Raw genomic sequence first — 226,969 nt, 5'->3', positions numbered from 1 at the left:
GGCATAAAACCGGCTACAGGGGGTTGACCAGCACAATCATCATCAAAAAACAAAAGTACATTGGCACACTATTGAGTTCTCACACAACATCCGCACGCCAGTCTCTCACCCCTGCGGGCTCGGTCGTGACGGCTGGAGATCCGACTCTAGTTGATGTCTTCCGGAGAAGTCAACTTCCAGTTCATCTCTCTGTCATCCTCGCGACTCCTCGGTGAACCCTCGGTGTCTCTCGGCGACTTGGACAAAGTTACGCCCCGCGCCCGACCTTCGACAAATCGGCAGGTCAGCGCGGGCAAACTCGGTCATCGGCTACGCGGTCACGCGCACTCCGGCGAAGTTCTTCTTGCCGCGTCGCAGCACGAGCCAGGAACCGTGGAGCAGGTCTCCGGCGGCCGGCTCCCACTCCTCGGACTCGATCCTCACGTTGTTCACGTAGACGCCGCCCTCCTTGACGGAGCGACGGGCTGCACCCTTCGAGATCGGAGAGTCCGGTGCCGACGAGCATGTCCACGATCGTGCGCGGCTCCCCTGTCCCGACCTCGAGCACCTCGGTCTCGGAGACGGCGGACGCCAGCGTCTTCTCGTCGAGGTCCGCCAGCTCGGCGCGGCCGAACAGGGCCTGGGCGGCGAGTTCGACGGCCTCGGTGGCTGCCTCGCCGTGGACGAGGTTGGTCATCTCCCGGGCCAGGCGCTTCTGGGCCTCACGCTTGAAGGGGCGCTCGGCGACCTCGACCTCGAGCTCAGCGAGCTCCTCCTGGGTGAGGAAGGTGAACCAACGCAGGTAGCGGATGACGTCGGCGTCGGAGGCGTTGATGAAGTACTGGTACCAGGTGTACGGGCTGGTCATCTCCGGGTCGAGCCACAGGGACCCGCCACCGGTGGACTTGCCGAACTTCTTGCCCTCGGAGTCGGTGACCAGTGGGACAGTGAGTGCGTGGACGGTTTCGCCGTCCATGCGTCGGTTGAGGTCGACACCGGCGACGAGGTTGCCCCACTGGTCGCCACCGCCGACCTGGAGAACACAGTCGTAGGTACGGCGCAGCTGAACGAAGTCGTTGGCCTGCAGCAGCATGTAGGAGAACTCGGTGTAGGAGATGCCGTCGTTCTCCAGGCGTCGCTTGACGGTGTCACGGGCGAGCATGGTGTTGAGCGGGAAGTGCTTGCCCACGTCGCGCAGGAAGGTGATGACCGACATGTCGGCGGTCCAGTCGTTGTTGTTGACCAGCTGGGCCGCGTTGTCCCCGTCGAAGGAGACGAAACGAGACAGCTGGCCGGAGATCCGCTCGGACCAGTCGGCGACGGTGTCTGCGGAGTTCATGGAGCGCTCGCCGACGTCGCGGGGGTCGCCGATCATGCCGGTGGCGCCACCGGCGAGAACGAGGGGGCGGTGGCCGGCCTGCTGGAAACGTCGCAGCATGAGCAGGGGCACGAGGTGCCCGGCGTGCAGGGACGGGCCGGTCGGGTCGAAGCCGCAGTAGAGGGTGATGGGGCCGGCGTCGGTGGCCTCGCGCAGGGTGTCCAGGTCGGTGGACTGGTTGATCAGGCCGCGCCAGGTCAGCTCGTCGATGATGTTCATGGGGGTGATGATCCTTCGTGGGTCAGTTGGTGGGAGGCCAGGTGATCGCTTCGTCGATGAGCATCACGGGGATGCCGTCGTCGATGCGATAGGCGAGGCCGAGGCGTTCGTTCACCAGGACCTGCTGGTCCGCCAGATAGGTCAACGGGCCCTTGTCCTTCGGACAGGCCAGGACCTCCAACAACTTCGGATCGAGACTCATGGGTGCCCATCCTACCCACCGCCCTGCCCGGGGCAGGCAGCGACCGGCGGGATCACCACGGCGGGCGGAGGCATTCTCGCCGCCGCCCGCCGTCGGGTCCGGATCAGCCGCGGACCGGGGTCTGCGCCCACTCGAGGTGGTTCTTCGACGCCTCGGCGACACGGTCGCGCTGTTCGGCGACGCGGACGCCGGCGGTGCCGCCGCGGGTGGCCCGGGAGGCCACCGCGCCGTCGATGGTGAGCACCTCACGCACCGCCGGGGTCAGTCGCGTATCGACGCCGCGCAGCTCCTCGTCTGTGAGCTCGTCGAGGCCGACACCCCGTGCCTCGGCAAGACGGACACAGGCACCGGAGGCCTCGTGGGCCTCGCGGAACGGGACCCCCTCGCGCACCATCCACTCGGCCAGGTCGGTGGCCAGCGTGAAACCGGCCGGCGCCAGTTCCCGCATGCGGTCCTCGTGGAAAGTCAGCGTGGAGACCAGTCCGGTCATCGCCGGCAGCAGGAGGTTGAGCTGCGCGACGGAGTCGACGATGGGCTCCTTGTCCTCCTGGAGGTCGCGGTTGTAGGCCAGCGGCTGCGCCTTGAGGGTGGCCAGGAGGCCGGTGAGGTTGCCGATGAGCCGGCCGGTCTTGCCGCGGGTCAGTTCCGCGACGTCCGGGTTCTTCTTCTGCGGCATGATCGACGAGCCGGTGGACCAGGCGTCGGCGAGGGTGACGTAGCCGAACTCCGGGGTGCACCAGGCGATGATCTCCTCGGCCAGGCGGGACATGTCCACGGCGATCTGGGCGAGGACGTAGGCCGTCTCGGCTGCGAAGTCGCGTGAGGAGGTCGCGTCGATGGAGTTGTCGGCCGCGGAGTCGAAACCGAGTTCGGCGGCGATGGCCTCCGGGTTGAGCTGCAGCGAGGACCCGGCGAGAGCGCCGGAACCGTAGGGCGACACCGCGAGACGCTTGTCCAGGTCGCGGATGCGCTCGATGTCGCGCAGCAGCGGCTGGGCGTGCGCCAGCAGCTGGTGGGCGAGCAGGACCGGCTGGGCGGCCTGGAAGTGGGTCTTGCCCGGCATGATGGCGTCGGGGTGGGCTTCGGCCTGGGCCACGAGGGCGTCGACAAGCTCGGTGACACCCACGGCGATGGCGCGGACCGCATCGCGGACCCACATGCGGAACAGGGTGGCAACCTGGTCGTTGCGGGAACGGCCCGCCCGCAGGCGGCCGCCGACCTCGGGGCCGACGCGGTCGATGAGGCCACGTTCCATGGCGCCGTGGACGTCCTCGTCGGAGGGCTCCGGGCCGAAGGTGCCGTCGGCGACGTCACGGCCGAGCTGATCGAGGCCGGCGAGCATGGTCTCCAGGTCGGCGTCGGAGAGCAGACCCGCGGAGTGCAGCACCCGGGCGTGCGCCTGGGAGGCGAGCACGTCGTAGGGGGCGAGCACCCAGTCGAAGTGGGTGGACACGCTCAGGGCGAACATCGCCTCGGAGGGGCCGCCGGAGAAGCGGCCGCCCCAGAGGGCACCCTCGTTGGTTCCGTGCGCCTGCATCTACTTGGCCTCGCGGTCGCGGCGGTTGGCGATCTTGGAGGACAGGCCGTGCAGCTCGACGAATCCCTTCGCGGAGGTCTGGTCGAAGGTGTCGCCGGTGTCGTAGGTGGCCAGGTTGAAGTCGTAGAGCGAGTGGTTGGAGCGGCGGCCGTTGACGGTGATGGTACCGGCGTGGAGGACTAGGCGGATGTCGCCGGTGACGTGCTCCTGGGTGGAGTCGATGAAGGCGTCGAGGGAGCGCTTGAGCGGGCCGAACCACAGGCCGTCGTAGACCTCCTCGGACCAGCGGGCGTCGATGAGCCGCTTGTAGCGGGCCAGCTCGCGCTCGACGGTGACGTCCTCGAGGGCCTCGTGGGCCTTGATGAGGACCATCGCACCCGGTGCCTCGTAGATCTCGCGGGACTTGATGCCCACGAGGCGGTCCTCGACCATGTCGAGGCGGCCGACACCCTGGGCACCGCCGCGGCGGTTGAGCTCCTCGATGGCCTCGAGGACGGTGACGGGGCGGCCGTCGATGGCGACCGGCTTGCCACCCTCGAAGGAAATGATGAGCTCGTCTGGGGCGTTACCCAGGGAGGGGTCCTCGGTGTAGGCGTAGAGATCCTTGGTCGGCGGGTTCCACAGGTCCTCGAGGAAGCCGGTCTCGACGGCGCGGCCCCACACGTTCTGGTCGATGGAAAACGGCGAGGACTTGGACTGCTCGATGGGCAGGTCGATCTCCTCGGCGAAGGCGATGGCCTTGTCGCGGGTCCAGGCGTAGTCGCGGGCCGGGGCGATGATCTCCAGGTCGGGGTTGGTGTTGCGGAAACCGACCTCGAAACGGACCTGGTCGTTGCCCTTGCCGGTGCAGCCGTGGGAGACGTGGGTACCGCCGTGTTCCTCCGCGGCCTGGACGAGGTGCTTGACGATCAACGGGCGGGAGATCGCGGAGACCAGCGGGTACTGCTTCATGTACATGCCGTTGGCCTTGATGGTGGGCAGGCAGTACTCCTCGGCGAACTCGTCGCGGGCGTCGATGACGATGGACTCGACGGCACCGCAGTCGAGGGCGCGCTGGCGCACGGACTCCATGTCCTCCCCACCCTGGCCGAGGTCGAGGGACACGGCGACAACCTCGCCGCCGGTCATCTTGGCCAGGTACGGGATGGCGACGGAGGTGTCGAGGCCACCGGAGTAGGCGAGGACGACGCGTGCAGTCATGGAAATTCTCCTTGGGGATCTAATGGGTTCTACGGATTATGAGGATACCGGGGGCTCACCGGGTGGTGAGCAGCTCCCCCAGCTCGCGGCCGGTCATCGGCTCGCGGGCGAGGACGAAGATGGTGTCGTCTCCGGCGATGGAGCCGACGACCTCGTCGAGGCCGACCCGGTCGATGAAGCTGGCCAGGTACTGCGCCGCTCCCGGCGGGGTGCGCAGCACGGTCGTGTTCCCGGAGGAGTCGACCGCGACGACGAGCTCGTCGAGCATCCGGCGCAGCTTCTCCCGGGGACCGGAGAGGTGCTCCGCCAGGGTCTGCTCGACATGCCCGACGACGTAGTAGGCGCGCCCGTTGTCGGGGCGGACCTTCTTGGCGCCGAGTTCATCCAGGTCCCGGGACAGGGTGGCCTGGGTGATGTCGAAGCCCTCGTCGAGCAGCAGCTCGGAGAGCTGAACCTGGCTGGAGACCCGGGTCTTAGCCAGGATCTCCAGGATCTTCGCCTGCCGGGCGGCGCGGGTGGCCGGGGTGGTCATCGGGGATCCGCCCCGGCGGCGGGCTGGTTCTCCAGCAGCCACACCATGAGCGCCTTCTGGGCGTGGAGGCGGTTCTCGGCCTCGTCGAAGACACGGGAGGCGGGGCCGTCGATGACCTCGGCGGTGACCTCGTTGCCGCGGTAGGCGGGCAGGCAGTGGAGGAAGATGGCGTCCTCGGCGGCCTGTGCCATGAGGTCGGCGGTGACCTGGTACGGCAGGAACGGGGTACGACGGTCCTTGCCGTCGGCCTCCTGCCCCATGGACACCCAGGTGTCGGTGATGACCACGTCCGCGCCGGCGACCGCGGCGGTGTCGTCGGTGACGGTGACGGTCGCCCCGGTCTCCGCGGCCCGGCGGCGGGCGCGGTCGACGAACTTCTCCTCCGGCTGGAAACCCTCCGGCGAGATGATCGCGATGTCCATGCCGGCGGTGGCGAAACCGATCATGTACGAGTTGGCCATGTTGTTGTTGCCGTCACCGAGGTAGACGGCCTTCTTCCCCGCCAGGCCGGCCGGGCCCTGCTCCGGGCAGAGATTCTCCACGCAGGTCTGGAGGTCGGCGAGGATCTGGCAGGGGTGGAGATCATCGGACAGCGAGTTGATGACGGGCACCGTCGCGGTCTCGGCGAGCTCGTGGAAGTTCTGGTGGGCGTAGGTGCGCCACACGATCGCCTCGACGTAGCGGGAGAGCACGGCGCCGGTGTCCTGGTAGGTCTCACCCTTGCCCATCTGGGTATTCCCGGAGTCGACGACGATGGCGTGCCCGCCGAGGTGGGCGATGCCGGCGTCGAAGGAGAAGCGGGTGCGGGTGGAGGTCTTGTCGAACAGGACCGCCACCGACAGCGGGCCCTCAAGGGGACGCCTGGACAGCGGCGCCTTCTTCAGCTCGGCGGCGAGGGTGAGCACCTCGGCCTGCTCGGCGGGGGTGAGGTCGTCGTCGGCGAGGAAGTGCCGCACGTTCGGGGTGGTCATGGTCAGGCCTCCTTGGTGAGGGTGGTGAGCAGGTCGGTGAGTGAGTCGACGGCCTGGCCGATCTCCTCGTCGCTGATGATCAGCGGGGGGGTGAGGCGGATGACGGTGTCACTCGGTGCGTTGAGGATGAGGCCGTGGTCGAGGCCGGCGGTCACCGCCTGCTTGGCGACGCTGCGGTCAAGCACCACGCCGAGCATGAGCCCGCGGCCGCGGACCTCGACGACCCCGGGGATCTGCGCGATCTTGCCCGCGAGGACCTCGCCCTTGCGGGCGACGTCGGCGCAGAACGCGTCGTCAATGATGCCGAGCACCGCGTTGGCGGCGGCGCACGCGACGGGGTTGCCGCCGAAGGTGGTGCCGTGGGCGCCCGGTTCGAACAGGGTCGCCGCCCTGCCCCGGGCGAGGGTGGCGCCGATGGGGATGCCGGCACCGAGGCCCTTGGCCATGGTGATCACGTCGGGCAGGACGCCCTCGTGCTGGAAGGCGAAGAAGTCACCGGTGCGGCCGACGCCGGTCTGGACCTCGTCGACGACCATGAGGATGCCGTGGGCGTCACACAGCTCACGGACCGCGGTGAGGAAGCCCGCCGGGGCGGGAATGACACCGGTCTCGCCCTGGACGGGTTCGAGGAAGATCGCGGCGGTGTCGGAGGGGTTCGTCTCCACCAGGGCGGTGAGGTAGTCGATGTCGCCGTAGGGGTAGAACTCCACACCCGAGGGCAGCGGCTCGAAGGGCTTACGCTTCGCGGGCTGCCCGGTCAGCGCGAGGGAGCCCATGGTGCGGCCGTGGAAGCCGTCGACGGCGGCGAGCACCCGGGACCGGCCGGTCAGGCGCGCCAGCTTGAAGGCGGCTTCGTTGGCTTCACCGCCGGAGTTGCAGAAGAACACCCGGGTGGAGTCGTCGCCGACCTTCTCCTTGAGGGCAGTCGCGGCGCGGATGACCGGCTCGGAGGCGAAGAGGTTGGACACGTGGCCGAGGGTGGACAGCTGCTCGGTGACGGCGTCGATGATCGCCGGGTGGGCGTGCCCGAGGGCGTTGACCGCGATGCCGGCGAGCATGTCGATGTGGGCGCGACCCTGGGCGTCGATGACCGTTGCGCCGCGGCCGGAGACCAGCTCCACGGGCGGGGTGCCGTAGTTGTTCATGAGCACCTGGTTCCACTGGTTCAGTGCGTCACTCATTCGGGGAGTCCTTCCGGAAGACGGTGCCCTCGGGGTAGTTCCCGCGGTCGTAGTTGTCGGGCAGCACCATGGTGCCGATTCCGCCCATGGTCAGCAGCTCGAGGATGACGGAGTGGGCGAAGCGGCCATCGATGACATGCGCCGCGGACACCCCGCCCTGGACGGCGCGCAGGCAGGACTCCATCTTGGGGATCATGCCGGAGTCCAGGCCGGGCAGGATCTGCTCGAGTTCGGTGGTGAGGATCTTCGACACCAATGAGTCCCGGTTCGGCCAGTCGGTGTACAGGCCCTCGACGTTGGTGAGGATGAGCAGACGCTCGGCGCCGATGGCCTCGGCCAGGGCTCCGGCGGCGGTGTCGGCGTTGATGTTGTACACCTCGCCGTCCTCGCCCGGGGCGATGGTGGAGACGACCGGGATGCGGCCGGCGTCGATGATGTCCATGAGCGCCTCGGGGTTGACGTCGACGATGTCGCCGACGAGGCCGATGTCGGTGGGCACTCCCCCGACGTCGACCAGCCGTTTGCGGGCGGTGAACAGGCCGGCGTCCTCACCGGAGGTGCCCACCGCGTAGGGGCCGTGCGAGTTGATGAGGCCGACGAGGTCGCGGCCCACCTGGCCGAAGAGCACCATGCGGACGATCTCCATGACCTCCGGGGTGGTCACCCGGAAGCCGCCCTTGAACTCACCGTCGAGGCCGACGCGCTTGAGCATCGCGGAGATCTGCGGGCCACCGCCGTGGACGACGACCGGCTTGGCGCCGACGGTGCGCAGGAAGACCATGTCGGCGGCGAAGGCGGCCTTGAGGTCCTCGTCGATCATGGCGTTGCCGCCGTACTTGACCACGACGATCTTGTCGCGGAAGTGCTGCAGCCACGGCAGGGCCTCGGCCAGGACGTGGGCCCGGGCCTCATTGCTCAGGTTCTTGAGGGTATCCATGCCGCTCCTAGCTCGAGTAGGCGGAGTTGATGTGGACGTAGTCGTGGGACAGGTCCGTGGTGCGCACCGTCGCCCGTCCGGGCCCGTCCACGCCGAGGTTGACCAGGACGTCGATGTCCGCACCGGACAGGTCGACCTCGCGGGCGTCCGGGGTGCCGGTGGTGTTCTCACACACGGCGTGACGGTTGAAGTACACGGAGATGTGGTCGGGGTCCATGTCGGCGTCGGCCATGCCGACGGCGGCGAGGACGCGGCCCCAGTTGGGGTCGGAGCCGAACATCGCGCACTTGAACAGGTTGTCGCGGGCCAGGGTGCGGGCGGCGTTGACGGCCTGCTCGTCGGTGGAGGTGCCCTCGACGGTGACGGTGACGCGCTTGGTCACACCCTCGGCGTCGGCCTGCATCTGCCGGGCGATGTCCTCGCTGGCCTGCAGGACGGCGGCGTTGAGCTCCGCCTGGGTCGGGGTGACGCCGGAGGCGCCGGAGGCGAGCAGGAAGACGGTGTCGTTCGTCGAGGTGGAACCGTCGATGTCGAGGGTGTCGAAGGTGACCTTCGACGCCGCGCGCAGCGCCTCGTCGAGCATCTCCGGGGTGGCGGAGGCATCCGTGGTCAGGCACACGAGCATCGTGGCCAGGGACGGGCTCATCATGCCGACGCCTTTGCCCATACCGCCCAGAGTCCAGCCCTCGGCGTTGACCACCGTCTCCTTCTTCACCAGGTCGGTGGTCATGATCGCCACTGCGGCATCCTCACCGTGGTCCCCGAGGTCACCTGCGAGCGTCTCGACGCCCGCGTGCACCTTGTCCATCGGCATCGGTTCACCGATAAGTCCGGTGGAACAGACGCCGACGTCCGCGGGGGCGACGTCGAGAAGCTGCGCCACCTGCTCGACGGCGGCGGCGGCGTCGCGGTCACCCTGGGCGCCGTTGCAGGCGTTGGCGTTTCCGGCGTTGAACAGCACCGCGCGGATCCGGCCGTCGGCGACGGCCTCGCGGGAGACCTTCACGGGTGAGGCGACGACCCGGTTGCGGGTGAACACGGCGGCCGCGTGGTACTCGGGGCCGGTGTTGACCACCAGGGCCATGTCGGGGTTGCCGGAGGGCTTGATGCCTGCGGTGGTGGCCGCGGCGGTGAAACCGGCCGGGGCGGTGATACCGGTGGAGCTCATGGGTGTGTCCTTCGCTGGGGTGAGGTCAGGGGGCGACGGCGGCCTGCGGGAGGCCGGCGGTCTCGTCGAGCCCGAGGGCCAGGTTCATGCACTGGACGGCCGCGCCGCCGGTGCCCTTGGTGAGGTTGTCGATGACCGAGGTGACCAGCAGTCGCCCCGATCGCTCGTCCACCTCGACCTGGACGTGGCACATGTTGGTGCCCACGACGTTCTGGGTCTGCGGCTGCTGGCCGGCCGGCAGGAGGTGGACGAAGGGCTCGTCGGCGTAGAAGGCGCGGTAGGTCTCGTAGGCCGCCTCCTGGGTGACACCCTCCACCAGCGGCGCGGTGGCGGTGGTGAGGATGCCCCGGGGCAGCGGTGCGAGGACCGGGGTGAAGCTCACGGTGACCTCGGCGTCAGTGACCTCGGCGAGGTTCTGGGTGATCTCCGGGGTGTGCCGGTGCTTGCCGGCGGTGTTGTAGGCCTTGAGGTTGCCCATCGTCTCCGAGCCGAGCAGGGCGACGGACGCCTTCTTGCCGGCTCCGGAGACACCGGTGACGGACACGAACGCGACGTCCGGGGTGACCAGACCGGCGGCGACGGCCGGAAGCGCCGCGAGGGTGGCGCCGGTGGGGAAACAGCCCGGCACGGCGATGCGCCGGGCACCGGAGAGCTGTTCGCGGTGGCCGGGCATCTCGGGGATGCCGTAGGGCCAGGTGCCCGCGTGTTCGCCGCCGTAGTAGTGGTCCCACTCCCCCGCGTCCTGCAGGCGGAAGTCCGCGGCGCAGTCGATGACCACCGTGTCCTCGGAGAGGACGCGACCGATCTCGGCGGAGTGACCGTGCGGCAGGGCCAGGAACACCACGTCATGTCCGGCAAGGACCTCAGGCGTGGTGTCCTCGAGCTGACGGTCCGCCAGCTGCGGGAGGTGGGGCATGAGCTCAGCCACCGGGGTGCCCGCGGAGGACCCCGCGGTCAGGGCGCCGATGCTCAGCTCGCCGGACAGGTACAGGGGGTGACTCAGGAGCAGGCGGAGGATCTCCCCGCCCGCGTATCCGGAGGCACCTGCTACCGCTACCGTGAATGTCATACGACCCACCCTACCATTTATGCAGTCGGGTGAAAAGTATGCAGCCGGCGCGTGTAAGGATCAGAATGAGGAAGCGCTGCTCATCGCCTGCGGTCCGCCAACGGTGTTGCCGGCGAAAGCGGCGTACCCGGCCCCGACGAAGACGTGCAGGTTACCCAGTGGGTCCGCCACGACCGTCACGCCATGAGCCTGACCGAACTGGCCGGGCCCCAGCTTCTGCGGGGCGCCGACGAGTCCCTGGTTCCAGCATCCGGCGTGGGTCTCACCGCGGTACACACGCACCGAGGGGATGAGCTCGTTCGGCGGGTTGCACTCCGGCTTCGAGGCCCGGGCGCGCTCGCTCACGCAGTTGACGTACGGGCCCCCCTCGAAGGTGAGGACCTCGCAGCGGACGTCGCCGGCGGCGTTGGTGAACTGGCGGGCATCCTGGGCGTTCGCCGCTCCGGCGCCGGCGACCATGAGGCCAGCGGCGAGGGTGGCGGTGGACAGTGCGGTGAGGGCGGATCGCATGCGGGGCAACCTTTCAGGAGGTGAATGACGTTGTGCCCCTCATGCTATGTGATCGCGGTCACTCACGCGCGCATGTCAGCGCCGAGACGTTCCTTGGCCAGCTCAGCGGCCTTGAGCCGGTGCTCGTTGGCCTCTTCGTCGGTCAGCGTCCGGTCGCCGGCGCGGAAGAGCAGGGAGAACGCCAGAGACTTACGTCCCTCACCGAGCGCGTCGGACCGGTAGATGTCGAAGAGTTCGACGTCCTCGAGCAGGTCGCCGGCGCCCTCGACCACGACGCGACGGACCTCCTCCGCCGGGATGTTCTCGTCGACGACGAGCGCGATGTCCTGGTGCAGGGCCGGGAAGGAGGACAGGACGGGTGCCGGGAAGGTCTCCTCCAGCGGCAGGGCCGTGAGATCCAGCTCCATGGCGCAGGTGCGCTCAGGCAGGCCGAGGGCCTCGATGACCTGCGGGTGCAGCTCACCGGCGTGGCCGACCACCGTGCCGTCCACCACGAGTGCGGCGCAACGGCCCGGGTGCCACGGCAGTTCCTCCGCCGAGGTGACGTCCAGTTCCACACCCGCCGCACGGGCGACGATCCGGGCGGACTCGATGGCGTCGGCATAGGTGTAGGCGCGTCCGGCACCCCAGGGGCCCGCGAACTCGATGTTGCCGGAACCCACGGTGGCCACGTGCAGCGGCTGGTACGGCAGGGAGTCGAGGACCTCGGTGAGCTCCTCATCGGACAGGCGGGCGGCGACCGAGGGCATCGGCGAGGTCTCGGCACGGGCGAAGGAGACCTGCTGCAGGCCGAACAGGGAGATGTCGGTGCGACCGCGGGCCACGTTGCGGGCCAGGGAGTCGAGCATCGACGGCAGGAGCGTGGTGCCCAGGATCGCCCGGTCCGCCTCGAGCGGGTTCTGGACGGTGACGGCGCGACGGCGCTCGTCATCGGCGGCCAGGCCCCAGACGTCGAAGGTGTCACCCGCGATGAACGGGCTCGGCAGGATCTCGGCGTACCCGTGGTAGGCCAGGGCGTGCCCGACGGCCCGGCGACGCAACTGGGCCGGGGTCAGTCCGCGGCCACCGACCGGGGTCGGCAGCACCAGCGGGATGTCCTCGAGGCCCTCAAGCCGCATGATCTCCTCGATGAGGTCCTCGGGCATGCTGATGTCGGTGCGCCAGGTCGGCGGGGTGACGTCGAGCTTGCCGCCGCAGGCGGACACCTCCACGGTGCAGCCGACCTCCTCGAGGCGACGGATGACGGTGTCGCGGTCGTAGTCCACGCCGACGAGCTCGGAGGGGTGGGTCACGCGCAGGGTGATCGTGGACGGGGTCGGTACCTCGCCGACGACGGTGCGGGCGGGCTCGACGGTGCCGCCGGCGATGTCGACAAGCAGGGCGCACGCCATGTCGAGGGCCACCTCGACGACAGCCGGGTCGACGCCGCGCTCGAAGCGGCGGGACGCCTCGGAGGAGAGCTTGTGGCGACGCGAGGTGCGGGCGACGGTGATCGGATCCCAGGTCGCGGCCTCGAAGTAGACGTCGGTCGTGGACTCGGAGATCTCCGAGCGGGTGCCGCCCATGACGCCGGCCATCGACTGGATGCCGGTCTCGTCGCAGATGACCACGTCCTCGGCGTGCAGGTTGCGGGTGATGTGGTCGAGGGTCTCGAAGGTCTCACTCGCCGCCGCGTTGCGGACGATCAGGCCGCCGGTGATCTGCTGCGCGTCGAAGGCGTGCATCGGCTGGCCGAGCAGCAGCATGATGTAGTTGGTCACGTCGGTGGCGGCGTTGACCGGGCGCTGGCCGGAGAGCATGAGCTCGCGCTGCAGCCAGTACGGCGACTCGGCGGCCGGGTTGATGCCGGTGACCTTGCGCAGCCCGAAGCGGACGGCCTTCGTCTCGGGGCGTACGTCAATGTCGAGCAGCTCGCCGGTCGGCGCGGGCACTCCGGACACGTCGATGCCGGAGACCTCGGGTGCCTCGGCGACGTCGGTGTAGGTGAGGTCGAAGGCGGAGGCGATCTCGCGGGTCAGGCCACGGGCGGACAGGGCGTAGCCGCGGTCCGGGGTGACGTTGACGTCGAAGACGGTGTCGCCCAGGCCGAGTGCCTCGCGGGCGTCGTCGCCGGGATTGCCGTAGGACGGGTCGAGGGTGATGATGCCGGCGTTCTGCTTGTCGGCCAGGCCGAGCTCGGCCGCGGAGCAGATCATGCCCTCGGAGACGTGGTCGTAGGTCTCGCGGGCGGCGATCCTGAAGCCGCCGGGCAGCTCGGCGCCGGGCAGCGAGACGACGACAGTGTCACCCTCGGCGAAGTTGCGCGCACCGCAGACGATGCCCTGCAGCTCGCCCGTATCGTTGGCATCGCCGACGTCGACCTTGCAGTAGCGGATGGGCTTCTTGAACTGCGTCAGTTCCTCGATGTTCCTGACCACACCGATGACCAGCGGGCCGGTGGTCTCCGGGATGGGCTCGTAGCCCTCGGTCTCGAAGCCGACGCGGACGAAGCCGGCGTCGAGATCCTCGGAGCTGACGGCGAAGTCGGGGTTGGCGTGGCGCAGGAGCCCGGTCACCCAGTTCTGAGCGATAAGCATGGTGGTTTCCTCTTTCTCGGTCGGACCGGGGTGGTTACTTGGCGATGCCGAACGGCAGGGTGAAGCGGGCGTCGCCCTCCACCATGTCGCGCATGTCGGTCAGGCCGTTGCGGAACTGCAGGGTGCGCTCGAGCCCCATGCCGAACGCGAAACCGGAGTAGACCTCCGGGTCGACGCCGACGGTGCGTAGGACGTTCGGGTTGACCATGCCGCAGCCGCCCCACTCGATCCAGCCGGCACCGCCCTTCTTGTTGGGGAACCACACGTCGACCTCGGCGGAGGGCTCGGTGAACGGGAAGTAGTTGGTGCGCATGCGCGTCGTCGTCTCCGGACCGAACAGCGTCTTGGCCAGGTGATCGAGGGTGCCACGCAGGTGCGCCATGGTCAGCCCCTTGTCCACGGCCAGCCCCTCGACCTGGTGGAACACCGGGGTGTGGGTGGCGTCGAGCTCATCGGTGCGGAACACCCGGCCCGGGCAGGCGATGTAGACCGGCACGTCACGGTCGAGCATGGTGCGCACCTGCACCGGGGAGGTGTGGGTGCGCAGGACCTGCTTCGAGCCTTCCACGGAGACATGGAAGGTGTCCTGCAGGGTGCGGGCCGGGTGATCAGGCAGGAAATTGAGGGCGTCGAAGTTGAAGTACTCCGCCTCGACTTCCGGGCCGTCGGCGATCTCCCAGCCCATGCCGAGGAAGATGTCGGAGATGGACTCCATGAGCGAGGTGATCGGGTGCAGCGCCCCGGCCTGGGACCGGGTGGTGGGCACCGTGACGTCGACCTTCTCGGCCACCAGCTGGGCCGCGCGGTGCTGGGCCTCGAGCCGCTCCGCGACCTCGGCGTAGTGCTTCTCGACGCGCCCACGCGCCATGTTCACCAGCCGGCCCGCGTCCTTCCGGTCCGCCTTGGGCAGCGTGCCCAGTGCACGACGCGCCTGCGGGATCGGCGCCTCGTCGCTGAGGTGGTCACGGCGGGCGACAGCCAGGGACTCGAGATCCGTGGCGGCGTCGAAGGCGGCGACGGCACGGTCAGCGGCGGCGTTCAGCCCCGCCTCGGTCAGTTCAATTGCTGGAGTCTCAGACACGTGGCCTTACCCGAACCCTTCCCTAGATGCGTGAGCGCGGTGGACGCTCGTGTGACCCGTACAGCATACCCGGATCAGTCGTCGTCGTTTCCCCGGGCCTGCCTGCTCCGGGCGCTGGCCCGGGCCTGGGCGCGCGCCGACTCGTAGAGGCAGATCGACGCCGCCGTGGCCAGGTTGAGCGATTCCGCCCGGCCCCGGATGGGGATGCGCACCCGGTGGTCGGCTTGGGCGAGCAGCTCCTCCCCCAGCCCGTGGGCCTCGTTGCCGAACAGCCAGGCGGTCGGCTTCTCCAGCAGCTCCTCGGCGTCGTCGAGGTCGACCTCCCCGTCAACGGAGGTCGCGAGTATCTGCAGCCCGGCCTTCCGGACCTGGCCGAGCACGTCTTTGACCCCGATGTTCCGCGCCACCGGCAGGTGGAACAGGGACCCGGCCGAGGCACGGGCGGCCTTGCTCGACTGTGGGTCGACGGTCTCCCCGGCGAAGACGACCGCGTCCGCACCCATCGCGTCGGAGACCCGGATGAGGGTGCCGGCATTGCCCGGGTCGCTGGTCTCCACCGGGACGGACACGAGCGTCGGGCGGCCCTTGATGGCCCGGCCGACGGTCCACAGCACCGGCTCGCACACGGCGAACAGTCCGGTGGTGGTGACGGTGTCCGACATCGACTTCGCCGCGCGGTCGGTGATCGGGTGGAGGAACACGTTGAGGTAGCCGGCGGTGGTGACGATGTCGGAGAAGCGCTGCGCCGCCGACTCCGTGACGAACACGTCCGTGGCCGCCCCGGTGGACACGGCCGCCTCGACGGCGTTCTCCCCCTCGACGATGAAGGCGCCCGCCTTCTTCCGGGCGGCGGCGCGGTGGAGTTTGGCGGCGTTGACCACGCGCGGGGTGCGTTCGGTGAACGGTTCGTCGAAGGAGAGCTGCATGGCGTTCAGGCTAGCAGTGGGCCACCGGCGAGCTACAACGCCGACGGCCCCGCCACCGGGAGGTGACGGGGCCGGGACGTGACCGGGTCAGGACAGCGGAACGCCGTTGGCGTCACGCGCCATGGAGCCGCTGCGCATGAGGATCATGATGAAGTCGATGAACACCCAGATGCCCACGATGGCGATGAGAACGAAACCGATGGCGATGATGGCGGTCATCCAGCCGATGATTGTCATCGCCAGCTGGGCGATGCCGCGGCCGGTGTGGCCGAGGTAGAAGTTGTGCACGCCGAGGGTGCCCAGGAAGAACGCCAGGAGGGCGGCCGCCACCATGGACTTCTGGGCCACCGGGTAGCCGGGGGCCATGCCGTACATCGGCTGCTGCTGCACTCCGTACTGGGGCTGCTGGTAGGCCGGCTGCTGGTACTGCGGCTGGCCGTACTGGGGCTGCTGGTACTGCTGCTGTGGGGCGCCCCATGCGGTGCTGCCGCCGGTGATCGGCAGGCCGTCCTGGTCGTACTGCTGGGGCTGGTCCTGGTTGAACGGGTGGCTCATCTGCGGGGGTCCTTCACTGATCGGAAACGACCAGGCCGTGCGCGCAGGACGTTTTCTGTGCATTCAACGTGGACGTTATCAGGATTGCCCGGCCTCCACAGTGTGATCTCAGGCAAGCGGTACCCCCGCGTCGGGCGTCCCCGGCACGGCGTGTGCTCGAACCGGGCCGGTTGATCGAGTGCCGGTTCGTCTCGCCGCAATGCACACGGTTGAGGCCGAACAACGCAGCAACAGGGCATGACACGTGTGCATTCCGGCGTCATCACCGGAATGCAGCACGGTACCACCCCGAATCGGCCCGACCGGGACCTCAACCGTGCTGCATTCCCTGAATACACGCCCCGGGCGTGGAGGTGGATCGCGTGACGCCCCGCTCGCGGTGAGGTGAGCGGGGCGTCGAGAAGCGAGGGGTGCTGCTTAGGCGGCGACCTTCGGGGCGTTGACGTCCTCCGGCAGGGCGGCCTTGGCGGCCTCGCAGAGAGCGGAGAAGGCGGCGAAGTCGCTGACGGCCAGCTCGGCGAGGATCTTGCGGTCGACATCGATCTCGGCCAGGCGCAGGCCGTGGATGAGACGGTTGTAGGTGATGTCGTTCATGCGGGCAGCGGCGTTGATGCGCTGGATCCACAGCTTGCGGAACTCGGACTTACGCTTCCGGCGATCGCGGTAGGCGTAGGTCATGGAGTGCAGCCACTGCTCCTTGGCCTTGCGGTACAGGCGGGAGCGCTGGCCGCGGTAGCCCTTGGCGGACTTGAGGATTGCGCGACGCTTCTTCTTGGCGTTGACGGACCGCTTGACACGTGCCACGGTGATACTTCCTTAACTGATGGTGATGTTTGTGGGGGTGGACAGGCGGCCTGATCAGGCCTTGCCGAGGAGACGCTTGATGCGCTTGACGTCAGCCGGGGCGACGTCCTCGGTGCCCTTGAGGCGACGGGTGCGGCGGGACGGCTTGCCCTCGAGGAGGTGGCGGCGGCCGGCCTGCTCGCGACGGAGCTTGCCGGAGCCGGTGATCTTCACGCGCTTGGCGGTGCCCTTGTGGGTCTTCTGCTTCATGAGAATTAAGTCCTTAACATCCCGATTGGTGGTGTTCTACTTCTTGCCCTTGCGCAGAGGCCCGAGAACCATGGTCATGTTCCGGCCGTCCTGCTTCGGACGCATCTCGACGACGCCGTACTCCTGGACGTCCTCGGCGAGGCGCTCCAGGAGGCGGTACCCGAGTTCCGGACGCGACTGCTCACGACCGCGGAACATGATGGTGACCTTGACCTTGGACCCCTTCTCCAGGAAGCGGACCACGTTGCCCTTTTTCGTCTCGTAATCGTGGTCGTCGATCTTCGGACGGAACTTCTGTTCCTTGACCACAGTCTGCTGCTGGTTCTTGCGTGACTCGCGGGCCTTCTGGGCCTGCTCGTACTTGAACTTTCCGTAGTCCATGATCTTCGCCACCGGCGGCTTGGCCGTCGGTGCCACCTCGACGAGGTCGAGGTCTGCGTCGTAGGCGAGCTTCCGGGCGTCGTCGGTGCGAACGATTCCGACCTGCTCACCGCCCGGGCCGACAAGGCGGACCTCGGGAACTCGGATTCGCTCATTGATGCGAGCTTCAGCGCTGATGTGTGGCTCCTCTGATAGGGGTTTCGTGGTACGTACCGTGCCACTCACCGAGGTTGCCCCACGAGAAAAACCCGCTTGCCGGTGTGACGGCAAGCGGGAGATCTCGCAATAGTCTGACAGACGGACCATATGATCCGCGTCCTACTGTTGACCTGTATCCACCCGGTGAACCGGGGGCATGAGGTGGGATGATCTCCGCTTGTGGCCCGAGCCCCTGGAAGGGCGCTACGGGTGGTAGTGACGACCACCTTAACACCACACCGGCGAAACCCCAAAACGACACTCAGGACGGTACGCAGGCGGGCGGGGCGGGGAACACGGCGGCGCTAATACGCTCCGCCAGGGCGGCGACGAGATCGACGACCATCGCCTCCGCCGTGTCGTGGGTGTTGTCGTCCGGATGGACGATGAGCGCGACCCCGAGCAGACCGTCGTCGGAGGGGACGGTGCCGAACTGGCGCAGCGTGTACACGGTGTCGGTGTCCGGGCCCCAGCCGCCCTTGAAGCGAGCGCCCGGGATGTCGCCGAGGCCGTAGTCCTGCCACTCGACGATGTCAGCCATCGCGTCGTAGGTGGTGCCGGAGGTGTCGATGCAGGGCAGGCTCGTCGCGAACTCCGCCTGCTGCGCCACCGACCACTCCGTCCGCCCCATCGGGTCCGCCAGTTCCGGAACGCCGGGCATGTGCACCTCGTCCGCGAGCACCCGCAGCTGGTAGGCCGCGTCATTGTCGGAGGCGGAGATGGCCTGCTCGATGACACCGTCGACCACCAGATCCTGCTTGTCCGCCGCGATGGCCACCGGCACCTTGATCGTCGACCACGCCGGCGAACGTCCCGGCTCCCCCGCCGACACGACCCCGTCGGCGGTGTACACGGCGATGCCGACCCGCCCGCCGTGGTCGGCCCGGATCTCGCGGACGATGTCCAGCAGTTCCGCGGCGGGGCTGGCCTGCGGTTCGGTCTCACCCCGCGGCGGGTCCTCCCCCGCCGCCTCGACGGAGGGCGGGGTCTGCGCAGCGCAGGCCGCCAGCATCCCCACGCTCAGGACGGCCGCGCCCACGGACGCGACCGCACGTGTCCAGTCATTCACGAACCGGTACGTTACACCGCAGGAAGCTCACAGGACGGGCGAGGGAGAGGACCCGGGGGTCAATCACGGGCCGCGCGCTCCTCAAGCACCACCACCGCATTGTCCCCACCCCGGCACACGTAGGAATTGTTCTGCTCCGGGCTGCACCGCATGGTGTAGCCCTGCCCGGTCACCGGGCTCGTCGCCTGCACGTCATGGACGGTGTGCACGTCCGCGTTCGAGTTCATCGCCACCGCGACGGCCTCTGCGAAACCACAGCTGGTCACGTCCGTGGCCCGGTAGATCCGCCAGTTGACGTTGGCCGCGCACTGCTCCGACCCCGCAGGCAGGGCCATCGGGGTCGCGGCCTCGGTGGGTTCGGTGGTCTCCTCTTCGGTTGTGGTCGGGGTGCTCGACTCCGTACTCGACGTGGTTACTGCGCTCGTGCTTGTCGACGCCGTCGACGTCACCGTCGTCCGCACCACCCCGGTGGTGGGTTCCGCCTCCGTGGTGGAGGTCTCCGGCGCCGCGACGACGGGCTCCTCTCCCGGCGCCAGGAACGCGCTGTAGAGCCAGATACCCAGGCCCACGGCCGCGACCACCAGCAGCGCGAGCAGCACCATGGCCAGGCCGGACCGATTCCGTGGTGCCGGCCGGGAAGCGGGCCCGACCGACTGTGAAGTCGGGGATGTCGGGGCTGGCGGAACGGGCTGGGCGGGGAACTCTGAGGTGTCCGGTGTCTCGGGCGGCATCGGTCAGCGACCTCCTCGGTCGGGGGATGAGGATCCCAACATAGTAAACGTCGCGACGCACCCGGCCCAGTGCCATAGGCTGAGCGGCATGTCTGAACCTGTGAACGAGGAGCTGCGGGACTCCATGGAACTGCGGCTGGCGCTGCGCCGACTGGAGTCCGCCGAGAAGGCCGTCGGCGAGGCGCGCAGGGCCCTCGATGCAGTGCTGACCCGTCGGAACGCAGAGTCCACGGTGGACCGATCCGCCGCCGCCCCGACACCAACGGCACCTGCTCCCGCTACCCCGGTGGCCCAGACGCAGGAGCCGTATGCCCCGTATGCGCCATACACACAGGGTCCACCGGCATCCCCGGTCTCGGCCGCTCCCTCAACCCCGGTGGCGCCGTCCCCGCAGAAACCACCGGCCCCACCGAAGCCTCCGGTGCCGACGGAGACGAAGGTCATCCGCGCGATCGCGGTGGTAGGTTCCCTCATCACCGTCGCCGGCGTGGGCCTGGCGGTGGCACTGGCGATCCAGAACGGGCTGCTCGGCCCCCTCGGTCGGGTGCTGCTCTCGGTGCTTCTCGCAGTGACTCTGCTTGGCGCCGGGCTGTGGCTCGACCGTCGCCGAACCGCAGCGCAGACCGATGACGCCCCGCCCGGGGTCACCGCCCTGGTGGTGACCTCCTTCCTCGTTCTCGCACTCGTCCTCCACGCCCTCACGGACTGGCTGGGCTGGTGGGAGGAATGGCAGGCGGTGGCGACCCTGCTGGTGGTGTGGCTGGCCTACCTCGGGCTCACCCGGAAGCGCTGGCTGCGGGCGGTGGCGATCTGTCTCGCGGTCATCGCCCCGTTCCTCATCGGGCGCTTCTACACCTCCTGGGACGCCGCCACCTGGCCGATCGTCCTGCTCCCGCTCACTCTCCTTGCCCTGTCGTGGCGGTGGCGCCTGCCGGAGATCCGGACCGCCGCCGCGGTGGTGGCGGTCATCGTGCAAGTGGGTGTCACGCTCGCCAGCGACGCGTCTGCCGTCACCCCGATGGCCCTGTTCGGCATCGTCAGCGCCGTGGCGTTCGCCGTGATCACCCTCATGGACCGGCACGACGATCAGGCGGATGTGACCAATGCGGTGATCTCGCCCCTGCTCATTCTCGCCGCGGCGATGCTGCCCACGGGGCAGCTGTGGGTGGTGTGGCTGTTCATTCCGGCCACCGCGGCGCTCGCGGCGCTGGGCTACACGCATGACTCCCCCGTGGGCCGGGTACTCGGCCCGGCCGGCCTGTGTGCCACGGCCGTCGCGTTCGTCGGGGTCTGGGCGTTGTCGCCCCGGCTCGGCATCGACTGGCATATCGACGCCACCGTGGTCGTCGCCGCCTTCTTCCTCGCCGCCGTCGCCGTCATCATCTGGCTGCACCGCACCGGGGAGGCCCGGGTGTGGCCATGGGCGTTCTGGCTGGTTGCCGCACTCATTCTCACTGGACACCTGTCACGCAATGTCCTGGCCAAGACCCCCCTGTGGCTCACCGACCACAGTGCCGCGATCCAGGCGGTGCTCATCGCGGTCTTCCTCGCCGTCGCCGTCCGTCACCGCCAGGCGATGGCCGGTTTCCCGGTGTGGGCGCAGGTGACGTTCGCCGTGGCGGCACTTCACTTGTCCATGGTCGCGATCGTCACGTTCGTCACCTGGGCAGGCCAGCTCCTGGGTGGCGGGGCCGGCATGTGGCTCGGCTACCTCATCGGCCACGCCCTGGTGTCCATCCTGTGGATGGTGCTCGCCGCGTGGATCCTGCTCGCGGCGAAGGGGATCTCGCCCCGTGCCTCGCTGGGGGCGGGCATGGTGCTGGCCATCGCGGGCGTCGTCAAGCTGGTGTTCTTCGACCTGGGCACGCTTGAGGGCCTGCCTCGCGCCCTGGCCTTCCTCATCTCCGGCGTGGCACTGCTGGCCATGGCGGCACTCCGAGCCCGCCGGGGGTCGGAAGATCCGGTCTAGAGAACCTCGGCGAGGAACTGCCCGGTGTAGGAGCCCTCAACCTTCGCCACGTCCTCCGGGGTTCCTTCCGCCACGACGAGGCCGCCGCCGGAGCCGCCCTCGGGGCCCATGTCGATGACCCAGTCGGCGGCCTTGATCACGTCGAGGTTGTGCTCGATGACCAGGACCGAGTTGCCCTTGTCCACCAGTCCCTGGATGACGAGCATGAGCTTGCGGATGTCCTCGAAGTGCAGACCGGTGGTCGGCTCGTCGAGGATGTAGACGGTCCGGCCGTTGGAGCGCTTCTGCAGCTCGGAGGCGAGCTTGACGCGCTGTGCCTCACCACCCGACAGGGTGGTCGCGGACTGGCCGAGGCGGATGTAGCCGAGGCCGACATCGACGAGCGTCTTCAGGTAGCGGTGGATCGAGCTGATCGGCTCGAAGAACTCGGCGGCCTCGGAGATCGGCATGTCGAGGACCTCGGCGATGTTCTTGCCCTTGTACTTCACCTCGAGGGTCTCGCGGTTGTAGCGAGCGCCGCCGCACACCTCACAGGGGACGTAGACGTCGGGCAGGAAGTTCATCTCGATCTTGAGGGTGCCGTCACCCTGGCAGGCTTCGCAGCGGCCGCCCTTGACGTTGAAGGAGAACCGACCGGCCTTGTAGCCACGGACCTTCGCCTCGGTGGTCTCGGCGAAGAGCTTGCGCACCTTGTCGAAGACACCAGTGTAGGTCGCCGCGTTGGAGCGCGGGGTGCGGCCGATCGGTGACTGGTCGACCTGGACGAGCTTGTCCAGCTGGTCCACGCCCTCGACCCGCTTGGCACGCCCCGGCACCTGGCGGGCCTTGTTGAGCTTGTTGGCCAGGGTCTTGGCCAGGATCTGGTTGATCAGCGTCGACTTGCCCGAGCCGGAGACACCGGTGATGCAGCACAGCACGCCGAGCGGGATGGTGACGTCGACGTTGCGCAGGTTGTTCTCCCGGGCACCGACGATGGTGAGCTCCCGGTCGCGGTCGATCTCCCGGCGCTGTTCCGGGACGCCGAGGACCTTGCGGCCGGACAGGTAGGCACCGGTGAGGGATTCCTCGCACTCGTAGAGACCCTGGGGTTCACCCTGGTAGATGACCTCGCCGCCGTACTCGCCGGCCCGCGGGCCCACGTCGACGACCCAGTCGGAGGCCTTGATGGTGTCCTCGTCGTGCTCGACGACGATGAGGGTGTTACCCAGGTCGCGCAGGCGCTGCAGGGTGGCGATCAGCCGCTGGTTGTCGCGCTGGTGCAGGCCGATGGACGGCTCGTCGAGGACGTAGAGGACGCCGGCGAGGCCAGAGCCGATCTGGGTGGCCAGGCGGATGCGCTGCGCCTCTCCGCCGGAGAGCGTGCCGGCGGCGCGGTTGAGGGTGAGGTAGGCGAGGCCGACGTCGAGAAGGAACTGCAGGCGGGCCTGGATCTCCTTGAGCACCGCCCCGGCGATCATCTCCTCCTTGGTGCCGAGGACGAGGCTGTCGAGGAAATCGCGCGCGTCGAGGATGGACAGCTCGGTCAGGCCGGCGATGGACTTCTCCCCCAGCGCCGTCGACGCGAGGCGGACGGCGAGAATCTCCGGCTTGAGGCGGGCACCACCACAGGTCGGGCACGGGACCTCGCGGGTGTAGGCGAGGTAGCGCTCCTTGGACCACTCGGATTCGACCTGGTCGATCTTGCGGTGGAGGTAGCCCATGACGCCCTCGAAGGGAGCGGTCCAGTTCCGGACGCGACCGTAGCGGTTCTTGTAGCGGACGGAGACCTCGGTGGAGGTGCCGTGGATGAGCGCCTTGCGCTGGGCGGCGGTCAGCTCCGAGTACGGCGTCTCCGGGTCGAAGTCCAGGGCACCGGCGAGACCCTCGATGAGTTTCTCGAAGTAGCTGCTGTTCGGGCTCGCGTTCCACGGCTGGACCGAGCGGATCACCGGCGCGTCCGGGTCCGGGATGATGAGGTCGACGTCGACCTCGGTGCGGGTGCCGATGCCGTCGCAGGCCGGGCAGGCGCCGTAGGGCGAGTTGAAGGAGAAGGTGCGTGGCTCCAGCTCGTCGATGTGGATGGCGTGGCCGTTGGGGCAGGACAGCTTCTCCGAGAAGCGGGCGAACCGCTTCGGGTCGTCCTCGTCGAGCCCGACGAACTCGAGCACCACCAGGCCGTCCGCCAGCTGCAGGGCGGTCTCCACCGAGTCGGTGAGCCGCTGCTTCTGGGAGGCCTTGACCTGGAGGCGGTCGACCACGACGTCGATGTCGTGCTTGATCTGCTTCTTCAGCGTCGGCGGCTCCGACAGCTGGTAGACCTCACCGTCGACCCGCACGCGGGAATAACCCTGGGAGGCGAGGTCGGCGAACAGGTCGACGAACTCACCCTTCCGGGTACGCACCACCGGGGCGAGGACCTGGAATTTCAGCCCCTCCTCCATGTCGAGGACCTGGTCGACGATCATCTGCGGGGTCTGCCGCTGGATCACCGCGTCACACTCCGGGCAGTGCGCGGTGCCGGCGCGGGCGAAGAGCAGACGGAGATAGTCGTAGATCTCGGTGATCGTGCCCACCGTCGACCGCGGGTTGCGGTTGGTCGACTTCTGGTCGATCGACACCGCCGGCGACAGGCCCTCAATGAAGTCGACGTCGGGCTTGTCCATCTGCCCGAGGAACATCCGGGCGTAGGAGCTCAGCGACTCGATGTAGCGCCGCTGGCCCTCGGCGAAGATGGTGTCGAAAGCCAGGGAGGACTTGCCCGACCCGGACAGGCCGGTGAACACGACCATCTTGTCGCGGGGCAGATCAACGTCCACGCCCTTGAGGTTGTGTTCGCGCGCTCCGCGCACGATGAGGCGGTCAGCCACGTAGGTCCCAGCCCTTCAGTGCTAATCAACGGTGAAAAAGGCCGGTACGCCCGGCCGGTATCAACTCTCGAACATACCAACGACAACCCCCGACGCGCCACCTCGAGCCCCGCTACCCTGGTGCCATGACCACTGAACTTACCCTGCACCGCACGTCCGTCTCGGAGATGGACAACAACTGCTACCTCCTCGTGGCCGGTAATGAGGCACTGCTCATCGACGCCGCCGACGACGCCCCCGCCCTCCTCGACATGGCGGAGCAGGCCGGCGCGAGGATCACCGCCGTGCTCACCACCCACCGGCACCCCGACCACCACCGGGCGCTGGTGTCGGTCCTGGAGAAGACCGGCGCCACCCACTACGCCTCTTTCCTCGACGCCCCGGCCCTGCCCGCCCCGGTCGACGTCGAGCTCAACCACGGCGACACCCTGGAGTTCGCCGGACACGCCTTCCCCGTCGCCATCCTGCGGGGCCACACCCCGGGCGGCGCGGCCCTGACCGCGGAGATCGACGGCGGGACGCACCTGTTCGTCGGCGACAGCCTCTTCCCTGGTGGCCTGGGCAAGACCACCTCCGAGAGTGACTTCGTCCGGCTGTACAAGGACGTCCACGAGCGGATCTTCGATGTCTACGGTGATGAGGCGATCGTGCACCCCGGACACGGTGGCGACACCACCCTCGGGGCCGAGCGTCCGCACCTCGACGACTGGTGGGAACGTCGCTGGTGACAATTCCTCGCTAAGGTGGACTGAGTACAAACGTCGCATAGAACGCACAGAAGGAGCACCACATGATCCGTAAGATCGCCCGCCCGATGATCGCGTCCGTCTACATCGCCGACGGCGCCGACAGCATCCTCAATTCCCAGGAGCGCGTCGAGCAGGCCGAGTCGCTGCTCAACCGTGTGCGCGCTCTGCTCCCCCGCCAGTACGCCCGCCAGCTGCCGCGCGACCCGGAGACCGTCGTCCGCGCGGTCGGTGGCGCCAAGGTCGGCGCCGGCGCCACCCTGGCCATCGGATTCATGCCGCGTGCCTCGGCCGCCGTGCTCACCGCCGCCGCCGTCCCGACCATGCTGGGCCGCCACGCGTTCTGGGAGACCCAGGACAAGGAGGAGCGCAACGCCCGTCGTTCCGGCTTCCTCACCAACGTCGCCCTGCTCGGCGGCCTGCTCATCACCACCATGGACACCCAGGGCAAGCCGGGTCTGCGCTGGCGCGCCAGCCACGCCGCCGAGACCGCCAACAAGAAGGTCCAGGCCGCGCTGCCCACCAAGTCCGAGACCGAGAAGTTCACGGACAACGCCCGCGACTGGTTCGAGGACGCCTCCGAGAAGGTCACCGGCTACGCCCACCGCGCGCAGGACTACGTCGCCGACAACAAGGATGACTGGCTGAACTCCGCCACGGCCGCCGCCACCACCGCGACCGCCGCCGCCACGGGCGCCGCCTACAAGGTCTCCGACTACGTCGCCGACAACAAGGATGACTGGCTGGCCACCGCCCAGGACAACGCCAAGACCGCCCGCAAGTCCGTGGTCAAGTCCGCCGCCAAGGCCCAGGACCGCGCGGACAAGGCCCTGAAGACCGCGGACAAGAAGTCCGGCCGCGCCGCCAAGAAGGCCGGCAAGACCGCCGACAAGCTGCAGGACCGTGCGGACGCCGCACTGGCCAAGGCACAGAAGAAGATCGGCGACCTGCGCTAGATGCGCTAGGGCTGGTACCTCCGTTCTTCCAGGAGGTACCAGCTTGTCTGACAATCACGACCGGGAGCTGGCGCGCGAGCAGGCCTATGTTGACGGCCTGTTCGCGCGCCTTGATGCTGAGGTGACCCAGGCCAACGAGCGGCTGGCGCAGGTCCAGCTCGAGGTGGACCCCGCGAACCCGGACGCCGACGCCCTCATCCGGCGTGAGACCGAGTACCACGGCCTCAACGAGAAGCTCGACCGCCTCAACCTGGCGCAGCTGGGCCTGGTGTTCGGCCGCATCGACATCGAGATGGAGGAGGGCGAGGAGCCGGAGAACCCGGTGCCCGGGCATCCTGAGCTGGACCGCCGCTACATCGGCCGCATGGGCCTCGATGTCCGCGAGGAAGGCTACCGTACCCTCCTGCTCGACTGGCGCGTCCCCATGGCCCGGCCCTTCTACCTGGCCACCACCGCCCAGCCGGAGGGCGTTCATCTGCGGCGCCACATCCGCACGACCGGCCGGGACGTCACCGGCATCGACGACGAGTACCTCTCCGGCGACCAGGTCGGTGAGAGCCGGGGTGGTGTCGGCGGCGAGTCCGCACTGTTCCAGGCGATCCAGGCCGCCCGCACGGGGCACATGACCTCCATAGTGGAGACGATCCAGCGCGAGCAGGACATCATCATCCGAGACAGCACCCGCGGTGTCATGGTCGTCGAGGGCGGCCCCGGCACCGGCAAGACCGCCGTCGCGCTGCACCGCGTGGCCTACCTCCTCTACACCGCCCGGGAGCAGCTGTCCAAGACCGGCGTGCTCATCGTCGGCCCCAACCCCACCTTCCTCGACTACATCTCCCACGTCCTCCCTGAACTCGGCGAGACCGGCGTCGTCCTGTCCACCCTCGGCGAGCTCTACCCCGGCGTCACCGGCACCGCCCCGGAATCCCTGCTCACCCGGGAGATCAAGGGGTCGGAGGAGATGGTCACCATCCTCACCGAGGCGGTCCGCGCCCACCAGCGCCTGCCCGAGTCCCCCATCCATCTCCCCCACGGCTCGATCACCCTGCGTATCGACGCCCCCATGGTCAAGGCCGCACGCACCCGCGCCCGCCGCTCCCGCCGGCCCCACAACGACGCCCGCGAGGTCTTCGCCGAGCACCTCATCGACCAGCTGGCCCGCCAGTTCGCCGAGCGCATCGGCGCCGACCCCCTCGGCGGCAGCAACCTCCTGTCCGCGGCGGACGTCGACCAGCTGCATGATGACCTGGCGGAAGAGGTGGGCGTCGAGAGGCTCCTCGACGACCTCTGGCCCGAACTTGACCCGCAGGACGTCCTGCGCGGCCTGCTCGAGGACCCCGCCGCCATCGACGTCGCCGCCGGCGCCTACGACGACGAGACCCGGCAGGCCCTCCTGCGCCCCGCCGGATCCGACTGGGCCCCCTCGGACGCCGCGCTCCTCGACGAACTCGCCGTCCTCGTCGGCCTCCCCGACCCCGACACCCTCGCCGCCCGCGCCGACGACGCCTGGCGCGAACAGGTCGCCGAGGCCCAGGAGGCCCTGGACATCCTCACCGGCTCCGCCTCCACCGACACCGACGACGACGGCTTCGACCCCGAGATCCTCTCCGCCCACGACGTCATCGACGCCGAGGCACTCGCCAGCCGCCAGGTCACCCACGACGTGCGCACCACCGCCGAACGCGCCCGCGCCGACCACACCTGGGCCTACGGCCACGTCATCGTCGACGAGGCACAGGAGCTCTCGCCCATGGAATGGCGCATGGTCTTCCGCCGCAGCCCCTCGCGCTGGATGACCCTGGTCGGCGACACCGCCCAGACCGGTTCCCCCGCCGGTGTGGACACCTGGGCCGCCACCCTCGAGCCCTACGTGGGCACCCGCTTCCGCCACCACGAGCTCACCGTCAACTACCGCACCCCCGCCGAGATCATGGCGGTGGCCAACGAGATCCTCGCGGTCATCGACCCAGAAGCCACCCCCGCGGTGGCCATCCGCGAATCCGGCCGGGAGGTGCAGTTCCTCCCCGGCGGTTCACCTGTCCCGACCTTCGACGAGGGCCTGACCCAGGTCATCACCGCCACCAACGTCGCCGACATCAAGGGACTCGAGTTCGACCACGTCATCGTCGTCGAGCCGGCCGAGATCGTCGAGCAGTCCCCGCAGGGCTGGCAGAACCTCTACGTCGCGGTCACGCGGGCGACGCAGACGTTGACCGTGATCGGCGAGATGCCCTGATTCGCCGGGTTTGAGCATCTCCGCCGGGATCAATCCCGGCGGACATACACAAGCGGCCCCCGGGACGTGTCCCGGGGCCGCTGAGGCGTGGAAACCTTACGCCACGGTGTGGACGATCATGACGTCACAGTCGGACTGACGGGCGACGTCGGCCGGGACGGAGCCCAGCAGGCGACCGGTCAGGGAGTTGATGCCACGGTTGCCCACGACGAGCAGGTCGGCGTTGTTGTCGTTGACAATCGCCATGAGGGCCTCGACCGGGGTGCCCGGGCGGACGGCCTTCTCGATCTTGGTCGCACCGGCAGCGCGGGCGGCCTCTTCGCCGGCGTCGAGGTTCTTCTGCGCGGTCTCGTCACCGAGGATGGTGACGGAGTCCTGGCGGAGGGTCTTGGACGCGTCGTCCTTGTTCTCGTAGTAGGCGCATCCGATGATCAGGGTCGCATCGAAGGCGGCGGCGATGCGGGCGGCGCGCTCGACGGCGAGCATGGACGACTTGGAGCCGTCAGTGCCGACGACGATCTTCTGGTAGTTATCGCTCATGGGACCTCTCGGGACCTTTCCTCGGAAGTGTTTGTTGCCGTCATTCTAGCAACGTCTGGCTACTGGGACTCGGAGTCGGCGGTGTTGACGATCATGACGTTGACCGAGGAGCGGCGCACGACCTCGGTGGGGATGCTGCCGAACACGCGGCCGGAGATGGTGTTGACGCCCCGGTTGCCCACGACGAGCAGATCGACACCGGTGCTCTCGACCTCCTTGAGCATGGAGGCGGCGGGGGCGCCGGAGATCTTGCGGGCCTCGATGCGCGGGGCGCCCTCCTCCTCGGCGACCTTGTAGGCGTCGGCGAGGTAGGTGTCGGCGGCGTCCTCCTCGACGATCGGTACGGAGGAGACGTCGCTGTGCGGGGCGTTGAGCAGGGACCCGGAGGCGGCGTACCAGGCGCAGAGGATGACGAGCTGGGCGTCGTAGACGCGGGCGAGGCTGGCGGCGGCGCGGACGGCGGCCAGGGAGGTCTCGGAACCGTCCGTGCCCACGGCGATGGTGTTATAGGAGATCATGGTGCCACCTTACATCCCGGCATCCTTGATCCCGCGGAGTTCCTTGCGCAGCTCGGCGATCTCGTCACGCAGCCGCCCGGCGAGCTCGAACTTGAGGTCTCTGGCCGCCGCGCCCATCTGGGCGGTGAGGTCGTCGATGAGTTTCTGCAGCTGGTCGGCGGGCATGTCGGAGGTGTCGGGACGCGTGACGACGGCCGCGTCTCCCCCCACCCCGGGGGCACCCTCGGCGTTGTTCTCGTAGACCTGGTCGAGGATGTCCGCGATCTTCTTCCGCAACGGCTGCGGGTCGATGCCACGCTCGGTGTTGTAGGCGATCTGCTTCTCCCGGCGGCGTTCGGTCTCCTCGATGGCGTGCTGCATGGAGTCGGTGACCTTGTCCGCGTACATGATGACCTCGCCGGAGACGTTTCGGGCGGCACGGCCGATGGTCTGGATCAGCGAGGTCGACGACCGCAGGAAGCCCTCCTTGTCGGCGTCGAGGATGGCCACGAGTGACACCTCGGGCAGGTCGAGGCCCTCGCGCAGGAGGTTGATGCCCACAAGGACGTCGAACTCGCCGAGGCGCAGCTGGCGCAGCAGCTCGACACGCTGGAGGGTGTCGATGTCCGAGTGGAGGTACCGGACCTTGATGCCGTTCTCCAGGAGGTAGTCGGTGAGGTCCTCGGCCATCTTCTTGGTCAGGGTGGTCACCAGAACGCGTTCGTTCTTCTCGGTACGCCCCTTGATCTCGTGGATGAGGTCGTCGATCTGGCCCTGGGTGGGTTTGACGGTGACCTTGGGATCGACGAGACCGGTCGGGCGGATAACCTGCTCGACGAACTCGCCACCGGCGGCGGCCATCTCGTAGTTGCCCGGGGTCGCCGAGAGGTAGACGGTCTGGCCGACGCGGGCCTCGAACTCCTCCCAGGTCAACGGGCGGTTGTCCATGGCCGACGGCAGGCGGAAGCCGAACTCCACGAGGTTGCGCTTGCGTGACATGTCGCCCTCGAACATGCCGCCGATCTGCGGCACGGTGACATGTGACTCGTCGATGATGGTGAGGAAGTCCTCGGGGAAGTAGTCGATGAGCGTCGCCGGTGCGGTGCCGGCCCCGCGGCCGTCGATGTGGCGGGAGTAGTTCTCGATGCCGGAGCAGAAGCCGACCTGTTCGATCATCTCCAGGTCATACTCGGTGCGCATGCGCAGGCGTTGCGCCTCCAGCAGCTTGCCCCGGTTCTCCAGGTCGGCGAGCCGCTCGGCGAGCTCGGCCTTGATGGCGGCGACAGCCTTCTCCATCCGCTCCGGGCCGGCGACGTAGTGGGTGGCCGGGAAGATGCGGATGTCGTCGACCTGGCGGACGACGTCGCCGGTGAGCGGGTGGATGTAGTAGAGGGCGTCGATCTCGTCGCCGAAGAACTCGACCCGGACGGCCAGTTCCTCGTAGGCGGGGATGATGTCCACGGTGTCGCCCTTGACGCGGAAGGTGCCGCGCTCGAAGGCGACGTCGTTACGCTCGTATTGGATGTCCACCAGCAGCCGGAGGAAGCGGTCGCGTTCCACCTCCTCCCCCACGGCCAGGACGACGGAGCGGTCCAGGTAGGACTGCGGGGTGCCCAGGCCGTAGATGCAGGAGACGGAGGAGACCACGACGACGTCGCGACGCGAGAGCAGCGCCGAGGTGGCGGAGTGCCGCAGCCGCTCCACATCGTCGTTGATGGACGAGTCCTTCTCGATGTACGTGTCCGTCTGCGCGATGTACGCCTCCGGTTGGTAGTAGTCGTAGTAGGAGACGAAGTACTCGACCGCGTTGTTGGGCAGCAGCTGCTTGAGCTCATTGGCCAGCTGAGCGGCCAGCGTCTTGTTCGGCGCCATGACCAGCGTGGGGCGCTGCTGCTGCTCGATCAACCACGCCGCCGTCGCCGACTTACCCGTACCCGTCGCACCGAGCAGCACCACGTCACGCTCGCCCCGGTCGAGACGCTCATCGAGCTCCTTGATCGCCGCGGGCTGGTCGCCGGCCGGCTCGTAGTCCGAGATGACCTCGAACTGGCCGTCGGTGCGCTCGATCTCACCGACGGGCCGGTGCTCGGAATGGGACAGGACGGGGTGCTCAGCTGCAAACGCCATGGGTACAGGGTACGCCGTCCGTCAGTCCAGGTGCTCCCCCCGCCAGTGGCCACCTCTACCGGGAGGCACAGGGTCAACGCAGTCGCGAGGTCAGCGCCGTGTCGGCCACCCGGAAAGACACATCAGACCCTGGCATCGTGTGACCTGCCTCATATAGGGTTCGGGGTGGAAGGAGAGCGACTGACATGAACCGACCGACAATCGCCGCGCTCGCCGCGGTGTCGACCCTGTTCCTGACCGCATGTTCCACCGACAGTTCCGACACTGCCGACTCCGGCGCCTCCTCGGCTGACACGGTGACCGTCACCGAATCCCCCGCCGACAGCCCCGCACAACAGCCGACCACGGTCACCGAGACCGCGCAGGCCACCCTGCCAGAGGACCCCGGAGCCACCGGCGTCGAGGATGAGGTCAACCCCGCCCCCTACGCCTCCAACCTCATCTTCCCCGAACAACCGGGACTGCAGTTCACCGGCCCCGACGGGACCTTCTGCGAGATGTACGGCTCCGCTGGCGAGGGCATCGACGGCCCGGCGGCGATGTGCACCTACCAGGGCCAGGGCGACGAGAACGCCGTGTCCGTCCGTCAGGGCTCCCCGGCGGAGGCTCACAACGTCAACCGCATCTTCATGGCCCACGAGAACACCGTGACGCTGCCGGCCGGTTCCCGCCTGGCCAACGGCCCGGTGACCTGCGAGGTCGCCGAGGGCGACGTCATGGTCCACTGCTTATTCGATGGCAGCGGTTTCTACGTCAGCCAGTCAGGCGTGACCCTCTAATAGGACTGTTCTCCGTCGACCCGCTGCAGCACGCTCGTGAGATGCCGCTGCAGCGGCTCGCCGACGGCGGCCATGTCGAAGGTCGTCGTCAACGTCTCGCCGGCAAGGTCGACGGTGTATGTACGGATCGTCGCGTCGACCTGTTTGGCGCTGCGTGAGTTGACCACGGCCGAGTCCTCGAAGACGAGGACCGCTCCCCCGTCACCGTCCTCGACGTGCCCGTGCAGCAGCTCGGTCTGGCCGGTCGGCTGGGCGAGCACGAACTCGAGCTGGCCGTCAGCCGGACTACGGAGGAAGCCGACCTCGGTGTGCATCGGGGTGCCTTCCGGACTCATCGTCTTCTGCTCGTAACGGAGGAAAGGCTTGCCCGGGATCGCGGTGAACGTGATCGTCTCGGTGTAGGTGAAGGCGTCGATGGTCGGGTAGTCGCCGCGGCCTTCACCCCGCCAGGTTCCGAGGAGGTAGGAATGGTCGTCGATCATGCTCGCTCCTCGGGGGCGGGGATGGGGGCGCCGTCGGGCTGGCCCATGGCTCGGCGGGCGTCGCGCATGAGGTGGAGTCCCTCGAGGGCGATGTCGCGGGCGGTGCGGGCCTGGGCGGGGCTGGTGGCGTCGCCGAGGTGGGTGGTGGCGGCAGTGAGTCGGGCGGAGGCCTGACCCACCAGATCGGTGGAGTGGGCGTCCGTACCGGAGGTGGACAGCACCTCGGTGCCCAGGCGGTCGATCCAGCGGCGGGCCTCTGCCCGTGCGTCATCGGTGCGCGTCAGTTCGGCCTGTTCCCGGCCGACCTGGGTGCGGTGGTTCTGCCGGAAGATCACCACGAAACTCACCGCGACGAGCACGAAGACGGCGAGGACGAGGACGGGGATCAGGCCGCTCATGACAGATCAACCCAGGACTTCGCCTTCCATTCGTCGAACTGGTCGGAGTCCGACCACAACTCATGGAGTTCGGAGACGGAGGAGTCGAGCAGCACCGCGTCGAGTGACTGCCGCAGCTTCTCCTGGAATTCGGGCGTGCGCAGCGGTGCCAGCTGCTCGTCGGTGACCCCCTCGGGGCGCCCGCTGCCGGCGACGAGGTGGGCGGCGGCGATGATCATCGCGCCCTGGTCCGCCTCGATGTAGGTCTCGGTGGGGTCGGGCAGGATCATGTCCAGGTCAAGGTCGCCGTCGCGCAGATCCTCGAGCAGCTCAGCGGCGTCGTCGTTGTCGAATGGTCCGGTGTTCCAGGTTCCCATGGGGCAATCCTAGCGACGAATCTTCTCGACGACCGCCGCCACCTGATCCGCCAGCCCTTCCACGGGCCCGTTGTTGTCGATGACCTCGTCGGCCGCCGCCAATCGGACGTCGTCGGCGACCTGCGCATCCATGCGCCGCAGTGCGTCCTCCTCGCTCAGCCCGCGGCTGTCCACGAGGCGTCGCAGCCGCGTCTGCTTATCGACGTCCACCACCACCACGAGGTCCATTCCCTCATGCAGGCCGTTGTCCACGAGCAGGGGCATGTCATAGATCACCGCGGGCTCCCCCGCCGCCTCCGCAGCCGCGAACTGGCGTGCCGTCTCCGCCTGGATGCGGGGATGGGTGATCGAGTTGAGCAGCGCGGTGCGTTCGGGGTCCACGAAGGCGCGGGCGGCCAGTTCCCCCCGGTTGAGGCTGCCGTCCGGGTGGAGGATGTCAGCACCGAAGGCCTGTGCCAGCTCGGTCAGCGCCGGCTGGCCCGGCTCAACGATCTGCCTGGCGATGAGGTCGGCGTCGATGACGGGGAAGCCGTGGGAACGAAAGAGATCGGCAACGGTGGTCTTACCGCTGCCGATCCCGCCGGTGAGTCCGATGCGCAGCATGGACCCGAGTCTAGCTTTTACTCATCCTTGGCCATGATGGTGATGATGTGGTCGCCGATCGCGGCGTCGCGTCCGGTGTGACCCTCGACGGAGCCGAACTTCTTCGTGTTGACCACCAGCACTGGGGTGATCGGCGAGTAGCCGGCCTCGGTGATCTTCGCGGTGTCGAAGCGGATGAGCGGATCACCGGCGGTGACGCGCTGCTTCTTCTCCACGAGCACCTCGAAACCGTCGCCGGCCATCTGGACGGTGTCGATGCCGATGTGGATGAGCAGTTCCACACCGCTGTCCAGGCGCAGACCAACGGCGTGGCCGGACTTCTGCACCGTGAGAATGGTGCCGTCGGCAGGGGCGACGACGGTGTCACCGGTGGGCTCGATACCCACGCCCTGGCCGAGGGCTCCGCCGGCGAAGGCGGCGTCCGGGACATCGGCCAGCGGAATGATCCGGCCGGCCAGCGGGGCAGCGACCTCGGTCACCGTGCCGGGCACGAGCGCCGGCTTGGTCTCCGCGGAGGTCGGGGCCGGGCGGTCCGCGACCGCGGTGGCGGCACCGGCGGTGGCGGCGGTGCCGGCTCCGGCACCACCGGCGAGGACGGCGGCGGGGGTGGACCCGGCGGCGTCGATACGCCCGGACTCGATCGCGGTCTCATCCTCACGCTCGGCGGCGAGCTGGGCACGGACCTGATCGCGCTCCTCCCTGCCGCGGTAGTCGAAGAACACCACCAGCAGCATCGAGGTGAAGAACGCGGCGGCGATACCGATGGTGTAGCCGAGCCACGGATCCATCGCCGGGATGGTGAGCAGCGAGGTGAACACGAAGGCGTAGGCCTTGACGTCGAAGATGCCCATGACCACGCCGCCGACGAAACAACCCGGCAGCAGGCGCATGTAGGTCTTCTTGAACCGCAGGAGCACGCCGTAGAGGCTCGGCTCCGAGATACCGCCCAGCAAGCCGGCCATCATGCCGCCGAGGGAGACCTGGCGCATCGCCTTGTTACGTTCCTTGAGCGAGAGAATCATGACGCCGGTGACCACGCCGAAGCAGGCGAAGTTCCACGCACCCATGGGGCCCTGGATGAAGTCGTAGCCCAGGGTCGCGATGTTCTGGATCATGATCGCGTTGAGCGGCCAGTGCAGACCCAGCGGCACGAGGAAGGGGTACAGCATCGGCACCGCGATGGCGAGGATGAACGGCGAGAGATCGTTGAGCCAGAACAGGAAGTCGGAGATGCCGTTACCCACGCCGATACCGAACGGGCCGAGCAGGAACGCCGTCGCCGGGATCATGATGAGCAGCGAGAAGAACGGCACGAACACCATCTGCACCGCCGACGGGATGATCTTCTTGAGCAGCTTCTCCACCCAGAACAGACCGATCGCGGCGATGAGCGGCGGGAACACCTGACCGGCGTAGTCGTTGAGGACCATCGGCAGACCGAACACGGTGACCGTGTCGCCGGCCTCACCGAGCGTCAGGAACTCCGGGGTGAGCAGGGCGGCCGGGATGGCCGCACCGACCCACTCGTTCGCGCCGAGCTTCCGGGCCGCCGTCGCGCCGACCATGATCGGCAGGAAGTAGAACACCGAGCGCCACATGGCGTGCAGGAACACGTACGTGTCCGGCTGCTCCTCCATCGGGGCGCGGAAGTCCTGCAGGCCGAAGGTGTCCGCGAGGACGAGGAGGGTGATGATGAGTGACGCACCCAGCAGCGCCCACAGGATCGGGCGGAACGTGTCGGAGAGGAACTCGAAGCAGTAGTCGATCCACGAGTGCTTCGAGCGGACGCCGCCGTACTCCTTCTTCTGCCGGTTCTCCCCGTCATCGTCTGCCGCGCCGGCCATGCCCGGCTCCTTCATGATGGCGCCGTAGTACTCCGCGACACCACCACCCATGACCACCTGGACACCGGTGGAACCCTGCTTGACCACGCCGAGGACGGCCGGATCGGACTCCAGGGCAGCGACATCCACCTCATCCTGGTTGTGTACCTGAAAACGCAGCCGTGTTGCGCAGTGCGTCAACGAGGAGATGTTCTCCGCCCCGCCGATCTGCTCAATGATGTGCTGCGACGTCGTCGTTGTCTTTGACGCCATGTTAAGAAGTTCCTCTCGGAATCAGTAGCTGCACCATTGGCCGGACCCAGCAGCCTGTCATGACCACCTCTGCGCCTGCGCGCTGATCGGGCCGTGTGATTCTGTCTGGTCTTTTCCGGTTACTCGGTATTGGTCACAATCTTAGGTGGTCTGATGTTGATTTCACAAGGACATGCCGGGGATGTGGCCGGGGAGGTCATAACCGGTGCGTGGCGACGTGGTGAGGTTGGCAGGACTGCAGCACGGAATGCGCTCACCCTCGCTTGTTCGGCGGGCCAACCGTGCTGCATGTCCCGAAGCAGTGCCACGCCGCGCCGCAATGTACACGGATGCGCCCGGAACGGGGTCTTCCGGGGCCTCAACTGTGTGCACTGCGGCGAGGTGCCCTGGAGAGGCGGGGAGTGCAGCACGGCCCAGGCTCGAACGAGGCGGCCGGACCGTGCTCCCATCCCCACACGACACCGACTCCGGGAATCAGTTCAGCCCCACCTCCCGAAGGAGATGGGGCTGAACCCGGAACCGTCAACCACCCGGAGGTGGCGTCGGGATCAGGTGACCTTAGTTGCCGGCCAGCTTCTCACGCAGAGCAGCGAGCTGCTCGTCGGAAGCCAGGGAACCACCGGTGGTCTCGACCGGAGCCTCGGAGGACACCGGAGCAGCGTCCTCGGACTCGGAGGAGTAGTTGGTGGCAGCCTGCTCGGCAGCCTCGGCGGCAGCGGCACGGTGACGCTCGATCTGAGCGGTGTGCAGCTGGAAGCGACGCTCGGACTCGGCGTAGCGGGCCTCCCATGCCTGGCGCTGCTCGTCGAAGCCCTCGAGCCACTCGTTGGTCTCGGCGTCGAAGCCCTCAGGGAAGATGTAGTTGCCCTGCTCGTCGTAGGAGTCGGCCATGCCGTACTTGGACGGGTCGAACTCGTCGGAGTAGTCCTCGTCGGCCTGCTTGAGGGACAGGGAGATACGGCGACGCTCGAGGTCGATGTCGATGACCTTGACCATGGCCTCTTCGCCGACGGTGACAACCTGGTCCGGAACCTCCACGTGGCGCTGGGCCAGCTCGGAGATGTGGACGAGGCCCTCGATGCCCTCTTCGACGCGGACGAAGGCGCCGAACGGGACGAGCTTGGTGACCTTGCCCGGGACGATCTGGCCCACGGCGTGGGTGCGGGCGAAGACGCGCCACGGGTCCTCCTGGGTCGCCTTCAGCGACAGGGAGACGCGCTCGCGGTCGAGATCGACGTCGAGAACCTCGACGGTGACCTCGTCACCCACGGTGACGACCTCGGACGGGTGGTCGATGTGCTTCCAGGACAGCTCGGAGACGTGCACCAGGCCGTCGACACCGCCGAGATCGACGAAGGCGCCGAAGTTGACGATGGAGGACACGACGCCCTTCCGGACCTGGCCCTTCTGGAGCTGGTGCAGGAACTCGGAGCGGACCTCGGACTGGGTCTGCTCGAGCCATGCGCGGCGGGACAGGACCACGTTGTTGCGGTGCTTGTCCAGCTCGATGATCTTGGCCTCGAGCTCCTGACCGATGTACGGGTCCAGGTCGCGGACGCGGCGCATCTCGACGAGGGAGGCGGGCAGGAAGCCACGCAGGCCGATGTCGAGGATGAGGCCACCCTTGACGACCTCGATGACGGTACCGGTGACCGGCTCCTCGTTCTCCTGCAGCTTCTCGATCGCACCCCAGGCACGCTCGTACTGAGCACGCTTCTTGGAGAGGATCAGACGGCCTTCCTTGTCCTCCTTGGTGAGGACCAGCGCGTCGATCTGGTCGCCGACTTCGACGACCTCGTCCGGGTCGACATCGTGCTTGATGGACAGCTCGCGGGACGGGATGACGCCCTCGGTCTTGTATCCGATGTCGAGAAGAACCTCGTCGCGGTCAACCTTGACGACGGTGCCCTCGACGATGTCACCATCGTTGAAGTACTTGATCGTGGCGTCGACTGCTGCGAGGAAATCCTCAGCGGTGCCAATGTCGTTGATGGCAACCTGAGGGGTAGTGGTGTTGGGCATGAATTCAGTTGCTCCGAGTTGGATAGGAGATAGAAAGTGGACAGGAACGTGTCTCTCGGAATACCGACCGTGAGGTGCGGTTTCGATCTCACTCCGGGGTCGAGCGGGCCCTCCCATTACGACCCGGCACGCCACGCAGCTACGACACGCCCCTAACACAGTAGTCCGTTCGCGCAGGTCCGGCAAATACCGACACGAAGGAAATCCCAGGTGACCACATCAGAACCATCCGCCACTCCCCTGGCCGGCCAGGCGGCGTCCGCCAACCGCGCGTGGTGGGACTCGGATGCTGAACGCTACCACGCTGATCACGCCGCCTACCTGGACGGATTCCACTGGTGCCCGGAGATGCTCGCCGAGTCGGATGCCCGCCTCCTCGGCGACGTCACGGGCCTGGAGGTCCTCGAACTCGGCTGCGGTTCCGCACCCTGCTCCTCGTGGCTGGCCCGCGACGGCGTCGGTTTCGTCACCGGCTTCGACATCTCGCGGGAGATGCTTCGTCGCGCCGACGGCCGCGTCCCCCTGACCCAGGCCGATGCCCAGGCGCTGCCCTACCGCGACGCCTCCTTCGACGTCGTCTTCTCGGTCTTCGGCGCGCTCCCCTTCGTGCCCGATGTGACAGCGGTGCTTGTCGACGTCGCCCGGGTCCTCCGCCCCGGCGGCCGCCTGGTGTTCGCCGTCAACCACCCCATCCGGTGGATCTTCCCCGACGACCCGGAGGCCTTCGAGGCACAGATCAGCTACTTCGAGCGTGAGTACGTGGAACGAGACGACGACGGCACGGTGACCTACACCGAGTTCCACCGCACCTTCGGCGACTGGGTCCGGGCCCTGGATGACGCCGGATTCCACCTGCGCGATCTTGTCGAACCGGAGTGGCCAGACCAGCTCACGGAGAACTGGGGGCAGTGGTCGCCCCAGCGGGGTCGGATCTTTCCCGGCTCGGCGATCTTCCTGACCGAGAAACGATAGTGTGGTGGACAGCACACCACCCGTAAGGCAAGAAGAATGAACCGGCTCCATCACCGACGGCACCATCCGTTGTGACTGCAGCCTCCCCGCGCCACCGGCCAGGTCACCCATTCCGATCCACCGCGTGCCCTGGTCAACACGCGGAACTGGCCGGGTCTGCCGGGTTCCTTCATCACCTGGAAGGTCGGCGAGGGCAACGTCCGACTCAGCCACGAGGGGCTGCTCGGCGAGGAGGCCGTCGACTACGCCCTCGGCTGGCACCTCATCCTCGACGAGCTCGAGGACGTGGAATCTGATCCTGCCCAGCTCCGCGAGTACTACGCCGGCCTGTGACGAACTGGCTCGTCGACTCCAGCCCGGCGGTGGCCGCCTCCCGCCCCGCACCGGAGGTGGCGGGGCTGGGGGACGCGGGCGTCGAGAAGCTGCAGGTCAGCTGCTCATTGCGGTGAAGACGGGACCGCCGGCGCCGAGTGGGAAGGACTTGACCGGGGAGAATCCGAGTCGGCTGTAGTAGTTGATCAGGGAGGCCGAGCATTCGAGGTAGGCGTCTCCCGGGAAGTGCTCGATCCCGTCCTTGACCAGGGCACGGCCGATGCCCCCTCCCTGGGCGGGCGGGGACACGGCGAGCCAGCCGAGGACCGGGGGGTGAGTGTCCGGGCGGGAACGGTGGACGCTGCGGTCCGCACGCCACCCGCGGTACAGGGTGCGGGCGATGGAGACCGGGCCCAGGAGGCGGAGCGCGGCGCGGGCGACGGGCAGCCAGGCACGCTGCGGCAGCGATGGCTCACTGCCGTCCAGCCAGACGGCCACGCCGAGGATCTGCCCGTCCTGTTCGTGGACGCGGACTTCACCGTTGAGCATCTCGACGCTGAAGTAGGCGGCGAGGACGTCGCGTCGGGTGGTGGCGTCGGGAAGGGCCCAGACGAAGAGTTCGTGCTCGGTGAACGCGTCGGCGAGCACCGCGGCGACGGCCGTTCGGTCCGCCGGAGACATTGAACGGATCATGTCAGTGTGCCGCCTCGTCCCAGTTCTTTCCGGCGCCCGCGGAGACCTCCAGCGGGACGCGTAGTGTGATGGCCTCGTCCATTTCGCGTTCCACAATGTCACGGACCTGCTCCAGCTCGCCCGGGGCGATCTCGACGACGAGTTCATCGTGCACCTGGAGCAGCACGCGGGAACGCACGCCCGCGGCGGCCAGGGCGTGGTCGACGCGGATCATGGCGACCTTGATGATGTCCGCCGCCGTGCCCTGGATCGGCGCGTTGAGAGCTGCCCGCTCGGCGTTCTCGCGGGCCACCCGGTTGTCGGAGGTCAACTCCGGCAGGTAGCGGCGCCGGCCGAAGACGGTGGAGGTGTAGCCGTCCTGACGGGCCTTGTCCACCACCTCGGCGAGGTAGCGCTGCACGCCGCCGAAGCGCTCGAAGTAGCTCTCCATGATGGCCTTCGCCTCACCGGCGGGAATGTCCAGCTGCTGGGACAGGCCGAAGGCGGACAGTCCGTAGACCAGGCCGTAGGACATCGCCTTGACGCGGCGGCGCAGTTCGGGGGTGACCTGGTCGATGGGGACGTTGAACACTCGGGAGCCGACGTAGTTGTGCAGGTCCTCACCCTCGAGGTAGGCCTCGGTGAGCCCGGCGTCCTCGGACAGGTGGGCCATGACACGCATCTCGATCTGGGAGTAGTCGGCGGTGAGCAGGCACTCGTACCCCTCGCCGACGACGAAGGCGGAACGGATCTTCCGGCCCGCCGGGGTGCGCACGGGGATGTTCTGCAGGTTCGGGTCGGTGGAACTGAGCCGGCCCGTGGAGGCGACGGTCTGGTTGAAGGTGGTGTGGATCCGCCCGTCCGGCTGGACGGACTTGATCAGCCCCTCCAGGGTGGTCTTCATCTTCTGGTACTCGCGGTGCGCGAGCAGGTGGTCGAGGAACGGGTGCGGGTGCTTGACCGCCAGCTGCTCGATCTCCTTGGCGGCGGTGGAGTAGCCGGTCTTGGTCTTCTTCGTCTTCGGCATGCCGAAGGTCTCGAACAGCACGACCTGCAGCTGCTTCGGGCTCGACAAATTGAGGTTCTGGTCACCGGCCAGCTCACGGGCGGCGGCCTCCTCCTCCGTGACCTGGTCGATGAAGGTGGCCAGCTGGTCCTCGAGGGTGTCCACGTCGACGGCGATGCCGGTGGCCTCCATCCGCGCGAGGATCCGGGCCAGCGGCAGCTCAAGGTCGTGGTAGAGCTCGAAGGAGTGGATCTGCTGCAGTTGGACGGTCAGTTCCTCGGCGAGTTCGAGGACTGCGACGGCGGAATCCACCAGCGAGGTGTCCCCCATGAGCGAGAGCTGTCCGTCCGGCTCGGCGAGCTGACGCTGCAGGTGCCGCTGGTAGACGTCCTTGAGGTCGTAGGTGCGCTGCCCGGGGCGCAGCAGGTATGCGGCGATGGCGGTGTCGTGGGCCACCCCGGTCAGGTCCATGCCCCGGCCGGCGAGCATGTGGAACGTCGCCTTGGACCCGTGGAGGTACTTCGGGTCCCCGGACGCCAGCCAGGCGGCCAGCGCCTGCTCGTCCCCGGGGTCCAGTTCGCCGAGCTCGGCGGTCACGGCGTGCCGCTGCTTGTCGACGATCGCCAGCGCCGACGCGTCCCCCTGGTTCGGCGTGCCCGTCCCCGTGACGAACAGCGCCATGCCCTCGCCACTGCGCTCCGCGAGCCAGTCGGCGAGCGGGACGTCGTCGACGACCACGTCCGTGAGTTCCACCGAGTCCTCGGCGACATGCCCCTCGGTGGGCACGACGGCAAGCACCCGTTCGCGCAGGTTCGCACCGAACTGGAGATCATCGAATCGCTTCGACACCTCCGCCACATCGGCCGGGGACAGCTCGAGCTGGTCCGGACCGACGGGCAGTTCCATGTCGGTGAGCATGTGGGTGAGCGTCCGGTTGAGCTTCACCTGGTCGATGCGCTCGCGGAAGTTCTCCCCCGCCTTGCCCTTGATCTCGTCGGCGTGGGCGAGCAGGTTGTCCAGCGTGCCGTACTGCTGGATCCACTTCGTGGCGGTCTTCTCCCCCACCCCGGGGATGTTGGGCAGGTTGTCGGAAGGGTCACCCCGCAGCGCCGCGAAATCCGGGTACTGCTCCGGAGTCAGGCCGTACTTCTCCTCCACCGCCGCCGGGGTGAAGCGGTGCAGGGTGGACACCCCACGCATGGGGTAGAGCACCGTCGTCCGCGGATCCACCAGCTGAAGGTAGTCCCGGTCGCCGGTGATGATGACCGTCTCGTAGTCCAGCTGCTTCGCCGCCGTGGTCAGCGTGGCCAGGATGTCGTCGGCCTCGTAGTTCTCCATGCTCAGCGTGGTGATGCCGAGCGTGTTCAGCACCTCCTGGAGAATCCCCACCTGGCCCTTGAACTCCTCCGGGGCGGCCTCACGCTGGGCCTTGTACTCCGGGAACATGTCCGTGCGGAAGGTCTTGCGGCCCACGTCGAAGGCGACGGCGACCTTGTCCGGCTTCTCCTCGGCGAGGATGTTCGCCAGCATGGACAGGAAGCCGTAGACGGCGTTGGTGTGCTGGCCGCCGGTGGTAGAGAAGTTCTCCGCCGGCAGCGCGTAGAAGGCACGGAACGCCATCGAGTGGCCGTCGATGAGCAGGAGTCGGTTGTTCTCAGTCACGCCCCGAGTGTAGCGAGGGGTGGATTGCCGCCCAATGAGGTGACTGGATTAGGATGTTCCCAGCACGCCCTAGTAGCCCAATTGGCAGAGGCAACGGATTCAAAACCCGTACAGTGTGGGTTCGAGTCCCACCTGGGGCACCAGCGAAACAAGGCCTGAACCTTGACTCTCAGGTGCGGGGGCAGAGGTTCAGGCCTTCTCCCGTCTTCGCCGACACCGAGGCGATATGGTGTGGGAGTGAAAAATACCCTGCACCGCTCTGTCATCGCCGTCGCCACCTCCGCCGCTCTGCTGCTCGGCGGCGTCCCCGCCGTCCAGGCCCAGGAGCTGAGCTCCCGTGACTCCGTCGCGGTCGAGGATTCCCTCGAGAAGCTCCCGGATGAGGCGCGGCTGGGGTCGAGCGGCGTCGAGACGCTCTCCGAGGCATCCTCGGAGGGGGACACCGACGGCGCCCGGGAGGGGTCCTCCCAGATCGGGCTGGATCTGCTCATCGGCGTCGTGGGCGTCACGGTCCTGGGCACTGTGATCCAGCTCATCGCCTCCGCCGTGCGCTAGGTGTGGCTTCGGGAAAGCCGTGCCCGATGCTTTAGAGTGAGTGGTCGATTCATCGTCTGACCACGGAAGGCTACGGCCGGCGCGCCATGACCCACACTTACCCCGCCAAGACACCGCGGACGCCCCTGGCGTTCGTGGTCAACCTCATCCGCGGAGCTCTCATCGGCATGGCGGAGCTCGTGCCCGGCATCTCGGGCGGCACCGTCGCACTCGTCGTCGGCATCTACGAACGCGCGCTCAACGCCGGAAACCAGCTGATGAAGCGCCAGTTCAGGGCCGTGGACTGGCCGTTTCTCATCGCCGTGGGCGTGGGCATGGTCACCGCGGTGTTCACCCTGTCGACGGTACTCCATGACTTCGTGGAGAACTCCCCCGAGTACGCGCGTGGCCTGTTCCTCGGCATGGTCATCGTCTCCATCTGGGTGCCCGTGGCCATGATGGACCCGCGTGACGTGCGTCGCCGGGGTGTCATGCTCATCCCGCTGTTTCTCGTCGCCGCCGTGGTCGGCTTCCTGGCCACCGGGTTCACGTCGACCCCGCAGACCGATCCGTCGCTGATCGTCATCTTCTTCGCCGCCTCCATCGCGGTGTGCGCGCTGGTCATGCCTGGTATCTCCGGATCCTTCCTGCTGCTGGCCATGGGCCTGTACACCCCGATCATGGGGTCCCTGTCCAACCGGGAGTGGGACGTCATCCTCACCTTCATGGCCGGCGCCCTGCTGGGTGTGGCCCTGTTCATCAAGGGCCTGACCTGGGCACTGACCAAGCACCGCAGCATCACCCTGACCGTCATGGCCGGACTCATGCTCGGTTCACTGCGGGCCCTGTGGCCGTGGCAGGACGACAACGCCGGGCTGCTGGCCCCCGGCGACAACGCTCTCGCCGTATTCGGGATGACGCTCATCGGCGCGGCCGTCGTCGCGGCGTTCATCGTCGCCGACCGGGTCTCCACCGCCCGCCGGGACTCCGAGGTCGTCGCAGAATCGCAGCCGGCATGAGGCCCACCAGGAGGATGGCCGCGGCGGTGATCGCGGCGGCGTCGATAAGCCTCACGTCCTGTGTCACCAACGTGGAGGAGGGCACCCCCGAAGGGTGGGAGCCGATCATCCCGGCCGAGGTGCCGGAGATCGCCGCGATGGTACCCGAGTCCGTCGCGGCGGACGGCGTGCTCTCCGGCGGAGTCAACCCGCCGTTCGCCCCCTTCGAGCTCAAGGACTCCGACGGGGACATCATCGGCATGGAGATGGACCTGGCCCGGGCGACCGCCGCCGTCATGGGGCTGGATTTCCAGCCGGTGGAGCAGGACTTCGCCATGATCCTCCCCGCCGTACAGGCGGGCACCCTGGATGTGGGCACGACCGGCCTGACCGACAACCCGGAGCGGCGGGAGAACTTCGACTTCGTCAACTTCCTCTACGCCGGCATCCAGTGGGCGCAGCAGACCGGCGACACCATCGACCCGAACAACGCCTGCGGGCTGACGGTGGCGGTCCAGCGCACCACCGTCTCCGAGACCGATGACGTCCGGCCGAAGAACGAGGCCTGTGAGGACGCGGGCGAGGACCCCATCACCGTCCTGTCCTACGACACCTCCGACAACGCGGCACTGGCCCTGCTCATCGGGCGGGCCGACGCCCTGTCGGCCGACTCCCCCGTCACCGCCTGGGCCGTCGAGCGTTCCGAGGGGAAGATGGAACTGACCGGCGACATGTTCGACGCCGCCCCCTACGGCTGGGCGGTGCCGAAGGACTCGAACTCGGCCCCGCCATGGCCGCCGCCCTGCAGCACCTCATCGACTCCGGCGAGTACGCCCGCATCCTCAACCAGTGGGGTGTGGAATCCGGTCTGCTCGAGCAGGCGATGATCAACGAAGAACCCGTGGAAGGAATCGGCTCATGACCACCACCCCCGCCCCCATCCAGGCGAAGCCGCTGCGCCACCCGGGCCGCTGGGTGCTGGCCGCCATCGTGCTGGGCCTGGCCGCCTGGTTCGTCGTCGGCGCCCTGACCAACGAGGCCTACGGCTGGGACACCTACCGCCAGTACCTCTTCGACACCCGGATCGCCACCGCGGCGCTGCACACCCTGGCGCTGACGGTGCTGGCCATGCTCATCGGTGTGGTGCTCGGTGCCACCCTGGCGGTCATGCGGATGTCCCCCAACCCCGTCCTCCGGGGCGTGGCCTGGGTCTACCTGTGGATCTTCCGCGGCACCCCGGTCTACGTCCAGCTGGTGTTCTGGGGCCTGCTCGGCTCGCTTTATCAAAGTATCAACGTCGGGTTCGCGGAGATCGAGCTGGAGGGCCTGCTCCGCAACGCGTTCATCCTCGCCGTCCTCGGCCTGGGTCTCAACGAGGCCGCCTACATGGCCGAGATCGTCCGCTCCGGCATCTCCTCCGTCCCCGAAGGCCAGATGGAGGCGTCCAAGGCACTGGGCATGAGCTGGTGGCTGACCATGCGGCGGACCGTCCTGCCGCAGGCCATGCGCATCATCATCCCGCCGACCGGCAACGAGCTCATCTCCATGCTGAAAACCACCTCGCTCGTCGTCGCCGTCCCCTACACCCTCGAGCTCTACGGCCGTTCCATGGACATCGCCGCCGCCCTGTTCGAGCCGGTGCCCATGCTGCTCGTCGCCGCCACCTGGTACCTCGCCGTCACCTCCGTGCTCATGGTGGGCCAGTACTACCTGGAGAAGCACTTCGAGAAGGGTGCCACCCGCGAGCTCACCGCTCGCCAGCTCGCCTCACTCGCCGACGCCGAGGGCACCATCCCCCGCAACGTCACCGTCGTCCCCGACAGCACCTCCCCGTCCACCCGGAAGGACCACTGACATGACCCTGATGATCAACGCCCAGCAGGTGTGCAAGTCCTTCGGCCAGCTCGAGGTGCTCAAGGGCATTGACATGGAGGTGCCGAAGGGCACCGTCACCTGCCTCATCGGCCCCTCCGGCTCCGGCAAGTCCACCTTCCTGCGGTGCGTCAACCACCTGGAGAAGGTCACCGCCGGCCGCCTCTACGTCGACGGCGAGCTCATCGGCTACCGCGAACGCGACGGCATCCTCCACGAGATCTCCGAGAAGGACGCCGCCCGCCAGCGAGCCGACATCGGCATGGTGTTCCAGCAGTTCAACCTCTTCCCCCACCGGACCGCCCTGGACAACATCATCGAGGCACCCGTCCACGTCAAAGGCATGTCCGTCACCGAGGCGAAGAAGCGCGGCATGGAGCTGCTCGACCAGGTCGGCCTGGCCCACAAGGCCACCGCCTACCCCGTGCAGCTCTCCGGCGGCCAGCAGCAGCGCGTGGCCATCGCCCGCGCCGTGGCTATGGACCCCAAGCTCATGCTCTTCGACGAGCCCACCTCCGCCCTCGACCCCGAGCTGGTCGGCGAGGTCCTGCGCGTGATGAAGGAACTGGCCAACGACGGCATGACCATGCTCGTGGTCACCCACGAGATGGGCTTCGCCCGCGAGGTCGCCGACACCGTCGTGTTCATGGACGGTGGAGTGGTCGTCGAGGCCGGCTCCCCCGCCGAGGTCCTGGACAACCCGCAGGAGCGGCGCACCCAGGCGTTCCTCTCCTCGCTGCTGTAATCCGCCCCGCAATCCGTCAGGGCAGCCACTCCCCGACCACGTGGCCGGTGTAGCCGCCTGCCCGCAGCTGCGCCACCCAGTCCGCCAGCGGTAGCTCACCGGTGCCGGGTGCCCCGCGCCCCGGGTTGTCGGCCACCTGGACGTGCTCGGGCATGACGTCGAGGGTCACCGCGTCGTTGACCGCCAGGTGGTAGAGGTCGAGCAGCAGGCCGCCGTGCTCGAGCAACGGCGCGGCGTCCGCGACCGTGCGCACGGGATAGTCCCCGGTCCCCGACATCGGTTCCACCATCACGGTCCCACCGAATCGCTTCTCGACGTCGCCGGCCACCCCGGCGAAGCGATCCAACTGCGCCGCGGTGAGCACTGTCCCTCCCCGCCCGAGCAGCAGGTTGAAGCGGGCCACCCCGGTGAGGTCGTGGAAGCGCTCGATGGCGTCGATGTGTGCTTCGGGCAGGTCCCGGTCGTGGAGGATGCCGCGTTCCCCGGCGGCGAGATCCCCGCCGAACATGTTGAGCGCCACCAGTCCCAGTCCGCGCTGCCGCAGCTGGGCCACCACATCATCGATCTGCCCGGCCGTGGGATCGGGGTCGGGAAACGGCCACCAGAGTTCGACGTCCTGCAGGCCCATGGCCACGGCGGCATCGAGGCCGTCGACGAAGGAGTCACGGCCGATGGAGCAGTTGAGCGCGGTGATCATGCTCTCCACCCTAGGATGAATCCATGGCTGAAACATCGGAGAGAGTGGCGGTGGTCACCGGGGCAGGCGGTGGACTGGGTCGGACCTTCGCGGCCGCGCTGGCGGCCGACGGGTGGTCGGTGGCGTGCCTGGGACGCACGAAGGCGACGCTGGATGAGACGGTCGGGGGACTCGCGGGCGTCGACAAGCATCTGGCCGTGGTGTGCGACGTGGCGGACGAGGCCTCCGTGGCGGTGGCCTTCAGCGCCGTCACGGGCCACTACGGGCGGCTGGACCTGCTGGTCAACAACGCGGGGATCCCCGGGCCCACCGGCGAGCTCGCGGACATCGACGCCGCCGAATGGCGGGCGACGATGGACACCAACCTCACCGGCACGTTTCTGTGCACGCAGGCGGCGTTCCAGTGGATGCGCGGGCACGGCGGCGGGCGGATCATCAACAACGGCTCCATCGCCGGGCACCGGCCCCGGGCGGGTGCGGCGGCCTATGCGGCGTCGAAGGCGGCGGTGGCCAGCCTGACGGTCTCCACCTCCCTGGACGGGCGCCCGCACGGGATCACGGCGACGGAGCTGGACATCGGCAACGCCCGGACCGCACTGCTCGGCTCCTTCACGGGATCCGAGCCGATGTTCGACGCCGCCGACGCGGCACGCCTGTTATTGGCGGTGGCGAACCTGCCGGCGGAGGTGAGCGTCGACCAGGTGACGGTCACCGCCGCCGGAATGCCCTACCTGGGCCGCGGTTAGATCATCCCGTTGATGCCGCGGACCAGGGCGGTGACACCACCGGCGGTGGCGAGCAGGAGGGAGAGCTTGCGGGCCTTCTCGCGCGGGACCTTGGCGCTGAGTTTGACGCCGATCCACAGGCCCAGTGCCATGCCGAGGACGCCGACGGGCCAGATGAGCCAGTTCGTCTCGGTGAGATCGCCGGCCCCGGAGAGGATCTTGGTCAGGAAGGAAATCGCGCCGGCGACCATGAAGATCGGCTGGAGGGTGGCGGCGAAGGACTGCTGGCCCCAGCGCGACGCCTGGGCGTAGACGGTGATGGCGGGGCCGGCGATACCGGCGAGGGTGTTCATGAAACCGCCCGCGATGCCGGCGACGACCGCCGGGGCCGTACCGGAGGCGGTGGGGATGTACTTCTTGCCGAAGGTGGTCACCGCCAGCGCCAGCAGCAGCAGGCCGCCGACCAGGGCCTGCAGCAGAGCACCGGAGACCTCGCGGACCAACAGGGCTGCCGGGACCGAGCCGACGATGAGGACGGAGGAGATGATGGCGAACTTGCGCCAGTCCACGAACTCGCGGACGGTCATCGTCGTGGCGGCGGCGTTGAGGAACGCGAGCACGTTGACCACGAGGATGCCCTCGACCGGTCCCATGATGACCACCAGCACCGGGCCGGCGATGAGCCCGAGCCCCATGCCGGAGATCCGCTGCATGCAGGATCCGATGAGGACGACGGTGAAGATGAGGGCCAGATCGAGAATCACCCGATCAGACTACCCCTCGCTCCCCCGGTACTTCTCCTCGACCGCACTGACCACGGCGTCGGGCAGCAGCCCGGTGACGTCGCCGCCGTACTTGGCCACCTCCTTGGACAGGGAGGAGGAGATGTAGCCGTACTTCTCGTCGGTGAGCAGGAAGAAGGTGTCGATGCCGGACAGTCGCCGGTTCATCTGCGCCATGGGCAGCTCGTACTCGTAGTCGAGCGCCGTGCGCAGGCCTTTGACCAGGGCGGAGATGCCGTGCTCGGTGGTGTAGTCCACCAGCAGACCACCCCAGGTGTCCACGCTGATGTTGGGGACGTCGGCGGTGACCTCCCGGATGAGGTCCATGCGTTCGTCGATGGTGAACAGGCCCGAGCGTTTGTTGGGGTTGCCGGTCACCAGCACGACCACCTCATCGAAGTGCTGGGCGGCGCGGCGGAAGATGTCCAGATGCCCCATGGTGACGGGGTCGAAGGATCCGGGGCAGACGGCTTTCATCACTTCTCCTCGTTCGGATCGGAAGGCAGGTCGGGGTCCGGCTCGCGGTGGTAGACCGCCATGTCCATCCGGGCGATGCCGTAGGTGCGTTTCTTCAGCTTCTGGGTGGTGGGGGCGAAGCCCTCGGGCCAGTCGGTCTCCGGGGACTGGACATGGCGTTCGACGACGACGGCGGCCCCGTCCACCAGCGCGGGTTCGAGGGCGAGCAGCATCTCGTGGACGGATTCGTCGGCCAGGTCGTAGGGCGGGTCGGCGAGCACCATGTCGAAGTGGTCGCGCGGGGCGCGGGCCAGGTAGGTGGAGGCCTTCATCTCCTCGACGCGGACCTGCGGGTGGCGGACCACGCCGATGTTGTGCCGGATGACCTCGACGGCCTTCGGGTCACTTTCCACGAGGACCACTTCGGCGGACCCGCGGGAGGCGGCCTCGAGGCCGAGGGCGCCGGAGCCGGCGAAGAGGTCGAGGACCCGGGCCTCGTGGAATCCGAAGCGGACCTGCAGGGAGGAGAACAGTCCCTCCCGGGCCCGGTCGGAGGTGGGGCGGGTGCCGGCGGGTGGGACCTTGATCGTGCGGCCGCGGGCCTCCCCGGAGATGATGCGGGTCATGGGCCCACCTCGAGGAGGGTGTCTCCGCCGAGGACGTCGGTGAAGTCCTCCCTGGCCAGGGCGGTGACGGTGCCGGGCCCGGGGGCGAGGACGGGGGCCTCGAGTTTGACGGCCTCGACGGTGGCGAGCACGTCCCCGGTGTCCACGGGGTCGCCGACGGCGACGTGGTAGCGCACGATGCCGGCGAAGGGGGCGCAGATGTTCATGGGGTCAACCCTAACTCTTTTCCAGGTACTCCCGATCGTCGCGGTCGATCTCCAGGACGAGGCGCTGGGCGAGCAGGGCGTGCCGGTCGACGAGTGCGGTGGCGTCGACGGTGGCGCGTTCGATGATGTCGAGGTCGGAGACCAGGTTGAGCAGGCGGACGGTCCGCTGGGAGCCGGACTGGCTCGTACCCAGGACGTCACCCTCCTGGCGGTGGAGCAGGTCGATCTCGGCGAGCTGGAAGCCGTCGGCGGTGCCGGCGACGTCGGTGATGCGCTGGTGGGCGGGGGTGCCCGGGGCGGCGAGGGTGTGGAACAGGCACAGGGACGCGTTCTCGCCGCGACCGACGCGACCGCGGAGCTGGTGGAGCTGGGAGACGCCGAAGTTCTCAGCCTCGCGGATGAGCATGACGGTGGCGTTGGGGACGTCGACGCCGACCTCGATGACGGTGGTGGCCACGAGGACGTCGATGTCACCGGCGGCGAAGCCGCGCATGACGTGGTCCTTGTCCTCGGGGCGCATCCGGCCGTGGAGGATCTCCACCCGCAGGCCGCGGAAGGGGCCGCCGGCCAGGCGCAGGGCGAGGTCGGTGACACCGCCGTCGCCGTCGATACGCGGGCAGACGACGTAGGCCTGCCGCCCGGCGTCGACCTCCTCTCGGATGCGGACGAGGGCGCGGACGACCCAGTCGGGGCGGGCCTCGGGCACGACGGAGGACTGGATGGGGCGACGCCCGCCGGGCAGTTCCCGGAGGGTGGACACGGCGAGGTCGCCGAAGACGGTCATGGCGATGGTGCGCGGGATCGGGGTCGCGGTCATCACCAGCAGGTGCGGGGTGAGCCCGTCGCGGCCCATGGAGCGCAGGCGGGCGCGTTGTTCCACGCCGAAGCGGTGCTGCTCGTCGACGACGACGAGACCGAGGTCGAAGAACTCCACCCCGTCCTGGATGAGGGCGTGGGTGCCCACGACGATGTCGGCCTGCCCGGAGACGATGTCCAGCAGGGCCTGGCGTTTGACGCCGACCGGCATGGAACCGGTGAGGGGAACCACGGTGGCGGGGACGGCGGCGTCGGCAAGCAGTGTGGTCAGGGTGCGGGCGTGCTGGACGGCGAGCACCTCGGTGGGGGCGAGCAGGGCGCACTGGTGGCCGGCGTCGACGGCCTGGAGCATGGCCACCAGCGAGACGATGGTCTTGCCGGAGCCGACCTCGCCCTGGAGGAGTCGGCTCATCGGTTCGTCGGCCTCGAGGTCGGCACCGATCTCGGCGATGACGTGTTCCTGGCCGCGGGTGAGCTCGTACGGCAGGGCGGCGAGCAGACCGGCGCGTTGTCCGCCGGGCACGGGTGGCAGGGCGGGCGCGGTGCGGCGGAGGGTGTCCAGGCGGCGTAACGCCATGACCAGGCCGAGGGTGAGCGCCTCGTTGTACTTCAGGCGTTCCAGGTGCGGTTCGGGGCCCTCCTGCCCCGGAAAGTGCACGCCCCGGATGGCGGTGTCGAAGGACACCAGGCCGGCGGGGACCTCGCCGAGGGGTTCGGCGACGGCGGGCAGGGTGGCCAGGATGTGCTGGATGGCGCTCATGATGCGCCAGGACGCAACCTTGGCGGTGGCCGGGTAGACGGGCACGTGGTCGAGGTCGCGCAGGAGCTCGTCGGGGTTGCCGTAGGCGGACAGGGTCTTCAGTGAGGCACTGCCGGCCGCCTTCTGGCCGGGGGCCGGCAGGAGGAGGAAGTCGGGGTGCTGCAGCTGGGGTTGGCCGCGGTAGAAGGTGAGCTTGCCGGCGAACATCGCCCGTACCCCGGCGCGGAGGACCTTGCCCACGTAGGTGGCGCGGAAGAAGGAGGCGGTGAACACGGTGCGGCCGTCGTCGACGGTGACCCGGGTGACGGTGGTGTTGTTCTTGCCGTGGAACTGGGACACACCGGTGACCTCGCCGACGCAGGTGACCATGTCGCCTTCCTGCGCGTCCTCGGCGAGGACGCCGGAGCCGTGTCGGGACCAGGCGCGCGGGTAGTGCTGGAGCAGGTCTCCGCAGGTCCGGTAGTCGAACGCGGTGGTGATCGCCTTCGCCTCCTTGGCGGGGAGGACGTCGGCCAGCAGGCGTTCGTCGGACCAGCCGAGCACCGCTACTCCACCCCGATCTCGACCAGGTGCCCCATCCCGCCGGCGGGGAAGACCATGACGTCCAGGTCCAGGGCCGCAGAGAGCGTGTCGACGTCGATCTCCTCCTCCGTGAGCAGGATCACCTGCTCTGCCCCGTCCCCGACGAGGGGGCGGCATGCCGCCTCGGTGGCGTCCTCCAGCGAGCTACCGGTGGTGCCTGTGCCGGCGACGTCACTGTCGCGGACGATGGCGGTGCGCATCGCCGCCGCGGCGTCCGACATGTTGTAGGCCGCCACGCTCAGCGGGGCCTCCGGGTTGTGGACGCTCAGCGCCGCCAGCCCGGAGACCAGCCGGCGGGTGGGCACGATGGTGATGGCCTGCTCGAAGGCGTGGGTGGCACGTTCGACGGCGACGAGCTGCCGGTGGTCGAGCAGTCCGTTGGGCAGCAGGATCAGTTCCTGGGCGCTGCTGGACCGCACCCGGGAGAGGATCTCGGAGACGAGGTCCCGGCTGTCGGCTCCCGGGGTGACCACCACGGCACCGGACTGCCCGTAGAGGTCGGCGATGGTGCCGGCCGGGGTCACGGCGATGACGATGCGCCGCGGGGCGTCCACCGTCGGAGCGTCCGGGAGGACCTCGAGGTGCAGGTCGGAGACGGTGCCGGCGGTATAAGCCGTCCCAATGACCGTCCCGGCGTCACGGGAGTGGATGTGCACGCTGCCGCTCGTCTCGTCCGCCCGGGCGATGACCAGGCTGTCACCGAGGGGGTGGAGCTCGGCCTGCAGGGCGTCGAGGTCACCGACGAAGAAGAACATCACCTCCAGTTCCGCGGGCCGACCGTGGCTCTCGGCGATGACCGGTGAGGGGGTGGTCTCCCCCTGGATCTCGGCGAGGAGGGCCTCCATGAGCACGACGAATCCGGTGCCGCCGGCGTCGACGACCCCGGCCTCGCGGAGGACCTCCAGCTGGGAGGGGGTCTTGGCCAGGGCGGTGCGGGCGGCCACGACCGCGGCGGTGACCACTCCGTGAAGATCCCCCTCGGCCTGGGCTGCGGTGCCCGCCGCCACCGCCGAGGCCCGCAGGACGGTGATGATGGTGCCCTCGACCGGGTCGGCGATCGCCCGGTCGACGAGCTGCACGGCGGTGGCCAGCGCGTCGGCGATGGCGTGCCCGTCGATGGCGGCCTCGGTGGTGTGCCCGGCGATGGCGCGCAGCACCTGGCTGAGCACCAGGCCCGAGTTGCCGCGGGCGCCGCGGACGCTGCCGGTGGCCAGGGCCTGGGCGACCCGGCTGACGTCGGCGGTGTCGGTGAGCTTGTCCACCTCGGCCAGGGCGGCCTCCATGGTGTGGGTCATGTTCGAGCCGGTGTCCGCGTCGGGGACCGGGAACACGTTGAGCGAGTTGATCTCCGCCCGCCGGGCCGAGAGCTCCCCCACTGCACGCCTCGCCCAGTCGTGCAGTCGGTGGCCGTCGAGCTCGTGCGGGAAGGACATAGGTCGGTAGTCTACAGTCGCCAGTCCACAGGTTTCTCTCCGACGGCACGCAGCAGCTCATTGGTCCGGGAGAACGGCTTCGAGCCGAAGAAGCCCCGGGAGGCCGACAGCGGTGAGGGGTGGGCGGACTCGATGCGCGGGGTGTCACCGAGGAAACGGGCGGCCGTCTGGGCGTCGCGGCCCCAGAGGATGGCCACCAGGGGCTTCTCCCGCTCCGCGAGCGCGCGGATCGCGTGCTCGGTGACCTCCTCCCAGCCTTTGCGTCGGTGGGATCCCGCGGCCCCGGGTCGGACGGTGAGCACCCGGTTGAGCAGGAGCACCCCCTGTGCGGCCCAGGGCCGCAGGTCACCGTCCTCGGCGACGGGGATACCCAGGTCGTCATGGAGTTCCCGGTAGATGTTGGCCAGGCTCCGGGGCAGGGGTCGCACGCCGGGGGCGGTGGAGAAGCTCAGGCCCATCGCGTGCCCGGGTGTGGGATAGGGGTCCTGGCCGACGATGAGGACCCGGACCTCGTCGAAGGGGTCCTGGAAGGCGCGGAGGATGTCGTCACCGGCGGGCAGGTAGGCGGGTTCGGACCGCAGGAAGTCGCCGAGGGCGTGGATGTGGTCCTCGACGGGTGCGAGCACCGGTTGCCAGGTGGGGTGGACGGGCAGCATCTAGAAGCTCACCCACCCGTGGCCGTAGGCGGGGGCGGCACCGTCGACGGTGACGTCGTGGTCGCGGCCGCCGCGGACCACCCGGCCGAGGGGGCGGAAACCGGAGGGTGGGGCGCCTGCGGTGGTGCACAGCAGGGCGTGGTCCTCACCCCCGGCCAGGACCCATTCCCAGGGGTCGGCGTCGAGGAGCCGGCCGGCGCGGACGAGCAGCTCGTCGGGGGCCAGGGCGGCGGCGTCGAGGTCGACACCGACGCCGGAGAGCCGCGCGATGGTGCCCACGTCGGCGATGAGCCCGTCGGAGTTGTCGGTCATGCTCGTCGCGCCGGTGGCGCGGGCGATGACGCCGCGACCGGGGTTGAGGTGGGGGGCACAGTGGGCGTCGACAAGCGCCGAGAGGTCCTCGGGAACCCCGTCCCGGCCGAAGCGGGTGAGCAGCGCCAGGCCGGCGGCCGACCAGCCGAGCCGGCCGTGGGCCACGACCTGCTGGCCGGGACGTGCCCGGTCAAGCGTCAGTGCCGGGCGGGAGCCGCCGAGCGAGCCGATGGCGGTGACCGAGAGCACCAGATCATCACCGGAGGTGAGGTCGCCGCCGACGAGTTCGGCGGAATACTCCCCCACCCGCTGTGCGATGCCGGCGGCGATGCCCCGGATGAAGGACAACGGGGTGTGCGGCGGCGCGGAGACGGCCAGCAGTGCGGCGATGGGCCGGGCACCCATGGCCTCGACGTCGGCGAAATTCTGCACGATCGCCTTCTGCCCGATCTCCTCCGGGGTGGACCAGTCGACGCGGAAGTGCCGGCCCTCGATGAGCATGTCCGTGGTGGCCACCGCCCGGGAGTTCGGGGAGGCGTGGGACAGCACCGCGGCGTCATCGCCGTTGCGGGTGGACGGCGCCACCGTGACGATCTCCTCGATCGCCCGATGTTCGCCGACCTCGCCGAGGGTCGGGCCGGAATAGTGGGCTGGGAAGTGGGTCACACCGGACCTTTCGATAGACTCAAGCGCCATGAGCACCCCTGCTGGCACCCAATTTAGCCGTTCCGGGAGAACCGCCATCTATCTCTCCCTCGTTCTGGCGGTGGCGCTAGTGGTGGGAGTTCTCGTCGGGGCGAAGCTGTTCTTCGAGAACGTCGCCCGCCAGCCGGTGGCGATGAGCGACCTGCCGGCCCCGTTGGCGGACTCCGCCGAGTGCGCGAACCTGGTGGACTCCCTGCCCGACGAGGTGGCCGGGCACGACCGATCCGAGATCGCCGAACCCGCCCCGGCCGGTGTCGCCGCCTGGGCGTCAAGTTCCTCGAGCGGGTGACGCTGCGCTGCGGCGTCGACCTGCCGCTGCAGTACACCGCCTACGCGGAACCGCAGGAGATCGAGGGCGTGCAGTGGCTGCGCGTCACCGACGTCACCCCGGAATCCACCCTGGCCACCTGGTACTCGGTGGACCGCACGCCGGTGGTCGCCGTCACCGCCGACGAACCCTCCCTCGGCGGTGCGGACAACCCCGTCGCCGAATTCGGCGAGAGCGTATCGACGCTCGCCGTGGCCGACCATGAGCCCAACCCGGCACCGTTGTCCCAGCTCGCCGCCGGAGACACGTCCGTGTGCGACGACCTCATGGCCAACCTCCCGGACACGATCGCCGGCGACCACCAGCGCATCGAGGTCTCCGAGCCGTTCACCGCCGCCTGGACCGCCCCCGGGCGCGAACCGATCGTCCTGCGTTGCGGCGTCGCCCCGCCGGAGAACTATGCGCCCGGCCTGCAGCTGACCCAGGTGGACGAGATCCCCTGGTTCGAGGACACCACCCTGGCCAACGGTACGACCACCTCCACGTGGTTCGCCCTCGGCCGGGCCACCGACATCGCCGTGAGCGTGCCCCAGGATGCGGGCAGCGCCGCGATCGTCGAGCTCGGCGAAGCGATCACGGAGCACACGCCGGAACAGTAGGTCAGGGTCGCGGCCGGCAGGGTCGCGGCCGGACTCACCGCGCCAGGGCGCGGGAGATGAGGATGCCCAGCAGGTCCTCGTAGGGCACGCCGGAGGCTGCGAAGACCTTCGGGTACATGGAGATCGGTGTGAAACCGGGCATGGTGTTGATCTCGTTGAGCACCGGACCGGAGTCGGTGACGAAGAAGTCCACCCGCGCCAGGCCCTCGCCGTCGAGGGCGTGGAAGGTCTCCACCGCCATGTCGTGCAGCTGCCGGGACAGCTCCTCGTCGAAGGGGGCGGGGATGGTGGCGGTGACCACGTCGTCGAGGTACTTCGTCTCGAAGCCGTAGAAGCCCTCGTCGGAGTCCTCGGTGCCGTTGAGCTGGGCGGCCACGGAGGCGACGACCGTGCCGTCCGGGTGCTGCAGGACACCGACCTCGACCTCGGTGCCCACGATCTCCGCCTCGACGATGACCTTCGCGTCGGATTCGCGGGCCAGGGCGATGGCGGCAGGCAGGTCGGCCCAGTCGGTGACCTTGGAGATGCCGATGGAGGAACCGCCGCGGGCGGGTTTGACGAACACGGGCAGTCCCAGCCGGTCCTTCTCCGCCTCGGTGAGCTCGTCACGGCCGCGCAGGATGACCTCCGGGGTGATGGGCAGGCCCTCGGCGGCCATGAGCTTCTTGGTGAACTCCTTGTCCATGCCGCCGGCCGAGCACAGCACACCCGCGCCGACGTAGGGGATGCCCGCGAGTTCGAGCAGGCCCTGGATGGTGCCGTCCTCGCCGAAGCGGCCGTGGAGGACGGGGAAGATGACGTCGATTCGGGCATGGACCTCACCGGTGTCGACGTTGCGCAGCAGCCCCCGTTTTGCGGGGTCGAGCGAGAGGGCGAGCTCCTCGCCGGGGACGACGGTGGGTAGGACACCGTCACGGATGGTCAGGGCGGACGGGTCGGACTCGCCGATGGTCCACATGCCGTCGCGGGTGATGCCGATGGGCACGACGTCGTAGGTCTCCGGGTCGAGGTGACTCATGACGGCCCCGGCGGAGACGCAGGAGACCTCGTGTTCGCTGCTGCGTCCCCCGTAGACGACTCCGACCGTGATGCGTTCTATGTGACCCGTGTTCATGACGGGCAAGCCTACCGTGGGCCTACTCCGCCTTCTTGGAGCGACCCATCAACGCGGTGACCATGTCGGAGACCTCCAGGCCACGGTGACACACGGCGAAGACGGCCTGGGTGATGGGCATCTCCACCTTGTGGGTCTGGGCGAGCTGGAACACCGAGTTCGAGGAGATGACACCCTCGGCGACCTGGCCGTGAGTGGCCTTCTTCGCCTCTTCGAGGGTGCCGCCCTCACCGAGGCGGACGCCGAAGGAACGGTTACGTGACAACGGCGAGGTGCAGGTGGCCACGAGGTCGCCGAGGCCGGCCAGGCCCGCGAAGGTGCGAGGATCTGCCCCCAGGGCCTCGCCGAGGCGGGTGATCTCCGCCAGGCCGCGGGTGATGAGGGTGGCCAGGGTGTTCTCCCCCAGCCCACGGCCGGCGGCGATGCCGCACGCCAGGGCGATGACGTTCTTGCAGGCACCGCCGAGTTCGACGCCGACGACATCGGCGTTGGTGTACGGCCGCAGGTAGTTCGTCGCCACCGCGGCCTGGACCAGCTTGGACCGGTTCTCGTCCGGGCAGGCGATGACGGTGGCGGCGGGCTGTTCCTCGGCGATCTCGTGGGCCAGGTTGGGCCCGGAGAGCACCGCGATGCGGGCGGGGTCCACCCCGGTGGCCTCGGCGATGACCTCGCTCATCCGCAGATAGGTGTCCTTCTCCACACCCTTGGAGATGCTCACCAGGGTGGCGTCCGCCGGCAGCATGGGAGTCCAGTCGGTGAGATTGTCGCGCATGGTCTGGCTGGGCACCGCGAACACGACGATGGCGGCGTTGGCCAGGGCATCGGCCGCGTCATCGGTGGCGGTCACCGCGGGCGGCAGGGTGATGTCCGGCAGGTAGTCGGAGTTGATGCGGGTCTGCTGGATCGCGGCGGCCAGCTCCGGGCGGCGGGCCCACAGGGCGACGGTGTTGCCCGCGTCGGCGAACACCTTCGCCAGGGTCGTGCCCCAGGAACCGGCACCCATGATCGCGACGTTGACCACTTCCCTGGCCCCTTTCCTTCGATGGGAGGCGGCCGACGTGTCCGGCCGCATCTCGGTTGTCCTGCACACGTAAATGACAGCTTAAAGGATGGGTCTCTCCTGCGGATCAGCCGACGGTGGGTAAAAATGGAGGAGACTGCGTGATCGACCCGATGTCCGACGAATCCTGAGGAGAGTCATGGCGAAGAATTTCGTGCCGCACGAGACCGACAAGGACCAGGGGTCGGAACTGCTGGTCAACGGTCGCCACCAGGTCATCCCGGCGGATCCGGCGAAGGAGTTCAAGCGGGCGACCCTGGCCGCCGGTGCCGTGCTGTGGCGCGGGGACATCTCCGACCTGGACTCGGTGGAGGTCGCCGTCATCCACCGCCCGCACTACGACGACTGGTCGCTGGCCAAGGGCAAGGTCGATCCGGGTGAGTCGCTGCCGACCACCGCGGCCCGGGAGATCCTCGAGGAGACGGGTTTCGAGGTCCGCCTGGGCAAGTTGCTGGGCAAGGTGACCTACCCGGTCCTCGACCGGACGAAGGTGGTCTACTACTGGACCGGGGAGGTGCTCGGCGGGGAGTTCGTGCCCAACGACGAGGTCGACGAGATCCGCTGGACCTCCATCGCGCAGGCCCGCGAGCTGCTCAGCTACGAGGTTGACCGGCACGTCCTGGACAAGGCGGAGAAACGGTTCCGTCTCCCGGCGACCACCCGCATCCTGCTCACCCGGCATGCCCGGGCGCATCAGCGCCGGAACTGGGAGGGCGACGACAACCTGCGGCCGCTGGACAAGAAGGGGCGTCGTCAGGCGGAGATGCTCGTGCCCATGCTGCTGCCGTACAAGCCGACCGAGATCTACTCGGCGGTGCCGGACCGCTGCCAGTCCACCGCCGCTCCCCTGGCCGACGAACTGTCCCTCGATGTCGAGGTGGATCCGTTGTTCGGCGACGATGCGTGGATCGAGAATCAGGTCGCCTGCCAGCGCCGCTTCCAGGAGCTTGTTGACGCCGGCGGTACCAGCGTCGTCGTCTCCCAGGGCACCTACATCCCCGACCTCATCGCGTGGCTGAGCGCGAACGGACGCCTCCCGCTGGAGGAGATCCAGGCAAAGAAGGCGTCCGTGTGGGTGCTGTCCTTCAACGAAGGCCAGCTCACCGGTGCGGACTATCTCACGAGTCCGCTGCCGGCGAAGTAGTTACTGCGCGTCGGCGGTGATCGCCGGCTTGAAGCCGGGTCGCTTGTCTTCGTAGGCGGTGATCGCCGGCTCGTCGCGCAGGGTCAGACCGATGTCGTCGAGGCCCTCCATGAGGCGCCAGCGGGTGTAGTCGTCGACGGAGAACTGGTAGACGTTCTCGCCCGCGGTGACGGTGCGGGACTCGAGGTCGACGGTGATCTCCATGCCCGGCTGGGCCTCGAGCTGCTTCCACAGCAGTTCGATGTCGGACTCCTCCATCTGGGCGGCGAGCAGGCCGGCCTTGCCGGAGTTGCCGCGGAAGATGTCGGCGAAGCGCGGGGACAGGACGACGCGGAAGCCGTAGTCCATGAGTGCCCAGACGGCGTGTTCGCGGGAGGAGCCGGTGCCGAAGTCGGGGCCGGCGACGAGGATGGAGCCGTTGCGGTAGGGGTCCTGGTTGAGGACGAAGTTGTCGTCCCTGCGCCAGCCGGCGAACAGGCCGTCCTCGAAGCCGGTGCGGGTGACGCGCTTGAGGTAGACGGCGGGGATGATCTGGTCGGTGTCGACGTTGGACCGGGTCAGCGGGACGCCGACGCCGGTGTGGGTGGTGAACTTGTCCACGGGGTTTCTCCTTAGAGGTCGGCAGGGCTGGCCAGGTGGCCGAGGACGGCGGTGGCGGCGGCGACCGGCGGGGACACGAGGTGGGTGCGACCACCCGGGCCCTGCCGGCCCTCGAAGTTGCGGTTCGAGGTGGAGGCGGAGCGCTCGCCGGGGGCGAGCTGGTCGGGGTTCATGCCCAGGCACATGGAGCAGCCGGCGGTGCGCCATTCGGCGCCGAACTCGGTGAAGATCGTGTCCAGGCCCTCGTCCTCGGCCTGTTCCTTGACCATGGTGGACGAGGGGACGACGAGCATGCGGGTGTTGTCGGCGATGGTGCGGCCCTGGACCACCTCGGCGGCGGCGCGCAGGTCCTCGATGCGGGCGTTGGTGCAGGAGCCGAGGAACACGGTGTCGATGGCGATGTCCCGGAGTGGGGTGCCCGGGGTGAGGTCCATGTAGGCCAGGGCCTTCTCGGCGGCGGCCTTGTCGGACTCGTTGGTGAAGTCCTCCGGGTCAGGGACGTTCGCGGACAGCGGCAGGCCCTGGCCGGGGTTGGTGCCCCAGGTGATGAAGGGGGTCAGGGCGGAGCCGTCGATCTCGACGACGGTGTCGAACTCCGCACCCTCGTCGGTGGGCAGGGTCTTCCAGTACTCGACGGCAGCGTCCCAGTCGGCGCCGGTGGGGGCGAACTCGCGGCCCTTGACGTACTCGATGGTCTTCTCGTCGGGGGCGACCATGCCGGCGCGGGCGCCGGCCTCGATGGACATGTTGCAGATGGTCATGCGGGCCTCCATCGACAGTGCGCGGATGGCCTCCCCGCGGTACTCGATGATGTGGCCCTGTCCGCCGCCGGTACCGATCTTGGCGATGATCGCCAAGATGAGGTCCTTGGCGGTCACGCCGGGTTGCAGCTGCCCGGTGACCTCGATGGCCATGGTCTTGAACGGCTTGAGCGGCAGCGTCTGGGTGGCCATGACGTGCTCGACCTCGGAGGTGCCGATGCCCATGGCGATGGAACCGAACGCGCCGTGGGTGGAGGTGTGGGAGTCACCGCAGACGATGGTCATGCCCGGCTGGGTGGCGCCGAGCTGCGGGCCGACGGTGTGGACGATGCCCTGCTTGACATCACCCATGGGGTGCAGGCGGACGCCGAACTCCTCACAGTTTTTGCGCAGGGTCTCCACCTGGACGCGAGAGGTGGGCTCGGCGATCTCGAGAAGGTTGCCGGAGACGATGCCCTCGGTGGGCACGTTGTGGTCCTCGGTGGCCAGGTGCAGGTCCGGGCGGCGGAGCTTGCGGCCCGCCATGCGCAGGCCGTCGAAGGCCTGCGGGGAGGTGACCTCGTGGAGCAGCTGCAGGTCGATGTAGAGGAGGTCGGGGTCACCGTTCTCGCCCTTGGCGACGATGTGGTCGTTCCACACCTTCTCGGCCAGCGTGAGCTTCTCGGCCATGGGTGTTCACCATCTTTCCGTCTTCAGTTCTCCCCCAATATCTCATAGGGTGAGATGCTAGTATCGTGGTATGGGACAGTATAGCGCAGAATCCGGCATCAAGGTGCTCGACCGGGCAGTGGCGATTCTCTTCGCCGTCGCCCCCGACCCCCTCTCACTGACCGACCTCTGCGCGGCCACCGGCCTGCCCCGGGCCACCACCCACCGCCTGGCCACCGCTCTGGAGACCCACCGCCTGCTGGCCCGCCACGCCGACGGCCGCTGGACCATCGGCCCGGCGCTCGCCGCCCTCGGCGCCGGTGGCAAGGACCAGCTCATCGACGCCGCCACCCCGGTCATGGCGGACCTGGTCACCACCACCGGCGAATCCGTGCAGCTCTACCAGCTCGACGGGGCATCGCGCACGTGTGTCGCCGCCCTTGAACCGCCGAGCGGCCTGCAGAACACCGTCCCCGTCGGCTCCCGCCTGCCGCTGACCTCCGGGTCCGCCGCCAAGGTGTTCCTCGCCCACGGCCCCGCGCAGCTCGCCGAGGCACTGCTTGCCGACGCCGCCTTCTCCCCCGCCGAGGTCACCACCGTCGCCGAACAGGGCTGGGCCGAATCCGTCGCCGAGCGCGAGGTCGGCCTGGCGTCCCTGTCGGCCCCGGTGTTCTCCTCCACTGGCGCGTTCGTCGCCGTCCTCTCCGTCTCCGGCCCGTCCGAACGACTGCGCCCCCACCCGGGCAGGAAGTGGGGCGCTGACCTCGTCGCCGCCGCCCGGAGGCTCTCCGCGTCGCTGTGACCGCATCTGCCTAGGAGCAGCCGTGCTCCTCGCGGAGCCAGTCGCGGGCCTGCTGCTCCGGATCGTCGGTGGCCCCGTCCGGCTCGATCGGCGCCTCCTCGTGGACATGCCCTGTCCGGTCCTCGAACTGCATGGCAGTGAGCAGGATCAGAGCCCCGTCGGGCATGGTGAAGGTCATGTTCGCCGAGGCGTAACCCGCCGTGGGTGTGCCGAAGGTCCGCACATCGTCGAGCCCGTGGAACGCCACCAGGGTCGCCTCCCCGGAGCTGGCGGTCAGCTCGTCGGTGAGGACGGCGACCGGCACGCCGAGTTTCCCGCCGGACGTGGTCACGGGCGTGCCGCCACCCCGGACACTGTTGCCCTCGACCACCACGGGCGAGGAGTTCTCCCCGGCGACGAAGCGCAGGGCCACCCCGTCCGGCAGCAGCGGGGACAGGCCCGCGACCATCGGGCCCATGTCCCCGCCGGTGTTGCCGCGCAGGTCCACCACCGCCCCACACACGTCATCACCGTCGGTCAGTCCCAGGGCGAGGGTGTCGGCGTAGGCCTGGGGGTCGTGGGCCTGGTTGTGCGCGGGCACGGTGGCCACGACGACCGATCCGTCGCGGGTCACGGTCGGCTCAGCGGGGACTGCGGCCTCGGCTGCCGCGACCTGCCCGGGCGGGATGAGATGGGAGTGTGTGCCACCCGCGATCTGCAGGGCGGCGTGGAGGGTCTCGTGGGTCTCGGCGACATCCCCGGCCTGCTCCGCCACCCGCTCGGCCTCGGCCCGGGCGTCGGCGAAGGCGGGATCATCGGCGTAGAGGCCCCGGCTCTCCGCCTCATCGAGGACCACCGTGGCGTAGCGCTCCGGCGAGGGCGGGAAGAGGAAGAACGGGGCGCCGCGCAGGGCGATGCCCAGCGAGGGCCCCAGGAACCAGGCCGCGAGAAGGCCGCCGATGAGCAGGACAGCGACAAGGGACAACACCACGTTCCGGAGGATGCGCATGAGGCTCATCCTAAGGCCGGGACCGGCCCCCGGGAAGGTCAACGGACAAAGATCAGGGATGCCCCTGAGTCACCATCGCTCACCCGCGGTCGATGTCATCGAGCGTGCCTGGGGGCCACACGACATTCCTGGCCAGGGGAATCTGGTGGGAGGCACTCTCGAGGATGTGCATGAAGTAGCCGGCGGTGTTGGGGATGCCGATCACCTCGCCCGGTTTGACGCCCCGCGGGAAGCGGATGCGGCGACGCAGGATGAGCTCGTCCTCGATGCAGTAGGCCCCGACGAGGAAGGCCTCGACATCTTCTCCCCTGGTCCGGTCGGTGACCAGGATCGGATCGACGAGGTAGTCGTCGGAGGTGGTGCGGCACTGGGTGCGGTTCATGGCCAGGCCGACCAGGGGAAGGCCGTCCGAACGCTCCTTGACGAACGCCACCTCCGCGAGGATGAGCCCGCAACCGTCGAGCACGCTGCGGCCGGGTTCCAGATGCAGGCGCAGCCCCGGGAGGTCAGCCCCTCAGCGACCCCGTCGGAGAGCACCTGCTCCAACCAGGCCCCGCGGGTGGGTGACTGGTGGTACGGGTAGGTGGTGTCCAGCGGGTCGGACTTCCAGGTGAACGGGCGGGTGTGGCCGTCGATCATCGCCTGCCGCAGGGACCGGTAGTCCTCCCACTGCTGTGCGTCGTCGAGGTAGCTCATGGGGATGCCGCCGCCGAGGTCGATGAAGCGGGGGTGGTGGCCGGCGGCGACGAGCGTGTCGACGAGGGTGAGGCACTCCCGGAGGGCGGTCTGGCGGTCGCCCGCGGCGTAGCCGTGAAGGTGGACGTGCAGGCCGACGATCTCGACACCCTCGACGGGGCGGGCGAGGTGCTGTGCCCACTGGGCGCTGCGCTCACCGAAGCGGGTGGGCGGCAGCATCTCCGGGTCCGGTGCCAGGCGCGGGGCGACATGCGCGGTGGTGCCCAGGCGGCGGGCGATGGCGGCGATGCGGTCGAGTTCGGCGCGCCCGTCGGCGGAGATGGTCACCCCGTTGGCCACGGCGTGTTCGAGGAGGGCGTCGGGTTTGATGGCCGCGGAGAGGATGATCCGTTCACCCGCCACTCCCCTGCCCAGCACCTGGCGCAGCTCCCGTTCGCTGGCCACGTCGACGCCGTGCCCGGCATCGCGGACGGTGTCGACGAACACCAGACCCTTGTTGGCCTTACGGGCGAAGAAGACGTGGACGTCGACACCGTGGGCGGCGCCGGCGTCGACGAGCTCGGTGATGTTGTCCAGCATGGGTGAGGCGTTGAGCACGTTGACCGGGCTGCCGAACTCGGCGACGAGACGACGGGTCTCGGTGGTGTCGGCGAGCAGCTTGTCGGCCCATTCCTCGGTCCGGGCGGTCAACGGTGGGATGCCGTGGACCTGGCCCGGGCCGCCGATGACGCGGGAGGCCCAGCGCGGGATGACGTCGTGGAGGGTGCGGGAGAGTGTGTCGTTGCCCAGGACGACGTCCTCGGTCATCCGGCCCACCGCGGACAGGTGCTCCTGGCCGGTGACCCGGCCGTCCGGGTCGACGTCGAGGCCGCGGGTGCCGGGGCGGATGCGGGCATGCCCCTGGTCCACGAGCCACGCCTCGAGGGTGCCGGGGACCACGCCGGGCGGGGCGATGACGGCGTCGACGACGACGGTGGCGCCGGTCTCGGCCACGAGCTCAGCCAGCGGTTCGGCGCCGCGGGAGAGGACGGCGGTGTCGATGCAGCCGGCGTCGATAAGCTCGAGGAGCCCGGCGGCGGACTCGGGTGGCGGGCCGAAGCCGACGCGTTCGAGGCGACGGCAGAGGTCGCCGAACCCGTCGAGGGTGTCGCGGCCGGCGTAGGAGGCCCGTTCCACGATTGCGGGATACAGCTCGAGCCAGGCCAGGCCGACGGCCCAGGCGGCCGATGCCGGGCGGACGCCGGTGGCCACCTCGTAGGAGGCGCGGAGGTCGGCGACGGGATCGCCGGAACCGTCGGTGCCGTCGAGGACCGCACGGATCTCGTGCTCGCCGCCGACACCGTCGGCGCGGGCGAGGAGGGCGGCGGCGACGTCGGCGAGCACGTCCACCAGGCCGGGAAGGTCTGCCACGTCGCGGACACGTGCCTGGCCGGCAGCGATGATGTCCGCCCAGTCGATCCCGACGTTGACGGGCTTGACCTCCATGAACCTGCCCGTACGGGTGACAGGCAGGAACACCGCCGCGGGGCAGGCCCGGGTGACGTCGATGAACGTCAGTGCCGCGCCGCGGACCAGGACACGGTCCCGGTCGGTGATGGCGGCCAGGTTGGTCGCCGGGTACGGGGTGAGCACCGGCACGGGCAGATCGGTGTGCCGGAGGGAGGCGGGGAAGTCGACGGCATGGCCGGTGGCCAGGAGGACCTCGTCATAGGTGGCATCGCCGATGCGCCACCGGTCGCCGTCCGGGGTCAGCTCCGTGATCCGCCGGGGGTGGTGCGTGAGCGTGGTGCCGGCGGGCAGGTGCTCGCCCAGGTGGGTCCAGGATTCGGCGAGGAACTCCCCCACCAGGCGGCGGGGCGGGAAGGGATCATCATGGCGGTCGCGCCAGTCGTCGAAGCTGCCCAGGTGCGTGCGGATGGCTGAGGACCGGACGTTGATGAGCCACTCGTCCGGCTGGTCGATTTCATAGGCGCCGACCGCGCCCGGCTCGCCGTCGTTGTACACGTCAATGTGGACGTGCGTCCCGCGTTCGCGGGCGAGGGTGATCAGTTCCTCCGCCGCCCACAGGCCACGCGGGCCGCCGCCGATGATCGCGATCTCAGTCACAGGTTCTGCTCCACCCAGTCGTCGTTGTAGATGGTGTCCAGGTAGGCCGGACCACCGTCATGGAGGATGGCGACGATCGTCGCGCCCTCCTCCACTCCTTCCTCCAGCAGCTTATCGACGCCCGCGATCACCGCACCGCCCGAGGCTCCCGGCAGGATCGCCTCAGTCCGGGCCAACCTGCGGGCACCCTCGACCGAGGCGCGGTCCGGGATGCGCAGGACGCGGTCCGGGGTCACCGATTCGGAGAGTTTGGGCACCACGCCCGCACCGAATCCGGGCAGGTGGCGTTCTCCCCTGGTGCCCTGGAACAGCACGGATCCTTCCGCATCCACCGCGATGACGGTGGTGGGCAGGTCGTGCTCACGGATGTAGCGCAGGCAGCCGCCGATCGTGCCGGTGGTGCTCACCGCCACAAGCAGATAGTCGGGTGCCGTCCCGAGCTGCTCGTGGATCTCCCGCATCGTGCCCGCGGCGTGGGCGGTGAACGCCGCCTCATTGGAGTACTGGTCCAGGCAGATGGCCCCGTCGATCTCCTCCAGCAGGCGGGCCACCTCCGCACGGCGGGCCGTCAGCCAGTCCCCCGTCTCCGGGTCGGGCCAGTCCAGCATGTGCACCACCGCGCCGAGCGCCTCCATGTGCGCAACCGTGGCCTTGTTCGCCCGCGGGTCGACCACACAGTGGAAGGTCCAGCCCCCGAGCGCGGCCTGGCGGGCCATGGCCACACCCAGGTTGCCCGAGCTGGATTCCACGACGGTGTCACCGGGGCGCAGACGCCCGTCGGCGATCGCCGCCTCCACCATCGCGGTGGCGGTGCGGTCCTTGGCGCTGCCGCCGGGGTTGAAGTACTCGAGCTTCGCCCAGACGGAGACGTCCCGCTCCTCCACCAACCGGTCAAGTCGGACCAGCGGGGTATTGCCGATCGTGTCAGCCACCGTCGGACCATGGGTATTTTTCATGCGTCAGATCTTACGCTTCACGTCAGGTCCGTCATGCGTCCGGTCGCCGCAACCAGCTCCCGGTTGAGCGACAGGCCGGGAAGTCTCCTCTCCACCACCTCGCTCACCGCCCGGTACCACCACAGCTGCTGGTCCCGTCCTGAGGAGAAAGGCGACCACAGGTTCTCACCGAGTTCCGCGTGGTCGTCGAGGATCGAGAGCAGGTTGTGCAACTTGTCCGCGCAGGCGATGAGCACCGCCTCCGCAGCGGCGGCATGCTCGAGGTGGTCGAGGTAGGCATCCGCCCGTTCCTGCCAGTCGGTCAGGGAAGAATCCTTCGTCAGGTCGACGACGATGTCGGCGACCCGGTCCCCGAACTCCGCCCGCATCTCGGTCTCACTGAGGTTGTGCGGTACGTCCTCCAGGACGTCATGGAGGACAGCGGCGATGAGCACGTCCTCGTCACCGGTCTCCCGGGACACCAGGTACATGACACTGTAGGTGTGAGACACGTACGGGATTCCCGATCCCTTTCGCACATGATCCCGGTGGGCGGTGGCGGCGGCGCTGATCGCCCGCATCAGTCGGCCGGTCAACGCCGGTGAGGTGGCCACCGGTCAGTACTCCACCCGGTCGCCCTTGGCCAGCCATTCGCCAAAGACGTCCCGTGCCCGCTGATCGGGGGCATGGACGACATCGATGGACCGTTGGCCAACGGGTCGACTCAGTTCCTCATCGATGAGCGTGTCATCGAACCCGATGCTGGCGGCGTCATGCCGGGTGTTGGCGAAGAACACGCGCTTCACGCGGGCCCAGTAGATTGCACCCAGGCACATCGGGCAGGGTTCGCAGCTGGCGTAGAGTTCGCACCCCGCCAGGGTGAAACTCCCCAGCTTCTCTGCGGCCCGACGGAGCGCGACCACTTCGGCGTGGGCGGTGGGATCGTTGGTGCCCAGCACCAGGTTCGTCGCCTCCGCGATGATGACGCCGTCGCGGACCACGACCGCGCCGAAGGGACCACCGTCCCCTGCGTGCATGCCCTCACGGGACAGCTCGATGGCCCGGGCCATGATTGTCGTGTCCATGTCCTCCAGTATGGGGCCGGGCCCGGCCACGCGTGACTGTTCCGACGTTCCACTGGGTGGGCACCTGCGGTCAGCTCAATCCCCACCTATCCGGAGAACGGGTGGGCAAACGAAAAGCCGGATCCGAAGATCCGGCTTTTCTCGCTGTCTGGTACCCCGTACGGGATTTGAACCCGTGTTACCGGCGTGAGAGGCCGGCGTCCTAGGCCGCTAGACGAACGGGGCGTGTTCGCTGTGATGCGGTGTCCGTTAAGGACTCCATAACAGTAAACGTTCCCTGTGTAAGGAAACAAATCGGCAGGTCATCGGGCAAAAAGCAGTAAAGAACCCACCACCTGTGGGTGGTGGGTTGGTCCGAACCGTGGACGATGGGGCTTCCACCGCTTCCGACTGCCGGTGCGGAAGTGTCGTCGATCCGAGTAGATGTTCCTCGTGATCGCGTCCGCTGCGTTCTAGAGAACTGAGGGGCCGGGGGTTGGCTTGTCCGTACCGTGGGGTTCGGTTGACGCCATTCGCTGCATATCGCTCCCGTTAGCTCCTGTACTTCGCGCAAGCTGTGCGCCTGGAAGTTGCCGGATTATGGCGATGCCGCTTATGGGAGGACGCCTGCGACGCGTCCGGAGATATGGTGGTCACTTGCTGCCATATGCTCTCCTTCCGGTTCTCTACGGTCGGAGTACCGATCATCCTCTGCCTGGTACCTGGGCTTGTGAGGTGTGATCCTCTCCGCTACCTGCAGCATATGTCCCCGCAACCCCCGATTAAAGGTTCATTCACAAAACCGTTACCTTGCATTACCCCCGACACAATATCCGCCCAGTTGTGAGCCAGCTATCACCGTTAGGGGCGGGGGTGACATCAGATGAGGAAACGACGAAAAGCACTTCCCGTTGTTCCGTCAAGAAACGGTGGGAAGTGCTTTTCTGAATTTGTACCCCGTACGGGATTTGAACCCGTGTTACCGGCGTGAGAGGCCGGCGTCCTAGGCCGCTAGACGAACGGGGCGAAGCGAATGATCTTCGCCGGCAGATTGCTCTGCAGCTGGCCTACCAGGACTCGAACCTAGAACGACGGTACCAGAAACCGCTGTGTTGCCAATTACACCATAGGCCATTGTTCAGTTTTTCTGTCGCTCTCTTCGGCGTGAACCTCGGTGAGCAACGTTGAATACTATAACCACAACGGTGAAACATGGCCAAATCCGCTGGCCAGACGGCCTTGTCCCGGGCCGGATATCGCCCCGGAGCACCACGGTCCGTGCCACGACTTCCCTCCGGGGAATCTATCGTTATACGATAGGTTCCCATCGTATCCCGATAAAGGAGAAGCATGTCCCCCACCCTCGTGGCCCTGCTCCGGGGAATCCTCGTCCTCGGTGGCCTGGCCGGGCTCGCCGTCCAGGTCCTCGTGGCCGGCGGGCTCATCCTCGGCGAAGGGACGGTGCCCCTGGCGGCCTGGTCCATCCTGGCCGTGATCATCGTCCTGGGCCTGGCCTGCCTCCAGTTCTCCCTCTACTGCATCTGGCGTCTCCTGGGTCTGGTCCGGGAGGGCACGGTCTTCTCCCCCGCCGCCCTCGGCTGGGTGGACCGCATCATCGGGGCGATCGTCGGTGGAGCCGTCGCCGTCCTGGTGGCCGGTTACATCGTCGCGGAGGTGGATGACGCCCCGGGGCTCATCCTCGTCGCCACGGTCGTCTCACTGCTCATCGGTGGGGTCGCCCTGGTCGTGTACGTGCAGCGGGCACTGCTGATGCAGGCGACCGGCTTCTCCACCGAGCTCGAGGGGGTCATCTGATGGCCGGGTCAGCCGGGGAGATCGTCGTGGACATCGACGTGATGCTGGCCCGCCGGAAGATGGCCGTGGGAGAGCTCGCCGAGCGGGTGGGCATCACGCCAGCCAACCTGGCGGTGCTGAAGAACGGACGGGCCAGGGCGGTGCGGTTCACCACCCTGGCCGCGTTGTGTGAGGCCCTGGACTGCCAGCCCGGGGACCTGTTGCGCTACTCCGCCGACTGATACGGGGTGACGGCGCGTGCTGCCCGCAGGCGCGCGAGCGTGGACTCCCGGCCCAGCAGCTCCATGGACTCGAACAGCGGCGGGGAGACCGCCTCGCCGGAGACGGCCACGCGCAGGGCGCCGTAGGCCTTGCGGGGCTTGAGCTCCAGGTCCTCGATGAGGGCCTTGGTCAACGCGGCCTCGATCTCCGGGGTCGTCCACTCGGTGACGTCCTCCAGGGCGGCGATACCGGCGTCGAGCGGCTGCACGGCGTCCTCCTTGAGGTTCTTGCGTGCCGCCTTGTCGTCGAGGGTGAGCTCGGCGTCCGGGGTCACCAGGAACTTCAGCAGGCCGTAGGCGTCGGACAGCACCTTGATGCGGGTCTGCACCAGATCGGCCGCCACCTGGAACTTGTCCGCCGGGTAGTCGGCCGGGAAGTCGGTGTACTCGCTGAGGTAGTCGCGCAGGCGCTGCTCGAACTCACCGGCCGGCAGCAGGCGGATGTGGTCGGCGTTGATGGCCTCGAGCTTCTTCTGGTCGAAGCGGGCCGGGTTGCCCAGGACGTCGGCCACGTCGAAGTTGGCCACCAGCTCGTCGACGGTGAAGATGTCGCGGTCGGCGGACAGGGACCAGCCGAGCAGCGCGAGGTAGTTGAGCATGCCCTCGGGGATGATGCCGTTCTCACGGTGGTTGAACAGGTTGGACTGCGGGTCACGCTTGGACAGCTTCTTGTTGCCCTCCCCCATGACGAACGGCAGGTGGCCGAACTCGGGGGTGAACTCGGCGACGCCGATGCGCTGGAGGGCCTCGTAGAGGGCGAGCTGGCGCGGGGTGGAGGGCAGGAGGTCCTCTCCGCGCAGGACGTGGGTGATGCGCATGAGGGCGTCATCCACCGGATTGACCAGGGTGTACAGGGGGGCGCCGTTGGAGCGGGCGACGACGAAGTCGGGCTGGGTGGCGGCCTTGAACTCCACCTCGCCGCGGACCAGGTCGTTCCACTTCCAGTCCTGCTCGGGCATGCGCAGGCGCCAGACGGGCTTGCGGCCCTCGGCCTCGAAGGCGGCGATCTGCTCGTCGGTGAGGTCGCGGTCGAAGTTGTCGTAGCCGAGTTTGGGGTCGCGGCCGGCGGCCTTGTGGCGCTCCTCCACCTCCTCGGCGGTGGAGTAGGCGGGGTAGACCTCGCCGGCGTCGATGAGCTTGTTCAAGACATCTTTGTAGATGTCCATGCGCTGGGACTGGCGGTAGGGCTCGTGCGGGCCGCCGGTCTCCACGCCCTCGTCCCAGGTGATGCCGAGCCAGGTGAGGCCGTCGATGATGGCCTGGTAGGACTCCTCGGAGTCGCGGGCGGCGTCGGTGTCCTCAATGCGGAAGACCATGGTGCCGCCGGTGTGGCGGGCGTACGCCCAGTTGAACAGGGCGGTGCGCACGAGTCCCACGTGCGGGGTTCCGGTGGGCGACGGGCAGAAACGTACTCGAACGTCAGTCATGCCCGTCATGTTACTGGTCGGGTCCCGACTCCCCGGACTCAGAGGCGGGAGAGGAAATCCCAGGCGGTGCGGGTGGTGTGTCCGGGCCAGCCGTAGCCGGAGTAAGGCGAGTAGATCAACTCGGTGGCGGCGGTGCAGCCGAGGTAGGTGTGGCGTTCGCCGACGACCTGTTGGGAGTCGCAGCTGTTGCGCTGGGCCCAGTTGCCCACGACGGTCTCCAGGGGCAGGAAGTGGGCGCCGTTGCGGATGCCGCCGGCAGGGGCGGCGATGCCGTCGTTGGCGCCGTGGAGGAACAGGACCGGCTCCCCGGCGGCGAGGCAGCCGGCGTCGACGGGGTCGTAGAACATGCCGGCGATGCTCACCACGCCGTTGACCAGATCGGGGGCGTGGCAGGCCAGTACGAGGGTGAAGGCGCCGCCGTTGGAGTGGCCGAGGGCGTGGACGCTGCTGCGGTCGATGGCGTACTGCGCGTCGAGGGCGTCGACGATCATCCGGGCGTAGGCGACGTCCTCGGTGATGCTGGTCGCCGCATAGGGCGCGCCCGCCCAGGCGTCGCCCACACCGCGACCGTAGGCGACGATGGCGTCCCGACCGAGCTCGCGCCCGTGGTCGGCGGCGAGCGACTCGGGGCTGACGTTCCAGCCGCCGAAGGCGAGGAGCACCGGGTAGGCGCGGGTCGGGTCGTAGTTGGCGGGCAGGGTGACCAGGGCGTCGCGCTCCCCCACCTGCAGCGGCATGGGCCGCGACGGCGCCGACCCTGTGGACGAGCCCGAGGAGGAACCGGAGGAGGACAGCTGGGCGTGGGCGGTGACCGGGGCCGTCAGGCCGAGGCTGATCAGGGTTGCCGCGATCAGCGCGGCCAGTTTCTTGGGCACATCGTGAGTGTAGTCCCGCACCGCAGTGACCGTCCCGGGTTCGGCGGGTCTAGACTGTTTCTCCATGTGTGCCCACCGACCTGTCACCGCGCCGGACTTCCTCCTGTCCCGCGCGCACGGTTCGGTGCGTACCCAGGGCAGTGTGGAGTCCTTCACCGACCCACAGGAGGCGATTGCGGCGCTTGTCGACGCCCGCGTCCCCATCGTCGTCGGCGCCTTACCGTTCGACCGTTCCGCGCCTGCGGCGCTCACCGTCCCGGAGAACATCATCCGGGAGGACGGCCCGCTGGAGCCGCACTCCTACTACCGGCAGGGGCCCGGCTCGGTGCTGCACGCCACTCTGGCCGGGGTGGACCCCGAACCGGAGGAGCACCTGCGCCGCGTGGAGGCCGCCGTGGGCACGATTCGGGCCTCCAAGCTGGAGAAGGTCGTGCTGGCCCGCGCGGTGGACATCAGTTTCGACCCACCGGTGGACCCGCTGCTCGTCGCCGCCCGGCTCATCGACAACTCCGTCAACCGGGACGGTTTCATCGCCGACCTCACTCCGGCCGGTAAGCCGGGGCACATGCTCGTCGGCTCCTCCCCGGAGGTCCTGATCAAACGGCAGGGGTCGACGGTGTCGGCCTATCCCCTCGCGGGTTCGGCGGCGAGGAGGCAGATCCGGTGATCGACGCGGGCGTCGGCAAGCGGTTGGCGTCCTCGGCGAAGAACCACGCGGAACACGCCTACGTGGTCGACCACCTGCGCCGGGTGCTCACGCCGTTCTGCACCCGCCTGGACATCGCGGAGACCCCGGAGCTGACGAAGACGAACGAGATGTGGCATCTGGCCACCCCGATCGTCGGCACGCTGCGCTACCCCGGGCTCACCGCCCTGGAACTCGCGCTGCACGTGCACCCCACCCCGGCGATCTGCGGCACCCCCACCGACGCGGCCGAGGCGCTCATTGAGACCGCCGAATCCGACCGCAGCTTCTACGCCGGCGCGGTCGGCTGGTGCGACTCCGCCGGCGACGGCGAGTACATGGTCGCCATCCGCTGCGCCGAGGTGGCCGGCGACGGCCGCACCGCCCGCGCCTGGGCCGGCGGCGGCATCGTCGCCGACTCCGACCCCGAGGAGGAACTCGCGGAGACCACCGCCAAGCTGCAGACCATCCTGCGCTCCCTGGGGCTGTGACCGCTCAGAAGCGGGTGGCCCGCAGGACGACATCCATGTGGTGGTGGGCCCCTGCCCCGGAGGTGACGTTACGCTCGGCGGGATAGGTCATCGACCCGCCGAACTCCGCCACGGCGAAGGGCTCGAGGTATCCGGGGTCGAGGATCATGCGTTCCTCGCGGATGTCGAAGAGATGGTGGATCCACACCAGTGCCCCGCCGGGCCCGACGAGTCGGCAGATGCCGGTGGCCAGGTCCCTGTCCTCCGGAAGGGGGACGTAGCTGCCGGCCACCAGGTCGAAGGTGCCGAGAGCCGAGTCCAGGAATCCGGTGAGGTCCTGTTGCCGGAAGGTGATGCGGTGGGTGACCCCGTGGGCGTCGGCAAGCGTGCGGGCACGCTCCAGGGCCGCGGCGACGGGATCAATGGCGGTGACCTCCCAGCCCTGCTCGGCGAGCCACACGGCGTCCGCGCCCTCGCCGCACCCGATGTCCAGGGCGCGGCCCGGGGTCAGGCGGCCGGCCTCATGGACCAGAGCCTCATTGGGCAGGCCGGACCAGCGGGGGCCGTCGGCGTAGAAGCGCTCGACATCATCCGGTTCGGGCCGGCCGTGGTCATGCATGGCTACGCGCGGGCGATCGGGTTGCCGAGCTTGCCAATACCGGGGATCTCGATCTCGATGTAGTCGCCCGGCACCATGGCCTCGGTGCCCGCCGGGGAACCGGTGCAGATGACATCGCCCGGCAGCAGGGTCATGGAGGCGGTGATGAATTCGATGATCTCGCCCATCTTCATGATCATCTGGTTCGAGTTGGAGTCCTGCTTGAGGCTGGTCTCCCCGTCGTGGGTGAGGCGGGCCTGGATGGGCAGCTCGTCGATGTCGATGGACTCGATGTCCGTCTCGATCCAGGGACCGAGCGGGCAGAAGGTGTCGATGCCCTTGGCACGCGCCCACTGGCCGTCGGCGAACTGCAGGTCACGGGAGGAGACGTCGTTGACGATGGTGTAGCCGAGGACCACAGACTTCCAGTCTGCAGCCTTGACATTCTTGCAGGGCTTGCCCACGACGACGGCCAGCTCACCCTCGAACTCGACCTTGGTGGCAAACTCCGGGATCCGGATCGGTGCCTCCGGGCCGACGACGGCTGTCGGCGGCTTGAGGAACAGCGTCGGCGGCAGGTGCTCAGCGGACTCCTTGAACACCTCGGCGACGTGGTCGGCGTAGTTGCGGCCGATGGCCACGACCTTGCTCGGCAGCATCGGGGCGAGCAGCTTCACATCCGCCAGCGGCCACTCACGGCCGGTGTAGTTCGGCTCCGTGAACGGGGTCCCCTCCACCTCCTTGGCAACAAGGGCATTCTCATCGGTTCCGTCGATGACGGCGAAACACATTCCATCCGGGTGGGCAATTCTTCCAAAGCGCATGGCTGACACCCTACTACCGGGCGGGACCGGTCACTCGATGAGATCCTTCAACACCGTCCCCGGCAGCAGCGCCCGGTGGGCGAGGTAGATCTCGGCACAGGCGAGCGCATCGGTCAGGGCGTTGTGGTTGCCGTAGGCGGGCAGCCCGTAGCGGTGCCGGACCCGGGCCAGTCGCAGGTCCTCACCCCGGGGATAGGTGCCCATGCGTTCCATGTGACGGCGTTCGATGCCGAACGTGTCCACCACCGGCACCTCCAGCGGGGCACCGAAATGGCGACGCATTCCCGCGGAGAGAAACCCGGTCTCCATCGCGGCGAAGTGCGCGAGCAGGGCCCGGCCCTCCAGAGCCCGGAGGAACTGCGCGAGGGCCTCCTCCGCCGGCACTCCGGCGGCGATCTCGTCGTCGGTCAGGTGATGGATCGTGGCCGACGACCCGACCGAGAAACCCTCGGTGCCACGCAGCACCACGTACCCGGCGCCGGACAGGTCGATCGAGCGGCCGTTGACCGGTACCCAGCCGATGGAGACCAGGTCATGCTTGTCCGGCTTCAGCCCGGTGGTCTCCACGTCGACGGCGAGCAGGGACAGCTCGTCGATCGGGGTCCGCTCGTGGGGCGGGTCGACGAGGTAGAACTCCTGGAGCGGGCCGGTGGCCTTCCTGGCCGGGTCCTGGCGGAACGGCCACATCAGATGCTCCTCACCGGGTACTTGGTGGCCAGGGCGTTCTGCATGTTCTTGATGATCTGGAAGCTGTCGCGCAGGTGCTCGCGGTCCATCTTGGACAGCTGGTTGGGGTCGATGTTGTAGTCGGGGACGATCTTCTCCCGCACCTGCTGGGCCTGGTGCCGCAGGGTGATGGTGCGCAGGTACTCGAAGGCGTCGAGCAGGTCGAGGGCACCCTTCTCGGAGACGGCGCCCTCGGCGGCGGCGTCGGTGAGGCGACGACGGGTACCCACGGCGGTGACGCCGGCGTTGAGGGAGAACAGTCGCGCCATCTGGACGATGCCGGCGGTGCCGCCCTTCTTCACGTTGAGGGTGTTGGCGTACTCACCGGAGCGGTCGACCACCAGACCACGGAAGAATCCGAGCGGCGGTTCGCGGCGGGCGGCCAGCGACGCCAGGTGGGCGTGCATGCGACGGGCGCCCCGTGCCATGCCGACGGCGGACGTGTGGACGGACTCCCCCAGCTCGATGTCGCCGTGGATGGGGCGGAAGTCGAAGAAGGTCTGGGCGTGCAGCAGCGCGTCTGGATCGGGCGCGGTGACCCAGGTGTGGAAGGTGTCCACCCACTGCGACTGCGTCATCCGCCACTGCGGATTCATGGCCATCATGTCACCCGGACACAGCACCTGACCGGCGGTGTCCAGCCCCCGGCACACGAACTCGGACAGCTGCGCGAAGTACTCACCGTGCTCGGCATCGACGTAGTCGTCCGACAGGACCAGGGCGTTGTCCTGGTCGGAGGCCAGGCCCATCTCCCGGCGGCCCTGCGAGCCGACGACGACGAAGGCGTAGGGCACCGGCGGGGCGCCGAACTTCTCCTCGCCGAGGGTGAGCAGACGGCGGGCCAGGGAGTCACCGGCGATGGTCATCATCCCGGCCGTCTCCTCCGCACTCGCACCGCGCTCGATGAACCGGGCGGCGACCTCGGAGGCCTCCGAGTAGGCGTCCTTCAGCTCCTCCGGGGACGTGCGCCGCGAGAGATCGGCGGTGAGGTAGATCGGGTCATGCCGGAGCAGGCGCATGACGTCGGCGGTGGTGACGATGCCGGTGAGCTGTCCCCCGTCGACGATGGGCAGGTGGTGGATCCGCATCTCCGCCATGAGCAGCATCGCCTCGAAGGCCAGGGTGTCAGACGTGACGGTCCGCGGGTTGGCGGTCATGATGTCGGTGACCGGCAGTGAGATGTCCAGCCCCTGCGCCACGACCCGGCCACGCAGGTCCCGGTCGGTGACGATGCCGGCCAGCTCACCGTCGGTGGTGATGAGCAGAGAGGAGACCTTGCGTTCCTCCATCAGCTGGGCCGCCTGCCGGATGGTGGCCTCCGGGCCGATCGAGGCCGGATCGTTGATCTTGAAGTCCGCCAGCTGGGTGCGCAGCACCTCCGAGGAGGCGTCCTCGCGCAGTTCATCCGCGGCGGCGCGGATACGGCGGGACTGGGAGAAGTAGAAACGCTCGATGTCCGGGTTGCGCTCCACCAGCGCGAGGAAGTCCGCGCGCGGGAGGGTGAGCAGCAGCGAGTCCTCGACCGCGGTCATGGTGTACCGGGAGGAGTTCTCCCCCACCAGCGTGGAGTAGCCGAAGCTGCGCCCCGCGTCACGTCGGTCCAGCAGCAGGCCGTCCTCACCGAGCACGTCCACGGCGCCGGAGCGGATGAGGTAGAGGAAGTCGTTGGGTTGTCCGAGCAGGATGATGTCCTCGCCGCGGCGGACGTACTGCATGCTCATCTGGGCCGGCAGGACGTCCAGCTCGGACTCGGGCAGGCGGGTGAAAGGCTCCAGGTCGGCGATGAATCCACGGACCTCGTCTAGTTCGACCGTCATGGCTTCAGCGTAGTGGGGCTGACCTGCTCAGGGGGTGCTTTCCGCTCCGCAGTGGATCAGGTGAACAGCAGACTCACCGTCATGGCGACGATGACGGTGTTGAAGGCGAAGGCCACGAGCGTGTGCGAGCGCACGGCGGTGCGCACCCGGCGGGACGTGGTGCGGGTGCCCACCATCGTGGACACCGCCACGGAGATGCTCAGCAGGTCGCCGAACTCCACCGCCCCCTCGTCCCCGGGCAGGTCCATATCCTCGCCCTGCAGATGCAGGCGCAGGTACTCCTCGGCGTAGGCCACCACCATCAACCCCCAGGACCCGGCGACGGTGAACAGCCCGAGGACCGGCAACCACAAATGGTCCTGGAACCCGGTGAGACGGGACGCGGCGATGACGATGATCGCCGAGAACACACCGGACTGCAGCGACCAGGACTCCGGGCTGCCGATCCCGGAGAGCCAGGCCCGCCAGTTGCGCCCCGGACTGTCGGCCGGGGAGCGCCGGGATGTCCACCGTCTCCCAGTGCCGCAGGCTGGCGTAGAGGAAGACGATGCAGAACAACACCCAGGTGATGAGGTAGTAGTGCACCACCATCTCCGTGCGTTCCGGAGGCACGACCCCGGCGGCCAGGAGAACCCCGCCCACGGCCAGGGCGATGACGGCCGCGCCGAAGAGAGTCAACCAGTAACGTCGCGTCAGCCCCGGATCCAGGGAGTGCCCGCCGCCGGTGCCGGGCGTGGGGTCGTTCGACGAGTACGCCGTGCTCATGTCGCCACGATAGCGTGGCGGCACGGGCACGGCGCGGTGGAGAAGACGCTACCGGGACGTCTCTACTGGTAGGAGACGAACCAGGGTCGCGGTTCGACGTCGTAGGTCTGCTCGGGGGTGAAGGTGGGGTTGTCCTCGTCGATGAAGTTCTTCCACGCCATGTGCCAGTCCGGGCTCAGGCCCTCACGCACGGCGTTCCAGGTCTCCAGCTTCTGGCCGGGCACACCGTGTCCGTCGGCGTGGAGGATGAAGGACAGCTCCGGATGCGAGGTGTTGATCTGCTCCCGGTCACGCAGCATCTGCATCTGGAACTGGTGGACGATCAGGCCCTTCTGCGGCAGGTCATTGTCGCGGACGAGGGCGGCGAGCCAGTCGGCGACCTCGTTGATCTCCGCGGCTTCGGCGTGGCCGACGCGCTGCAGCGGCTGCTCACCGGGCTGGAGGTTCCACTCCGGGTCCAGTGCCAGGCCGACGTTGGGGCGCTTGAGCAGCTCCTCGTAGACCTGGGCCTGCTCGAGGAAGGACGCCTGGCCCGGCTGCAGGTCGAGGAAGGCGTAGCCGCCGGCCTCGGTGATCGCGTCGATGTAGGGGACGAACTCGGCCGGATCACCGATGTTGGTGAACTTGCCGTCCTCACCCGGGAACTCCGAGGCGACGGTGACGATGATCTCGAAGGCCGGGATGACCGGCTGCTCCTCGAGCGGCTGGTAGTTCTCGATGTGTGCCTTGACCCGCTCGACGGCCTCGGCCGGGGGCTGCTCGCCCATGACACCGAGGGCACCGCCGGAGGGGTGGCCGTAGTAGGCGATCATGCGTCGACCCGGGAAGAGCAGTCCGCCGCCGCCGGGCAGTTCGCCGTTGTCGGCCAGGTCGATGACCTTGTCGAAGCGTTCCTGGTCACCGAACGCCTCGCCGAGGGCGAGGACCTCACCGTCGGTGACGGCCTGCATGGATTCGGTGGTCAGGCGCGGATCGGCGACGGCGAGGTGCTGGACGTCCGCACCCGCGGCACGGGCGGTGGCGACGCTGGCCGGGGAGGTCTGGTCGGTGACGAACATCGTCGGCATCGCCAGCGGGTGCTCCGCGTGGTCGAGCTCGTCGAGGCCCTCGGCGGACTCGGCGTCGAGCGCGGCGATGGCGGCGACGTCGACCGCGGGAGCCGCCCCGTCAACCGGGGCCTCCGGTGCGGCCTCCTCTGCCGGCGCCTCGCCGGTCGTCTCCTCAGCTGTGGCGTCCTCGCCCGCCGGGGCGGTGCCGTCGATGGTCTCGCTGCCCTCGGCGACGGTGCCGGTGTCGCCGACGGTGACCACGGTGTCGGCACCGAGGCGGTCGATCTCCTCGTCGATGGCGGTGGCGTCGGGCCCGGTGACGGTGAGCATCGGGGCGCCGGCGGCGACGGCGATGTTCGCCGCCCGTTCCTGATCTGCCGGGGTGTCGGCGGCGACGACGACGGCCTCGGACTCCTCGAAGATCCGCTGGGAGGTCTCGATGCCCGTGCCGTCGGCGTCGGCGATGACCTCGGAGGAGGCGAGCTCCAGGCGGTCGCCGCCGTCGTCCTGGGAACCGTTGGCGGAGGTGCCGTCGCCGTCGGGGGAGGTCGAACACCCGGCCACCAGGGTCAGTGTCGTCGTCGCGGCCAGGGCAGCTACCAGTCGCCTCATCGGGATCATCAGTGTCCTTACTGTCTCGTGCGTTTCATTCGTGCCGGGTTATACGCACACGTTACTGCAGCGCCGCGACGATCCGGTCACCCACGTCGGTGGTGCGGATCTCACCGCTGCGCTTTGCGACGTCGTCGGCGACCGCCTGCTCGATCCGCGCGGCGTTGTCCTCGTCCCCGAGGTGACGCAGCAGCATGGCGGCGGAGAGGATGGCGGCGGTGGGGTCGGCGATCCCCTGGCCCTCGATGTCCGGGGCGGAACCGTGGACGGGCTCGAACATGGACGGGTTGGTGCCGGTGGCGTCGATGTTGCCGGAGGCGGCCAGGCCGATACCGCCGGACACGGCACCGGCCTCGTCGGTGAGGATGTCGCCGAAGAGGTTGTCGGTGACGATGACGTCAAAACGCGAGGGGTCGGTGATGAGGTAGATGGTGGCGGCGTCGATGTGCGAGTACTCGACGGTGACCTCCGGGTACTCGGTGGCGACCTCGTCGACCGCGCGCTGCCACATGCCGCCGCCGTGGACGAGCACGTTGGTCTTGTGCACGAGAGTGAGGTGCTTGCGGCGGGTCATGGCCAGCTCGAAAGCATAGCGGACGACACGCTCGGCACCGTAACGGGTGTTGACGGAGGTCTCGTTGGCCACCTCCTGCGGGGTGCCCACGCGGATGGCGCCGCCGTTGCCGGTGTAGGCACCCTCGGTGCCCTCACGGACGACGACGAAGTCGATCTCGCCGGGGTTCTTCAGCGGGGACTCCACACCGTCATAGAGCTTGGAGGGACGCAGGTTGACATGGTGGTCGAGGGCGAAACGCATCGTCAGCAGCAGGCCGCGCTCGAGCACACCCGGCGGGACGGAACCCGGGGCGCCGATGGCGCCGAGGAGGATGGCGTCGTGCTCGCGCAGGGAGGCGAGGTCGTCGTCGGTGAGCAGTTCGCCGTTGCGGAGGTAGCGGCGGGCACCCAGGTCGTAGTCGGTGGTCTCGATGTCATCGCGCACGGCGCGCAGGACCTTGAGGGCCTCGTCGGTGACCTCCGGGCCGATGCCGTCTCCGCCAATCACTGCCAGTTTCATTCTGTGGGATGCCTTTCTCACCAGATGGACTTTTGGCCGAGTCTAGCAGGCCCGGAAGACCCGGGCGTACCGTGGGACACATGAATTCTCCCGCATCTGACACCCCGTCCAGCAACCCCGTCCGCTTCGCCGTGGTCGGCGTCGGCCAGATCACCCAGCAGGCGTTTCTCCCCGCCCTGCGCAGCCTGCCCGACGCCCGGCTCGTGGCTGCGGTCACCGGCTCCGACGAGAAGGAGGCGGCTTTCGACGACGACGTCCGCATCTACGACTACGACGACTTCGACCAGCTCCTCGCCAGCGGCGAAGTCGACGCGATCTATGTCGCCACCCCGGTCTTCCGTCACCGGGAATTCGCGGAACCGGCCCTCGAGGCCGGCATCCACGTCCTACTGGAGAAGCCCATGGCGACCTCGGAGGAGGACTGCGCGGCGATGATCGCGGCGTCGCAACGCAGTGGCGCCACCCTCATGGTGGCCTACCGGATGCACCAGGACGCCTACATGGTCGACCTGGTGGAGCTGGTCCGGCGCGGTGCCGTGGGGCAGCCGCGGACCTTCACCTCGGTGTTCACCCACGACATCGAGGAGGCCAACCACCGGGGCCACAGCGGATTCTGGGGCGGGCCGGTCCCCGACTTCGGCGCGTACCCGCTCAACCTGGTCCGGCATCTGTTCGGCGCGGAGCCGGTGTCGGTGCACGCGACCGGCGTCGTCAGCGATGACCGCGGTTTCAACTTCCACGACTCCGTCGCCGTCACGCTGCGCTTCCCCGGGGACCGGGTGGCCCAGTACACCCTCAGCTACGCCGCCGCGGACCTGGACTGGTTCGGCCTGGTCGGCTCGGCCGGCACCGTGACCTCGGACTCCTGCTACAGCTTCGCCCCCACCCCGCCGCGCAACTACACCCTGACCACCGATGAGGGAAGCCGCTACCACGAAGCGGAGTCGGTGGACCAGTTCGCGGGCGAGACCCGCTACTTCCTCGACTGCATCCGGGACGGGGCCTCGCCCGAGCCGGACGGCGAGGAGGGTCTGGCCGATGTCCGCGTCTTCGCCGCCATCGAGGAGTCCCTCCGGCTGGGCCGGGAGGTCACCCTCCCACCCCGCGTCTTCGGTCCGGGACTGAGCCGCGACCAGGTCCGGGCGATTCCCCCGCGGCCTGAAGGTGAGGTGCCGGAGGACGACGACCTGGTCGACCAGGTCCCCCAGGACCGCTGACCGGGCCTCAGATCACCCAGTCGTGGACCTGTCCGCGCTGATACAGCAGCGGGCGGGCCTCCTCTAGCGTGCCGCAGTCCTCGACGAGGACGGTGAGGATCGTGTGGTCCCCGCCGGGAAAAGCCCCGGCGATCGTGCCGGCGAACCAGGCCGCGGCGCCGTCAATGGTGGCCACGCCGTGGGTCCGCCGGTGGATCCCCACTCCCTCGAAACGGTCGATGCCGCGGCGGGAGAACTGGTAGGCCACCCCGCCCTGTCCCTCGGAGAGGACGGACACCCCGATCGGGCCGCCGACGGTGAGGTACGGCAGGGACTGCGAGGTGTTGTCCACGCTGAGGACCACCATCGCCGGATCCAGCGACAGCGAGGAGAAGGCGCTGACGGTCAACCCGACGTCCTCCCCCGTCTCGGCGACGGTGGTGACGATGGTGACCCCGGACGGGAACGTCCCCACGACCGCCCGGAGTCGGTCACCGCTGACGGTCACGCCAGCCGGGGTCATCTCAGCCCTCCTGCTTGCGTGCCTGCTGCAGCTCCCATTTGAGCTGGGTCTCTGACGGTGACTGCACGGGAATGAAGGCGGCCTCGCGGAAACGGCGGGACGCCGGGGAGCTCTGCGCGTAGCCGGCACCGCCGGCGACCCGCACCTCCAGGCCCGCGGCATCCACAGCGGCCTCGGCCGCTCCGAGCCGCAGCTCCAGCAGCGACACCTTGGTCACCTGCTCGCCGGCGTCGATACGCCGGGCGAGATCCTCCTGGGTGGCGATCAGCTCGGCGATCCGCTCGCGGACCGCGGCGACGTCGTCGGCGAGGACCTCGTTGAGGCCCTTCAGGCGCTGGCCGGCGGCCTCGATGGCGGCCTCGGCCACGCCGAGGCACTCGGAGGTCTGCATGATGACGAACCCGGGGCGGACCGCGGCGATGAAGCCGTCTAAGTCACGGGAGAGGATCTGCGCGTCCGGCACCGTGACCCCGTCAAGGGTGATGGAGGCCGAGGAAGTGGCGTTGAGGCCGAGCAGCGCGAAGGGAGTGCCCAAGGTGACGCCCTCGGCGTCGCCGTCGATGACCACCAGCAGCCGCTCCCCCGCCCCGGTACGGGCGGCGGTGACGATGACGGCGTCATCAGCCAGGTTGGAGGCCCACGCCAGCTTGCCGTCGATGACCACCCCGCCGTCGACCTCACGCGCGGTAAGGTCGATGGACCCGGCGCCGGCGGCCTCCTTGAAGGCGGGGGCCATGCCGGTGACGCCGGGGCGCCGACCCGAGCGCAGGGTCGGCAGCAGCTGGTCGGCGTACGCGGTACCGGCCGTCTCCAGGTAGCTGATGACCATGGTGTGCGCCCACAGGCCGAAGGCGACCGAGAGGTCGATGCGGGCGATCTCCCGGATCTGGCGTGCGGTGTCCAGGAGGCTGTCGCGAGTGATCAGATCCTGCTCGCCGAGCAGCTCGATGCCGTAGCGCGCGGGGATCTCGTTCTTGTCCACCGCCTTGGCACGCTCGGCGATGGTCGCCAGGACCGGCTCATCGAGGATGAGACGGCCCCCGGTCAGGGATTCCAGGGTCGGGGTGGTCGGGGCACTCATCTAGACCAGCTCGGAGGTGAGGTTGGCCGGACGGGTGTAGGTGTTGACCACCGGGGACCATTGGATGGCGTCCTTCTGGATCTGGTCGAGGGTCTCGCGGTCGGCGTCACCCTCGAGGTCGATCTTCACCCGGACGTCGGAGACACCCGGGCGCTTGTCGTCGTTGAGGTCACCCACACCCCAGGTCGGGGAGATGTCGATGTCCGACTCGATGTCGATGGCGATCTTGGTCAGGGTCACACCCCGGTGAGTGGCGATCGCCTGGATACCCACGGAGATGCAGGCCGCGAGGGCGGACTGGGCGACCTCGGTCGGGTTCGGTGCGGAGTCGTCGCCGAGCAGCTGCGGCGGCTCGGAGACCAGGACCGGCTCAAGGTTCCGGATCTGGGTGTAATTGCGGAACAGGCCGTCCGCCTCGGTGTGGGTGCGGATGGTCTTGCGGCCGCCCTCCGGGTTGTTGATGTTCTTCTCCGCCAGAGCGGCGAGCTTCTCGCCGTCGATGGGCTCCAGCGGCTCGCCGGGCTGGTGGTTCGGGGTGAGGTCAGACATGGCGGTTCTCCTTGGGCGTAGCGGGGTGTCAGTCAGTTGATGCAACCCGACCCATTAAACACGCCCCACGGAGGGTTTCCCATACTGATCGGTCTATTTCTATGCGGGCAGAATTAGACGGAGTGGTCTGCCTGCGTGTTTGTGGTGCGTGGTGGCTGAATGAAAATCCTCCGATAACCCGCTACCCCGCTACGACGAAAGGCGACCACCTCTCACGGTGGTCGCCTTCTGACGCGCGGATGAAACCGGGTGACTAGTCCAGGTTGAGCTGGATCGCGGTGGCACCCAGGGCCTCCGCGATGGCCTCCTCGAGCTCCTCCGGCACCTCAGCGTCGACGCGCAGGATGAGGGTGGCGCCGTCGCCCTTGGCGGCCTGGGTCAGCGCAGCGGACTCGATGTTGATGCCGGCGTCGCCGAGCAGGGAGCCGACCTTGCCCAGGGCACCCGGGGCGTCGGTGTACTGCAGGAAGAGGTTGCGGCCCTCGGCGCGCATGTCCAGGCCGCGGTCGTCGATACGCACGAACTTCTCCACGCGGTCCAGGCCGGTGAGGGCGCCGACCACGCTGGCGGTGGAGCCGTCCGCGGCGATGGCCTTGACCTCGACGGCGGAGCGGTGGGCGGTGGACTCGGTGGCGGTGTCCACCTTGTAGTCCAGGCCACGGGTCTCGGCGATGGACGGGGCGTTGACGAAGGTGACCGGCTCGTCGGTGATGCCGGAGAACAGGCCACGGACGGCGGACAGCCCGAGCACGGACAGGTCATCCTCGGTGGATAGCTCGCCGCGGACCTCGACCTCGAGGGCAACCGGGGCGGAGTCGAGCAGGCGACCGGCCAGCAGGCCGAGCTTGCGGGTCAGCTCCAGCCACAGGGCGACCTCCTCGCCGACGCGGCCACCGGAGACGTTGACGGCGTCCGGGACGAACTCGCCGGCCAGGGCCTTGAGCACGGAGGCGGCGACGTCGGTGCCGGCACGGTCCTGGGCCTCGGCGGTGGACGCACCCAGGTGCGGGGTCACCACGACCTCGGGAAGGCCGAACAGCGGGGAGTCGGTGCAGGGCTCGGTGGCGTAGACGTCGAAACCAGCACCCCAGATGTGACCGGACCTGATGGCGTCGGCCAGGGCCTGCTCGTCGACGAGGCCACCGCGGGCCGCGTTGATGATGATCTGGCCCTTCTTCGACTTGGCGAGCAGCTCGGCGTTGAACATGCCGGCCGTCTCCTTCGTCTTGGGCAGGTGGATGGTGATGATGTCGGCGCGGGAGACCAACTCCTCCAGGTCGACGAGCTCGACGCCGAGCTGGGCGGCGCGGGCCGGGTTGGCGTAGGGGTCGTACGCGATGATCTCCGTCTCGAAGGCGGCCAGACGCTGGGCGAACAGCTGGCCGATGTGGCCGAAGCCGACGACACCGATGGTCTTGCCGAACAGCTCGACACCCTTGAAGGCGGAGCGCTTCCACTCGCCGTCCCGGAGGGTGGAGTCGGCGGCCGGGATCTGCCGGACAGTGGCCATGAGCAGGGCGATGGCGTGCTCGCAGGCGGAGTGGATGTTGGAGGTCGGGGCGTTGACCACCATGACACCACGCTCGGTGGCGGCGTCGATGTCGACGTTGTCCAGGCCGACGCCGGCGCGGCCGACGATCTTCAGGTTCGGTGCGGCGTCCAGGACCTCACGGGTCACGGTCGTGGCGGAACGGACCAGCAGGGCATCTGCCTCGGGAACCGCGGCGAGGAGCTCCGGGGTGTTCGGGCCGTCGACCCAGCGCACCTCCACGGCGTCTCCGAGCGCTTCTACGGTGGAAGGTGCCAGTTTGTCGGCAATGAGGACGACGGGCTTGCTCACGGGTGTTATCTCCTGCATCTGAAGTCTTTTCGAACCTGCGGTGTGGAACGAATGACACTCTAGCCGGTGGCTTTGACGCCTGTCCCCGCGCCTGTCCCTTTATGGCGCACGTCTCACCCGGCGAAGGCGTTCGGCCCCTCGTCACCGCCGGAGTAGTCCGCGTCATCGACGTCCCGGATGACCGGGGCGCCCATGGCGTGCTCGATCATGCCGAGGAAGCGGGCGCGGCGGTCGCGGAGGAACGCCCGCATGTCACCCTGGAAGAGCAGGTCCGGGTTGAGTTCATGGGAGCTGAGGACGGTGTCGAACTCGGAGTCCTCCATGAGTGACTTCGACTGGACACGACTGAGGTAGCGGGCCGGTGAGTAGCCGTCGATGACCACTTCGGTGCGCTTGCCCATGGGCGTGCGGTTGAGGACGCTGTTCGCCAGGACCGTGTCCACGCCCTGCTCGGCGCACCATTCCAGGGGGAACACCCGGTGGAATCCGGGGCTGAGGTCCTGGAAGGTCCAGCGGTCGAAGGGCTGGGCGGTACGCCAGTCCCGGGCTCCCCGACCCATGAGCAGGGCGTAGATGCCCTTGTACACCCCGGAGTTCTCCCGCACGGAGAACAGGCGGGACTCGGAGAAGCTGGCGTCCCGGACGGTCTTGGGCACGGTGTCCGTGGTGCCGGCGATCCAGGCGGTGACCTCGTCGACGTCGCGGGCCGAGCGGTGGATGACGGCCGCCGAGCCGTAGAGTTCGCCGAAGATGCCGCTCCAGAACCACTGGTTGAGCTTGTCCCACGCCACCGTGGACGCCAGGGAGCGGGGATGGTCCGCCAGGACCGCGAAGATGACCGCCAGGGGGATCAGCTGGGCGGTGTAGGGCACCTGCGCCGGGGTGAACATGCAGCGCTGGGAGAGGAACTCGGCGGCCTCCCGGAAGGTCACGCGCAGCTGGTGCCGGGCGGTGAGGTACTCCTCCAGGGTGAGGTTGAGGATGTCCTCGCGTTGGCCGGCGGCGTGCCCCCGACGGGCGGTGACCAGCAGGGAGACGGCGGTGAGGAAGTCGGTGCGGTCGATGTCGTCGAGTGCCGGGTAGCGGCGCAGGTACGCCTTCGTCTCGTCCCAGTCGTCGGAGAGCCGGAAGTCGGGGTCCTGGGTGGCGAAGACGGCGGTGAGCAGCTCGAAGACGTCCATCTGCAGGCCCGCCGAGTTCGCCTGGGCGAAGATGGAGCCCACACCGGTCTGGGCGGTCTCGCGGTTGAGGCGGATCATCGGGATGTCATAGGCGGTCAGCGGCTTGGACACCCGGTCATAGAAGCGTTTGACGTTCTCCCGCATCGCGGCACGTTCGGCCGCCAGGTCGAAGAGCAGGTCGGTGCCGGACTCCCACAGCAGGGACGACACGGGCACGCACCCGGCGGCGACCGCGGCATCGCGGTCGGTGATGCCGCCGGGAATCTCGGGGCCGAAGTGGGACTTGACCATCCCCTCCTCATCGACGGCGAAGACGGCCTCGTCGGGCATGACCTGGGCCTCGACCGCGCGGGCGACGTCGACGTAGAAGGTGCGGCGGATGCGCTTGGAGCGGAAGTCCACGGTGTCCACGCTGCCGTCGCCGACGAGGCAGTGGTACAGGGTGGTCAGTCGCTGCTGACCGTCGAGCAGGAGCAGGCCGGGGGCGGCCCCGGTGTCCGGAGCGCCGGTGATCGGGCGGGGCCGGAAGCGGACGGGGGCGTCGCGGGTGTCCAGGGCGAGGAAGGATCCCACAGGGTAGCCGCGGAGGACGGTGACCAGCAGAGCACGGATGCGGTCGACGTCCCAGGCGTAGGCGCGCTGGAAGTCGGGCAGTTGGAGATCGCCCCGGTCAATGCGTGCGATGAGGTCGGGGAGGTCGTAGCTCGGCGTGGTGAAACCCATGGCGACGAGTCTAGACCGGGGCATGCCCGGTCGCCTGCGGGGTGCGGTCCCGGTTCCTGGCCTGCCCCCTTCCCACCGCGTCACTGTCCGGACGGACCCGGCGGATGAATGAAATGTCGACGCGGTGTGTACCACTCTGTACAGTAGGCCCGATCATTTAAAGACCAATCTGTCTAGCCGGCCTGGAGGTCGTGTCGTGTCCCTGCTCTCCCGCCGGAGTTTCCTCGGCGCCGCGGCCCTCGGGTCCCTGGGCCTGGTCGCCGGGCGTACCCTCTCGGCCGATCCGATGCCCGCGGGTGCCGCCGGTGACGCCCTCACCATCGGTTACGTCCCCATCGCCTGCTCCTCTCCCCTGCTGCAGGCCGACGCCTCCGGCGCCTTCGCCCGCCGTGGCCTCGATGTACGGCTGAAGAAGTACGCCGGCTGGTCCGAGCTGTGGTCCTCCTTCCTCACCGGCCAGCTCCACGTCACCCACATGCTCGCCCCGATGGCGGTGACCCCGACGTCGCGCCCGACCACGCTGGCCTACACCCTCAACACCAACGGTCAGGCCCTGACCATCGCCTCCGACCTCCACTCCGAGATCAGCGGCCTGCCGGATCTCCGGGGCCGCGTCATCGGCATCCCCTTCGAGTACTCCATCCACGCCCTGTTGCTTCGCGACGCCCTGGTCAACGCCGGCGTCGACCCCGTCGCCGACCTGGAGCTGCGCCTGCTGCGCCCGGCGGACATGGTCGCCCAGCTGGAGGTCGGCGGCATCGACGGCTTCGTCGGCCCGGAGCCCTTCAACCAGCGCGCCCTGATCTCCGGGGCGGGCCGCGTCCTGCACATGACCAAGGAGTGGTGGGACCGCCACCCCTGCTGTTCCGTGTCCATGGGCACCGACTGGCTCGACGCCCACCCCGCCGAGGCCACGCTCATCACCGAGGCACTCGCCGAGGCCAGCGGGTTCCTCAACGCCCCCGGCAACCACGCTGCGGCGGCGGCGACGCTGTCGCAGGAGAAGTACCTCAACCAGCCGGCCGCCCTCATCGAGCCGGTCTTCGAGGGCCGCTACCGGAACTGGAACGGCGAGGAGATCGTCGACCCGGAGCGCATCCACTTCGGCGACGCCACCGACCCGCAGGCCACCGCCTGGATGGCCGAGCAGGTCACCCGTTGGGGGCTGGCGTGAGTGCCCGGGTGCGCGCCGGCGCACTGGGTCTGCTCCTGTTCGTCATCGGCGTCGGTGTGTGGCACCTGGCGGCGGATTCCCTCGCGGAGATCGCGCCGACCCCGGTCGGGGTGTGGAACCGCGGCGTCGAGATCCTCTCGGATCCCTTCTACCGGGACGGCCCCGCCAGTGTGGGCATCTTCTGGCACCTGGTGACCTCGCTGCGACGGGTGCTCACCGGCTTCCTGCTGGCCGCGCTCATCGCCATCCCGCTCGGGTTCCTCCTCGGCCGGCTGCAGATCCTGCGTTGGGCGGTCGACCCGCTCGTGCAGATCCTGCGTCCGGTCTCTCCCCTGGCATGGCTGCCCATCGGCCTCGCGCTGCTCCATGACGCCGAGCGCACCGCCGTGTTCGTCATCGTCCTGTCCGCCCTGTGGCCCATCCTCATCAACACCATCGACGCGGTCCGTACCATCCACCCCACCTACCTGCGGCTGACCAGCACCCTGGGCACACCCCTGTGGCTGAAGATCACCCAGGTGTGGCTGCCGGCGACCCTGCCCGGCATCATCACCGGCCTGCGCCTGTCGCTGTCCACCTCCTGGCTGGTCATCATCGCCGCCGAGATGCTCGTCGGTGGTCAGGGCATCGGCTTCTTCGTGTGGAACATGTGGAACCGCCTCGACATCGACGCCATCGTCGTCGCCATCATCATCATCGGCCTCACCGGCCTCGTCCTCGACCACCTCGTCGCCGCCCTCCAGAGAACGGTCCGCTATGACTAGTCCCGCCATCACCCTCGACGAGATCACCCGTTCCTACGGTTCCACCCGGATCATCGCCCCCACCTCCGTGGACATCATTCCGGGGCAGTTCGTCTCCCTGCTCGGCCCCTCCGGCTGCGGCAAGTCGACGATCCTGTCCATGGTCGCCGACCTGGACAACCCCTCCACCGGAGAGGTGACCGTCACCGGCCGTTCCGCGGTGGTCTTCCAGGACCACGCCCTCCTGCCGTGGATGTCCGCGCGCGGCAACATCGAGTTCGGCCTCCGCTCCACCCGGCCCAGCCTGTCGGCCGATGAGCGCCGCGAGATCGCCGACCGGCATCTCGCCCAGGTCGGCCTCTCGCACGCCGCGGAGCACCGTCCGGCACGCCTGTCCGGCGGCATGCAGCAACGCGTCGGCATCGCGCGTGCTTTCGCCGTCGACCCGGAGATCCTGCTTCTCGACGAACCGTTCGGAGCATTGGACGCCCTCACCCGCCGGGAGCTGCAGCTCCAGCTGCTCCAGCTGTGGGAGGTCAACCGCCGCACCGTCGTCATGGTCACCCACGACGTCGACGAGGCTATCCTGCTCTCCGACCGGATCCTCGTGATGTCACCGAGCCCCGACGCCACGGTCATCGCCGACATCACCGTCGACCTGCCCCGACCGCGCCACGAGGTGGAGGTCCCCGCCGAGCTGCGCCGCGAGCTGCTGGGACTGCTGCACAGCTGACCCGGACAGCAGAAAAGGCACCGACCACTGTGACAGTGGTCGGTGCCTTAGCAGCTGGCGCCGTGGTTATGCGGTGGCGTCGAGCGGGTTCTTCACCCAGCTCATGAGATCGCGCAGCTTGGTGCCGGTCTCCTCGATCTGGTGCTTGGCGTACTTGTCGCGCAGGCCCTCGAGCTCCTTGTTGCCGCCCTCGACGTTGGCGATGAGGCGCTTGGTGAAGGTGCCGTCCTGGATGTCGGTGAGGATGTCCTTCATGCGCTTCTTCGTGTCGGCGTCGATGACGCGCGGGCCGGAGAGGTAGCCACCGAACTCGGCGGTGTCGGAGACCGAATAGTTCATGTTGGCGATGCCACCCTCGAACATGAGGTCAACGATGAGCTTGAGCTCGTGGAGGCACTCGAAGTAGGCCATCTCGGGCTCGTAACCGGCCTCGACGAGGACCTCGAAACCGGTCTTGACCAGTTCCTCGGTGCCGCCGCAGAGCACGGCCTGCTCACCGAACAGGTCGGTGACGGTCTCGGCCTCGAAGGTGGTGGGGATGACGCCGGCGCGGGCGCCACCGATGGCGGCGGCGTAGGACAGGAGCAGGTCCTGGCCGTTGCCCTTCGGGTCCTGGTCCACGGCGATGAGGCAGGGAACGCCCTTGCCGTCGACGAACTGGCGGCGGACCAGGTGGCCCGGGCCCTTCGGGGCGACCATGCCGACGAGGACGTTGTCGGCCGGCTTGATCAGGTCGAAGTGGATGTTCAGGCCGTGGCCGAACAGGAGTGCGTCGCCGTCCTTGAGGTTGGGCTCGATGTCGTTCTCGAAGATCTCCTTCTGGGAGGTGTCCGGAGCGAGCAGCATGATGACGTCGGCCCAGGCGGCGGCGTCGGCATTGGTCTTGACCTCGAAGCCGGCCTCCTGCGCCTTCTCGGCGGACTTGGAGCCCTCGCGCAGGCCGATGACGACCTCCACACCGGAGTCACGCAGGTTCTGGGAGTGGGCGTGGCCCTGGGAGCCGTAGCCGATGATGGCGACCTTGCGGCCCTGGATCAGACCCAGATCAGCGTCGTCGTCGTAGAAGGTTTCGATAGCCATGGGAGAAATTCTCGCCTTTCGGTGTGTCAGAGGTACTCACGTTGTTTTTACCACAACATGAGACATATATCGCCCATCTGGCGGGAAATCACCCGAAGGTTTCCCACCAGATGGGATTGTGGGGGTGCTGCTGAGGTGTCGGCAGCGTCACTACTTGGACGGCGCCATGGTCTTGGGACCACGGTTGAGGGCGATCTGACCCGACTGGATCAGCTCCCGGATGCCGAAGGGTTCGAGGACGGCCAGCAGCGCCTTGAGCTTGCCCGGGGTGCCGGTGGCCTCGATGACCACGGACTCCTGGGCGACGTCGACCACGCGGGCGCGGAAGATGTTGGCGGCGTCGACGACCTGCGGGCGGTTGAGGTTGTCGGCGTTGACCTTGACCAGCATGATCGCGCGGGCGATGGTGGTCTCGTCCTCGAGACGGACGACCTTGAGCACGGGGATGATCTTGTTGAGCTGCTTGGTGATCTGCTCGATGACCAGCTCGTCGGCGTCGACCACGATGGTGATGCGGTTGATGCCGGGGGTATCGGTGTCCGCGGAGACGATGGAGACGAGGCTGTAGCCGCGGCGGGTGAACAGGGCCACGACGCGCGAGATGATGCCGTCGGTGTTCTGCACCAGGACACTGAGGGTGTGGCGGGTGATGTCGGTGGACGCCATGGCTTAGTTCTCCTTCTGCTCGGCCTGGTCGGGGGCCTGCTCGGCGGACTCGTCGACGGCTTCGTCGATGTCGGCGGGCTCCTCGGCGGCGGACTCGTCACCGTCGAAGAACGGGCGCAGCCCGAGGGCGTACTGGATCTCCGAGTTGGAGGCGCCACCGGCGATCATCGGCCACACCTGGGCGTCCTCGCCGACGATGAAGTCGATGACCACGGGGCGGTCGTTGATGGACCGGGCCTTCTCGATCGCCGGGGCGACGTCCTCGGCGCGGGTGACACGGATGGCCACGCAGCCGAGTGCCTCGGACAGGCCGACGAAGTCGGGGACGTACTCGCCCTGCTCGCGCAGCTTGGTGTTGGAGTAGCGGCCCTCGTAGAACAGGGTCTGCCACTGGCGGACCATGCCGAGGTTGCCGTTGTTGATCAGGGCCACCTTGATGGGGAAGCCCTCGACGGCGGCGGTGGTCAGTTCCTGGTTGGTCATCTGGAAGCAACCGTCACCGTCGATGGCCCACACCTCGGTGTCGGGCTGGCCGGCCTTGGCGCCCATGGCGGCGGGCACGGAGTAGCCCATGGTGCCCAGGCCGCCGGAGTTGAGCCAGGTGCGCGGGTTCTCGAAGTCGACGAACTGGGCTGCCCACATCTGGTGCTGGCCGACGCCGGCGACGTAGATGGTCTCCGGCCCGGCGATGCGGGACAGCGTCTCGATGACGAACTGCGGGGAGATCATCCCGTCGGTCTGCTCGTCGTAGCCGCGGGGGAAGCGCTCCTTGAGGTCGTCGAGGTACTCGATCCACGGGCCGATGGCCGGCGGCTCGATGTTCTTGGCGGACCGGTAGGTCCGGGCCAGGGCGGAGAGGACCTCGCGCGCGTCGCCGACGATGGGGACCTCGACCTCGCGGATCTTGCCGATCTCGGCGGGGTCGATGTCGGCGTGGATGATCTTCGCCTCGGGGGCGAAGGAGGCGACGTCGCCGGTGACGCGGTCGTCGAAACGCGTGCCGATAGCGATGAGCAGGTCGGAGCGCTGCATGGCACCGACCGCGGGGACGGTGCCGTGCATGCCCGGCATGCCCATGTTCAGCGGGTGCGAGTGCGGGAACGCGCCGAGGGCCATGAGGGTGGTGACCACGGGGATGCCGGTGTACTCGGCGAACTCCAGCAGCTCCTTGTTCGCGTCGGCCTTGATCACACCACCGCCGATGTAGAGGACGGGGCGCTCGGCCTGCGCGATGAGCTGGACGGCCTGGGAGATCTGGCGGGAGTGCGGGGTGGTCACCGGCTTGTACCCGGGCAGGTCGATCTTCGGCGGCCACACGAAGTCGAGCTCCGCGTTCTGGATGTCCTTGGGCACGTCGACGAGGACCGGGCCCGGGCGGCCGGAGACGGCCAGGTGGAAGGCCTCGGCGATGGCCTTCGGGATCTCGTTCGGGTCGGTGACCATGAAGTTGTGTTTGGTGATCGGCATGGTCACGCCGCGGATGTCGGCCTCCTGGAAGGCGTCGGTGCCCAGCAGACCACGGCCGACCTGGCCGGTGATGGCCACCATGGGCACGGAGTCCAGGTTCGCGTCGGCCAGCGGGGTGACCAGGTTGGTGGCACCGGGGCCGGAGGTGGCGATGCACACGCCGACCTTGCCGGTGACCTGGGCGTAGCCGGTCGCGGCGTGGCCGGCGCCCTGCTCATGGCGCACGAGGACGTGGCGCAGCTTGGTCGACGAGTAGAGCGGGTCGTACAGGGGGAGGATGGCGCCACCGGGCAGGCCGAAGACGATGTCGGTCCCGAGCTCCTCGAGGGTGCGGACGATCGCCTGGGCGCCGGTCATCCGCTCGGGGGCGGGAGTGTCCGCGGCACCCGGGTTCTTTCTGGCGGTGTTCGCCAGGCTGGCCGGTGAGGGCGGTTGCGAAGCTGCCACGTTATCAAGCTCCTAAGTCACAGGATTCTTCAGTTCTGGTGCCTTACCGGATCCCGGCCCCGATGGTGGAGGGGCAGGCGCCGGACAGACGTTCGTCGACGACAGAGTTACAGAGCGACCACAATGACAAAGCCCCCGAACAGCACTGATGGTGGGTGCGTGTCGAGGGCGCTTGTCGAGACGACTGGGTGGGCCGTGACGGCGAGCGCCGCTAGGGTACTACCACAAGTCGAATGTTGATCATGATCACGATCATACACGCCCCGGACTCGCCTCACAGGTAAGGGTCGTATCGTGGTCGGCATGCCCGTGTCGTACATGCTCACCCGAATCTGGCAGTGGGTCGCCGACCAGGGACTGTCCCTGGCGATCCTGCTTGTCATCGCCCTGCTGGTCCCCCGCATCGGCCGGTTCGCGCAACGCTGGATCAACCGGGAGATCGAGGAGTCCGGCGACGCCGACGAGTCGAAGACCCGGCTGGCCCTGGTCGGCGTGTCCATCTACATCGCCCAGGTCATCGTCTTCTTCGTCCTGCTGGTGTTCTTCCTCCAGGTGCTCGGTTTCTCCCTGGCGGGCGCGGCGATCCCCGCGACCGTCGCCTCCGCGGCCGTCGGTTTCGGCGCCCAGTCCATCATCGCGGACTTCCTCGCCGGCTTCTTCATCCTCACCGAGAAACAGTTCGGCGTCGGCGACTGGGTGCGGTTCGAGGGCAACGGCATCGAGGTCGAGGGCACCGTCATCCAGGTGACCATGCGCGCCACCCGCATCCGCACCCTGCGCCAGGAGACGGTCATCATCCCGAACTCCACGGCGCGGGTGTGCATCAACTCCTCCAACTACTGGTCCCGCGCCGTCGTCATCATGCCGGTCCCCCTGCTCGGTTCCGACAATCCGCAGGAGGCCATCGACCGTTCCGAGGCCGCCACCCGCCGCGCCCTCGACCGCCCCGACGTCGCCGCCGAACTCCTCGGGGACCTCGACGTCCACCCAGCGGTGTCCGTCAGTCCGCCCGCCACCGTGGGCATGCCGTGGACCGTGGACATGCGCTTCATGGTCCAGGTCCGCGCCGGTTCCCAGTGGCTGGTCGAACGCGCCATCCGCACCGCCATCCTCGACGAGTTCTGGGACGAGTACGGCTCCGCCACGACCACCTCCGGCGAGGTGAAGGACACCGTCACCACGAAGGCGTTCACCACCGCCCCGCTTATCGACGTCCCCGTGTCCCCTACACCGCACGAATCCCGCACCGACGAGGCGTCCACCCCGCCCCCGGGCTTCGCCGACGCCGAGGGCCGCGACCCGGCGGTCGTCGACCGGGGCCTGCAGGGCGACGAGCCCGACCGTGTCGGCGGCCCACCCCGGCACGCCCAGGATCCGGATGCGCCGCCGGACCCGGATGATCCCGACGCCACTTCCGGTCCGTCAACGGTGTTCCGTTCCGAGGAGTCCGGCTCCGCCTGGCACCGCTTCGCCTCCCTCGGCGGCCGGGTCCGCGCGTCGACGACCTATCTCTTCGCCGCCCTGTTCCTCCTCCTGCTGCTCAAGGGCCTGACCCTGGAGACCAGCGAGGCCTGGGAGGGCCAGGACGGGGTCCTCGCTCCCCCGCCGCGCCCCACCGAGGAGACCGCCCCGGCGGAGCCGTCCACGCCGCCGGAGACCGAGGTCGTCCCCGAGCCGACCTGGGAGCCGACGCCGACGCCCTCCCCACAACCGACTCCGGACACCGGGCAGACCCCCGCCACCCCGGGAACCCCGGCTCCGGGTGCGCCGGGTGTGACCGAGCAGCCCGGTCCGTCCCCGGCCACGCCGACCGCTCCGGCTGGGACCCCGACGAACACCGCGCCGGCGCCCGCCACCCCGGAGGGGGAGATCACCAACCCCCTGAACTAGCATGGTCGCCATGAGTTCTGACACCGGCACCCCTGCTCAGCGACCCGCATCCGTGCATTTCAGGCCTGAACGGACCAACATTCTCGCGGCGCTGCTCATGATCGCCATCGCCGCCCTGGTCGTCGGCTCCGCCCCGCTGTACCTGTTCTGGGTGTTCCTCATCCCGCTGGTCTTCATCTACTGGATCGTCCGGGCCCGCACCGTTGTCGGCGAGAAGGGCATCGAGGTGATCTACGCCTTCCGGCCGGGCCGCTCCATCGCCTGGGACGACCTGGCCGGGGTGGGGTTCAAGGGCGCCCGCGCCCTGGCGACCACGAACGACGGCAAGCAGTACGTCATGCCGGGTGTCTCCTTCAACTCCCTGCCGAAGCTGGCCGAGGCTTCCCGCGGCCGGATCCCGGACGTGCTCACCGCCGGCCGGAAGGCCGCCGACGAGAAGGTGGTCATCATCAACCGGGACGGTGAGGAGATCATGCTCACCAAGGAGGAGTACGCTGCTCGAAAGCGTCAGACCAACGACGACATCAACTACTCTCCGAGGAGCAACCAGTGATCCCGCTTCGTTCACGCGTCACCACCGTCGGCCGCAACGCCTCCGGAGCTCGTGCCCTGTGGCGGGCCACCGGCACCAAGGAGCACGAGTTCGGCAAACCGATCGTCGCCATCGTCAACTCCTACACCCAGTTCGTGCCCGGCCACGTGCACCTGAAGAACGTCGGTGACATCGTCGCCGACGCCGTCCAGGCCGCCGGCGGCGTGCCCAAGGAGTTCAACACCATCGCCGTCGACGACGGTATCGCCATGGGGCACTCCGGCATGCTCTACTCCCTGCCCAGCCGCGAGATCATCGCCGACTCCGTGGAGTACATGGTCAACGCCCACACCGCGGACGCCATGGTGTGCATCTCCAACTGCGACAAGATCACCCCCGGCATGCTCAACGCCGCCCTGCGCCTCAACATCCCCGCGATCTTCGTCTCCGGTGGCCCGATGGAGGCCGGTAAGGCCGTGGTCATCGACGGGGTGGCCAACGCCCCCACCGACCTCATCACCGCCATCTCCGCCTCCGCGAACGAGGCCATCTCCGACGCCGACCTGACCACCCTCGAGGAATCCGCCTGCCCGACCTGCGGTTCCTGCTCCGGCATGTTCACCGCCAACTCGATGAACTGCCTCACCGAGGCCCTCGGTCTCTCCCTGCCCGGCAACGGCACCACCCTGGCCACCCACACCGCCCGCCGCGACCTGTTCACCAAGGCCGGCGAGATGATCGTGGACATGTGCCAGCGCTACTACGGCGAGGAGGACGAGTCCGTCCTGCCGCGCAACGTGGCCACCAAGCAGGCGTTCCACAACGCGATGGCACTCGACATGGCCATGGGCGGGTCGACCAACACGATCCTGCACACCCTCGCCGCCGCGCAGGAAGGCGAGATCGATTTCACCCTCCACGACATCGAGGAGATCTCCCACAAGGTCCCCTGCCTGTCCAAGGTCGCCCCCAACGGCACGTACCACATCGAGGACGTCCACCGGGCCGGCGGCATCCCCGCCATCCTCGGTGAGCTGCGCCGCGCCGGCCTGATCAACGAGGACGTCCACACTGTCGCCTACGACACCGTCGACGGCTGGCTCAACGACTGGGACATCCGCGGCGGCAAGGCCATCGAGGCCGCCGAGGAGCTGTTCTACGCCGCCCCGGGTGGTGTGCGCACCACCGAGCCGTTCTCCCAGTCCAACCGCTGGTCCTCCCTGGACACCGACGCCGCCAACGGCTGCATCCATGACGTCATGAACGCCCACAGCGTCGACGGTGGCCTCGTGGTCCTGCGCGGCAACCTCGCCCCGGACGGCGCGGTCCTCAAGTCCGCCGGCGTCGAGGAGGAGCTGTGGACCTTCACCGGCCCGGCACGGGTCGTCGACAGCCAGGAGGAGGCCGTCTCCACCATCCTCAAGCGCGAGGTCCAGCCCGGCGAGGTCGTGGTCATCCGTTACGAAGGCCCTGCCGGTGGCCCCGGCATGCAGGAGATGCTCCACCCCACCTCCTTCCTCAAGGGCGCCGGCCTGGGCAAGAAGTGCGCCCTGATCACCGACGGCCGTTTCTCCGGCGGCACCTCCGGGCTCTCGGTCGGACACATCTCCCCCGAGGCCGCCCACGGTGGACTCATCGGACTCATCGAGAACGGTGACCCCATCACCATCGACGTCCACACCCGCCGCCTGAGTCTGGACATCTCAGACGAGGAGATCGAGCGCCGCCGACAGGAGATGGAGTCCCGGGACAAGCCGTGGACCCCGCTCCACCGCGACCGCCACGTCTCCACGGCCCTGCGCGCGTACGCCAAGATGGCCACCTCGGCGGATAAGGGCGCGGTCCGCCAGGTCGACTAAGGTGATCGGGGTGAATTCCCCGGATCTCCGTCAACCGCCCGCGACACTCTCCCACGCCGTCATCCTCCGGATGGTGGCTGTGCTGGGATGTGTCGCGGGCGTCGGCGTCACCGGCCGCCAGATGCTCATCACCGACTTCCCCGTCGACATGATCATCTACCGCGAAGGCGTCCTGGCTTTCCTCGAGGGCCGCGAGATGTACGCCGTGCCCATGTACGCCGGCGACCTCGCTCTGCCGTTCATCTACCCACCCTTCGGGGCCCTGGCCCTCGTGCCGCTCTCGGTCGGTGAGTGGCTCACCCACGACCTGGCCGGCGACCTCATGATCATGCTGTCCTCCGCCCTCGTGCTCGCCTGCCTGTGGTTCGTCCTCCGGGCCGCGACGGGCGCCCGCGTCGACCGGGACTCCCTGCTGGCCCTGACGACTGTCACCTGGGCCGGCATGATGCTCATCGAGCCGGTGTGGCTCAACGCCGGTTTCGCGCAGGTCAACATCGTCATCATGGGGCTGGTCATCCTCGACCTCGTCCCCCGGAAACGCTTCCTCCCGCAGGGCACCCTCATCGGAATCGCCGCCGCCATCAAGATCTCCCCGCTGGCCATGCTGCTGTTCTTCCTGCTGCGCAGGGACCTCAAGGCGATCCTCACCGCCGTCGTGTCCGCCCTCGCGGCCACCGGCATCGCCGCCCTGATCCGCTGGGACGCCACCGTCGAGTTCTTCAGTTCGGTCCTGCTCGGCATGGGCACCGAATCCGAGTTCGGCGTCGACAGCGCCTACCAGTCCAACAGCTCCCTCAAGGGCATGATCATGCGCTGGTACCTCACCCCCGAATCCCTCGACGCACACAGCACCCAGGCCAACGTCATCTGGCTCGTCCTGTCCCTGGCCACCATCATCCTCGGCGGCTGGTTCATGATCGCGCTCATGCGCCGCGACATGCTTGTCGACGCCGCCCTGGTCAACGCCGTCATCATGCTCCTGATCTCCCCCGTCTCCTGGTCCCATCACTGGGTGTGGCTCACCCTCCTGCTGCCGGTCGTCGCCTGGCGCTGCGCCACCACCCTCGGGGCCCCGGTGTTCCTCAGCGCCTGGGTCATCCTCTGGACCGCCCTGGTCCTCCACGAGCCCCCGAAGTGGTGGTACGGCGACAGCATCGAGGTCCACGCCCTCACCTTCACCGAGAAGCTGCTGGTCTCTGACTTCGTGTGGCTTGCCATCGTGCTGCTCATCGCCTGGGCTGTGGCGCTGCGCGGGGTCCCTCGGGCGACGCCTGCGGCGATCGCGGCGTGACCCTGCATTGCCTGACCCTGCATTCGGGGACATCCCCTGCACTGCAGCGCAGTGAATCTCCCCGAATGCAGGGGTGATCCGGAAATCAGGGAACCGACAGGGACGAGCGACAGTCCAAGAGTGGTGACTGCACACTGACTCGAGGGGAGCCCATGAACGTCGCCACCTGGTCCGCGAAGATCATCGAACGACCGGACGGTCTCATTCTGCGGAGTGACCAGACCCATCTTCCGGACTGCAATCACGTTCTCAGAATGCTGGTGAAGCACCGGGAGATCCGCATGCTCAGCCGGGGCGCGTATGCCAGGTGCTCGACCATTGACGAGCTTCCACCGTGGGGCCGATTCGACCTGGACGCCCGGTCCGTGGGCTCCACGCGGGGCCGGATACTCGCCGGATACTCCGCGGCTGCCGTGCACGGATTGTGGCGGTATCAGTCGGTTCCGGGCCGGCACCACATCTACCGGCGATCCCAGGGAAGAAGGCTGACCACGGGTCCTCGCCTGACGGAGCTGCACAGTCGGCTGCTTCCGGAGGACACGGTCATGGTGGACGGTCTGTGGTGTACCAGTGTGGATCGCACCATCGCCGACCTTGTCCGGGTCCACGGATTTGGCGCCGGTTTCGTGGCCCTGTGTCACGCGCTTCGCCTCGGACTGACCTCCCGGGAGAACTTCGGTCGATTTTTGGGAGGCGAGGAAAGTTCCGGCGATCTTCGCACACTGGTCAACCGCGCCACCCCGGCAGTCGAGTCGGCGATGGAAGCCCAGTTCCTGGCGCAGTCGGTGTTCTACGGCGATTTCGACCTGATCCCTCAGTATGCGGTGACCGTCGAAGACGGGACCGTCTACCGCGTTGACTTCGTCGTCGAAGGAACGATTGAGGGAATTGAGCTGGACGGACGGGGTAAGTACGGGTCAACTGACGGGGAACAGCATTTCTCGTTGGAGCGGGAGAAACGGCGGGCGGACGCCATCCGACGAGCGGGTGTGACCACCGCGCACTACAGCTACCACCAGGTGGAGAAACTGCACACCTACCGTGCGACCCTGGCTCGGCTTGGGTTGCCGGACCGCACGGACTTCCCGCGGATCCACATCGACTGAGTACCCCTGCATTCGGGGAGCTTCCCTGCGCTGCAGTGCAGCCGATGTCCCCGAATGAAGGGGCACTCCGGATCGACAACGGCCCGGCTCCCGCAGCAGCGCGGAGCCGGGCCGTTGTGACGGTGACCAGAGAAACTAGCTCAGGGGGTTGACGCCTGCGCCGAACCACCACAGGGCGACGGCGCCGGCGATGGCCAGGAGGATGAAGATCCAGGAGCTGACCAGCGGGCGACGGGCCCAGCTGCGGCCGTAGTCGAAGGAGTACAGGCCCGGGCCGGTGAACTGCAGCGCCAGGGAGATGCCGAACAGGATGACCGAGAGCCACACCCCCTCGGACCAGGCGAAGACGTTGAGGCCGGCGCCACTGCCGGTGAGGGCGTGCAGCGCGGTGAAGGCGGTGACGATGGTCGCCACCATCGCAAACAGCGGCGTGATCAGGCCGAGGACGAGGAACACACCGGCCGCCAGCTGCAGCGACGGCACGATGATGGCCAGGCCGCCCGGTGCCAGGTAGTTGGCGTACTCGGACTCCAGTCCGGAGATGCCCTCGTTCCCGCCGAGGCGGAAGAAGGTGCCCACGGCCTCGAGGATGAGCCAGATGCCCAGGAGCAGTCGGATGATCAGCAGGCCGAAGTCGATGGTGCCGCGGCGGTGGTCGGGCACGGTGGTCTCGGTGACCACGTGCTCCTCCTCGACCACCGGGGCCGCGACCGGGGCGGGCTCGGCGTAGGTGGTGTCCTGGTAAGCCGGCTCGCTGTAGTTGGCGTTGCGGTCGAAGGAGACGGTCTCCCGGCTACCGGTGGGAGCGAAATCCTGGTCCTGGTAGTTGTCGCGGGGGCTGTCCTGCAGGTACTCGGTGCGGGCATCAGTGCGCGGCTCGGGCCGGGCCTGGCGGGGTTCTGCCGGGATCTCCTGCGGGGCGGCGCGACCGGCGCGGTTGTAGACGTCCCCGCCGGCTCCGGCGGCACCCGTGGCACCGGCGGCACCCGTGGTGCCAGCAGAACCAGCGGTGCCGCGGGGGAACTGGGTGGTGGCGTCGTCCCGTCCAGCGGTCGGGGTGGGGTCCTGCTGGGCGTTCCGTGCCGGTGACGCCGGGGACGACCCGGTGGGGGTGGATCCACCGGTGGGGGTGGTCTGGTCGTTGCGGTAGGTGGGTACGTCGATGCCGTCGTTGTCCGGGGTGTTGGCCCGGTCCGGATTCTGGTTTCGGTCGCTCATGACTGTCAGGTTAGGGCACGTGCGGGATTGTGGGTTGACCTGCGACGGCGCGCCGTGGGAGAAAACGTGGCGTCGGCCTTATGGGCGCTCAGCGGCAGCGGCTGAGCTCGCGGGCCAGGGCGGTGTGTTCGGCGCGGGTGATCCACAGGCCGTAGGCGGCCTTGACCTCGATCTGCTGCCGGGCGTAGGCGCAGCGGTGGTCCTTGTTGGGTGGTTGCCAGGTGGCGGCGTCGCCGGCCCCCTTCTGCCGGTTGAGGTCGGCAGCGGTGGCCTGGAGGTTGCGGGGGTCGTTGGCGAAGTCGCGGCGCGTCTCGTCGTCCCAGGCCTGGGCGCCTTTGGCCCAGGCGTCGGCCAGCGGGACAACGTGGTCGATGTGGACCCGGTCGTTGCCGCGGACGAACTCGATCCTCTCGCCGGAGTACGGGTCCGGCAGCAGGCCGGATTCGACGAGGCAGCCGTGGGTTCCGGGGCGGATGACCGGGTCGATGAGGTCGCGGCGGAGGATGTCGTTGCGGGTGTCGCAGCCGTTGCGTCCCCCGTCGACCCGGACGTCGTCACTCCAGGCCTGGCCGAAGTTCTCTCGGGCGTAGCCGGTCATGGGGGCGCGGCCCTTGATCGCGAGGGCGGAGAGGACGGGCGGGGTCGTGGCCGGTGGTGCGGTGGTGACCGGGGCGGAGGGTGCGGCGGGGAGGACGGCGGTGAGTGGGGCGTCGACACGCAGGGAGGCGGCGCCGATCACCAGCAGTGCCAGGAGGATGCCCAGGGCGGCGGCCAGTCGTTTCATGTCGCCTCTCACCGTAGCAATGCGGGCGGACACGTTGACCGGGCGTTCGAACACCGCTACAGTTGTTGATATGACAACAGACAACGACTGGGCAGGCGACGCGAAGAACGCGTCCACAGACGGCGAATTCGTCCGCGACACCAACTACATCAACGACCGCATCACCGCCGACGCCCCCGCCGGCACGCCGACCGAGCAGGCCGACGGCACTTACCACTGGCCCGTCGAGGCGGACCGTTACCGGCTCATGGCCGCCCGGGCATGCCCGTGGGCGCACCGGTCGATCATCACCCGCCGCCTGCTCGGCCTCGAGGACGTCATCTCCCTCGGGCTGGCCGGCCCCACCCACGACGTCCGCTCCTGGGTCTTCGACCTCGACCCCGACGGTGTCGACCCGGTCACCGGCCTGCACCGCCTGCAGGAGGGCTACTTCAACCGATTCCCCGACTACCCGCGCGGCATCACCGTCCCGGCACTGCTCGAGGTGTCGTCGAAGAAGGTCGTCACCAACGACTACCCCTCCATCGTCCGCGACTTCCAGACCGAGTGGACGCAGTTCCACCGCGAGGGCGCCCCGGACCTCTACCCGGTCGAGCACCGGGCGGAGATCGACGAGATCGCCAAGCGCGTCTACACCGAGGTCAACAACGGCGTCTACCGCTGCGGTTTCGCCGGTTCACAGGACGCCTACGACGACGCCTACGACCGCTTCTGGGCCACCATGGACTGGCTCGAGGAGCGCCTGACCACCCGCCGTTACCTGGTCGGCGAGCACATCACCTTCGCGGACATCTTCCTGTTCGTCACCCTCATCCGCCACGACGCCGTCTACTACTCCCACTTCAAGACCTCCCGGAACAAGATCTCCGAGCTGCCCGCCCTGTGGGGTTACCTGCGCGAGCTGTTCCAGCTGCCCGGTTTCGGCGACACCACCGACTTCACCGAGGTCAAGCAGCATTATTTCATCGTGCACAAGGAGGTCAACCCCACCCAGATCGTGCCCCAGGGCCCGGATCTGTCCGGCCTGGCCACCCCGCACGGCCGCGAGGCACTGGGCGGTCAGCCCTTCGCCGACGGCGTCACCCTGCCCGGCCCGGTCCCGGCCGGCGAGGAGGTCAAGAACCCGGAGCCGTTCCAGCAGGAACTGTTCGGGATTCCGGCAGCACGCTAGCCGCCCCGGCCACCGCATCCGTGAGCCGTTCGAGCAGATCCGACTCCAGCCGCCAGCGCTGCCAGTAGAGGTCCACGTCGACCACGGAGTCGTCGAGAAGCACCAGCTCACCGCTCTCGAGCAGCTCGCCGGCCTGCAGCTCCGGAACCAGGGCCCAGCCCAGGCCCACCCGCGCCGCCTCCAGGAATCCCTCGGACGAGGGAATCTGGGAGACGGCGCGTCGTCGTCTCACCGCCATGTCCAGCCGGCCCTCGAGGTCGGTGTCCTGCAGCGCGTCGTTGGGGCCGAAGCGCAGGGCGGGCATCCGCGCCCAGTCCAGCCGCCCGCCCGAGAGATACTCCTCCCGCAGCGCCGGGGTGGCCACCGCCCGGTAGCGCATCACCCCGAGCGGCAGGGTCTCACAGCCGGTCACCGGCGTGGCCTCCCGCGTAATGGCGCCGAGGACGTCGCCGCGGCGCAGGAGGGTGAGCGTATGTGCCTCGTCCTCGATCCGCAGGCGCAGCGTGGCGTGCCCGAAACCGGCGACGTCGCGCAGCACGGGCCGGAACCACGTGGCCAGCGAATCGGCGTTGACCGCCACCGACAGCGGCACCCGTTCCAGCCGGCCGGAGAGCTGCGCGTTGGTCTCCGCCTGGAGCAGCGCCATCCGGCGGGCGGCCTGGACGAGGACCTCACCGGCGTCCGTCGCCGTCGCCGGGCTGGTCCGCCGGACGAGCACCCGGCCGACGTCCTTCTCCAGTGCCTTGATCCGCTGGCTCACCGCCGAGGGCGAGACGCCGAGGACCGCGGCGGCGATCTCGAAGCTGCCTTCGTCGACGATGGCCAGCAGTGTCTCCAGGTGAAGCGGGTTCATGAAGCAATTCTAAACCAGGGTGAGCAGATGTAACTGGTCTTAATCGGGCTGATGAGCCACACTGGCAGACATGTCGATCGTGCTCGCCGGAATGCTCCTCGGATTCTCCCTCATCGTCGCCGTCGGACCGCAGAACATCCTGCTCATCCGCCAGGGCGCACGCCGTGAGGGCATCACCGCCGTCATTGTCGTCTGCCTGCTCTCCGACGTCGTCCTGCTGTCCCTGGGCACACTCGGCGTCGGCGTCCTCGTCGACCGCGCCCCGATGGTCCTCACCGCCCTGAAGTGGGCGGGCGTGGCCTACCTCGCCTGGTTCGCGTTCGCCGCGCTTCGCGACGCCGCCCGGGCCGGCCACCGCGAGGGCGCGGCCGTCATCGACACCACCGAGCCCGTCGACCGCACCACCGGCACCGGCGGGACAGCGGTCAGTACCGTCACCCGCCCCGCCCGGGTGCGCCCCCACCGCGCCTGGGTCAAGCCGATGTGGGCCGCGATCGCCCTGACCTGGCTCAACCCCGCCGCCTACCTCGACTCCCTCGTCATGATCGGCGGCATGGCCATCCAGTACGGCGACCAGGACAAGTGGCTGTTCACCGGCGGCGCACTCCTGGCCAGCGCCATCTGGTTCCCCGTCGTCGGCTACGGCGCCGGCCTGCTGTCCGGACCATTGTCCAGCCCGAAGGTGTGGCGCGTGCTCAACGTCATCATCGGCATCGTGCTCGGCGCCCTCGCCCTCAAGCTCGCGCTGATGTAGCCGCCCGCCGCAGGGCCTCCCCCGTCAGGCGCCGGGTGTGCCAGCCGTCCATGGGCACCGCCCCGACCGCCTCGTACGCCCGGATCGCCGGTTCATTCCAGTCGAGCACCGACCACTCCACCCGCCGGTAGCCACGCTCCACGGCGATCGCCGCGAGCGTGCGCAGCAGCGTCCCGCCGATCCCCTGCCCCCGCACGTCCGGGTCGACGTAGAGGTCCTCCAGCCAGATACCGTGCCGGCCCTCCCACGTGGAGTAGGTGAGAAACCACACCGCCATCCCGACGACCTGGCCATCCACCTCCGCCACGTGCGCGAACAGGGCCGGCTGCGCTCCGAACAGGCTGCGTGCCAGGTCCTCGGCCGTGGCGACGACCGCCTCCGGTTCCCGCTCGTACTCCGCGAGATCACGGATGAACTGGTGCATGGCGGGCACGTCGGACACGGTGGCGGGGCGGATGATCATGCCGGACAATCTACCCGGCCAGCTCACGCAGCCGCGCGGCGTCCAGCCGCATCGTGTGCCGGATCGGCTCCGTCACCTCCGCACCCAGCCCGCGGTAGAACCCGATGGACGGCTCATTCCACTTGAGCACCGTCCACTCCATCCGCAGGTACCGCTTATCGACGCCCACCCGGGCCAATGCCGCCAGCAACCTCGCGCCGAGCTTCCTCCCGCGCGCCTCCGGTCGCACGATGAGGTCCTCGAGCCACATCGTGTGCCCGCCCTCCCACGTGGACCAGCGCTCGAACCACAGGGCCACCCCGTCGAGCCGCCCCTCCCCTTCAACGACCAGGCCGTTGACCAGGCCGTCGGCCAGGCTGCGTCGGACATCGTCCACCGAGGTGGTGAACCCGTCCAGCTCACCGCTGTAGTCCGCGAGACCGCGGATGAGCTCGTGGATCTCGGGGGCGTCACCGGGCTCGGCGGGACGGATCACCTCGGTCACGCGAACGGTTCCGACACTGCGTCCAGGCGGGCGAGCGCATCCTGGCCCAGGTCGAGCTTCGGGGCGGCCATGAGCGCCGGCAACTGGTCCACGCGGGAGACCGACGCGATCGGCGCGGTGACGCCCTTGGCCAGCAGCCACGCGAGCGCGACGGTGGTCGGCTCTACGTCGTGCTCCTCCGCCACGGCCACGAGCGTGTCGACGACCGCGAGGGTGTCCCTGTTGAGCTGGTCCCCGATGAAACCGGCCCGGGCCCTGCCCTCGAGATCCTCCGCCGTGCGGTACTTGCCGGTGAGCAGTCCCGAGGCCAGGGAGAAGTACGGGAAGACGTCCGCACCGAACTCCTCGGCCAGCGGACCGTAGGAGGTCTCGTACTCGGCCCGGTGGACGAGGTTGTACTGCGGCTGAATCGCCACCGGGGTGGCCAGGGTGTCACGGGAGGCCTCGAAGAACTCTCGCATCCGCTCCGGGGAGTAGTTGGACAGGGCCAGAGCCTTGATCTTGCCTTGCGCGATGAGGTCGGTGGCGACGGCGACCTGTTCCTCGATGTCCACCGCATCATCGTCGTGGTGGTAGTAGAACAGGTCGATCGCCTCGACGCCGAGGCGGGACAACGATCCCTCCACGGCCCGGAACGTCGCCTCCCGGGTGCGGCCTTCGGCGCCCGGGAGGGCGCCGGACTTTGTGGCGACGGTGAGGTGGGAGGGGCGTCGAGAAGCGAGCCAGGAACCGATGATCGCCTCCGACTCCCCACCCTGATTGCCCTCGGCCCACATCGGATACATGTCGGCGGTGTCGATGAAGTCCCCGCCCGCCTCGACGAAGGCATCGAGGATCCGGAAGGACGAGTCCTCGTCGGCGGTCCACCCGAAGGTGTTGGTGCCCAGATTCAGCGGGTACACGGTCATCGGCTACTCCCCGTGGACGCGGGAGGCGGTGGCATCGGCCCAGATGTTGATCCCGGCGTCCCGGGCCACATCATCGATCGCCTTCAGCTCAGCCTTGGTGAACTCGAGATTGCCCAACGTGTCCAGATTCTCATCCAGCTGCGCGACCGAAGACGCACCGATGAGAGCGGAGGCGACCGTCTCCGCCCCGTAATCGCCCTGCTCACGAAGCACCCACGCCAGCGCCATCTGCGCCAGCGACTGGCCACGCTCCTGTGCGATGTCGTTGAGGCGCGAGACCATCTCGATGTTCTCCGCGCTCAGCATGTCACCCGACAACGACTTCTGCGCCGCCGCCCGGGAATCCTCCGGCACACCCTGCAGATAACGATTGGTCAGCAGACCCTGCGCCAGCGGCGAGAACGCAATGACCCCGAGGCCGTTGTCCGCAGCCGAGGTGAGCAGCGACTCACCGTCCTCCCCCGGCTCCTCGACCCAGCGATTGACGATGCTGTAGCTCGGCTGGTGGATGAGCAACGGACAACCCTCCTCCGCCATGAACCGCGCCGCCTCGGCCGTCAGCTCCGGGCCATAGGAGGAGATGCCGACATACAGCGCCTTGCCGGACGCGACGATGTCACGCAGCGCGTACATCGTCTCCTCCAGCGGGGTCTCCGGATCCGGACGATGGTGGTAGAAGATGTCCACGTAGTCCAGGCCCATCCGCTCCAGGGACTGATCCAGCGAGGCCATGAGGTACTTGCGGGAACCGCCGAAACCGTAGGGGCCCGGCCACATGTCCCAACCAGCCTTGGAGGAGATGATCAGCTCATCGCGGTAGCGCTTGAAATCCTCGGCGAACAGGCGCCCGAAGTTCGTCTCCGCCGAACCGAAGGGCGGGCCGTAGTTGTTGGCCAGGTCGAAGTGCGTGACACCCCGGTCGAAGGCGCGGCGCAGAATGGCGCGCTGGGTCTCCAGCGGCTTGTCGTCGCCGAAGTTGTGCCACAGGCCGAGCGAGATGGCCGGCAGCTTGAGTCCGGAGTTGCCGACCCGGCGGTACGGCATCGATTCATAGCGGTCCGGGGCAGGTACGTAAGCGTCCAAGGTATTCATAGGGCTCAATTGTGCCCGCGTTCGTCTGCTCGTGTCACGTGGGTCGCCGAGCGGCGGGGCCCATCCCGGGAAAGGTGCCGGTAGGTATCGCCTCCGGGCCATCTTTCGACTATTTCGAATTACCGGGAAAACCCCTGGTCGGCTGACCAGGGAGAACAGTTCTAATTCGAAAAAGTCGAAAATGCCGCGGATCGCGCACCTGTCCCAGTGTCTGTCCGCCACGGTCCCGATACCCTGGTTCGCATGACAACGGTAGCGATCTGTGTCGTCCGCCCCGACGGGGCCGTCCTGCTGCTTCGCGGGCCGCGCGGCTGGGAGTTCCCCACAGGTGAACTCCTCAACAAGGACCCGGGGCCGGCCACCGCCATAAGAACTCTCCGCGAGGATCTCGGCATTACTGTCACGCCTCGCCGGGTAGGCAAGATCGGGACAACCGCCGACACCATGCTGGTCGTGGCCGCCCCCGACGACGCCGATCTGACCCTGAAAGCCGGCGACACCCGGAAACCGGCGTGGGTTCCCCGCCTCCGGCTGCAGCAGTACCGGGACGAGCAGGGTTTCGCCCCGGAGCTGCAGGGACTGATGGAGTCCCAGGCGGACCGGCTGCTCAAGGACCTGGCGAAGAACCCCGCGGGGAAGGACCGCCGCCACACGTTCGGATTCATGGACGGACTGGAGGCTGTCGCCAGCATCATGCAGCTGGTCAGCCTGCCGTTCCGCCTGGTGGCGGCGATCTTCCGCTAGACGTCCGCCTCGTTCCCCTGCGCATGGGTGCGTAGAAGCCGAGCTTCTGGATGGAACGTCACTGGAGAAGCATCAAGAATCTGCTCGATCATCGTCTCAAAGAACTGCTCAGGACCGAGATCCCATGGCACCCGGTCAGCGGAAAGAGAATCAGGGGGAGTTTCATTTCGAGGAGTTCCGGGTAAAACCAATACGGGCCGGGAACCCTTGACGCTGCTTTCATCCCAGTCGACCAGCACAAGACAAGTAGCCGTGTATCCGTTACCGTCGCCCGCATCCCGGAGTTTACGGAGCATGTCAACTGCCCTGGTGAAGGCAGCAGGTTCCTCGACCAAAACGGATGCGTGCAACACGAAGAAGAAGCCCACCGCTGCCAGTGGATAACGAGCTCGGAGATTTCCTGCATCTCCGTAGGCTTCCTCGAAGCGATTGGCCAGGTTTTTTCCGAATGATGCCGTCATCATCTTGGTGGACACGAGCAGCTCAGGTCCCGTTGACCAGTGCGATATCGCCACATCCACCTGTTTGACGTAGGCCCTTCCCAGGAATCGGGCATCGGCTGGCGCGATTGAGCGATTCTTCTCCAAGAGTCCGCTGAGGTATTTCTCGACGTCCGACGACGACAACTCTATGAGCCGACGGACATCTGCCGGCAGAACCCAGGGGGCCGACTCTCGGGGCCATACGGAGGAAGGCTCGAAACCTGCCCGCCGAAATTCTCCGGCGATCCAGGCATCAACGGCTTTGGCTGCTCGACCGCTCTGTGTACGCGCCCCATCCAGCACAGGGCCGGTGATGAGCTCCCCCAATCTGTCGAGGTCAGGGTTGTAAACCACACGACCAGCGGCAACTCTCGTCCACGGATTAGACATGGGGCACTAATCCTTTCTGTCTCTTCTGACGGCGCTGACGTCGAGTCCGTAAGGTATCCCATTCGGCCACCAGGAGGTCCGCACTGTCCTTGTCCAGTCTTATTGCCGGTAGGACGATGTCGTCCACCCGCTGAACTGCCTCCGCAAAGTGCCCCTGCTTCAGAAGGTCTTTCACTTGGGATTTAATTCTCCGCAGGTCACCAGACACTTCGGTGATCACATCGGGCGACGGCACCCGCCACCTCTTTGCCTCACTGGGCTCCAGTTTTAACAAGCCTCCTCCGTAGCTGCGCCCATGGAGTTCTCCGTCGCTGGCGGTGGCTGAATTCAATGCCGCCAGTGGCAGAAGCTCCATGGCTAGATCACTCAAACCATCTCGCACCTTGAGCCCGTGGACGGAATTGATCATGTGCACGCCTGCGACATTAGCGGCGAGCTGCGGAAGGTCCTGGTTCATGTACGTGATGAACAAGTCCGGGACCGAACCCAGCGGAGTCCTCCACCAGGGTCGCCGGACCCGGCATTTGTAGCGCTCGTTGATGTCGAGCTGAACGCCTGCGCGAATCTTATCCTTGGCCGCGGGCGATAGATCCTCAGCCGGTCGGAAGAGATAAGCACGGGCACCCGAGTCCACCAGGGTTGCCCAATCTCGGTCGTCAAAGTCCAGTGCCCGCAAATGGCGCGAGCCGGATGGGGAGATGCGGACTAGATCCTCCGCATCAAAACCCATCTTGGACACCTCAGTTTGGTCAACGGTGAAGAAGTCGTTGGCTCCAGTCACGGCGCCGAGTCGGACGGTGCCCCATGATGACAGGGGCACCAGGCCCCCAGAACTCTCCAGGCCCGCCAACACCTCACCGGCGATGGACTGGCTCAGTACCCCACTCCACCGCTGCCCATTCTCGGGCAGTGGGACTTCAGAGAATTCGAGGTCTACCCCTGATCCGTTTCCGAGTCGTGCCACAGCAAGATGACTGGCTGTCTCGTGGCCGAATCCTTCGGCCACGAGCAGGACCACTTCTTCCTGAGCATTTACAAAGTGCAGGTCATCAACGAGAATGAGCTTCACCTGTCTGAAGCTTTCCGACAAGAAGTCTCGCACGGGAGCTGCGTATGAAGTGTGCAGGAGTTCTGCAGGCAGGACAAGCCCGAGATTTCCCCCTGTCTTGAGCATCGACGTGGCATGCACGACAAACGGCGCCCACGATGACGCCAGACCGTTAATTTCTACACCCGCGCTCCTAGCTGCCACTCGGGCTGACTCCCGCACCTCCCCAGTGTGTCGGTGAAACCTGAGGTAAGGGGGATTGCCCACGACCACGTCGGCGAATCGCCGGGGCGAACAAGAGAAAAAGTCAGCGACGTCAATCGTCGCCTGCAGACCGTGTTCCGCGATAATCTGCCGCGCGTTATCTGCGGATTCCGGGTGGATCTCGATTCCGTGGAGAAAAACATCAAGGCCTTTACCCGTCGCGACGTCCGCAGACGCCAGAAGGAGGGACGCCTCTCCGCAACTCGGTTCGAGGACGGTCAAGGGCGATCCACCGGCCGGTATCACCTGTTCAGCAAGAACCCGCGCCAGTCCCGGTGGGGTGAAGTACGCACCGCGTTGTTTGACCCCGGTCCCAATGACGATGTTCGTCATGCCCGTGCCACCACCTTCCATGTCAGTCAATCGTGGACCATAACAGGAAAGGGTGACACACAGACAGCAATCCTTCGAACAAATGTTCCCCTACTTCAGCTTCTCCGCGATGAGCTTGTTCACCTGGGCGGGGTCGGCCTTGCCGCGGGTGGCCTTCATCACGGCGCCGACGATGGCACCGGTGACCTTGGTGTTGCCGGCGCGGTACTTCTCCACGATGTCGGGGTTGGCGGCCAGTGCTTCGTCGACGGCGGCTTCGATGGCGCCGTCGTCACGCACGACCTCGAGGCCGCGGGCGGCGACGACCTCGTCGACGTCTCCTTCGCCGGCGACGACGCCGTCGACGGCCTGGCGGCCGAGCTTGGTGGTGAGTTTGCCTTCCTTGACCAGGGCGACGACGCGGGCGACCTGGGCGGGGGTGATGTCGAGGGCGTCGAGGTCGACGCCGGATTCCTTGGCCTTGGCGGCGAGGTAGTTGACCCACCAGGCGCGGGCCTCATCGGGGGTGGTGCCCTCTTCGACGGTGGCGATGATCAGTTCAAGGGCGCCGGCGTTGACCAGGTCGCGCATCTCGGCGTCGGGGAGTTTCCATTCCTCCTGGATGCGGGCGCGGCGGACCCACGGGAGTTCGGGGAGGGTGGCGCGTATCTCCTCGACCCACTCGGCGGGGGCGATGACGGGCGGGAGGTCGGGGTCGTTGAAGTAGCGGTAGTCCTCGGCGGTCTCCTTGGGTCGTCCCTTGGAGGTGGAACCGTCGGTCTCCTGGTAGTGGCGGGTCTCCTGGACGATGTCCTCGCCGTTGGTGATGGCGGCGGCCTGGCGCATCATCTCGAAGCGGACGGCCTGTTCGACGGACTTGAGGGAGTTGATGTTCTTGGTCTCGGTGCGGGTGCCGAACTCCTGCTGGCCGATGGGGCGCAGGGAGAGGTTGGAGTCGACGCGCATGGAGCCCTGATCCATGCGGGCGTCGGAGACACCGAGGGCCTTGACCAGGTCGCGGAGGGCGGAGACGTAGGCCTTGGCCACCTCGGGGGCGCGTTCGCCGGCGCCCTCGATGGGCCTGGTGACGATCTCGATGAGCGGGATGCCCGCGCGGTTGCAGTCAACGAGGGAGGCGGTCGCGCCGTGGATGCGGCCGGAGGTGCCGCCGAGGTGGGTGAGCTTGCCGGTGTCCTCCTCCATGTGGGCGCGTTCGATCTCGACGCGCCATTCGGTGCCGTCCTCGAGGAGGACGTCGAGGTAGCCGTCGTAGGCGATGGGCTCGTCGTACTGGGAGATCTGGTAGTTCTTCGGCTGGTCCGGGTAGAAGTAGTTCTTTCGGGCGAAGCGGGAGGATTCGGCGATGGAGCAGTTCAGGGCCAGGCCGATTTTGATGGCCCATTCGACGCCCTTGGCGTTGACCACGGGCAGGGCGCCGGGCAGGCCGAGGGAGACGGGGTCGACGTTGGAGTTGGGGGCGGCACCGAAGTGGGCGGAGCTGGCGGAGAACATCTTCGTCTCGGTGCCCAGTTCCACGTGGACCTCCAGGCCCATGACGGGGTCGAACTTCTCCAGGACCTCGTCGAAATCCATCAGGTCATACGTCGCGGCAGTCATGGTCCGGATTTTAGCCCGCCGGAGACCGTGCCGCCGTCATCGGGTCTCGCCGTGGAGGGGACGCAGTTCGAGCCACTCCCCGACGGGTGCGCCGCCGCGGCCCGGCGCGGCGGCGAGTTCGGCGGCGAGGGTGTGTGCGCGGGCGAGGTCGGCGACGTCGATAAGCATCCAGCCGGCGACGAGTGCGTTGGTGTCGGGGACGGGCTGGGTGTCGCCGTGGTGGTTGATGAACTCGGCGTCGTCGGACAGGGCGTGGCTGGAGACGTATTCGCCGGTGGCGCGGAGGCGGTCGGCGAAGCGTTCCATGTAGTCGACGTGGGCGGTGATCTCCTCGTCGGTCCACTCGGACATGGGGGTGTCGTTCTCGGAGGCGGGGGCGCCACGGTAGTGCTTGATCAGGGCTTATCGGGGCATGGGGCCGATGCTACGCCGGGTGCGGTGGTAGTTTCGGCCGCATGACCTCCCGGCGGCTGATGTCCGCCCTCCCTGTCGTTGTCGCCGTCATCCTGCCGTTCGCCGTCGCCTGGTCGCTGCTGGTGGTGTCGCAGACACGCCTGGGGGCGGATGCGACGGCGGCGTTGCGGGCGCAGGGTCAGCCCGATGGCCAGGTGGTGACGTTCACGGCCGGGCGGATCGATCCGGGGCAGGCCGACATCCGCCCGAATGAGGCGGCGTATGTCGGCTCGGTGTCGAAGACCTTCACTGCGGCGATGACGCTGCGGCTGGTGGACCGTGGTGTGCTGCGTATCGACGACCCCGTGGTCACCCACCTGCCCGCCTTCCGCGTGCAGGGCCCGCGGGAGGAGACGGAGGCGATCACGGTGCGGATGCTGCTGGAGCAGACCAGCGGGATCCCCACCTCGGCGGGCATCGCGGATCTCGGGGAGCGTGACCATGTGCAGGTGAGTGCCCGGGAACGGGTAGCCCGGCTGGCGCAGGTGCCCCTGGTGCCGGAACCGGGTGCGGAGTTCCACTACTCCAACTCCAACTACGCCGTCCTGGGGCAGGTGCTGGCGGTGGCGACGGGTTCTCTCTACCCCGAGCTGCTGCGTGAGGAGGTGATCACTCCCCTGGGGCTGACGCGCACGAACGCCGCGGGCGAGGGGTACGGCCGGGATGTCGGGTGTGGTCGGCTGGCGTTCTTCGGTGCGGGGCTGCCGTTGTGCCTGCCGCATGACCCGCACGGGGTCGCGGAGGGCTACCTGGTCTCCTCCCCCACGGATCTGGCCACGTTCGTCGAGGCGTTGCGCACCGGGCCCTACCTCACCCCGGAGTCGAGGGCGCTCATGCTCGAGCCTTCCGGGGGCCGGGAATACGGGGCGGGGCTGTTCCGGGAGGGGGATGTGGTCCATCACCCGGGCGATCTCACAGTGGCACACGCGGACGTCGGGGTGGACGTGGTCACGGGCCGGGGCACGGTCGTGCTGGTGGATCAGGCCGGGCAGCTGTTCGACTCCTCCGCCCCGTTCCGGGTCAGCCAGTTCGGCGAACCGGTCAGCGACGGCGGCTTCCGGGTGGTGGCGCTGGTGATGGTGGGCCTGGCCGCGGTGGTGGCGCTGTTCATCGCCGCTGACGTACTCATCCGCCGGCGGCGTACCTGGTGGTCGGTGGTCCTGCGGGTGGTGGTCGCCGTCGGCCTGCCCCTGGGGCTGTTCTACGCGGCCGGGCGGGGCCTGGGGTTGGCTGGCCTGCTGCCCTGGCCACTGGCGGTGGCGGCCGCACCGGATCTGCTGCTGATCCTGGCGGTGGCGTCGATCTACCTGCTCGGCTCGGCGGTGGTGTTTGGGGTCTCGGCGCGGCGGGTGGCCTGACGGCGGTCGGCGGCCCGGCACAGGGCGGCGACGATGGCGCCGGAGAGGTTGTGCCACACGGAGAACACCGCGGCCGGCAGGGCGGCGAGCGGGGACATGTACTGGGCAGCCAGTCCAGCGGCGAGACCGGAGTTCTGCATTCCCACCTCAATGGCCATGGTGCGGGCGGCGGACTCGGGCTGGCGGGTGGCCTTGCCGGCCAGGTAGCCGAGCAGGTAGCCGACGCCGTTGTGGAGGATGACGGCGACCAGGACGATGAGGCCGGCGGAGACGATGTTGTCGCGGGAGCCGGAGACGACGATGGCGACGATCGTGGAGATCGCCAGCACGGAGATCCACGGCATGGCGGGCAGGACCTTCTCCACCAGCGACCCGGCGAGCAGGCGGATGACCAGGCCGGCGATGACGGGGATGAGCACGATCTGGACGATGGACAGGGCCATGGATCCGGCGTCGAGCGGCATGTACTGGCCGGCCAGCCACAGGGTGAGCAGCGGGGTGAAGACGGGGGCCAGCAGCGTGGAGATGGATGTCATGGTCACGGAGAGGGCGACATCGCCTCGCGCGAGGTAGGAGACGACGTTCGAGCTCGTGCCGCCCGGGGCACAGCCGACGAGGATGACGCCGGCGGCGATCTCCGCGGGCAGCTGGAGGATCCACACGACAGCCACGGCGACGGCGGGCATGATGACGTACTGGGCGACGACACCGAGCAGCACCGGCAGGGTCGGCGGGCCACGAGCGCGAAATCGATCGGGCGCAGCGTCAGGCCCATGCAGAACATGATGATCGCCAGCAGGGTGTTGGTCCACCCGGAGATGGTCTGCACGGCGTCGGCGGCGAGAAAGCCGATGATTCCACCGACGATGACCAGGACGGGGAAACCCAGGGCCGCGATGTAGGCCGCCCGGTCATCGGCGGAGGACGATGCGGTGGATGTGGTGCTTACCTGCGTGTCTGTCATGCCTGCATACCTTAGGCTCGGGCCATGAGCATCGCGGAGTTGCCCGTCACCCTCATCCGCGGCGGTACCAGCCGAGCAGCGTTCCTTCGCCTGCCTGACCTGCCGGAATCCACTGCCGAGCGGGACCGGTTGTGCCTGAATCTTATCGGCAGCCCCGATCCGCAGGCCGTCGACGGCCTCGGCGGCGGGGTGTCCTCGAACAGCAAGGTGATGGCCGTGGGCACGCCGTCAGAGCACCCGGACTGTCCCGCCGGCGTGGACCTGGTGAGCCTGTTCGCCCAGGTCTCGCCCACCGAACCCACCGTCGACTGGTCCGGCAACTGCGGCAACATCTCCTCCGCCATCACCGCCTTCGCGCTCCACCGCGGCCTGCTCCACGCTTCCGGTGACCGGCTCACGTGCCGGGTGTGGAACGCCAACACCGACTCTGTCCTGGAGCTCAGCCACCCACTTGTCAGAGGCCGCCTCCCCGACGTCGGCGACTTCCACCTCGACGGTGTGGACACCGACGGCGCGCGTATCGACGTCCGCTTCCTCCACCCCGGCGGAGAGAAGAGCGGGTTGATCCTCCCGCACGGCCCCCGCACCGTGCTGCCCGGCAGCGAGCTGGAGGTCAGCCTCGTGGACATCGCCAATCCGATCGTCATGCTCCGGGCGGGTGATGTCGGCGTGGACCCGACGCGCCCGTCCGCCGAGCTCAACGCCGATGCAGGGCTACTGGACCGCCTCGAGTCGATCCGTGGGGAAGCCGCCGTGCTCCTGGGTCTGAGTGGCCCGGTCCTGCCGCGGGTGGCGATCATCGGCCGCGGCGATCAGGTCCCCGTCATCATGACCTCGGTGGGCCGGGTGCATCACGCCCTGCCCGCCACCGGCATCCTCGCCCTCGGCGGAGCCATCGCCCTGGGTGGGACGGTCGCCGACCGGCCGGCGGCATCGGAGACGGTCCTGCGCCACCCCAAGGGCACGGTGACGGTCTCGGCCGCCGTGTCCGCCTCCGGCGACGAGCTCGAGTGGGTCGCACTGGCCCGGACCGCCCGGATCATCATGGACGGGACGGCACGGATTCCCCGGTGATCTCAGCCGAACATCGCCTGCGCGGTGTTGTAGCGGTCCAGTGGCACGGTCTTGAGGTGCCCGACGGCCTCCTCGAGCGGGATGTTGATGATCCGCTCGCCGTCGAGCGCCACACAGGTGCCGAACTTGCCCTCGTGGACCGCACGGGTCGCGCGCACGCCGTAACGGGTGGCCAGCACGCGGTCGAAGGCGGTGGGGGTGCCGCCGCGCTGGATGTGGCCGAGGACGGTGGTGCGCACGTCATGGCCCAGGCGGGCGTGGATCTCGTCGGCGATCTGCTGACCGATGCCGGTGAAGATCTCGTGGCCGAACTGGTCGACCCCACCGGACTTGAGCTCCATGGTGCCCTCCTCCGGGGCGGCACCCTCGGCGACGACGATGATGCCGTACTTCTCACCCATCTGGAAGCGGCGTTCCATGGCCTTGCAGATCTCGGCGATGTTGAACGGAACCTCGGGGATGACGGTGTAGTGGGCGCCGCCGGCCATGCCGGCGTGGAGGGCGATCCAGCCGACGTGGCGGCCCATGACCTCGACGATGAGGATGCGGTTGTGGGACTCGGCGGTGGTGTGCAGCCGGTCGACGGCATCGGTGGCCACGGCGACGGCGGTGTCGAAACCGAAGGTGTAGTCGGTGCCGTTGACGTCGTTGTCGATGGTCTTGGGCACGCCCACCACGGGGATGCCGTTGTCTGCCAGCCACTGCGCGCCCTTGAGGGTGCCCTCGCCGCCGATGGGGATGAGTGCGTCGATGCCCGCGTCGGCGAGGTTCTCCTTGATCTGGTCGATCCCCTCCTTGAACTTGTCCGGGTGGAGGCGGCCGGTGCCGAGGATCGTGCCGCCGCGCAGGAGGATGCGGTCAATGTGCTCGTCGTCGTAGAGGTCGACGCGGCGGTCCTCCAGGAGGCCGACCCAGCCGTCCTCGTACCCGACGACGGTCGAGCCGAACTCGGCGCTGGCGGTACGGACGATTCCGCGGATGACGGCGTTGAGACCGGGGCAGTCGCCGCCGGAGGTGAGGGTGGCAAGTCGCATGGTGACCACTCTATCCCCGTGCCCGTTCTCCTGCGACGGGAGGGGACGGAGAGGTGCGGCGGAAGAAGGCCACGGAGAGGAAACCGAGGAACAGTGCCAGGCTGGGCAGCAGCAGCGCGTTGGCCATGCCGTCGACCACCCCGAGCTGCTCCGCACCCACCTGCATGGCGGCGCCGACGGCCGCGGCACCGAGGACCGCGCCGGTCTGGCGGGTGGTGTTGTACACCCCGGACGCGGCACCCATGTGGGCAATGTCGACATCGCGCATCGCGGTGGCGGAGTTCGGTGCCCACACGAAGGCGCTGCCCAGCCCGAAGAGGGCGATGGGGAGGAGGAAGAGAGTCACGGGGGCGTCGATACGCATGATCGCCCAGGCCAGGAGGAGGGCGCCGGTGACGGTGCCGAAGCCGATCATGGACATGATGCGCGGGTGGTAGCGGTCGGCGAGGGGGCCGACAATGGGGGAACCGATCATGGCGACGACCGCCATGGGCACCATCATCAGACCCGCCTGGCCGGAGGTGAGGCCGCGGCCCTCCTGCAGCCACACCATGATCGGCAACATCATCGACGAGACGGTGAAACCCATCATCGCGATGGAGAACGTGCCGATGGAGTAGTTGCGGTTGCGGAAGATCTCCAGCGGCACCAGGGGTTCACTCCCCCGCCGGGTGGCCGTCGCCTGCAGCCGGATGAACAGCGCGATGAGGACCAGGCCGCTGAGCAGGAGCGCCACCGACCAGGCGGGCCAGCCGAACTCCGGGCCCTGCTGGATGGCGAAGACGAGTGCGGTCATGCCGAGGATGGAGACGGCGACGGAGGGGGCGTCGATACGCCGGGCGTAGGTGGGCAGGCGTGGCACCCACAGGCCGGCGAGGATGAGGGCCGTGATGCCGACCGGCACATGCAGCAGGAAGATGCCCTGCCAACCGACGGTGCCCACGATGAATCCGCCGAGGACCGGGCCGACGAGGCTGGCCACCGAGCCGACCGCACCCCACACGCCGAGCGCGGCACCGCGGTGCTCCCGGGCGAAGACACGGTTGATCACGCTCATCGTCTGCGGGGTGAGGATCGCCGCCCCCAGCCCCTGCACCGCACGGGTGGCGATGAGCACCTCGATGCTCGGGGCGAACGCGCCCGCCACCGCCGCCAACGTGAACACCGCGATCCCGACCTGATAGACCGTGCGCTGACCGAAGCGGTCACCCAGCCGACCGGTGAAGAACAACGGCACCACGATGCACAATAGGTAGATCGACGTCACCCACACCACCTGGTTGAGGCTGGCGCCGAGCTCACGCTGCAGCGCCGGGGTGGCCACCGCGATGATCGTCTGATCGACGAGGATCATGAAGAACCCCAGGCACAGGGCCGCGAGCGCGCGCCAGGCCTGGGGCTTCGGGAGCACCGTGGAGGCGGAGTTGTCCATGGGGCTGGTCATTGGACCGACTGTAGCGGAGCCGGGCACCCGGTTAGGATCAGGGCATGAGCATGATCGACATCAAGGATCCGAAGAACGTCAACACCGCCGCCGTCGTCGGCCTCGGCCTGGTCGGCGGGTGGCTCACCGCCCGCGAGACCGGTATCCGCCCCCTCGGCGGGGCCGTCCTCGCCGCCGCCGGCGGTTGGGCCGTCCGCAGCTGGCTGGCCAAGACCGACCCACTGACCACCGCCGGACTCACCGCCCTCTACGTCGGCGGTTTCGGCGCCTCCCACCCGCTGGCGAAGAAGATCGGTTCCTGGCCGGCCGTGCTCACCGTCACCACGGTCGCCGCGGGTGCGGCCGGGGTGCTGGCGGACCGTTAATTGGTGTCGGCGTCCCCGGCAACCTCGGCTTCTTCGGCGGCCTCGAGCGCCTCAAGCTCCTCAAGCTCAGTGACGAAGTCACGCTTCGAGGACTGCCACTGGTCCTCGGTCATCCCGAGGCGCCAGTAGCCGGAGATGGACACGTCCTTCTTGTCCACCCCGCCGTCGACGAAGAGGAAGCGACGCAGCTCCTTGATCATCTCGGCCACGCCGTGGATGAACCAGCTGGTCCGCTGCTCGGGGATGCCGGCGTCGCGCACCGCCTGCGACAGCGCGGTGCCGTGCGTAGCCCCCTCCCGGTGGACCCAGTGCATGGTCACGCCCTCACGGCGCGGCATGAGAAACTCGGCGCCGGTGGTGGAGATCTCCACGTACACGTCCGCGGTGGCGCCGGCCGGGAGCTTCTCGACGCCCGCCGCGATCGCCGGTGCTGCCGATTCATCGCCCGCGAACACGAAGTGCCCGTAATCCTCGTCCGGGTGCCAGGCACCACCTGGGCCGACGAAGGGGATGACGTCACCGACCGTGGCATCCTGTGCCCACGGTCCGGCCAGGCCCTCGGTGCCGTGGGTGACGAAGTCGACCTCGATGTCCCCCGAGGTCGTGTCCACCCGGCGCAGCGTGTACGTCCTGGTCACCGGGTGGAGGGTGCGGGGCAAGGTCTCCCGGATCTCCGGCAGGTCGTACGGCCAGGAGTAGTCGGCCTCCTCCGGCACGAACAGCAGCTTGATGTAGTGGTCCGTGTGCGGCAGGTCGCGGCCCTTGAGACCGGGGGCGCTGAAGGTCAGTCGGATGAGGTCCGGGGAGAGCTGGACCTTGTCGGTGACCCGGGCCTCGAGGGCACGACGGACGGGCTTCGCGGGGTTGTTCATGTAGGCAACCCTAACTTATCGCTCAGATCGTGGTGTTCGGCGGGGTGGCAGGTTCTGTTTCGGACCGGCTCGCCCGGGTGGAAGGCACTTATCTGTCCACTGTGCCGCTCCCGGCCCCGGTTTTCCGGCCAACCTCGACAGAAAAGTGCCTTTGTTGATCTGTCACCGCTCCCGGTTGCCTCCCGGGGTGCTCCAATTCGGGATCACCCGCCCTGTCGACGGCGTGATCCCGAACCCTGGGACCCTGGGGCCCTGGGGTAAGGACTACCGACGCCCGGCCTCGAAGGCACCGCCGACGCGGTAGAGGCGGTCGTCGGCGAACGCCGGGGCCATGATCTGCAGGCCGACGGGCAGCTCGGTGTCGGAGGCGACACCGGCCGGGACGGACATGCCGCACAGGCCCGCGAGGTTGAGCGGGAGGGTGCACAGGTCGAAGTTGTACATCTCCAGCGGGTCGGAGGTCTTCTCCCCGAGCTTGAACGCGGTGGTCGGGGTGGTCGGGGTGACCAGGACGTCAGCCTTCTCGAATGCGGCGGTGAAGTCGCGGGCGATGAGGGTGCGCACGCGCTGGGCCTGCAGGTAGTAGGCGTCGTAGTAGCCGACCGACAGGGCGTAGGTGCCGATGAGGATGCGGCGCTTGACCTCCGGGCCGAAGCCTTCTGCGCGGGACAGCGACATGACGTCCTCGGCGGAGTGGGAGCCGTCGTCGCCGGCGCGCAGGCCGTAACGCATGCCGTCGAATCGGGCGAGGTTGGAGGAGACCTCACAGGGCATGATGAGGTAGTAGGCGGCGAGGGCGTCGTCGAAGTGGGGGCAGTCGACCTCGACAAGCTCGGCACCCTGGTTGACCAGCTGTTCGAGGGAGGCGTGGTAGTTGTCCATGACGCCGGGCTGCCAGCCGTCGCGATCGAACTGCTTGACCACGCCGACCTTGACGCCGGACAGGTCGCCCGTGGCGCCGTCGCGGGCGGCGGCGACGACTGGGGCGACCTCACGGTCGACGCTGGTGGCGTCGAAGGAGTCGTGTCCGGCGATGATCTCGTGCAGGAGGGCGGTGTCGAGGACGGTGCGGGCGGTGGGCCCGGCCTGGTCCAGGGAGGAGGCGGCGGCGATGAGTCCGTAGCGGGAGACGGTGCCGTAGGTCGGCTTGACGCCCACGGTGTTGGTCAGCGCGGCGGGCTGGCGGATGGAGCCGCCGGTGTCGGTGCCGATGGCCAGCGGAGCCTGCCCGGCGGCGAGTGCCGCCGAGGAACCGCCGCCGGAGCCGCCCGGGGTGCGGTCGAGGTCGTAGGGGTTGCGGGTGACGCCGTAGGCGGAGTTCTCCGTGGAAGAGCCCATGGCGAATTCGTCGAGGTTGGTCTTGCCCAGGATGGGGATGCCGGCCTCGCGGAGCTTGCGGGTGACGGTGGAGTCGTAGGGGCTCATCCAGCCCTCGAGCATCTTCGACGCGGCGGTCGTCGGGGCGTCGGTGGTGGTGAGCAGGTCCTTGAGCGCCAGCGGCACACCGGCCAGGGCGGAGGCGGGGGCCTCGCCCTTGTCCAGGGAGGCGTCGACGGCGTCGGCGGCGGCCAGGGCCTCGTCGGCACCGACGTGGAGGAAGGCGTTGATCGTTTCGTCGGTCTCGGCGATGCGGTCGAGGTGGGCCTGGGTGACCTCCCGCGAGGTGACCTCACGGGAGTGGATCTTCTCGGCCAGCTCGGCGGCGGTGAGCGAGGTCAGTCCGGTCTCGGGGACGGTGTAGGTGGTCATGGTTACTGCTCCTCCCCGAGGATCTGCGGGACGACGAAGCGGTCGTCCTCGACGGCCGGGGCCTGGTCGAGGGCCTGCTCGGCGGTGAGGGTGGGGACGACGACGTCCTCACGCATGGACGTGGTGATCGAGTGCGGGTGGCTCATCGGCTCAACGCCGTCGGCATCGACCTGCTGCACGGCGGAGACATTGGCGACGATCTCGTCGATCTGGCCGGCGAACTTCTTCAGTTCGTCGTCGCTGAGCGCAAGGCGGGACAGCTTCGCGAGGTGGGCGACCTCGTCACGCGAAATTTCGGACACTGCGGGCTCAATCCTTTACACGTCTACGAATGAACTCGTCCCATGCTACTGCAGGGGCCGGAAGCGGAGATTGTGAGGGTTTGCCCTCGAGTTCGCACACACGACCGTAAGCGTTGCCTATGATGAAGGCAGCGTCAGCAGTGTTATACCGGGTTCCCCGGGTACCACCCCCGCACGATCACGAGCTCCACTGAAAGGGAGTCTTCCCCACCATGTCGTTTCTCATCCGCGTCCTGCTCCCCGATGTCCCGGGAAGCCTGGGACAACTCGCGGAGGCCATCGGATACGCCGGCGGAAACATCCAGTCGGTCGACATCGTGGAGGTGTTCCCCGACGGCACGGTGATGGATGACATCGTCGTCGGCCTGCCCAACACGGTCATGGCGGACACGCTCATCACCGCCGCGAACTCCATCGAGGGCGTGGAGGTCGACTCGATCCGCCCCTTCTCCGGTCGGGTGGACCGTCGCGGCCAGATCGAGATGCTGGCCAAGGTCGCCGCGTTCTCCCGCACCATCCCCCGCGCCATGGAGGAGCTGGTCACCGTCACCCCGCAGTCCATGACCGCGTCGTGGGCCATCGTGCTTGACGACGCCGTGGACTCCCCCATCACCCGCGTCGCCGCGTCCCTGGCGGCGCCGGAGGATGACGGCTCCAGCCCGGTGAGCATCGACGTCGCCCAGGCCCGCATGCTCAACGCGGAGGCCGAGGACTGGGTCCCGGAATCGTGGGGGCTGCTCGACTCCTCCCTGGCTGCCACTCCCCTGGTCGGCACCGGCATGGTCCTCGTTGTCGGGCGTACCGGCGGCCCGGACTTCCTCGCCAGCGAAGTCCAGCATCTCGGCCACATCGGCCGCATCGTCGGCGCGATCCTCAGTTGAGCCACTTGCCCGGGATCCCCAGCAGTCAGCGACTGCTCCGCTTCTCCGCCTGGTTCCAGGCCGCGATGTTCGGCCTGTTCGTCCTGCTGGGATTCCTCGTCCCGCACCACTCGCTGATCATCACCGCGTGGATGGCCACCCTCGGCGCCTTGCTCGCCGCCGTCCTGCTCATCCCCCATCTCAGGCGCGATCGCTGGCGCAGTCTCCTCGGGCTGCTGGCCAGCCTTCTCTGTTTCGTGGGCTGGGGTTCCTGGATCGTCGCGTGGTGGCAGTACGGCACCCTCGACGGGTCGATCATCAACATCACCTGGTTCCTGGCCGTCGTCGGTGTCATTCTCCATGTCAGCGCAGCCAGAAAGGCCGCCCGCGACACTCCCCGGGAAAGCCGACCGTGACCCCGCAGTTCGAATGGGTGCCTCGGCTCTCCTCCACGGCCTGATGTTCTGGATCGTGTTCGAGGACTACCGCTCCTTCGATCTGTTGCCGATCGCCGCGGGAATCGGGGTCGCGGCCGGACTCCTCGCCGTCGGGTTCGTCGTCATACGACGTCGTGATCTGCGGGTGGGTGCGCTCGTCACGGCGCTGGCGGCCGGGGTCTCGCGCTGGTCGGGTGGGGCAACTGCCTGTGGTTCGTGGCCACGACGACGACCTGGGAGACCCGTCTACCGGACCCTGTGGCGGTGTTCTTCCCGGCACTTGCGCCCATCATCTTTCTCGTGGCGGCGCTCATTCCCGGCCCGCCGCACCGGGCGTGATGTCGGTGCTCCGGGCCGGGTCTCCTGTCCGTACTCGCTGAGCGTCTAACCACCCAGGACGATGCCCTCCCGTCTCGGGTCGGCTCCTCCGATGATGCCGTCCTCGGTGACCACGAGTGCCGAAAGACCACTGGACTGGTCCTCGGTGTCCACGGTGTGGCCGAGGTCCTCCAGCCCGGAGACGAGGGAGTCACTGTCGGACATGAGGGGGTGTTCGCCGCCGATGGTGGTGTCCTCGGTGTTGCGGGCGCCGAAGTTGGGGGCGGAGACCGCCTGCTGGGGGTTCATGTCCCAGTCGACGATGTTGAGCAGGGTCTTCACCACGTACTGGATGATCAGGGAGCCGCCCGGGGAGCCGAGCACCATGCGCAGGTCGCCGGGAGCATCGCCGTCGGCACGGTCGAAGACGAGCATGGGCGACATGGAGGAGCGGGGGCGTTTGGCGGCCTCGACGCGGTTGGCCACGGGCTCGCCGTCCTCGCCGACGGGCTCGGCGGAGAAGTCGGTGAGCTGGTTGTTGAGCAGGAAGCCGTTGGTCATGTGGAAGGAGCCGAAGCCGGCCTCGATGCTGGTGGTGGCGGAGGCGGCGTTGCCCTGGGCGTCGATGACGCTGATGTGGGTCGTGCCCTGTTCAGGCAGATCGGCGCCGCGGGCAATGGCGGGGACGAGTTCGCCGGGCTCGGCGACACCCATGGAGGCGTTCTCGTCGATGAGTTCGGCGCGCTCACCGATGTAGCCGTCGGTGAGGAAGGCGCCGACGCCGCCGGGGATCTCGGTGAAGGCGGGGTCGGCGATGTAGGCGTCGCGGTCGGCGTAGGCCAGTCGTTCGGCCTCGGAGACGAGGTGCACGGCCGCCGGGGTGGGCAGTGCGCCGTCGGGCCCGGCTTCGCCGGGGGCGTGCTGGGCGAGCTCGAAGCCGTCGAGCAGGCGCAGGGTCTCCAGGACGGCGACACCGCCGGAGGAGGACGGGGGCATGCCGCACACGACGGTCTCGCGGTAGGGCGCGCACAGCACCTCATGCTCGATCGGGGTGTAGCCGGCGAGGTCGGCGGTGGTCATGAGCGAGGGGGTCATGCCGTCGTCGTCACGCGTGGCCGCCTCGACGATGGACTGGGCCAGCTCCCCGGTGTAGAGGGCGTCGGGCCCGTCTGTCGCGAGCGTGTCGACGACCGCGGCATACTCCGGGTTCTGCAGCACCGTCCCGGCCGGCTTCGCCGCACCCTCCGCATCGAGGAAGTAGGCGCGGGCCTCGGGGTCGCGGGCGAGGTCCTCGGCGGAGCTCTCGACGGAGGCTGCCATGCGCGGGGAGATCTCGAAACCTTCGGTGGCCAGGTCACTGGCCGGGGTGAGGTTCTCCGACCAGTCGCGGGCACCGAAGCGCTCGTGGAGGGTGCCGAGTGCGGCGACGATGCCGGGCACGCCGATGGAGCGTCCCGAACGGCGGGCGTCCGGGACGGGTGCACTCTGGTCCTCGGGGGAGACGTGGATGAGGTAGTTCTCGTCGGCGGCCAGCGGGGCGACCTCGCGGCCGTCGATGGCGACGTTCTCGCCGGTGACGGCGTCATGATAGAGGATGTACCCGCCACCGCCGATGCCGGAGGACTGCGGTTCGGTCAGGCCGAGGACGAACTGGGCGGTGACGACGGCGTCCGCTGCGGTGCCGCCCTGGAGCAGGACGTCGCAGGCCGCACGGGTGGCCACGGGGTTGGCCGTGGCGACCGAGAAGGACTGGGTCTGCACCGCCTGCATGCCGGAGCGGTAGCCGGTGGCGATCTCCGGGTTGGTGGTGATGTCGCGGTCGCTCTCGCCGCCGGTGGCCTCTCCCCCGGCGTCGTCGCCGGCGGGTGCCTCGTCGAACTCGCAGTTGCTGGCGGTGATGGGGGCGACCTCGGCGGCCGGGGCCGCGTCAGCGGTGGTCGTGGTGGTGGTTTCGGTGGTGTCGGTGGATTCCTGGTCGGCGGTGGTGCAGGCGCTGAGCACGAGCGCCGTGAGGGACACGGCGACCAGGACGGAGCGTGGGCTTGTGATGGGCGTCATTCATCAACTGTAATGCACCTCACACTCCGGCGGGCGGGATTTCAGCCCCTATCCCGGCGATCCGGTCTCCAGGAGGCGGACGAAGCCGGCCTCGTCGAGGATGGGCAGGCCCAGATCGCGGGCCTTGGTCTCCTTGGAGCCGGCGTTCTCGCCGACGACGACGTAGGAGGTCTTCTTGGACACCGAGCCCGACGCCTTGCCGCCGCGGGCGAGGATGGCCTCCTTGGCTCCGTCGCGGGTGAAGCCCTCGAGCGAGCCGGTGACCACGACGGTCAGGCCCTCGAGGGTCTGCTCGGCGAGGTCCTCGCTGTCGTCGGCCATGGTGACGCCGGCGGCGGCCCAGCGGTCGACGATCTGGCGGTGCCAGTCCACCTCGAACCAGGCGCGGAAGCTTTCGGCGATGATCGTGCCGACGCCGTCGGTGTCGGCGATGTCGTCCACGGGGGCGTCGATAAGCGCGGGCAGGGAGCGGTAGCGGGCGGCGAGTGCGCGGGCGGCGGTCGGGCCGACGTGGCGGATGGAGAGGGCGACGATGACCCGCCAGAGGTCCACCTGCTTCGCGGATTCGAGGTTGGCCAGGAGTTTCTCGCCGGAGGCGTTCACCGTGCCCGCCTTGGTGGTGTACACCTTCGAGGCGAGCAGGTCCTCGGCGGTGAGGTCGAACAGGCCGGATTCGTCGACGAGGATGCCGGAGCGGATGAGATCCTGCGCGCCTTTTTCGCCGAGGGCCTCGATGTCGAAGGCGCCGCGACCGGCCAGATAGGTCAGGCGAGCGCTGAGTTGGGCGGGGCAGCTGCGGGTGTTGGGGCAGCGCCAGTCGGCGTCGCCCTCCTTCTGCGGTGCCAGGCGCGTGCCGCAGGAGGGGCACAGCGTGGGGAAGATGAATTCGCGTTCGCTGCCGTCGCGCTTGTCCGCGACGGGTCCGAGGACTTCGGGGATGATCTCGCCGGCCTTGCGGATGACCACCGTGTCCCCGATGAGCACGCCCTTGCGCTGGACCTCGGTCTGGTTGTGCAGGGTGGCCATGGACACGGTCGAGCCGGCGACGAAGACGGGCTCCATGATGGCGAAGGGGGTGATGCGGCCGGTGCGGCCGACACCGACCTGGATGTCGACGAGCTGGGTGGTCACCTCCTCCGGCGGGTACTTGTAGGCGATGGCCCAGCGCGGTGCGCGGCTGGTGGATCCCAGGGCGCGCTGCTCGGCGTAGGAGTCGACCTTGACCACGAGGCCGTCCATCTCGAAGACGGCGTCGTGGCGGTGGTCGGCCCAGTAGGCGACCTTCTCGCGGACCGCCTCCGGGGAATGGACCTGCTCGATGTAGGGGCTGACGGGCAGGCCCCAGGCAGCGAGTGCCGTGTAGGCCTCGTGCTGGGTGGCGGGCGTAAAGCCCTCCCGCGCGCCGATGCCGTGGCAGACCATGCGCAGGCGCCGCTTGCGCACGTCCGCCGGATTCTTCTGCCGCAGCGAACCGGCGGCGGCGTTGCGGGGGTTGGCGAAGGGCTTGCCGCCCTCGGCCTGACGCAGCTCGTTGACCTCGGCGAAGTCCTCGACGGCGATGAACACCTCGCCGCGGACCTCCACGAGCGCCGGGACGGGGAACTCCTCGGTGCCGGTGAGCTCGTGCGGGATGTCGTCGATGACCTTCGCGTTGGCGGTCACATCCTCGCCGACCCGGCCGTCGCCACGCGTGGCGGCCCGCTCGAGAACGCCGTCGCGGTAGACCAGCGCCAGCGAGAGCCCGTCGATCTTGAGCTCGGTGAGGTAGGTCTGGCTCGGGGTGCGCGCCAGCCACTCGGCGAGCTCCTCGTCGTCGAAGACGTTGTCCAGGCTCATCATGCGTTCGAGGTGCTCGACGTTGGCGAAGGTGGAGCTGACCACCGCGGGGGCGCCGACCTCCATCGTCGGGCTGTCCGGCACCGCGAGTTCGGGGTGCTCGGCCTCAAGTTCCTGCAGTTGCCGGAACAGGGCGTCGAAGTCCGCGTCCGGGATGTCCGGCTGGTCGTTGTAGTACAGGTCGCGGTGGTGGCGGACCTGCTCGGCGAGGTCGTTCCACTGGCGGCGGAGATCGGTGTCGACCTCGGGGTTCTGCTGCTGCTCAGTCACGTCGGCGATCTCTAGACGTTGCCACCGATTCCATTGTTCTGTAGTTTTGGAATTATGGAATCCCGTTCCGACCGCACCGACACAGACGTGCATGCTCGGCTGGCCGCCGTCGAGGCACGTCTCGACGCACTCGAATCCGCCCTCGAGGCCGCCCCGACGCAGAGCACTCCGACACCGGGCACCACGGAACCTGCGTCTCCCACCCGACCCGGCGCGCCGACCGGCGACGCCGATGCGCTGTGGCTGCTCGACGAACTCCCCCGCCGCGGCGACTTCCCCGACGGCTCCGTCATCTTCGCCGGCGACGTGTCCATCGGCGGACGCCGGGCGGTCTACCAGTGGCACCGGCCAACCCATGTCCTCGTCGACGAACCCTGGGATGACAACCTCGACCGGCTGGCCGCGCTCGCCCACCCGGTCCGCGGAGCGATCCTGCGCCGGTTACTGTGCGCCCCGGCGACAGTCACCGAGTTGGTCGACGAGCACGTCGTCTCCTCCACCGGCACGGCCTACCACCATCTCGGCGCACTGCAGGCCGGCGGCTGGGTGGCCAAGGAATCCGGTGGACGGCATTCGGTACGCTCCGCCCGGGTCGTTCCCCTGCTCACCATCATCGCCGCCAGCGAAGACCACTAGAAGACCACTAGGAGTCCCACCATGCAGACGAAGACCACCACCGCACTGGCCGTCGCCGTCGTCGTCGGGCTCGCCGTCGCGGCTGCCGCGCTCGTGCTCGGCCCCGACCACATCACCCCCTCCGATGAACGCACCGGGGATGAGGCACTCGCCGCCCGGCTGGCGGAGCACGCCGAATCCGGTCACCGGAACATCGCAGCGTTCACCGTCGCCGGCGACGAGGTCACCTTCGCCGGTCTCGGCGCGGACGAGCACACCGAGTTCGAGATCGGCTCGGTGACCAAGACCTTCACCGCGCAGATCCTCATCAACCAGATCGAGGCCGGCCGAGTCACCCTCGACACCACGGTCGGCGAGATCATCGACGCCGGGGACGCCGCGGTCGCCGACGTCACCCTCCGGGAACTGGCCGACCACACCTCGGGCCTGCCCCGGCTGGGCGGCAGCAACGGGATCATCACCAGCGTGGTCACCTCTCTCACCGGTGCCAACCCCTACGAGGGGACCAGCCCGGAGGACGTCATCGACGATGCCCTCACCGCCTCGCTGAGTGGCCGGGGTGAGTTCGACTACTCCAACCTCGGCGTGGCCCTGCTCGGCCAGTTGCTGGCCGTCGAGGCCGACACCACCTACGGGCACCTGCTCGACGAGCAGATACTCGAACCCCTGGGGATGACGGACACCTACCTCATGGAGACCGGCACCGTCCCGGCTGATGCCCCGCGAGGTCTGCTCACCACCGGACGAGTGGCGCAGCCCTGGGAGACGGACGGGTACGGCCCCACCGGTGGCCTCCGTTCCACCCCGGCCGATATGGCACGGTGGGCCCGGTTCCTCCTGGACAGCGGGGTACCGGAAATCACCTGGGGAGAGGGGCCGGACGGTTCCCATTCCCACAACGGCGGCACCTACGGCTACTCCTCCACCCTCATCGTCGATCCGGAGCAGCAGCGTGCGGTGTTCACCGTGGGCGACACCATGCACGATGTCGACGCCGTCGCCGACCACCTCTGGAAGGAGCAGTAGATGACCACGATCATCTCCTGGGCCCTCGTGGCCTTCGCGCTGATCTCCACCGTCCCGTCCATCCGTCGCGCCTGGCGCCGGAGCGTATCGGGCCGGAACATGGTCACGGATCTCCTCGCCACCGCCATCCTCATCCTCGCTGTGGGGTTCATTCCGACCATCTGGAACGGCACCGTGCCGGTCGCGCTCTGGTGGCTGTTGGCCGGCCTGCTCGGCATTCTCGCCGGGGTGGTGACGCACCGTCTTCTCACTGGTCACCGGCATGAGGAGAACGGTGTCGGGGTGGGCGTCTAGGGTATGAGGCATGACGAACTCGCCCGGTTTTGACGCCTCCCGCATGCTCTCCTTCGACCTGGAGACCACGTCGAAGTTCCCGGCGGAGGCGCGCATCGTCACCTCGGCGCTGGTGCGTATCGACGGTCGCGAGGTCAACGCCGTCGAGCACCTCGCCGATCCCGGGGTCGAGATCCCCGAGGAGGCCTCCCGCATCCACGGGATCACCACCGACAAGGCCCGCGCGGAGGGACGCCCGCACGACGAGGTCCTCGCCGACACCGTCACCGCCATCCGGCAGGCGTGGGAGGACGGGCTCACCCTCATCGTCTTCAACGCCAGCTACGACCTGTCGGTGCTGCGCAAACTCACCGGCGACTTCACCGTCACCGGGCCCGTCTTCGACCCGTTCGTGGTGGACAAGATCAAGGACCGCTACCGCAAGGGCCGCCGCACCCTGACGGACATGTCGCAGCACTACAACATCAAGCTGGAGAACGCCCACGAGGCCACCTCGGATGCGCTCGCCGCCGCCCGCATCGCCTGGAAGCAGGTCAAGATGTGGCCGGAGCTGGCGGAGATGGGCCACGGCGAGCTCATGGAGATGCAGGCCGTGGGCTACTACGAACGTCAGGAGGACTTCCGCCGCTACCTTGCCGGGCAGGGCAAGGACACCTCGGATGTCAACACCGCCTGGCCCATGCAGTCCTGACCTGGACCACCCAGGTCACCGCCCGTACCGCCGACACCGACCAGTGCACGGCCAACAGGGCGAGGAATCCGAGGCTGACGATGTCCCAGGCCCCCTGGCCCGTGGCCTCGGCGAGCAGGTGACTGCCCAGCGACAGCGTGCCCGTCGGGAACGTAGGCGATGCCGACGCGGTCCCAGCTCCGGCCGAGGGAGAGAAGCTGGGCGGCGGCGGTGGCCGGGCTGAGCAGGAAACACGCCACCGAGTTCACCCAGACCACGATCGACCACCCCGCCGGAAGCACACCAGCCAGGTGGCTCTGCCCGCCGGAGGTAGCCGACACCATCGGTGACACCAGTCCGAGACCCCACAGGAAGGTCGGTGCGCCCGAGAATCGGCGCAGCTGCACCTTTCGACGCCACCTGCGTGCCGTCCTTCTCCGGCACAGCTCCCCTGGTGCGGTGGCGGAGGATTTTCTCCGCGCGGTCGCCGACTGCCGAGGGACAACACCGCCGGACTAAAGGTCGCCGGCGTCGGTGACGAGCATCCTCTCCACGGCCACCGCCATGCGGTAGGCATGGGCGGCGTCGACAAGCGTGCCCTCGGTGATGCCGGAGCGGGGATGGACGTCGACGGCGGTGGTGAGCAACCCGCGGTCGAGGCCGAGCTGGTCGAAGAAGCGGGCCACGGCCACGGCCTTCGAGCGGGGCCGCTCCCCCAGTTCGTCGATACGGTCGTCGGTGTCGGTGATGCCCAGGCCCACCCGGAGGCCACCGCTGACGGCATGTCCGAAGCCGTCGAGCTGGGCGGTGCCGGTGACCAGGTCGGGGTTGACCTGGACGGTGGTCACGCCGGACTCGCGGGCCACATCCCACAGCGGGGCGTAGCCGGTCTGGTTGAGCAGGACATCATCGGCGGTGAGGCCGTCGACGACGTGGGCGAGGCGCTCGGCCAGGTCTCTGACATTGACCGGGCGGAGCGGGTTGAAGTCGGTGGCCCCGCGGAGGTCGCCGTTGTTGACGGCGGCCAGCAGCGGTTCGTCGAGCTGGACGCTCACCCGGGCCCGGAAGCGCGTCGATACGTCGCGGACGTGGTTGTTGACGCCCTCGATGAGGGCGTCGGTGAGGTCGCGGACCGCGCCCCGGTCGGTGAGCACCCGGTGACCGGAGGCCAGCTCCACCGAGGCGGCGAGCGTCCACGGGCCAGTGACCTGCACCTTGAGGTGGTCGAGGGTGGTGCCCCACGCCTGCTCGCACTCGTCGAGGTCCCGGGTCAGCCGGTCCCAGATCCGCCGGGTGGACCGCTGGGGGCGGTTGGTCATGATCCAGGAGCGCGGGCCCCGGTCGACAGAGACGGACTCGAGCAGGCCGGCGGTCCGGCCGATCGCCTCGGAGCTCAGGCCCCGGGCGGGCAGCTGTGGAAGGTGCGGGAAGGTGCCGGTTTCGCTGAGGACGACATCGGCGGCGTCGATAAGCGAGGTGCCGGGCAGGACGCCCAGGCCGTAGGCGCTCATCGGGTACCGCAGATCGTGCCGGAGCCGAGCACCACGTCACCCTGGCCGTCGGGGTCCGGGAGGTAGAGCACGGCGGCCTGGCCGCGGGCCACGCCCTGCAGCGGGGAGGACAACGTGAGGGTCATGGTGTCGCCGTCGATGTCGGCGCGGCAGTCGGTGATGCCGCCGTGGGCGCGGACCTGGACGATCGCGTCGAGGGAACCGCTCATCACCGGGTGGAGCACCTTGAGGCGGTCGGCGGTGATCTCGGTGACCCCGAGGGCGTCGCGCGGGCCGACGGTGACGGTACCGGTGGCGGCGTCGATGTCGGTGACGTACCGCGGGCGGCCGTCGGCGGCCGGGTTGCGCAGGTCCAGGCCCTTGCGCTGGCCGATGGTGTAGTTCCAGGCGCCGTCGTGCTCCTTGAGCTCGGTGCCGTCCTGGTCGACGATCATGCCCGGGCGCAGGCCGATGCGGGCGCCGAGGAAGGCCTGGGTGTTGCCGTCGGGGATGAAGCAGATGTCGTAGGAGTCCGGCTTCGAGGCGGTGGAGAACCCGTGGCGGGCGGCCTCCTCCCGGATCTGCGGCTTCGGGGTGTCGCCGACCGGGAACAGGCAGTGCTCGAGTTCATTCCGGGTGAGCACGCCGAGGACGTACGACTGGTCCTTGTCCGGATCGGTGGAGCGGCGCAGGTGGCCGTCGGCGTCGATGGTGGCGTAGTGGCCGGTGGCCACGGCGTCGAACCCCAGGGCCATGCCGCGTTCGAGGAGGGCGGCGAACTTGATCTTCTCGTTGCAGCGCAGGCACGGATTGGGGGTCTCCCCGGCCTCGTAGGAGGCGACGAAGTCGTCGATGACGTCCGACTTAAACCGGTCGGAGAAGTCCCACACGTAGAAGGGGATGCCCAGCTTGTCGCACACCCGCCGCGCGTCGGAGGAGTCCTCCAGCGAGCAGCAGCCCCGGGAGGATTCGCGCACCGTCTGCGGGTCGCGGGACAACGCCAGGTGGACGCCGATGACCTCGTGGCCGGCCTCGACCATCCGGGCCGCGGCCACCGAGGAGTCGACGCCGCCGCTCATCGCCGCCAGTACGCGCATGTGGGTGCCTCCCTGTGGTGTCGGTGGGGTGGGTGGGATGGGCCGGATCAGGCCCGGTCGTGTCACCCCGCAGCGTAATCTTCTCGGTGAAGTATCACTAATTTCCTGTCACCCTGCGTACCTAACCCGAGCGCCCATTGGGCCTCGAATCCGACCTATCGACAATCACTGTCGGTCTACGATGGCGTCACCGAGCTCTCCCACGCCACAGAAATGAGCCCCGCCATGCGCCGCCTGATCACCGTCACCTCGACCGTCCTGCTCGCCGCCACCCTCGCCCCGCATGCGGGCGCACAGGACACGGGACAGGACGACTATTACGTCCAGACCCCGGCGGACGTCTTCGGCGACCAGCGCGGGTCCAGCGGTTTCCGGATGACGGAGGAGCACGACGCCTACGTCTCCCTCATCAGGGCACGCGAGGCGCTCGTCGGCACCACCGAGGTCGTCGACTGCACCACGCTAGACCCGTTCCGCGCCTCCTCCTGCCTCGCCTTCGACGCGATCGGCGGCCTGGCCTTCCAGGTCATGCTGCCCCGCTGAGAAGGCCCGCTAGCATTATCTGTCATGGCCAGATCACGCGGGAAGAATCGTCGCACCGGAAACACCGCCCAGGACACCGCTGACGGCGGACCGGTGGCCGGGACCCACGAGATCACCACCGGCACCGCCGAGCTCGTCGCCGACGACTTCTACCCGGACGCGTGGACCCTCATGGTCAACGGCGTCCCCTCCTCCCATGTCCGGATCGGCCATCCCGAGCAGCTTGACTTCGAGTACATGCGGTGGATGGCGGCGATCATCGAGCCCTTCGTCGCCGAGCACCTGGACCCCGCGACCTTGCGCGTCACCCATCTCGGTGGGGCCGCCTGCTCCATGGCCCGGTACCTCGCCCACGTGTGGCCGGAGTCCCGGCACACCGTCGTCGAGCTCGACGCGACACTGGCCACCTACGTGCGCGAGTGGTTCGACATCCCCCGCGCGCCGACAGTGAAGATCCGGGTCGGCGAGGCCGGCGAGGTCACCCGCGGCTTCGTCCCCGCCAGCCGCGACATCCTCATCCGGGACGTCTTCGCCGGAGCGCGCACCCCGGCCGGCTTATCGACGCCTTCCTTCTTCCGCGCCGTCCACTCCTCCCTCGCCCCCGGCGGGCTCTACGTGGCCAACTGCGGCGACCACTCCGACCTGTCCAACGCCAAAGCGGAACTGGCGGGCATGGCGGAGGTCTTCGACCACCTCGCGGTCATCGCCGATCCGCCGATGCTCAAGGGTCGGCGCTACGGCAACATCGTCCTGCTCGGTTCCGACCGGGAGCTGCCCGCCGACGGATCAGTTGAAGCTGCCGCCATCACCCGGGAACTGCTCGGCGGCGCGGTGCCGGCCCAGTTCAAGGACGAGACGTGGACGCGCCGATTCTTCTCCGGGGCCACACCCCACCCCGAGTCACCGGAGCGATCGTGCCGTTCATGACGAGTGGCAGGCCAGGAACCTGGCCCGCCCGCAATTTCCGGTTTGATCGTGCCGATTATGCTCGACATTCCGCCCGTCGTCACCTACACTGCCCGTAACCGGCACGATCATGCCGCACAGGCGAAGGAGGCACGATGACCCCTACGGAGCTCGGCGACGCCACCCGAATTCGACGCCGTGATCTCGGGCTCCGGCAGGCGGAGCTCGCCGCACTCGCTGGCGTGTCCGAACGACTGATCAGGGACATCGAAAGCGGAAAACCCAGCCTGCGCATGGACACCCTGATGAAGGTGCTCGACGTCCTCGGGTTCACCCTTGAGCTGGCCACCTGGGACCCGCTCACCTCCCGCCAGGGAGTTCGACGGTGATCGCCGATGTCCGGCAGATACCCGAGGCGGATGTCCTGGTCGATGGTGTCCCCGCAGCATCTCTACGGAGGACGTCCGAGGGCGTGGAGTTCCGCTACCGGGACGACTATCTGTCCTCCGGCCTTCCGTCAGCGGCCACCACCCTTCCCCTCTCGGAGAAGCCTGTGGTGACCGCGGGTGGGGCGGTTCCTCCATTCTTTGCCGGGCTCCTCCCCGAGGGACGTCGGCTGAGCGCGTTGCGACGAAGTGTCAAAACCTCCGCGGACGACGAGCTGTCCCTGCTTCTCGCCGTCGGGGCGGATCCGGTCGGGGCGGTCGCCGTGATTCCGGCGGGAGGTCCCGCTGCCGTCCCCACCCCTACCGTGGACCTCAGCGATCCCGCCGGCGCAGACTTCAGTGCGGCACTGACCTCGCACGGGGTGCCCGATCCGGTGGCGATGGCCGGGGTGCAGGACAAGGCCTCCGCCCGGACGATTGCGGTCCCGGTCACAACTGCCGGATCAGACGCGATTCTCAAGATCTCACCCCCGGAGTATCCGCAACTCGTGGAGAACGAGGCCGCCTGCTTCCGAATCGGCTCCGGCAACAACCTGCGTATCCCCTACGCGGACACCGCGTTGCTTCATGATTGTCATGGTCGAGCGGGTCTCATGGTGCGGAGATTCGACCGGAGCGGGTCCCGGCGCATGGCGGTGGAGGACGCCGCCCAACTGCTGGGAATCTGGCCCGCGGAGAAGTACACGGTGAGCTTCGAGGAAGTCACGGACGCCATCACCGGAGTCTGCTATTCCCCTCTTCTGGCCCTACGGACTGTCGCGTTCCAGTTGGCAATGGCGTGGCTGACCGGGAACGGAGACCTGCACGCGAAGAATCTCTCCGTACTCCATGACGGCCGGGGATTCGTCCCCAGCCCCGTCTACGACGTCCCCAGCACCGTGCCGTACGGCGATCACGATCTCGCTCTGCGAGTGGGTGGTTCGACGACGGGCCTGAGTCGCAGGAGATTCCTCGCCTACACGGACGGCCGGGGACTGCCTCGCCCGGTGGCGGAATCCATCGCCGATGAGGCACTGCGCCTGACCGAGGGTGCCGCAGACGTCATCACCTCTGCCGCGGCTTACGATGCCCGACGGACCCGGGATCTCACCCGGGTTCTGGCTCATCGTCGACGTTCCTGGGGCGCCTGAGAACGTCTCAGCCCGCCATCCCGGCGGCGCGGGCCCGGGCGACCACGTCGGGCAGCACACCGAGGACGGCGTCGACGGTGTCGTCGGTGGTCTCCCGTCCGAGGGTGAAACGGACGGCCCCGCGGGCGTCGTGGTCGCTGACCCCGGCGGCGAGGAGGACGTCGCTGGCCCGGTTGACGCCGCTAGAGCAGGCCGACCCGGTGGAGGCCTCCACCCCCTGCTGGTCGAGCAGCATGATGAGACTGTCGCCCTCCGCTCCGGGGAAGGACAGGTGGAGATGGCCGGGCAGGGCGGGTTCGGCGGTGTGGACCACGACGTCGTCGATACGCGTGAGGATCCCCTCGCGCAGCCGGTCCCGCAGGGCGGCGAGGCGGGCGGCCTCGGAGTCGATCTCGGCCACGGCCTCCGTCAGGGCCGCGGCGATGGCAGCGGCGGAGGCGACGTCGAGGGTGCCCGGGCGGATGCCGCGTTCCTGGCCACCGCCGTGGAGCACCGGCACGGGTGCCGGTGAGCGCCGGGCCAGGAGCAGGCCGGCGCCGCGAGGGCCGCCGAACTTGTGGGCGCTGGCGGCCAGGGTGGTCGCGCCGAGGGCGTGGAAGTCGACGGGCAGGCGGCCGACGACCTGGACGGCGTCGACGTGCGTCGGGGTTCCGGCGGCGGTGGCTCGGGCGGCGAACTCGGCGACGGGCTGGATGGCGCCGGTCTCGTTGTTGGCCCACATGCACGTGGCCACCGCGGCCGGGGTGTCCAGCAGGGACAGATCGCAGACGTGGCCGGTGGCGTCGACCGGCAGGTGGTCCACCTGGGCACCGGTGGCCCGCACGGTCTCGAGGACGGCCGGGTGCTCGATGGGGGTGGTGATGATCCGGGTGAGCGGGCTGGCCTCGTAGAGGCCGGTGACGGCGAGGTTGTCGGCCTCGGTGCCGGAGGCGGTGAAGATCACCTCGATGGGCTCGGCGCCCAGGAGACCGGCGATGGTCTCGCGGGCGTCGTCGAGCACGCTGCGGGCGGCCCGGCCGGAGCGGTACTGGCTGCCGGGGTTGAGCGCCTGCGCATGCTCGACCCAGGCGTCGACGGCCACCTGCCGCATGGGCATGGTGGCGGCGTGGTCGAGGAAGTGGCTCACCGCTGCAGCTCCCCTACTTCCGGGACTCGATCTCGGTGATGAGCGCCGGGACCACGTCGGCGACATCACCGACGACGCCGAGGTCGGCGATCTGGAAGATGGGGGCGTCCTCGTCGTTGTTGACCACGACGATCTTCTTCGCGGTCTGCATGCCGGAGGTGTGCTGGATCGCACCGGAGACGCCGAGGCCGATGTAGAGGTCCGGGGAGACGGTGACACCGGTCTGGCCGATCTGGTAGTTACCGTCGTACCAGTCGAGGTCCACGGCGTCGCGGGTGGCGCCGACGGCACCGCCGAGGGCGTCGGCGAGCTTCTCGGCGAGTTCGGTGAAGCCCTCGCGGGAACCGAGGCCGCGGCCACCGGCGATGACGACCTTGGCCTGCGCCAGGTCGGGGCGGTCGCCGCGCTCGGCCGGGGTAAAACCGGTGACGCGGACGTCCTTGGCGGTGGCCTCGGGCAGCGGCAGCTGGGTGAGCGTGCCGGCGGCGGCGATCGGGGCGGCCTCGACCGCGCCCGGACGGACGGTGTAGATCGGGCTGGCGCCGCCCACGGCCGCGGAGACCTGGACGGTGTCGCCGAAGACGGACTGCTCGGCGGTGCGGTCGGCGTTGACGGAGACGACGTCGCAGAGCACACCGGAGGCCAAGCGGGCGGCGAGGCGGCCGGCGATCTCGTTGCCCGTCGGACCGGCGGTGACGAGGATCGGGGCGGGGTCGGCGGCGGCGAGCATGGAGAGCGCGTCGACGGCCGGGAGGATGAGGCGGGTGTCGGCGTCGGCGGCCTCGGCGGCGACGACGGTGGCGGCGCCGGCCTCCGCCAGCCGGGGCGCGAGGCCCTGGGCGGTGCCGGGGGTGCCGACGACCACGGCGGTGACTTCACCGAGCGGGCGGGCGGCGGTGATCAGCTCGGCGGTGGTGGCGGTCAGGTCGGTGCCGTCGTGCTCGACCAGTACGTAAACAGTGGACATGTGTCTGACTCCTTGCGGTGATGCTGGTCGGGGCTAGAGGAACTTCTCGGCGGCCAGGAAGTCGGCGACCTTCGTCGCGGCATCCTCACCACGGATGACGTCGCCGCCGGCGCGGGCGGGACGCTCGGTGGCGGCGGTGACGGCGGTGGCCGAGTGGGCGAGGCCGACCTGCTCGGGCGAGACGCCGATGGCGGCGAGGTCGACGACGGTGATCTCGTGCTTCTTCGCGGCCATGAGGCCCTTGAAGTTGGGGAAGCGCGGCTTGTCGGCCTTGTCGGTCACCGAGACGATGGCCGGAAGCTGGGCGGCGAGCTCGTGGCGCCCCTCGGCGGTCTCCCGCACGGCGGTGAGCGTCTGGCCGTCGAGGGTGACGGAGCGGACGTTGGTCAGGGCCGGGACCTGGCGGTACTCGGCGAGGATGCCGGGCAGGGCTCCCATGGCACCGTCGGAGGAGGAGTTGCCGGCGACGATGATCTGCACGTCCTCGATGGTGTTGAGCGCGTTCGTCAGGGCCCAGGTGGTGCCCAGGACGTCGGAGCCGGCGAGTGCCTCGTCGAGGACGTGGACGGCGTCGTCCGCGCCCATGGCCAGGGCCTTGCGCAGCGCCTCGTCCGCACCGGCCGGTCCCATGGTCAGGGCGACGACGCGGAGACCGGCGTCCGGGTTGTCGTCGCGGAGCTTGAGGGCCTGTTCCATGGCGTATTCGTTGATCTCGTCGATCACCGAGTCGACGGAGACACGGTCGAGGGTGTTGTCCGCCTCCAGGGTCTTGGCGGACCAGGTGTCCGGGACGTGTTTGACCAGCGCGACGATCGTGGGCATCGGGGCGTTCACCTTTCGACGGGGATTTTTCAGGCTGCAGGGAAGTCTACTCTAGGGCCGGGGCAGACGGCTCAGGCAACCCTCATCTAGACCGATCAGTACATTCTGGCGTACCGACGCCCCCGCGTACCCCCGCTGGGCTGCACCGATACTGCCGCTCACCGTCCGCCGGGGGATGAAATTTAACCGACCGCGTCGTCTGTGGCCCACTCCCGGGCCTCGCAGACCAGGGCCACGCCCGCCCGGCCGATGCGGGTGCACACCACCGCCATGGGGCGGGATCCGGTGAGCCTGAGCTTCTTCCGGAGCACGTCCGGGTCGACGTCGACGCCCCGGACGAGGATCTCCACGCTGCCGGCCCCGTGCGACTGGAGCGCTGCCTTGAGCTTCTTCAGCGGCACCTGCTCGAGGATCCGGAATCCACTGCGGCCGACGGGGATCCGGTCGCCGGTGAGGTAGGCGATGCGTTCGTCGAGCATCCACAACCCCTCCCGGTGACCGTAGTGACGGACCAGCCCGGCGCGGACGACGGCCCCGTCCGGGTCGATGAGGAAGGTGCCGGGGTCGGCGACCGCGACCTCGTCGGGCTCGGCGTCGGTGATCCGGTCGAGGTGGCCGTGGGAGAACGTCACGGCCTCCCGGCTCACGCCCTCGGCCAGGCCGGGGGTGTAGAGGCAGGCCTCCTTGACACCGCCGTCGACGCTGACGAGGCTGACCAGCCCGTCCCAGTCCGAGAAGTCCAGCCCCGGGGCGCACTTGACGGCCAGCTCGGTGCCCGCCCAGGCACCAATGAGGTCCGGCAGCGGGGGCAGCAGCTGGTCGGGGCGGGTGATCCGTCGACCACCGGCCCGGCGCGCGGGGTCGGCGACGACCGCCGCCGGACTGCTGACGGGGGCCAGGGCGTCAGCTCGGGCCAGCCACGCCTGCTCCCCCAGGTTGTGGCGGGCCATGCGCAGGCGCACGTCGTCGAGGTCGCTGCCGAGGTAGCGCAGGCCCGCCTCCCGGATCGGCGCCCCCTCCGTCCCCACCGAGCAGGTCACGTCGTGGATCAGTGCCCCCTCACCTAGGACCCGGGCCAGGCGGGCGGCCCGCAGGTCCGCCACCACCTGCGGGGTGGCCTGCTGGGCGGCGTCGGAGTCGGTGAGCCAGGTGGCGGGGAACTTCCCCGCGGCGGAGGCGCGGGCGCGGACCAGTTCCGCGACGGCTCGGCCGTACGTGCCGAAGCGGGTGCGGAGCACGGCGGCGTCGGCAAGCGTGCTCGAGGACGTCAGGCCGAGCTCGCCGGTCACCTCGGTGATGTCGTCGGTGTGGGCGGCCAGGAAGGCCACCTCGTCGCGGTCGAAGGCCACGTCAGATCCGGTCGATCCGGCGGGTGTGGAAGTACTCGGCGAAGCGCGGGTCATCCACCGGGTCCCCGACCACCGGGTTGAGGTCCATGGAGTCGGCGGCCGCCATCGCCTCCCGGGCCGTGGGGTAGGCGGCGAGGAAGCGCATCTGCGCCCAGGTCGGGATGGCCATGCGGACCAGGCCGTGGGCCCAGCCGTCGAGCAGCAGCTGCGGCGGGAACCAGCCGGCGTCATCCGCCTCGCTGGTGTCCCCGTCGGGGTCCTGCCCGGCGGGGGCGAGTGCGATGAAGGAGACGGTGTCGAACCAGTGCTGGTTGCGCCAGCCCCCGACCCAGCGGGCCCAGGGGCTGAGCAGATCGGAGCGCACCCGCAGGCAGCGCTCACTGAGGACGTCGGTGAGCGACTTCTCGTGGGAGGTCAACGCCATCCGGTCGGCGTGGTACGGGCTCGCGTCCCCGATGGCGGTGCCGTCCTCGTGGACGGCGAGCAGCGTGCCGGTCTCCTCGAACAGCTCCCGGACCGCGGCGAAGACCACCGCGTGGGCCTGCTCCGGGTTGAGGCCGAGCCGGTCGGCCATGTCATCGACCGACGGACCCGTCCACAGGGCACTGTGGTCCCAGTCCCCGGAGGGGAAATCCCGGCGGTCCACTCCCCCGCCCGGGAACACGGTCATCCCGGGGTAGTTGCGCATCGTGGACACCCGCTCCTGCGCCCACACCTGCAGCCCGTCGGGGGCGTCACGGACGAGGATGACGGTCGTGGCCAGGCGGGCCTGGTCATAGCCCGTGGGGGCGCCCTGGTGTGCCACGGTGCCGGTCACCTCCTCAAGGTGCGTGATGGGCGGAGGATGGTATTCCGCCGGGAGAGCCCGGGTGAGCTCAGTGACAGTCTAGGGACGTTCAGGGCTCTCAGCGCCGGTGGTTCCCGCCCGGGCGGATCCGGCGGGCGAAGAACCGGTCGCCGATCTTGGCCACGTCGATGGGCTGGTGGAAGGTGCGGGAGAGGTTCTCACTGGTCATCACCGTGTCGATGAGCCCCTGGGCGACCACCTGCCCCTCATCGAGCAGGAGGGCGTGGGTGAAGCCGAAGGGGATCTCCTCCACGTGGTGGGTGATCATCACGATCGCCGGGGCATCCGCGTCCATCGCCAGGTCCCCGAGGTAGCCGACGAGATCCTCGCGGCCACCGAGGTCCATGCCCGCGCCCGGTTCGTCGAGGATGAGCAGCTCCGGGTTCGCCATCAGCGCCCGGGCGATGAGCACGCGCTTGCGCTCGCCCTCCGACAGAGTGCCCCATTCGCGGTCCATGAGGTGGTACGCGCCGACCTGCTCGAGGGTGTCCACGGCCTGGTCGAAGTCCATCTCCTCGTACTCCTCCCGCCAGCGGCCGAGGACGGCGTACCCGGCGGAGACGACGAGGTCACCGACCTTCTCCCCGGCGGGGATGCGGTTGCCCAGGGCGGAGGAGGAGATTCCGATCATGGAGCGCAGGTCCCGCATGTCGGTCCGCCCCAGCTGCTCCCCCATGACGAACGCCGTACCGCTCGACGGGAACTCTTCCGCCGCTGCCATCCGGATCAGGGTCGTCTTGCCCGCACCGTTGGGGCCGATGATCACCCACCGTTCATCCAGTTCAACCTGCCAGGTCACCGGCCCGACGAGGGTGCGGCCCCCACGCCGGAAGGTGACGTCCCGGAAATCGACCAGCAGGTCCTCATTGAACTCGTCAGCGAACTCATCAGCGTTGTCAGTCACGCCCCCCATTGTGGCCGATTCCCGTTGTCCCCGGTGAAAGTGACACAGCTGCACTAGGCTTCAGGGGGTATCTGCAGCCCCCGACGTGGAAGGTGAACCACAATGACAGGTCGACTCGGAATCGATGACGTCCGCCCCCAGATCTCCGGACGGTTGTACCCCGCGAAGGCCGTCGTCGGCGAGGTCGTGCCCGTCACCGCCCTGGTGTGGCGGGAGGGCCATGACGCGGTCTCGGCCACCCTCAACGTCATCTCCCCCGGCGGGGCCGAGACGGTGGCCATCCAGATGACCCCGGAGCCGCTTAACCAGGACCGCGTCCACGGGGTGTTCGTCCCGGACGCCCCCGGCACGTGGACCTTCCGGGTCGACGCCTGGTCGGACGTGTTCGCCACCTGGCGCAACGCCGTGACCAAGAAGCGCGGCGCCGGGCAGGGCGCGGCCGAGCTGGCCAATGACCTGGCCCACGGCGCGGACCTGTTCGACCGGGCGGCGGCCCAGGCCCCGGCCGACGTCGCCCCCCGCCTGCGGGAGGCCGCGGTAGGCCTCCGCGCAGGTGACCGGGACGTCGACGCCCGCGTCGAGCTGGCCCTGTCCGACGAGGTCACCGGCATCCTCGCCGAGTACCCGCTGCGTGACCTGCTGGTCCACGGCCCGATCTGCGAGATCTCCGTCGAACGGCGCGACGCGCTGGTCAACTCCTGGTACGAGCTGTTCCCCCGCTCCACCGGCGGGCGCGACGAGCAGGGCAGGCCCGTCCACGGCACCTTCGCCACCACCGCGCAGGCGCTCGACCGGGTCGCCGCCATGGGCTTCGACACCGTCTACTTCCCGCCGATCCACCCCATCGGTGAGGTCAACCGCAAGGGCCGCAACAACACCCTCACCCCGGACGCCACCGACGTCGGCTCCCCGTGGGCGATCGGCTCCGCCGACGGTGGCCACGACGCCGTCCACCCCGAGCTGGGCACCGTCGAGGACTTCCGGGCGTTGCTGGCCCGCGCCGAGGAACTGGGCCTGGAGGTCGCCCTCGACCTGGCCCTGCAGGCCGCCCCCGACCACCCGTGGGCCCGCGACCACCGTGACTTCTTCACCGAGCTGGCGGACGGCACCATCGCCTACGCCGAGAACCCACCGAAGAAGTACCAGGACATCTACCCCATCAACTTCGACAACAACCCGACCGCGATCTACGACGAGGTCTACCGGGTGGTCAAGTACTGGACCGACCTGGGCGTGCGCACCTTCCGCGTGGACAACCCGCACACCAAGCCCGCGAACTTCTGGCAGTGGCTCATCGCCCGGATCCACGAGACCGACCCGGACGTCATCTTCCTCGCCGAGGCGTTCACCCGCCCGGCCCGCCTCTACGGCCTGGCCAAGCTCGGGTTCTCTCAGTCCTACACCTACTTCACGTGGAAGACGGACAAGCAGGAGCTGACCGAGTTCGCCTCGGAGATCCGGGATGCGGCCGACATCTCCCGCCCGAACCTGTTCGTCAACACCCCGGACATCCTCCACGAGTCCCTGCAGACCGGTGGCCGGGCCATGTTCGCCATCCGGGCGTCCCTGGCCGCGACCATGTCCCCGCTGTGGGGCGTGTACTCCGGTTATGAACTCTACGAGCACCAGGCCGTCGCCCCGGGCTCCGAGGAGTACCTCGACTCGGAGAAGTACGAGCTGCGCCCCCGCGACTTCGCCGCGGCCCTGTCCTCGGGGGATTCCCTCGAGCCCTACCTCACCCTGCTCAATGACATCCGCCGGGAGAACCCCGCACTGCAGCAGCTGCGCAACCTCACTTTCCACGACGTGGACAACGACCAGCTGCTCGCCTACTCCAAGGTCGACGCCGTCACCGGCAACGCCGTGCTCGTCGTGGTCAACCTCGACCCGCGCAACGCCCAGGAGGGCACGATCACCGTGGACCTGCCCGCGATCGGGCAGCAGCCGGGCGCCAGCTACGGCGTCACCGACGCCGTCACCGGGGCCACCTGGACGTGGGGGGAGCGCAACTTCGTCCGCCTCGTCCCCACCCTCGATGTCGCGCACGTCCTGGTCCTGCCGACCGTGCCGGAGCAACGCCGCGAGGCCCTGGCCTGGCGTCGGGTCGAGGACTACCGGGCCTGACCCCGCCCCGCCCCCGGGAGAGCGAACCGCCTCACCCGCCGGTCGCACTCGGGTAGCGTCGATTGTGTGACAGGCGGGTGCCAGGCGCATCCGCCCCAGTGAAATATATACAGACCTGACCGACCATCCACCCGTGAGGACCACCCATGCACGACGCCCGTGACGGCATCGACCACGCCCTGCTCATTCCCGACCTGGACCTGGGACGTCTGCGCAGCTGCAGCCACCACGCACCGCACGACTTCTACGGCTGGCATGCGGTGGAGGGCGGATCGGTCATCCGCACCCGTCAGCTCGGTGCCACCGCTGTGGAGGTGCTCATCCACGGCGAGGAGATGGCCGCCACCCCGGTCGGCGACGACATCTGGGTGCTCGGCCTGCCGGACATCTACGCCCCGGACTACCGGCTGCGGATCACCTGGCCGGAGGCGGATCCCGTCATCGTCGCCGACCCGTACCACTTCCTGCCCACCCTCGGCAGCCTGGACATGCACCTGATCGCCGAGGGCCGTCATGAGCGCCTGTGGGACGTCCTGGGCGCGAACGTCCACTCCTACGAGACCGCCCTGGGCACCGTCGAGGGCACCGCGTTCGCCGTGTGGGCCCCGAATGCCGAGGGCGTCGCGGTGGTGGGTGACTTCTGCGGCTGGAACCCGAACCAGTATCCGATGCGTTCGCTGGGTTCCTCCGGTGTGTGGGAGATCTTCATCCCCGGTCTGCTCGCCGGCACCACCTACAAGTTCGCCATCCAGACCAAGGAGGGTCACCGCCGGGACAAGGCGGACCCGATGGCCAAGGCGACCCAGGCGCCGCCGGAGACCACCTCGGTGGTCGTGGACTCACGCTACGACTGGACCGACGGGGACTGGATCCGCTCCCGTTCGGAGCGCAACATCCTCACCGAGCCGATGTCGATCTACGAGGTCCACCTGGGCTCGTGGAAGATCGGCAAGGGGTACAAGGAACTGACCACCGAGCTGGTCGACTACGTCGCCGAGCAGGGCTACACCCACGTGGAGTTCATGCCGGTGGCCGAGCACCCCTTCGGCGGCTCCTGGGGTTACCAGGTCTCCGGCTACTACGCCCCCACCGCCCGCTGGGGTTCCCCGGACGAGCTGCGGGCGCTGATCGAGGCGTTCCACAACCGGGGCATCGGCGTCATCGTGGACTGGGTCCCGGCGCACTTCCCCAAGGATGACTGGGCGCTGGCCCGTTTTGACGGCCCCGCCCTCTACGAGCACGCCGACTGGCGCCGTGGCGAGCAGAAGGACTGGGGCACCTACGTCTTCGACTTCGGCCGCAACGAGGTCCGCAACTTCCTCGTCGCCAACGCGCTGTACTGGATCGAGGAGTTCCACATCGACGGTCTCCGCGTCGACGCCGTCGCCTCCATGCTCTACCTCGACTACTCCCGCGAGGAGGGTGAGTGGCTACCCAACGAGTACGGCGGCCGCGAGAACCTGGACGCCGTGCAGTTCCTCCAGGAGATGAACGCCACCGTCCACCGCGCCCACCCCGGCGTGCTCACCATCGCCGAGGAGTCGACCTCCTGGCCGGGCGTCACCGCCCCCACCGACCACGGCGGGCTGGGCTTCAGCCTCAAGTGGAACATGGGCTGGATGAACGACACCCTGGAGTACTTCAAGCTCGACCCGGTGCACCGCGAGTACCACCACAACGCGATCACCTTCTCCATGATCTACCAGTACTCCGAGCACTACGTCCTGCCCTTCAGCCACGACGAGGTCGTCCACGGCAAGGGTTCGCTGTGGGGCCGGATGCCGGGCGATGACTGGAACAAGGCCGCGGGCCTGCGTGCCCTGTTCGGCTACATGTTCTCCCACCCGGGCAAGAAGCTCATGTTCATGGGCCAGGAGTTCGGTCAGACCGGTGAGTGGAACGAGGCCTTCTCCATCGACTGGTCCAATCTGGAGGGTTGGGGCAGCGAGTTCCACCGGGGTATCCAGCAGCTGGTCAAGGACCTGCACTGGACCTACCGGGCGATTCCGGCGCTGCACTCCCAGGATTCGGAGCAGTCCGGCTTCCAGTGGATCAAGGGCGACGACGCCTCCCGTAACCTGCTGGCCTACGTCCGCTGGGGAAACGACGGGTCCGCCGTGCTTGCCGTGGTCAACCTCTCCGGCGCCACGCACAATGACTACACCCTCGGCAGCCCCCGCGGCGGCCGCTGGGAACTGGTGCTCAACACCGACGACGCCAAGTACGCCGGTGCGGGCAATGATCTCCCGCACACCGTGTCCACCAACGGCGGCGGATGGGACGGCTTCGAGGACTCCCTCACGCTGACGGTCCCCGCCAACTCCGTGCAGTGGTACCGCTGGGTGGGCTGATCCACCCCGGCTTATCGACACCCCCGGCGCACCCCCGGCATCATCTCCCGGGGTGGCCGGGGGTCGCCGTTTCTCTCCGGAAGAGCTTCGGCCCCGCCCACAGCACGAAGTAGACCAGCGCGAGGAAGACCGGCACCTCGATGAGGGGGCCCACGGCCGCCGCCAGCACCTGGTCGGAGGCCGCCCCGAACGTCCCCACCGTGACCGCCATGACCATCGCCGTGTTGGGGCCGGCCGCGACGAAACCCACCGACACGGACGGGCCGTAGCCGTGGCCGAGGGCACGGGAGAGAAACACCCCGAGCAGCACCATGACGGCGAAGTAGATGGCCAGGGGAACCGCCAGGTCCACCAGCAACCCCGGTCGGGTGTGTGTCTCCAGGCCCCGCATGCTGAAGATGAGCACGACGGTGTAGAGCAGTCCGATCATGGTCCAGGGAGCCATCCGCGGCAGGACCTCCTTCTCGTACCAGTCGCGACCCCGGAGTGATTCGCCGAGGATCCGGGTGAGGATGCCCAGGAGCATGGGAATGCCGAGGAACACCAGCACGGAGCCGAGCATGGTGAAGAAGGGTACGTCGCCGGGGTGCGGAAGTCCCAGCCACCTCGGCAGCAGCTCGAGATAGAACCAGCCGAGCAGGGCGAACAGGGCCAACTGGACCGAGGCGTTGAGCATCACCAGGGTGTCGGTGAGTCGCCGGTCGCAGTCCGCCAGATCGGTCCACACCCGCACCAGGGACAGGCAGCGCGCCAGGCCGAGGAGGATGAGCCCGTCCCGGATCGCCGGCTGATTTCCCAGAAAGATCCAGGCGAGGGTGAACATGAGGGCGGGGCCGACGACCCAGGTGAGGATCCCCGCGAGGATGAGTATCGGCGGGTTCTCCCCGATCTCCGTCGGCTGATCCAGGCGGAGCCTGGCCAGCGGGGGGATGAGCATGAGGAACATCCCGACGGCGATGGGCAGGGGCACACCGGCGACCTCGAGGGACATCAGCGCCCAGGGGATGCCGGGGATCTCGCGGCCGATGACGAGGCCGACGCCGATGGCGATGAACACCCAGGCGGGCGCCCACCGGTCCAGCAGGGACATGCCCTCGGGCCCGTTCGGGGTCATCGGTGACCTCTCCATAGTTCGATGGTTATCGATATGGAAGTTAGTCGACGTGTCAACATTCGTCAACCGGCCGGGTTATGCTGGAGGACATGAGCACCGCTGCCCGGCCCACCATCCTCCCGATCACCGATCTCTCGGCATGCTGTTCCCTCGGGTCGGGCCCCCTCACCGCGGAGGAGGCCGGACGCTACGCCACCCTGTTCAAGGTGCTCGCCGACCCCGCCCGGCTGCGGATCCTCTCCTCCATCGCCGAGGAAGGCTGTGACCCGGTGACCGCCTCCGACCTGACGGAGCTGCTCGGACTCGGCCAGCCGACCGTGTCCCACCACCTGAAGAAGCTCACGGAGGCGGGCCTGCTCGAGAGCACCCGGGTGGGCCGGATGATGCAGTACCGTGTGCTGCCCGACCTGTTCGCCGAGCTGCGCACGGTCCTGCAGATGGACTAGAACAGAGCGCTGGCCATCTTCGTCCGCGCGGCGCCGACGCGGGGGTCGGCGGCGTCGAAAAGCGCGAAGAGCTCGAGCAGGCGATCCCGGACGCGGGTCTTCTCGTCACCGGCCTGGGTGAGCATGAGCGCGATGAGCCGGTCGAAGGCCCGCTCCGGGGCGCCGGCCACCACCTCGGCGTCCGCGGCGTCGAACTGCTTGTCCACGTCCGTCGGGTCCGCGTCCGCCGCGACAACCGGGTCCTCGGTCCGCTCGGCAGGGTTGAGGCGCTTGAGCAGGCGGGCGGTGTCCCGGGCCTGGGCGATCTCCCGGTTGTCGGGCTCGGCGGCGAGGATCTCGTCGTAGGTGGCGATCGCCGCATCGAAGTCGCCGGCGTTGAGGGCCGCGATCGCGGCGTCGAGACGCGGATCCTCCGGTTCCGCCGGGCCCTCCTCCCCCGCCGTCTGCTGCAGACCCTGCAGCTGCGGGGCGATCTGCTCGACGAGGGTGTCCACCCAGTTCTGGACGACCTCCTTCGGCTGCGCACCCTCGAACTGGGTGACCGGCCGGCCGGCCGCCAGTGCCACGACGGTGGGCAGGGCCTGGACGCCGAAGGCCTGGGCGACCTCGGGGGTGGCGTCGGCGTCGACGTAACCGACGACGAAGGCGAGGTTGCCGGCCGCCGCGATGTCCTGCAGGTCCGCCCTGAGCTGTTCAGACGTGGGGCTTCGGGAGGTGCCGATAAGCATGACCACGGGAACCTCGAGGGAGCGGCGCACGGCCTCGGCCTCGAAGTTCTCCGCCGTGACGGTGAGGAAGGGGGCGATCCCGCCGACCCCTGCCGGAGCGGTGGCGGCCTGGTCCCGGGCCTCGGCGCGGGCCTTGACCTCCGCCAGGTCGATGGCTCCGGAGACGTAACGGTGCGGGGTGGTCATCTACTTCACCCTCCCTGCAGGCGCGACTCCACGGCGGCGACCTTCTGGTGCAGCTGGTCGGTGTGCCCGGGCCGGATGTCCGCCTTGAGGACCAACGAGACCCGCGGGGACACGGCGACGACGGCGTCGGTGGCGCGCTTGACCACGTCCATCACCTCGTCCCATTCCCCCTCGACGAGGGTGAACATGGCGTTGGTCTCGTTCGGCAGACCCGATTCGCGCACGATGCGCACGGCCTCGGTGACGGCGTCGGCCATCTCCGCGTCGGGGGTCTCCGTCACAGCTGGGGCAACAGAAAAGGCGATGATCATGCGTCCAGGGTACTCGTCAGCGTCGGTCCCAGCACGGCCGGTGCCAGTGCCGGCGATCGTCCGCTCCCCGGCCCGAATCCTTCGGCCACGCGACGATGTGGGCCACCCCGGGCGGGATGTTCTGGTTGCACCCGGGACAGACGTAGAACTTCGTCGCCGCGGCCGCCCCCATGTGACGGAACAGGTACGGCTCCCCGTGGGCCCACCGCGGGCCGTCGACCACCTGGGTGCCGTAGTAGGCCGCGCCGTCCCTGGGCAGGGGCCGCGGTGCGGCCTTCGCTTCTCGACGCCCACCCTTCCGCCCGGGGCGGTTCCGCCTGGGCATCTAGAACAACCGGAGTTCGTTCGACTCGATCCCCCGCAGCTCCTGGTAGTCCAGGGTCACGCAGCGGATACCACGGTCCTCGGCCAGCGTGCGGGCCTGCGGCTTGATCTCCTGGGCGGCGAACACCCCGGCCACCGGCCGCAGCAGCTCGTCCCGGTTGAGCAGGTCGAGGTAGCGGGTCAGCTGTTCGACGCCGTCGATCCCGCCGCGACGCTTGACCTCCACCGCCACGGTCGCGCCGCTGGCGTCCCGGGCCAGCAGGTCCACCGGGCCGATGGCCGTGGGGAACTCGCGGCGTACCAGCTCGTAGCCGTCGCCGAGGGTGGTGATGTGCTCGGCGAGCAGCTCCTGCAGGTGCGCCTCGACGCCGTCCTTGACGAGGCCGGGATCCACCCCGAGGTCGACGGACGTCTCGTGGTGGATCTTCTCGATGGTGATGCGCAGCTGCTCGCCCTTGGGGTTCTCCACGATCCACAGCAGATCACCGGTGTCCTCGTCGTCGGCGTCCGTGATGGACTGCTCGACGAGCGAACACGGCGGGGTCATCCAGTTGAGCGGCTTGTACGCCCGGTCGTCGGCGTGGATGGAGACCGAACCGTCGGCCTTGATCATCAGCAGCCGGTCGGCCAACGGGAGGTGTGCTTCGAGTCGTCCGACGTAGTCGACGGAACAACGGGCAATGACGAGACGCATGGCTTACAGGGTAGCCGGGGACTACCTGCCGTTGCGCCCCCGGGTGATGCGCTCGCGCAGCCGCTTGATGTCCACCCGCTCCTGCCGGGCGTCCGGGGCGGACTCCACCCAGGCGGTCAGGGCCATGAGACCGCGCCGGTCGAGGGCGATCTCGTAGTCGGTGTGCGCGTCGCTGATGCTGGCGACGGTGAGCCCCGGGGACATGAAGGCGGCCTCCCGGTCGCTCATCGGACGGGTCTCATGAAAGACGAGGTCGCCGCGGCTGATCACCAGATCAGCGCGCGGCGACAGGGAACGGAGCTTGTAGTACTCGAGGTTGCCGTTGTCGTAGCGGACAGTGCCGTGACGCCAGCCGTGGGTCCCGCTGGCGGGCAGGCGACGCATGACCACCGAGGTGCCCCGGGGCCGCAGCGTGAGGAAACGCCACACGGCCAGGGCGATGGCCAGGATGATGAGCACGAGGATGACCCAGTTGATGAGGTCCAAAGGGAGCGCTCCTTCCGAATACGGCCTGCCACTGAAGTGTCACAGTTTGTTAACGCTCAATCCTAGACCCCGCCCACCCCATTTCCCAATGGGTGTTAAGGATGCCGTCAGGTACCTGCGGTGGTGGGTGGGGCGGGCGTCGATACGCGGAAAACACCGCACCCGCCGGCTCCGGAGAGGACGGCGGGTGCGGTGTGAGAGGAAGAGGCGGTGCCCAGGGTCAGGCCTCGGCCTTCCGGCGGACGGCCTTGAGACCGGCCTCGGCGCGCTGACGAGTGCTCTCGTCCTCGGCCTGCAGGTCGGACTCGGCGGACGAGGAGTCCACCTCGTCGGCCCAGACCGCGTGATCCGCGAGAATGGTGACCTTCTCCGGTGAGACGGAGAGGAAACCACCCTGGACCGCGGCGACGAGCTTGTCGCCGTCGGTCGGGCGGATGGTCACGACGCCGTTCTCGACCAGCTGGCCGAGCATGGGCTCGTGACCGGACAGCACGCCGATCTCACCCTCGGTGGTCTGCGCGGTGACGATGCTGGCCTCGCCGGACCAGAGCATGCGCTCCACGGAGACCAGTTCCACGGTGATGTCAGCCATGTGCGTCTCCCCTTACTTCTCGGTGATCTTCTTGTAGGCGGCCTCGACGTCATCCAGGCCACCCAGGCCGTTGAAGGCCTGCTCGGGGTAGTGGTCGAACTCGCCGTCGCAGATGCGCTCAAAGGCCACGATGGTGTCCTCCAGCGGCACGTAGGAGCCCGGCAGACCGGTGAACTTCTCCGCGACGAAGAAGTTCTGGCCCAGGAAGCGCTCCAGGCGACGTGCACGCTGCACGGTGATCTTGTCCTCCTCGGACAGCTCGTCCATACCGAGGATGGCGATGATGTCCTGGAGTTCCTTGTTCTTCTGCAGGATGCCGATGACACGCTGCGCGACGGCGTAGTGACGCTCACCGACGATCGACGGCTCGAGGATACGAGACGTCGAGGTCAGCGGGTTCACGGCCGGGTAGATACCCTTCGAGGCGATGCCACGGTCGAGCTCGGTGGTGGCGTCGAGGTGCGCGAAGGTGGTGGCCGGGGCCGGGTCAGTGTAGTCGTCGGCGGGCACGTAGACGGCCTGCAGCGAGGTGATCGACTTACCCTTCGTCGAGGTGATGCGCTCCTGGAGCACACCCATCTCGTCAGCCAGGGTGGGCTGGTAGCCCACGGCGGAGGGCATACGACCCAGCAGGGTCGAGACCTCGGAGCCGGCCTGGGTGAAACGGAAGATGTTGTCGATGAACAGCAGCACGTCCTGGTGCTGCACATCGCGGAAGTACTCCGCCATGGTCAGACCGGACAGGGCCACGCGCATACGGACTCCCGGCGGCTCATCCATCTGGCCGAACACGAGCGCGGTGTCCGGGAGAACGCCCATCTCCTCCATCTCGAGGAAGAGGTCGGTGCCCTCACGGGTGCGCTCGCCGACGCCGGCGAACACGGAGGTACCGGAGAACTCGCGGGCGATACGGGTGATCATCTCCTGGATGAGCACCGTCTTGCCCACGCCGGCACCGCCGAACAGGCCGATCTTGCCGCCCTTGACGTACGGGGTCAGCAGGTCGATGACCTTGATGCCGGTCTCGAGGATCTCGGTCTTGCCCTCGAGCTGGTCGAAGGGCGGCGGGTCGCGGTGGATGCCCCACTGCTCGCCGTCACGGCCGAGGCCCGGCTCGTCGAGGCAGTCACCGAGGGCGTTGAACACGTGGCCCTTGACGACGTCACCGACGGGGACGGAGATCGGCTTACCCGAGTCCACGACCTGGGTACCGCGGACGAGGCCGTCGGTCGGGGCCATGGAGACGGTACGGACGAGGTTGTCACCCAGGTGCTGGGCGACCTCGAGGGTGATGGTCTTGGCGACTGCTTCGAGGGTGACCTCGACAGTCAGCGCGTTGTACAGGGCCGGCAGCTCGCCGCGCGGGAATTCCACGTCGACGACCGGTCCAATGACGCGCACGACACGGCCGGCGGTGGACGCCTGCGGTGCGTTCTGCTCTGCGAGAGCGTTAGTCATTTTCTAGTCACTTTCTCCGCTTTCGGCGAGCGCGCCAGCGCCACCGACGATCTCTGTGATTTCCTGGGTGATCTGTGCCTGACGGGCCTGGTTGGCCACGCGCGAGAGGTCCTTGACCAGCTCGGTCGCGTTGTCAGTCGCAGACTTCATCGCATTGCGTCGCGATGCCGACTCGGCGGCCGAGGCCTCGAGGAACATGGCGAACAGACGACGAGAGACGTACTTCGGCAGCAGCGCATCCATGAGGGTGTCGGCGTCCGGCTCGAAGTCGTAGTCGGGGCCCACGGCGCCGTCGGCCGTGTCCTGCAGGCTCTCGCCTGCGTCGTAGTTCTCTTCCTCGATGACGGGCTCGACCGGCAGCAGCTGGTGTGCACGGGGCACCTGGCTGAGCATCGACTCGAACTCGGTGTACACGACGTGCACCTGGTCGAAGCCTCGGATCGGCGAGCCGTCGGTGTTGAGACCCTCGCGGTACTTGGCCTCGCCCTCGGAGCTCGCGGTGAAGCCGTCGATGAGGTGGCGGCGGACATCGTGGGTGGACTCCCAGGACGGATCCTGGGAGAAACCGGTCCACGCGCCCGCGACGTACTCGTCACGGAACTTGTAGTAGCCGACGCCCTTGCCACCCGTGACGTAACGGACGACCTCGTACCCGGCCTCCTCGAGCATCTTCTGCAGCTCGGCGGCCTTCTTCAGCACGTTGTGGTTGTAACCGCCGGCCATGCCGCGGTCCGAGGTGACCACGAGCATCGCGGCGACCTTGCCGTCCTCGCGCTCATGGAGCATCGGGTGGTCGAGGGAACTCGCGGCCGCCAGGCGGTTCATCACGTTGGTCAGCTCGTGGGCGTAGGGCACGGATGCCTCCACCCGGGCCTGGGCCTTGGTGATACGCGAGGTCGCGATCAGCTCCTGAGCCTTGGTGATCTTCTTAGTCGAGTTGACGGACCGGATCCGGTCCCGCAGTTCGCGAAGATTAGCCATGGTTCACACTCCTCCCCTTCTGTGTAGTAAACGGTTACTGGGTAAGGCATCGAGGCCCTACTTCTTGGCCGTTTTACGGGAGACGGTGAGCTGGGTCTTCTTGACCTCGGAGCCGTCGAGTGCGTCGACCTCCGGCTCGTTGATGACGGAGTGACCCTCGGTGGTCTGGAAGGAGCGGGCGAACTCGTCGTTGGCGGCCAGCAGGGCCTCCTTGGACTCGTCCGACAGGACCTGGCCACCGGCGATCTGGTCGTAGACACCCGGGGTGTTGGCCCGCAGGTACTCGTGCAGCTCGGTCTCGTAGCGACGGACATCCTCGACGGGAACGACGTCGAAGACGCCCTCGCCGGCGAGCCAGATCGAGATGATCTGGTACTCGACGGCCTGCGGTGCGTTCTCGGCCTGCTTGAGCAGCTCGACCAGGCGCTGGCCACGCTCGAGCTGGGCCTTGGACGCGGCGTCCAGGTCAGACGCGAAGGTGGCGAAGGCCTCGAGGTCACGGTAGGCGGCGAGATCCAGACGCAGGGAACCTGCGACCTTCTTCATGCCCTTGGTCTGCGCGGCGCCACCGACACGGGAGACGGAGACACCGACGTTGATGGCCGGGCGGACGCCCTGGTTGAACAGGTCCGACTCCAGGAAGACCTGGCCGTCGGTGATGGAGATGACGTTGGTCGGAATGAAGGCCGACACGTCGTTCGCCTTGGTCTCGATGATCGGCAGGGCCGTGATGGAACCGGCACCCAGCTCGTCGTTGAGCTTTGCGGCGCGCTCCAGCAGACGGGAGTGCAGGTAGAACACGTCACCCGGGTAGGCCTCGCGGCCCGGGGGCGGCGCAGCAGCAGCGAGATCGCACGGTAGGCCTCGGCCTGCTTGGTCAGATCATCGTAGATGACCAGGACGTGGGCGCCCTGGTACATCCAGTGCTGAGCCAGGGCGGCACCGGCGAACGGTGCGAGCCACTTGAAGCCGGCGGAGTCGGAGGCCGGAGCAGCCACGATCGTGGTGTACTCCAGGGCGCCCTGCTCCTCGAGGGTCTTGCGGACCGCCGCGATGGTCGAGCCCTTCTGACCGATGGCGACGTAGACACAGCGGACCTGCTTGGTCTTGTCGCCGGACTCCCAGTTCGCCTTCTGGTTGAGGATGGTGTCGATGCAGACCGCGGTCTTGCCGGTCTTACGGTCACCGATGATCAGCTGACGCTGACCACGGCCGATCGGGGTCATCGCGTCGATGGCCTTGATGCCGGTGGCCATCGGCTCCTCGACGGGCTGACGATCCAGCACCGACGGTGCCTGCAGCTCGAGGACACGGTTCTCCTCGGCCGGGATGGCGCCGAGGCCGTCGATCGGCTCACCCAGGGGGTTGATTACTCGGCCGAGGAATGCCTCGCCGACCGGAATGGACAGGACTTCACCTGTCCGCTTGACCTCGTCACCCTCCTTGAGGGACTCGAAGTTGCCCAGGACCACGACGCCGACAGAGTCGGTGTCGAGGTTCTGTGCGACGCCGATGACGCCGCCCGGGAACTCGAGCAGCTCATTCGCCATGACCGACGGGAGGCCCGAAACCTGGGCAATACCGTCAGCTGCCGAAATGACCACGCCGACCTCCTCACGGGAGGCCTCCGCGGAGTAGCTCGAGGTGTAGTTCGCTATCGCGCTACGGATCTCATCGGAGGAGATCATCAGCTCCGCCATGTTCTTCCTGCTCTCGGTTGTATCTTCCAGCATTACTATTTCTTTTTTGTCGTGTACTACGTGTACTAGACGAGGTTCGCGCGCAGCCGGGCGAGCTTGCCCGCCGTACTGCCATCGATGATCTCGTCGTCAACGCGGATGGTCATGCCACCGAGGAGGCTGGGGTCAACCTCAGAATGGATGGACATCGCACGACCGTAAATTCGTCCCAGCTTGTCGGCGAGCGCCGCCTGCTGGCCCTCGTTCAGCTCTTCCGCAGTGACGACCTGCGCAACGGACCGGCCCTGCAGCGCTGCTGCACGGTCGACCAGGTTCGCGATGTCGTCGATCGGGTTGTGCTCCGGGCGGCCGATGACCTGAAGCGCGAGCGCCTCGGTGAACATCGACACCTTGCCGTAGAGCACGCTCGCCAGCAGGCCGCGCTTGCGCTGCGCATCCGTGGTCTTGTCGGAGAGGAGCTGGGTCAGCTCCTCCCGGTCCAGGAGACGGGACAGGCGGAACAGTTCGTCCTCGACCTGACCCAGCTGGCCCTGGCTCTCGGCGCCGCGCAGGAGAGCGCGACGTCCGAGGGAGACCAGACCGGTACGGAACTCACGCGGGGTGGACCAGGTGCGGTGGGCGGCCTCGCGCAGCACCGAGAGGGTGCTGTCGGAGACCTTGCCACCGAACACGGCCTGGATCAGTCCCGTGCGCTGCTCGGGCTCGGCGGCGGCCTCGGCGACGGCGACCCGGAGGCCACGGTCGCTGTCGAGGGCGTCGACGACGTCGAACAGTTCAGTGCCGGTCTGTGCGGACACGGCGACGGTGTTGTCCGAACCCTGGACGAGGTTGTCCAGGTAGGACTCGACCTGTGCTAGTGCTTCGCGGCTCGCTGCGTGCATGGCGCTCACTTTCCTGCCGGTGCCACGGTGTCGAGCTCGGACAGGAACGAGTCAATCGTGCCGGAGCGCTTGGTGGCGTCGGAAAGCTCGCCACCGAGCAGGCGCTCGGCCAGGTTGATCGAGTTCTGTCCCATCTCCTGGCGAAGCTCTGCGACGACCTGCTCACGCTGGGCCAGCAGCTGCTTCTCACCGGACGCGATGATGCGGTTGCTCTCTTCGGCTGCCTGTGCCTTCATCTCAGCCTCGATCTGCTTGCCCTTCTCGCGGGCCTGCTCACGGATCTCGGCTGCCTCGGCACGCGCCTCGGCGAGCTGCGCGTTGTACTTCTCAAGTGCGGCCTTGGCCTCGGCCTGTGCGGCCTCGGCACGCTGAATGCCACCCTTGATCCGGTCCTCACGCTCGGTCAGGACCTCCTGGAACTTCGGAAGAACGAACTTCCAGAAGATAAACAGGATGACTGCGAGCGGAATGATGGACCAGACGATGTCGTAGACCTTGGGGAGCAGGATGGAGTTGCCGCCCTCCATGGGGAGGGTTTCACCCGCCTCTGCCGCAAGGTAGAAAATGACGTTCGTCATGAGTCTCCAGTCTTAAAGGTGTGGTGCCCGCTCGGAATTAGAGGCTGGTGAACAGGAAGCCGGCGACCAGGCCGATGAGGGCCAGGGCCTCGACGAAGGCGATGCCCAGGAACATGGTGGTACGCAGCTGGCCGGCCATCTCGGGCTGGCGAGCCATGCCCTCGAGAGCCTTGCCGACGAGGATGCCGATGCCCAGGCCCGGGCCGATGGTGGCGATGCCGTAGCCGATGGCGCCGAGGTGCGGGGTTGCGGCGGCGACGGTCTCGGTCTGAGCCAGGATGATCTCGTTCATGAAAGTCGTTCCCTTTCTTGGTGCCCGGTGAAGTTCGCCGGGTCTTGCAGTGGTGTTTCTGTGGGGTTATTCAGTTGGCCGCGAGGTCCGCGACTTGTCAGTGCGAGTCCGCATGCAACGACAGTTCGATGTACACCGAGACCAGCAGGGCGAAGATGTACGCCTGCAGGAAAATGATGATGCACTCGTAGAGCGTGAATGCGATCGCCGCGATGATGGTCACACCCGACAGGGCGGTCCAGCCGTTGAGCTGCCAGAAGAAGAAGTTCGTGGCGGAGTACAGCAGAACCAGGATCAGGTGTCCCGCGAGGAAGTTCGCCATGAGACGAAGCGCGAGAGTGACCGGACGCATGATGAACGTCGAGAAGAACTCGATCGGCACGACCAGGATGTGGAGTGCCGGCGGAAGATTCGGGATGACCACCGAGGACTTGAGGAACTTGCCGAATCCGTAACGCTTGGAGCCGGCGTAGATCATCGTGATGTAGCCCAGGATCGCCAGCGCGATCGGCATGCCGATACGCGCGTTAGGCGAGATGTTCAGACCCGGAATGATCGTCGGGATGTTCCAGAAGAGGACACCGAAGAAGATGGTGGCGATGACCGGCAGGAACCGGCGTGCCTCCTTCTTCCCGAGAATGTCCTCCGCGATGTGGACCCGGACGAAATCCATGGCGAGTTCTGCGAAGTTCTGCAGGCCCGACGGAACCAGCTTCGGGTTCCGGAAGGCGACAAGGAAAAGGACCACGAGGATCGCCGCCATGAGCAGGCGGACGAGCATCAGTCGGTCCAGTGCGAACCATCCGTTTGCGACATCGTCGAACAGGATGTGGCCGTAAGTTTGCCCCGGGAAAAATTCGGAGTCCAGGTCGGGTGCGTGGAATTCACCCTTCATGGACAGTGTTGTAACGCTCAGCGTTCTCTCCCGTGTTCGGGCCGTGAGGAAGGTCAAGTCCTGCACGGTGCGATGGACGTCTGAAAAACTCTTCTGCCATCACCACGGACTCCGTCGCACATCAGCGAGGCGATGACAGGGGATGAACCACAGACCGGAAGGCGAGAGTCCATCGAAGTATCTCAACTGGAAACTCAACTAGCGTGCCGGGGTTGCCCGCAGGACAGCCTATCAGCCGGTTAGTTGTTTCTCCCATGCGGCCCGAAGGTGTTTCTCCCCCGAACCCAACCCCGTCGGCCCCACGTGCGGAAACCGCCCCTCAACGGGTGTTTTCCCGCGCTGTAAGGTCTGTCACACCGAGGGTGCATCTACCTCCGACGGGGGTGACCTGAGGGACGGAATGACCGGTTCCTCCTCCGTCCACCCCCGTTGTGGCCCCGGCACTCCCCCCGCTGCGGATCATGCCGGCACCCTCCCCGGGGTGTCCGGGCGGATCAGTTGATGTAGGTCACCCGCGCGGTGACCACGCCCCACACCTCGGTGGCCAGGACGACGAGCAGGGCGACGACGGTGGTCACCAGGAGGGCGAGCGGGTCGTAGAAGTCCATGCCGCGCAGGAGGAAGAGCACGACGAGCAGGACGATAATCTTGAGCAGCCACCCGCCGAGGACGACGAGGCCCGTGGTGCCGGCGTCGGTGCCGGAGGTCATGAGGACACTCACGGCGGTGAGCAGCACGAAGCCGCCGCCGATGGCGGCACCGATGAGTACGCCCCAGATGCCCGGGAGGTCGCGGGTGGCTCCCCAGATGACCAGGGAGGCGATGGTGATCACAGCCAGCGCGACGGTGCCGAAGCGCAGGGCGCGCAGCAGCGGGCGGCGGGGATCGTCGAACTCCGAGGTCTCCGGGGTCGGGGTCGGATCGGGCGTGTGGGAGGCTGGTGTGGTGGTCACCCACGGCATCCTACCTGCTGTGTCCTCCGGCCTGCCCTCCCCCACCTCACTCACGCTCAGGGGTCCTGCCGGACCACCACGTGGGTCCCGGTGTCGCGGCGGCCGAGCTTTCCGGCCCGCAGGGGGATGAGGGTGACCACGAAGGCGACGATGAGGGCGATGATCGTGGTCGCCAACGCCACGCGGGCGGGGACGACGGAGAAGCTCACGGCACCGAAGGCGACGACGCTGACCCACAGGTAGAGGACCAGGACCGTGCGGCGGTGGGTGTGGCCGAGGGAGAGCAGCCGGTGGTGCAGGTGCATCTTGTCGGCGGAGAACGGCGATGTGCCCCGGGACAGCCGTCGGACGACCGCGAGCACGAGGTCGAGGACCGGCACGAAGATGGCGGCGATGACGACGATGACCGGGCTCATGAGGGCGACGAGGTCGGCGGCGCCGTAGAGCGACATGTTGATCTTGCCGGACGCGGAGGTCGACGCCGCGGCCAGCAGCAGTCCGATGAGCATGGAGCCGGAGTCGCCCATGAAGATGCGGGAGGGCTCGAAGTTGTGGGGCAGAAAGCCCAGGCAGATGCCGACCAGGCCGGCGGCGATGATGGCGGGCGGGTAGGCGGAGACCGCCCCGCCCTGGTCGTGGAGGACGGTCAGCGAGAACACGAGGATCGCGCCGCCGGCGATCATGCCCAGGCCGGCGGCGAGGCCGTCGAGACCGTCGACGAAGTTGATGGCGTTGACCAGGGCGACGGTGAAGACGGTGGTGACGATGGTGGAGAGCACCTGGTCGAGCACCACGGTCGTGCCGTCGCCGACGGGCAGGTAGAGCAGGGTCCAGGACAGGCCGAGGACGCTGAGCAGGATGGCGGAGAGCAGCTGGCCGATGAGTTTGGTGATCGCGTCGAGCTCGTAGAGGTCGTCGAGCACGCCGACGACGACGATGGCGAACGCCGCCCAGATGACCGCGTTCATCTCCGGGGTGACCGGCATGAATCCGCGGGTCAGGGCCGGGAGCTGGGCGGCGAGGAAGACGGCGGCGAGGAAGCCGGAGAACATCGCCACCCCACCGAGACGTGGGGTGGGCTGGGTGTGGACGTCGCGCTGCCGGATCTCGGCGACCCGGCCCGAGCGGACCATGATCGAGCGGATGATGCCGGTGGCCAGGTAGGTGATCGCCGCGGCGACGAGGAGCACCAGACCCAGTTCGCGCAGCGGGACGCCTGCCCCCATCTAGGTGGTTCCCCGCAGGGTCTCGGCCGGGACACCCAGAACCTCGCCGAGACGTTCCGCGGTGATCGCTCCTTCGCGGAGGATGCGGGGGGCGGGGCCGGAGAGGTCGATGATGGTCGACGGCTTGCCCACCGGCGTCTCGCCGCCGTCGAGGTAGACGGCGACGGCGGAGCCGAGCTGCTGCTTGGCGGCGATGGCGGTGGTGGGCGGCTCGTGGCCGGAGATGTTGGCCGAGGACACGGCCATGGGGCCGACCTCGCGGAGCAGTTCGATGGCCACCGGGTGCAGCGGCATCCGCAGCATGACGGTGCCACGGGTGTCCCCGAGGTTCCACGGCAGGGAGGGTGCCTGGGGCACGACGATGGACAGCCCGCCGGGCCAGAACGCCTCGACGAGGGCCTCGGCCTGCGGGGTGAACTCGCGGACCAGGCCCTTGACGGTGTCCCAGGACCCGACGAGGACGGGCACCGGCATGTCGGGGCCGCGGTGCTTGGTGGCCAGGAGGTTCGCCACGGCGGCGTTGTCGAAGGCGTCGCAGCCCAGGCCGTAGAGGGTGTCGGTGGGCAGCACGACCAGTCGTCCGCCGCGGGCGGCGTCGACGGCGGCGCGCATGCCCTCGGCACGGGTGGCCTCATCGGCGCAGGAGTAGATGCGACTCATCTTCTGGCGACCTCACAATGTTCTCGGTGGCGTGTGTCAGTTGGTCAGCTTACTCGCCGTGACGAAGCGGGCCCGACCGGTCAGGTCGTGCAGGACCGCGATGTCCCCGAAACCACCGTGGGCGCGCACGGCCGACTGGACGGTGTCGGAGGTGGTGTCGTCGTGCTCGATGCCCACCAGCCCGCCGGGGACCAGCAGGCGGTGGACGAGCGGGAGCATGCGGTCGATGACGTCCATGCCGGAGGCGCCGCCGAAGACGGCCTCGGGCGGGTCGGCGTAGACCTCCGGGTCCAGGTCGTCGGTCAGCGGCACGTACGGCGGGTTGGTGAGCACCAGGTCGACGGTGCCGTGCCACTCCCCCAGCGTGTCAGCATCGGTGACGTCCCCCTGGATCACGGACACGGTGGTGCCGGCGGCGTTGCGCCGCGCCCACTCCAGCGCCGCCGACTGCTTCTCGACGCCCACCACCTCCGCACCCGGGCACGCATCGGCGACGTAGAGCGCGAGGGCACCGGACCCGGTGCACAGGTCGACGACCCGGGGGCTCTCGACCCCCGTCAGCTGCCGCACGCCCCAGTCCGCGAGGACCTCGGTCTCCGGACGCGGGATGAACACGCCGGGGCCCACGGCCAGGTCGAGCGGGCCGAAGGGGGCGGTGCCGAGGATGTGCTGGAGCGGTTCCCGGCCTCCCGGCGGGCGACCGCCGCCCAGAACCCGTCCGGCACCGTGTCGATGCCGTGCAGGTCGAGGGTGCCCACGCCGTGCAGGTGCGCGGCGATGAGCCGGGCGTCGACCTGCGGCGACGGTACGCCGGCCGCGGTGAGGCGGGCGGCGGCGTCGACAAGCGCGACCCGCAGGTGCACGCTATTCGGTCTCGAGGCGCTCGGCACGTTCCGCCGCCTGGAGGGCGGTGAACAGGTCGTCGAGGTTGCCGTCGAGGACGGAGTCGAGGTTGTTGGCCTTGAACCCGATGCGGTGGTCGCTGATGCGGTTCTCCGGCCAGTTGTAGGTGCGGATGCGCTCGGAGCGGTCCATGGTGCGCACCTGTGCGGCACGCCCCTCAGCGGCCTCGGCGTCGGCCTTCTCGCGCTCCATCTGCTCGAGGCGGGCCTGCAGGACCTGCATGGCACGCGCCTTGTTCTGGATCTGGGAGCGTTCCTTCTGGCAGGTGACCACGATGCCGGTGGGCAGGTGGGTCAGGCGCACGGCCGAGTCGGTCGTGTTGACGCCCTGGCCACCCTTGCCGGAGGACCGGTAGACGTCGACGCGCAGGTCCTTCTCGTCGATCTCCACGGCACCCGGCTCATCGGTCTCGGGGAAGACCATGACGCCGGCCGCGGAGGTCTGGATGCGGCCCTGCGACTCGGTGACGGGCACCCGCTGCACGCGGTGGACGCCGCCCTCGAACTTGAGCACGCTCCACGCCCCGTCCCGACCCGGGTTCTTCGCCCGGAAGGACAAGGTCATGTCCTTGACTCCGCCGAGGTCGGACTCGGACAGGCCGAGCACCTCCCACGTCAGGCCGTGCTTGTCGGCGTAACGCTCGTACATCCGAGCCAGATCGCCGGCGAACAACGCGGCCTCCTCGCCACCGGCGCCGGCCTTGATCTCCATGATCACGTCGTCGGCGTCATGCGGGTCACGCGGGGCCAGCAGGTCCGCGAGCTGCTCCTCGAGCTCCACCGTCTCGGCCTCCAGGCGTTCGGCCTCGGCCTTGAACTCGTGGTCCTCGTGGGCCATCTCCTGGGCGTCGGCCAGGTCGGCGCGGGCCTGCACGAGACGGTTGTTGACGTTGATGATCGGCTGCAGTTCCGCGTAGCGCTTCGACAGCTTGCGGAACAGTGTCTGGTCGCCGGCGGTCTCCGGGTCGGCCATCTGGGCCTCGATGCCCTGGTACTCGGAGACGATGTCGTCGACGGCGGAAACGGTGTTCGCCATCAGGAGTACTCCTCCTCATCCTTGTCGGCGGCCATCGGCGCGCTCGATGCGACCTGCATGAGGAACTCGCCGTTGGACTTGGTCTTCTTCAGCTGCTTGATCAGCAGGTCGATGGCCTGCTGCGGATCCAGCGCCGAGAGGATGCGACGCAGCTTGTGCATGATGCGCGCCTCCTCCGGGACGAGCAGCAGCTCGTCCTTACGGGTGCCGGAGGGGTTGACGTCGACCGCCGGGAACACCCGACGCTCGGAGATCTTGCGGTCGAGCTTGAGCTCGGCGTTGCCGGTGCCCTTGAACTCCTCGAAGATGACGGTGTCACCGGCGGAACCGGTCTCCACCATCGCGGTGGCGATGATGGTCAGCGAGCCGCCGTTCTCGATGTTGCGGGCGGCACCGAGGAAACGCTTCGGCGGGTACAGCGCGTTGGAGTCCACACCACCGGAGAGGATGCGGCCCGACGCCGGTGAGGAGTTGTTGTACGCACGGCCCAGACGGGTGATGGAGTCGAGGAGGACGACGACGTCCTTGCCCTGCTCCACCAGACGCTTCGCCCGCTCGATGGCCAGTTCCGCGATGGCGGTGTGCTCTGACGGCGGACGGTCGAAGGTGGAGGCGATGACCTCCCCCTTGACGGAACGCTGCATGTCCGTGACCTCCTCGGGACGCTCGTCCACGAGGACGACCATGAGGTGGCACTCCGGGTTGTTGGTGGAGATCGCGTTGGCGATGTTCTGCATGATCGTCGTCTTACCGGCCTTCGGCGGCGAGACGATGAGCGCACGCTGCCCCTTGCCGATCGGCATGATCAGGTCGATGACGCGGGTGGTGAGGATCCGCGGATCCGTCTCCAGACGCAGCCGCTGGTTCGGGTACAGCGGGGTGAGCTTGTTGAAGTCGGGGCGGTTGCGCGACTCCTCCACCGTCAGACCGTTGACCGAGTCGACGCGCACCAGCTGGTTGTACTTCTGCTTGTTGCGGCCCTGGCCGTGCTGCTGCTGGGCACCCATCTTCACCTGGCCGGTGACCGCGTCACCGGAGCGCAGGCCGAAGCGGCGCACGAGCTGGTTGTTGACGTAGACGTCCGCCGGCGACGGGTGGTAGCCGGTGGTACGCACGAAGGCGACGTTGTTGTCCACCACGTCGAGGATGCCGGCGACGTCCTGCAGATCAGCGGCGTCATGCTGCTGATCGTGCTGGTTGTTCTGGTGCTGCTGGTTCCCACCGTCGTGCTGGTCGCCACCGCGATTGCGGCGGTTACGACGGTTGCGACGCCCCCGGCGTCCCTCACCGTCGTTGTTATTGCGGTCGTTGCGGTCGTTGCGGTTGTTGTTGCCGCCCTGGTTACGGTCGCCGCGATCATTACGGTCACCGCGGTCACCGCGGTCGCCCCGGTCACTGTGGTTGTCACGGTCGTCCTGGTCGTTCCGGCCGTCCCGGTCATCACGGTTGCCGTGGTCATCCCGGCGGTCGTCCCGGCGGTCGTCCCGCTGGCCGGACTGCTCGTCGCGGTCATCGCGGCGGTTGTCCTGCTGGCCGCCCTCCTCGCGCTGGTTGTGGCGGGCGCGGTTGCGGCGGGCACGGCGGGCGGCGGAGCGGGACTCGTAGCGCTGCTCACCGCTGTCGTCGGTGTCCCCGCCCTGATCGCCGGAGTTGTCGCCGGCGTTGACGTCGGTGTTCGGGCGATCGTCGTCACGCCCGGTGTCTTCAGTGCGCTCGCGGCGCTGGCGCTGCGGCTTCTCGTTCTTCGGCTGCTCGCCCTGCTCGGCGTCCGGGGCCTGGTCGGCGGCGGCCTCGGCGGCGACGGCGCGGGCCTTCGGCGGCACGGAGCCGGTCTGGATGGCCGTGATCAGGTCGCCCTTGCGCAGGCCGGACACTCCCTTGAGTCCCTTGTCAGCGGCGAGCTTGCGCAGCTCGGTGAGCTTGAGGGAGGAGAGGTTCTGGCCGCCGTCTCCCGCGGTGGATCCTGCGGTGGCGTTGTCCGTATCAGTCACGGATGTCCTTTCGTTGCTTCATCAGCTGCGGAGGTGTCCTCGTGCGGTTCGCGCACGGCTGAAAGCATGTGTGGAGTTGGTCGACTCGACGCGTCCGTCCGCGGTGACCGCAGGTGGCCGGCGTGGCGACGGGGGTCACCGGCGGCCGTGGTGACACGGAGCCGGGCGTGGAGAAAGTGATCAGACCGAGCCGGAACGACAACCTCACGGCCTGCTTCCGGGCGAGCCTGGGTGCCAGGTTCACCAGCAGAATGTGGGCGGACACGTGGTCCGGGCGGATCGGGGTCCGACCATGGTTCTCAGGCGAACTCCCGTCGATCTGCGCCAAGTGTAGCGCATGGTGACGGCGGGACCGGTATGACCCACCCGGCTAGAGTGTTGGTCATGCTCTCCACCATGCAGAACGTGCCGCTGTCGATCGCGCGCATCCTGGAGTACGGTTGCACCGCCCACGCGTCGACGAAGGTGACCACCTGGCGCACCGGTGAGGCCGAGGAGGCGACGTTCGCGGACATCGGCGCCCGGGCCGCAGCCTTCGCCCACGCCCTGCATGATGAGCTCGGCGTCACCGGCGACCAGCGGGTGGGCTCGTTCATGTACAACTGCGCCGAGCACCTCGAGGTGCTGTTCGCGGTCTCCGCCAAGGGGGCGGTGTTCGCGCCGCTGAACAAGCAGCTCATGGCCGACCAGGTCCGCCACATCATCAACCACGCCGAGATCGAGGTGATCGTCGCCGATCCCCGCCTCGCGGAACTGCTGGGTACGGCGATGACGGACTGTCCGACGGTGCGGGCCGTGGCCTTCACCGGTCTGTCTCCGCTGGAGCCGCTGGTGGCGCACCTGCCCGAGGGAGTCGAGATCCACTCCTACGAGGCTCTGCTCGACGGCCGCTCGACGGTCTACGACTGGCCGGAGCTGGACGAGAACACCGCCGCCGCGATCTGCTACTCCACCGGCACCTCCGGCGCCCCGAAGGGTGTCGCGTACTCGCACCGCTCGATCTACCTGCAGGCGATGGCGCTGCGGACCGCGGACTCCTTGGCCGTCTCCCACGGCGAGTCCTTCCTGTGCTGTGTGCCGATCTACCACGTCCTGTCCTGGGGCGTGCCCTACGCGGCGTTCATGTCGGGCACTCCCCTGGTGTTCCCGGACTCGGACGTCTCGGCACCGACCCTGGCGCGTCTCATCGCCGCCCTGCATCCCCGGGTGGCCAACGGCGTTCCCACCCTGTGGATCCAGCTCATGGTCCACTACCTGCACAATCCGCCGGAGCGGATGTCGCTGACGGAGCTCTACGTCGGTGGTTCGCCGGCCCCGCCTATCCTCATCAAGTTGTGGGAGGAACGCTACGGTGTCGACGTCGTCCACCTGTGGGGCATGACCGAGACCTCCTCGGTGGGCACGGTCGCCCGCCCGCCGTCGGGTTCCTCGGGCGAGGCCCGCTGGGCGTACCGGATCAGTCAGGGCCGGTTCAACAATCTCCTGGAGTACCGGGTGGTCAACGACGGGCACGTCGTCTCCGCCACGGACCGCAACCAGGGCGAGATCCAGGTGCGCGGCAACCTGGTCACCGGCTCCTACTATCTCTCGCCCGCCGAGGACGACGACGGCTCGGCCAGTGAGTTCCGCGGCCGCCACGTCGAGGACGCCGAAGAGCAGTTCACCGCCGACGGCTGGCTGCGCACCGGTGACGTCGGATCGGTCACCGCGGACGGGTTCCTCACCGTGTCCGACCGGGCGCGTGACGTCATCCGTTCCGGTGGTGAGTGGATCTACTCCGCCATGCTGGAGAACCTCATCATGGACGCCCCCGAGGTCGTCGAGTGCGCCGTCATCGGCTACCCCGACGACAAGTGGGGCGAGCGGCCGCTGGCGGTGACGGTGCTGCACGAGGACATCGCGCAGACGACGCAGACCGCCGAGGAGCTGCGTGACCGGCTGCGGTCCTCGCTGCCGGGCTGGATGCTGCCGGAGTACTGGACCTTCGTCCGGGACATCGACAAGACGTCGGTGGGCAAGTTCGACAAGAAGGACCTGCGCACGCACCTGGCCAACGACGAGTTCAAGGTCATCGCCCTCCAGGGCCCGGGTCAGACGAAGGCTGCCACGCCCCAGGCCGCGACGGATGAGGATCCGGCCGAGCCCACAATTTAAACCGATCCGAATCTGAAATATTCTTGGCATCGGGCCCGCAGGTTCCTAGGATGGACAGGACATGACTGCCCACACCTCCCAGCCGATCCCCCTGTCCATGCCGGTCCCGCGCGAACGCGACACCGGCCGGGCCGGCACGCCGACCCGCCCGCTGGGCGCGGACGGCACGGCCGAACTGGTGGACACCCACGGCCGGACTGCCCGGGACCTGCGCGTCAGCCTCACCGACCGCTGCAACCTGCGCTGCACCTACTGCATGCCCGCCGAGGGCCTGGAATGGCTGCCCACCGAGCTGTCGTTGACCGATGAGGAGGTCATCCGGCTCATCACCATCGCCGTCACCCGCCTGGGCATCCGGCAGGTGCGTTTCACCGGCGGCGAGCCCCTGCTGCGGAAGTCGCTCGAGGACATCATCGCGGCGACCACGGCACTGCGCACCGACGAAGGTGAGAAGGTGGCCACGGCGCTGACGACCAACGGCCTGGGCCTGCCGCGACGACTGCCCGGGCTGACGAAGGCCGGACTCGACCGGGTGAACATCTCCCTGGACACCCTCGACCGGGCCCGTTACGCCGAGCTGACCCGGCGCGACCGCCTGCCGGACGTCCTCGAGGCCATCGACGCCGCGGTCGCCGCGGGCCTTCATCCGGTCAAGGTCAACTCGGTCATCATGCCCGGGGTCAACGAGGCGGACATCGTGCCGTTGGCCACCTACTGCCTCGAACGGGGCGCCCAGCTGAGGTTCATCGAGCAGATGCCGCTGGGCCCGCGGGAGAAATGGCAGCGCGGGGCCATGGTCACCGCCGAGGAGATCCTCGCGCAACTGCGCACCGCCTTCGAGCTCACGCCGGCCGAGGAGCCGCGCGGGTCGGCGCCGGCCGCGGTGTGGGACGCCCGCGGCGTCGATAAGCGGGAGCTGGCCGGCAGCATCGGCGTCATCGCGTCGGTGACCCGGCCGTTCTGCGGCGACTGTGACCGCACGCGGTTGACCACCGACGGCGCGATCCGCACGTGCCTGTTCTCCCGGTCGGAGACCTCTCTGCGCGAACTCATCCGCGGCGGGGCATCCGACGAGGAACTGGCGCAGGTGTGGGCCGGGGCGATGTGGGGCAAGCTCCCGGGCCACGGGATCGACGATCCGGGGTTCCTCCAGCCCGACCGTCCCATGTCCGCCATCGGTGGCTAGTCTGATGCGCATGCGGTCGATCACCGAACACCTGGCCGCGGCCCACGCGCTCGCCGTCCCCGGCACTCCCGTCACCGTGCCTGTCGACCGGGCTCTCGGCCTGGTGCTGGCCGCCCCGCCGGTCGCGCAGCTTCCGGTGCCCCCTTTCAGCAACTCCGCGGTCGACGGTTTCCTCGTCCGCGACGCCGACCTCGCCGGCCCCGGGCCCTGGTCCCTGCCGGTGGCCGGAGACGTTCCTGCCGGAGCCGCCGCCCGTGAGGTCACCCCCGGTCACGCGCTCCGCATCATGACCGGCGCGCCGGTCGGTGACGAGCACGCCGGTGTGCGCGTCATCCCGGTCGAGGACACCGACATCGCCCCCGGGCCCGGCCCCCTGCCCGCGGTGGTCACCGTCGACGCGGTGCACCGGGATCGGAACCACATCCGGCGCGCCGGGGAGAACACGGCCGTGGGTGAGGAGGTCATGCCGATCGGGACGCGTATCGACGCCGGCGCCCTCGCCGCCCTCGTCTCCTGCGGCATCCCCTCCGTCACCGTCCATCCCCGTCCGCGGGTGGCGGTGCTGTCCTCCGGCGACGAACTCGTCGATCCGGGTACCACCCCCGGCGCCGGTCAGCTCCCCGACTCCAACCGTCCGATGATCACCGCCCTGCTCGCCGAGTTGGGGGTGACGGCGACGAACATGCACGCCGGCGATGACACCCGCGCGTTCGGGACGCTGCTCGACGAGCTCTGCGCCACCCATGACCTGGTGATCACCACCGGCGGGGTCTCCGTCGGGGCCTTCGACGTCGTCCGCGAGGTCACCGGTTCCGGCGACATGTGGTTCGGTCCCGTCGCCCAGCGGCCCGGCGCGCCGCAGGGCCTGGGCACCCGCGGTGGGGCGGTGCTGATGTGCCTGCCGGGCAACCCGGTGGCCGCGTTCGTCTCCTTCTGCGTCTACGCCCCCGGGGTGCTGGCCACGTTGGCGGGCGCACCGACCAGCGCGGACCTGTGGGAACGCCCGCATGTGACGGCGAGGGTGGCCGACGGGGTCACCCTGCCCGCCTCCCCGGAGCGGGCGTTCCTCGCCCCCGTCCGGCTCACCTACGGCCGCGACGGCGTCACCGCCGCCCCCTTCAACCGCCGCAGCACCGGCTCCCACCTCGTCGGATCGCTGGCCGCCACCGACGGCCTCGCGGTCATCGAGGCCGGCGCGGACCGCCCCGAAACCGGCAGCACCGTCCGTGTCCTGCTCCGCCGACTCTGATCACCCCTTCCGAAAGGCTCTCCCATGAAGTTCACCCATCTCACCGACGCCGGCACGGCCTACATGGTCGACGTCACCGAGAAGCAGCCCACCGTCCGGGCCGCCACCGCCCGCGGTGAGGTCGCCTGCTCCCCCGACGTGCTCGCCGCGCTGCGCGACGGCACCGTCCCCAAGGGTGATGTCCTCGCCGTGGCGCGTATCGCGGGTATCTCCGCGGCGAAGAAGGTCCCCGACCTGCTGCCGCTGGCCCACACCATCGGCGTCCACGGCTGCGCGGTGGACCTGGCCGTCGAGGACGACCACGTCGCCATCGAGGCCACCGTGCGTACCGCCGACCGCACCGGCGTGGAGATGGAGGCACTGACCGCCGTCACCGTCGCCGCCCTGGCCGTCATCGACATGGTCAAGGGCGTGGACCGCTCCGCCTACCTCCGCACCTGCGGCATCACTGCGAAGTCGGGCGGCCGCTCCGGTGACTGGTCCCGCGAGCTGCCGCGCTGATGTACGCGGTAATCATCCTCGCCGGCGGCCGCGGCTCCCGCATGGGTGGGGTGGACAAGGCACAGGTCACCCTCGACGGGGTGCGGTTGGTCGATCATCTTCTCGCGCGGCTCGCTCCACGTGACGACGCCCCCGTGGTCGTCGTCTCCCCCACCCTCACCCTGCCGGTGGCCGGGGTGGAGGTCGTCTCCGAGGCTCCGCCCTACGGCGGGCCGGTCGCCGGCATCGCCGCAGGTGTGGCGGCTGTCGGTGACGTCGATCTCGTGGGTGTCATCTCCGTCGACGCCCCCGACTCCGCCGAGCTCCTGCCGGTCCTGGCCGCTGCCCTGGCGGCCGATGGCTCAGCTGACGTCGCCGTCATCCGCGCCGCCGACGGCCACCTCCAGCCGCTGTGCGCGATGTGGCGGACCACCGCCCTGCACCGGGCGCTGTCCCGCCTGGACACGGTGCGGGATCAGGCGGCGAAGAAGTTGCTGGCAGCCGCCGGAACTGTCCTCGAGGTCGCGGGCGGCGGCGCGGAGCGCGACTACGACACCCTGGCCGAACTGGCCGAACGCGGCCGGGCCGAGCTGCCCTGACCAGGCCCGGTCAGCGCACGATGATCGTCCCGTGCTGCCCCTTCTCCGCGTCGGTCATGATGTGGTTGACAAACGTGTAGGTCCCCGGTTCGTCGAAGGTCACCTCGACGAACCCGCCCTGGGCGGGCAGCAGCGGCAGCACCTGGGCACCCGTGCCCTCGGTGAGTCCGTTTCGGACCGGGTAGGCGCCCTCGCTGAACACGGTGTCGAAGATGCCGCCGACGATGTGGAAGCTCACCGGGTTGTCCGGGCCGACATTGAGGACCCAGAACCGTGCCCGCTGCCCGGCGGTGAGCTCGATGGGGCGGGAATCATACTGGTTGGGGAAGCCGTTGAACGCGGTGAGATCATAGGCACCCGCCGAGACCCGGTCCGCGTCCGCCCCGGTGGCCTCCGGCCCGAGGAAGACCTCGTGGGCGATGAGGGCATACTCCCGGTCGACCTCGTCGAGCCCTTCCGGCGGGTCGATGATGACCGCCCCGGCCATGCCGTTGGCGATGTGCAGGCTCATCGGCGCCGTCGCGCAGTGGTACATCCAGATCCCGGAACGGCGGGCGACAAATTCGTAGACCAGCGACTCCCCGGGGTTGATGGTGGCCATGGGGGCGTCGGGGCTGACCTCCCCGGCGTGGAAGTCGACGGAATGGCCCATCGACCCGTCGTTGGTCAACGTGAGGCGGAAGGTGTCCCCCGCCCGGCCCCGCAGCGTCGGGCCCGGGGCCTGCCCGTTGAACAGCCACTGGACCTGGCGGTGCCCGGGGGCGACCTCCCGTATCTCCTCGGTGACGGTGAACGCCAGCTCGTGGACCGTCGAGGCCGGGGCCGGCGGCAGGACCGGGTCGTGGAAGACGGTGTCGGTGATGTCGTGGTTGAGCCGGTCCGCGGAGGTGGGGACCTCGGCGAAGGGGTTGCTGCCGACGGCGGCGGTGGGGCGGTCCCCGAGACCGCCGCCGGATGACGCGGAGGTGTCGGTGACGACGACGTCGAGAAGCATGCCCTGCGACCTGTGTCCGGCGACGGTGCACCAGCCCTCGAGATCCCCGGTGACCACCCCGGCGTCGAGGGTGGCGGAGTCGCCGGGGTCGATGAGCTCGGTTCTCACACCGTTGAGGCTCAGGTCGTGGGGCTGGTCGTCGTCGTTGTGGAGCTCGATGACCAGGTGTGTGCCGGCGGGGACCTCGATGCGGTCGGGAACATAGGACATCCCCTCGATCCGCACCTCCTGCGTCACCGTGTCCCGGGCTGCGGTCGACACCGGACCGGCCTCATTCGTCGATGGGGCGGTGGTGAGGGTGACGCCGAGAATGACCACAGCCGCGATCGCCAGACCGACGATGAGCCAGGACGCCCACCCGCTGCCGGTGTCCGGCTCCGGCTGGCGGGTGGTGGAGGCGGACGGGCCGAGGGGGATGGTCATGGGGACTCCGTTCGGTGGTGCCGGATGACGGCGGTGGCGATGAACCCGGCATGCGTCAGCAGGCCGACTCCCAGGAGGATGAGACCGGCGGTGCGGGCGGGACCGTCAGTGTCGAGCAGTGTCAGCAGGCCGCCGAGGTTGAGCAGGAGGATGCGCGCCGGGCCGGCACCCCGGGCGGCGGCGCGGGCCCGGAGGACGCGGTCACGTCCACCGCCGAGGAGGGTGGGCAGGAGGTGGTGGAGGACGCCGGTGATGAGCTGGAGCAGGCCCGTGCCGAGGAAGACGGGGATGAGCAGCTGGGTGACCTGGCGGGCGTCAGCACCGGCGATGGTGCTCGCCGCGTCGGCGGCGCACACCGCGACCATCCACAACAGTCCCGCGGTGACGCTCACGGCGGCGGTCGACCAGCCGGGGGGTACCGCCGACGACGGCGGCGAGGACCGGCTGGAGTATGAGCAGCGCGGCGACGACGATGAGCAGCTGGATCAACCCGGCCCACCCGGAGTGACCGAGCGACTGGGCGACGATGACCCCGACCAGGGCGAGGCAGTGGATGATCAGTGCCACGGTGCAGCGACGCCGTGCGGTGGCGCTGATCCGCGTGCCGGTGAGGGTGGGAAGCAGGGTGATCACGGTGCCCAGGATGGTCAGCCAGGTAAAGCCCCACACCGCGGCGCGGGAGTGAGCGGCGATGAGGTCGGCGTAGGAGCCCACGCCCCGGCCGGCGACGTTGCCCATGATCCCGGCGACGACGAGGAAACCGGCGGCGGCGAGGTAGAACGGCACGGTGACGGCGAAGGTGCCGGCCAGGCTGCGGCGCAGGTGGGAGTACACCACGGCCATGTGCCAGAGGAACGCCCAGATAACCAGGGTGGCGGCGAAGTCTGCGAGCGCACCCCAGTCATAGCCCGCCCTGCCCACGATGAGCAGGATGAGGCCGCTCTGGATGAGCGCCACCCGAGCCATCACGCCGCGACGGTCGTCGCCGGCGGTACGCGTCAGGGCCTCGGTGAAGTGTGTGGAGTAGACGAGGATGGCGGTGGCGACCACCCCGAGGGTGAAGGAGTGGACGGACACCCACCAGCTGACGGGGGCGCCGAGGGCACCGGCGATGACGATGCCGACCCCGATGAGCAGCCACAGGCCGAGCACTGCGGCGACGTGTGTGTGCCAGCGCCCCCGGGCACGCAGGGAGACGTCGGTCAGTGACACCTCAGACACGGGCGAGCCTCCGCTCCCGGGCCTTCCGGCGACGGTTCCGGTCGGTGGCGATGAGAACGATGCCGGTGAGCGCGAACCCGAGGATGGCGACCACGGTGATGACTCCCCCGAGCTGCCAGGGTCCGGTGGCCTGACGCAGGTCGGCGACGATACGCAGGGCCAGCCCTGCGTGGAGGACGATGACGGGCAGGTAGAGGGCCGGATGGTACGGGATGGTCCTGCGGATCACCCCGCCGAGGATGAACGGAGCGTGGGCGAAGATCATCGAGATGACGAAGCCGAGGAAGATCGAGTGCACGGCGGCGTCGTGCAGGTGCCCGGCGCGGGTGTGTCCCCCGCCCATCCACAGCAGCCCGGCGACGAGGAGCCAGGCGTAGCCGGCGAGCATGCAGGCCGCGGTGTAGCGCGGTAGTTGTCCGGCGTGGATGAGACGTCGGGCAGCGTCGACACGCACCGTCACCACGGCGATGGCGGCAAGCAGGGCACCCATGAGGAAGAACCCGAGCTGGGGGTGCAGCGCGAAGATGAGGGCCGCGGCGGTCAACGCGAGGACGAGGGTGGTGATGAGGGTCTCGGCGGCGGTGCCGGCAAACGACACCCGGGCCAGCTCCATCCGTTCGCCGATGATGGTGGCCACCGCGAACACGACGGCATAGGGCATGACGTCGGCGAAGTCCGCCCCGCCACCCCAGGTGACGGTGGCCAGGACGCCACCGATGACGCCCGTGGCCTGGACGAGGACCGACAGGGTGGCCTGGCGGTGGTGGATGAGGACGTAGACCGCACCGAGGACGAGAAAGGAGACGGTGAACAACGCGGCCGGCACCGGCCGGGGTGCCCCCGACGAGCAGGGTGGCAACGCCGAGAGCGTTGGCCACCGGTCCGGCCCACGCCCAGCGGGTCCGGGCGGCGACGGTGCGTTCCAGCCCGATTGCGCCGCCGACAAAGCCGAAGATCATCAGTGCGCCGTGGTCGGTGCCGGATGTCACCGTGCCGCCGTCCCACACCCCGATCAGGACCAGCCCGGCGGCCAGACCGCTGAGCATCGCCACGCCGGCCACAGCGAGGAGGATGCCGCGAGGCCACACGGACACACATCTATTTATCACGGCTTTTATCGTACTAATATTGGTCCCAGGTGGAAAGCGACCACCTTCGCCACCTCGCCCCCACGCGAACCGACCACAGAAAGGCCCACCAACATGGGCATGCAGCTTCCCATCACCAACGCCAGCGACCCCGCCGAGATCCCCACCCTCAACGCCTCCCAGATCCCGCACGCCGTACGCCACGGGGCGATCCACGGCGCCCTGGACTCCCGCAACGTCGGCGAATCCATGATCCTCATCGCCCCGCACAACCCGCTGCCCCTGCTCAAGGAGGTGGCAGCCCGGGACGAGGCCTTCCAGGTGACCTACCTGCAGGAGGGCCCGCACGACTGGCACCTGAAGTTCACCCGCACCGCCTGAGCGCACCCGACCGCGGGATAGACTCGTCCGCATGCCCGCCTCCCGTGATGACGTCCGCCTCACCTGGCCGACCACCCCGGAGGTGGCGCGCCCCGGCCGACTGAGCGGACTGCACCGGTACACCGCAGACGGCGTCGAACCGGTGTCCACTCCGGCACCCGACGACAACCTCCTGTTGCGCGGCGACAACCTCCCCGGACTGCGCGCCCTGGCGCCTCTGCTGGCCGGGTCGGTCCAGCTCATCTACATCGACCCGCCCTACAACACCGGCAGCACGGACTACGTCTACGCCGACCGGCGCAGCCGGGCCGACTGGCTCAGCTTCATGCAGGCCCGCATCAACGCAGCCCTGCCGCTGTTGGCCCCCGACGGCGTGTTCATCGCCCAGTGCAGCTTCCACCAGTCGGCCTACCTCGAGGTGCTTCTCGACCAGACCCCCGGCCTGCACAAGGTCGCCGTCCTCCACGCCCTGGTCCGTCACCCCGACCGGGCATTGACGGCCGACAAGCAGTTCAACGACGTCGTCGAGCAGATCCTCATCTACTCCCCCGACCCCGCCTTCCGCATGCCCGGCCGGATGAAGGAGCGCGACCTCAGCGACTACCGCTGGGACGTTGAACTCACCGGCCCCGGGCGCGCGGTCACCCTGGGCGGCCGCGCCTGCACCATCTACCCCCCGGACGCCTGGCGCAAGGTCGACACCGGCGCCGGCCTGGGCACCTTCCGCACCCACTCCATCCGTGGCTCGCTGCGCGAGAAGAACTCCTCGGGCCGGTTCTGGGTCGCCCATCTCGAAGGGCTCGAGCTGGCGCCACTCACGCTTATCGACGTCCCCGGCATCGGCGACGACGGCCTCGGTCACCGTTTCTTCCACACCCCGAAACCCGGCAACCGCAACGGCTCCTACTTCCAGGGTGTTCCGCAGTCCTCGTCCCACACCCGGCTGCCCTACCCCAACTTCCTCGACGTCCACGAGGCCTACAATAAAGTCACTGCCGAAGGCGGGGTGAGTTTCCGCAACGGCAAGAAGCCCGAGTCCCTGCTGCGCACCCTCATCGAGTTGTTCACCGACCCCGACGAGACGGTCCTGGACTACCACGCCGGCTCCGGCACGACCGCCGCCGTGGCCCACAAGCTCGGCCGCCGGCACATCAGCATCGAGCAGCGGGAATGGGCCGAGACGATCGCCCTGGCCCGGCTGCGGGGAGTCATCGGCGGGGAACAGTCCGGTATCTCCGCGGACGTCGGCTGGACCAGCGGTGGCAGCGTGGTCTACGGAGAGATCGGCTGAGCCGGCCGCTCACCCCAGACGTTCGAAGATGTTGGGCAGCAGCGGCAGCACCACACCCAGGGTGTCGCGGACAGCCCCCGTGGAGCTGGGTGAGTTGATGATCAGCGCGTCCGCCGCACCCCGGCCGGTCAACCCGATGAGCGCCCGGGACAGGCCGGCGTGCGGCGAGTGGCTGAGCCCCTCGACGAGGACCTGGGTCATCAGCCCGGTGAGGGTGACCTCGAGCAGCGGGGCGGTGGCCTCCGGGGTCTGATTGCGGGGCCCGAGGCCGGTGCCGCCGACGGTGAGGATGACGCGGTGGCCGGCGGCGCGGGCGTCGGCAAGCGCGGCACTGACCGCGTCCAGGCCCTCCTCGACGATGACCACCGGGGCGTCGACACCCACCTCGGCGAGCAGTTCCCGGGCGAGCGGGCCCGCCTTGTCCACTCGCTCGCCCGAGTGGACGCGGTCGGAGGCGACGATGATGACGCCGCTGAGCGTGGGGCTCATGACCCTTCCTTCCTTCAGATTCATAGGCTGCGACAGGGTGTGACATATGCCATAGCGAGGGCGGTGACGCAGGCGACACCGGATGCCCGATCGGACTACCTGCGCCATCGGGACCGGGGGTGCATTTCCGCAACAGAAACGTGCGCTAAATAAGCCCGGAAGTTTCCTCACTATCGTTAGACACCGCAGGTCAGAGCCTATACCGTGGATTTAACTAACGCCTAACAATGAATATTGCACCCCCTGTCTAGCGAGGAATTCATGAGCACTGCCCTCAACACCGACGGACGGGTCCTGCACGGCTGGGACCCCGAGAACGAGGAGACCTGGGACTCCGGCATCGCCTGGCGCACCCTGTGGATCTCCACCGCCACCCTCTTCATGGCCTTCTGTACCTGGTACCTGGTCTCGGCCATCGCGCCGGTGCTCAACCAGATCGGCTTCGACCTCTCCACCGCCCAGCTCTACTGGCTGACCTCCCTGCCCGGCCTCGCCGGCGGCCTCCTGCGCCTGATCTTCATGTTCCTGCCGCCCATCCTGGGCACCCGCCGACTCGTCTCCATCTCCTCCCTGCTGTTCGTCATCCCGATGCTCGGCTGGTTCTTCGCCGTCCAGAACACCGGCACCCCCTTCTGGTGGCTGCTCGTCCTCGCCTTCCTCACCGGCATCGGCGGCGGCGTGTTCTCCGGCTTTATGCCGTCCACCGGCTACTTCTTCCCCAAGCGACTCTCCGGCACCGCCCTCGGCCTGCAGGCCGGACTCGGCAACTTCGGCGTCTCCTTCATCCTGCTCGTCGCCCCCTGGCTCATGGGCCTGACGCTCATGGGCATCGGCTTCGTCGCCCCGCAGCGATCCGGCGACACCGAACTGTTCGTCCACAACCCGGCGATCGTCATGGTGCCGTGGGCGATCGTCATGGCCGTCGTCGCCTGGATCTTCCTCAAGGACGTGCCGGTCACCGCGAACTTCCGCCAGCAGATCGACATCTTCGGCAACAAGAACACCTGGATCCTCACCATCGCCTACCTCATGACCTTCGGTGCCTTCTCCGGGTTCGCCGCGCAGCTGGCCCTGATCATCAACAACGTCTACGGCGCCAACTCCGAGTTCGCCGCCACCTACGCCGTCGAGGACCTGCCCAAGGGCGCGGCCTTCGCCTTCCTCGGCCCCCTCATCGGCTCCCTCGTCCGCGCCGCCTGGGGCCCGCTGTGCGACAAGTTCGGCGGCGCCATCTGGACCTTCGTCTCCGGTGTCGGCATGACCCTGTCCACCATCGTCGCCGCCCTCTTCCTCACCCCCGACAACCCGGACCAGTTCTGGTGGTTCCTCGGCGCCATGCTCTTCCTGTTCTTCTTCTCCGGCATCGGCAACGCCTCCACCTTCAAGCAGATGCCCATGATCCTGCCCAAGCGCCAGGCCGGCGGTGTCATCGGCTGGACCGGCGCCATCGCCGCCTTCGGCCCCTTCATCGTCGGCGTCCTGCTCTCGATGATGGCCCCGGCCGTCTTCTTCTGGGGCTGCGTGGTCTTCTTCGCCTTCGCCACCACCCTCGTGTGGATCTACTACGCCCGCCCCAACGCCCCCTTCCCCGGCTGATCTCCCCACTGACCAGTACGTTTAAGGACACCCGACATGACGACAACCTCCAGCTCCCCCGGCACCGGGAGCACCGCCCAGTCCGCCGGCCACGCCAACCCGCTGTTCCGCTTCGGCAGCTACCTGCGCAAGGGACAGGTCTCCGACAGCGGGCAGCAGCTGTTTCTCAAGGGCGGCCGCCAGGCGGACATCTTCTACCGCAACCGCTGGTCCTTCGACAAGATGGTGCGCTCCACCCACGGCGTCAACTGCACCGGCTCCTGCTCCTGGAAGGTCTACGTCAAAGACGGCGTGATCACCTGGGAATCCCAGGCCGTCGACTACCCCGCCACCGGCCCGGACATGCCCGACTATGAGCCCCGCGGCTGCCCCCGCGGTGCCTCCTTCTCCTGGTACACCTACTCCCCCACCCGCATCCGCTTCCCCTACGCCCGCGGCGCCCTCGTGGACATGTACCGCGAGGGCAAGGTCCGCCTGGGCGACCCCGTCCTGGCGTGGCGCGAGATCGTGGAGACCCCGGAGAAGCGGCACGCCTACGTCTCCCAGCGCGGCAAGGGCGGCCTGATCCGCATCTCCTACGAGGAGGCCATCGAGATCGCCGCCGCCGCCCACACCTACACCATCCGCCAGTACGGCCCGGACCGGATCGCCGGCTTCACCGTCATCCCCGCGATGTCCCAGGTCTCCTACGGCGCCGGCACCCGCTTCCTGCAGATGATCGGCGGCGTCGCCCTGTCCTTCTACGACTGGTACGCCGACCTCCCGCCGGCCTCCCCGCAGACCTTCGGCGACCAGACCGACGTCCCCGAATCCGGCGACTGGTACAACTCCTCCTACCTCATGATGTGGGGATCGAACATCCCGGTCACCCGCACCCCGGACTCCCACTTCATGGTGGAGACCCGCTACAACGGCACCAAGGTCGTCGTCGTCTCCCCCGACTTCGCCGACAACACCAAGTTCGCCGACGAGTGGCTGCGCATCAACCCCGGCACCGACGCCGCCCTCGCGTTCGCCATGGGCCACGTCATCCTCTCCGAGTTCCACGTCGGGAAGCAGACCCCGTACTTCCTCGACTACATGCGCCGGTACACCGACGCCCCGTTCCTCATCGAACTCGACGAACGCGACGACGGCACCTGGACGCCGGGCAAGTTCCTCACCGCCTCCCACCTCGACGACTCCCACGCCGACCTCCGCGACTCCGCCAACGCCACCCACCGTCTGCTCATGATGCAGCCCGACGGCAGCGTCGTCGACCCCGGCGGCACCCTCGCCGACCGCTACGGCGACGACGGCGTGGGCAAGTGGAACCTCCGCCAGGACGGCGTGGACACCATCATGTCCGTCGCCGACACCGGCGAGTACGGCACCGCTGAGGTGCTCTTCCCCCGCTTCGACCTCGACGCGGACCCCGACGACATCGACGGCTCCGGCCCCATCGGCGCCGGCGTGGTCTCCCGCGGCGTCCCCTACCGCGAGGTCGACGGCCGCAAGGTCACCACCGTCTTCGACGTCATGCTCGCCCACTACGGCGTGGCCCGCCCCGAACTGAACCTGCCGGGCCAGTGGCCCACCGACTTCCACGACGCCACCTCCCCCGGCACCCCGGCCTGGCAGGAGGAGCTCACCGGTGTGCCCGCCAACGCCGCCATCCGCATCGGCCGGGAGTTCGCGCAGAACGCCGACGACTCGAAGGGCCGCAGCCAGATCATCATGGGCGCGGGCGTGAACCACTACTTCCACGCCGACAACATCTACCGCACCTTCCTGGCCCTGACCTCGATGTGCGGCACCCAGGGTGTCAACGGCGGCGGCTGGGCCCACTACGTCGGCCAGGAGAAACTGCGCCCGATGAACGGCTGGTCCCAGTACGCCTTCGCCCTCGACTGGCAGCGCCCGGCGCGCCAGATGATCACCACCGGCTTCTACTACCTGACCACCGACCAGTGGCGCTACGACAACTCCAAGGCCTCCCGCCTGGCGTCCCCGCTGGCCAACCGCGGGGTGGTGGGCAACAAGTCACTGTCGGACACGCTCATCGAGTCGATGAAACGCGGCTGGATGCCCGCCTACCCCCAGTTCAACCGCAACCCCCTGCTGCTGGCCGACGAGGCCGAGGCCAAGGGCATGGACATCAAAGACTACGTGGTCTCCGAACTCGAGTCCGGCAACATGCAGTTCGCCGCCGAGGACCCGGACGCCCCGGAGAACTGGCCGCGCATCCTGCTCAACTGGCGCACCAACCTCATGGGCTCCTCCGCCAAGGGCACCGAGTTCTTCCTCCGCCACATGCTCGGCGTCGACTCCGACGCCACCGCCGTGGAACTGGAACCGCACGAACGCCCCGAGTCCATCGCCTGGCGGGACGAGGCACCCCAGGGCAAGCTCGACCTGATGCTCACCACGGACTTCCGGAACACCTCCACGACGCTGGTCTCCGACATCGTCCTCCCGGCGGCCACCTGGTACGAGAAGCACGACCTGTCCACCACGGACATGCACCCGTTCATCCACTCCTTCAACGCGGCGATCAACCCGCCGTGGGAGGCCCGGACCGACTTCGAGGTCTTCCGCGACCTGTCCAAGTCCGTCTCCGAGCAGGCCGTGACGTGGCTGGGCACCCAGACCGACCTCATCACCGCCCCGCTGGGCCACGACTCCCCCGACGAGCTGAACATGCCCAACGGCATCGTCCCCGACATCGGCGAATCAGGCCTGGTCCCCGGCAAGACGATGGCCAAGCTCATCCCCGTCGAACGCGACTACACCCGGATCCACGAGAAGTGGACCCACCTCGGACCGCTCACCGGCAAGGCCGGCACCGGCGTGCACGGCACCCCCTACGACGTGTCCACGCAGGTCGAGGAGCTTGGACTGATCAACGGCACCTCGGAGACCTTCATCGGTGAGCGCCCCGACCTGGACACCGACATCAAGGTCATCGAGATGATCCTCCACCTGTCTGGTGTGTCTAACGGCGCGGTGGCCAAGGAGGGCTTCACCAACCAGGGCGCCCGCGTCGGCGCGGACATGACCGACCTCTACTCCGGCAACGAGGGCACCCGCATCAACTGGGACGCCATCAAGGAACGCCCCACCGAGGTGATCACCTCCCCGGAGTGGACCGGCTCGAAGCGTGGCGGACGCCGCTACACGGCGTTCTCCATCAACATCGAGTACGACAAGCCCTTCCACACCCTGTCGGGCCGGATGCACTACTACCTCGACCACGACTGGTTCCTCGACTACGGCGAGGCCCTCCCGGTGTTCCGCCCGCCACTGGACCGCATGCACCTCAACGGGGAGACCAACCCGGGTCAGCTCGTGCGCGGCGAGGACGGCAACCCCGAGGTCACCGTCCGCTACCTCACCCCGCACAACAAGTGGTCGATCCACTCGCAGTACTTCGACAACCTCCACGTCCTGTCCATCTCCCGTGGTGGCCAGGTGGTGTGGATGTCCGACAAGGACGCCGCCAAGATCGGCGTCGCCGACAACGAGTGGATCGAGGTGTACAACCGCAACGGCATCGTCTCGGCCCGCGCGATCGTCTCCCACCGCATCCCGGAGGGCACGGCGATCATGAACCACGCCCAGGAACGCACCGTGGGCACCCCGCTCAACGAGAACACCGGCCGCCGCGGCGGCACCCACAACTCGCTCACCCGCATCATGATCAAACCGGTGCACGTCGCGGGCGGCTACGGCCACCTGACCTACGGCTTCAACTACATCGGCCCCACCGGCAACAACCGCGACGAGGTCACCCGCATCCGTCGCCGCTCCCAGGAGGTGCAGTTCTAATGAAGGTTATGGCTCAGATCGCCATGGTCATGAACCTGGACAAGTGCATCGGCTGCCACACCTGTTCCGTCACCTGCAAGCAGGCGTGGACCAACCGTGAGGGCACCGAGTACATCTGGTTCAACAACGTCGAGACCCGCCCCGGCGTCGGCTACCCGCGCGGCTGGGAGGATCAGGACAAGTGGGAGGGCGGCTGGACCCGCACCTCCTCCGGCAGGCTCAAGCCGCGTTCCGGTGGCCGCCTGTCCAAGCTGTTCAACATCTTCCACAACCCCAAGCTGCCCGGCATCCAGGACTACTACGAACCCTGGACCTACGAGTACGACAAGCTGCTGTCCACCCCGGGCAACCAGAACACCCAGCCCACCGCCCGCCCGGTCTCCCAGATCGACGGCCGCGAGATGAACACCATCTCCTGGTCCTCCAACTGGGACGACAACCTCGGCGGCTCCACGGCCACGATGGACGAGGATCCGGTTCTGCACCAGATGAATCTCACGGTGCAGAAGGAGATCGAGGACACCTTCATGTTCTATCTCCCCCGCATCTGCGAGCACTGCCTCAACCCCACATGTGTGTCCTCCTGCCCCTCCGGCGCGATGTACAAGCGCACGGAGGACGGGATCGTCCTCGTCGACCAGGACCAGTGCCGCGGCTGGCGCATGTGTGTCTCCGGTTGCCCGTACAAGAAGGTCTACTTCAACCACAAGTCCGGCAAGGCCGAGAAGTGCACGCTGTGCTACCCGCGCATCGAGGTCGGCCAGCCCACCGTCTGCTCCGAGACCTGCGTCGGACGCCTGCGCTACCTCGGTGTCCTGCTGTACGACGCCGACCGCGTCGCCGACGCCGCCTCCGTCGAGAATCCGCAGGACCTGCTCCAGGCCCAGAAGGACATCCTCCTCGACCCGCGCGATCCGCGCGTCATCGACGCCGCCACCCAGGCAGGTATCCCCCACTCCTGGATCGACGCCGCCCAGCAGTCCCCCATCTGGGACCTCATCTTCACCTACGAGGTGGCCCTGCCGCTGCACCCGGAGTACCGCACCCTCCCGATGGTCTGGTATATCCCGCCGCTGTCCCCGGTCGTCGACCAGGTGACCGCCTCCGGCAACGACGGCGAGGACCACAAGATCCTCTTCACCGCCCTGTCGACCATGCGCATCCCGCTGGAGTACCTCGCCGGGCTGTTCACCGCCGGTGACACCGCCCCGGTCGAACGCTCCCTGCGCCGCCTGGTGGCCATGCGTTCCTACATGCGCGATCTCAACCTGGGCAACGAGCCCCAGGAGGACATCGCGCAGGCCGTCGGCATGACCGGCAGGCAGATCCAGAAGATGTACCGGCTGCTCGGCATCGCCAAGTACGACGACCGCTACGTCATCCCCACCGCCTCCCCGGAGTCCGCCCGCGGCATCACCTCCCTCGACCCCTTCGGTGGCGTCGACCCCTCCGACCCGACCCTGCAGTTCCCCGACCTGGGCGAGGGTGCCCCGGAGGCCTGCACCAGCCACGCCGCCGAGCCCGCCGGCAAGGTCTCGCTGCTCAGCTGGACCGGTGACCGACCGGAGGGCATGTTCCCTCCCCGCCGGGATGAGGGATAGCCATGGCCCGCACCCCCGTCGGGATCATCCCCGAGGACGTCACCCGCTCCGTCGCCGTCAGCGACGACCAGCGGCGCACCGTCGCCATGGCCGCCTCGCTGCTCCTGGACTATCCGGGAGATGACCACGGTGCGAAGATCGCGGCCGTCGACACGCTCCTGGACACCCTGCCCCCGGCCATCGGCGCCGAACTCGCCGCCTTCACCGACGCCGCCCGCACCCTCGGCCTGCGGGGCCTGCAGGAACACTATGTGGAGACCTTCGACCAGCGCCGACGCTGCTCCCTGTTCCTGTCCTACTACTCCGTCGGCGACACCCGCCAACGCGGCACCGCCATCCTCGCGTTCCGGCAGGCACTCGAACAACTCGGCTTCGAGGAGCAGCGCGAGGAACTGCCCGACCACCTGTGTGTCGTCCTCGAGGCGGTCGCCATGTCCGAGGGCCGGATCCACGGGCAGGCCGTGGAGATGCTTGCCGCCCACCGCGACGGACTGGAGGTCCTGCGGGCGGCCCTCCAGCACCAGAACTCCCCCTTCGCGCACCTCGTCATCGCGGTGGCCATGGCCCTTCCCACCATCGACGCCGAGACCGCCCACAACTACCTCGACCTCATCCGTTCGGGGCCGCCGGCCGAGCTCGTCGGCATCGGCACCCCACTGCCCTTCCCCACCGCCCAACCGGACCTGACTTAGGACACCACCATGGCCAACTACAACGAATTCCTGTGGGTCGCCTTCCCCTGGCTGGCGATCGCCGCATTCGTCATCGGCATCATCTGGCGCTGGCGCACCGACCAATTCGGCTGGACCAGCCACTCCACCCAGATCTACGAATCCAAGCTCCTGCGACTGTCGTCCCCGCTGTTCCACTGGGGCATGGTCTTCGTCGTCATCGGCCACCTCATGGGCCTGGCGATCCCGAAGTCCTGGACCCGGTCCGTCGGCATCAGTGACGCCGTCTACCACGCCATCGCCACCTACCCCGGCACCGTCGCCGGCATCGCCGCCCTCCTCGGCCTGGCCGGCCTGCTCTACCGGCGCATCGTCAACCGCTCCGTCTTCCTCGCCACCTCCACCTCCGACAAGGTGATGTACGTCCTCCTCGGCGGGGCCATCCTCACCGGCTTCTTCGCCACCGTCTCCCTCCAGCTCTTCGGCGACGCCCACGGCTACGACTACCGCGAGACCATCTCCCCGTGGCTGCGCCAGCTCCTGGTGTTCAACGCCCACCCCGAGCTCATGGTCGACGTGCCCTGGCAGTTCAAGCTCCACGTCATCGCCGGATTCACCCTCATCGCCGTGTGGCCGTTCACCCGCCTGGTCCACGCCTTCTCCGCCCCCGTCGGCTACACCACCCGCCCGTACGTGGTCTACCGCTCCCGCGACACCCGCACCGGCCCCGTCAAGGAGCACGTCGCCTGGGAGCCGATCCGCTCCCACACCGAACAGCTCGACGAACGCAACGAGACTCCGTCGCGCGGCGCCTGACGGATCCGGTGGAGGGCTGATCCCGCATGGTGCGGGATCAGCCTGTCGGGATCAGGGGTCAGGGGGGACGGCGATCGGTCGCAACATCTCACATCTCACACGACGTCGCAGTGCATTATCCCTGTCCGGAGAAAATCCCTTGTAAGGTTCTGCAGCGACACCCCGGCAACCCCTGAATGGCCCCACCACCCCGACACGACCCCGAAAGTTCCATGACCCGTCACCGTTTCGCGCTCCTCGCGGCCCTGCTCGCCGCCGGCACGGCAACCGCCGCGGCCTGCGTCCCGCTTCCCGAGAACGCACCCCCGAGCACGGAGGAGGCCGCGCCGCAGGTCATCGTCATGGGGGCGGCGTCGACACGCGTGCTCAACTCGGACCTGACCGACATCGCAGACGCTGACCTGTTGTTCGTCAACGCGGGATCCTCGACGCTGGTGCAGCAGCTGGCGGACGGGGCACCCGGGGATGTGCTCCTCACCGCCGACCAGGCCACGATGGATCAGGCCGTGGCGCAGGGGCTGGTGACGGATCCGCAGGTGGTGGCCACGAACTCGATGGTGATGGTCGTGCCGGCCGGCAATCCGGCCGATGTCGGGTCCTCCGATGATCTCGCCGACGCGGACGTGGTGCTGTGTGATCCGCAGGTGCCGTGCGGGAAGGTGTCTGAGGCGCTCATCGATGAACAGGACATCGACGTCACCCCGGTCTCGCTCGAGCACTCCGTCTCCGATGTGCTGGGCAAGGTCGTCTCGGGGGAGGCGGATGCCGGGTGGGTCTACCGGACGGACGCGCAGGCCGCGGGGAACCGGGTGGAGGTCATCGACCTTCCCGGGGCGGAGGCGCACCCGAACAGCATCGTCGCCGCGGTGACGGGGTCCTCGACGGATCCCGCCGCGGCCTCCGCGTTCGTCTCACTGCTCCGCTCGCCCGAGGCCGCCGATGTCTGGCGGGACCACGGCTTCACTCCGGCGGAATCCTGAGCCGTATCCTGATGAGCATGTCCGCTCCCCGCCCCATACTCCCCCGGCCGCCGGTGGTCGTGGTGGTGCTGGGTGTGGTGGGTCTGCTGCTTATTCTCGGTCCGGTCCTCGCACTCGGTGTGCGGGTGCCGTGGTCGCGGGTCGGTGAGGTGCTCGCCGATCCGGACACCGCGCAGCTGCTCACGGTCTCGTTCGCGTCCGCGGCGTGGGCGACGGTGATCACCGTGGGCCTGGGGGTTCCGCTGGCCGTGTGGTTGCGGCACCTGCGTCGCGGTGGTCGGCTCGTCCGCCTGCTGGTGCTGCTGCCGCTGGCCATGCCGCCGGTGGTCGGTGGTCTGGCGCTCACGGCGGCGGTGGGTCGGCGCGGGGTCACCGCCCCGCTTCTCGACGCCCTCGGTCTCCAGTTCGCCTTCGCCTTCCCCGGCGTTGTCCTCGCCCACGTGTTCATCGCCCTGCCGTTTGTCGTGGTCACCGTCGATGCGGCCGCCCGCCAGCTCGACCCGGAGGTCGGCGCCAGCGCCGCGGGGGTGGGCATGTCCCCCGGGGAGATTCTCCGGAAGATCCAGCTGCCGGCGCTTCTCCCCGCGATCGCCACGGGTGCCGGCCTGGCCTTCGCCCGGTCGCTCGGCGAGTTCGGTACGACGCTGACCTTCGCCGGCTCCATGCCCGGGGTCACCCGCACCATGCCGTTGGGCATCTACCTCGAACGCGAGACGGACCCGGGTCGGGCGTACGTGCTCGGCGCGGTGCTCATCATCGCCGCGGTGCTCGTCCTCGGTCTCGCGGCACTGCCCGCGGCACTGGCCCGCACGCCGGAACCCCGCGCCCGCCGGCTCGGGGAACTGGACCTGGAGCGGCTCCGGACTCTCACCGCCCCGGTGGCCGGGGGTCAGCCGGTTCTCGCCGGTGGCACGGCATTTCCCGCGAACCGGATCACCGCGGTCGTCGGCCCCAACGGCTCCGGTAAGTCGACGCTCATGGGACGCGTGGCGGGACGGCTGGCCGGTGGGGACGTGGACGTCGATACGCGGGGGGTGGTGCTGCTCACCCAACGCCCCGGGCTTCCGCCCACAGCGACCGTCGCCGGCGCCGTCACCATGGTGACGCGCGATGCGCGGCGCACCACCGAGCTTCTCGACGCCGCCGGCCTCACCCCCCTGCGCGACATCGCCGTCCCAGCCCTGTCCGGGGGGCAGGCCGCCCAGGTCGCGCTGCTGCGCGCGCTGGCGGCCCGGCCGTCGGTGCTCATCCTCGATGAACCGCTGGCGGCCGTCGATGTCGCCTCCGCCGACCGGTGGCGACGCCTGCTGGCATCCGCCGCCCAGGACCGGACGACGTTGCTGGTCACCCACGATCCGCTCGAGGTGGCGACCTTGTCCGAACATCTCGTCGTCCTCGCCGGTGGCGAGATCACCGCGGCCGGTCCGACGGCCGATCTGCTGACCCGTCCGCCGGACGATTTCGTGGCCACGCTGGCCGGAATCGTCCGGATTGTCGGGATTGTCACCGCCGAAGAAGTTGACACGGTCACTATTTTAGGCCAAGAATTGGAGGTGACAGGCACGTCAGCGGCCCCGCGGGAGCAGTCCCTCAGGGTCGGAGACACCGCGGTCGCCACGTTCGCACCGGAGGCGACGACCCTGCGTCTGCCCACCACGGACCCCCACCGGGAGTCCGCCCGGAATGTGTGGACAGGGGTCGTCGAATCGGTGTCCGCGACGACCTCGGGAGCCGCAACGATCGTCCACGTGACGGTCGGTGGCCACCGGATGAGCATCCCCGTCACCCGCCGGTCGGTGCTCGAGCTGGGGCTTGCACCCGGAACGACAATTGAATGCGTCACCAAGGCGGTGGCGATCAACGTGTATCCGCAGCACCGGCGGATCAGAGGAGAGTGATCCACATGACCGGCGACCCCGCCCCGCGGCCGGCCACCGACCTGTTCCCGGAGCATCTCCAGTTGAGCCTGAAACAGCGCGAGGTCCTCGACGCACTCCAGTCCTTCCCCCGTGGGGCCAGGTCCTTCGAGCTCGCGGAGCAGCTGGGGATGCACGTCAACACCGCCCGCGGTCATCTCGACGAACTCGTCGCCCGGGGTGCCGTCCGGGTCTCCTCCCTGCCCGCCGAGGGCCGGGGTCGACCCTCCTACATCTTCCAGGTCCGGGTGCCCGACAACCGCACCGTCGCCGACGAGTACGTCTCGCTGGTGGAGGTCCTCGCCGGGATGCTCACCGACACCACGTCCACCACACCCGAGAACATGGACCGGGCCCGCGAGATCGGCCGCGCCTGGGCCCGACGCATGGGCGTCCGGGTGGAACCCGCGCGCTCCCACTCGGAGACCCTCGACCGACTCTTCGTCCGGCTCCGCGACATGGGCTTCGACCCGGTGGCCCTCCCCACCGAACGCCCCGAGGCCACCCCGTCGGTGGCGCTGCACTCCTGCCCCTTCATCACCGGGGACTCGCTGCCGTCGCCGTTCATCTGCGCCATCCACGAGGGGTTCATCGACGAGAGTCTGAGCGCCTCCGCCCCGCGGGGGCGGGCGGTCTCACTGAATCTGCGCCCCTTCGCCGGCGACGGCACCTGCCTCGTCGAGATCAGCGGCGACCGGAACGGTTAGGCGCGCGAGACCTCGGCGGTGACCGGACCCGCGACAGCGAGCTCGTGGACCTTGAGGCCGGCGGTGCGGGCCTCGTCGAGGATCGACCGATCGACCGGTTCCGTGGACAGGACCATGATGGTCGGGCCGGCACCCGAGAGGTAGGCGGCGTAACCGCGGTTGCGCAGCCGGTTGACCCACTCGGCCGTCACCGGCAGGACGTCGGCGCGATACGGCTGGTGCAGCCGGTCCCGGGTGCCCTCCCACAGCAGCTCCGGATGATTCTGCAGCGCGACGGTCATCACGGCCGTGCGGGAGACATTGAAGCGGGCGTCGGTGTGGGTGACGTGGCTGGGCAGCACGCGACGGACAGCCTGGGTGGAGGCGTGGAAGTCCGGCACCAGGGCGGTGGCCCGGATCCGCTCGTCCACCGGGACGCTCACCGCCCGGTAACCGGGCTGGGAACCGTCGACGGGAGTGGTGGTCCAGGACACCACCGCCGCGCCGAGGACGGAGGCGGCGGCGTTGTCGGGATGCCCCTCGAAGGCGGAGGAGAGCTGGACCACCTGCTCGGTGGTCAGCGGCTCACCCGCCAGCGCATTGCCGGCGACGACGCCGCCGACGGCGGCCGACGCCGAGGAGCCGAGCCCGCGGGACTGCGGGATGGTGTTGGTGCACACCACGCGCAGGCCCGGCGCCTGGGCGTCGGCGGCGTTGAGGGCCGAGCGGATGGCCTTGACCACGAGGTGCGAGCCGTCGCGGGGAAGGTCGTCCTCCCCCTCGCCGTACACCTCGACCTCGAGACCGGATTCGGTAATCTCGACCTCGATGGTGTCGTAGATGCCCAGAGCGAGACCCAGGGTGTCGAAACCCGGGCCCAGGTTGGCGGAGGAACCGGGGACGGTGACGGTGACCCGGGTGCCCACTTCGAGCTCGATGCTCACGTGCTGTGCTCCTGTCCTAGAAGAGACGGATGACGCTGTCGACGGCCTTGACGGCCGAGGAGGTCTTCAGTTCCTCGACGGTGGCGGCCAGGTCCGCCTCGCGGGCGCTGTGGGTGACCACGATGAGGCGGGCGTCGTCGCCGGACTCCTCCTGGCGGATGGTCTTGAGCGAGATGCCGCGGGCCGCGAAGGTGGCGGCCAGCTCGGCGAGGACACCGGTGCGGTCCTCGACCTCCATGTCGATGTGGTAGCGGGTGAGCACGTCCCCGCCGTCGGCGATGGGCAGGTTGGCGTAGGTGTTCTCGCCCGGGGCACGGCCCCCGTGGACCTTGTTGCGGGCGGCGCCGACGAGGTCACCGAGCACGGCGGAGGCGGTGGGGTTACCACCGGCGCCGTTGCCGTAGAACATGAGACGACCGGCGGCCTCGGCCTCGACGAAGATCGCGTTGTAGGACTCGTTGACGCTGGCCAGCGGGTGCTCGACCGGCACGAGGGTCGGGTGGACGCGGGCGGAGACCGCCTCGACCCCCGCCGCGTCGGTGATGCGTTCGCAGATGGCCAGCAGCTTGATCACGTAGCCGGCGTTGCGGGCGGCCTCGATGTCGTCGGCGGTGACCTTGGTGATGCCCTCGCAGCTGACGTCGTCGAACTTCACCCGGGTGTGGAAGCCCAGGGACGCGAGGATGGCGGCCTTGGAGGCGGCGTCGTGACCCTCGACATCGGCGGTCGGGTCGGCCTCGGCGTACCCGAGGCGGGTGGCCTCGGCGAGCGCGTCGTCGTAGGAGGCGCCGGTGGACTCCATGGCGTCGAGGATGAAGTTGGTGGTGCCGTTGACGATGCCGGAGATCCGTACGACCTGGTCGCCGGCCAGCGAGCGACGCAGCATGCCGACCACCGGGATGGCGGCGGCGACGGCGGCCTCGAAGTAGAGGTCGACGTTGGCGGCGTCGGCGGCCTCGGCCAGCTCATCAGCGTGGGCGGCGACCAGCGCCTTGTTGGCGGTGACGACGGACTTGCCGGCGTTGAGGGCGGCGAGCACGAGGCGACGCGGGTAGTCGATGCCGCCGATGACCTCGACGACGATGTCCACGTCATCGCGGGTGATCAGGGACATGGCGTCGTCGGTGAGCAGCTCCCGGTCCACACCCTCGCGGCGCTTCTCCAGGTCGGAGACGGCCACCCCCTTGATCTCCAGGGGGCCGCCGACGCGGTGGGCGAAGGCGTCGTGGTGCTCGCCCATGAGGCGGAGCACCTCCGTGCCGACGGTGCCGAGGCCGAGAATGGCGACGCCGACCGGCTCGCCGGCTCCCTTGCCGGGGTTGTAGGTGGGCTGCTTCGTTGCCGAGTCGGCCATGTCGTCCCCTTCATCAGACGGTGGTGTTCGCTCCCACCTTAGACAAAGCTTTCTGTCTCCTCAGTACAAGGGTCACCTACCCGTCGACCACCGGGGTGGTCTCGAGGGTCTCCAGGGTGGGCAGGTCGAGGGCGATGAGGATCTCCCGGACCGCGTTGACGGAGGACTCCAGTTTCTCCAGCCGTGCCGCCTGCTCCGGCGAGAGGCGACCGGCGGCGGCGAAGTGCCGCAGGCGGGAATACCGCCCCGCGAGGAGGGTGCCCCAGAAGATCTTCAGGTCGAGGATCTCCTGGTCACCGGGCACCGGCTGGCCGTTGTGGAAGGCGATGATGTCGGACAGCTGGGTCTCGATCATCGTCAGGTCCATGTCGGCCCCGGGCAGGCCGGCGTCGGCACTGTAGGTGTCGACGCCGTGACGGGTCGGCCCACCCGGGGTGTCATAGAAGCGGTTGAGGGTCATGGCTTCAGCGCCGAGCACCGGCTCGTTGACCGGCAGGACCGGTGCCCCCTCCTCGCCGAGCAGCTGACCGCGGCTCATGCGGATGAAGGTGTTCTGGTTCTCCATCCCGGGGTAGGTGCACGCCAGGCCGACGCCGTAGGACTCGAGGTCCTCCGCCTGGAACATGTACCCCAGGTAGCGGGCGCGGGGGTTGATCCGGAAGTCCTCGCAGGTGGCGCCGGGAAGGTGGAAGTCGATGGACCGGATATAGGTGCGGACCCGGTCGATCTGGTCGTCGGTGAGGTGGATGTCCTGGTAGAGGGCTCGTGACATGGTGGCTGCCTCCTAGAGCGTCTGAAGCCGGTCGTAGCTGTCGGTGTCCTCGAAGAAGCCACCCTTGCCGTTGCCGATGATGTCGAAGCGGTTGACCACCTCGATGCGGTCGAGCCACTTGGCGGAGCGGAAACCGGTGGAGGTCTCCAGCCGCAGGCGCATCGGGGCGCCGTTCTTGATGGGCAGCTCGTCGCCGTCGTAGCCGATGGCGATGAGCGACTGCGGCTGCATCGCCTCCGCCATGGGCATCGTCTCGTAGTAGTAGGAACCGTTGTAGGAGTCGTCGTCGCGGGTCATGTTCTGGAAGCTGTGCACCACGACGTCGGTGGCGCCGTCCAGGGGCCGGACCAGGTCGAGCAGGGTGGGCAGGGCGACGCCGTCCCACTTGCCCACGGAGGAGAAGCCCTGGACACAGTGGTGGACGGTGGTCTGGGAGTGGCCGTCGGCGATCTCGCGCAGGTCCTGCAGGGTCAGGCGCATCGGTTTTTCCACGTACCCGCCGATCTCCAGCACGTAGTCGTCCTCGTAGCCGTTGCACACCATGGCCATGTAGGCCTCGGTGGACGGCGGCATGCCGGAGGCGCGGTGGTGCGGGGCCGGGGTGACGTCGTCGGAGGTGTAGAGGTGCTGCCGGGAGGGCAGCTTCCGCAGCGCGCGGGTGAGCGGGCGGACCAGGACGTTGTGCAGCCGCTCGATGACCCTGGGCCGGTTGGTGGAGGTCATGGTGGCCCAGATGTGGACGAACACGATGAACACCAGACCGATGGTGAAGATGACGCCACCGGCGACGGGGTGGTCGGCGTGGCCGAAGACCATCTTGGACACCTCGTGGCCGTAGCCGTGGAGGATGACCATGCCGACGTGGATGAGGATGAACACCACATAGGCGATCAGGCCCCAGAAGTGGAGGGTGCGGATGACCTGGCGCCCGCCGAGTGCCCGGGAAATCCGGGGGAAGTGGTTGTTGATGGCCGGGGACTGGAACGCGCCGGTGATGATCATCCACAGCGGGAGAATGAGGACGACGAAGCCGTAGGACAGCTGCTGGATGGCGTTGAACGGGTAGCCGTCCATCGCGGGCGGGACCTGGAAGGCGAGGTACTGGATGAGGTTGTCCCAGGCCTCGACGAACACACCGAGGTCCTCGGGCCAGTACCGGCGCCACTGGCCGGTGACCAGCAGGAGGATCCAGTAGGCCACCATGAGCAGGACCCAGCAGATCACGGAGATGAAGTGCCAGTAGCGGCCCTGGCCGAGGTCACCGTGTCCGGGCAGCGAGACGATGGGGCTGTAGTCGTCGTATTCACCGGAGACGGGGAAGTACTTGCGCTTGCGCTTCTCCTTGATGGTGAACTGGGCCCACTGGCCGCCCAGCGGGGAGTGGACCGACCGGTGGAGCTTGGGGAAGGTGCCCAGGATCTCGATGCCGCTGCGGATGAACAGGGTGATGAAGAGGATGTTGACGAAGTGCTCGATGCGGAGCCAGACGGGGAAGTCAGTCAGCATGATGGGTGTCTCCTTGTTGTTGTCCGCCGTCAGTCCACGAAACCCTGGTCGTCCGGGTAGGCGACGAGGATGCCGTAGGCCAGGGCCCATCGGATGATCAGGTAGGCGAGCCCGCACAGCATCATGGTGTTCCAGGCGGCCGCGAGGTGGACGCTGGCGCCGTTCCACACGTAGGGGGCGGTGCCGAAGAGTCCGCCGAGGTAGGCGATGAGGGCGCCGAGGGCGGGGACCATGCCGAAGTCCCAGATGCGGGCCCTGGTCACCAGGCCGGCGACGAGGAAGATGCCCGCGAGGGCGACGACGAGCCACAGGGCGATGTCGCCGCCGACGAACGGCAGGTGGTCGCTGAGGGCGACCACTCCGGCGCAGAAGGCCAGCAGCGCCATGACCGCGAGGATGACCGCCTTGGTCAGCCGGGGCAGGTTGATGCGGATGTACCGGAAGAAGGGTGCGCGTTTCCGGCCCGGGGGAACGTGTCTGTTCCAGTCGTGGGTGTTGATGTCAACGCCGGCTGGTGCGTCCGACATGGGTGCTCCTGAGGTCGGGCCGACGGCGGTGTCACAGGTCCACCGTGGGCGGGGATCGGGTGCGCGGGCACCGCCGGAGATGTCGGTGCCGTGCGGGGCGAAACTCCCGCGAGACCTCTCGCCGGCGTTCCTATGGACACGATAAGAGATAACCATTGCTCCCGGGGGAAGAACAGTCGTTCTGCCCGGTGGAAAAGCTCCTGACCTGCAGAACCAGACGACTGTTCGGTCAGTGAACTTCCCCCGTTCCCGCGCCGGGTCTAGCATCAGCCCTGTGTCACCCAGCGGGACGGGCCACCGTCACAGGCCCGCCACCGTTGCTACCGGAGAAGCAGCTCGGGACCACATCCCCTCCAGTCCTCATCGAGAAAGGCTCTGCCCACCATGTCTCCCATGGTCATCTTCGGTCTCATCGCATCCGTCGCGCTGTTGTTCGCCTTCGCGATGCTCAACCTCGGCAAATGGACCACCGCCGACTACCCGTACCAGATCCTCAACTTCGTCGGCGCGGGCTTTCTCACCCTCTCCGCCGCGAACCCCTTCAACGCGGGTGTGTTCTGGACGGAGCTGATCTGGTCGTTGCTCGGCCTGTACGGCATCGTCAAGATCTTCCTCAGCCGCCGTCGCGCCGCCGACGCCCCGGAACAGACCCCCTCCGTCGCCTGACCCGCCGCCGACCACCCACTCACACGAAGGACCACTCCCATGGAATTCTCCTATGAAATCGGCATCGTCGCCGGCATCCTGTTCGTCGTCGGTTACGGCCTGCTCAACTTCGGCGTCGTCACCTCCAAGTCGGTGCTGTACCAGACGCTCAACTTCCTCGGCGCCCTCGGTTTCACCTACACCGCGATCTCCCCGTTCAACCCGGGCCTGATGATCACCGAGGTCGTCTGGGCGATCGTCGCCCTGTTCGGCCTGTGGAAGATCTTCTCCGGCCCGTCCCGGAAGAACCCGGCGACCGGCGCAGCGGCGTAGAATCGGCGGTCGTGCCCTCACATCCCCACGGATCCCACGAACCCCCCGGTACCAACGGCGGTCACCGCGACCGCATCATCGACGCGACCCTCGACTGCCTGGTCACCCACGGCGTCGCGGGCACCTCGATGCGCATGGTCGCCGAGGGGGCACACGTGTCCCTGGGGTCGGTGACCCACCACTTCGTCGACAAGGACGCGCTACTCAGCGCGGCCTTCCAGGTCTTCGCCGACCGGTCGGTGGCCCGCTTCCGGGAGTACTACGAGGGGGTGGATTCGCTGGAGTCGGCCCGGAGGGCGACGGTGCACATGCTGACGGATTCGGCGGCGTCGAGACGCGGCACGATCCTGGGCAGTGAGCTCTACACCCTGTCGCTGCGGCGCCCCCGCCACCGCATGGTGCTGGTGCAGTGGACGCACCGCTGCCGCAAGGTCATCCGGGAGCATTTCGACGCCGAGACGACCTATCTTCTCGACGCCTTCTACGAAGGCGTCCTGCTCCACCGCAGCATGCACCTGGGCGAGTACCCGGACGAGTCCATCGCACTGGCGGTGCAGCGGCTCACTCCCCCGGCGAGCTATCTCGGCCGGGGTTAACCCTCCAGCGCGAGGAAGTCCTCGACGGTCTCGCGCCGCAGCATGAGCTTCGACTTCCCGGCCCGCACGGTGACCACCGCGGGCCGGTTGACGGCGTTGTAGCGGCTCGACATGGCGTAGGCGTAGGCGCCGGTGGCGGCCAGGGCGATGTGGTCGCCGGGCACGATGTCGTCGGGGAAGGCGGCGTCGCGGATGAGGATGTCGCCGGACTCGCAGTGCGAGCCCACCAGGCGGGAGGAGACCTCCGCGCCCTCGGTGAAGCGGGAGACGACGCGGGCGTCGTACAGCGAGCCGTAGAGGGCGGGGCGGATGTTGTCGGACATGCCGCCGTCGACCGAGAGGTACCGACGCTGCTCGTCCTCGGAGACGGTGACGTCCTTGACGGTGCCGACCTCGTAGACGGTGACGGTACCGGGGCCGGCGATGGCGCGGCCGGGCTCGACGAGGACGGCCGGTGCCTCGATGCCCAGCTCCGCCGCGGTCTTGGCCACGGCGGTGAGCAGGTCGTGGGCCACCTTGTCGACGTTGAGCGGCTGCTCGTCCTCGGTGTAGGCGATGCCGTAGCCGCCGCCGAGGTCGAGTTCGGGCAGCTGGACGCTGAGCTCGGCGTGGATGCGCGAGTAGAGGGAGAGGACGCGGTCGGCGGCGGCGGTGAAGCCGCGGGCGTCGAAGACCTGGGAACCGACGTGGCAGTGCAGGCCGACGAGCTCGAGGTTCTCCGCGCGGACGGCGGCCTCGGCGGCGCGGAAGGCCGACCCGGAGGCCAGGGAAAAGCCGAACTTCTGGTCCTCGTGGCTGGTGGCGATGAACTCGTGGGTGTGGGCCTCGATACCGGGTTTGACCCGGATCATCACCTTCTGGACGCGCCCCTCCGCCGCGGCGATGGTGTCGAGGTCCACGAGCTCCTGCTCGGAGTCGAGGACCACGTGACCGACGCCATTGGTCACACAGGCCCGGAGAAAGCCGTCACCCTTGTTGTTTCCGTGGGCGGTGATGCGGTCGGCCGGGAAGTCGGCGCGCAGGGCGATCTCCAGCTCATTGCGGGAGGCAACGTCGAGCGACAGGCCCTCCTCGTCGACCCAGCGGGCGATGGTGCGGGTGAGGAACGCCTTGGAGGCGTAGTGCACGTGCTCCGGGCCGCCGAACGCGCGCGCCATGTCCTGGCAGCGGGAACGGAAGTCGTCCTCGTCGACGACGAAGACGGGGGTGCCGTACTCCTCGACGATCTCCGGCAGCGGGACACCGGCGATGGTGACCACGCCGTCCTCCTGGCGGCAGGCGTTGCGGGGCCAGACGTGGGCGGGCAGGTCGTTGAAGTCGCTCTCGCTCATGCGGAACTACATCCTCTCCGGGGCGGTGACACCGACCAGGCCGAGCGCGTTGGCCAGGGTCTGCCGGGTGGCGGCGGCCAGGGCCAGACGGGCACCGTGGATCGGCTCCGTCTCCTCGCCGGCCTTGGGCAGGATCTGGCAGTTGTCGTAGAAGCGGTGGAAGGTACCGGCCAGTTCCTCGGCGTAGCGGGCCACGCGGTGCGGTTCCCGCAGTTCGGCGGCCGCCTTCACCACGGTCGGGAACTCACCGAGGGTGCGGATGAGATCACCCTCGCGGTCGTGGGTGAGCAGCGCCAGGTCCGGGTTGTCGTGGGTAACACCCAGCTCGGCGGCCTTGCGGGCGATGGAGCACAGGCGGGCGTGGCCGTACTGCACGTAGTAGACGGGGTTGTCGGAGGACTGCGAGGCCCACAGCGCCAGGTCGATGTCCAGGGAGGAGTCGACGGAGGAGCGGATGAGCGAGTAGCGGGCACCGTCGATGCCGATGGCCTCGACGAGATCGTCGAGGGTGATGATCGTGCCGGCACGCTTGGACATCCGCACTGCGACCCCGTCGCGCACCAGGTTGACCATCTGGCCGATCATGACCTCGACCTGGTCGGCGTCGTAGCCCAGGGCCGCGGCGGCGGCCTTGAGGCGGGCGATGTAGCCGTGGTGGTCCGCACCGAGCATGTAGATGCACAGGCTGTGGCCGCGGTCGAACTTGTCCTTGACGTAGGCGATGTCGCCGGCGATGTAGGCTGCCTCGCCGTCCGACTTGATGACCACGCGGTCCTTGTCGTCGCCGAAGTTCGTCGAGCGCAGCCACCAGGCATTGTCCGCCTCGTAGAGGTTGCCGTTGTCCTTGAGCACCTGCACCACCGCGTCCACCGCGCCGGACTCGAACAGCGAGTTCTCATGGAAGAACACGTCAAAGTCCGTGCCGAACTCATGGAGTGACTCCTTGATGTGGCTGAACGCCATGTCCACACCCTCCGCGCGGAAGGTCTCCTGCACCTGCTCCGCAGTGCCCTCCAGCGCGCCCGGATGCTTCTCGACGATCGCGGCCGCCACCTCGTGGATGTACTCCCCGCCGTAGCCGTCCTCCGGCGTCGGCTCCCCCTTCGCCGCCGCCACCAACGACCGTGCGAAACGGTCGATCTGCCCACCGTGGTCGTTGAAGTAGTACTCCCGGGTCACCTCCGCGCCCGAGGCGGTGAGCACACGGCCCAGCGAATCGCCGACCGCCGCCCAGCGGGTACCACCCAGATGGATAGGACCCGTCGGGTTCGCGGAGACGAACTCCAGGTTGATCCTTTCACCCGCGTACAGGTCGTTGTGGCCGAAGGACTCCCCCGCCTCGAGGATCTTCGCCACGATCTCACCCTGCGCAGCGGCGGCCAGACGGATGTTGAGGAAGCCCGGGCCCGCGATCTCCGCGGTCTCGATCGCCGGGTTCTCCGCCAGCGCCTCGGCCAGCCACGTGGCCAGCTCCCGCGGGTTCGTGCCCACCTTCTTGGCCACCTGCAGGGCCAGGTTCGTCGCGTAGTCACCGTGCTCGGGGTTGCGGGGTCGCTCGACGACCACCTGCTCAGGCAGGACGGAAGAGTCGAGGTCACGGGAGGTGAGCACGCCGGCGGCGGTCTCCCGGATGAGGGACGCAAGATCAGCAGGTGTCATGGCGAATCAGTCTAATGCACCCCGCCAGCGGATTCGCACCCGGGATCGGGGGCACAGTAGTTAGTTGATCCAATCAATACCTCAGCTGCACGATATGATGGCCTGCGTTGAATACCGCACCCACGAGTAGAAATGGCCTATCGATGACCCGAACCCTCCCCCGCCGCCTCACCGCCACCCTGTCGGCCACCGCCACCGCGCTGGCCGGCCTCGTGGTCACCGCAGGCATGGCCACCGCAGCTCCGACCCAGCCGATCACGTGGGAGGACTGCCCCGAGCAGGTCACCGACGCCGCCGCGCAGTGCGGGCGCATCGACGTCCCCATGTACCACTCCGATCCCGACGGAGCGCCGATCTCCGTGGGCTTCGTCAAGGTGCCCGCCACCGGCACCGCCCGTGGCACCCTCTTCGGCAACCCCGGCGGCCCGGGCGGCGACGCCTACTCCTACTTCGGCAACCCCGACGCCTTCGCTTGGCCCGAGGGCATCACCTCCGAATGGGACCGAGTCGCCGTCCAGCCCCGCGGCCTGCCGGGCTCCACCCCGCTCAACTGCACTGAGCTGCCCGCCACCTTCGTCCCCACCGACCCGCACCTGCGCCAGGGTGGCTTCTACCGAGACTCCTGTGAGATCAGCACCCCCGGCTACACCGCGTCCCTGACCACCGACAACACCGCCGAGGACTGGGAGTGGGTCCGCCAGGCACTCGCCGTGGACAAGGTCTCCGTCATGGGCCTGAGCTACGGCACCTACCTCGGCTCCGTCTACGCCACACGGTACCCGCAGCACACCGACCGCGTCGTCCTCGACTCCGGCATGGACCCCGACCTCGCCTGGACCGGCATCATGAACTCCCAGCAGGCGGGCTACGAGACCAGCCTGCACGACTTCCTCGGCTGGGTCGCCGAACGCAACGACACCTACGGCCTCGGCGACACCCCGCTCGCCGTCTACCAGTCCTGGTCCCGCAAGATCGTCGCCGAGTCCGGCACCAACCCCACCGTCGTCCCGCCGCCCGCCCAGATCGGCGACATCCCGCCGGGCTTCGACTGGGCCGGCCACCTCGCCGCCGAGGCCATCACCGCCACCGGCCCCGCCCGCGTCTCCTCCGAGGGCCTGTCCTCCCAGGCCGTCAACCCGGGAGCCAACCAGGCCAACGCGCCGACCCTGCTCATGACCCGCCAGATGCTCCCGCGCGTGGAGAGCTGGGATCAGCTCGCCCGCCTCATCAACGGCACCGAGACCCTCCCCGACACCGGCGCCCCCACCGAGGACCAGATCATCGCGTTCACCAACGCCCAGGCCATGCAGCGGATGATCATGTGCAATGAGAACACGACCCCGCCGAACCCGGCCGACATTCCCCGCTACGCCTGGACCAACTACGTCACCGGCGACTTGTTCACCGCCCCCAACGCGATGTTCACCTCCGGTGCGGCCTGCTCCGGCATGGACCCGGTCTCCGGCCGCCAGGCCACCGACGGTTCCCAGCTGGCCACCCGCCCGCTGCAGATCCAGGCCACCGGCGACCCGCAGACCCCCTACCAGCACCACTACAAGCTGGCCGAGCAGATGGGCAGCCAGGTCATCACCGTCCACGGCAACGGCCACGCCCACGTCGGCGTGGGCAACACCGCGGTTGACGACGCCGTCGTCGAGTACCTCCGCACCGGCATCGCCCCGGTCACCGACCTCCCCGGCCTGAACTAAACCGGGACCTGCGATTCGGTGCACCGGATCGCAGGTGCTAGACTTTCACCGTTGTCATCCCCACCAGGATGGCCACAATGTCTCCGTAGCTCAGTGGATAGAGCATTGGTTTCCGGTACCAAAGGTCGCAGGTTCGAATCCTGTCGGGGACACGAATGACCTGAGGCCCCGATCGAGAGCATCCGCTCCCGGTCGGGGCCTTCAACATGCGCTCCATGCCCTTTCGGGTGGCACGAACGCCCTGAAAGCCCGGATTCCGGTCCGTTCCTGCCATGCGAAGAAACGCCGTGGTTCATTGCACACCAGTTCGCCGGAAAAAATACCCGTTGGAGCCACTGACTGGCGTACAAGGCGCCACCTGCACGACACCACTGCCCACCACTAGAGTGGCGTTATGACGAACAACATCAATCAGCTCCTGTCCAGCCTGCCCATTGACCGCATCGCGAAGCAGCTGGGCGAAGACCCCACCCAGGTGCGCCAGGCCGCCGAGAACGTCCTCCCGGCACTGCTCATGGGCATGGGCGCCAACGCGAAGGATCCGGCCGGCCGGGATTCCCTCGCCAGCGCCGTCGATCAGCATGACCCGTCGCTCGTGGAGGGCGAGGTGGATGTTGACGCCATCAACACGAACGACGGCCAGAAGATCGCCCACCACGTGTTCGGCGCCCAGGAGGATCAGGTGGTAAGCCAGCTCGGCGGTCTCGGTGGCGGAAGCTCGCTGGTGCGCAAGCTCCTGCCGATCCTGGCACCGATCGTGATGTCCTGGCTCGCCGGTCAGCTGCAGCAGCGGACGGGCGGGACGAAGCCGCAGACGCAGCAGACCCCGACGCCGTCGTCGAAGGGCGGGCTACTGGAGCAGATCCTCGGCCAGGTCCTCGGCGGGGCGGGTGGAGCCCAGCAGCAGTCGCCGGGCATGGGCGGCATCTTCGGTGAGCTGCTCGGGGGACTGCTGGGTGGCGGGCGCCGCTAGGAGACACCATCACAATCGGGCCCGGGGATCACGTCCCCGGGCCCGGCTCGTCGTTTAGCAGGCGCTGGTGTCGTGCAGGCCGCACTGCGGGATGCCGAGGATGTAGGAGGAGAACATGGACGAGAACAACGCGGGGAAGAGAATCGCGCCGAAGAGGTAGTCCTCGGGAGCCCAGTTGGAGGAGTGGGAACTGGTGCTGCTGACCTCCTGGGCAGTTGCGGGGGCAGCTGTCCCACCCGCGAGCAGGGCGACGCTGGCGACGCTCGCCAGGCTGAGGCGGGTGATTCGACGGAGCATGGTAGAGTCCTTTCACTTGGTTGGCCTATGAGACTTGTTAGTAGGCACGATCCCGCCTGCCAAGGGGGTCAACCCACAGGCTCCGCACGGAAATACCCCGAATCACCAGGCCTCAGGCATATACAACAATTCTGTAACCGGCGCCGGTATGGTGGTCGGGGAACGTACTCAACAACCGAAAGGCCACGCAATGCTGTTTCTCGCCCGCATGGATGTCTCCTTCCCCGAGTCTTTGACCCCCGAGCAGGTCACCGATTTCCAGGCCCGGGAGAAGGAGTACTCCGGCAACCTGCAGAAATCCGGGAAGATGAAGGGTATCTGGCGCGTGGTCGGCGAGTACTCGAACTACTCCATCTATGACGTGGAGAGCAACGATGAGCTGCAGGAGGTGCTGTCCAGCTTCCCGATGTACAAGTACATGAACATCAAGGTCACCCCGCTGGCGCAGCACCCGAACGCCACCCGTGACTTCTTCTGACTCAGAGGCAGGCGGCGAACCGGCCCGTTTCCCACGGTGTGGGGAACGGGCCGGCGTCGATAAGCGGGGTGTCAGCCGTTGGGCATGATGATCCACGCGATGACGTAGGCGATGAACTGGGGGCCGGGCAGGAGGATCGACGCGACGAAGATGAGGCGGACGAGGGTGGGTTCCAGCCGTAGGTCTCCGCGATGCCACCGAGAACACCGGCGACGTACTTGTCGGTCAGCGAGCGGTGGAGGCGGCGCCGGGAGAAGGGGGTGTTGTCGTGGGCGACGTTCGGGGTGGTCATCGGGGGTTCCTCTTTCGGGGATCGTGTGCTGGTGATGGCTCCATTGTGGCCCGCACGTCGCGGCCGCACCATCGGGAAAACCCCTGATTCGTCCCCTACTGGGCGCCGCCCTGTGCCGCACCCTGTTCCGTACCCTGGCCCGGGGGCGGGTCGAGGAGGATGCCGCAGAAGTCGGGGTGGCCGGGGACGTTGGTGACGTTGAGAACACCCTGCCAGAACTGGCGGAGCGGTTCGCGCTGCTCAGGCGTCATGTGGTCGAAGACGATCCGACGGACGCTCTCGACATGGTCGGGGGCGGCGGACTCGAGGCGGCGGGTGCCTTCCTCGGTGAGGGAGACCTCGACGCCGCGGGCGTCGCCTTCGCTGCGGCGCTTGGTCACCAGGCCGCGGCGTTCCATGCGGGTGATCTGGTGGGAGGTGCGGGAGCGGTCCCAGTCGAGGCCGGTGCACAGGTCGCGCAGGCGCAGGGCCTGGTCGGGGGCCTCCGAGAGCGAGACGAGGACGGCGAATTCGGAGGTGGAGAGATCGCTTCCGGCGAGCAGTGTCTCGTCGAGGACGCGGTCGATCTTGCGGGTGGCGGCGAGCATGAGGCGCCAGAACGCCTGATCGTCGTCATTGAGCCAGCGTGCTTCGGTAGCCATGTCAACAACTATAGCGCGGGGTATCCGCGTCAAGGTAATCCCCACCAATCCGATAGGTGACCGTCACCTATCCGTCCCCGGATTTTATTCACTGCCCTGACCTGCATCTTCCGCTGAAACGTCCGGAACTTTCCGTAACCTGTTGACACGTCACAAAGTTCCGCCTATTGTTGACGCCAGCAACAAACCACCGCGGCCGCCACGGCCGCGACAACTACTTAGGAGTTTCACAATGACCAACCTCAACGGCACCTGGGTCCTGGACGCTGCTCACACCGAGATTGCCTTCGTGGCCCGCCACGCCATGGTGACCAAGGTCCGCGGCAAGTTCGACGAGTTCGACGCCACCGTCACCATCGACGAGGAGAACCCGGCCAACAACTCCGCCACCGCCACCATCAAGACCGCCTCCGTCAACACCGGCAACGCCGACCGCGACGGCCACGTCCGTGGCGAGGACTTCTTCAACGTCGAGGAGTTCCCGGAGATGACCTTCACCGCCACCGGTTTCGACGCCACCGCCGGCACCGTCACCGGTGACCTGACCCTCAAGGGCATCACCAAGCCGGTCACCCTGGACGTCGAGGTCTTCGGTGTCGAGGAGGATCCGTTCGGCAACGTCCGCGCCGGTTTCGAGGCCTCCACCAAGATCAACCGCAAGGACTTCGGCGTCGACTTCCAGGCCCCGCTGGGCTCCGGCGGCGTCCTGGTCTCCGAGGAGATCAAGATCGAGATCGACGGCTCCGGCATCAAGCAGGCCTAAGCCTCTCTCCCCCAGTCGACCCCCGCCCGGTCCCTCCTCAGAGGCCGGGCGGGGGTTTTCACGTGCGCGCGGTCAGATACGCGACGGCGATCTGCACGCGGTTGCCCACCCTGAGCTTGCCCATGATCCGTGACAGATGCGTCTTTCACCGTCGGCACCGCCAGGTGCACCCTCGCCGCGATCTCCTCGTTACTCAGCCCCTCGGCCACCAGCGCCGCGATCTCCCGCTCCCGCTCGCTGAGGGCCTGCAGACTCGGGGGCACCGCCTGCGGCGCGCTTCTCGACGCCATCCCCACCAACGTCCCCAGCACCTCACCGTCCACCTGGGGTCGGCCCTGGGCGGCGTGTCGGACGGCGTCGACAAGCACCTGCGGCTTCGCCGTCTTGAGCAGGAACCCCTGCACCCCGGCCGTAAATGCCCCGAGCACGTCCGCCTCGGTGTCGAAGGCCGTGAGCATGAGCACCGCCGGCGGATCCGTCAGACCCCGGACCAGCTCCGCACCGCGGATGCCGTCGGTGCCGGGCATGCGGATGTCCATGAGGACCACGTCCGGCCGCAGGGCCTGCGCCTTCGCGTACGCCTCCGCGCCGTCGACGGCCTCGCCGACGACGCTGATCCCGCCCGTTCCGTCGAGCAGCAGGCGCAGACCCGCCCGGACCAGGGATTCGTCGTCGACGAGCAGCACTCTCACCGGGTGGTCCACGGGATCTCCAGTCGTAGTCGGAAAGGGTCGGCGTCGGTGACGGTGAGGGTGCCGCCGGCCTGTCCGGCGCGCTCGGCCAGGCCGATGAGGCCGTGTCCCTGCCCGCGCCCCGGTTGTGGATCGGGGTTGGCCGCCTCCACGACCAGCGTGCCGTCCCCCTCCCGCAGCCGCAGCGTCACCGGCTGGCCCGGCGCGTGTTTTCGGGCGTTGGTCAGCGCCTCCTGGAGGGTGCGGTGGACGGTGTGGGCGGCGAGCGTCGATACGCGGTCGGTATGGCGGGCCAGGTCGAGGGAGGCGTCGTCGATGAGCACCTCGGTGCCGGCCTGGCGGGCGGAGGCCACCAGATCCGCCACCGACGTCGCCGGATCAATGGTCCCCGACGGGTCGCGCAGGACGTGGAGGATCTGCCGCAGATCATCGGTGGCGGCCTCCGCCTGGTCCTGCAGCAGGGTGGTGGTCTGCGTGACCGCGTCCCGGTCGAGGTCGGCGCGGTAGGCCAGCGCGCCGGCGTGCAGCGAGATCAACGACAACCGGTGCGAGAGCGTGTCCTGCAGGTCACGGGCGATCCGGGACCGCTCCTCCGCCTGCACCGTCCGCAACTCCAGCTCCGCGGCGCGCTCCCGCTCCACGCGAGCTTCTCGACGCCGCCCCAGCCACACCCCGGCCGCCCCCACCACCGCAAGCACCGCGACGATGATCGCCCACGCACCGGTCGTGTCCATCCCGGACACCGCCTGCAGCCGGGCATCCCAGACCAGGGACGCCGCCCCCAGTGCGAGGCCGATGAGCATGGGGCGGATACGCAGCGTGGCCACGATCATCACCAGGGTGAGCACTGCCGCGGGCCCACCGAGCGGGGTGGCCAGGCCGGTGAGGACCACGCCGTAATCCGCCCACCGCGGTGCCGTCCGCCGGCGCAGCAGCGCCCACGCGAACAACAGCAGCGACACCACTCCCCGATCAGGCCGAACAGCAGGTAGTACGTCCGGTCCATGACAACCGATTCCGGGAGGGCGTCCAGGTCCTGCCACTCGAACACCAGCGGGTAGAAGGCCACCTGGACGATGCTGCCGAGCGCGGCGGCGACGCACCACAGTCCGACGGCGCGGCGGGTGGTCAGGGAGCTGAACAACATGACACTGACCGTACTGCCCGCCGGACGTGTTCCAGTGTCATACTTTCGTCTCTTTCTCTGCAGATCTTTGCGACGATCGACCGATACCAACCGGCTCGTCGCTCGCCGAGCATGATGGGCATGAGACAACACACCTGGAACCCCCGTCCCGTCACCGTCCGCGACACGCTCGCCGTCCTGATCTCCTTCGTGGCGATGCTCGTCGCCATGATCCTCGTCGCACTCGCCCAACGCGGCTACACCATGATCACCGACAGGCCGGCACCCACCTGGCTCGGCATCGCCCTCGGCGTCACCGCCATGGGCACGCAGGCCGGCGTGCTCGCCGCCCTCCTGCGCCGTCGCGGCTGGCGATGGGCCGACCTCGGCTTCGCTCGCCTCAGCTGCCGCGGCTGGCACCTGCTGTGGCAGATCCCGACCGTCATGATCGTCAGCCTCATTCTCATCCTGCTGGTCGCCGCCCTCCTTCCCGACCTCACCCCCGCCGACACCGCCCCCACCGACGCCGCCGCTCGGGCCTCCGGGCAGGCCTGGATGCTCACCGCGCTGCTCCTCTACCTCATCGTCGGCCCCGTCATCGAGGAAGTGGTGTTCCGTCGCCTGCTCATGGGCTGGCCTGACCGGACCGTCGGCGTGGTCCTGTCCACCCTCACCACCTCCGTCCTGTTCGGACTCATCCACCTGGTCCCGCCGGTGATGATCTGGACCGGCCTCATCGGGCTCGGCTGCGCGCTGCTGGTCCGCTGGCACCGTTCACTCTGGGCGGGCTTGGCGCTGCACATGGTGAACAATCTCATGGCGTCCGCGGGGTTGATCGCGGCGCTCCTCACCTGAGACCAGTACCGGCTGGTACTACATGCGGTACTATATTTCACATGGGCAGGAGCATCTCCGAGATCCTGACAAGAATGCAGGATTCACCAACGAACGTCCGTTTCGCTGACCTGAAGAAAGTGTGTGACCACTATTTCGACAGGCGCGGCTCAGCGACGGGCTCCCATGTCACCTACAAAACGCCCTGGGTCGGCGACCCCCGAGTGAACATTCAGAATAACAACGGCAAAGCTAAGCCCTACCAGGTCAGGCAAGTGTTATCGGCTGTGAACAAAATTCAGACCATACGCCCCGAGAAGGAGGACTGACACATGGATATCAACCGGTACACCTACCAGGTGGCCTGGTCGAACGAGGATCAGGAGTTCGTCGCCACTGTCCTTGAGTTCCCCTCGCTGTCATGGCTTGCCCCTGATCGCCAGGAAGCCGAGAACGGACTCGTCGACCTCATCGCCGAGATCGTCGCTGACCTCCAGTCAACCGGCGAACCTGTTCCCACTCCCCTGGGTGAGCGAGACTACTCCGGGAAGTTCAACGTCCGCACTTCACCGTCACTCCATCGCCGGCTGGTCTTGGCGGCCCGTTCAGAGGGAATTTCTCTCAACGCGTACATCAACCAGAAGCTGGCTTCCGCCTGATGCTGCGTCAGATCAACCTCCCCGCCGACTTGAGTTCGTCGATCGGGTACTCGGTGCGCCCCACCACCCGGTCGTAGCGCTGCGGCACGCAGGTGAGCACGATGACCTGGCTGGTCTTGCCCATCTCGGTGAACAGGGTGGCCATCAGCTGCAGGCGGGAGGGGTCGGTGGAGCCGAGGGCGTCGTCGACGACCACGGGCACCGGCACACGCCCGTCACCGGTGTCCTGGGAGACCAGGCCGGCGATGGCGAAACGGGTGAGGATGGCCAGCTGCTCCTTCGCTCCGCCGGACAGGTCCTCGAGCGGGACGGTGGCGTCGCCGATGCTGCGCCGGGTGACCTGCAGATCCTCCGAGAGTCCGAACTCGACGTCGTGGCCGAACACGGTCCGCGCGAGCCGGCTGAGCTGGTCGGCGAAGGGCTGGGCGTAGCGGGCACGGGCGGCGTCACGGTGGCGGTGCAGGGTCTCACGGAGCAGGCGGGCGGCCTCCGCCCGCCGGGTGACTGAGTCGCACCTGTGGCGGGCGGCCTCGTGGGCGGCCTCGGCCTTCTCCAGTCGTTCGGCGGCACCGGTGGCCATGTCGATACGCCCGGTGAGTTCGGCGAGCTGGTTCTCCGCCCGGGTCATCGCCGCGCGCAGGGACTCCACCCGGGCGACGGCACCGTCGTGGAGGTTGCGGGCCAGCTCGGGGTTGGCCTCGGCCACCTCGGCGTCCGCCAGTGTGACGCGTTCGGCCACCGCGTCACGGGCGGCCTGTGCCTTCTCGACGCCCGCCGCCAGCTCCGCTGCGCCCACCTTCTCCTCCGCGGCGGCGAGGCTCTTTTCCGCCGTGGCGAGCGTGGCCTCGGCGGCCTCGATCCGGGTGTTCAGTTCCGTGAGCGCGAGGGCGGCCGTCCGGTCGCGCCACGGGGTGAGGGCGGCGTCGATCCGGGAGGCCTCGGCAGAGGCGGTGTCCTGTTCCTCCTCCGCCGCACGCACGGCTGCCGCGGCCGCTGTCGGATCCAGATCCACGGAGTCGGCCGTCGCGAGTTCCGCCACGAGCCGGTCATGTTCGGCGGCGAGTGCCTCCGGGTCGCTCCCACCCAGGAGGGTGCTGCGCTGCCGGGTGAGGGTGGCCAGCTTCTCGTCGGCGTCCCGGGCGAGATCCCGGGCGGCGCGGACAGCGTCGATATCTGCGCAGTCGAGGTCCGCGAGAAGATCAGCCAGGGACTTCTCGGCGTCGGCCACCGGGTCGGTGCCGCGGGTGGATTCGGCGTAGCCGGCGACGTAACGGGCGGTGACGTCGCCGATGGTGATCTCGGTGCCGTCGGCGAGTTCGACGGCGGTCGACTCCCCGTCCACCGACACCGGTTCCCCGTTGACGGTGATCATGGTCGACGCCGTGGCGGTCAGCTGGAGTTTGGCGGCGGCCTGTTCGCGCAGGCGGCGTTGGAGGGTCACCTCTGCCGTGGCCTGCTCGACGGCCCGGACATCCGCGTCGGTGATCTGCCGCCCCGCCTGGGTCTCCCGGACGGTTCGGATCTGCTCGTTGAGCTCCGCCACCTCGGCGAGCTGCCCGGCGAGGGCGTCACGGCGGGTGATGTCCTGCGCCTGCCGCTGGGTCGCACGTGCGGCACGCAGCCCCTCCGTCGCCGAGCGCTGGCGCTCCCGGGCTGCGGCGAGCTGGTCACCGAGGCTGGTCAGCTGCGTCTTCTCCTGTTCGGCGGCGGCGGTGGCGGCCTCGAGCCCCTCGCGGCGGCGGGTGAGGTCTGCGGTGGCGAGCGAGACAGCGTCGACAAGCTGGCGGCGCTGATCCACCGCACCGCGAGCGTGGGTGACGGCCTCGTCGGCGCGGGCGAGGTCCTCGTGGAGGCGGGCGGCCTTCTCGGCGGCCTCGGCGGCTGCGCGGGCCCGGCCCGCCAGCTCCTCCGCCTCGGTGAGTGCCTCCGGCAGGTCGGCCTCGGCGCGTTGCCGATCGGCGGTGACGCGGTCGAAACGGGTGACAAAGGTGTCGAGTTCCGCGGCGAGCGAGGTCGCCTCCGCCAGCTCCGTCGAGGCGGCGTCCAGCTCCGCCTTGGCCTGGGCGAATTCGCCGGTGTCACGCCCGGTCGCGGTGTAGTAGCGGCGGTACTCGGCGTCGACGGCGGCGAGGAGACCGGAGTCCTCGGTCCCGGATTCGCCGTCGGTGCCGGCGGCGCCGTCGAGCGCGCGGGTGAGGGTGGGAATGCCCACCGCGTCGACGCTGGCGCCGAGTTCGTCCTGGCGGAGGAACAGGGTGGTGAGCAGGGCGGCGTCGAGGTGGCGCTCCTTGAGTTCCTCCAGCTTCGCCTCCGCCTGGTCGCCGGTGTAGGACTCCCGCTGCGGGGCGGTGATGGTCAGGCGGGCGGACTTGCCGCGGAACCAGGTCTTCTCGATGGTGAAGGTCACCGGGCCGAGGGTGGCGGTCAACGACACCGAGGGTGAGGCGTCCCGGTGCACGGGCTTGAGCGGCTTGGTGTGCCTGTTGCCGGCGCTGTGCTTCTGGTTGAGGACGACGTTGAGGGCGTCCATGATCGTGGACTTGCCCTGCTCGTTGTCGCCGTGGATGACGATGACCCCGGTGTCGGGCAGTTCCCTCAGTTCCAGGTGCTCGATACCGCGGACATTGTCCAGGGTCAGCGAATGGATACGCATGGCTCAGGCCTCCTTGGACAGGCGGAAGAAGAGGTTGACGGCGTCTCGGGCGGTGGGATCGGCCTCGGCGGCGTCGACCAGTTCGCCGAGGGCACCGGCGGCGAAGCCGCTGATCCCGAGGTCCGCGAGTTCCTCGGCCCCGGGTTCCAGGTGCAGGTCGGTGAGGCGTTCACGCTCGAACAGGGCCGCGAAGACGGGACGGTGTTCCGCCAGCCCGGCCTCGAGGCGGCGGGTGTCGGTCATGGTGAGGGTGCCGCGGAGCCCGTACTTGATCACGGTGCGGTCCTTGTGCGGGTAGGCGTCGAGGGTGGCCAGGAAGTCGGTGACGTCCTCGGCGGAGAGCAGTTCCCGGTCGAGGGCCTCGAAGGTCCACTCCCCGACCGCCACCTCCTCGACGTCCACGGTCACATCGGTGGCCGCGGACTTGGTCACCGTCACCACCAGGGCGTTGCCGGAGTTGGTCTCGCCGCCGCCGGCGGTGGCGTGGTCGAGGAAGTCGGTGGTCTCGGGCGCACCGGAGAACCACACGCACCCGGAGGTGCCGACCTGCCCGGCGGAGTGGGTGTCGCCGAGAGCGATGACGTCGACCGTGCCGTCCGCCACCCTCGATTCCGCGTACGCCAGGTCAATGAGGGCGAGATCGTCCTCGTTGGAGCGTGACTCGGCCTGCCCGTGGCCGACGAGCACCCGGATCCCGTCGGTGGGTTCCAGCGGCTCCAGGGCCTGGCGCACCAGGTCCGTGGTGGCGCGTTTGGCCAGCAGCGGGGCGCCGACGATCTCCACGCCCGGGGACACCGGCACCGGGGTGGAGTCACTGAGGACGTGGACCCCGTCCACCTCGATCCGCCGGAACACCGAGTCCGCCACCAGCGGATCGTGGTTGCCGGGCAGGAGGTAGACCGGCACGGGCAGGGCCCGGAGGCGCTCGAGGGCGCGGCCGGTGACCCGGTCGGACAGGGAGTTGTGTTCGAAGACGTCACCGGCGACGACGATGAAGGCGCACCCGCGCTCGGCGGCCACCTCACCGAGCCGGTCGATGGCGCGCAGGCGGGCATCGTCGAAACGGCCCTGGGCATCATCGTCGAGGAACCAGCGGGTCATGCCCAGCTGCAGGTCAGAGGTGTGCAGGAACGTCGTCGAGGTCATGTGTCATTGTCTATCACGCCACCCCGACACAGGGCGTCGTAGAGATCCTCGATGTCCGAGACCGCGCGCAGCTGTTCGACGTTGGTGTAGGAGATCGTCCGCATCGCCTTGTGCAGCAGATCGAGGTCCGAATCGTCCAGCGCCGGAGCGACCCGGGGATGGGGCAGGTCAGGGAACTGTCGCCCGGTCCAGAACAGCTCCGGGTCATCCTCGGATTCGCGGGAGGCGGACCGGGCCTGGGCCATGACGGCCGTCTCCAGGGAACCGAGGTTCATGCCGCGCAGTTCGAACAGCAGCAGAGGATCGGCGTCCATCCTGGCGGCGAGTTTCTCGGCCACCGCCACCTCGTGCTTGCACACCGGGGAGGGGTCGGGGCAGTCACACAGCAGGCGGATGTCGCCGGGGTCATCGGCGAGCAGGACGTGGAGCAGTGAATCGGAGACCTCACCCTGGCGGGCCAGGCGCAGGCCGTTGGCGGTGCGCGCCAGTTCGGCGGAGACGCCGGCGATGTCGTCGGTCGACCGGTAGGGCAGCTGGATGGTCACCTGGAAGGGCTCGTTCTGGGAGCCGGCGACCTGGGCGTGGACGCGGCCGGACAGGACCTCGAGGGAGACGACGTGCCCGGCGGCGGCGTACTGCCGGCCGCGGGTGACGCGGCCGGCATCGGCGCGGGAGAGGACGGCGTCGAGAAGCAGCTGGGCGGCCGGGGACAGGGACGCGCGGCGGCGCGGAGGCAGGGACTGGGTGGGCTTCTCGACGCGGGTCTTCGCACCGAAGTTGGCGTAGATGACGTTGTCGTCGCTGGGGCGCTGGGCCACTATTTCTCCCTCCCGCGGTAGCTCATGAGCTGGGCGAGCTGCTCGGGGCCGAGCTCGGTGATCCAGCCCTCGCCCTCGCCGATGACGGCGCCGGCGAGCTCGGTCTTGCCGTCGAGGATGTCCTGGATGGATTCCTCCAGCGTACCGGCGGTGATCATCTTGTACACGGCGACGTTGCGCTCCTGGCCGATGCGGAACGCCCGGTCGGTGGCCTGGTTCTCCACGGCCGGGTTCCACCAGCGGTCGAGGTGGACGACCATGGATGCGGCGGTGAGGTTGAGCCCGGTGCCGCCGGCCTTGAGGGAGAGGATCATCGCACGCGGGCCGTCGGGTGACTGGAAGTCGGCGACCATGCGGTCACGGCCGGTCTTGGTCACCCCGCCGTGGAGGAAGGGGATCTGCTGGCCCAGGCGGTCGGAGAGGTAGGGCACGAGGATGCCGCCGAAGGCCTTGTACTGGGTGAAGATGAGCATCCGCTGGCCGGTCTCGATGGCGTGGTCGAGCAGCCGCATGAGCTCGGCGACCTTGCCGGAGCGGTGGCGGCCCTTGACGGTGACCGCGGAGCCGTCGCCGAGGTACTGGGCGGGGTGGTTGCAGATCTGCTTGATGCGGGTGATGGTGGCCAGGACGAGGCCGCGGCGGGCCATGCCGTGACGCTGCTCGAGCTGGAGCTGGACGTCGTCGACCAGGGCCTTGTACAGGGCAGCCTGCTCGGGGGTCATCTCGACGGTGATGATCTCCTCGTTCTTCTCGGGCAGGTCGTCGATGATCGCGGTGTCCGTCTTCAGCCGGCGCAGGATGAACGGGGCGGTGAGCCGGCGCAGCCGTTCGGTCATCACCTCGTCCTGCTCCCGTTCGATGGCCTTGGCGAAGTGGTTGCGGAAGAAGCTCGTGGAACCGAGGACGCCGGGGTTGCAGAAGTCGAGGATGGAGCGCATCTCGGACAGGCGGTTCTCCACCGGGGTGCCGGTCAGGGCGATGCGGTGGCGGCTGGGCAGGGAGCGCACGGCCTTGGAGGAGCGGGTGGCGGAGTTCTTGATCGCCTGCGCCTCGTCGAGCACCACCCGGTCCCACTCGACGCCGCCGAGGTCGGCGAAGTCCCGGCCGACGACGCCGTAGCTGGTGATCATGAGGTCGGTGTGCTCGAGCGCCTCCGTCAGCGCCTCCCCGCGCAGCCGGTCCGGGCCGTGGTGGACGAGGACGCGCAGGGAGGGCACGAAACGGTGCGCCTCCTTCGCCCAGTTACCCACCACCGAGGTGGGGGCGACGACCAGGGTGGGCGCCTCGACCTGGCCGCGGTCGTGTTCGACGGCGAGCAGGGCGAGCAGCTGCAGGGTCTTGCCCAGGCCCATGTCATCGGCGAGCACCGCGCCGAGGTTGTTGCGCGACATCCAGTACAGCCAGTCGACGCCGCGGCGCTGGTAGTCCCGCAGGTCCGCGTGCACCGTGTCGGGGATGTCCACCCGGGTTGGGGCGGGGGTCTCGGTCCCGCCGAGCAGCGCGGAATGCCAGGTGGAGCCGGTGAACTCGACCGGTTCCTCCGCCATGGTCTCCAGGGCGAGCTGGCGCAGTTCGGCGAGGGTGACCTCGCCGACGTCCCCGTCACCGGAGAAGTCCCGGTTGAACTCCTCCCGGCGCTTGTCCACGTCGGCGACCAGTGCCTCCCAGCCGGGCTGCTCCAGGGCGCGGGCGCGTTCGGCCAGGGCCGCGGCCTTCTCCAGTTCCTTCCGGCGCCGCTTCCGCGACGTCGCCGCCAGCTCCGCCATGTAGCCGGTGATCTTGTTCAGCGCCCCGGCATCGGCCATGACCCACTCGCCGCGCAGGCGGATCAGCCCCGACTTGGAGTTGACCAGCTCGGTCATCTCCTCGTCGGTGAGCTCGATGTCACCGACGGACATCCGCCAGTTGTACTCGACGAGCTGGTCCAGGCCGAAGTGCTTCTTCGTCGCACCGACGGCCGCGTCGGTGACCTCGGTGGTCTCCAGCCGGGCCTTCGTCTCGTAGGTGGACCACGCCTTAGGCAGCATGACGGTGAACCCGGCGGCCTGGAGTTTGGCCACGTCCCGGCCGATGAAGTCGACGATCTCCGAGGTGGACAGATACACGTCCCAGTCCCCGGCCTCGCGGCTGGCGTAGTCGGCGAAACGGGTGCGCAGGGCAGGGTCGAGCAGGTCGGAGACTCCGGCGGCGCGGCGTTGGGCACCCCGCAGCTTCTCCACGCTGGCCCGGTCGAGCTCGTCGACCCGGATGGGTCGGGGCGAGTCGGTGCCGGAGCGCACCTGCACGCGGACCGGCCAGGTGGCGTCCTCCGGGTCGCCGGCGGTCGCGTCCGGGTCGTCGCGGGGCGGTTCCTCGACGATGAGGACCAGCTGGAGGTCGATAGCGGTGATGGACTCCTTCCAGTCATTGATCGAGCGCAGCAGCGAGGGCCCGCCGCGGCGCAGCGGCGAGGAGTTGAGCAGCGAATCCGCGAAGTCGTGCCACGGGTAGGGGCGGGTGGATTCGCCGATCTCCTCGAGCAGGGCGGAGGCGTTCCAGTGGATGAGGGTGTCCGCGATGTCCTCGAGGTCGGGGTTGTTGGCGGTGAGGATGCCGGGGGCGGCGGCGATCATCTCCGCGAGCCAGCCCCGCTCCCCCAGCCCGGAGGCCAGCTGCCACATCGGCCACCACATGCCGTCCTCGAAGACGAGCTTGGGCACCACGCGGCCGGCCTGGGCGAAACGGGTCAGGCCGGCGTTCATGCGCACCAGCCACTCCAGGTCCGGGGCGATCGAGGCCCGCTGGGCCTTCGTCGCCGCCGCCCCCGGCTCGAGCAGGAAGGCCAGCTGGTTGAGCACGGCGACGGCCTGCTCGGGGGCGAAGGCGGCGGTGGGGATGGTCAGTGTGACCTTGCGGCCCCGGGGTGTGCGGAGCTCGGTGCGGACGCGGTGGCGGAACGAGCGATCGTCGAGAAGCGTCCGGGCGCCCGGCGGGAAGGTGTTCTCCGGCGCCGAGGAGGGCAGGACGACGCGGTGGCCCTGAATCTGTTCGACCCACAGGTGGAGGCCCGAGGGCATCCATAAACCGTGCAGGAGGAAAGAAGGCATAAGGTTCTTTCTACCACCCACGCCCGACACAGCCCCCCTGCCTGCGATTTAAGGATCATTTCCGCCCCGATCCGACCACCCCGGACCATTGTTACAGCTTCGTTACATCCAGGTTCGTCGCAGGTTGCGCCATGGTTCCCCCAATCCCCGCCCCCACCGGGCGGGAAAACCCCGGATTCAATTTGGGTCGACCCTCATACCTCGTTACCGTGCGGTGGATTGAACAATTGTGCCAATTCTATGAGGAGGATCACAGGTGAGCGAAACTACCTGGTTCGTTCTGGCCATCGTCATCTATATGGGACTGATGTTGGCCATCGGCTACTGGAGCTACCGGAAGACCGACAAGTACGACGACTACGTCCTGGCCGACCGCGGCCTCAACCCGTTCGTGGCCGCCATGTCCGCCGGCGCGTCCGACATGTCGGGCTGGCTGCTCATGGGCCTGCCCGGTGCGCTCTTCCTCACCGGCATGTCCGAACTGTGGATCGCCATCGGCCTGCTCGTCGGCGCCTGGGCGAACTGGAAGTGGGTCGCACCACGACTGCGCTCCTACACGGAGATCTCCAACAACTCGATCACGCTGCCCAGCTTCTTCGAGAACCGGCTGCGTGACCGTTCCCGTGCGCTGCGCGTCATCGCGTCGATCATCATCATCTTCTTCTTCACCTTCTACGTCTCCTCCGGCATGGTCTCCGGCGGCCGCTACTTCGAGGCGACCTTCGGTGGCGAGTACCTCACCGGCATGCTCATCGTCGCGGCCGTGACCGTGGCCTACACCTTCATCGGCGGCTTCCTGGCCGTGTCCTACACCGACGCCGTGCAGGGCATGATCATGTTCGCCTCCCTGATCATCGTGCCGGTCATGGCACTGATCGCCCTGGACAACCCGTCCGACATCTGGTCCTGGGCCGCCAACAACGACTACGGCCCCTACACCGACGGTGTGGGCAACCCGACCTACTTCAACATGATCGCCGGCGTGTCCGCCGCCGCCATCATCGGCAACCTGGCCTGGGGCTTCGGCTACTTCGGCCAGCCGCACATCCTCGTCCGCTTCATGGCGCTGCGCACCCCCGCCGAGGCCAAGCAGGGCCGCTGGATCGGCGTCGGCTGGATGTTCCTGTGCATCCTCGGCGCCACTTTCACCGCGATCATCGGCACCGTGTTCTTCTCCCAGAACCCGGACATCGCCGTCACCGACCGTGAAGCCTTCGAGACCATCTTCCTCGACATGGGCCGCATCCTGTTCCACCCGCTCATCGCCGGCCTCGTGCTCACCGCCGTCCTCGCCGCGATCATGTCCACCATGTCCTCGCAGCTGCTGGTCGTGTCCTCCTCCCTCATCGAGGACCTGTACAAGATCGTGGCCAAGAAGCTGCCGAACGAGAACGTCCTGATCAACCTGTCGCGCACCGCCGTCGTCGTGGTCGCCGTCATCGCCGGCATCCTGGCCGTCAATCCCTCCGACACCATCCTGGGGCTGGTCGGCTTCGCCTGGGCGGGCTTCGGCTCCGCCTTCGGCCCGATCGTCCTGGCCTCGCTGTACTGGAAGCGTCTCAACGCTCCGGGCGCGATCGCCGGCATGATCACCGGTGCCGTCACCGTGTTCGTCTGGGGCAACTTCTTCAGCGACATCATCTACGAGATGGTCCCGGGCTTCATCCTGGCCACCCTCGTCATGGTCGCCGTCACCCTCGCCACCTCCAAGCCCAAGCCGGAGGTCACCGAGGAGTTCGACCAGGCCGCGAAGCTCGCCCGGGTCACCGCCAAGAACGAGGACACCGACTTCGAGACCGCCGCCGTCAAGGTCGAGCGCGGCGAGGTCTAACCTTTTTCTCCGGTTCCCCGGGAACCTCGAGGGCCTCCATTCAGTCCAACTGGATGTGAGGCCCTTTCTCTTTGTCCTGATCCTGGCCACCCTGTGGCTGCTCCTCCCCCGCGGCTGGCCCGAAGACATCCCGCCGGTCACGGAAGTCCCCCAACGCGCCCGCGTCCTCGGCTACGACCGCACCGAATTCGGCGCCGGCTGGTCCCCCGCCGACGCCTGCACCGTCCGCGAGGCCGTGCTCCTCTCGCTTATCGACGCCGCCGTGCTCACCCCCGGCTGCACCGTCACCGGCGGCACCGTCACCGACCCCTACACCGGGACCGTCCTGACCGCCGACGATGCTCTGGAGATCGACCACGTCCTGCCCCTGTCAGCCGCCTGGGACCTCGGGGCGCACGCCTGGCCGGCGTCGAGGCGGGAAGAATTCGCCAACGACCCGCTCAACCTCCTCGTCGTCGCCGCCCCGGTTAACCGCGCCAAATCCGACCTCCTGCCGTCCGAATGGCTGCCACCCGAACGCGGATCCCGCTGCGCCTACGCCCAACGCCTCGGTGCCGTGGCCGTGGCCTACGACCTCCCGCTGCCCGCCGAGGACATCGCCGTGATGACCAGGGTTTGTCGACACCGTGTCGAATAGACCTTCGGCCTGTCTATAGATAGGGTGGTCGATGGACAATTTGCCCGAACAGCCCTGAAAGGCTCTCCCCCTTGAACACGATTCTCATCGTCCTCCACGTGCTGGCCGCCGTGCTCTTCATCGGCCCCGCCACCGTCGCCACCTCCCTGTTCCCCAGCCAGGCCGCCAAGGCCCACGCCGGTGACGCCAAGGCCGCCGGTGCCGCCACCGTCCTGCACAAGGTTTCCAGCCTCTACGGCGTCCTCGCCGCCATCGTCCCGCTGCTCGGTGTGGCCATCATGTTCACCAACAGCGCCTACTGGTCCCAGGGCCAGTTCCACATCGCCATCACCCTCGCCGTCATCGCCTGGATCATCCTCCTGCTGCTGGTCATCCCCCGCCAGAAGAAGATGATGGGCTCCCTCGGCCTCCTCGATGCCGGCGACTACGACCCGGAGAACGACCGCCTCGACGACACCAAGTGGTCCAAGACCAAGTCCCAGCTCTCCATGTTCAGCGGCATCTTCGCCCTGCTGTGGGTCATCATGCTGGTCCTGATGTACCTGTAAAGGTTTCCCAGAGTTGTGAACCCCGCTGACCGACGACGCCGTCGGTCAGCGGGGTTCAGTGATTCTTCGGGCCCGGGTCACTTCTACGGAGCGAAACGACCCGTGACCTCCGGGGTCGTTGACTCCTCAGCCTCCGGGGCCTCGATGGCCTCCTGAGTGGCAGGACCGATGTCGGGATCCGTGGCCTGCGGGAGCTCCAGTTCCTGGAACGTCTCCACGCACACTGCTGAGCGCTTGTCCTCCGACGTGGTGAACAGCGCATCCAGCGGCCGCGACCCCCGAGCCGGCACCACCCGGTCAACGACCTCCCGCTCCGCCTCCTCCAGCAACTGATCCATGTAGACGATGAGGTCCTCGCCCTCATCACGGGACGGGAACGCCCGCCCCCGCGAATCGACCTTCCCCACCACACCGGCCAGCGTGACCCGCTCGAACCCGTACCTCAGCTTCCGCAACAGGCACCGGACATCATCATCAACCGCATCCGACGACGCCCGGCGCACGAGATCCAGGCCCTCCCAGGCATAGAACCGAATCTCCTCCTCCAGCACGTACGTGCGCTGCAGACGATGCCGCATCCGCGCCGAGTGCAGCACCAGCTCAGAAAATGCCTCTCGCTGTTGAGTCCGCAGCTTCCGGTCATGGGCTTCCTGTCCGGCCCGGGTCGTCGCCCGGGCCCCGACCAGTGCGCCGACCGCCGAGCCCACGACGACGGCGACAATGAAGAGAAAGAGAGAGGCGTCCATGTATAGATATGGTAGTTCACGTGTCTACATATGGTTGACAGAATCCCCCGTCGGCTGACGCGACACCGAAATCCGGCCGGTGAACTGCATTCGACTCCGTTTTCCCGGTAATTCGGCGCGTATCTGCCAGGTTTCGGAGCTGTTCGCCGGTGCCAGCGTCTTCTAATCCGATCACCGTCCCCGTAGTACCGGGATGTTCGCTGGGACCATGTCGCCTTCAGGGGCATTCGAGGAGGGGCATCAATTGAGAAGCCTGGCTCCGCTACCCGATGAATACCCTTTCTCGAATGCCCGAACTGGACTACCCCGGTCCTCATGCCCCGAACTGGAGCCCGGAAGACCTAGCCTGGAGGGCCCACACACAAGACCCCCACTCCCCGACAACGTCGGAGAATGGGGGTCTCAGGGTGCTACAGGCTAGTCGCGCCAGCCGCCTCGGCCGCCGCGATCGTCACGGTCACGACCGCGGAAACCGCCACGGTCGCCCCGGTCATCGCGGTCCCGACCACGGTAACCACCGCGGTCACCACGGTCGTCACGGCCACGGAAGCCGCCTCGGCCGCCGCGATCATCGCGGTCACGGCCGCCGCGGAAACCACCACGGCCACCACGGTCGTCGCGCTCGAAGCGGCGCGGCGGGCGTCCGCCGGCGTCGGGCTCGATGTTGATGAGCTGGCCGGAGATGCGGGTGTCGGACAGGCGGTCCAGGACGGACTTGTCCATGTCCTTGGGCAGCTCGACCAGGGTGTGGTCGACGGCGATGGTGATGCGGCCGAAGTCCTTGGAGGTCAGGCCGCCTTCGTTGGCCAGGGCGCCGACGATGGCGCCCGGGCGGACGTTCTGTCGCTTGCCCACCGCGAGGCGGTAGGTGGCGAAGTCGCCGTCGCGGTCGAAGCGGGAGCCGCCGCCGCGCGGGCCACGGTCGTCGCGGTCGAAACGGCCACCACGATCGCCTCGGTCACCACGGTCACGGTCGTTGCGCTCACGGCGACGCTCCGGCGGGGGCTCCTTCATCAGGAAGTCGTTGCCGGCCTGGGCCTGGGAGGCCAGAGCTGCGGCGACGTCCTCGACGGGGACGTCGTGCTCTTCGGCGTAGGACTTGATCATGCCGCGGAACAGGTCGATCTGCTTCGACTCGAGGGCCTCGGTGATGGAGTCCATGAACTTGGCCTTGCGGGCCTCGTTGACGTCATCGACCGAGGGCAGTTCCATCTCGGTGAGCGGGGCGTTAGTGGCACGCTCGATGGCACGCAGCATGCGGCGCTCACGCGGGGTGACGAAGAGGATCGCCTCACCGGTACGCCCTGCGCGGCCGGTGCGGCCGATGCGGTGGACGTAGGACTCGGTGTCGTTCGGGATGTCGAAGTTGAACACGTGGCTGATGCGCTCGACGTCGAGGCCGCGGGCGGCGACGTCGGTCGCGACCAGGATGTCCAGTCGGCCGTCCTTGAGCTGGTCGACGGTGCGTTCACGCTGGTTCTGCGCGATGTCGCCGTTGATGGCGGCGGCGGAGAATCCGCGGGCGCGCAGCTTCTCGGCGATCTCCTCGGTCTCGTGCTTGGTGCGCACGAAGACGATCATGGCCTCGAACTCGGTGACCTCGAGGATGCGGGTGATGGCGTCGAGCTTGTTGCGGTGCGCGACGTTGAGGAAGCGCTGCGTGATGTTGGTGTTGGTGCGGGTCTCGGACTTGACCGAGATCTCCTGCGGGTCGTTGAGGTACTGCTTGGAGATCTTGCGGATGCCGTTGGGCATCGTCGCCGAGAACAGGGCGACCTGCTTCTCGTCCGGGGTGTCCTCGAGGATGCGCTCGACATCCTCCTGGAAGCCCATGTTGAGCATCTCGTCGGCCTCGTCGAGGACGAGGAAACGCAGACGGGAGATGTCGAGGGAGCCCTTGGCCAGGTGGTCGATGACACGACCCGGGGTGCCCACGATGATCTGGGCGCCGCGGCGCAGGCCGGACAGCTGGATGCCGTAGGCCTGTCCGCCGTAGATCGGCAGGACGCTGATCTTGCCCAGGTGGTCCGCGAAGGATTGGAAGGAGTCGGCGACCTGGAGCGCGAGCTCACGGGTCGGCGCGAGAACCAGCGCCTGCGGGGAGCGGTCCTCGAGGTCGATGCGGGCGAGAATCGGCAGCGCGAAGGCTGCGGTCTTGCCGGTACCGGTCTGGGCGAGGCCGACGACGTCGTTACCCTCCATCAGGACCGGGATGGTCTGTGCCTGGATCGCGGAGGGGGTCTCGTAACCCACCTTCTTCACCGCTGCGAGGACGTTGTCCGGCAGGCCGAGGGCGGCGAAACCGTTGCCGTCCGCCTTCTCGGTGGACGCGTCTTCTGAGGCGTGGTTGTCAGTGTTGTCTTTAGTGTCCGGGACATCCGTCTCGGAGCCGGTGGTCTCAGAAGTATCCGCGTCCCCGGTGTTCTGCTCCTGGACCGGTGCCTCGGGATCAACAATGTCCTCGATGGTCAGCGGTTCCACAGGAGTGGAAGCAGCCTGCGCTGCATCACCTTGCGGGTTTTCCTGATTTTCCGACGTGCTTAGGTCATCCGGCTCATTCACGCCGCCGGTGGCGTTATCGGTGTTGCTCATTGCTGGACCAGCCTACGCCAACCTGAGGCGAATCACCATTTCATTAAGGGTGTTCTGGCACTCACCGCTTATCGACGCCCACCTGCGTCACCGCAGCGCACACCCTCAGGCATCCGCCCCTGCGGGCGGATGATGCTTCGCCATGACCACGAAGTCCTCCGTCTCAAACCCCAGCCGCTCATCGAACCCGATGACCTTCGTGTTGTCCGTCCGGACCTGCAACTTGATCTTGTGTGCTCCCTGCCCGACCAGCCACTCCTCACATCAGAGCTCGTTCGCCGGCGGCCTGATCCGTTTCGACATCATGATCACCGGCTCCACCCGGAACCCGATCCGCTCGTAGAAGGCCTGCACGCCCTCATTCCCCTGGCGGATGAGCAGCTGCATCTTCACCGCGCCCAGGTTCTCCAGCCAGTCGAACGCGGCGTCCATGATCTCCTCGCCCAGGCCACGGCCCCGCCGACCCGGGTCGACCGCGACGTAGAACACCCAGCCGCGGTGCCCCTCATACCCCACCATCGCGGAGGCGATGATGTCGTTACCGTCAAGGCCGACCAGGACCGTGGAGGTGGGGTTGTCCATCGCCATGCGGATGTCGGCGTACGGGTCGTTCCACGGGGCCAGGAGGTTGGATACCCGCCACAGTTCAACGACCTCGTCGTGCCGGTCCGCGGGGAGATCGATGATTCTCATACGCCCGAGGCTACGTGTGTGGGGAGCAGTCCCCATTCTGCTGGTCACCCCGGCTGGCCTGGACTTACTGTGAATTCGAACAGCCAGCGAGCACCCAACAGAAAGCCGAGGACCACACCATGAACACCCCGAACAACGGCCCCGCCAACCCGCAGCCCGAGTACGACTGGGGTCAGCCCCGGCAGACGCCACAGCAGCCCGCGCACCCGAGGACCGACTTCGGGGCCAAGTTCGAGGAGATCAGCCATAAGGTGGGCACCGGCGCCCGGAAGGCCGGCGCGCAGGCCCGGGCATCGGTGGAGCAGACCCGCCGGAACCTGGACACCCCGGACAATCGCGCGAAACTGCACTCCACCGCCCAGTCGGCGGGCGGTGCGCTGAAGAATCCGGTGCTGCCCGCCATCGTGTACGCCGCAGTCGCGATCCTCAGCCTCATCGCCGCGTTCTTCCCGTGGTTCACCATGCGGGTCTCCTCGCAGATGAACGTGGATCTCGGCTTCCTCGGCGGGACCTCCGGGTCACAGGTGATCGAGGGGAAGATCAACGGCTTCGGTCTGGGCGAGATGACCGCCACCACCACCAGTTCCACCACCGTGTTCGGCGCCAGTGAGCAGGGGCCGAGCGACGCCTGGAGTGAGAACATCACCAGTCTCGGCGTCATGGGTGTCACCGTCGCCGTGATCCTCCTGCTCGTCATTGCCGCGCTGCTCGCTTTCCGGGGTTCCCGCCTGGTCGGTGGCGTCCTCGCCGTCGTCGCCGGAGTCGGCTACTTCATCGGGCTGCTGGTCTACTCCGGTGGCCGCGTCTGGGACAGCCTGGAGGAACTCTCCCTCGCCGGTGGTCAGATTGATCAGTACGGCACGGTGAGCAACGCCATCTCCACCGATGACAGTGGTCTGGTCACCATGGTCATGGTCCTGGCCTTCGTCACCACCGCGGTGGGCATCTGGCAGATCATCGCCGCCCGCACGTCCCCCGCCACCGTGGCCCAGGGCTACCCGCAGCAGCGCCCCACGCGATAACTCCACGCCTCACCGCCGGCGCCTGACCATGAGTCAGGTGTCGGCGGTTGTGGGCGCTGTCCCCAATCCGGGTGGTCCGTTCCGGGCCGGTCCGTACCGTGGACCCATGAGCGACTCACATCTGTTCAAGAGCACTCTGCCCGAATCCTGGACCGGCCGCGTCGACGGGCCCAACCCCGATCACGCCCTCTGGTCCACCACGGTCCGTCCGATGGATGATCCCGCGAGTGTGGATCCCGGAGTGGCCCTCATCGGTTTCGCCTCCGACGAGGGCATCACCCGGAACTACGGTCGCGCCGGCGCCGCGGACGGCCCCGACGCCATCCGCACCTCCCTCGGCTTCATGTCCGTCCACGACGAACGCCCGCGTTACGACGCCGGCACCATCACCGTGGACGGCCACGATCTGGAGGGCGCGCAGGACACGCTTGCCGACGCCGTCTCCACCATCGCCAAGGCAGGCCACCTCCCCGTCGTCCTCGGCGGCGGCCACGAGGCCGCCTGGGGTTCCTACCGCGGGTTGCATGAGGAAACGGGTGGCGACGCCTCCTCCATCGCCATCATCAACCTCGATGCCCACCTCGACCTCCGCCAGGCTGAGCCCTGCAACAACGGCACCCCCTTCCGCCAGGTCTCCGAGCTGGCAGGTGACGACTTCAACTACTCCGTCCTCGGTGTCTCCCCCACCGACAACACGAAGTTCCTCTTCGACTCCGCCCGCGAACGCGGCGTGAACATCACCACCGACGACCAGCTCTCCGAACTCTCCCCCACCGAGGCCGCCGACCTCGCGGTGAAGGTGACCGACGGCCGGGACCGCATCCATCTGAGCATCGACCTCGACGTCCTCCACGCAGCCGTCTGCCCGGGCGTGACCTCTCCGGCCTCTGTCGGCGTACCGCTGGCCAACATCCGCGCCATCTGCACCGCTCTCGCGAAGACGGGCCGACTCGCACTTGTCGACGTCGTCGAACTGAGCCCTCCGCTGGACGTGGACAAGCGGACTGCCCGGGTCGCGTCGAGGTTGGTTGAGGAGATCACCGCAGCGCACGCCACGGCATAGCCGTTACTGTATGGGCGTGAAGAAGAGGATCGAAGTTGTCGGAGCAGTCTTTACCCGTGGAGATCGAGTGCTCGGGGCTCGCCGCGGACCTGGCCGCGCCCTTCCTGGAATGTGGGAATTTCCCGGAGGGAAGGTTGAGTCCGGTGAGTCAGCAGAAGCGGCCCTCATTCGTGAACTTCACGAAGAACTCCGCTGCGACGCCACCGTCGGTGACTTCATTACCACCACCGAGTACGAATACGACTTCGGGACCGTAGTTCTATCCACGTACTTCTGCACCATAGTGTCCGGTGAACCCCAGCTCACTGAACACCAAGAGTTGCGCTGGATCCCGGTCCACGACCTCGGCCAAGTGGAGTGGGCCCCTGCTGATATCCCAGCGGTGGAAGAAATTCAACGGGTCATGCAATAGGCACGGCCGCGTTGTTGAACGGCTACCCTTCACACCATGTCATCAGATGATCTCGCGCTTCCTTTTGGTGCCTACGAAACCCCGGTCACTGCGAGAATTCGTGAGCGCATTGAGGCAACGCGGGAGGCATGGCCCTCAGTAGGTATTTCAGATCCGGTCGTTGACCCCGACCTGAAGCAGCGTTACATCGAAGCAGTATCTCGAAACCTTGCTGACCGCCTGACAAGGCGACTCGAGTCAGTCAGCGATCCTGAACAGCGCATATCCCTCATTAACGGCATTGCCCGGCTTCTTGATGAGGGCGATACGGTGGTAGATGAGCGACTCCTCCACGCGGTCTACGAATCGAAACTCGCAGACCCGCCGCAACCGCCGGAGATTTCACTTGCCGGGGCGTCGCTCTTGACGAACTCTCCGAAAGAACCAAGTTTGTCGAATGAGCTGCGGCGAGAGATTGCCACGGCAGACTCCGTCGATCTGTTGATTGCTTTCATTAAACGCAGTGGGATCGCCGTTCTCGATGACCACCTCACTGAACTAAGGGATCGTGGAATTCCCTTTCGGGTGATCACGTCCACCTACTGCGGCGCCACGGAATCGGCGGCAGTCGAGCGACTCGTCGCGGAATACGGTGCACAGGTCAAGATTGGCTACGAAAGCCGAAATACTCGCCTCCACGCTAAGGCATGGCTGTTTCGACGAAAGTCCGGGTTCGACACTGCCTTTGTTGGTAGTTCCAACCTCTCCACCTCAGCGCTGGTCACCGGACTCGAGTGGAACGTACGCACCTCAAGAAGTGCGACCCCAGGAGTCATCGAGAAGTTCACCGCCACCTTCGATAGCTATTGGAACGACCCACATTTTTCACCCTACGATCCGCAGACTGACGGGGCGCGACTCCAACGAGCTCTCACCACTGCGAAGGGTACTTTCGACAATGTCATCGAGCTCTCCGGGCTGAGAATCGAGCCATACCCATACCAAGCCGCGATGTTGCAGGCTCTCGAAGCTGAACGAAGCGTGCACGACCGACACTGCAACCTCATCGTCGCCGCGACGGGCACGGGAAAGACAGTCGTTGCAGCTTTGGATTACCGCGCGCTCAAGGAACAAGCCGGCATGCTGCCCAAGCTCCTTTTCGTCGCGCATCGCAAGGAGATTCTCCAGCAAGCCCTCCGGACCTACCGAGAAGTCTTGCAGGATCCGGCTTTCGGCGAGCTCCTCGTTGATGGGCACGAGCCACGGAAGTGGACGCATGTCTTTG

The 226,969-nt window shown here is 68.4% G+C and carries 208 protein-coding genes, 5 tRNA genes and 10 pseudogenes (1 of these 223 cut by a window edge); 81 read left to right on the top strand and 142 right to left on the bottom strand.

The genetic code is table 11. The features are described 5' to 3' along the window. Positions 1-309 precede the first annotated feature (309 nt). From tyrS to QP029_RS10430, 20 genes and pseudogenes are all read right to left on the bottom strand, one after another. A pseudogene (gene tyrS, locus QP029_RS10525) lies at positions 310-1,576 on the bottom strand (tyrosine--tRNA ligase). Positions 1,577-1,598: 22 nt separating this feature from the next. Next, the gene (locus QP029_RS10520; protein WP_284874257.1) at positions 1,599-1,778 is read right to left on the bottom strand and encodes a Trm112 family protein; all 180 of its coding nucleotides are present in this window, start codon (positions 1,776-1,778) and stop codon (positions 1,599-1,601) included. A gap of 103 nt (positions 1,779-1,881) precedes the next feature. After that, complete coding sequence (gene argH, locus QP029_RS10515; protein ID WP_284874256.1) at positions 1,882-3,315, bottom strand: argininosuccinate lyase; 1,434 nt, start codon at positions 3,313-3,315, stop codon at positions 1,882-1,884. After that, complete coding sequence (locus tag QP029_RS10510) at positions 3,316-4,515, bottom strand: argininosuccinate synthase (protein WP_284874255.1); 1,200 nt, start codon at positions 4,513-4,515, stop codon at positions 3,316-3,318. A 55-nt stretch (positions 4,516-4,570) separates the two neighbouring features. Beyond that, the gene (locus QP029_RS10505) at positions 4,571-5,047 is read right to left on the bottom strand and encodes an arginine repressor (protein WP_284874254.1); all 477 of its coding nucleotides are present in this window, start codon (positions 5,045-5,047) and stop codon (positions 4,571-4,573) included. After that, on the bottom strand, positions 5,044-6,018 hold the full coding sequence (gene argF / locus QP029_RS10500; RefSeq protein WP_284874253.1) for an ornithine carbamoyltransferase: 975 nt from the start codon (positions 6,016-6,018) through the stop codon (positions 5,044-5,046). The genes QP029_RS10505 and argF overlap by 4 nt, the downstream gene beginning before the upstream one ends. Positions 6,019-6,020: 2 nt before the next feature. Then, positions 6,021-7,199 carry an acetylornithine transaminase gene (locus QP029_RS10495; protein ID WP_284874252.1) on the bottom strand — a complete coding sequence of 393 codons (1,179 nt, stop codon included), beginning with the start codon at positions 7,197-7,199 and terminating at the stop codon, positions 6,021-6,023. Continuing rightward, a complete protein-coding gene (argB, locus tag QP029_RS10490) occupies positions 7,192-8,136 on the bottom strand; it encodes an acetylglutamate kinase (RefSeq protein WP_284874251.1) in 945 nt (314 codons plus the stop codon). Before argB ends, QP029_RS10495 begins: the two co-directional genes overlap by 8 nt. A gap of 7 nt (positions 8,137-8,143) precedes the next feature. Further along, positions 8,144-9,304, bottom strand: coding sequence for a bifunctional glutamate N-acetyltransferase/amino-acid acetyltransferase ArgJ (argJ, locus tag QP029_RS10485; RefSeq protein WP_284874250.1), 1,161 nt, complete (start codon positions 9,302-9,304; stop codon positions 8,144-8,146). Between the two features lie 25 nt (positions 9,305-9,329). Then, positions 9,330-10,373: an N-acetyl-gamma-glutamyl-phosphate reductase gene (argC, locus tag QP029_RS10480; protein WP_284874249.1), complete on the bottom strand. Its 1,044-nt coding sequence runs from the start codon at positions 10,371-10,373 to the stop codon at positions 9,330-9,332. Positions 10,374-10,433: 60 nt separating this feature from the next. Beyond that, positions 10,434-10,883: a hypothetical protein gene (locus tag QP029_RS10475; protein ID WP_284874248.1), complete on the bottom strand. Its 450-nt coding sequence runs from the start codon at positions 10,881-10,883 to the stop codon at positions 10,434-10,436. A 62-nt stretch (positions 10,884-10,945) separates the two neighbouring features. Continuing rightward, a complete protein-coding gene (pheT, locus tag QP029_RS10470; RefSeq protein WP_284874247.1) occupies positions 10,946-13,459 on the bottom strand; it encodes a phenylalanine--tRNA ligase subunit beta in 2,514 nt (837 codons plus the stop codon). Positions 13,460-13,493: 34 nt separating this feature from the next. Next, entirely contained in the window at positions 13,494-14,540 is a 1,047-nt protein-coding gene (gene pheS / locus QP029_RS10465) for a phenylalanine--tRNA ligase subunit alpha (protein ID WP_284874246.1), read from the bottom strand. A 74-nt stretch (positions 14,541-14,614) separates the two neighbouring features. After that, positions 14,615-15,466: a TrmH family RNA methyltransferase gene (locus QP029_RS10460; RefSeq protein ID WP_284874245.1), complete on the bottom strand. Its 852-nt coding sequence runs from the start codon at positions 15,464-15,466 to the stop codon at positions 14,615-14,617. 87 nt (positions 15,467-15,553) lie between these two features. Then, on the bottom strand, positions 15,554-16,021 hold the full coding sequence (locus QP029_RS10455) for a TM2 domain-containing protein (RefSeq protein WP_284874244.1): 468 nt from the start codon (positions 16,019-16,021) through the stop codon (positions 15,554-15,556). A 417-nt stretch (positions 16,022-16,438) separates the two neighbouring features. Further along, positions 16,439-16,825 carry a 50S ribosomal protein L20 gene (gene rplT, locus QP029_RS10450; protein WP_284874243.1) on the bottom strand — a complete coding sequence of 129 codons (387 nt, stop codon included), beginning with the start codon at positions 16,823-16,825 and terminating at the stop codon, positions 16,439-16,441. Between the two features lie 54 nt (positions 16,826-16,879). Then, the gene (rpmI, locus tag QP029_RS10445) at positions 16,880-17,074 is read right to left on the bottom strand and encodes a 50S ribosomal protein L35 (RefSeq protein WP_284874242.1); all 195 of its coding nucleotides are present in this window, start codon (positions 17,072-17,074) and stop codon (positions 16,880-16,882) included. A gap of 36 nt (positions 17,075-17,110) precedes the next feature. Continuing rightward, positions 17,111-17,680 carry a translation initiation factor IF-3 gene (infC, locus tag QP029_RS10440; protein WP_284874241.1) on the bottom strand — a complete coding sequence of 190 codons (570 nt, stop codon included), beginning with the start codon at positions 17,678-17,680 and terminating at the stop codon, positions 17,111-17,113. Positions 17,681-17,915: 235 nt separating this feature from the next. Further along, positions 17,916-18,722 carry a serine hydrolase gene (locus QP029_RS10435; RefSeq protein WP_284874240.1) on the bottom strand — a complete coding sequence of 269 codons (807 nt, stop codon included), beginning with the start codon at positions 18,720-18,722 and terminating at the stop codon, positions 17,916-17,918. 59 nt (positions 18,723-18,781) lie between these two features. After that, positions 18,782-19,324: a hypothetical protein gene (locus QP029_RS10430; RefSeq protein WP_284874239.1), complete on the bottom strand. Its 543-nt coding sequence runs from the start codon at positions 19,322-19,324 to the stop codon at positions 18,782-18,784. A gap of 217 nt (positions 19,325-19,541) precedes the next feature. On the opposite strand from QP029_RS10430, the gene QP029_RS10425 reads away from it, so the two are divergent. Next, on the top strand, positions 19,542-21,422 hold the full coding sequence (locus tag QP029_RS10425) for a DUF2339 domain-containing protein (protein ID WP_284874238.1): 1,881 nt from the start codon (positions 19,542-19,544) through the stop codon (positions 21,420-21,422). Here the strand turns inward: QP029_RS10425 and uvrA are convergent. After that, a complete protein-coding gene (uvrA, locus tag QP029_RS10420) occupies positions 21,419-24,268 on the bottom strand; it encodes an excinuclease ABC subunit UvrA (protein WP_284874237.1) in 2,850 nt (949 codons plus the stop codon). The genes QP029_RS10425 and uvrA overlap by 4 nt on opposite strands. Positions 24,269-24,393: 125 nt before the next feature. On the opposite strand from uvrA, the gene QP029_RS10415 reads away from it, so the two are divergent. From QP029_RS10415 to QP029_RS10405, 3 genes are all read left to right on the top strand, one after another. Then, positions 24,394-24,996, top strand: coding sequence for an MBL fold metallo-hydrolase (locus QP029_RS10415; RefSeq protein WP_284874236.1), 603 nt, complete (start codon positions 24,394-24,396; stop codon positions 24,994-24,996). 62 nt (positions 24,997-25,058) lie between these two features. Further along, complete coding sequence (locus tag QP029_RS10410) at positions 25,059-25,970, top strand: DoxX family membrane protein (protein ID WP_284874235.1); 912 nt, start codon at positions 25,059-25,061, stop codon at positions 25,968-25,970. A gap of 43 nt (positions 25,971-26,013) precedes the next feature. Beyond that, the gene (locus QP029_RS10405) at positions 26,014-28,206 is read left to right on the top strand and encodes a HelD family protein (protein ID WP_284874234.1); all 2,193 of its coding nucleotides are present in this window, start codon (positions 26,014-26,016) and stop codon (positions 28,204-28,206) included. A gap of 96 nt (positions 28,207-28,302) precedes the next feature. Here the strand turns inward: QP029_RS10405 and QP029_RS10400 are convergent, their stop codons facing one another. The 3 genes from QP029_RS10400 to uvrB are packed head-to-tail and all read right to left on the bottom strand — an operon-like array spanning position 28,303 to position 31,370. After that, positions 28,303-28,746, bottom strand: a complete 444-nt coding sequence (locus tag QP029_RS10400; protein WP_284874233.1) for a universal stress protein — start codon at positions 28,744-28,746, stop codon at positions 28,303-28,305. Positions 28,747-28,805: 59 nt separating this feature from the next. Then, positions 28,806-29,264, bottom strand: coding sequence for a universal stress protein (locus QP029_RS10395; RefSeq protein WP_284874232.1), 459 nt, complete (start codon positions 29,262-29,264; stop codon positions 28,806-28,808). Positions 29,265-29,273: 9 nt separating this feature from the next. Continuing rightward, positions 29,274-31,370 carry an excinuclease ABC subunit UvrB gene (uvrB, locus tag QP029_RS10390; protein WP_284874231.1) on the bottom strand — a complete coding sequence of 699 codons (2,097 nt, stop codon included), beginning with the start codon at positions 31,368-31,370 and terminating at the stop codon, positions 29,274-29,276. Positions 31,371-31,555: 185 nt separating this feature from the next. Between uvrB and QP029_RS10385 the strand changes: the two genes are divergently transcribed. Then, positions 31,556-32,149 carry a hypothetical protein gene (locus tag QP029_RS10385; RefSeq protein WP_284874230.1) on the top strand — a complete coding sequence of 198 codons (594 nt, stop codon included), beginning with the start codon at positions 31,556-31,558 and terminating at the stop codon, positions 32,147-32,149. Here the strand turns inward: QP029_RS10385 and QP029_RS10380 are convergent. The 6 genes from QP029_RS10380 to rpsA form a co-directional block, all read right to left on the bottom strand. Next, positions 32,146-32,631 (bottom strand): heme-binding beta-barrel domain-containing protein, encoded by a 486-nt coding sequence (locus tag QP029_RS10380; protein WP_284874229.1) that lies wholly within the window; start codon positions 32,629-32,631, stop codon positions 32,146-32,148. The genes QP029_RS10385 and QP029_RS10380 overlap by 4 nt on opposite strands. After that, the gene (locus tag QP029_RS10375) at positions 32,628-33,029 is read right to left on the bottom strand and encodes a hypothetical protein (RefSeq protein ID WP_284874228.1); all 402 of its coding nucleotides are present in this window, start codon (positions 33,027-33,029) and stop codon (positions 32,628-32,630) included. The genes QP029_RS10380 and QP029_RS10375 overlap by 4 nt, the downstream gene beginning before the upstream one ends. Beyond that, positions 33,026-33,385, bottom strand: coding sequence for a DUF4259 domain-containing protein (locus tag QP029_RS10370; RefSeq protein ID WP_284874227.1), 360 nt, complete (start codon positions 33,383-33,385; stop codon positions 33,026-33,028). The genes QP029_RS10375 and QP029_RS10370 overlap by 4 nt, the downstream gene beginning before the upstream one ends. Positions 33,386-33,394: 9 nt before the next feature. Then, positions 33,395-33,988 carry a dephospho-CoA kinase gene (gene coaE, locus QP029_RS10365; protein ID WP_284874226.1) on the bottom strand — a complete coding sequence of 198 codons (594 nt, stop codon included), beginning with the start codon at positions 33,986-33,988 and terminating at the stop codon, positions 33,395-33,397. A 17-nt stretch (positions 33,989-34,005) separates the two neighbouring features. After that, the gene (locus QP029_RS10360) at positions 34,006-36,084 is read right to left on the bottom strand and encodes a glucose PTS transporter subunit IIA (RefSeq protein ID WP_284874225.1); all 2,079 of its coding nucleotides are present in this window, start codon (positions 36,082-36,084) and stop codon (positions 34,006-34,008) included. Positions 36,085-36,642: 558 nt separating this feature from the next. Next, entirely contained in the window at positions 36,643-38,106 is a 1,464-nt protein-coding gene (gene rpsA / locus QP029_RS10355) for a 30S ribosomal protein S1 (RefSeq protein WP_284874224.1), read from the bottom strand. A gap of 210 nt (positions 38,107-38,316) precedes the next feature. Between rpsA and QP029_RS10350 the strand changes: the two genes are divergently transcribed. Further along, on the top strand, positions 38,317-39,078 hold the full coding sequence (locus QP029_RS10350; protein WP_284874223.1) for a class I SAM-dependent methyltransferase: 762 nt from the start codon (positions 38,317-38,319) through the stop codon (positions 39,076-39,078). A 429-nt stretch (positions 39,079-39,507) separates the two neighbouring features. On the opposite strand, the gene QP029_RS10345 is transcribed toward QP029_RS10350, so the two are convergent. Both QP029_RS10345 and polA read right to left on the bottom strand, forming a co-directional pair. After that, entirely contained in the window at positions 39,508-40,083 is a 576-nt protein-coding gene (locus QP029_RS10345) for a GNAT family N-acetyltransferase (RefSeq protein ID WP_284874222.1), read from the bottom strand. 1 nt (position 40,084) lies between these two features. Next, positions 40,085-42,688 carry a DNA polymerase I gene (gene polA, locus QP029_RS10340; RefSeq protein ID WP_284876227.1) on the bottom strand — a complete coding sequence of 868 codons (2,604 nt, stop codon included), beginning with the start codon at positions 42,686-42,688 and terminating at the stop codon, positions 40,085-40,087. Positions 42,689-42,796: 108 nt separating this feature from the next. On the opposite strand from polA, the gene QP029_RS10335 reads away from it, so the two are divergent. From QP029_RS10335 to QP029_RS10310, 6 genes and pseudogenes are all read left to right on the top strand, one after another. Beyond that, positions 42,797-42,873: transfer RNA gene (locus QP029_RS10335), tRNA-Leu, on the top strand. Positions 42,874-42,967: 94 nt separating this feature from the next. Further along, positions 42,968-43,285, top strand: coding sequence for a hypothetical protein (locus QP029_RS10330; protein ID WP_284874221.1), 318 nt, complete (start codon positions 42,968-42,970; stop codon positions 43,283-43,285). Between the two features lie 86 nt (positions 43,286-43,371). After that, the gene (locus QP029_RS10325; RefSeq protein WP_284874220.1) at positions 43,372-44,283 is read left to right on the top strand and encodes a DUF368 domain-containing protein; all 912 of its coding nucleotides are present in this window, start codon (positions 43,372-43,374) and stop codon (positions 44,281-44,283) included. Beyond that, positions 44,280-45,184 (top strand): annotated as a pseudogene (locus tag QP029_RS10320) (ABC transporter substrate-binding protein). Before QP029_RS10325 ends, QP029_RS10320 begins: the two are co-directional and overlap by 4 nt. Then, positions 45,181-46,116, top strand: a complete 936-nt coding sequence (locus QP029_RS10315) for an amino acid ABC transporter permease (protein ID WP_284874219.1) — start codon at positions 45,181-45,183, stop codon at positions 46,114-46,116. Before QP029_RS10320 ends, QP029_RS10315 begins: the two are co-directional and overlap by 4 nt. Positions 46,117-46,126: 10 nt before the next feature. Then, a complete protein-coding gene (locus QP029_RS10310) occupies positions 46,127-46,879 on the top strand; it encodes an amino acid ABC transporter ATP-binding protein (protein ID WP_432418730.1) in 753 nt (250 codons plus the stop codon). Between the two features lie 16 nt (positions 46,880-46,895). Here the strand turns inward: QP029_RS10310 and QP029_RS10305 are convergent, their stop codons facing one another. Further along, positions 46,896-47,576 (bottom strand): TIM barrel protein, encoded by a 681-nt coding sequence (locus QP029_RS10305; RefSeq protein ID WP_284874217.1) that lies wholly within the window; start codon positions 47,574-47,576, stop codon positions 46,896-46,898. A 23-nt stretch (positions 47,577-47,599) separates the two neighbouring features. On the opposite strand from QP029_RS10305, the gene QP029_RS10300 reads away from it, so the two are divergent. Then, positions 47,600-48,322 carry an SDR family oxidoreductase gene (locus tag QP029_RS10300; RefSeq protein WP_284874216.1) on the top strand — a complete coding sequence of 241 codons (723 nt, stop codon included), beginning with the start codon at positions 47,600-47,602 and terminating at the stop codon, positions 48,320-48,322. Here the strand turns inward: QP029_RS10300 and QP029_RS10295 are convergent. From QP029_RS10295 to QP029_RS10260, 8 genes are read right to left on the bottom strand one after another with little or no spacing between them, the layout of a single operon-like run. Next, complete coding sequence (locus QP029_RS10295; RefSeq protein ID WP_284876226.1) at positions 48,319-49,014, bottom strand: sulfite exporter TauE/SafE family protein; 696 nt, start codon at positions 49,012-49,014, stop codon at positions 48,319-48,321. The two genes, QP029_RS10300 and QP029_RS10295, sit on opposite strands and share 4 nt — an antisense overlap. 60 nt (positions 49,015-49,074) lie before the next feature. Further along, complete coding sequence (coaD, locus tag QP029_RS10290) at positions 49,075-49,560, bottom strand: pantetheine-phosphate adenylyltransferase (protein ID WP_284874215.1); 486 nt, start codon at positions 49,558-49,560, stop codon at positions 49,075-49,077. Continuing rightward, positions 49,560-50,165 carry a 16S rRNA (guanine(966)-N(2))-methyltransferase RsmD gene (gene rsmD / locus QP029_RS10285; RefSeq protein WP_284874214.1) on the bottom strand — a complete coding sequence of 202 codons (606 nt, stop codon included), beginning with the start codon at positions 50,163-50,165 and terminating at the stop codon, positions 49,560-49,562. Before rsmD ends, coaD begins: the two co-directional genes overlap by 1 nt. Then, positions 50,162-50,371 (bottom strand): biotin/lipoyl-containing protein, encoded by a 210-nt coding sequence (locus tag QP029_RS10280; protein ID WP_284874213.1) that lies wholly within the window; start codon positions 50,369-50,371, stop codon positions 50,162-50,164. Before QP029_RS10280 ends, rsmD begins: the two co-directional genes overlap by 4 nt. Before the next feature lie 10 nt (positions 50,372-50,381). Continuing rightward, positions 50,382-52,490 (bottom strand): ATP-dependent DNA helicase RecG, encoded by a 2,109-nt coding sequence (locus QP029_RS10275; protein WP_284874212.1) that lies wholly within the window; start codon positions 52,488-52,490, stop codon positions 50,382-50,384. Positions 52,491-52,492: 2 nt separating this feature from the next. After that, entirely contained in the window at positions 52,493-53,962 is a 1,470-nt protein-coding gene (locus QP029_RS10270) for a DAK2 domain-containing protein (protein WP_284874211.1), read from the bottom strand. A gap of 11 nt (positions 53,963-53,973) precedes the next feature. Then, positions 53,974-54,618: a uracil-DNA glycosylase gene (locus QP029_RS10265; RefSeq protein ID WP_284874210.1), complete on the bottom strand. Its 645-nt coding sequence runs from the start codon at positions 54,616-54,618 to the stop codon at positions 53,974-53,976. Then, complete coding sequence (locus QP029_RS10260) at positions 54,619-55,626, bottom strand: thiamine-phosphate kinase (RefSeq protein WP_284874209.1); 1,008 nt, start codon at positions 55,624-55,626, stop codon at positions 54,619-54,621. Between QP029_RS10260 and QP029_RS10255 the strand changes: the two are divergent. Continuing rightward, a pseudogene (locus QP029_RS10255) lies at positions 55,625-56,562 on the top strand (DUF3515 domain-containing protein). The gene QP029_RS10260 and the pseudogene QP029_RS10255 overlap by 2 nt on opposite strands. A gap of 34 nt (positions 56,563-56,596) precedes the next feature. Here QP029_RS10255 and QP029_RS10250 read toward each other — a convergent pair. Both QP029_RS10250 and QP029_RS10245 read right to left on the bottom strand, forming a co-directional pair. After that, complete coding sequence (locus tag QP029_RS10250) at positions 56,597-57,676, bottom strand: D-alanine--D-alanine ligase family protein (RefSeq protein WP_284874208.1); 1,080 nt, start codon at positions 57,674-57,676, stop codon at positions 56,597-56,599. A gap of 22 nt (positions 57,677-57,698) precedes the next feature. Beyond that, positions 57,699-58,697, bottom strand: a complete 999-nt coding sequence (locus QP029_RS10245; protein WP_349293708.1) for an NAD(P)H-dependent glycerol-3-phosphate dehydrogenase — start codon at positions 58,695-58,697, stop codon at positions 57,699-57,701. Positions 58,698-58,875: 178 nt separating this feature from the next. Here QP029_RS10245 and QP029_RS10240 point away from each other — a divergent pair, with 178 nt between their 5' ends. Beyond that, positions 58,876-59,880, top strand: a complete 1,005-nt coding sequence (locus QP029_RS10240) for an NUDIX hydrolase (RefSeq protein WP_284874206.1) — start codon at positions 58,876-58,878, stop codon at positions 59,878-59,880. On the opposite strand, the gene leuD is transcribed toward QP029_RS10240, so the two are convergent. Next, complete coding sequence (leuD, locus tag QP029_RS10235) at positions 59,881-60,480, bottom strand: 3-isopropylmalate dehydratase small subunit (protein ID WP_284874205.1); 600 nt, start codon at positions 60,478-60,480, stop codon at positions 59,881-59,883. A gap of 11 nt (positions 60,481-60,491) precedes the next feature. Continuing rightward, positions 60,492-61,910 (bottom strand): 3-isopropylmalate dehydratase large subunit, encoded by a 1,419-nt coding sequence (gene leuC / locus QP029_RS10230; protein WP_284874204.1) that lies wholly within the window; start codon positions 61,908-61,910, stop codon positions 60,492-60,494. 70 nt (positions 61,911-61,980) lie between these two features. Between leuC and QP029_RS10225 the strand changes: the two genes are divergently transcribed. Next, positions 61,981-62,691 (top strand): IclR family transcriptional regulator, encoded by a 711-nt coding sequence (locus tag QP029_RS10225; RefSeq protein WP_284874203.1) that lies wholly within the window; start codon positions 61,981-61,983, stop codon positions 62,689-62,691. A gap of 10 nt (positions 62,692-62,701) precedes the next feature. Here the strand turns inward: QP029_RS10225 and QP029_RS10220 are convergent, their stop codons facing one another. The 8 genes and pseudogenes from QP029_RS10220 to QP029_RS10185 form a co-directional block, all read right to left on the bottom strand. Next, positions 62,702-63,679, bottom strand: a complete 978-nt coding sequence (locus QP029_RS10220) for a S41 family peptidase (protein ID WP_284874202.1) — start codon at positions 63,677-63,679, stop codon at positions 62,702-62,704. A 79-nt stretch (positions 63,680-63,758) separates the two neighbouring features. Next, positions 63,759-66,481 (bottom strand): annotated as a pseudogene (locus QP029_RS10215) (FAD/NAD(P)-binding protein). Continuing rightward, on the bottom strand, positions 66,478-67,437 hold the full coding sequence (gene sbnA / locus QP029_RS10210) for a 2,3-diaminopropionate biosynthesis protein SbnA (RefSeq protein WP_284874201.1): 960 nt from the start codon (positions 67,435-67,437) through the stop codon (positions 66,478-66,480). Before sbnA ends, QP029_RS10215 begins: the two are co-directional and overlap by 4 nt. Positions 67,438-67,454: 17 nt before the next feature. Then, entirely contained in the window at positions 67,455-67,997 is a 543-nt protein-coding gene (locus QP029_RS10205) for an HD domain-containing protein (protein WP_284876225.1), read from the bottom strand. 36 nt (positions 67,998-68,033) lie between these two features. Continuing rightward, positions 68,034-68,501 (bottom strand): nucleoside deaminase, encoded by a 468-nt coding sequence (locus QP029_RS10200; RefSeq protein ID WP_284874200.1) that lies wholly within the window; start codon positions 68,499-68,501, stop codon positions 68,034-68,036. 149 nt (positions 68,502-68,650) lie between these two features. Beyond that, positions 68,651-68,726: transfer RNA gene (locus QP029_RS10195), tRNA-Glu, on the bottom strand. A 707-nt stretch (positions 68,727-69,433) separates the two neighbouring features. Then, positions 69,434-69,506, bottom strand: a tRNA-Glu gene (locus tag QP029_RS10190). Between the two features lie 36 nt (positions 69,507-69,542). After that, positions 69,543-69,614 (bottom strand) — tRNA-Gln (locus tag QP029_RS10185). A 216-nt stretch (positions 69,615-69,830) separates the two neighbouring features. Here QP029_RS10185 and QP029_RS10180 point away from each other — a divergent pair. Beyond that, a complete protein-coding gene (locus tag QP029_RS10180) occupies positions 69,831-70,295 on the top strand; it encodes a DUF2975 domain-containing protein (protein ID WP_284874199.1) in 465 nt (154 codons plus the stop codon). After that, positions 70,295-70,516, top strand: coding sequence for a helix-turn-helix domain-containing protein (locus QP029_RS10175; RefSeq protein WP_284874198.1), 222 nt, complete (start codon positions 70,295-70,297; stop codon positions 70,514-70,516). The genes QP029_RS10180 and QP029_RS10175 overlap by 1 nt, the downstream gene beginning before the upstream one ends. Here QP029_RS10175 and gltX read toward each other — a convergent pair. Continuing rightward, entirely contained in the window at positions 70,501-71,991 is a 1,491-nt protein-coding gene (gltX, locus tag QP029_RS10170) for a glutamate--tRNA ligase (RefSeq protein WP_284874197.1), read from the bottom strand. The two genes, QP029_RS10175 and gltX, sit on opposite strands and share 16 nt — an antisense overlap. 29 nt (positions 71,992-72,020) lie before the next feature. Next, a complete protein-coding gene (locus tag QP029_RS10165) occupies positions 72,021-72,857 on the bottom strand; it encodes a CE1 family esterase (protein ID WP_284874196.1) in 837 nt (278 codons plus the stop codon). A 64-nt stretch (positions 72,858-72,921) separates the two neighbouring features. Here QP029_RS10165 and QP029_RS10160 point away from each other — a divergent pair. Then, a pseudogene (locus tag QP029_RS10160) lies at positions 72,922-74,033 on the top strand (isochorismate synthase). A 4-nt stretch (positions 74,034-74,037) separates the two neighbouring features. On the opposite strand, the gene QP029_RS10155 reads toward QP029_RS10160, so the two are convergent. From QP029_RS10155 to QP029_RS10125, 7 genes are all read right to left on the bottom strand, one after another. Beyond that, complete coding sequence (locus QP029_RS10155; RefSeq protein WP_284874195.1) at positions 74,038-74,631, bottom strand: class I SAM-dependent methyltransferase; 594 nt, start codon at positions 74,629-74,631, stop codon at positions 74,038-74,040. Between the two features lie 2 nt (positions 74,632-74,633). Continuing rightward, positions 74,634-75,434, bottom strand: a complete 801-nt coding sequence (locus tag QP029_RS10150; protein ID WP_284874194.1) for a fumarylacetoacetate hydrolase family protein — start codon at positions 75,432-75,434, stop codon at positions 74,634-74,636. A 30-nt stretch (positions 75,435-75,464) separates the two neighbouring features. Beyond that, the gene (locus QP029_RS10145; RefSeq protein ID WP_284874193.1) at positions 75,465-76,121 is read right to left on the bottom strand and encodes an exonuclease domain-containing protein; all 657 of its coding nucleotides are present in this window, start codon (positions 76,119-76,121) and stop codon (positions 75,465-75,467) included. Continuing rightward, positions 76,121-77,977 (bottom strand): DUF294 nucleotidyltransferase-like domain-containing protein, encoded by a 1,857-nt coding sequence (locus QP029_RS10140; RefSeq protein ID WP_284874192.1) that lies wholly within the window; start codon positions 77,975-77,977, stop codon positions 76,121-76,123. Before QP029_RS10140 ends, QP029_RS10145 begins: the two co-directional genes overlap by 1 nt. 56 nt (positions 77,978-78,033) lie before the next feature. Further along, complete coding sequence (locus QP029_RS10135) at positions 78,034-78,387, bottom strand: DUF1345 domain-containing protein (protein ID WP_284874191.1); 354 nt, start codon at positions 78,385-78,387, stop codon at positions 78,034-78,036. Positions 78,388-78,804: 417 nt separating this feature from the next. Then, positions 78,805-80,403 (bottom strand): cell wall-binding repeat-containing protein, encoded by a 1,599-nt coding sequence (locus tag QP029_RS10130; RefSeq protein WP_284874190.1) that lies wholly within the window; start codon positions 80,401-80,403, stop codon positions 78,805-78,807. 61 nt (positions 80,404-80,464) lie between these two features. Further along, positions 80,465-81,478 (bottom strand): 3-isopropylmalate dehydrogenase, encoded by a 1,014-nt coding sequence (locus tag QP029_RS10125; RefSeq protein WP_284874189.1) that lies wholly within the window; start codon positions 81,476-81,478, stop codon positions 80,465-80,467. A gap of 80 nt (positions 81,479-81,558) precedes the next feature. On the opposite strand from QP029_RS10125, the gene QP029_RS10120 reads away from it, so the two are divergent. Beyond that, positions 81,559-82,695: a Gfo/Idh/MocA family protein gene (locus tag QP029_RS10120; protein ID WP_284874188.1), complete on the top strand. Its 1,137-nt coding sequence runs from the start codon at positions 81,559-81,561 to the stop codon at positions 82,693-82,695. 7 nt (positions 82,696-82,702) lie between these two features. Here QP029_RS10120 and QP029_RS10115 read toward each other — a convergent pair whose 3' ends face one another. The 5 genes from QP029_RS10115 to QP029_RS10095 form a co-directional block, all read right to left on the bottom strand. Then, a complete protein-coding gene (locus QP029_RS10115; RefSeq protein ID WP_284874187.1) occupies positions 82,703-83,197 on the bottom strand; it encodes a flavin reductase family protein in 495 nt (164 codons plus the stop codon). A 1-nt stretch (position 83,198) separates the two neighbouring features. Next, complete coding sequence (locus QP029_RS10110; RefSeq protein ID WP_284874186.1) at positions 83,199-84,278, bottom strand: acyl-CoA dehydrogenase family protein; 1,080 nt, start codon at positions 84,276-84,278, stop codon at positions 83,199-83,201. Further along, positions 84,279-84,827: an OsmC family protein gene (locus QP029_RS10105; protein WP_284874185.1), complete on the bottom strand. Its 549-nt coding sequence runs from the start codon at positions 84,825-84,827 to the stop codon at positions 84,279-84,281. A 253-nt stretch (positions 84,828-85,080) separates the two neighbouring features. Further along, positions 85,081-86,685, bottom strand: a complete 1,605-nt coding sequence (gene serA / locus QP029_RS10100; protein WP_432418676.1) for a phosphoglycerate dehydrogenase — start codon at positions 86,683-86,685, stop codon at positions 85,081-85,083. Between the two features lie 95 nt (positions 86,686-86,780). Beyond that, positions 86,781-88,571, bottom strand: coding sequence for a GmrSD restriction endonuclease domain-containing protein (locus QP029_RS10095; protein ID WP_284874184.1), 1,791 nt, complete (start codon positions 88,569-88,571; stop codon positions 86,781-86,783). 196 nt (positions 88,572-88,767) lie between these two features. Here QP029_RS10095 and QP029_RS10090 point away from each other — a divergent pair, with 196 nt between their 5' ends. Genes QP029_RS10090 through QP029_RS10080 form a run of 3 tightly spaced genes read left to right on the top strand, consistent with a single transcriptional unit; the run spans position 88,768 to position 91,221 of the window. Then, positions 88,768-89,745 (top strand): ABC transporter substrate-binding protein, encoded by a 978-nt coding sequence (locus QP029_RS10090; RefSeq protein WP_284874183.1) that lies wholly within the window; start codon positions 88,768-88,770, stop codon positions 89,743-89,745. After that, positions 89,742-90,509 carry an ABC transporter permease gene (locus QP029_RS10085; RefSeq protein ID WP_284874182.1) on the top strand — a complete coding sequence of 256 codons (768 nt, stop codon included), beginning with the start codon at positions 89,742-89,744 and terminating at the stop codon, positions 90,507-90,509. The genes QP029_RS10090 and QP029_RS10085 overlap by 4 nt, the downstream gene beginning before the upstream one ends. Next, positions 90,502-91,221, top strand: coding sequence for an ABC transporter ATP-binding protein (locus QP029_RS10080; RefSeq protein WP_284874181.1), 720 nt, complete (start codon positions 90,502-90,504; stop codon positions 91,219-91,221). Before QP029_RS10085 ends, QP029_RS10080 begins: the two co-directional genes overlap by 8 nt. Positions 91,222-91,287: 66 nt before the next feature. On the opposite strand, the gene ilvC is transcribed toward QP029_RS10080, so the two are convergent. The 3 genes from ilvC to QP029_RS10065 form a co-directional block, all read right to left on the bottom strand. Then, positions 91,288-92,301 carry a ketol-acid reductoisomerase gene (gene ilvC / locus QP029_RS10075; protein WP_284874180.1) on the bottom strand — a complete coding sequence of 338 codons (1,014 nt, stop codon included), beginning with the start codon at positions 92,299-92,301 and terminating at the stop codon, positions 91,288-91,290. Between the two features lie 150 nt (positions 92,302-92,451). Continuing rightward, entirely contained in the window at positions 92,452-92,967 is a 516-nt protein-coding gene (gene ilvN / locus QP029_RS10070; RefSeq protein ID WP_284874179.1) for an acetolactate synthase small subunit, read from the bottom strand. 3 nt (positions 92,968-92,970) lie between these two features. Further along, positions 92,971-94,791, bottom strand: a complete 1,821-nt coding sequence (locus QP029_RS10065; protein ID WP_284876223.1) for an acetolactate synthase large subunit — start codon at positions 94,789-94,791, stop codon at positions 92,971-92,973. A 393-nt stretch (positions 94,792-95,184) separates the two neighbouring features. Between QP029_RS10065 and QP029_RS10060 the strand changes: the two genes are divergently transcribed. The 5 genes from QP029_RS10060 (at position 95,185) to QP029_RS10040 (ending at position 101,559) form a co-directional block, all read left to right on the top strand. Then, positions 95,185-96,771: a mechanosensitive ion channel family protein gene (locus QP029_RS10060; RefSeq protein ID WP_284874178.1), complete on the top strand. Its 1,587-nt coding sequence runs from the start codon at positions 95,185-95,187 to the stop codon at positions 96,769-96,771. A gap of 10 nt (positions 96,772-96,781) precedes the next feature. Further along, positions 96,782-97,324, top strand: coding sequence for a PH domain-containing protein (locus tag QP029_RS10055; RefSeq protein WP_349293707.1), 543 nt, complete (start codon positions 96,782-96,784; stop codon positions 97,322-97,324). Then, positions 97,321-99,162 carry a dihydroxy-acid dehydratase gene (ilvD, locus tag QP029_RS10050; RefSeq protein ID WP_284874176.1) on the top strand — a complete coding sequence of 614 codons (1,842 nt, stop codon included), beginning with the start codon at positions 97,321-97,323 and terminating at the stop codon, positions 99,160-99,162. The genes QP029_RS10055 and ilvD overlap by 4 nt, the downstream gene beginning before the upstream one ends. A gap of 10 nt (positions 99,163-99,172) precedes the next feature. Beyond that, on the top strand, positions 99,173-100,453 hold the full coding sequence (locus tag QP029_RS10045) for a glycosyltransferase family 87 protein (RefSeq protein WP_284874175.1): 1,281 nt from the start codon (positions 99,173-99,175) through the stop codon (positions 100,451-100,453). Between the two features lie 572 nt (positions 100,454-101,025). Continuing rightward, positions 101,026-101,559, top strand: coding sequence for a hypothetical protein (locus QP029_RS10040; RefSeq protein WP_284874174.1), 534 nt, complete (start codon positions 101,026-101,028; stop codon positions 101,557-101,559). 135 nt (positions 101,560-101,694) lie between these two features. Here QP029_RS10040 and QP029_RS10035 read toward each other — a convergent pair whose 3' ends face one another. Both QP029_RS10035 and QP029_RS10030 read right to left on the bottom strand, forming a co-directional pair. After that, positions 101,695-102,777 (bottom strand): DoxX family protein, encoded by a 1,083-nt coding sequence (locus QP029_RS10035; protein WP_284874173.1) that lies wholly within the window; start codon positions 102,775-102,777, stop codon positions 101,695-101,697. 88 nt (positions 102,778-102,865) lie between these two features. After that, complete coding sequence (locus QP029_RS10030; RefSeq protein WP_284874172.1) at positions 102,866-103,561, bottom strand: HNH endonuclease family protein; 696 nt, start codon at positions 103,559-103,561, stop codon at positions 102,866-102,868. A 70-nt stretch (positions 103,562-103,631) separates the two neighbouring features. On the opposite strand from QP029_RS10030, the gene QP029_RS10025 reads away from it, so the two are divergent. Then, on the top strand, positions 103,632-104,732 hold the full coding sequence (locus tag QP029_RS10025) for a glutathione S-transferase family protein (RefSeq protein ID WP_284874171.1): 1,101 nt from the start codon (positions 103,632-103,634) through the stop codon (positions 104,730-104,732). Here QP029_RS10025 and QP029_RS10020 read toward each other — a convergent pair. Then, positions 104,677-105,585 (bottom strand): LysR family transcriptional regulator ArgP, encoded by a 909-nt coding sequence (locus QP029_RS10020; RefSeq protein ID WP_284874170.1) that lies wholly within the window; start codon positions 105,583-105,585, stop codon positions 104,677-104,679. The genes QP029_RS10025 and QP029_RS10020 overlap by 56 nt on opposite strands. A 70-nt stretch (positions 105,586-105,655) precedes the next feature. Between QP029_RS10020 and QP029_RS10015 the strand changes: the two genes are divergently transcribed. Continuing rightward, entirely contained in the window at positions 105,656-106,339 is a 684-nt protein-coding gene (locus QP029_RS10015; RefSeq protein WP_284874169.1) for a LysE/ArgO family amino acid transporter, read from the top strand. Here QP029_RS10015 and QP029_RS10010 read toward each other — a convergent pair. Genes QP029_RS10010 through mgrA form a run of 4 tightly spaced genes read right to left on the bottom strand, consistent with a single transcriptional unit; the run spans position 106,320 to position 109,286 of the window. Continuing rightward, the gene (locus QP029_RS10010) at positions 106,320-106,811 is read right to left on the bottom strand and encodes a GNAT family N-acetyltransferase (protein ID WP_284876222.1); all 492 of its coding nucleotides are present in this window, start codon (positions 106,809-106,811) and stop codon (positions 106,320-106,322) included. The genes QP029_RS10015 and QP029_RS10010 overlap by 20 nt on opposite strands. Before the next feature lies 1 nt (position 106,812). Next, entirely contained in the window at positions 106,813-107,286 is a 474-nt protein-coding gene (locus QP029_RS10005) for a GNAT family N-acetyltransferase (RefSeq protein ID WP_284874168.1), read from the bottom strand. Then, positions 107,283-108,194 carry an aldo/keto reductase gene (locus QP029_RS10000; RefSeq protein ID WP_284874167.1) on the bottom strand — a complete coding sequence of 304 codons (912 nt, stop codon included), beginning with the start codon at positions 108,192-108,194 and terminating at the stop codon, positions 107,283-107,285. Before QP029_RS10000 ends, QP029_RS10005 begins: the two co-directional genes overlap by 4 nt. A gap of 3 nt (positions 108,195-108,197) precedes the next feature. Further along, positions 108,198-109,286, bottom strand: a complete 1,089-nt coding sequence (gene mgrA / locus QP029_RS09995) for an L-glyceraldehyde 3-phosphate reductase (protein WP_284874166.1) — start codon at positions 109,284-109,286, stop codon at positions 108,198-108,200. 243 nt (positions 109,287-109,529) lie between these two features. Between mgrA and QP029_RS09990 the strand changes: the two genes are divergently transcribed. Next, positions 109,530-110,030 (top strand): NUDIX hydrolase, encoded by a 501-nt coding sequence (locus QP029_RS09990; protein ID WP_284874165.1) that lies wholly within the window; start codon positions 109,530-109,532, stop codon positions 110,028-110,030. Here QP029_RS09990 and QP029_RS09985 read toward each other — a convergent pair. The 4 genes from QP029_RS09985 to QP029_RS09970 form a co-directional block, all read right to left on the bottom strand. Continuing rightward, positions 110,027-110,902, bottom strand: a complete 876-nt coding sequence (locus tag QP029_RS09985) for a hypothetical protein (protein ID WP_284874164.1) — start codon at positions 110,900-110,902, stop codon at positions 110,027-110,029. The two genes, QP029_RS09990 and QP029_RS09985, sit on opposite strands and share 4 nt — an antisense overlap. Then, positions 110,895-112,547, bottom strand: coding sequence for an N-6 DNA methylase (locus tag QP029_RS09980; RefSeq protein WP_284874163.1), 1,653 nt, complete (start codon positions 112,545-112,547; stop codon positions 110,895-110,897). Before QP029_RS09980 ends, QP029_RS09985 begins: the two co-directional genes overlap by 8 nt. A gap of 90 nt (positions 112,548-112,637) precedes the next feature. Beyond that, positions 112,638-114,143, bottom strand: a complete 1,506-nt coding sequence (gatB, locus tag QP029_RS09975; RefSeq protein ID WP_284874162.1) for an Asp-tRNA(Asn)/Glu-tRNA(Gln) amidotransferase subunit GatB — start codon at positions 114,141-114,143, stop codon at positions 112,638-112,640. A gap of 36 nt (positions 114,144-114,179) precedes the next feature. After that, a complete protein-coding gene (locus tag QP029_RS09970) occupies positions 114,180-114,542 on the bottom strand; it encodes a YciI family protein (protein ID WP_284876221.1) in 363 nt (120 codons plus the stop codon). 56 nt (positions 114,543-114,598) lie between these two features. On the opposite strand from QP029_RS09970, the gene QP029_RS09965 reads away from it, so the two are divergent. After that, entirely contained in the window at positions 114,599-115,954 is a 1,356-nt protein-coding gene (locus QP029_RS09965; protein ID WP_284874161.1) for a serine hydrolase domain-containing protein, read from the top strand. Here QP029_RS09965 and QP029_RS09960 read toward each other — a convergent pair. Next, positions 115,900-116,918, bottom strand: a pseudogene (locus tag QP029_RS09960) (bile acid:sodium symporter family protein). The gene QP029_RS09965 and the pseudogene QP029_RS09960 overlap by 55 nt on opposite strands. 24 nt (positions 116,919-116,942) lie before the next feature. Between QP029_RS09960 and QP029_RS09955 the strand changes: the two are divergent. Next, positions 116,943-117,992, top strand: a complete 1,050-nt coding sequence (locus QP029_RS09955; RefSeq protein ID WP_284874160.1) for a PrpF domain-containing protein — start codon at positions 116,943-116,945, stop codon at positions 117,990-117,992. A 2-nt stretch (positions 117,993-117,994) separates the two neighbouring features. Here the strand turns inward: QP029_RS09955 and QP029_RS09950 are convergent, their stop codons facing one another. Both QP029_RS09950 and QP029_RS09945 read right to left on the bottom strand, forming a co-directional pair. Continuing rightward, positions 117,995-119,026 carry a 6-phosphofructokinase gene (locus QP029_RS09950; protein WP_284874159.1) on the bottom strand — a complete coding sequence of 344 codons (1,032 nt, stop codon included), beginning with the start codon at positions 119,024-119,026 and terminating at the stop codon, positions 117,995-117,997. A 10-nt stretch (positions 119,027-119,036) separates the two neighbouring features. Next, positions 119,037-120,470 carry a DHA2 family efflux MFS transporter permease subunit gene (locus QP029_RS09945; RefSeq protein WP_284874158.1) on the bottom strand — a complete coding sequence of 478 codons (1,434 nt, stop codon included), beginning with the start codon at positions 120,468-120,470 and terminating at the stop codon, positions 119,037-119,039. A gap of 44 nt (positions 120,471-120,514) precedes the next feature. On the opposite strand from QP029_RS09945, the gene QP029_RS09940 reads away from it, so the two are divergent. Further along, complete coding sequence (locus QP029_RS09940; protein WP_284874157.1) at positions 120,515-120,835, top strand: hypothetical protein; 321 nt, start codon at positions 120,515-120,517, stop codon at positions 120,833-120,835. On the opposite strand, the gene QP029_RS09935 is transcribed toward QP029_RS09940, so the two are convergent. The 3 genes from QP029_RS09935 to gatC form a co-directional block, all read right to left on the bottom strand. Further along, positions 120,832-121,707, bottom strand: coding sequence for a siderophore-interacting protein (locus QP029_RS09935; protein ID WP_284874156.1), 876 nt, complete (start codon positions 121,705-121,707; stop codon positions 120,832-120,834). The genes QP029_RS09940 and QP029_RS09935 overlap by 4 nt on opposite strands. A 264-nt stretch (positions 121,708-121,971) precedes the next feature. Then, the gene (gene gatA / locus QP029_RS09930) at positions 121,972-123,456 is read right to left on the bottom strand and encodes an Asp-tRNA(Asn)/Glu-tRNA(Gln) amidotransferase subunit GatA (RefSeq protein WP_284874155.1); all 1,485 of its coding nucleotides are present in this window, start codon (positions 123,454-123,456) and stop codon (positions 121,972-121,974) included. Positions 123,457-123,458: 2 nt separating this feature from the next. Continuing rightward, entirely contained in the window at positions 123,459-123,758 is a 300-nt protein-coding gene (gene gatC / locus QP029_RS09925; RefSeq protein ID WP_284874154.1) for an Asp-tRNA(Asn)/Glu-tRNA(Gln) amidotransferase subunit GatC, read from the bottom strand. 212 nt (positions 123,759-123,970) lie between these two features. Between gatC and QP029_RS09920 the strand changes: the two genes are divergently transcribed. The 3 genes from QP029_RS09920 (at position 123,971) to QP029_RS09910 (ending at position 125,394) form a co-directional block, all read left to right on the top strand. Beyond that, entirely contained in the window at positions 123,971-124,639 is a 669-nt protein-coding gene (locus QP029_RS09920) for an ACT domain-containing protein (RefSeq protein WP_284874153.1), read from the top strand. A gap of 5 nt (positions 124,640-124,644) precedes the next feature. After that, positions 124,645-125,034 (top strand): hypothetical protein, encoded by a 390-nt coding sequence (locus tag QP029_RS09915; protein WP_284874152.1) that lies wholly within the window; start codon positions 124,645-124,647, stop codon positions 125,032-125,034. A gap of 237 nt (positions 125,035-125,271) precedes the next feature. Beyond that, the gene (locus QP029_RS09910) at positions 125,272-125,394 is read left to right on the top strand and encodes a hypothetical protein (RefSeq protein ID WP_284874151.1); all 123 of its coding nucleotides are present in this window, start codon (positions 125,272-125,274) and stop codon (positions 125,392-125,394) included. Positions 125,395-125,439: 45 nt separating this feature from the next. Here QP029_RS09910 and QP029_RS09905 read toward each other — a convergent pair whose 3' ends face one another. Together QP029_RS09905 and ligA are read right to left on the bottom strand one after the other, a co-directional pair. Further along, positions 125,440-127,431, bottom strand: coding sequence for a gamma-glutamyltransferase family protein (locus tag QP029_RS09905; protein WP_284874150.1), 1,992 nt, complete (start codon positions 127,429-127,431; stop codon positions 125,440-125,442). A 48-nt stretch (positions 127,432-127,479) separates the two neighbouring features. Then, positions 127,480-129,630: an NAD-dependent DNA ligase LigA gene (gene ligA, locus QP029_RS09900; RefSeq protein WP_432418675.1), complete on the bottom strand. Its 2,151-nt coding sequence runs from the start codon at positions 129,628-129,630 to the stop codon at positions 127,480-127,482. On the opposite strand from ligA, the gene QP029_RS09895 reads away from it, so the two are divergent. The 4 genes from QP029_RS09895 to QP029_RS09880 are packed head-to-tail and all read left to right on the top strand — an operon-like array spanning position 129,592 to position 132,184. Continuing rightward, positions 129,592-130,173, top strand: a complete 582-nt coding sequence (locus QP029_RS09895) for an ArsR/SmtB family transcription factor (RefSeq protein ID WP_284874148.1) — start codon at positions 129,592-129,594, stop codon at positions 130,171-130,173. The genes ligA and QP029_RS09895 overlap by 39 nt on opposite strands. Positions 130,174-130,194: 21 nt before the next feature. Then, entirely contained in the window at positions 130,195-131,199 is a 1,005-nt protein-coding gene (locus tag QP029_RS09890; RefSeq protein ID WP_284874147.1) for a serine hydrolase domain-containing protein, read from the top strand. After that, positions 131,200-131,493 carry a hypothetical protein gene (locus QP029_RS09885; protein ID WP_284874146.1) on the top strand — a complete coding sequence of 98 codons (294 nt, stop codon included), beginning with the start codon at positions 131,200-131,202 and terminating at the stop codon, positions 131,491-131,493. A gap of 10 nt (positions 131,494-131,503) precedes the next feature. Next, the gene (locus tag QP029_RS09880; RefSeq protein ID WP_284874145.1) at positions 131,504-132,184 is read left to right on the top strand and encodes a 3'-5' exonuclease; all 681 of its coding nucleotides are present in this window, start codon (positions 131,504-131,506) and stop codon (positions 132,182-132,184) included. A 494-nt stretch (positions 132,185-132,678) separates the two neighbouring features. Here QP029_RS09880 and QP029_RS09875 read toward each other — a convergent pair whose 3' ends face one another. Further along, the gene (locus QP029_RS09875) at positions 132,679-133,674 is read right to left on the bottom strand and encodes a uroporphyrinogen decarboxylase/cobalamine-independent methonine synthase family protein (protein ID WP_284874144.1); all 996 of its coding nucleotides are present in this window, start codon (positions 133,672-133,674) and stop codon (positions 132,679-132,681) included. After that, positions 133,671-134,750 (bottom strand): tRNA 2-thiouridine(34) synthase MnmA, encoded by a 1,080-nt coding sequence (gene mnmA, locus QP029_RS09870; protein ID WP_284874143.1) that lies wholly within the window; start codon positions 134,748-134,750, stop codon positions 133,671-133,673. The genes QP029_RS09875 and mnmA overlap by 4 nt, the downstream gene beginning before the upstream one ends. A gap of 225 nt (positions 134,751-134,975) precedes the next feature. Between mnmA and QP029_RS09865 the strand changes: the two genes are divergently transcribed. The 4 genes from QP029_RS09865 (at position 134,976) to QP029_RS09850 (ending at position 137,775) form a co-directional block, all read left to right on the top strand. Beyond that, positions 134,976-135,293, top strand: coding sequence for a hypothetical protein (locus QP029_RS09865; protein WP_284874142.1), 318 nt, complete (start codon positions 134,976-134,978; stop codon positions 135,291-135,293). A 24-nt stretch (positions 135,294-135,317) separates the two neighbouring features. Next, entirely contained in the window at positions 135,318-136,220 is a 903-nt protein-coding gene (locus QP029_RS09860; protein ID WP_284874141.1) for a spermidine synthase, read from the top strand. A 134-nt stretch (positions 136,221-136,354) separates the two neighbouring features. Next, positions 136,355-136,588: a helix-turn-helix transcriptional regulator gene (locus QP029_RS09855; protein WP_284874140.1), complete on the top strand. Its 234-nt coding sequence runs from the start codon at positions 136,355-136,357 to the stop codon at positions 136,586-136,588. Next, positions 136,585-137,775 carry a type II toxin-antitoxin system HipA family toxin gene (locus QP029_RS09850; protein WP_284874139.1) on the top strand — a complete coding sequence of 397 codons (1,191 nt, stop codon included), beginning with the start codon at positions 136,585-136,587 and terminating at the stop codon, positions 137,773-137,775. The genes QP029_RS09855 and QP029_RS09850 overlap by 4 nt, the downstream gene beginning before the upstream one ends. 7 nt (positions 137,776-137,782) lie before the next feature. Here QP029_RS09850 and QP029_RS09845 read toward each other — a convergent pair whose 3' ends face one another. The 6 genes from QP029_RS09845 to QP029_RS09820 form a co-directional block, all read right to left on the bottom strand. Continuing rightward, positions 137,783-138,865, bottom strand: coding sequence for a cysteine desulfurase family protein (locus tag QP029_RS09845; protein ID WP_284876220.1), 1,083 nt, complete (start codon positions 138,863-138,865; stop codon positions 137,783-137,785). Positions 138,866-138,914: 49 nt separating this feature from the next. Further along, the gene (locus tag QP029_RS09840; protein WP_284874138.1) at positions 138,915-139,868 is read right to left on the bottom strand and encodes an electron transfer flavoprotein subunit alpha/FixB family protein; all 954 of its coding nucleotides are present in this window, start codon (positions 139,866-139,868) and stop codon (positions 138,915-138,917) included. Between the two features lie 33 nt (positions 139,869-139,901). After that, a complete protein-coding gene (locus QP029_RS09835) occupies positions 139,902-140,690 on the bottom strand; it encodes an electron transfer flavoprotein subunit beta/FixA family protein (RefSeq protein ID WP_284874137.1) in 789 nt (262 codons plus the stop codon). A 182-nt stretch (positions 140,691-140,872) separates the two neighbouring features. After that, positions 140,873-142,039, bottom strand: coding sequence for a THUMP-like domain-containing protein (locus QP029_RS09830; protein WP_284874136.1), 1,167 nt, complete (start codon positions 142,037-142,039; stop codon positions 140,873-140,875). Position 142,040: 1 nt separating this feature from the next. Continuing rightward, positions 142,041-142,844 (bottom strand): NUDIX hydrolase, encoded by an 804-nt coding sequence (locus QP029_RS09825; protein ID WP_284874135.1) that lies wholly within the window; start codon positions 142,842-142,844, stop codon positions 142,041-142,043. Between the two features lie 100 nt (positions 142,845-142,944). Continuing rightward, positions 142,945-143,799 carry an ABC transporter ATP-binding protein gene (locus QP029_RS09820; protein WP_284874134.1) on the bottom strand — a complete coding sequence of 285 codons (855 nt, stop codon included), beginning with the start codon at positions 143,797-143,799 and terminating at the stop codon, positions 142,945-142,947. A 93-nt stretch (positions 143,800-143,892) separates the two neighbouring features. Here QP029_RS09820 and QP029_RS09815 point away from each other — a divergent pair, with 93 nt between their 5' ends. Both QP029_RS09815 and glgB read left to right on the top strand, forming a co-directional pair. After that, positions 143,893-145,914 carry an alpha-1,4-glucan--maltose-1-phosphate maltosyltransferase gene (locus QP029_RS09815; RefSeq protein ID WP_284874133.1) on the top strand — a complete coding sequence of 674 codons (2,022 nt, stop codon included), beginning with the start codon at positions 143,893-143,895 and terminating at the stop codon, positions 145,912-145,914. A gap of 146 nt (positions 145,915-146,060) precedes the next feature. Continuing rightward, positions 146,061-148,265, top strand: a complete 2,205-nt coding sequence (gene glgB / locus QP029_RS09810; protein WP_284874132.1) for a 1,4-alpha-glucan branching protein GlgB — start codon at positions 146,061-146,063, stop codon at positions 148,263-148,265. Positions 148,266-148,305: 40 nt separating this feature from the next. On the opposite strand, the gene arsB is transcribed toward glgB, so the two are convergent. Further along, positions 148,306-149,379, bottom strand: a complete 1,074-nt coding sequence (gene arsB, locus QP029_RS09805; protein ID WP_284874131.1) for an ACR3 family arsenite efflux transporter — start codon at positions 149,377-149,379, stop codon at positions 148,306-148,308. Between the two features lie 89 nt (positions 149,380-149,468). Between arsB and QP029_RS09800 the strand changes: the two genes are divergently transcribed. Then, the gene (locus tag QP029_RS09800) at positions 149,469-149,825 is read left to right on the top strand and encodes an ArsR/SmtB family transcription factor (protein WP_284874130.1); all 357 of its coding nucleotides are present in this window, start codon (positions 149,469-149,471) and stop codon (positions 149,823-149,825) included. Here the strand turns inward: QP029_RS09800 and QP029_RS09795 are convergent. From QP029_RS09795 to rho, 19 genes and pseudogenes are all read right to left on the bottom strand, one after another. Next, complete coding sequence (locus tag QP029_RS09795) at positions 149,822-150,739, bottom strand: tetratricopeptide repeat protein (RefSeq protein ID WP_284874129.1); 918 nt, start codon at positions 150,737-150,739, stop codon at positions 149,822-149,824. The two genes, QP029_RS09800 and QP029_RS09795, sit on opposite strands and share 4 nt — an antisense overlap. Positions 150,740-150,744: 5 nt before the next feature. Then, complete coding sequence (locus QP029_RS09790; protein ID WP_284874128.1) at positions 150,745-151,050, bottom strand: thiamine-binding protein; 306 nt, start codon at positions 151,048-151,050, stop codon at positions 150,745-150,747. Between the two features lie 16 nt (positions 151,051-151,066). Next, positions 151,067-151,375: an Rv1322 family protein gene (locus tag QP029_RS09785; RefSeq protein WP_284874127.1), complete on the bottom strand. Its 309-nt coding sequence runs from the start codon at positions 151,373-151,375 to the stop codon at positions 151,067-151,069. After that, positions 151,376-152,068 carry an endonuclease NucS gene (nucS, locus tag QP029_RS09780; protein WP_284874126.1) on the bottom strand — a complete coding sequence of 231 codons (693 nt, stop codon included), beginning with the start codon at positions 152,066-152,068 and terminating at the stop codon, positions 151,376-151,378. It abuts the gene before it with no gap. Positions 152,069-152,089: 21 nt separating this feature from the next. After that, positions 152,090-152,554, bottom strand: a complete 465-nt coding sequence (locus tag QP029_RS09775; RefSeq protein WP_284874125.1) for a DUF2550 domain-containing protein — start codon at positions 152,552-152,554, stop codon at positions 152,090-152,092. A gap of 220 nt (positions 152,555-152,774) precedes the next feature. Next, positions 152,775-153,146 carry a F0F1 ATP synthase subunit epsilon gene (locus QP029_RS09770; protein ID WP_284874124.1) on the bottom strand — a complete coding sequence of 124 codons (372 nt, stop codon included), beginning with the start codon at positions 153,144-153,146 and terminating at the stop codon, positions 152,775-152,777. Positions 153,147-153,158: 12 nt separating this feature from the next. Then, a complete protein-coding gene (gene atpD, locus QP029_RS09765; protein ID WP_284874123.1) occupies positions 153,159-154,604 on the bottom strand; it encodes a F0F1 ATP synthase subunit beta in 1,446 nt (481 codons plus the stop codon). A 3-nt stretch (positions 154,605-154,607) separates the two neighbouring features. Then, complete coding sequence (locus QP029_RS09760) at positions 154,608-155,585, bottom strand: F0F1 ATP synthase subunit gamma (RefSeq protein ID WP_284874122.1); 978 nt, start codon at positions 155,583-155,585, stop codon at positions 154,608-154,610. Positions 155,586-155,642: 57 nt separating this feature from the next. Then, positions 155,643-157,285, bottom strand: a pseudogene (gene atpA / locus QP029_RS09755) (F0F1 ATP synthase subunit alpha). A 65-nt stretch (positions 157,286-157,350) separates the two neighbouring features. After that, positions 157,351-158,166, bottom strand: a complete 816-nt coding sequence (locus tag QP029_RS09750; protein ID WP_284874121.1) for a F0F1 ATP synthase subunit delta — start codon at positions 158,164-158,166, stop codon at positions 157,351-157,353. A 5-nt stretch (positions 158,167-158,171) separates the two neighbouring features. Continuing rightward, the gene (locus QP029_RS09745; RefSeq protein WP_284874120.1) at positions 158,172-158,744 is read right to left on the bottom strand and encodes a F0F1 ATP synthase subunit B; all 573 of its coding nucleotides are present in this window, start codon (positions 158,742-158,744) and stop codon (positions 158,172-158,174) included. Between the two features lie 37 nt (positions 158,745-158,781). Next, complete coding sequence (locus QP029_RS09740; protein ID WP_284874119.1) at positions 158,782-159,036, bottom strand: ATP synthase F0 subunit C; 255 nt, start codon at positions 159,034-159,036, stop codon at positions 158,782-158,784. A gap of 97 nt (positions 159,037-159,133) precedes the next feature. Then, positions 159,134-159,931 (bottom strand): F0F1 ATP synthase subunit A, encoded by a 798-nt coding sequence (gene atpB / locus QP029_RS09735; protein ID WP_284874118.1) that lies wholly within the window; start codon positions 159,929-159,931, stop codon positions 159,134-159,136. Positions 159,932-160,425: 494 nt separating this feature from the next. Beyond that, a complete protein-coding gene (locus QP029_RS09730; protein ID WP_284876219.1) occupies positions 160,426-160,893 on the bottom strand; it encodes a Cg1360 family ATP-synthase-associated protein in 468 nt (155 codons plus the stop codon). Positions 160,894-160,940: 47 nt separating this feature from the next. After that, a complete protein-coding gene (locus tag QP029_RS09725) occupies positions 160,941-162,110 on the bottom strand; it encodes a glycosyltransferase family 4 protein (RefSeq protein ID WP_284874117.1) in 1,170 nt (389 codons plus the stop codon). Then, positions 162,111-162,770 (bottom strand): L-threonylcarbamoyladenylate synthase, encoded by a 660-nt coding sequence (locus QP029_RS09720; protein WP_284874116.1) that lies wholly within the window; start codon positions 162,768-162,770, stop codon positions 162,111-162,113. It lies immediately after the preceding gene. Between the two features lie 36 nt (positions 162,771-162,806). After that, positions 162,807-163,633: pseudogene (prmC, locus tag QP029_RS09715) on the bottom strand (peptide chain release factor N(5)-glutamine methyltransferase). A 1-nt stretch (position 163,634) separates the two neighbouring features. Then, the gene (gene prfA / locus QP029_RS09710; RefSeq protein ID WP_284874115.1) at positions 163,635-164,708 is read right to left on the bottom strand and encodes a peptide chain release factor 1; all 1,074 of its coding nucleotides are present in this window, start codon (positions 164,706-164,708) and stop codon (positions 163,635-163,637) included. Beyond that, a complete protein-coding gene (gene rho / locus QP029_RS09705; RefSeq protein WP_284874114.1) occupies positions 164,708-166,699 on the bottom strand; it encodes a transcription termination factor Rho in 1,992 nt (663 codons plus the stop codon). The genes prfA and rho overlap by 1 nt, the downstream gene beginning before the upstream one ends. Positions 166,700-167,083: 384 nt before the next feature. Between rho and QP029_RS09700 the strand changes: the two genes are divergently transcribed. The 5 genes from QP029_RS09700 to mobA all read left to right on the top strand — a co-directional run bounded on the left by QP029_RS09700 (position 167,084) and on the right by mobA (position 172,367). Beyond that, positions 167,084-168,853 (top strand): long-chain fatty-acid--CoA ligase, encoded by a 1,770-nt coding sequence (locus QP029_RS09700; RefSeq protein ID WP_284874113.1) that lies wholly within the window; start codon positions 167,084-167,086, stop codon positions 168,851-168,853. Between the two features lie 97 nt (positions 168,854-168,950). Beyond that, entirely contained in the window at positions 168,951-170,039 is a 1,089-nt protein-coding gene (gene moaA / locus QP029_RS09695; RefSeq protein ID WP_284876218.1) for a GTP 3',8-cyclase MoaA, read from the top strand. Between the two features lie 10 nt (positions 170,040-170,049). After that, positions 170,050-171,288 (top strand): molybdopterin molybdotransferase MoeA, encoded by a 1,239-nt coding sequence (locus tag QP029_RS09690; protein ID WP_284874112.1) that lies wholly within the window; start codon positions 170,050-170,052, stop codon positions 171,286-171,288. A 24-nt stretch (positions 171,289-171,312) separates the two neighbouring features. After that, positions 171,313-171,789, top strand: coding sequence for a cyclic pyranopterin monophosphate synthase MoaC (gene moaC / locus QP029_RS09685; RefSeq protein ID WP_284874111.1), 477 nt, complete (start codon positions 171,313-171,315; stop codon positions 171,787-171,789). Further along, the gene (gene mobA / locus QP029_RS09680; protein WP_284874110.1) at positions 171,789-172,367 is read left to right on the top strand and encodes a molybdenum cofactor guanylyltransferase; all 579 of its coding nucleotides are present in this window, start codon (positions 171,789-171,791) and stop codon (positions 172,365-172,367) included. The genes moaC and mobA overlap by 1 nt, the downstream gene beginning before the upstream one ends. 10 nt (positions 172,368-172,377) lie before the next feature. On the opposite strand, the gene QP029_RS09675 is transcribed toward mobA, so the two are convergent. The 4 genes and pseudogenes from QP029_RS09675 to QP029_RS09660 form a co-directional block, all read right to left on the bottom strand. Next, complete coding sequence (locus tag QP029_RS09675) at positions 172,378-173,784, bottom strand: multicopper oxidase domain-containing protein (RefSeq protein WP_284874109.1); 1,407 nt, start codon at positions 173,782-173,784, stop codon at positions 172,378-172,380. Next, positions 173,781-174,176 (bottom strand): hypothetical protein, encoded by a 396-nt coding sequence (locus QP029_RS09670; protein ID WP_284874108.1) that lies wholly within the window; start codon positions 174,174-174,176, stop codon positions 173,781-173,783. Before QP029_RS09670 ends, QP029_RS09675 begins: the two co-directional genes overlap by 4 nt. Continuing rightward, positions 174,100-175,005: a hypothetical protein gene (locus QP029_RS09665; protein WP_284874107.1), complete on the bottom strand. Its 906-nt coding sequence runs from the start codon at positions 175,003-175,005 to the stop codon at positions 174,100-174,102. Before QP029_RS09665 ends, QP029_RS09670 begins: the two co-directional genes overlap by 77 nt. Beyond that, positions 174,998-176,051: pseudogene (locus QP029_RS09660) on the bottom strand (DUF8744 domain-containing protein). The gene QP029_RS09665 and the pseudogene QP029_RS09660 overlap by 8 nt, the downstream one beginning before the upstream one ends. A 162-nt stretch (positions 176,052-176,213) precedes the next feature. Between QP029_RS09660 and QP029_RS09655 the strand changes: the two are divergent. Next, positions 176,214-176,474 carry a DUF2249 domain-containing protein gene (locus tag QP029_RS09655; RefSeq protein ID WP_284874105.1) on the top strand — a complete coding sequence of 87 codons (261 nt, stop codon included), beginning with the start codon at positions 176,214-176,216 and terminating at the stop codon, positions 176,472-176,474. Between the two features lie 31 nt (positions 176,475-176,505). Next, positions 176,506-177,765 (top strand): DNA methyltransferase, encoded by a 1,260-nt coding sequence (locus QP029_RS09650; protein WP_284874104.1) that lies wholly within the window; start codon positions 176,506-176,508, stop codon positions 177,763-177,765. 9 nt (positions 177,766-177,774) lie between these two features. Here QP029_RS09650 and QP029_RS09645 read toward each other — a convergent pair whose 3' ends face one another. Then, positions 177,775-178,254 carry a molybdopterin-binding protein gene (locus QP029_RS09645; protein WP_284874103.1) on the bottom strand — a complete coding sequence of 160 codons (480 nt, stop codon included), beginning with the start codon at positions 178,252-178,254 and terminating at the stop codon, positions 177,775-177,777. A gap of 261 nt (positions 178,255-178,515) precedes the next feature. Between QP029_RS09645 and QP029_RS09640 the strand changes: the two genes are divergently transcribed. From QP029_RS09640 to QP029_RS09605, 8 genes are all read left to right on the top strand, one after another. Beyond that, a complete protein-coding gene (locus QP029_RS09640; RefSeq protein ID WP_284874102.1) occupies positions 178,516-179,850 on the top strand; it encodes a nitrate/nitrite transporter in 1,335 nt (444 codons plus the stop codon). A gap of 36 nt (positions 179,851-179,886) precedes the next feature. Then, entirely contained in the window at positions 179,887-183,657 is a 3,771-nt protein-coding gene (locus tag QP029_RS09635; RefSeq protein ID WP_284874101.1) for a nitrate reductase subunit alpha, read from the top strand. Then, positions 183,657-185,258 carry a nitrate reductase subunit beta gene (gene narH / locus QP029_RS09630; protein WP_284874100.1) on the top strand — a complete coding sequence of 534 codons (1,602 nt, stop codon included), beginning with the start codon at positions 183,657-183,659 and terminating at the stop codon, positions 185,256-185,258. Before QP029_RS09635 ends, narH begins: the two co-directional genes overlap by 1 nt. A 2-nt stretch (positions 185,259-185,260) precedes the next feature. Then, entirely contained in the window at positions 185,261-185,950 is a 690-nt protein-coding gene (narJ, locus tag QP029_RS09625) for a nitrate reductase molybdenum cofactor assembly chaperone (protein WP_284874099.1), read from the top strand. Between the two features lie 9 nt (positions 185,951-185,959). Beyond that, positions 185,960-186,745 carry a respiratory nitrate reductase subunit gamma gene (narI, locus tag QP029_RS09620; protein WP_284874098.1) on the top strand — a complete coding sequence of 262 codons (786 nt, stop codon included), beginning with the start codon at positions 185,960-185,962 and terminating at the stop codon, positions 186,743-186,745. 212 nt (positions 186,746-186,957) lie between these two features. Further along, complete coding sequence (modA, locus tag QP029_RS09615) at positions 186,958-187,725, top strand: molybdate ABC transporter substrate-binding protein (RefSeq protein WP_284874097.1); 768 nt, start codon at positions 186,958-186,960, stop codon at positions 187,723-187,725. 17 nt (positions 187,726-187,742) lie between these two features. After that, positions 187,743-189,623 carry an ATP-binding cassette domain-containing protein gene (locus QP029_RS09610; RefSeq protein WP_284874096.1) on the top strand — a complete coding sequence of 627 codons (1,881 nt, stop codon included), beginning with the start codon at positions 187,743-187,745 and terminating at the stop codon, positions 189,621-189,623. A gap of 5 nt (positions 189,624-189,628) precedes the next feature. Then, positions 189,629-190,348 (top strand): helix-turn-helix transcriptional regulator, encoded by a 720-nt coding sequence (locus tag QP029_RS09605; RefSeq protein WP_284874095.1) that lies wholly within the window; start codon positions 189,629-189,631, stop codon positions 190,346-190,348. Here QP029_RS09605 and thrB read toward each other — a convergent pair. The 5 genes from thrB to QP029_RS09580 all read right to left on the bottom strand — a co-directional run bounded on the left by thrB (position 190,345) and on the right by QP029_RS09580 (position 195,430). Then, positions 190,345-191,271: a homoserine kinase gene (gene thrB / locus QP029_RS09600; RefSeq protein ID WP_284874094.1), complete on the bottom strand. Its 927-nt coding sequence runs from the start codon at positions 191,269-191,271 to the stop codon at positions 190,345-190,347. The genes QP029_RS09605 and thrB overlap by 4 nt on opposite strands. Positions 191,272-191,287: 16 nt before the next feature. Beyond that, a complete protein-coding gene (locus tag QP029_RS09595; RefSeq protein ID WP_284874093.1) occupies positions 191,288-192,625 on the bottom strand; it encodes a homoserine dehydrogenase in 1,338 nt (445 codons plus the stop codon). Between the two features lie 76 nt (positions 192,626-192,701). Next, a complete protein-coding gene (locus QP029_RS09590; RefSeq protein ID WP_284874092.1) occupies positions 192,702-193,397 on the bottom strand; it encodes a hypothetical protein in 696 nt (231 codons plus the stop codon). Positions 193,398-193,409: 12 nt separating this feature from the next. Beyond that, on the bottom strand, positions 193,410-194,903 hold the full coding sequence (locus tag QP029_RS09585) for a molybdopterin-dependent oxidoreductase (protein WP_284874091.1): 1,494 nt from the start codon (positions 194,901-194,903) through the stop codon (positions 193,410-193,412). Positions 194,904-194,932: 29 nt separating this feature from the next. Next, entirely contained in the window at positions 194,933-195,430 is a 498-nt protein-coding gene (locus tag QP029_RS09580) for a hypothetical protein (protein ID WP_284874090.1), read from the bottom strand. A 393-nt stretch (positions 195,431-195,823) separates the two neighbouring features. On the opposite strand from QP029_RS09580, the gene QP029_RS09575 reads away from it, so the two are divergent. The 3 genes from QP029_RS09575 to QP029_RS09565 are packed head-to-tail and all read left to right on the top strand — an operon-like array spanning position 195,824 to position 197,004. After that, complete coding sequence (locus QP029_RS09575) at positions 195,824-196,096, top strand: CBU_0592 family membrane protein (RefSeq protein WP_284874089.1); 273 nt, start codon at positions 195,824-195,826, stop codon at positions 196,094-196,096. 39 nt (positions 196,097-196,135) lie between these two features. Then, positions 196,136-196,408 (top strand): CBU_0592 family membrane protein, encoded by a 273-nt coding sequence (locus QP029_RS09570; protein WP_284874088.1) that lies wholly within the window; start codon positions 196,136-196,138, stop codon positions 196,406-196,408. A gap of 11 nt (positions 196,409-196,419) precedes the next feature. Continuing rightward, positions 196,420-197,004, top strand: a complete 585-nt coding sequence (locus QP029_RS09565) for a TetR/AcrR family transcriptional regulator (protein WP_284874087.1) — start codon at positions 196,420-196,422, stop codon at positions 197,002-197,004. On the opposite strand, the gene lysA is transcribed toward QP029_RS09565, so the two are convergent. Together lysA and argS are read right to left on the bottom strand one after the other, a co-directional pair. After that, positions 197,001-198,335, bottom strand: a complete 1,335-nt coding sequence (gene lysA / locus QP029_RS09560) for a diaminopimelate decarboxylase (RefSeq protein ID WP_284874086.1) — start codon at positions 198,333-198,335, stop codon at positions 197,001-197,003. The two genes, QP029_RS09565 and lysA, sit on opposite strands and share 4 nt — an antisense overlap. A 6-nt stretch (positions 198,336-198,341) precedes the next feature. Further along, positions 198,342-199,994: an arginine--tRNA ligase gene (gene argS, locus QP029_RS09555; protein ID WP_284874085.1), complete on the bottom strand. Its 1,653-nt coding sequence runs from the start codon at positions 199,992-199,994 to the stop codon at positions 198,342-198,344. A 227-nt stretch (positions 199,995-200,221) separates the two neighbouring features. Here argS and QP029_RS09550 point away from each other — a divergent pair, with 227 nt between their 5' ends. The 3 genes from QP029_RS09550 to QP029_RS09540 all read left to right on the top strand — a co-directional run bounded on the left by QP029_RS09550 (position 200,222) and on the right by QP029_RS09540 (position 202,676). Further along, a complete protein-coding gene (locus QP029_RS09550; RefSeq protein WP_284876217.1) occupies positions 200,222-201,703 on the top strand; it encodes an alpha/beta fold hydrolase in 1,482 nt (493 codons plus the stop codon). 79 nt (positions 201,704-201,782) lie between these two features. Continuing rightward, positions 201,783-201,855, top strand: a tRNA-Arg gene (locus QP029_RS09545). Between the two features lie 242 nt (positions 201,856-202,097). After that, positions 202,098-202,676 (top strand): DUF937 domain-containing protein, encoded by a 579-nt coding sequence (locus QP029_RS09540; protein ID WP_284874084.1) that lies wholly within the window; start codon positions 202,098-202,100, stop codon positions 202,674-202,676. A gap of 54 nt (positions 202,677-202,730) precedes the next feature. Here QP029_RS09540 and QP029_RS09535 read toward each other — a convergent pair whose 3' ends face one another. Beyond that, positions 202,731-202,973, bottom strand: coding sequence for a hypothetical protein (locus tag QP029_RS09535; RefSeq protein ID WP_284874083.1), 243 nt, complete (start codon positions 202,971-202,973; stop codon positions 202,731-202,733). Positions 202,974-203,163: 190 nt separating this feature from the next. On the opposite strand from QP029_RS09535, the gene catC reads away from it, so the two are divergent. Continuing rightward, positions 203,164-203,451 (top strand): muconolactone Delta-isomerase, encoded by a 288-nt coding sequence (catC, locus tag QP029_RS09530; protein ID WP_284874082.1) that lies wholly within the window; start codon positions 203,164-203,166, stop codon positions 203,449-203,451. A gap of 71 nt (positions 203,452-203,522) precedes the next feature. Here the strand turns inward: catC and QP029_RS09525 are convergent. Together QP029_RS09525 and QP029_RS09520 are read right to left on the bottom strand one after the other, a co-directional pair. Next, positions 203,523-203,743: pseudogene (locus tag QP029_RS09525) on the bottom strand (PspC domain-containing protein). A gap of 95 nt (positions 203,744-203,838) precedes the next feature. Next, positions 203,839-204,384, bottom strand: a complete 546-nt coding sequence (locus QP029_RS09520; protein ID WP_284874081.1) for a MarR family winged helix-turn-helix transcriptional regulator — start codon at positions 204,382-204,384, stop codon at positions 203,839-203,841. A gap of 232 nt (positions 204,385-204,616) precedes the next feature. On the opposite strand from QP029_RS09520, the gene QP029_RS09515 reads away from it, so the two are divergent. After that, entirely contained in the window at positions 204,617-205,147 is a 531-nt protein-coding gene (locus tag QP029_RS09515; RefSeq protein ID WP_284874080.1) for a YceI family protein, read from the top strand. On the opposite strand, the gene QP029_RS09510 is transcribed toward QP029_RS09515, so the two are convergent. The 3 genes from QP029_RS09510 to QP029_RS09500 are packed head-to-tail and all read right to left on the bottom strand — an operon-like array spanning position 205,144 to position 206,986. After that, positions 205,144-205,839 carry a response regulator transcription factor gene (locus tag QP029_RS09510; RefSeq protein WP_284874079.1) on the bottom strand — a complete coding sequence of 232 codons (696 nt, stop codon included), beginning with the start codon at positions 205,837-205,839 and terminating at the stop codon, positions 205,144-205,146. The two genes, QP029_RS09515 and QP029_RS09510, sit on opposite strands and share 4 nt — an antisense overlap. After that, on the bottom strand, positions 205,836-206,732 hold the full coding sequence (locus tag QP029_RS09505) for a sensor histidine kinase (RefSeq protein ID WP_284874078.1): 897 nt from the start codon (positions 206,730-206,732) through the stop codon (positions 205,836-205,838). The genes QP029_RS09510 and QP029_RS09505 overlap by 4 nt, the downstream gene beginning before the upstream one ends. After that, on the bottom strand, positions 206,672-206,986 hold the full coding sequence (locus tag QP029_RS09500; protein WP_284874077.1) for a hypothetical protein: 315 nt from the start codon (positions 206,984-206,986) through the stop codon (positions 206,672-206,674). The genes QP029_RS09505 and QP029_RS09500 overlap by 61 nt, the downstream gene beginning before the upstream one ends. A gap of 120 nt (positions 206,987-207,106) precedes the next feature. Here QP029_RS09500 and QP029_RS09495 point away from each other — a divergent pair, with 120 nt between their 5' ends. The 3 genes from QP029_RS09495 to QP029_RS09485 are packed head-to-tail and all read left to right on the top strand — an operon-like array spanning position 207,107 to position 208,458. Next, positions 207,107-207,820, top strand: coding sequence for a CPBP family intramembrane glutamic endopeptidase (locus QP029_RS09495; protein ID WP_284874076.1), 714 nt, complete (start codon positions 207,107-207,109; stop codon positions 207,818-207,820). A 41-nt stretch (positions 207,821-207,861) separates the two neighbouring features. Continuing rightward, on the top strand, positions 207,862-208,128 hold the full coding sequence (locus QP029_RS09490; RefSeq protein WP_284874075.1) for a toxin HicA: 267 nt from the start codon (positions 207,862-207,864) through the stop codon (positions 208,126-208,128). 3 nt (positions 208,129-208,131) lie between these two features. Continuing rightward, positions 208,132-208,458 carry a type II toxin-antitoxin system HicB family antitoxin gene (locus QP029_RS09485; protein WP_284874074.1) on the top strand — a complete coding sequence of 109 codons (327 nt, stop codon included), beginning with the start codon at positions 208,132-208,134 and terminating at the stop codon, positions 208,456-208,458. A gap of 7 nt (positions 208,459-208,465) precedes the next feature. Here the strand turns inward: QP029_RS09485 and QP029_RS09480 are convergent, their stop codons facing one another. The 4 genes from QP029_RS09480 to QP029_RS09465 are packed head-to-tail and all read right to left on the bottom strand — an operon-like array spanning position 208,466 to position 216,161. Further along, positions 208,466-211,111 (bottom strand): AAA family ATPase, encoded by a 2,646-nt coding sequence (locus tag QP029_RS09480; RefSeq protein ID WP_284874073.1) that lies wholly within the window; start codon positions 211,109-211,111, stop codon positions 208,466-208,468. Between the two features lie 3 nt (positions 211,112-211,114). After that, the gene (locus tag QP029_RS09475; protein ID WP_284874072.1) at positions 211,115-212,257 is read right to left on the bottom strand and encodes a metallophosphoesterase family protein; all 1,143 of its coding nucleotides are present in this window, start codon (positions 212,255-212,257) and stop codon (positions 211,115-211,117) included. Continuing rightward, positions 212,254-213,078, bottom strand: coding sequence for an SWIM zinc finger family protein (locus QP029_RS09470; RefSeq protein ID WP_284876216.1), 825 nt, complete (start codon positions 213,076-213,078; stop codon positions 212,254-212,256). Before QP029_RS09470 ends, QP029_RS09475 begins: the two co-directional genes overlap by 4 nt. Next, positions 213,075-216,161 carry a DEAD/DEAH box helicase gene (locus QP029_RS09465; RefSeq protein ID WP_284874071.1) on the bottom strand — a complete coding sequence of 1,029 codons (3,087 nt, stop codon included), beginning with the start codon at positions 216,159-216,161 and terminating at the stop codon, positions 213,075-213,077. The genes QP029_RS09470 and QP029_RS09465 overlap by 4 nt, the downstream gene beginning before the upstream one ends. Positions 216,162-216,417: 256 nt before the next feature. On the opposite strand from QP029_RS09465, the gene putP reads away from it, so the two are divergent. From putP to QP029_RS09450, 3 genes are all read left to right on the top strand, one after another. After that, complete coding sequence (gene putP / locus QP029_RS09460; protein WP_284874070.1) at positions 216,418-217,992, top strand: sodium/proline symporter PutP; 1,575 nt, start codon at positions 216,418-216,420, stop codon at positions 217,990-217,992. A 55-nt stretch (positions 217,993-218,047) separates the two neighbouring features. Further along, positions 218,048-218,629, top strand: coding sequence for an HNH endonuclease family protein (locus tag QP029_RS09455; RefSeq protein WP_284874069.1), 582 nt, complete (start codon positions 218,048-218,050; stop codon positions 218,627-218,629). 71 nt (positions 218,630-218,700) lie between these two features. Beyond that, positions 218,701-219,177 (top strand): DUF2269 domain-containing protein, encoded by a 477-nt coding sequence (locus QP029_RS09450; protein WP_284874068.1) that lies wholly within the window; start codon positions 218,701-218,703, stop codon positions 219,175-219,177. Positions 219,178-219,260: 83 nt separating this feature from the next. Here the strand turns inward: QP029_RS09450 and QP029_RS09445 are convergent, their stop codons facing one another. The 3 genes from QP029_RS09445 to QP029_RS09435 all read right to left on the bottom strand — a co-directional run bounded on the left by QP029_RS09445 (position 219,261) and on the right by QP029_RS09435 (position 223,208). Then, positions 219,261-219,923, bottom strand: a complete 663-nt coding sequence (locus QP029_RS09445; protein ID WP_284874067.1) for a hypothetical protein — start codon at positions 219,921-219,923, stop codon at positions 219,261-219,263. A 417-nt stretch (positions 219,924-220,340) separates the two neighbouring features. Further along, positions 220,341-222,515 carry a DEAD/DEAH box helicase gene (locus QP029_RS09440; protein WP_284874066.1) on the bottom strand — a complete coding sequence of 725 codons (2,175 nt, stop codon included), beginning with the start codon at positions 222,513-222,515 and terminating at the stop codon, positions 220,341-220,343. Positions 222,516-222,779: 264 nt separating this feature from the next. Next, positions 222,780-223,208 (bottom strand): GNAT family acetyltransferase, encoded by a 429-nt coding sequence (locus tag QP029_RS09435; protein WP_284874065.1) that lies wholly within the window; start codon positions 223,206-223,208, stop codon positions 222,780-222,782. Positions 223,209-223,327: 119 nt separating this feature from the next. Between QP029_RS09435 and QP029_RS09430 the strand changes: the two genes are divergently transcribed. From QP029_RS09430 to QP029_RS09415, 4 genes are all read left to right on the top strand, one after another. Continuing rightward, positions 223,328-224,230, top strand: coding sequence for a hypothetical protein (locus QP029_RS09430; RefSeq protein ID WP_284874064.1), 903 nt, complete (start codon positions 223,328-223,330; stop codon positions 224,228-224,230). Between the two features lie 106 nt (positions 224,231-224,336). Then, on the top strand, positions 224,337-225,293 hold the full coding sequence (gene hutG / locus QP029_RS09425) for a formimidoylglutamase (protein ID WP_284874063.1): 957 nt from the start codon (positions 224,337-224,339) through the stop codon (positions 225,291-225,293). 16 nt (positions 225,294-225,309) lie between these two features. Further along, positions 225,310-225,705, top strand: a complete 396-nt coding sequence (locus QP029_RS09420) for a (deoxy)nucleoside triphosphate pyrophosphohydrolase (protein ID WP_284874062.1) — start codon at positions 225,310-225,312, stop codon at positions 225,703-225,705. A gap of 36 nt (positions 225,706-225,741) precedes the next feature. Beyond that, positions 225,742-226,969, top strand: the start of a protein-coding gene (locus QP029_RS09415; RefSeq protein ID WP_284874061.1) for a DEAD/DEAH box helicase. Its footprint extends 1,901 nt past the window's final position; only the first 1,228 of its 3,129 coding nucleotides appear in the window; the start codon lies at positions 225,742-225,744; its stop codon lies off the right edge, out of view.

This window comes from Corynebacterium suedekumii (assembly GCF_030252185.1).
GTDB classification, from domain to species: domain Bacteria; phylum Actinomycetota; class Actinomycetes; order Mycobacteriales; family Mycobacteriaceae; genus Corynebacterium; species Corynebacterium suedekumii.
This window is presented reverse-complemented; position numbering and strand designations above follow the sequence as displayed.

What these genes read in the sequence shown, in the direction of transcription:
- gltX (WP_284874197.1), bottom strand. Translation starts at nt 71,991, where the DNA reads ATGACGGGCATGACTGACGTTCGAGTACGTTTCTGCCCGTCGCCCACC.
- QP029_RS09965 (WP_284874161.1), top strand. Translation starts at nt 114,599, where the DNA reads ATGACCTCCCGGCGGCTGATGTCCGCCCTCCCTGTCGTTGTCGCCGTC.
- QP029_RS10425 (WP_284874238.1), top strand. Translation starts at nt 19,542, where the DNA reads ATGTCTGAACCTGTGAACGAGGAGCTGCGGGACTCCATGGAACTGCGG.
- QP029_RS10095 (WP_284874184.1), bottom strand. Translation starts at nt 88,571, where the DNA reads ATGGGTTTCACCACGCCGAGCTACGACCTCCCCGACCTCATCGCACGC.
- QP029_RS10175 (WP_284874198.1), top strand. Translation starts at nt 70,295, where the DNA reads ATGGCCGGGTCAGCCGGGGAGATCGTCGTGGACATCGACGTGATGCTG.
- modA (WP_284874097.1), top strand. Translation starts at nt 186,958, where the DNA reads ATGACCCGTCACCGTTTCGCGCTCCTCGCGGCCCTGCTCGCCGCCGGC.
- nucS (WP_284874126.1), bottom strand. Translation starts at nt 152,068, where the DNA reads ATGCGTCTCGTCATTGCCCGTTGTTCCGTCGACTACGTCGGACGACTC.
- atpD (WP_284874123.1), bottom strand. Translation starts at nt 154,604, where the DNA reads ATGACTAACGCTCTCGCAGAGCAGAACGCACCGCAGGCGTCCACCGCC.
- glgB (WP_284874132.1), top strand. Translation starts at nt 146,061, where the DNA reads ATGCACGACGCCCGTGACGGCATCGACCACGCCCTGCTCATTCCCGAC.
- QP029_RS10460 (WP_284874245.1), bottom strand. Translation starts at nt 15,466, where the DNA reads ATGCAGCTCTCCTTCGACGAACCGTTCACCGAACGCACCCCGCGCGTG.
- QP029_RS10110 (WP_284874186.1), bottom strand. Translation starts at nt 84,278, where the DNA reads ATGAGTGCCCCGACCACCCCGACCCTGGAATCCCTGACCGGGGGCCGT.
- argS (WP_284874085.1), bottom strand. Translation starts at nt 199,994, where the DNA reads ATGACACCTGCTGATCTTGCGTCCCTCATCCGGGAGACCGCCGCCGGC.
- QP029_RS10155 (WP_284874195.1), bottom strand. Translation starts at nt 74,631, where the DNA reads ATGCATGACCACGGCCGGCCCGAACCGGATGATGTCGAGCGCTTCTAC.
- QP029_RS09605 (WP_284874095.1), top strand. Translation starts at nt 189,629, where the DNA reads ATGACCGGCGACCCCGCCCCGCGGCCGGCCACCGACCTGTTCCCGGAG.
- QP029_RS09575 (WP_284874089.1), top strand. Translation starts at nt 195,824, where the DNA reads ATGGTCATCTTCGGTCTCATCGCATCCGTCGCGCTGTTGTTCGCCTTC.
- QP029_RS10060 (WP_284874178.1), top strand. Translation starts at nt 95,185, where the DNA reads ATGCCCGTGTCGTACATGCTCACCCGAATCTGGCAGTGGGTCGCCGAC.
- QP029_RS09790 (WP_284874128.1), bottom strand. Translation starts at nt 151,050, where the DNA reads ATGATCATCGCCTTTTCTGTTGCCCCAGCTGTGACGGAGACCCCCGAC.
- QP029_RS09430 (WP_284874064.1), top strand. Translation starts at nt 223,328, where the DNA reads ATGAACACCCCGAACAACGGCCCCGCCAACCCGCAGCCCGAGTACGAC.
- ilvN (WP_284874179.1), bottom strand. Translation starts at nt 92,967, where the DNA reads ATGGCGTCCACCGACATCACCCGCCACACCCTCAGTGTCCTGGTGCAG.
- QP029_RS10360 (WP_284874225.1), bottom strand. Translation starts at nt 36,084, where the DNA reads ATGGCGTCAAAGACAACGACGACGTCGCAGCACATCATTGAGCAGATC.
- QP029_RS10260 (WP_284874209.1), bottom strand. Translation starts at nt 55,626, where the DNA reads ATGGCGCTTGAGTCTATCGAAAGGTCCGGTGTGACCCACTTCCCAGCC.
- prfA (WP_284874115.1), bottom strand. Translation starts at nt 164,708, where the DNA reads ATGGCGAACACCGTTTCCGCCGTCGACGACATCGTCTCCGAGTACCAG.
- QP029_RS10280 (WP_284874213.1), bottom strand. Translation starts at nt 50,371, where the DNA reads ATGAACATCTGCGCCCCCTTCGCCGGCATCGTGCGCTACCACGTCGCC.
- argB (WP_284874251.1), bottom strand. Translation starts at nt 8,136, where the DNA reads ATGGATACCCTCAAGAACCTGAGCAATGAGGCCCGGGCCCACGTCCTG.
- QP029_RS10345 (WP_284874222.1), bottom strand. Translation starts at nt 40,083, where the DNA reads ATGATCCGTTCAATGTCTCCGGCGGACCGAACGGCCGTCGCCGCGGTG.
- QP029_RS10080 (WP_284874181.1), top strand. Translation starts at nt 90,502, where the DNA reads ATGACTAGTCCCGCCATCACCCTCGACGAGATCACCCGTTCCTACGGT.
- QP029_RS10240 (WP_284874206.1), top strand. Translation starts at nt 58,876, where the DNA reads ATGGCGAAGAATTTCGTGCCGCACGAGACCGACAAGGACCAGGGGTCG.
- lysA (WP_284874086.1), bottom strand. Translation starts at nt 198,335, where the DNA reads ATGAGCGAGAGCGACTTCAACGACCTGCCCGCCCACGTCTGGCCCCGC.
- QP029_RS10065 (WP_284876223.1), bottom strand. Translation starts at nt 94,791, where the DNA reads ATGACCGGCGCCCAGGCGATCGTCCGCACCCTCGAGGAGCTCGGGACC.
- uvrB (WP_284874231.1), bottom strand. Translation starts at nt 31,370, where the DNA reads ATGGCGTTTGCAGCTGAGCACCCCGTCCTGTCCCATTCCGAGCACCGG.
- QP029_RS09595 (WP_284874093.1), bottom strand. Translation starts at nt 192,625, where the DNA reads ATGGCCGACTCGGCAACGAAGCAGCCCACCTACAACCCCGGCAAGGGA.
- QP029_RS10505 (WP_284874254.1), bottom strand. Translation starts at nt 5,047, where the DNA reads ATGACCACCCCGGCCACCCGCGCCGCCCGGCAGGCGAAGATCCTGGAG.
- QP029_RS09955 (WP_284874160.1), top strand. Translation starts at nt 116,943, where the DNA reads ATGAGCATCGCGGAGTTGCCCGTCACCCTCATCCGCGGCGGTACCAGC.
- argC (WP_284874249.1), bottom strand. Translation starts at nt 10,373, where the DNA reads ATGACATTCACGGTAGCGGTAGCAGGTGCCTCCGGATACGCGGGCGGG.
- QP029_RS09815 (WP_284874133.1), top strand. Translation starts at nt 143,893, where the DNA reads ATGACAGGTCGACTCGGAATCGATGACGTCCGCCCCCAGATCTCCGGA.
- narH (WP_284874100.1), top strand. Translation starts at nt 183,657, where the DNA reads ATGAAGGTTATGGCTCAGATCGCCATGGTCATGAACCTGGACAAGTGC.
- QP029_RS09700 (WP_284874113.1), top strand. Translation starts at nt 167,084, where the DNA reads ATGCTCTCCACCATGCAGAACGTGCCGCTGTCGATCGCGCGCATCCTG.
- QP029_RS10265 (WP_284874210.1), bottom strand. Translation starts at nt 54,618, where the DNA reads ATGCTGCCCGTCCACCCCACCTGGCAACCGGTGCTCGCACCCGTCGAG.
- gatB (WP_284874162.1), bottom strand. Translation starts at nt 114,143, where the DNA reads ATGACTGCCGCGACGTATGACCTGATGGATTTCGACGAGGTCCTGGAG.
- QP029_RS10000 (WP_284874167.1), bottom strand. Translation starts at nt 108,194, where the DNA reads ATGACCGTGTACCCGCTGAATCTGGGCACCAACACCTTCGGGTGGACC.
- QP029_RS09855 (WP_284874140.1), top strand. Translation starts at nt 136,355, where the DNA reads ATGACCCCTACGGAGCTCGGCGACGCCACCCGAATTCGACGCCGTGAT.
- QP029_RS09725 (WP_284874117.1), bottom strand. Translation starts at nt 162,110, where the DNA reads ATGGGGGCAGGCGTCCCGCTGCGCGAACTGGGTCTGGTGCTCCTCGTC.
- QP029_RS10205 (WP_284876225.1), bottom strand. Translation starts at nt 67,997, where the DNA reads ATGCGGGCGATCAGCGCCGCCGCCACCGCCCACCGGGATCATGTGCGA.
- QP029_RS09950 (WP_284874159.1), bottom strand. Translation starts at nt 119,026, where the DNA reads ATGCGACTTGCCACCCTCACCTCCGGCGGCGACTGCCCCGGTCTCAAC.
- QP029_RS09515 (WP_284874080.1), top strand. Translation starts at nt 204,617, where the DNA reads ATGACCAACCTCAACGGCACCTGGGTCCTGGACGCTGCTCACACCGAG.
- QP029_RS09845 (WP_284876220.1), bottom strand. Translation starts at nt 138,865, where the DNA reads ATGCGGCAGGTGGCCGTCGACGCCTGGGTCGAGCATGCGCAGGCGCTC.
- ilvC (WP_284874180.1), bottom strand. Translation starts at nt 92,301, where the DNA reads ATGGCTATCGAAACCTTCTACGACGACGACGCTGATCTGGGTCTGATC.
- mobA (WP_284874110.1), top strand. Translation starts at nt 171,789, where the DNA reads ATGTACGCGGTAATCATCCTCGCCGGCGGCCGCGGCTCCCGCATGGGT.
- QP029_RS09465 (WP_284874071.1), bottom strand. Translation starts at nt 216,161, where the DNA reads ATGCCTTCTTTCCTCCTGCACGGTTTATGGATGCCCTCGGGCCTCCAC.
- QP029_RS09635 (WP_284874101.1), top strand. Translation starts at nt 179,887, where the DNA reads ATGACGACAACCTCCAGCTCCCCCGGCACCGGGAGCACCGCCCAGTCC.
- pheT (WP_284874247.1), bottom strand. Translation starts at nt 13,459, where the DNA reads ATGCTTATCGCTCAGAACTGGGTGACCGGGCTCCTGCGCCACGCCAAC.
- QP029_RS09840 (WP_284874138.1), bottom strand. Translation starts at nt 139,868, where the DNA reads ATGTCCACTGTTTACGTACTGGTCGAGCACGACGGCACCGACCTGACC.
- QP029_RS10415 (WP_284874236.1), top strand. Translation starts at nt 24,394, where the DNA reads ATGACCACTGAACTTACCCTGCACCGCACGTCCGTCTCGGAGATGGAC.
- QP029_RS10410 (WP_284874235.1), top strand. Translation starts at nt 25,059, where the DNA reads ATGATCCGTAAGATCGCCCGCCCGATGATCGCGTCCGTCTACATCGCC.
- argF (WP_284874253.1), bottom strand. Translation starts at nt 6,018, where the DNA reads ATGACCACCCCGAACGTGCGGCACTTCCTCGCCGACGACGACCTCACC.
- argJ (WP_284874250.1), bottom strand. Translation starts at nt 9,304, where the DNA reads ATGAGCTCCACCGGTATCACCGCCCCGGCCGGTTTCACCGCCGCGGCC.
- QP029_RS09480 (WP_284874073.1), bottom strand. Translation starts at nt 211,111, where the DNA reads ATGCGTATCCATTCGCTGACCCTGGACAATGTCCGCGGTATCGAGCAC.
- narI (WP_284874098.1), top strand. Translation starts at nt 185,960, where the DNA reads ATGGCCAACTACAACGAATTCCTGTGGGTCGCCTTCCCCTGGCTGGCG.
- QP029_RS10510 (WP_284874255.1), bottom strand. Translation starts at nt 4,515, where the DNA reads ATGACTGCACGCGTCGTCCTCGCCTACTCCGGTGGCCTCGACACCTCC.
- QP029_RS09985 (WP_284874164.1), bottom strand. Translation starts at nt 110,902, where the DNA reads ATGTCTAATCCGTGGACGAGAGTTGCCGCTGGTCGTGTGGTTTACAAC.
- QP029_RS10225 (WP_284874203.1), top strand. Translation starts at nt 61,981, where the DNA reads ATGGGACAGTATAGCGCAGAATCCGGCATCAAGGTGCTCGACCGGGCA.
- QP029_RS09990 (WP_284874165.1), top strand. Translation starts at nt 109,530, where the DNA reads ATGACAACGGTAGCGATCTGTGTCGTCCGCCCCGACGGGGCCGTCCTG.
- QP029_RS10305 (WP_284874217.1), bottom strand. Translation starts at nt 47,576, where the DNA reads ATGATCACCGCGCTCAACTGCTCCATCGGCCGTGACTCCTTCGTCGAC.
- QP029_RS10015 (WP_284874169.1), top strand. Translation starts at nt 105,656, where the DNA reads ATGTCGATCGTGCTCGCCGGAATGCTCCTCGGATTCTCCCTCATCGTC.
- QP029_RS10295 (WP_284876226.1), bottom strand. Translation starts at nt 49,014, where the DNA reads ATGCAGCGGATCTCCGGCATGGGGCTCGGGCTCATCGCCGGCCCGGTG.
- QP029_RS09865 (WP_284874142.1), top strand. Translation starts at nt 134,976, where the DNA reads ATGCGCCGCCTGATCACCGTCACCTCGACCGTCCTGCTCGCCGCCACC.
- QP029_RS09935 (WP_284874156.1), bottom strand. Translation starts at nt 121,707, where the DNA reads ATGAACAACCCCGCGAAGCCCGTCCGTCGTGCCCTCGAGGCCCGGGTC.
- QP029_RS09690 (WP_284874112.1), top strand. Translation starts at nt 170,050, where the DNA reads ATGCGGTCGATCACCGAACACCTGGCCGCGGCCCACGCGCTCGCCGTC.
- QP029_RS10055 (WP_349293707.1), top strand. Translation starts at nt 96,782, where the DNA reads ATGAGTTCTGACACCGGCACCCCTGCTCAGCGACCCGCATCCGTGCAT.
- QP029_RS10270 (WP_284874211.1), bottom strand. Translation starts at nt 53,962, where the DNA reads ATGTCCTTCCCGCACGAGCTCGACGGCCACCGACTGCACGACTGGGCG.
- QP029_RS09675 (WP_284874109.1), bottom strand. Translation starts at nt 173,784, where the DNA reads ATGACCATCCCCCTCGGCCCGTCCGCCTCCACCACCCGCCAGCCGGAG.
- QP029_RS10115 (WP_284874187.1), bottom strand. Translation starts at nt 83,197, where the DNA reads ATGACCCCGGCTGGCGTGACCGTCAGCGGTGACCGACTCCGGGCGGTC.
- QP029_RS09920 (WP_284874153.1), top strand. Translation starts at nt 123,971, where the DNA reads ATGTCGTTTCTCATCCGCGTCCTGCTCCCCGATGTCCCGGGAAGCCTG.
- QP029_RS09655 (WP_284874105.1), top strand. Translation starts at nt 176,214, where the DNA reads ATGCAGCTTCCCATCACCAACGCCAGCGACCCCGCCGAGATCCCCACC.
- ligA (WP_432418675.1), bottom strand. Translation starts at nt 129,630, where the DNA reads ATGCACGTCTGTGTCGGTGCGGTCGGAACGGGATTCCATAATTCCAAA.
- QP029_RS10030 (WP_284874172.1), bottom strand. Translation starts at nt 103,561, where the DNA reads ATGAAACGACTGGCCGCCGCCCTGGGCATCCTCCTGGCACTGCTGGTG.
- QP029_RS10400 (WP_284874233.1), bottom strand. Translation starts at nt 28,746, where the DNA reads ATGAGCGATAACTACCAGAAGATCGTCGTCGGCACTGACGGCTCCAAG.
- QP029_RS10125 (WP_284874189.1), bottom strand. Translation starts at nt 81,478, where the DNA reads ATGAAACTGGCAGTGATTGGCGGAGACGGCATCGGCCCGGAGGTCACC.
- QP029_RS09475 (WP_284874072.1), bottom strand. Translation starts at nt 212,257, where the DNA reads ATGACCTCGACGACGTTCCTGCACACCTCTGACCTGCAGCTGGGCATG.
- narJ (WP_284874099.1), top strand. Translation starts at nt 185,261, where the DNA reads ATGGCCCGCACCCCCGTCGGGATCATCCCCGAGGACGTCACCCGCTCC.
- QP029_RS10475 (WP_284874248.1), bottom strand. Translation starts at nt 10,883, where the DNA reads ATGCGATCCGCCCTCACCGCACTGTCCACCGCCACCCTCGCCGCTGGC.
- QP029_RS09860 (WP_284874141.1), top strand. Translation starts at nt 135,318, where the DNA reads ATGGCCAGATCACGCGGGAAGAATCGTCGCACCGGAAACACCGCCCAG.
- QP029_RS09880 (WP_284874145.1), top strand. Translation starts at nt 131,504, where the DNA reads ATGACGAACTCGCCCGGTTTTGACGCCTCCCGCATGCTCTCCTTCGAC.
- QP029_RS10140 (WP_284874192.1), bottom strand. Translation starts at nt 77,977, where the DNA reads ATGACGGTCGAACTAGACGAGGTCCGTGGATTCATCGCCGACCTGGAG.
- QP029_RS09610 (WP_284874096.1), top strand. Translation starts at nt 187,743, where the DNA reads ATGTCCGCTCCCCGCCCCATACTCCCCCGGCCGCCGGTGGTCGTGGTG.
- QP029_RS09590 (WP_284874092.1), bottom strand. Translation starts at nt 193,397, where the DNA reads ATGTCACGAGCCCTCTACCAGGACATCCACCTCACCGACGACCAGATC.
- QP029_RS10380 (WP_284874229.1), bottom strand. Translation starts at nt 32,631, where the DNA reads ATGATCGACGACCATTCCTACCTCCTCGGAACCTGGCGGGGTGAAGGC.
- mnmA (WP_284874143.1), bottom strand. Translation starts at nt 134,750, where the DNA reads ATGCGCGTACTGGCGGCGATGAGCGGCGGCGTCGACTCCTCGGTGGCC.
- QP029_RS09835 (WP_284874137.1), bottom strand. Translation starts at nt 140,690, where the DNA reads ATGCCCACGATCGTCGCGCTGGTCAAACACGTCCCGGACACCTGGTCC.
- leuC (WP_284874204.1), bottom strand. Translation starts at nt 61,910, where the DNA reads ATGGCCGAGAAGCTCACGCTGGCCGAGAAGGTGTGGAACGACCACATC.
- QP029_RS10035 (WP_284874173.1), bottom strand. Translation starts at nt 102,777, where the DNA reads ATGAGCGACCGAAACCAGAATCCGGACCGGGCCAACACCCCGGACAAC.
- QP029_RS10020 (WP_284874170.1), bottom strand. Translation starts at nt 105,585, where the DNA reads ATGAACCCGCTTCACCTGGAGACACTGCTGGCCATCGTCGACGAAGGC.
- serA (WP_432418676.1), bottom strand. Translation starts at nt 86,685, where the DNA reads ATGCAGGAGATAACACCCGTGAGCAAGCCCGTCGTCCTCATTGCCGAC.
- rsmD (WP_284874214.1), bottom strand. Translation starts at nt 50,165, where the DNA reads ATGACCCGCATCATCTCCGGGGAGGCCCGCGGCCGCACGATCAAGGTC.
- hutG (WP_284874063.1), top strand. Translation starts at nt 224,337, where the DNA reads ATGAGCGACTCACATCTGTTCAAGAGCACTCTGCCCGAATCCTGGACC.
- QP029_RS09740 (WP_284874119.1), bottom strand. Translation starts at nt 159,036, where the DNA reads ATGAACGAGATCATCCTGGCTCAGACCGAGACCGTCGCCGCCGCAACC.
- atpB (WP_284874118.1), bottom strand. Translation starts at nt 159,931, where the DNA reads ATGAAGGGTGAATTCCACGCACCCGACCTGGACTCCGAATTTTTCCCG.
- QP029_RS10200 (WP_284874200.1), bottom strand. Translation starts at nt 68,501, where the DNA reads ATGGACACGACAATCATGGCCCGGGCCATCGAGCTGTCCCGTGAGGGC.
- QP029_RS09795 (WP_284874129.1), bottom strand. Translation starts at nt 150,739, where the DNA reads ATGACCACCCCGCACCGTTACGTCTCCGGAGCCATCGACCTGGCGGAG.
- QP029_RS10180 (WP_284874199.1), top strand. Translation starts at nt 69,831, where the DNA reads ATGTCCCCCACCCTCGTGGCCCTGCTCCGGGGAATCCTCGTCCTCGGT.
- QP029_RS10375 (WP_284874228.1), bottom strand. Translation starts at nt 33,029, where the DNA reads ATGAGCGGCCTGATCCCCGTCCTCGTCCTCGCCGTCTTCGTGCTCGTC.
- catC (WP_284874082.1), top strand. Translation starts at nt 203,164, where the DNA reads ATGCTGTTTCTCGCCCGCATGGATGTCTCCTTCCCCGAGTCTTTGACC.
- QP029_RS09445 (WP_284874067.1), bottom strand. Translation starts at nt 219,923, where the DNA reads ATGGACGCCTCTCTCTTTCTCTTCATTGTCGCCGTCGTCGTGGGCTCG.
- QP029_RS09785 (WP_284874127.1), bottom strand. Translation starts at nt 151,375, where the DNA reads ATGCCCAGGCGGAACCGCCCCGGGCGGAAGGGTGGGCGTCGAGAAGCG.
- moaA (WP_284876218.1), top strand. Translation starts at nt 168,951, where the DNA reads ATGCCGGTCCCGCGCGAACGCGACACCGGCCGGGCCGGCACGCCGACC.
- QP029_RS09750 (WP_284874121.1), bottom strand. Translation starts at nt 158,166, where the DNA reads ATGCACGCAGCGAGCCGCGAAGCACTAGCACAGGTCGAGTCCTACCTG.
- argH (WP_284874256.1), bottom strand. Translation starts at nt 3,315, where the DNA reads ATGCAGGCGCACGGAACCAACGAGGGTGCCCTCTGGGGCGGCCGCTTC.
- QP029_RS10310 (WP_432418730.1), top strand. Translation starts at nt 46,127, where the DNA reads ATGATCAACGCCCAGCAGGTGTGCAAGTCCTTCGGCCAGCTCGAGGTG.
- QP029_RS10455 (WP_284874244.1), bottom strand. Translation starts at nt 16,021, where the DNA reads ATGAGCCACCCGTTCAACCAGGACCAGCCCCAGCAGTACGACCAGGAC.
- QP029_RS09440 (WP_284874066.1), bottom strand. Translation starts at nt 222,515, where the DNA reads ATGAGCAACACCGATAACGCCACCGGCGGCGTGAATGAGCCGGATGAC.
- rpmI (WP_284874242.1), bottom strand. Translation starts at nt 17,074, where the DNA reads ATGAAGCAGAAGACCCACAAGGGCACCGCCAAGCGCGTGAAGATCACC.
- sbnA (WP_284874201.1), bottom strand. Translation starts at nt 67,437, where the DNA reads ATGAAAAATACCCATGGTCCGACGGTGGCTGACACGATCGGCAATACC.
- QP029_RS10395 (WP_284874232.1), bottom strand. Translation starts at nt 29,264, where the DNA reads ATGATCTCCTATAACACCATCGCCGTGGGCACGGACGGTTCCGAGACC.
- QP029_RS09730 (WP_284876219.1), bottom strand. Translation starts at nt 160,893, where the DNA reads ATGCCGTGGGTGACCACCACACCAGCCTCCCACACGCCCGATCCGACC.
- QP029_RS09580 (WP_284874090.1), bottom strand. Translation starts at nt 195,430, where the DNA reads ATGTCGGACGCACCAGCCGGCGTTGACATCAACACCCACGACTGGAAC.
- QP029_RS09890 (WP_284874147.1), top strand. Translation starts at nt 130,195, where the DNA reads ATGCAGACGAAGACCACCACCGCACTGGCCGTCGCCGTCGTCGTCGGG.
- QP029_RS09885 (WP_284874146.1), top strand. Translation starts at nt 131,200, where the DNA reads ATGACCACGATCATCTCCTGGGCCCTCGTGGCCTTCGCGCTGATCTCC.
- QP029_RS10325 (WP_284874220.1), top strand. Translation starts at nt 43,372, where the DNA reads ATGACCCACACTTACCCCGCCAAGACACCGCGGACGCCCCTGGCGTTC.
- polA (WP_284876227.1), bottom strand. Translation starts at nt 42,688, where the DNA reads ATGGCGTTCCGTGCCTTCTACGCGCTGCCGGCGGAGAACTTCTCTACC.
- QP029_RS09520 (WP_284874081.1), bottom strand. Translation starts at nt 204,384, where the DNA reads ATGGCTACCGAAGCACGCTGGCTCAATGACGACGATCAGGCGTTCTGG.
- QP029_RS10315 (WP_284874219.1), top strand. Translation starts at nt 45,181, where the DNA reads ATGACCACCACCCCCGCCCCCATCCAGGCGAAGCCGCTGCGCCACCCG.
- QP029_RS10105 (WP_284874185.1), bottom strand. Translation starts at nt 84,827, where the DNA reads ATGTCTGACCTCACCCCGAACCACCAGCCCGGCGAGCCGCTGGAGCCC.
- QP029_RS09535 (WP_284874083.1), bottom strand. Translation starts at nt 202,973, where the DNA reads ATGCTCCGTCGAATCACCCGCCTCAGCCTGGCGAGCGTCGCCAGCGTC.
- QP029_RS09800 (WP_284874130.1), top strand. Translation starts at nt 149,469, where the DNA reads ATGAGCACCGCTGCCCGGCCCACCATCCTCCCGATCACCGATCTCTCG.
- QP029_RS10495 (WP_284874252.1), bottom strand. Translation starts at nt 7,199, where the DNA reads ATGAGTGACGCACTGAACCAGTGGAACCAGGTGCTCATGAACAACTAC.
- gatA (WP_284874155.1), bottom strand. Translation starts at nt 123,456, where the DNA reads ATGACCACCTACACCGTCCCCGAGACCGGACTGACCTCGCTCACCGCC.
- QP029_RS09905 (WP_284874150.1), bottom strand. Translation starts at nt 127,431, where the DNA reads ATGACGCCCATCACAAGCCCACGCTCCGTCCTGGTCGCCGTGTCCCTC.
- QP029_RS09875 (WP_284874144.1), bottom strand. Translation starts at nt 133,674, where the DNA reads ATGAGCGCCTACGGCCTGGGCGTCCTGCCCGGCACCTCGCTTATCGAC.
- QP029_RS09490 (WP_284874075.1), top strand. Translation starts at nt 207,862, where the DNA reads ATGGGCAGGAGCATCTCCGAGATCCTGACAAGAATGCAGGATTCACCA.
- QP029_RS09500 (WP_284874077.1), bottom strand. Translation starts at nt 206,986, where the DNA reads ATGTTGTTCAGCTCCCTGACCACCCGCCGCGCCGTCGGACTGTGGTGC.
- QP029_RS09495 (WP_284874076.1), top strand. Translation starts at nt 207,107, where the DNA reads ATGAGACAACACACCTGGAACCCCCGTCCCGTCACCGTCCGCGACACG.
- mgrA (WP_284874166.1), bottom strand. Translation starts at nt 109,286, where the DNA reads ATGAATACCTTGGACGCTTACGTACCTGCCCCGGACCGCTATGAATCG.
- QP029_RS09585 (WP_284874091.1), bottom strand. Translation starts at nt 194,903, where the DNA reads ATGCTGACTGACTTCCCCGTCTGGCTCCGCATCGAGCACTTCGTCAAC.
- QP029_RS10130 (WP_284874190.1), bottom strand. Translation starts at nt 80,403, where the DNA reads ATGAGGCGACTGGTAGCTGCCCTGGCCGCGACGACGACACTGACCCTG.
- coaE (WP_284874226.1), bottom strand. Translation starts at nt 33,988, where the DNA reads ATGCTGCGCATCGGACTCACCGGCGGGATCGGCAGCGGTAAGACCACC.
- QP029_RS09820 (WP_284874134.1), bottom strand. Translation starts at nt 143,799, where the DNA reads ATGGGGGGCGTGACTGACAACGCTGATGAGTTCGCTGACGAGTTCAAT.
- arsB (WP_284874131.1), bottom strand. Translation starts at nt 149,379, where the DNA reads ATGACCCCGAACGGGCCCGAGGGCATGTCCCTGCTGGACCGGTGGGCG.
- QP029_RS09435 (WP_284874065.1), bottom strand. Translation starts at nt 223,208, where the DNA reads ATGAGAATCATCGATCTCCCCGCGGACCGGCACGACGAGGTCGTTGAA.
- QP029_RS09770 (WP_284874124.1), bottom strand. Translation starts at nt 153,146, where the DNA reads ATGGCTGACATCACCGTGGAACTGGTCTCCGTGGAGCGCATGCTCTGG.
- QP029_RS10220 (WP_284874202.1), bottom strand. Translation starts at nt 63,679, where the DNA reads ATGCGCATCCTCCGGAACGTGGTGTTGTCCCTTGTCGCTGTCCTGCTC.
- QP029_RS10385 (WP_284874230.1), top strand. Translation starts at nt 31,556, where the DNA reads ATGAACCGACCGACAATCGCCGCGCTCGCCGCGGTGTCGACCCTGTTC.
- QP029_RS09645 (WP_284874103.1), bottom strand. Translation starts at nt 178,254, where the DNA reads ATGAGCCCCACGCTCAGCGGCGTCATCATCGTCGCCTCCGACCGCGTC.
- coaD (WP_284874215.1), bottom strand. Translation starts at nt 49,560, where the DNA reads ATGAAAGCCGTCTGCCCCGGATCCTTCGACCCCGTCACCATGGGGCAT.
- QP029_RS09650 (WP_284874104.1), top strand. Translation starts at nt 176,506, where the DNA reads ATGCCCGCCTCCCGTGATGACGTCCGCCTCACCTGGCCGACCACCCCG.
- QP029_RS10430 (WP_284874239.1), bottom strand. Translation starts at nt 19,324, where the DNA reads ATGGTGCTGCTCGCGCTGCTGGTGGTCGCGGCCGTGGGCCTGGGTATC.
- QP029_RS09640 (WP_284874102.1), top strand. Translation starts at nt 178,516, where the DNA reads ATGAGCACTGCCCTCAACACCGACGGACGGGTCCTGCACGGCTGGGAC.
- QP029_RS10250 (WP_284874208.1), bottom strand. Translation starts at nt 57,676, where the DNA reads ATGAACACGGGTCACATAGAACGCATCACGGTCGGAGTCGTCTACGGG.
- QP029_RS10520 (WP_284874257.1), bottom strand. Translation starts at nt 1,778, where the DNA reads ATGAGTCTCGATCCGAAGTTGTTGGAGGTCCTGGCCTGTCCGAAGGAC.
- QP029_RS10300 (WP_284874216.1), top strand. Translation starts at nt 47,600, where the DNA reads ATGGCTGAAACATCGGAGAGAGTGGCGGTGGTCACCGGGGCAGGCGGT.
- rpsA (WP_284874224.1), bottom strand. Translation starts at nt 38,106, where the DNA reads ATGCCCAACACCACTACCCCTCAGGTTGCCATCAACGACATTGGCACC.
- QP029_RS09720 (WP_284874116.1), bottom strand. Translation starts at nt 162,770, where the DNA reads ATGAGTCGCATCTACTCCTGCGCCGATGAGGCCACCCGTGCCGAGGGC.
- QP029_RS10120 (WP_284874188.1), top strand. Translation starts at nt 81,559, where the DNA reads ATGAATTCTCCCGCATCTGACACCCCGTCCAGCAACCCCGTCCGCTTC.
- QP029_RS10025 (WP_284874171.1), top strand. Translation starts at nt 103,632, where the DNA reads ATGACAACAGACAACGACTGGGCAGGCGACGCGAAGAACGCGTCCACA.
- QP029_RS09945 (WP_284874158.1), bottom strand. Translation starts at nt 120,470, where the DNA reads ATGACCAGCCCCATGGACAACTCCGCCTCCACGGTGCTCCCGAAGCCC.
- QP029_RS09485 (WP_284874074.1), top strand. Translation starts at nt 208,132, where the DNA reads ATGGATATCAACCGGTACACCTACCAGGTGGCCTGGTCGAACGAGGAT.
- QP029_RS09550 (WP_284876217.1), top strand. Translation starts at nt 200,222, where the DNA reads ATGGCCACCGCAGCTCCGACCCAGCCGATCACGTGGGAGGACTGCCCC.
- QP029_RS10150 (WP_284874194.1), bottom strand. Translation starts at nt 75,434, where the DNA reads ATGCGCTTTGGAAGAATTGCCCACCCGGATGGAATGTGTTTCGCCGTC.
- QP029_RS09940 (WP_284874157.1), top strand. Translation starts at nt 120,515, where the DNA reads ATGAGCATGATCGACATCAAGGATCCGAAGAACGTCAACACCGCCGCC.
- moaC (WP_284874111.1), top strand. Translation starts at nt 171,313, where the DNA reads ATGAAGTTCACCCATCTCACCGACGCCGGCACGGCCTACATGGTCGAC.
- QP029_RS09760 (WP_284874122.1), bottom strand. Translation starts at nt 155,585, where the DNA reads ATGGCTAATCTTCGCGAACTGCGGGACCGGATCCGGTCCGTCAACTCG.
- QP029_RS10145 (WP_284874193.1), bottom strand. Translation starts at nt 76,121, where the DNA reads ATGTGGCCGTTCCGCCAGGACCCGGCCAGGAAGGCCACCGGCCCGCTC.
- QP029_RS09980 (WP_284874163.1), bottom strand. Translation starts at nt 112,547, where the DNA reads ATGACGAACATCGTCATTGGGACCGGGGTCAAACAACGCGGTGCGTAC.
- QP029_RS09895 (WP_284874148.1), top strand. Translation starts at nt 129,592, where the DNA reads ATGGAATCCCGTTCCGACCGCACCGACACAGACGTGCATGCTCGGCTG.
- QP029_RS09745 (WP_284874120.1), bottom strand. Translation starts at nt 158,744, where the DNA reads ATGACGAACGTCATTTTCTACCTTGCGGCAGAGGCGGGTGAAACCCTC.
- QP029_RS09570 (WP_284874088.1), top strand. Translation starts at nt 196,136, where the DNA reads ATGGAATTCTCCTATGAAATCGGCATCGTCGCCGGCATCCTGTTCGTC.
- QP029_RS09540 (WP_284874084.1), top strand. Translation starts at nt 202,098, where the DNA reads ATGACGAACAACATCAATCAGCTCCTGTCCAGCCTGCCCATTGACCGC.
- QP029_RS10370 (WP_284874227.1), bottom strand. Translation starts at nt 33,385, where the DNA reads ATGGGAACCTGGAACACCGGACCATTCGACAACGACGACGCCGCTGAG.